Origin of the sequence: Aeromonas sp. FDAARGOS 1403 (genome assembly GCF_019047325.1) — a bacterium.
Taxonomy (GTDB): domain Bacteria; phylum Pseudomonadota; class Gammaproteobacteria; order Enterobacterales; family Aeromonadaceae; genus Aeromonas; species Aeromonas dhakensis.
Map to the genome: position 1 here is coordinate 3391962 of NZ_CP077249.1, position 230686 is coordinate 3622647.

Genomic DNA, 230686 nt, shown 5'->3' on the forward strand with positions numbered 1-230686 from the left:
GTGCCGGATCGGTTTACCCCGAAATTTGATCCGGCACACGTCCCCCCTTCTCCTCCTGAGCTAAGCTGTAATGGCTAAAGGTCTGCCATCATTGGTATTTTTGCCAAGGAGGAGGAGAACATGGTCAAGTACCGAAAAATCCTGGTGGTCATCAACCCGGAAGAAGAGCGGCAAATCGCCCTCGAACGTGCGGTCAAGGTCGCCGAGCTGGACGAAGGGGCGCAGCTGACCCTGTTACTCACCATTTACGACTTCTCGTATGAAATGACCGCCATGCTGTCGGTGGATGAGCGGGAAGAGATGCGCCACGGGGTCATTTCCCAGCGCCGTGAGTGGCTCGACGACATACTCAAACCCTACCGTGCCCGTGGGTTGGACTGCGAGATCAAGGTGGTCTGGCACAACCGTCCCTTCGAATGCATCATTCAGGAAGTGCTGGAGCAGCGCCACGATCTGGTGGTCAAGGCCACTCACCACCACTCCTTCCTGCAAACCTTCATCTTCACCCCCACCGACTGGCACCTGCTGCGCAAGTGCCCCTGCCCCGTGCTGCTGGTGAAAGAGGGGCATTGGCAGCGGGGCGGTAACATCATCGCCGCCATCAATTGCTCCAGCGACGATCAGGATCAGAAGCTGCTCAACGAGCGGATCACCGAAGAGGGGATCGCCATCGCCGAGCTGCTCGGCTCCAACCTCTATCTGGTCAACACCTACCCGGGTACCCCGGTCAACGTGGCCATCGAGCTGCCGGAGTTTGACCCCAACGCCTATAACGACGCCATTCGCAAACACCACGAGAGCCTGCTGCTGAGCCACGCCGACAAATACGGCATCGGCCATCTCTGGACCCGGGTGGCGGAAGGCCTGCCCGAAGAGGTGCTGCCCGATCTCGCCGGCGAGCTGCAGGCTACCCTGATGATCATGGGGTGCGTCGGTCGCACCGGGCTCTCCGCCGCCCTGCTTGGCAACACCGCCGAACACGTGGTGGATCGCCTCGCCTGCGACATGCTGATCCTCAAGCCCGCCGATTACAGCTGCCCGGTCGATAGCCGCCGTCCAGCATAAGCCTTTCTTGCCCTCCCCCGGGACATGGCTATAATAAGCCGCTTATTTTTGTCCCGGGTTTCAGGTCATGCTAGAAGAGCTTAACGCCAAAGAAAAATACAGTTTCAACAAACTGCAGAAGCGCCTGCGGCGCAACGTAGGTCAGGCCATCGCCGACTTCAACATGATTGAAGAGGGTGACAAGGTCATGGTGTGCCTGTCCGGCGGCAAGGACAGCTTCGCCATGCTCGACATCCTGATGAGCCTGAAGGCCAGCGCCCCCATCCACTTCGATCTGGTGGCGGTCAACCTGGATCAGAAGCAGCCCGGCTTCCCCGAGCACGTGCTGCCCGAATACCTGAGCACCCTCGGCATCGACTTCAAGATCGTCGAAGAAGATACCTACGCCATCGTCAAGGAGAAGGTGCCGGAGGGCAAGACCACCTGTGCCCTCTGCTCCCGCCTGCGCCGCGGCATTCTCTACCGCACCGCCCAGGAGCTGGGTTGCACCAAGATTGCCCTTGGCCACCACCGCGATGACATCCTCGAGACCCTGTTCCTCAACATGTTCTACGGCGGCAAGCTCAAGTCCATGCCGCCCAAGCTGGTGAGCGACGATGGCAAGAACGTGGTGATCCGCCCGCTCGCCTACTGCAAGGAGAAGGACCTGGTGCGCTATGCCGAGGTCAAGGCCTTCCCCATCATCCCGTGCAACCTGTGTGGCTCCCAGGAGAACCTGCAGCGCCAGGCCATCAAGCAGATGATGCAGGAGTGGGATCGCCGCTTCCCGGGTCGTCTCGAGACCATGTTCACCGCCATTCAGGACGTGATCCCGAGCCACCTGCTCGATCACAAGCTGTTTGACTTCAAGAGCATCAACCGCGACTCCGGCATCATCGACGGCGGCGACAAGGCGTTTGATCCGCCCGAACTGCCCAAGGCACCGCTGCTGGACATCGACGAGATGGACATGCTGGACGTGATTGAGGTGCGCTAAGCCCTCACCATCACCAATGAAAAAAGGAGCGCCTGGCGCTCCTTTTTTATTTTTATGCCGGCCAGCTGGCAGACCGGGACCCATCAGCCCTTGTGCAGCCAGGGGGTCAGCCGCAGGATCTCCCCCTGCAACTGCAGCTTGCCCTCGGCAAACTCCGCCAGCTGGGCGTTGCTCAGCAGCAGTTCTCCCTCCTGCCAGGGCAGTGGCAGCTGGCGAGCACCGTCGATGAGGTAGGCGGTGCCGCTTGGCTGCACCAGGCTGACCCTCACCCCCGTCATCTCGGGCAGGAAATATTTGCCGACCATGCCGGCCAGCTTCTCCAGCAGGCTCTGCATGTCGTGCTGGCGCCCCGTCAGCTCGCTCACCTTGAGTTGCCACTGGCTGTCTGCCGGCGGCGGCACATCCGCCATCACCTGCACCGACAGATCGCAAGCTGCATGAGGCTCGGTGAGCCCCACCACCACGCTTGCCTTGTCGAGATTCAAGTCATCGTCATAGGGCAGCCGCAATTCGCTGTCGATGGTCACCTCGGCCGCCACGTCCCGATCCAGGGTCGAGACCCGGGCCGAGGTGAGCAGGCAGCGCCGGCCATTTTGCTGATCGGTCAGATAAAAACCCAGCCTGGCGTGACCAAACTCCCCTTTGGCGAAGGTCTTCATCTGGCTGTAGAAAGTGCCGTACTGCAGCTCAAGGGAAGGCTGCGCCACTGCCAGCATGGGCGCCATCAGCAGCGCGGCCATCCCGTATCGATTGTTCATATGCCATCCTTTTGCATCACGCTCAGTGCGGGCGACGACCGTCTGTGTCCGCCCACCGACTCATGCGTTGAAATGATCGGGGCCCTGGCTCACCTCGGTCACTTCGACCGCCACCCCGCACAGATCCCGGTAGAGGATCCCCTTGCAGTTGAAATAGAGCGGCGCCACCCAGATAAGCCCCAGCCCCATGGGGATCAACGCCAGGAAGAAGAGCGCCATCATGACCCCGTGCAGCAACACTATGCTGGGCCAGCCGCGGGCAAACAGCTTGAGGGAGACCAGGATGGCCTGCGCCGGCGACAGACCGCGCTCCAGCACCAGCGGCACGGTAAACACCAGCCCCATGCCGATCAGGGCCGACGGAATGAAGGCCAGCATCACCGGCAGCCCCACCAGCTCGAACAGCGGGCCGAACAGGCTGGTGATGAGGCTGCCGAGCAGGCTCAGGCTGCCAAGGCGCAGGAAGTGGCGAAAGAAGTCGAACACCTGGCTCGGCCGGGCACGCACCCCCACCGACTGTTGCAACCCCAGCATGTCGAGGGAAGAGGTCATGGGCGACATGATGACAGTGATGAGCAGGCTCAGCACCAGGGCCACGTCCATTCCCCCTTCCTGATTGACATAGGGGGCGAGCAGGGTGTTGCTCAACAGTATCCAGATAGCCGTTACCCCGACGATGGCCAGCAGCAGGCCGAACCCGGTGCGCCGCGTCTGTTGCCAGCTCTCCTGCAATACCCCCTTGAGGTCGAGACGATATCCCTGGCTCAGGGACTGTTCGAGGGAACCACCTATCCGCATTTTGTTACTCAATTGACTATCCAACATCCGAAAAACTGCTATTCAGGGAGCACATTATAGCGATTTGACCCGGTATGCGTAGCCGTTTTTCCCGCGTGCCTGCGCTCAAAAAGCCTTTGATTTCATCAGCCCCCATAGTCCAGGCCAGGATCCCTCCTTGGCCGACGGCAACCGGGGGCGTAGGATGCCAGACGACAGTGCGGATTTTTTTGCGCGCCCCGCCCCACCCGGGACAACAGGGGACACGCGCTTCACAAGGAGATGTTCATGTCTGATTTGACCCTCTATCTCGCACCCGGCACCTGCGCCATGGCCGTGCGTATCGCCCTCACCGAAGCCGGAGCCCCTCACGTTGTCAAGCGGCTGGATCTGGCGGCCGGCGAGCAGCGCTCCCCCGCCTATCTGGCCATCAACCCCAAGGGGCGGGTCCCGGCTCTTGTCTCCGAGCACGGTGTGCTCACCGAAACCCCGGCCTTGCTGCTTTATGTAGCGCAGCGTTTTCCCAATGCCGGGCTGGCGCCGCTGGACGACCCCTTCCTGCTGGCCAGGATGCAGGAGGTGCACGGTTTTCTCGCCGCCACCGTGCACGTCGCCCACGCCCACGGCCGGCGTGGTAGCCGCTGGGCCGATGACCCGCAGGCCATCGCCGCCATGCAGGCCAAGGTGCCGCACAACATGCGCGAGGGCTTTGCCGAGATAGAGCGCCACTATCTGGCCGGCCCCTGGGTACTGGGGGAGCGGTTCAGCCTGGCCGACATCTACCTGTTCGTGGTGGCGAGCTGGCTCGAGGGCGACGGGGTGGCCATCAGCGACTTTCCCAAGGTCGCGGATCACTATCGGCGCATGCTGGCACGCCCCGGCGTGCAACAAGGGCTCGCCCTCTAATTCCTCTCGTTGCGGGTGCCAGTGCTCTTCTGGCACCTTTTTTCCCCGCTTCCCCCTCGCCATTGAGATCGTTTTCACATTTCTGCCATCTCCTGGTGGATCCAGAACGCCTGAACGCCTATCTTCCACCTCATGACGCAACCGGTTGCGTAACCGGTTGCCTAGCTAACATCAGATACGCGGGCATAGCCTGCCGAGGTGCTGTATGAAACGAGGCGTACTGCTCAATGCTCCCCTGAGTGCCCTGGTGGCAAGGATGGGCCACACCGACGAGATCACCGTCTGCGATGCGGGCCTGCCCATTCCGGCGGGCCCCGAGCGCATCGATCTGGCGTTGATGGCGGGGACGCCGAGCCTTGGCACCGTGCTGACCGCCCTGCTCACCGACCTGGTGGTGGAGAAGGTGATCATGGCGAGCGAGATCAAGCAGATCAGTCCCGCCGCCCATCAGGCGCTGGTGGATCAGCTGGAGGCGCACGCCGCTGCCCAGGGCAAGCCCATCACCATCGAATACTGCCTGCACGAGGCGTTCAAGGCTCGCTCCCACCAGAGCAAGGCCATCGTGCGCAGCGGCGAAGTGACCCCCTACGCCAACCTCATTCTCTGCGCCGGCGTGGCGTTTTAAGCCTTTTCAAGGAATCAGCCATGAGTACAACCCCCTCGCCCATTCTGTCGCTCACCGGGATCGTCAAGACCTTCCCCGGGGTGCGGGCGCTCGATGAGGCAGGCCTCAAGGTCTACCCGGGTCAGGTAATGGCCCTGCTCGGCGAAAACGGCGCTGGCAAATCCACCCTGATGAAGGTGCTGACCGGCATCTACCAGGCCGACAGCGGCACCATCAGTTATCGCGGTGAGCCGGTTCACTTCAAAGGGCCCCGCGACTCCCAGGATCAGGGGATCAGCATCATCCACCAGGAGCTGAACCTGCTGCCGGAGCTCTCCATTGCCGCCAACATCTTCCTCGGCCGCGAACCGCGCACCCGCTTTGGCAGCATCGATCACAAGCAGTTGCGTGAGCGTGCCAGCACCCTGCTGGCACGACTTGGCGTCAAACACGGCCCGGATACCCGGCTCGGGAGTCTCTCCATCGGTGAACAGCAGATGGTGGAGATCGCCAAGGCACTCTCCTTTGATGCCAGCGTCATCATCATGGACGAACCCACCGATGCGCTGACCGACACCGAGACCGAGCAGCTGTTCAAGGTTATCCGCGAGCTGCGTGAGCAGGGCTGCGGCATCGTCTACATCTCCCACCGCCTGAAAGAGATCTTCGAGATCTGCGATCGGGTCACCGTGCTGCGCGATGGCAAGTGGATCGGCGAGCAGGCGGTGAGCGAGCTCGACGAAGACAGGATCATCGAGATGATGGTAGGCCGCCGACTGGAAGAGCAGTACCCGCGCCTGGTGCGCGAGCTCGGCCCGGTCAGCCTGCAGGTCAAGGATCTGGCCGGCCCCGGCGTGCGCGGGGTGAGTTTCTCCCTGCGTCAGGGTGAAATTCTGGGCTTCAGCGGCCTGATGGGGTCCGGGCGTACCGAGCTGATGAAGCTCATTTACGGTGCCAGCCCCATCAGCGCCGGCCAGGTGTCGGTGGATGGTCACGCGCTGGCCCCCAGAAGCCCGGCCGATGGCCTGGCCGCCGGCATCGCCTACATCTCCGAGGATCGCAAGGGCGATGGCCTGGTGCTGGAGCTGTCGGTGCGCGAAAACATGAGCCTGTGCGCCCTTGGCGAGTTCATCAGCCACGGCAAGATTGACGGCCAGGCCGAGCGCCAGGCGGTGGGCGACTATGTGCGCCTGTTCAACATCAAGACCCCCAGTCAAGATCAGCTGATAAAGCTGCTCTCCGGCGGCAACCAGCAGAAAGTGGCCATCGCCAAGGGGCTGCTGACAAGGCCCAAGGTGCTGATCCTGGACGAGCCGACCCGCGGCGTCGATGTCGGCGCCAAGAAGGAGATCTATCAGCTCATCAACCAGTTCAAGAAGGAGGGGATGAGCATCATCCTGGTTTCCTCCGAGATGCCGGAAGTGCTCGGCATGAGTGACCGCATCCTGGTGATGCACGAAGGGCGCATCAGCGCAGAGTTCAATACCCGCGACGCCAATCAGGAAAAACTGATGGCGGCGGCAGTCGGCAAACAGTGGCAAGCAGAGCAAGAGGCAGCACAATGACAACCCAAACCCTTTCCCGCCGCGGCATCATGAGCAAGGAGTGGTGGATCGAGAACAAATCGCTGGTGGCCCTGCTGGTGCTGATCGGCGTGGTCTCCTTCCTTAGCCCCAACTTCTTCACCGCCGACAACCTGCTCAACATCCTGCGCCAGACCTCGGTCAACGCCATCATGGCGGTCGGCATGACCCTGGTCATCCTCACCGCCGGCATCGATCTGTCGGTCGGCTCGGTGCTGGCCCTGTGCGGCGCCCTGGCCGCCACCATGGTCGCCATGGAGCTGCCCATCATGCTGGTGATCCCTCTCACCCTGGGTGCCGGCGCCCTGCTTGGCGGTATCAGCGGCCTCATCATTGCCAAGGGCAAGGTGCAGGCCTTCATCGCCACCCTGGTCACCATGACCGCCCTGCGCGGCGTCACCATGGTCTATACCGAGGGGCGCCCCATCTCCACCGGTTTCAGTGACGGTGCCGATCACTTCGCCTGGCTGGGTACCGGTTACCTGTTCGGCCTGCCGGTGCCCATCTGGCTGATGGCCATCGTCTTCCTGCTGGCCTGGTTCATGCTCAACCACACTCGCCTGGGTCGCTACATCTATGCCCTGGGCGGCAACGAATCGGCCACCCGCCTCTCCGGCATCAATGTGGGCCGGGTGAAGCTCGCGGTGTATGGTCTGTGCGGCATGCTGTCGGCACTGGCCGGGCTCATCGTCACTTCCCGCCTCTCCTCCGCCCAGCCGACTGCCGGCATGGGTTACGAGCTGGATGCCATCGCCGCCGTGGTGCTGGGTGGCACCAGCCTGATGGGGGGCAAGGGTCGCATCATGGGTACCCTGATCGGGGCGCTCATCATCGGCTTCCTCAACAATGCCCTCAACCTGCTCGACGTCTCGTCCTATTACCAGATGATCGCCAAGGCCAGCGTGATTTTGCTCGCCGTGATGATCGATAACAAAAGCAAGTAAGCACACACAAGGAATGAAATGATGAAAAAGCTCAATACCCTGCTCGCTGCCGCCATCATGTCCGTGCTGGGCACCGCCCAGGCCGCCGATCACACCCTGGCCATGGTGGTCTCCACCCTCAACAACCCCTTCTTCGTCACCATGAAGGAAGGGGCCGAAGCCAAGGCCAAGGAGCTTGGCTACGAGCTGGTGGTGCTGGATTCCCAGAATGACCCGGCCAAGGAGCTCTCCAACATGGAAGATCTCACCGTGCGCAAGGTCAACGCCATCCTGATCAACCCGACCGATTCCGAAGCCGTGGGCAACGCCATTCGCCTCGCCAACAAGGCCAACATCCCGGTGCTGACCCTGGACCGCGGTGCGGCGCAGGGTGACGTCAAGGCCCACATCGCCTCCGACAACGTGGCAGGTGGCAAACTGGCCGGCGATTTCATCACCCAGAAGCTGGGTGCCGGTGCCAAGGTGATCCAGCTGGAAGGGATCGCCGGTACCTCCGCCGCCCGTGACCGCGGCGAAGGCTTTGCCCTGGCCGTGGCCGCCAACAAACTGGAAGTGCTGGCCTCCCAGCCCGCCGACTTTGACCGCACCAAGGGTCTGAACGTCATGGAGAACCTGCTGGCCGCCCATCCGAGCGTGCAGGCGGTGTTCGCCCAGAACGACGAGATGGCGCTGGGTGCCATCCGCGCCGTGCAGGCCGCCGGCAAAGAGGTGATGATCGTCGGCTTCGACGGCACCGACGATGGCAAGGCCGCCGTGGCCAAGGGTAAACTGGCCGCCACCGTGGCCCAGCAGCCCGCCCTGATTGGCGCCATCGGCGTGGAAACCGCCAACAAGGTGCTCAAGGGCCAGCCGGTGGAAAAATCCATCCCGGTTCCGCTGCAAGTGGTCAGCAAGTAAGTTGATGGGGGGAGGTTCGCCTCCCCCTTTTCACTCAAGGTTGACGGTGCCTCCCGGCCTGGATCCGGCTTTCGTGTCCATGCCAAGATGCATCAGGAGTACTCAACATGAATCGTCTCGTCGTTCTGGGCAGTGTCAATGCAGACCATGTGCTGCGCGTTCCCCACTTTCCTCGCCCAGGTGAAACCCTGACCGGCCACAGCTATCAAGTTGTGCCCGGTGGCAAGGGCGCCAACCAGGCGGTGGCCGCCGCCCGGTTAGGTGCACAAGTCTCCTTTATCGCCCGCATCGGCGATGACGCCATCGGCCGCCAGATGAAGACCGGCTTTGCCAAAGACGGCATCGACGTGAGCGCCGTCGAGCTCGACCCCAAGCTCCCCACCGGGATCGCCATCATCTATGTGAGCGATGAGGGGGAGAACAGCATCGGCATCTCAGCCGAAGCCAACGGCGCCCTCACCCCATCCGTGGTGAAAGGCCATGAAGCGATGATCGCCGATGCCCACACCCTGCTGCTGCAGCTGGAAGTGCCGCTGGAGAGTGTGCTGGAAGCCGCCCGCCTGGCCCGTGCCCACGGCACCCGGGTGGTGCTCAACCCCGCCCCCGCTCGCCCGCTCTCGAGCGAACTGCTGGCACTGGTCGATCTCATCACCCCCAACCAGACCGAAGCCGAGCTGCTGACCGGCGTCAAGGTCACCGACGAGGCGAGCGCGGCCGAGGCGGCTGCCCGTTTCCACCAGATGGGCATCGGGGAGGTGATGATCACCCTGGGGTCGCAAGGGGTCTATTGCAGCAAGGGGCAGCAACAAGCGCTCATTCCGGGTTTTCGGGTGAAAGCAGTAGATACCACGGCGGCCGGCGACACCTTCAACGGTGCCCTGCTGGCGGCCGAGCTCGCCGGCGCCGACTTTGACGCGGCCGTGCGCTTTGCCCACGGCGCCGCGGCGCTCTCCGTCACCCGGTTTGGTGCCCAGAGCTCCATCCCGAGCAAGCAGGAGGTCGACGCCTTCCTGCTTGAGCAGACTGCGCAGGGGCACTGATGGCCAATATCAAGGAGGTGGCGGCGCTGGCGGGAGTCTCCACCACCACCGTCTCCCACGTCATCAACGAGACCCGTTTCGTCGCCGAGGAGACCCGCGAGCGGGTCTTCACCGCCATGCGCGAGCTCAACTATGCCCCGAGCCTGGTGGCCCGCAGCCTCAAGGTGAAGGAGACCAACAGTATCGGCATGCTGGTCACCACCTCCAGCAACCCCTTCTTCGCCGAGGTGGTGCGCGGGGTGGAGCGCTACTGCTTCGAGCAGGGCTACAACCTGATGCTGGGCAACACCGAGGGCCAGGCCGAGACCGCTCTCTCCTACCTCAAGATGATGCTGCGCAAGCGGGTCGATGGCCTGCTCATCATGTGCAGCGAGGGGCAGCAGGGGGTGTTCAACCAGCTCGACTGGCTCAAGAGCCTGCCGGTGGTGGTGATGGACTGGGGGATGGAGAGTGCCGACGTGGATCTCATCGCCGACAACTCCCATCGCGGCGGCTACCTGGCGACCCGCCACCTGCTGGGGCTGGGTCACACCGCCATCGGCTGCATCACCGGCCCCCACAGCCGCGCCCCCGCCAACCAGCGTCAGGCGGGCTTCGAGCAGGCGATGCTGGAGGCCGGTCTCACCGTCAATCCGGACTGGGTCCAGGAGGGTGACTTTGACTGCGCCAGCGGCCATCAGGCGATGCGCCGTCTGCTGGCGCAGCCCGAGCGCCCCACCGCGCTGTTCGTCTGCAACGACATGATGGCGATGGGGGCCATCAGCGCCGCGCATCAGGCAGGGCTGGTGATCCCGCGGGATCTTTCCATCGTCGGCTATGACAACGTGGCGCTGGCCGAATTCATGTCGCCGCCGCTCACCACGGTCAATCAGCCGAAAGAAGAGCTGGGCCGCCTCGCCGTCACCCGGCTGCTGGCGCGCATCAACGGCGAGGCGCTGGCGGACCACCTGATCACCGTCGACCCCGACCTGGTGATCAGGGACTCCTGCGCCCCCCGCTCCTGACATACACGTACAATAAAAAAACAAGGCGACTCTGGGGTCGCCTTGCTGCGTTTTGTCTCTGGCAGGTTCAATACCGCTCTTTGTGCTCAGGCCAGCTGCCTTGCCTCACTGCCCGCCAGCACCTGCAGTTGCACCAGCCCCAGTCGCCGGGCCAGCGGCTGCAACAACTCGCCATGTTCATCATCCTGCGGCAACCAGTAGCGCACAGGCCAACCGGCTGCCAGCTGCGCCGGGGTGGCGCTGCCAATGTCTCTGAGCGCCAGGGTGCAACCCTGCTGCCGCAATCCCGCCAGCAAGGCAGTATCCGGTTGCAATGCCGGCACCAGCAGCACCAGCGGCGTGCGGGATGCCCCCGGCAGACAGGCCAGCACCTGGGCCAGCTGAAGCTGATTGTCGAGCTGGACCAACAAGGTACAATCATCGCCACGCAGCGTCTCGTGCGCCTGCAGCAGCCGGGCCAGCACGGGCCCCAGCACGCCGCACTCCTGCAGCCAGCGCATAGGACAGGATGTGCCCTGCTCTTGCCAGTAGAGCGTCAGTTGCCACAGGCCGTTGCCCTGTTCATCCGTCATCGCCTGCAGTGCCACCCGCAGCGGCGCCGGCTCGCGTCCGGCCAGCCAGTCGCGCAGCTGATGCAGCTGGTGCTGGGTCAACTGCAACTGCTGCAGCATGGCCGGTTCGAACCAGCAGATGTCCCCCTCCTGGCTTCGCTTGGCCTGATTGAGGGCCAGGATGGCCTGATCCAGCAGCCGGCCGGCATCCTGCAGCTGCGCCCTGGCAACGCCGAGCCGGCAGGCCAGCTCGAAGCTGCACTCCCGGGTCACGAACTCGAAGTGGAGCAGGCTCATCAGCTGGTGGATATGCGCTTCCAGCGTCCCGTCCGCCGTGGTCAGCACCACGGCGAACTCGTCGCCACCGAGCCTGTAGGCGTGACTGCCGTGGGCCTGCTGCAGCTTGTCGGCCACTGTCTGCAACAGCCGATCACCGACCTGATAGCCGAGCAGATCATTGACCTGCTTGAAGCGCTTGAGGTCGAGCACCACCAGGGCGCTCGCCTCGCCGGCATGCAGGGCGCGAGAGAGCTGCTCCTGCAGGGCGCGGCGGTTGCCAAGCCGGGTCAGGGGGTCGAGCAGGGCGAGCCGGCGGTTCGCCAGGTTGGCACGAATGAGGGCGGCCACCAGGGCGCCGCCGGTCAGCAGCAGGATCAGCTGCCAGATCTGCAACCAGAACAGGCTGCTGCGGATCTGGCTCACCGAACGTTCCCGCTCCTGACCGGAGAGGATTTGGTTGCCTATCTGCTCGATGAGCCGGGTCTGGCTGGCGATCGCCTCCTGCAGGCGGGCGAGTTGGGCCCCTTCCCGCAGCTCCCCTGCCGCCATCTGGGGCTCGAGCCGCTTGATTTGCTCGAACAGTCCGGCCAGCGCCCTGCCAAGCCCGTGCCGCTCACGCGCCTCGGCGGTTTCACTGCTGATGAGAAAGATGTCGAGCCGGTTCCACAGCAGATCGTAATCCAGGCTCAGGGTCTCCATCTCCACTTGGCCGACCCGATAGAGCCGCAGATCGGCGAGGAAACGCTGGGATTCCAGCATCACCTGGCTGATGTTCCAGTGGATGTTGCGATAGAAGGTGTCGACCAGCTGCTCCTGGCGATGCTGCAGATAGAGGCTGCTGCCCGACGAGAGCAGAAACAGCAGCGAGACCGCCACCAGCAGCAGTTTGTGGCGGGATAGCCCCATCAATCGACGATCTCGATGCGGGTCACCTGCCACACCATGCAGTTGTGGATGGCGGGCACGTCCAGTTTGGGATAGCTGGTAAACGGAATAAGCAACCAGAGCGGCCCCTTGTTGCGCCGGGTCAGCGGCTTGCCGTCCTCCGCACGCACCAGGGTCAGCGGCACGTCGTCGAACAGGGCCAGATCCACCACCTGTTGATAACCGTTGAGGGCCGAGACGGCGATCTTGCGGGCATCCTGGATCCCTTGCGCCGCCAGCACGGTCGCCAGGGTCGGCCCGCGATAGTGGTGGGCGCCCTGGGTCCAGGGGGTGGTGGTGGTGAACTCGGCCTGTGGCAGGGCGGAGAGGGTCGCCTCATCGAGGGCCACTTGCTGGCCGCCTGGCAACACCAGAGCCATCAGGGAGGCCTGTGCCGATGCGCCGGCACAGGCCAGCATCAGGAGGGAAAAAGCGATCCATTGCTTGAGAGTGATCATGTAAGTTGCGCCAACTGCGTCCCATTTTTTGGCTGCCAGTGTGGCGATTTCACCGGTTCATTGCAACTGCGCTGATGCACAATAGCTAGGGGCCGCGCATCTCCATCCAGTTGTGCCCCTCGATCTTCGCCGGCTGGTGTACGCCGCAGCGTTGCAGCAGCTCATCCACATAGGCCGGCACCAGCAGGGAAGCCGGACCGTAGCGCTTCTCGTCAAACTGGCTGCCCACTTCGCTCGGCTCCAGGTTGAGCTCTATGGTATGGGCTCCGTTCAATCCCGCTTCGTGCACGAAACCGGCCGCCGGATAGACGGCGCCAGAGGTGCCGATGGAGATGAAGAGATCGCACTGGGCCAGCGCGCTGTAGATGCGATCCAGCCCGAGCGGCATCTCGCCAAACCAGACCACGTGCGGGCGTAGCGGCTGGGGAAACTGGCAGCAGGTGCACAGCTCCTCCTGATGGAGATCGCCGCGCCACTCGATCACCTGACCCGAGCCTGGGCAGCGCGCCTTGAGCAGCTCACCGTGCATGTGGATGAGGTTCTTGCTGCCGGCGCTCTCGTGCAGGTTGTCGATGTTCTGGGTCACCAGGGTGACGCAGCCCGGCAGCAGGCGCTCGAGCCGGGCCAACGCATAGTGGGCCGGATTAGGGTGAATGTGGGGTTGCTGCAGCTGATGACGGCGGGAGTTGTAAAAGCCCTGCACCAGCTCCGGATCGCGGGCATAGCCCTCCGGCGTCGCCACGTCCTCCACCCTGTGCTCCTCCCACAGACCGTCACAGGCGCGAAAGGTCTTGATGCCCGACTCGGCCGAGATCCCGGCACCGGTAAGAATGACGATGTGTTTTGCTGACTGCACCATGACTGACTCCCTCTGGCTAGCTCTCTGGCTGACCTTAGCACAGGGTGAAAAACCGGCCTATTCGCCCTTGGTCTTATGATGCGGTTACAGGGTGTCGAGCACGCTCAGATCGAGTCGCACGAACACCAGTTCCCGCCCCGTCACCAGGGTGAGCGGCAGGCCCAGCCCGCGCAGCAGCGCCAGCATGGGGCGATTCTGGGGCAGCACCTCCGCCGTCCATTCGCGGATCCCCTCACCGCGCGCCAGCAAGGCCAGCGCCAGCAGGATGCGCCGCCCCGCCCCTCTGTGCTGGAAGTGATCGGCGACGATGCAGGAGAACTCGGCCCGATCCGGGTGCAGCCGCCGCCGGATGGACTGGGCCTGGGCCAGCGGCCGCCCCTGACCGTCGGTCAGCAGCAGGCCGATCTGGTGTTCCCTGGGGTAATCGAGGAAGAAGGCGAGCTGCTCGTCGCTCAACCTCTGTTTGGCGCGCATGAAACGCAGGTAGACGCTCTGCTCGCCGAGTTCGTCATAAGCCGCCCGGATGCGGGCGGGATCGGCCCCCGCCAGCTCCTGCAAACGGCAGGGAACGCCCCCGACCTCCATCATCAGCGGCAGGTCAGCGCGGGTACGGGGATGAAGCCAGCCGGCCAGGGAGCGGCGCAACCGGGCTTCGTCCGGCGGCCAGCAGAGGTAGCGGGCCACCCTCTACCAGCGCCCCGCCATGCCGCGATCGCGCCACAGATTGTGGTCCAGCAGGTTGAAGGGATCGTCCAGATAGAGGGCGATGCCAAGCTCTCTGGCTCGGTTGATGAAGCGCCCCAGCAGGGAGTCCGGGGTCATGGCCTCCAGGCTCGGCAGCAGGCTCTGCCCTAGCAGCAGATGCTGCAGCGGCATCCGCTCCAGCAAGTCGAACGGAATGTGCTGATCGTTGTCCAGCAGCAGGGCGAGCCGTGCCCCCGCCAGACTGGCCTGCAGCACCAGGGCAAAACGCTCCGCCTGGCTCAGCAGGTGGTCGCGCCGGTGGATCAGCAGGGTGAGCTCGCCAGGCTCCCTGCCCCGCTGGACGAGCCATTCGCGCACCAGCTCCCAGCGCGGCGGCAAACCGGTCACCGCCAGCCAGATGGGCAAGGGAGACGGGGGATCGGACAAGAGTCCGAGCAACCCCTTCTCCTCCCCCTGCCAGGTGCGGATGGTACGGCGCAGTCCGCTCAGGCGGCGCTGACGCTGCGGCCCCAGATAAAGCCCCTTGAGCAGGCTCAGCAGATCGTCGGCCAGCAGCGGCTTGGCCAGGGCCGCCAGCACGTTGAACCCGGCATCGTGCAGCAGGCGGCGGGCGCCGTCGATCAGGGTCTGGTCGTGGGCGGAGAGCAGCACGATGGGCAGGCCGCTGTGCTGGTATTGGGGCTGGCTCATCAGCAGGCTGATGGCATCCTGATCCACCAGGCTGAGATCGCTCACCAGCAGCTTGATCTCTCCACCGGCCAGCGCCTTGATGCAGGCATTGCCATCCTGCACCCACTGACAGGGCAATCCCAGTCCCCTGATCTCCTGCTGAATGTGGGCCCCCTGAAACGGGTGATCCTCCAGCAACAACACCTGGGTCTGGGCCAGCCACTCCTGCCACGCCAGATAGCGGCCATTGACCCCCGCCAGCCAGTCATCGGTGAGGCGATAGATCCCCTCCGCCTGCGCTGTCAATTGCGGCAGGTAGTCGGCACCAGCGTGGGAGTCGGGATCGAACAGGGCGATGGCGCCGGCGGCAAACAGACCTTCCCACTGCCAGCAGGCATCGGGCCGGGTGCGGCGCAGGGTGGCAAATTCCGGCAGTTCGACGGCTTTTGCCGCCCGATAGGCAACCCCGTCCAGGGCATAGATGGTCACGGGGTGGAACAGACGCTCATCCGTCTCTTCCGAGTTCAGCAAGGCCAGTAACTCTTCATCTGTGATGATCATGTCAGAGCCTCTCACGTAGTCGCCGGCACACCTCGTCCAGAGCTTGCCGCAGCGGGGGTAGCAGGGGTTGCCGTGGATCCCGTTTCCACTGTTCAATCACCTGGACGAGCGGGGTCGCGCCCACCATTTTGGCGGCCCCCTTCATCTTGTGTAAAGCGGCTTCCAGTGCCATCTCGTCTGCTTGTGTGACACAGCGCTCAATGTCGGCCAGATCCTGGCCGGTCGCCTCCAGATAGAGGGATATGAGCTCGGGGGTGAGCAGCGGCATCTGGGCTTCTGACCAAGAAGCAGGCGCTGCCGCCTTCTGCTCCGGGTTCGGCTCGGGTGCGGGGTCCCCCAGAGTGCGCAGCAGATTGGCGAGATCCTTGAGCAGCAGCGGCTTGTCCAGATGACCACGACAACCGCAGCTGGCCAGCTGCGCCGCCGCCGGCTCGCTGAGATCGGCGGTGATCACGTAGGTGGGCAGATGTTGCCAGCGTGGGGAGTCTCGCAGTCGGCGGCAGAGCTCGGCCCCGTCCATCACCGGCATCTGCAGATCGGTCAGCACCAGATCGACCGTCTCGTGCTGCAGCATGTCGAGCGCCAACTGGCCGTTGGCCGCGCTGATCACCTGGGCCCCCAGCTGGGTCAGCTGCATACTGATCAATACCCGGTTCACCTCGTGATCTTCTACCAGCAGCACCCGCATCCCCTGCCCCGGCAACGTGATCATGCCCTGGGCGGAGGGCACCAGCCGCGGCTGCATCAGGCTGACCACCGAGCCCGGCACCCAGGGTTCGCCCTGCCAGTCCCAGTAGCGCAGCCCCTGTTCATCCTGGCGGGCGCTCAGTACCGGGCCGGCCGGGTCGTCCGGCAGATCGAGCTCGCCGAGCCAGGGCAGCAGATAGTCCCGCTCCGCCCCGTCGAGCGCCACATGGACGCTGCTCACCCGCGGGCGCCAGCGCGGCATCTCCTGCAGCAGCACCAGCGGCAATGCACAGGTGAAGCGGCTGCCGCCGGTCGTGCGCGGCTCGACCCGGATCTCGCCCCCCATCTGCTCCATCAGCTGGCGACAGATGGCAAGCCCGAGCCCGGTCCCCTGGGCCCGCGGCTGGCCCTCCTCCCCACCCTGTTCAAAGGGCAGGAACAGGCGTGGCAGCAGCTCGGCACTGATGCCGGGCCCCTCGTCATCCACCCCGCAGAGCAGCTGGGTACCGTCCCGGTGGGCCCACAGTACCACCTCGCCACGGCTGCTGAACTTGATGGCATTGGCCAGCAGGTTGTGCAGCACCTGCTGCACCCGATGGGGATCCAGCTCCACCTGAGCGGGCAGTCGGTGATCCAGATCCAGCCGCAGTTGCAGCCGCTTGGAGCGGGCCTTGGACCAGTGCACGGCGGCCACATGCTCGCACAAGTCCACCAGATCGGTGGGTTGGGGCGAGAGCGCCAGCTGCCGGTTCTCGTTGCGGCTGAAATCGAGCACGTCGTTGAGCAGGCCCAGCAGCTCGTCCCCTGCCTGCCTGACATGGGAGAGCGCAGAGTGCTGCTCGGCATTGAGGGGGGTGTGGCTGAGCCACTCCAGCAGCCCCAGGATGGCGTTCATGGGGGTGCGAATTTCGTGGCTCACCGCCGCGAGGAAACGCCCCTTGGCCAGCACGGCCTGCTCGGCTCGCTCATGGGAGGCCTGCAGCGCCTGCTCCTGCTCGACCCGCACCGTCACATCCTGCACCACCCCGTATACCCGCCACCCCAGCCCGGGCAGACTGCGCCCCCGGCCGTAGAACTGCAGCCAGCGGGTGCCCTTGAGCGGATGCTGGTAGCGCAGGGCATAGGAGAAGGGCTGGCCGGCCTGCAACATCTCGCGCATGGGCTGCTGCATCTCGACCTTGTCCTGCGGTGCCAGCCGTCCCAGCGCCTCGCCCGGATTGCGGCGGATCTGCTGGCTGGCCAGCCCCAGCAACTCATAGCTGCCGCGACTGATGAACTCCACCTGGCGGATCCCCTCCTTGTGCAGCAGGAACTGGATCACCACACCAGGCACCGTATTGGTCAGCGCCCGCAGGCGACGCTCGGCCTGACGCAACAAGCGGGTGCGCTCGCGCAGGGCACTGATGTTGGAGAGCGCGATGAGATCCCCCGCCGGCGATTGCTTGCCAAGCTGGAGCGGGATCTGGGCATAGGAGTAGACCTGATCACCCAGTGCCATCTCCCCCTCGCTCTCTTGCAACTGGGCCTGTGGCAGGTGCAGTTCCGCCAGATAGCGGGCCTCCAGCCGCTTGGCCTGCTTGTTGCGCTTGATGATCTCCCCCTGATTGTCCCGCAGGAACACCGGCACCGGCAGTGCCTGGAACAGGGACTCCCGGAACTGGCTCTCCAGTGCCAGAGTCCGCTCCATCTCCTGGCGCTGACTCACCTCCCGGGCCAGCTGCTGGCGCGAGCGCCAGATCAGCCAGATGACACCGGCACTGATCAGCAGCGCCAGCAACACCGAACCCAGCCAGATCCCGTAGCTGACCCCGGCCTGCTGGGTCAGTACCAGCCGGTGCCAGCGCAGTTTGAGATCGTCATTCTGCTTGCCGGTGAGGGTCATCAGACTCTGCTCCATCACCCCGGCAAGCCTGGGGCTGTGCCGACTGATGGCAAACCCCAACCCAAAACGCTGCGGCAGCTCCCGCACCTCCAGCCCGTCCAGCTGGTTGTTGCGAAGCGGGTATTGCAGCTGATAGAGCTCGGCCAGCATGGCGTCGGCCGCGCCGCTCTGTACCGCCGCGATCCCCGCTGCCAGGGTGTCGCTCTTGCGCCAGCGATGCGTGCCCTCCAGGCGGGTCAGCATCTCTTCGTCATAGAGGGTGGCGGGCACCACTATCCTGCCCTTCACCGCCGCCAGCGTCTCGAACGGCTGGGTCTTGCGGCTCACCAGGGCATAACGGCTGACCGCCATGATCCGGGTGAAGTCGAAGGCATCGGTCAGCGCCGGCGTTTCCAGCAGGCCGACCATCATGTCAGCCTCGCCGCTTTGCAGCTTGGCCAGCGCCTCTTCCCGGCTGGTGGTGGGGATCACGTGAAAGTTGAGCCCGGTCTGCTGGCTCACCAGTTTCAGCACATCCGCGCTCCACCCCTTGAGATCGCCCTGCTCGTCGAGGCCGCTGTAGGGCATCAGATCCGGGTTGACCACCAGCTTGATGGCGCTGGAGGTGCCGACCAGCCAGGCTTGCTCCTTGTCGGTGAAGTGGAGCGGGTTGATGTCCTGCTCCCCCTGCGCCAGGTAGCTGTCGAGATCCTGATAGAGGGAGCCCGGTGGCAGGTAGCGGATGGCGGTGTCGATCAGTTCGCGCAGTGCCGGTTTGTCCCGCATCATCAGCCGGTAGCTCACCACCAGCTCGTCGCTGCGCAGGCGCCTCAGCCGCAGCCCGGTGTCCGGGTATTCGCGCATCAGGTAACGCAGCTGCAGGTAGTCGCCGAGGTAGGCCGTCCCCTTGCCCGCCGCCAGCGCCGCGTACCAGTTGTCCGCCTCGGTCAGGGGCTGCTGGGTTGAATGAGGATAGAGGGCCCGCAGCACCTCGTTCGCCTGCCAGATGGGCGAGACCAGAAACCTGGCCTGCCCCAGCTCGCCGCGATAGAGGATGGCGGACTCGGCCTCCAGCATGGCACGACTGAGCGCCATCCCGGGCAGGGCCTCCAGGGAGGGGCCCACGTTGGGAATGAGATCGCAGCGCCCCTCCAGCAATCCGCTGCGCACGGCAGACCAGTTGGGCAGCTTCTGATAGATGAGCGGAAAGGGGAGCTGTTCGGCCAGCCGCTCCATCTGATCGACCAGCAGCCCACCCGACTCATCGAGATAAGGCGGCCTGATGAGCGCCGGATAACAGATGGTCAGCGACTGGGTGGCATCGGCAAATGCCTTGGCGGTCGTGGAGAGAGGCAGATCCATCGCCTGCAGTGGCGCGGCCAGCAGCAGACCTAGCAAAAGACTGGTTTTTATCATGAAAAAGTAAAAGCCAGGCGGTTGCCTGGCTTTTTGTCACTCGTTGGGTTCAACATTTTCGACCCTGGCCTTGAGTTTCTGACCAGGGCGGAAGGTGACCACCCGCCGGGCGCTGATGGGAATATCTTCGCCGGTTTTCGGGTTACGTCCTGGACGCTGGTTCTTCTCACGAAGATCAAAGTTACCGAAGCCTGAAATCTTGACTTGTTCACCACGCTCAAGCGCTTGTCTGATCTCTTCAAAGAAGGCTTCCACCATATCTTTGGCTTCACGCTTGCTCATCCCGAGCTGGGTGAACAGGTGCTCTGCAATGTCGGCTTTGGTAAGCGCCATAGATCAATCCCTCAAGGATGCATTCAACTCTTCACCAAGGGCCCGCACGACATTGTCTACGGTCTCGGCAATCTCTTTCTCCTCCAGAGTGCGCTGGGTGTCTTGCAGAACAAGACTGATGGCCAGGCTCTTCTTGTCCTCGGCCATACCAGCACCCTGGTATACGTCAAACAAGTTTATTCCAACTACCTGATTTCCGCCAACTTTTTTAATTACTGCCAGCACATCGCCAGCCAGAACCGCAACATCAACCACCACGGCGATGTCACGACGGTTGGCCGGGAAGCGGGAAACTTCGGCTGCAACCGGCACCTTGGCCGGGGTCAGCTTGTCCAGTTCCAGCTCGAACATCACGGCGCGGCTCTTGAGGCCCAGCTTCTTCTCGAGGCTCGGATGGATCACACCGATGTGGCCGATGACCTCACCATTGCGCAGGATCGCCGCGCTCTGGCCCGGGTGCAGGGCACTGTGCTCGGCACGCTCGAAGGTGAAGGTGGCGCCTTCGGCGGTCAAGTCCAGCACCGCTTCCAGATCCCCTTTCAGATCAAAGAAGTCGGCAGCGCGGCTCTTGATGTCCCAGTGCTCGTCGCTCTGGTTGCCGGTAATGATGCCGGCCAGCATGGGCTCCTGACGGATGCCGTTCTCGGCATTTTCGTCCTTGATGAAACGCAGGCCCTGCTCGAACAGACGCACCCGCGGCTGCTGACGGTTCTGGTTGTAGACCACCGCCTGCACCAGACCCGGGAACAGAGAGACACGCATGGCGGACATCTCGACCGAGATCGGGTTCGGCAGCACGATGGCATCGCTCTGCGGGAACAGGGTCTGCTGAGCTTTGGGATCCACGAAGCTGTAGGTGATCGCTTCCTGGAAGCCGCGATCGACCAGCAGGTCGCGCACCCGCTTCAGGGTCACCTGCCCTTCTGCCTGCTCTACCATCGCGAGCGATGCGGCGGGTTTGAGGTTGGGGATGTTGTTGTAGCCGTAGATGCGGGCCACTTCCTCGATGAGATCTTCCTCGATGGCGATATCGAAACGCCAGGAGGGAGCCAGCGCGGTCCAGCCATCGGCATCCACGGTCACCTGCATGCCCAGGCGAGTCAGGATCTCGACCACCTGCGCGTCCGCCACGCTGATGCCGATCACCTTGTCGAGCTTGGCACGGCGCAGCTTGATGGGGGCCGCTTTGGGCAGATGCTCATCGGATTTGACCTCGATGACCGGACCTGCTTCACCGCCGCAGATATCCAGCAGCAGACGGGTGGCGCGATCCATCACCTTGGCCTGCAGCTCGGGATCCACCCCGCGCTCGAAGCGGTGGGAGGAGTCGGTGTGCAGGCCGTAGGCACGGGCACGACCGGTGATGGAGAGCGGTGCGAAGAAGGCGCACTCCAGCAGGATGTCGGTGGTGGTCTCGGAAACACCGGTGCGATTGCCGCCGAAGATTCCGGCCATGCAGGCAGGGCCCTTGGCATCGGCAATCACCAGGGTGGTCTCTTTGAGCTTCACTTCGTTGCCATCGAGCAGGGTCATGGGCTCGTCGGCCTTGGCGCGGCGCACCACCAGTTCCCCTTCAAGCGTCGCCAGGTCGAAGGCGTGCATCGGCTGACCGTATTCCAGCAGCAGGTAGTTGGTGATGTCGACGATGGCGTCGATGGAGCGGATACCGCCACGGCGCAGCTTCTCCTGCATCCAGAGCGGGCTCTGGGCGTGCAGGTTCAGCCCCTTGATGACACGGCCCAGATAACGGGGGCAATCGGCCGGCGCTTCAACCCGGATCGGGAAGCTAGCGTCGATGGTGGCAGCAGCAGGGGTCCAGGTCGGCTCGACCACGTCAACGCTGTTGAGCACGCCGATTTCACGGGCCAGACCCGCGATGCCGAGGCAGTCGGCACGGTTCGGGGTCAGATCCACGTCGATGCTGACGTCGTTGAGCGCGAGGTAGTCGCGGATATCGGTGCCGATGGGAGCGTCAAGCGGCAGCTCGATGATGCCATCGGCCTCGACGTCGATACCCAGCTCGCTGAAGGAGCAGAGCATGCCGTGAGACGGCTGGCCACGCAACTTGGCTTTCTTGATGGTGAAATCACCCGGCAGGGTCGCCCCTACCTTGGCCACGCAGACTTTGAGGCCGGCACGGCAGTTCGGCGCACCGCAGACGATGTCCAGCAGCTCTTCTTCGCCCACGTTGACCTTGGTCACTCGCAGCTTGTCGGCGTCCGGATGCTGGGCACACTCCACCACTTCACCCACCACCACGTTGTTGAACTGGCCAGCCACCGCTTCCACGGCGTCCACTTCCAGACCGGCCATGGTGATCTGCTCGGCCAGTGCGTTGTCACTCAACTCGGTGCGGACCCACTCCATCACCCAGGATTTACTGAATTTCATGTTCTCTCGCCCTTACTTGAACTGCTTGAGGAAGCGCAGGTCGTTTTCGAAGAAGGCACGCAGGTCGTTGACCCCGTAACGCAGCATGGTCAGGCGCTCAACGCCCATGCCGAAGGCAAAGCCGGAGTATTTTTCCGGATCGATGCCGACCGAACGCAGCACGTTCGGGTGCACCATGCCGCAGCCCAGCACTTCCAGCCACTTGCCGTTCTTGCCCATCACGTCCACTTCGGCGCTCGGCTCGGTGAACGGGAAGTAGGAAGGACGGAAGCGAATGGTCAAGTCTTCCTCGAAGTAGTTGCGCAGGAAGTCGTGCAGGATGCCCTTGAGCTCGGTGAAGCTGGCATGCTCGTCAACCAGCAGGCCTTCGACCTGGTGGAACATCGGGGTGTGGGTCATGTCGTAGTCGTTACGATAGACGCGGCCCGGCGCTATGATGCGGATCGGCGGCTGCTGATGTTCCATGGTGCGGATCTGCACGCCCGAGGTGTGGGTACGCAGCATCAGATCAGGATTGAAGTAGAAGGTATCGTGATCGGTACGCGCCGGGTGGTGCGCCGGGATATTCAGCGCATCGAAGTTGTGGAAGCCATCTTCAATCTCGGGACCACGGGCAACCTTGAAGCCCATCTCGCCAAACAGGCGCTCGATGCGCTCGATGGTGCGGGTCACCGGGTGCAGACCGCCATTCTCGATGCGGCGGCCCGGCAGGCTGACGTCGATGGTCTCGGCGGCCAGCTTCTGGTTCAGCACGGCAACTTCGAGGGCTTCACGACGCCCGTTCAGGGCATCCTGAACCTGCTGTTTGGCCTGGTTGATCACGGCGCCCGCGGCGGGACGCTCTTCAGCGGACAGGGCGCCCAGGCCCTTCATCTGCTCGGTAAAAAAGCCCTTTTTACCCAGATATTTGACCCGGATTTCGTCAAGGGCGGCGATGTCGCTTACGCCCTCAATTTCGGCCCTGGCTTGGCCGACTACTTCTTCAAGCTGTTGCATGTCTTCCTCGTCACCACTCCCGGTACAGGAGCCTTTAGGCTAAATAAGGTCAAGAGGGGAATAATACAAAAAAAGCCCCTTCACTGACCATAGTTAAGGTGCCCTTTTCTCCCTAGAAATCATTTTGTTATCAAGTAGGGCTTCGAGCCGGACCTGCTTCTTCTTTGCGATTGGGTACACAATTTCAGTTTGATGGCATATGAAGCCATATGTATAGCTATCATGATGGTAGAGTCATCGCCGCCTGCAAGCGACAAATGACAGACAACAAAAAAGGAGGCCTAGGCCTCCTTTTAGCATTTATAACAGAACCGGATTAAACCAGAGCTGCTTTGGCCTTTTCAACCAGGGCGGTGAAAGCCAGCTTGTCGTGAACGGCGATATCGGACAGGATCTTGCGATCGATCTCGATGGAAGCCTTCTTCAGACCGTTGATCAGACGGCTGTAGGACAGACCGTTCTGACGGGCTGCTGCGTTGATACGAGCAATCCACAGTTGACGGAACTGACGCTTTTTCTGGCGACGGTCACGGTAGGCATACTGACCAGCTTTGGTTACCGCTTGTACCGCTACGCGGTAGACACGGGAACGGGCGCCGTAGTAACCCTTGGCGGCTTTCATTACTTTCTTGTGACGAGCGCGAGCGGTCACACCACGTTTAACTCTTGGCATTTTTCACATCCCCCCTTATGCGTACGGCAGACAAGCGACAACACGTTTGTGGTCGGCAGCGGAAACAAAGAACTTCGGTCCCAGCTGACGCTTACGCTTACTGCTCTTCTTGGTCAGGATGTGACGCAGGTGGTTGTGCTTGCACTTGAAGCGACCTGAGCCAGTCTTCTTGAAGCGCTTTGCGGCGCCCCGGTTGGTTTTCATCTTCGGCATTTCATACTCCGCATTGTGAGTGACAACAAAATCGCAAGGCGAACCGACTCATGGGGCTGGCCCCATGAGTCAATTTCTTGTGGGCCTTAAGATTTCTTCTTGGGTGCGAGAACCATCACAGCTTGACGGCCTTCGACTTTCGGGAACGATTCGACTACGGCCAGCTCTTCCAGATCGTTCTTGACGCGTTCCAGAACCTTGATACCAAGATCCTGGTGGGCCATTTCACGACCACGGAAGCGCAGGGTGACCTTTGCCTTGTCCCCGTCTTCCAGAAAGCGAACCAGGTTGCGTAGTTTTACCTGATAGTCGCCTTCGTCGGTGCCAGGACGGAATTTGATTTCCTTGACCTGGACGACTTTCTGCTTTTTCTTCTGTTCTTTGGTGGTTTTGCTCTTTTCGTAGAGGAATTTGCCGTAATCCATGATCCGACAAACGGGCGGCTCAGCGTTCGGACTGATCTCGACCAGATCCACTCCGGCCTCAAGGGCCAAGTTCAGAGCATCCTGGATGGAGGTGATGCCAATGGCTTCACCATCCAGGCCAGTCAGACGAACTTCTTTCAGACGGATCTCTTCGTTGATCCGGTGAGCGCGGGCTTGCGGTTGCTTGCCCAGTTTTTTTCCGCCTTTTATAGCTTATTCCTCCACTTTCTTTTGTCCGCGGGTCTGAACTTCCTGGGTCAACAGAGCAATCAGCTCTTCAACAGGATAAGAGCCCAGGTCAGCCCCTTTACGGGTACGTACTGCAATCTTGCCGGCTTCTACTTCTTTATCACCGCAGACCAGCATAAAAGGTACCCGCTTCAAAGTATGCTCGCGGATTTTAAAGCCAATCTTCTCATTTCTCAAGTCCGCTTTTGCGCGAAGGCCCGCATCATTCAATGCTTTGGCTACTTTCACCGCATAATCGGCCTGATTGTCGGTAATATTCATGACCACGGCCTGGGTAGGTGCCAACCAGGTCGGGAACAGTCCGGCGTACTCTTCGGTCAGGATCCCGATGAAACGCTCCAGCGAGCCCAGAATGGCGCGGTGGATCATCACTGGGACGTGACGCTCGTTGTCTTCGCCCACATAAGTGGCACCCAGACGGCCCGGCAGGGCAAAATCGAGCTGCACGGTACCACATTGCCAGGCACGGTCAAGGCAGTCATGCAGGGTGAATTCGATCTTGGGACCGTAGAAGGCCCCCTCGCCCGGCTGCAGGTCGTACTTCAGACCGTTCAGCACCAGCGCTTCGGCCAGCGCGGCCTCGGCGCGATCCCAGGCTTCGTCGGAGCCGATACGCTGTTCCGGACGAGTGGAGAGCTTGACCACGATGTTCTCGAAACCGAAGGTGCCGTAGACGTCGTAGACCATGCGGATGCACGCAGACACCTCTTCCATGATCTGCTCTTCGGTACAGAAGATGTGAGCATCATCCTGAGTGAAACCCCGTACCCGCATCAGGCCGTGCAAGGAGCCTGACGGCTCGTTGCGGTGGCAGGAGCCGAACTCGGCCATGCGCAGCGGCAGGTCGCGGTAGGATTTCAGGCCCTGGTTGAAGATCTGCACGTGACCCGGGCAGTTCATCGGCTTGATGGCGTACTCGCGGTTCTCGGACTGGGTGGTAAACATGGCCTGGGCGTACTTCTCCCAGTGTCCTGAACGCTCCCACAGCACGCGATCCATCATGAAGGGACCCTTCACTTCCTGATAGTCGTACTCTTTGAGCTTGCCGCGGATGAAGGTTTCCAGCTCGCGGAAGACGGTCCAGCCGTCGTTGTGCCAGAACACCATGCCAGGCGCTTCTTCCTGCATGTGGTACAGGTCGAGCTGCTTGCCGATCTTGCGGTGGTCGCGCTTGGCGGCCTCTTCCAGACGCTGCAGATAGGCCTTGAGCTGCTTCTTGTCGGCCCAGGCGGTACCGTAGATACGCTGCAGCATCTTGTTGTTGGAGTCGCCGCGCCAGTAGGCGCCGGACATTTTCTGCAACTTGAAGTGGTGGCAGTGACGCATGTTGGGCACGTGCGGGCCGCGACACATGTCGATGTACTCTTCGTGATGATAAAGACCGGGCTGGTCATCACGGGCAATGTTCTGATCCAGGATCTCGACCTTGTAGGTCTCGCCACGGGCTTCGAACACATCGCGTGCTTCCTGCCAGGAGACCTTCTTCTTGACGACGTCGTAATCCTTGGCGGCCAGCGCCAGCATGCGCTCTTCCAGGGCAGCCAGATCTTCATCGGTCAGGGTGCGGTCGAGATCGATGTCGTAGTAGAAACCGTTGTCGATGACGGGACCGATGGCCATCTTGGTCTGGGGCCAGAGTTGCTTGATGGCATGACCCAGCAGGTGAGCACAGGAGTGGCGCAGAATGTCCAGACCTTCTTCGTCTTTGGCGGTGATGATGGCCAGGGAGGCATCGGCTTCGATCAGCTCGCAGGCATCCACCAGTTCACCGTTTACCCGACCGGCAATGCACGCCTTGGCGAGACCGGGACCTATGTCCGCGGCCACATCCATGACGGAAACGGCGTGGGCAAATTGACGTTGGCTGCCATCAGGCAGAGTAATGATTGGCATTGTGTGTTTCCTTATACAGTGGTGCCCCCTACCAAAGGGCACATGCGGGATGGAAAGATTCATTCAAAAATGGGTGATGTTCTGGCTCTCCACAGCACTTTGCGAAGGCGCCCCGTGACGCAAACAACCCGTTCAACGTCGCAAGACAAACCAAAAACCGGACCATGCTACCAGAAGTAAGCAAGGCTGTATCGGGTTTGCTGAGATTTTCTACAACCAGATGAACCGCTTGGAGGTTATTCCCCTAGCAGAGGTTGCCAGTTGAAATCGAACGTGGAGCTCCCCTCCTGGGCCAGTTCCAGCTCCTGCAGCACCTTGAGCGCCAGCTGGTTGCCCTGCCTGGCGGCCTGATAGAGCCACGCTTTGGCACGGGGCAGATCGACCCGCCCGCTGACCCCCATCAGATGCAGCACCCCCACCTTCAACATGGCGGGCACATCGCCGTTCCTGGCCGCCAGCTCCATCCAGTGAAACGCCTCGCGCAGATCCCGCTTCACCCCGGCACCCCGCAGGTAAACCTCCCCCAGCCGGTACTGGCCGAAGGCGTCCCCCGCCTGCGCCGCCTGACGATAGAGGCTGATGGCGCGTTCCATATCCTGCTCGCTCCCCTGCCCCATTTCATGGCTCCAGCCCATCAGCGCCTGCGCCCGTGGCTGGCCCTGATCCGCCAGCGGCGACCAGATCCGGGTTGCCTCATCGAAGTGCCCGGTGCGCCAGGCGCGGTTGGCCGAAGCCAGCTCCTGCTCGGTAGAGAGCGGGATCAGACGCCAGATAACCAGCGCAATGACGGCGATGAAGAGCCAGCGAGAGGTGATGGGTGCCATGGTGATTTCCGTGATCCAGTTCGCATTTCCACTATGTAAACGAAATGTAGCGCCGCGATCAAGCAAGAGATCCTTTTGACATGCTTTTTATGGCTGGCGGGTCGGCAGGACTTGCATTCGGCAATGATGGTCAGCATCATAACTGTATATATAAACAGTGTTGGTGCGGCACCATGGCAGGACGAGGCAGTTCCCACAACGTTGATCACCGTTTCAGCGGCCAGCGGGTCGATGCGGTCGACGACGGCTGGTCCCAACCCGAGTGGGAAGCGGCATTTGCCGCCAGCGATCCCCGCACCGAGGTGACGGAGATCAGCGCCCGCAGCATCATCAGTTACAACAGCTCCCCCGATGTTCCCTTCGGCCGCTCCATCAATCCCTATCAAGGGTGCGAACACGGTTGCATTTACTGTTATGCCAGACCAAGCCACGCCTATTTGGAACTCTCCCCCGGCCTCGATTTCGAAACCAGGCTGTTCGCCAAGCTCAATGCCGCCGAGCTGCTGCGCCGAGAGTTTGCCAGACCCGCCTATCAGCCGCAGACCATAGTGCTGGGGGCCAATACCGACCCTTATCAGCCCATCGAGCACCACTATCACCTCACCCGCCAGTTGCTGGAAGTGATGCTGGCCCATCGCCATCCGGTGGGGATCATCACCAAGAGCGCCATGATATTGCGGGACCTCGATCTGCTGACCGAACTGACTCGGGAAGGGCTCTGCCAGGTGATGGTGTCGGTCACTACCTTGAATGAAACCCTGCGACGACAGCTGGAGCCAAGAGCCAGTACGGGGGCCGGGCGCCTCAAGGTGGTGGAGAAACTGGCCCACGCCGGCGTGCCGGTCGGGGTGCTGGCGGCCCCTATGATCCCGCGGCTCAACGAGCCCGAGCTCGAGCAGATCATCAAGAGCGCCGCCGAGGCCGGCGCCCACTGCGCCGACTATATCCTGCTACGACTGCCCCACGAGCTGGCACCGCTGTTCAGTGACTGGCTGGAGCAATACTACCCAGGCCAGAAGGAGGCGATCCTCAACCAGCTGCGATCCAGCCGGGACGGCACTCTCAACAGTCCCGCCTTCGGGACCCGGATGCGGGGAGAAGGCCAGTTTGCCGATCTACTGGCCCAGCGCTTTCGCTTGATCGCCAAGCGGCTCGGGCTCGGCAAGCGCCACTTTCAGCTGCGCCAGGATGCCTTCATCCGCCCGGGCGAGCAGCTGCGGCTGTTTTAATTCCCGTCATGACGCCAGTCAGCCTCTGGTGCGCACTCCTGCAGCGCGCTCGCGGGCAATCAGCTCGACCGGCAGCCTCGCCGGTTCATGGGCCACTTCCAGCTCCTGTTCGTGCTGCGCCTCGTCCCTCCCGGCTTCGCCCCATACCCTGCTCCACCAGATCTCCCACATTACCCAGCTGGTCATAAGATGCTCCTGTGCGGCAGAGGCCGCCGTTGTGATCGCCGACGCAGGCAAGATGCCCTTTTCCCATGACAGAGGCATGACGCCCCGATGACATCTCGGTTGCCGCTCTGGCGGCAGCCTGGCTGGGGCAGCTAACGGCGGGCATAAAAAAAGAGCGACCTGAAGGTCGCTCTTTCGTATCGGGCAAAGGGGGAACGATTACTCGTCGCCCGCCTCCCCTGCATCGACAGCACCTGTGTCTGCGGCGGTATCGGTGCCTTCAGACACCTCCCCCTCGACGGTCAGAGCCTCGGTTTCCTCTTCGTCGCTCTCGGCAACGCGCTGCAGACCGACCACGGTTTCGTCTTCACCGGTACGGATCAGACGCACACCGCCGGTGTTGCGGCCGATGACGCTCACCTCGGCAACGCGAGTACGTACCAGGGTACCACCGTTGGTGATCAGCATGATCTGGTCGGTATCTTCGACCTGGATCGCATCGATCACCTTGCCGTTGCGCTCGTCCACCTTGATGGAGATGACGCCCTGGGTACCACGGCTCTTGGTCGGGTATTCGTCCAGCGCAGTGCGCTTGCCGTAACCGTTCTCGGTGGCGGTGAGGATGGCACCGTCGCCACGGGGCACGATGAGGGAGACCACCTTGTCACCGGCGCCCAGCTTGATGCCGCGCACACCGGCAGCGGTACGACCCATGGGGCGTACGCCCTTGAAGGTGCCCTTGCTTTCGGTGCCTTCGCCGTTGTCGCTGCCATCATCGTCGTTGCCGGCGTCGTCGTCGGTGTCGACCTCGTCAGTGGCATCGGCATCAGCGCGACCGCTGCCTTCCGCGAAGCGAACAACCTTGCCCGCATCGGAGAACAGCATGATCTCGTTGCTGCCATCGGTGATGTCCACCCCGATCAGCTCATCACCCTCTTTGAGGTTGATGGCGCGAATACCGGAGGAGAGCGGACGGCTGAAGTCGGACAGGCTGGTCTTCTTCACGGTACCGTTGGCGGTGGCGAAGAACACATACTTGTCGGCGTCATATTCCTTGACCGGCAGGATGGCGGTGATGCGCTCACCCTCATCCAGCGGCAGCAGGTTGATGATCGGACGACCGCGGGCGCCACGGGACGCCTCCGGCAGTTGATACACCTTGAGCCAGTAGACCTTGCCACGGGTGGAGAAGCACAGAATGGTGTCGTGGGTGTTGGCCACCAACAGACGCTCCACAAAATCCTCTTCCTTGATCCGGGTGGCCGACTTGCCACGACCACCGCGGCGCTGGGCCTCGTAGTCGGAGAGCGGCTGATACTTCACGTAACCCTGGTGAGACAGGGTAACGACCACGTCTTCCGGGGTGATCAGATCTTCGATGTTGATCTCGGCGCTGGACATGCTGATCTCGGTACGACGCTCGTCGCCGTACTGCTCGCGCACGGCCAGCAGTTCGTCACGGATCACTTCCATCAACCGCACCGGGCTTGCCAGGATGAACAGCAGCTCGGCGATGAGATCCAGCAGAGATTGGTACTCTTCCAGGATCTTCTCGTGCTCGAGGCCGGTCAGCTTGTGCAGACGCAGGTCAAGGATGGCCTGGGCCTGCTGCTCGGTCAGATAGTAGTGCCCCTCGCGAATGCCGAACTCGGGCTCCAGCCACTCGGGGCGGGCCGCGTCGTCGCCGGCTTTCTCCAGCATGGCAGCCACGTTGCCGAGCTCCCAGCCTTTGGCAACCAGGCCCGCTTTCGCGTCGGCCGGGGTCGCGCTGTGGCGAATAAGCTCGATCACCGGATCGATGTTGGCCAGGGCTACCGCCAGACCTTCCAGGATGTGGGCCCGATCCCGCGCCTTGCGCAGTTCGAACACGGTCCGGCGGGTCACCACTTCGCGGCGGTGCAGCAGGAACGCATCCAGGATCTCTTTGAGGTTCATCACCTTGGGCTGGTTGTTGTCCAGCGCCACCATGTTGATGCCGAAAGTGGTCTGCATCTGGGTGTGCTTGTAGAGATTGTTCAGCACAATCTCGCCGGACTCGCCGCGCTTGATCTCGATGACGATGCGCATGCCGTCCTTGTCGGACTCATCGCGCAGGGCGCTGATGCCCTCGATCTTCTTCTCTTTGACCAGCTCGGCAATCTTCTCGATCAGGCGAGCCTTGTTCACCTGATAGGGGATCTCGTGGACGATGATGGTCTCGCGACTGGTCTTCTCGTCTACTTCCACCTCGGCCTTGGCGCGCACGTAGATGGAGCCACGACCGGTACGGTACGCCTGCACGATGCCGGAACGACCGTTGATGATGCCACCGGTGGGGAAATCCGGGCCGGTGATGTAGGTCATCAGCTCGTCGATGGTGAGGTCGCCGTTCTCGATCAACGCCAGACAGCCGTTGACTATCTCGGTGAGGTTGTGAGGCGGAATGTTGGTCGCCATGCCCACCGCGATACCGGAGGAGCCGTTGACCAGCAGGTTGGGAACCTTGGTGGGCATGACAGCCGGGATCATCTCGGTGCCGTCATAGTTCGGCACCCAGTCCACGGTCTCTTTGTCCAGATCGGCCAGCAGCTCGTGGGAGATGCGGGCCATCCGCACTTCGGTATAACGCATGGCCGCGGCGCTGTCGCCATCGACCGAACCGAAGTTGCCCTGACCGTCGACCAGCATGTAACGCATGGAGAAATCCTGCGCCATGCGGACGATGGTGTCATACACGGCACTGTCGCCGTGCGGGTGATATTTACCGATTACGTCACCGACCACACGGGCCGATTTTTTATAGGGCTTGTTCCAGTCGTTCCCCAGCTCGTTCATTGCATACAGAACGCGGCGGTGAACCGGTTTCAAGCCATCACGCACATCCGGCAGAGCTCGTCCTACGATCACGCTCATGGCGTAATCAAGATAGGAACTCTTGAGCTCTTCTTCGATGTTGACCGGCGTGATCTCTCTGGCCAGATCGCTCATAGAAAGCCTTAATCCCTAATTAGTTGTTCTTTGGCTTAAACAGCGCGACATGGTAACACACTGAGCCAAATATCTTAAGCCACAAATCCGGTAACAAGTCGGGCTGGTGTGACAAAGTCCGTCCGTTATAATGCCCGCCAGGACAATAGATTGCGCGCGCACTCCCCTGCCTGCGCGCCCTTGCCACAGGATCATCAAAAAATGCACAGTGATGCCAATGTCGATCTGACAGAAATCGCCAAATTCGAAGCCATCGCCTCCCGCTGGTGGGACATGGAGGGAGAGTTCAAGCCGCTGCATCAAATCAACCCGGTGCGCCTTGACTGGATCACCGACAAGAGCGGCGGCCTGTTTGGCAAGCGCATCCTCGACATCGGTTGCGGCGGCGGCATCCTCGCCGAGAGCATGGCCCGTCGCGGCGCCCAGGTCACCGGCATCGACATGGGCAAGGAGCCCCTGGGCGTCGCTCGCCTGCATGCCCTGGAAGCGGGGGTGGAGCTCGAGTATCGCCAGATCACCGCCGAGGCCCACGCCGACGAAGCCCCGGGCCAGTATGACGTGGTCACCTGCATGGAGATGCTGGAGCACGTGCCGGACCCCGCCTCCGTGCTGCGCGCCATCGCCACCCTGGTGCGCCCGGGCGGCAAGGTGTTCGTCTCCACCATCAACCGCAACCCGAAAGCCTATCTGATGATGATCCTCGGCGCCGAGTACCTGATGAAGATGGTCCCCAAGGGTACCCACGACCACAAGAAGTTCATCACCCCGGCCGAACTGTGTCGCATGGGTGAGGCGGCAGGCCTGCTGGTACGGGACATGAGCGGCGTCCACTACGCGCCGCTCTCCAACAGCTTCAAGCTCGGTCGCAACGTCGACGTCAACTACATGGTGGCGTTCGAGCGCCCGGAGCAAGGCTGATGACAACTCACCCTGCTGCGCCCCTTGGCTGCGTGCTGTTTGATCTGGACGGTACCCTGCTCGACACCGCGCCGGATCTCGGCGCTGCCGTCAACCATGTGCTGATAAGCGAAGGCTTTGCGCCGCTCTCTGACGACATCATTCGTCAGACCACCTCTCACGGGGCCCTGGGGCTGCTCAGGGCCGGCCTTGGTGACGAGCTGCTGGAGGAGCTGGGCGCCACCCGCCTTCGCACCGCCCTGCTCGACTACTACGCGGCCAACCTCTGTGTCGGCACCCGCCCCTATGAAGGCATGGTGGATCTCATCGAGTGGCTCGACGAGAAAAAGCTACCTTGGGGCATCGTCACCAACAAGCCGGGCTTTCTCACCGAGCCGCTGCTGGCGGCGCTGCCGGCGCTTGCCAGTTGCGGCGTCACTGTCAGCGCCGACACCCTGCCGGTGCGCAAGCCCGACCCCGCCCCCATGTTCTTTGCCTGCGAGCAGCTTGGCGTCGCGGCCAGCCACTGCCTCTATGTGGGGGATCATGTGCGCGATATCGAGGCCGGCCGCAACGCCGGCATGCGTACCGCCGTCGCCGGCTGGGGTTACCTCAATGACGACGAGGATCCCGCCCAGTGGGGCGCCGACCTTCACTTTGATACCGTGCAGGCCCTGCATCACTGGCTGCGCTACGAGCTGGATTAAGCCTTGCCTGCCTGAGCAGTCGGGCAAGGCTGCCGTGGATACATATAGAAGTGGACAAGCAGGGGGCTCCCCGTGTGGCCTCTCTTGGATAACGCCACAGGTGGATAACGCAAGAGATGGATATCAGACGCAGCTTTGCGACCATCCCTTGAGCTGAGCGGTGAAAATGACGCTCATCTGGTCACTCGATCGGCAAAACGGAGGATCGGCAATTGATCCCCCGTTTTGCCGGTTTGACAAGCAGTGCGGCAGCGGGATCGGACACCTTTTGACCCTTGCTGCACAAGGGATAATCAGGCTGAATTTGCTAGTAAAAACACCCCGTTTTCGCAAGCAAAAAAAGTTATTTAAATTTTCCATGTTCGATCATCAGACTTGCATTTACCGGATCGGACGGATGAAAACCCGTTCGCTGTGAGCGTCCACTAACTCCATCGACAACACCCACAATTTATCCACAGCAATTGCCTTATCCACAGATTGCAAAGCCGGGCAGACCTCACTATCTTGTAGCTCGAATTCAAAATAACACTATATCTTGTGATTCATCGCACAATAGGTACCCACCTCCATCGCCCTGCCCGGGCCGGAGGCCAACGCCGTGCGATGGTTTTTCGGGAATCAACTAAAGGTCATCAGCCAATGAACTTGTTTGTGACGAAGCGTAACGGCCACAAAGAACCCATCGATCTGGATAAAATTCACCGCGTGCTGGACTGGGCCGCCGAGGGTCTCGACAACGTGTCGGTCTCCCAGGTGGAACTCAAGTCCCACATCCAGTTCTATGACGGCATTCGTACCGCCGATATCCACGAAACCGTCATCAAGGCCGCTGCTGATCTGATCTCCGAGCAAAGCCCGGACTACCAGTACATGGCCGCCCGTCTGGCCATCTTCCACCTGCGCAAGAAGGCCTACGGCCAGTTCGAGCCGCCCCACCTCTACCAGCACGTCGCCAAGCTGGTGGACATGGGCAAGTACGACAAGCACCTGCTGGAAGACTACAGCCAGGCCGAGTTCGAGGAGCTGAACGCCCACCTCGACCACTGGCGCGACATGGACTTCTCCTACGCCGCGGTCAAGCAGCTGGAAGGCAAGTACCTGGTCCAGAACCGCGTCACCGGCGAAATTTACGAGAGCCCGCAGTTCCTCTACATCCTGGTAGCGGCCTGCCTCTTCTCCAAGTATCCGAAAGATACCCGTCTGGACTACATCAAGCGCTTCTATGATGCGGTCTCGACCTTCAAGATCTCGCTGCCGACTCCGATCATGAGCGGCGTGCGTACCCCGACCCGTCAGTTCAGCTCCTGCGTGCTAATCGAGTGCGACGACAGCCTGGATTCCATCAATGCCACCGCCAGCGCCATCGTGCGTTACGTTTCCCAGCGCGCCGGCATCGGCATCAACGCCGGTCGCATTCGTGGTCTTGGCAGCCCGATCCGTGGCGGTGAAGCGTTCCACACTGGCTGCATCCCCTTCTACAAGTACTTCCAGACTGCCGTGAAGTGCTGCTCCCAGGGCGGCGTGCGCGGCGGGGCTGCCACCCTGTTCTACCCGCTGTGGCACACCGAGGTGGAAAGCCTGCTGGTACTGAAGAACAACCGCGGCGTGGAAGAGAACCGGGTCCGTCACATGGACTACGGCGTACAGATCAACAAGCTGATGTACCAGCGCCTGATCAAGGGCGGCGACATCACCCTGTTCTCCCCGTCCGATGCGCCGGGTCTGTACGATGCCTTCTTCGCGGACCAGGACAAGTTCGAAGAGCTCTACGTCAAGTACGAGCAGGATCCGAGCATTCGCAAGAAGACCCTCAAGGCGGTGGATCTCTTCTCCCTGATGATGCAGGAGCGCGCCGGCACCGGTCGCATCTACATCCAGAACGTGGACCACTGCAACACCCACAGCCCGTTCGATCCGAGCGTGGCGCCGGTGCGCCAGTCCAACCTCTGCCTCGAGATTGCGCTGCCCACCAAGCCGCTCAACAACGTGGATGACGAGGATGGCGAGATCGCCCTGTGCACCCTGTCGGCCTTCAACCTGGGCGCCATCGAGAAGCTGGAAGATCTGGAAGAGATGGCCGAGCTGGCCGTGCGCGCCCTGGATGCCCTGCTCGACTATCAGGACTACCCGCTCAAGGCCGCCAAAAAGGGCAGCATGAACCGTCGTACCCTGGGGATCGGCGTCATCAACTACGCCTACTACCTGGCGAAGAACGGTGCCCGATACTCCGACGGTTCTGGTCTGGCGCTGACTCACCGCACCTTCGAGGCGATCCAGTACTACCTGCTGAAGGCATCCGTGCAGCTGGCCCGCGAGTTCGGCCCCTGCCCGGCCTTCAACGAAACCACCTATGCCCAGGGGATCCTGCCCATCGATACCTATAAAAAGGATCTGGACAACCTGTGCAACGAGCCGCTGCATCTGGACTGGGAAGCGCTGCGCGAGGAGATCCGCACCGTGGGTCTGCGCAACTCCACCCTGACCGCCCTGATGCCGAGCGAGACCTCCAGCCAGATCTCCAACGCAACCAACGGCATCGAGCCGCCGCGCGGCCTGGTCTCTGTCAAGGCCTCCAAGGATGGCATCCTCAAGCAGGTGGTGCCCGAGTATGACCGTCTGAAGGATCAATACGAACTGCTCTGGAAGCAACCGAGCGTCGATGGTTACCTGCAGCTGGTCGGTATCATGCAGAAGTTCGTGGATCAGGCGATCTCCGCCAACACCAACTATGATCCCGCCCGTTTCGAAGGCAACAAGGTACCGATGAAGCAGCTGCTCAAGGACTTGCTGACCGCCTACAAATACGGCCTCAAGACCCTGTACTATCACAACACCCGTGATGGTGCGGACGATGCCCAGACCGATCTGCAAGATGACGGTTGTGCCGGCGGCGCCTGCAAGATCTGATGAACCGGGCGGGAGCGACAAGCTCCCGCCCTCCTGTTTCCCCTACTTCGCGATATTCGACAACCATGGCCTATTCAACTTTCTGCCAGACCCAAAACGACCAGCTCAAGGAGCCGATGTTCTTCGGCCAGTCGGTCAACGTGGCCCGTTATGACCAGCAAAAACACGAAGTGTTCGAACGCCTGATCGAGAAGCAGCTCTCCTTCTTCTGGCGCCCGGAAGAGGTGGACGTCTCCCACGACCGCATCGACTTCCAGGCCCTGCCGCCCCACGAGCAGCACATTTTCATCTCCAACCTGAAGTACCAGACCCTGCTGGACTCCATCCAGGGTCGCAGCCCCAACGTGGCGCTGCTGCCGCTGGTCTCCATTCCGGAGCTGGAAACCTGGATCGAGACCTGGGCCTTCTCGGAGACCATCCACTCGCGCTCCTACACCCATATCATCCGCAACATCGTCAACACCCCCGCCCAGGTGTTCGACGACATCGTCACCAACGAGCAGATCCTGAAGCGCGCCGGCTCCATCAGCCACTTCTACGACGATCTGATTGAAGCGACCGCGCTCTACCACCTGCACGGTGAAGGCACCCATCAGGTGGCCGGCCGCGAGGTGTCCATCACCTTGCGCGAGCTCAAGAAGAAGCTCTATCTGTGCCTGATGAGCGTCAACGCACTGGAAGCGATCCGCTTCTACGTCAGCTTCGCCTGCTCCTTCGCCTTCGCCGAGCGCGAGTTGATGGAGGGCAACGCCAAGATCATCAAGATGATCGCCCGCGACGAAGCACTGCACCTGACCGGCACTCAGCACATGCTGAACCTGATGCGCAGCGGCCAGGACGACCCCGAGATGGCCGAGATCGCCCGCGCGTGCGAGCAGGCCTGCTTCGATCTGTTCAAGGAAGCCGCCATCCAGGAGAAGGAGTGGGCCGAGTACCTGTTCCAGGACGGCTCCATGATCGGCCTGAACAAGGACATCCTCTGCCAGTACGTGGAGTACATCACCAACCTGCGGATGGCCGCCGTTGGCCTGCAACCGGCCTTTGCCGGCGCCAAGCAGAACCCGATCCCCTGGATCAACACCTGGCTGTCATCCGACAACGTGCAGGTCGCCCCGCAGGAAGTGGAAGTGAGTTCCTACCTGGTGGGTCAGATCGACAGCGAAGTGAACGCCGAAGACCTGGGCGATTTCGAGCTGTGAGTGACGCCACCGGCACGCTGACCGAGCCCCTGCACACCGCCCCCGCCAAGAGCGAGACGGGCGCACCGCAGGTACACACCCGGGATGGCGTGCTGCACGCCCACCCAGGCGAGAGCGTGCTGGAGACTCTGGAGCGTCACGGTCATCACGTGGAGTTCCAGTGCCGCAGCGGCTATTGCGGCGCCTGCCGCACCCCGCTGCTGGCAGGCAAGGTGCACTATGCCGCCGTGCCGCTCGCCTTTGTCTCCCAGGGTGAGTGCCTGCCCTGCTGTTGCAAGCCGGTGGGGGCCATCCGGCTCGACATCAAGAAGGGCTGAGACCGCCCTCTCTTGATATGTCCAAGCTCACCTCGCCAAACAAAAAGCCGCCGGATTGCTCCGGCGGCTTTTTTACATCCATCTTTATGCCTCATGGGCTGCTGGCTGATGCGCCACCCGCCCCCACAAGGCATTACAGCCAGGGCGCGGCGGTCGGCCCATGGTGCAGGCCCAGTTTCCAGACCCGCCCGAAGTGCTTGTAGTGACCGGCCGCGACACCGGCCTTCTCGCCCATGCCGTGGTAGAGGTCGAGGTGGCCCTTCTTCACCGCCCCGCCCACATCCAGCGCGATCAACAGCCGCAGCTGATGCTTGCCGGTCCAGTTGCCCTCTTTGTCCAGCAGCGGCACCTCCGCCAAGATCGGGGTGCCCATCGGCAGCAGGGTCTTGTCGGCGGCCACCGCCGCCATCGGCAGCAGCGGGATGCCGGCGGCCCCGATCACGTCGTTGGTGGGGCGACGCTCGAAGAAAACATAGGAGGGGTTCTGCTCCACCAGCTCCTTGACGCTCTCCTCCGGCTGACGGTTTGCCCACTCCTTGATGGCCTTCATGGACATCTGCTCCCTGGGCACCTCGCCGCGGTCGATCAGCACCCGGCCGATGCTGACGTAACCGTGACCGTTCTTGCCGCTGTAGCCGAGATACTGCAGCCTGTCGTCGTCACCATAGTGAACGAAGCCCGAGCCCTGTACGTCCATCAGGAAGTTGTCGATAAGAGACTTGCTGTAGCCCAGCTCCAGCCCGCGGTTGGCCAGCGCCCCCTGGTGGATCTGGGCCCGGGTCGGACAACGGCTGCCGCAGTTGGGCATGGCGTAGATGGGGTACTTGTATTTCGCATCCGGGCGGTGGCGCACCTCCAGCACCGGCGAGTAGTAACCGGTGAACAGCACGTTGCCCATCCGATCCGAGCCCCCCAGCTGGGCCAGGCTGATGCCGTAGCGGGTAATGTCGGCGGGATTGCCGCCGTTCGCCACCCAGCGGGAGAGCTGGTGATAGAGTTCGCCATAGCGGCGGGTCATCTTGCCTGAGCGCTCCAGCACCAGCCTGCTCTGGGGGCCGAACTTGCTGTAGTCGGCGCGCACGCGGCTGTTGACGCGCTCAACCCGCACCAGATCGTCGGGCAGCATGCCGTCCAGATACTGCTTGCCCAGATTTTCTGGCACCTCGCAGTTGAGAAAACATCTGGCATCGGGTTTGTTTTTGGGCACCTGGGCTTGCTCAGAGTTGCCCGCACAACCGGCCAACCCCAGCACAGCGGCGGTCAGCCAGTACGCGTGTTTATTCATATGTCCTCATATAACACCAAGCGTCATGTTCGGCGGGGAAGATGCCAAATTTGCAGGGGGAAAGCAAACGCCTTCAAGCCTGCGACGGCGGATTTCTCCAAAGGGGATCTTCTGGGTTATAACAAGGTAACAAGGTGTGAGGGGCCATGGATGGAACAGCTCGAGATCTTCCCGCTGCAGAGCCCCTGCATCGGGGTCTGTGAAGTGAACAACAAGGGCTACTGCAAGGGGTGCCTGCGCAGCCGCGAAGAGCGTTTCAACTGGCTCACCATGACCCCGGCCCAGCAGCAGGAGGTAATGCGCCTGTGCCGGGGTCGCAAGGCGCGGGTGGAAGCCGCCCGCCGCAAAGCGCTGGAGGCAGCCCAGAACGAGCCACAAGAGCAACCGGGCTGGGACTTCTAGTTTCCCCCTTCCTTTGATGAGCAACATAAAAAAGCGGCCCGCAGGCCGCTTTTCTTTTTGACACTATGAGATGTTGCCGGATGGCAAGGCTTATGCCGTGGCCAGCTTGGCCTGCTCTTCACCGCGTTTGAGCATGGCGTAAGCCACCCCGGTCAGCAACGACCCTGCCGCAATCGCCACGATATACATCATGACGTTGCTGATGGCGTTCGGGATAAAGAGCACGAACAGACCACCGTGAGGTGCCATCAGCTCGCAGCCGAACAACATGGAGAGCGCACCGGTCAGGGCGCCGCCCGCCATGCAGGCCGGGATGACCCGCATCGGATCCTTGGCGGCAAACGGGATAGCCCCCTCGGAGATGAAGCACAGACCCAGCACGAAGGAGGCCTTGCCCGCTTCCTGCTCCGCCTTGATGAACTTGGTGCGGGCCAGGAAGGTGGCAATCCCCATCCCCAGTGCCGGCACCATGCCGGCGGCCATCACGGCTGCCATGGGGGCATAGGTCTTGGAGGCCAGCAGGCCGACCCCGAAGGCGTAGGCCGCCTTGTTGACCGGGCCGCCCATGTCAAAGCACATCATGGCGCCGATGATGACCCCCAGCAGCACGGCGTTGGCAGAGCCCATGTTGTTGAGGAACTCGGTCATGGCATTCATGATGCCGGCCACCGGGCCGCCCACCACGTAGATCATCACCAGACCGGTAAAGAGGCTGGCAAAGAGCGGAATGATCAGAATGGGCTTGAGCGCTTCCAGGGTCACCGGCAGGCGCACCTTGTCGCTCAGGTACTTGGCGCTGTAACCGGCCAGGAAACCGGCCACGATGCCGCCGAGGAAACCGGCACCCAGCGAGCTTGCCAGCATGCCGCCGATCATGCCGGGGGCGAGACCCGGGCGGTCAGCGATGGAGTAGGCAATGTAGCCGGCCAGCACCGGGATCATCAGGGCAAAGGCAGAGCCGCCACCGATCTTCATCAGGGCCGCGGCCAGGGTGCCTTCCACCTTGAACGCCTCGATCCCGAACACGAACGAGAGCGCGATGATGAGGCCGCCCGCCACCACCATGGGCAGCATGAAGGAGACCCCGGTCAGCAGATGCTTGTAGGGGCCCGCTTTCTCCTCTTTCTTGGGTTGGCTGGCGCCGCTGTGACGATAGGTTTTCGCCTCGGTCCAGGCCTTGTCGAGCTCGGCACGGGTCTTCTTGAGCGCCGCGCCCGTGCTGGTGCGATAGACCGGCTTGCCGTCGAAGCGAGCCATGTCCACTTCGATGTCGGTGGCGAGGAACACCAGATCGGCGGATACAATCTCCTCGGCAGTCAGGGCATTCTGGGCACCGACCGAGCCTTGGGTCTCGACGCGGATCTGATGACCCAGCTGCTTGGCCATGGTCTCCAGCGCTTCTGCCGACATAAAGGTGTGAGCCACCCCGGTCGGACAGGCGGTCACCGCCACGATGCGCTTGCCAGCGGCGGCCGGTTTGGCGGCAGCATTGGCAACGGCGGAAGCGGCTTGGTGACGATAGACGCTGGCGCCGCTGGCGGCGGCCTCCAGCAGTGCGGCCGGATCCTGCAGGGCGAGATCCATGCTGCCCTGATAGACCCGCTTGCCGTCATAGGCAGCGAGATCCACCGGGGCGCTGGCGACAACCAGCACCAGGTCGGCCGCAGCAATCTGCTCTTTTGAGGGGGTCTGGCGGGGCTGCACGCTGGAGCCGACGTCGGGGGTGAGTTCCCAGCCAGCCAGTTTGGCCTGCTGTTCTATCCGTTTTGCAGCGAGAAAGCTGGTAGCAATGCCCGCCGGGCAAGCCGTAACCAAGATTGCTTTCATTGGGCATCTCCTGAGTTTTCCATTGAGGGGGTATTGCATTGAACCGGGACCAGCGCCTCCAGACGCTGTACTCGCACCTGTTCAAGCAAGGGGTCGAGCACACTGATATCGTCAAAGCCGACCGCCACCTGGCTGACCGCCAGCGCCGAGACGGCGGTGGCGAGGCGCAGGGTCTGCTCCGGCGTCCAGCCGAGGCTGAGACCATGGGCGAGACCGGCGACCAGGGAATCGCCGGCACCGACCGTGCTGACCACCTGCATGCGCGGCGGAATGGCCTGCCAGACGGCATCCGGTGCAAACCAGATGAGACCGTCGGCGCCATTGGAGATCACCACATTGGGGATCCCGCTGGCCTGCAGCGCGCGGGCACACTCGGCCTGCTCGCTCAGAGTCTTGATGGGGCGGCCGGCCCACTGGCCGAGCTCCTCCAGATTGGGTTTGACCAGGGTCGGCGCCGCTTTGATCCCTTCGCTTAAGGCCGCGCCGCTGCAGTCAAAGATCACCTGCTTGCCTTTGGCCTTGAGCAGGCGGATAAGATGGGCACAGTAATCGGGGGCCACCCCTTTGGGCAGGCTGCCCGCCAGCACAAACCAGTCGGCGTGAGGGGCCAATTGGTCGATGGCCTGCTCCAGGGCGCTTACTTCACCTTCATGGACGGTGAGCCCCGGCAGATTGAGATCGGTGACCCGGCCGGATTGCTCGGAGATCTTGACGTTGATGCGGGTGCTGCCCGCCACGCGCACGAAGTGATCGGCCAGAGCACGCTCCGTAAACAGGGAGACGAAGCTCTGCTGGTTATCGGCGCCAAGCCAGCCGGTGACGCCTACGTCGCGGCCCAAGTCCTTGAGCACCATGGCCACGTTGATGCCCTTGCCCGCCGCACGCAGGTTGGCCTCGTTCACCAGGTTCACCTCGCCCAGGCTCATCGTCTCCAGACGGGCGGTGAGATCGAGCGCCGGGTTGAGGGTGATGGTCACTATGTCCATCAGTGCGCCCCCTCGCCCAGCCCGGCCGCAATGGCGGCGCCTATGCCCTTGAGGGCCGCTTCGGCGTCAGCCCCTTCGGCGCGAAACGCCAGACGATGGCCACACTTGACGCCAAGGCCGATCACCTTCATCAGGCTCTTGGCGGAGACCGCCTCGCCGCTGCCATCCAGGTTCGCTACCCGGATGTCGGATTCATACTCCTTGGCCACCTTGACCAGCATGGCGCCCGGACGGGCGTGCAACCCGTGGGGGTTGATGATGGTGAAGGTTTCACTAAGACCGCTCGCCGGGCCCGCTTGCAGCATGGCCAGCCCCTCGCTACCTGCCAAGGTGGCGAGCTGACCGGCAGCCGCCAGTTTGGCCAGATTCTCCAGTTGCGCCAGATGGCCGCTATCTGCGGCGCACAGCAGCAGCAGGGCGCTGACCGGTTGCTCCCCGGCGTTCAGTGCAGTGCTAGGCGTGGCCAGCACCCAGCCGGTCTGGGCAGCTTGCGCGCGGGCCAGCCAGATGCCCTCGCCCAGATAGGCAGGTTCGCTTGCCAGCAGGGCGCTTACCATGGCGGCATCGCCCCAGCCGGCGGATTTGGCGCGGGCGGCGGCGCCCAGCAGCAGCTGGTCGCGATCGTCTGCCGGGAAGTCCGCCAGGCTCAGGAACTGCACCTCTTTGGGCGCCGTGGCACCGGTCAGGATGTTGATGATGGTGTCGGCATCGGTGGCCTCTTTCAATTGCGCTGCTGCCTGCTCGTCACCCAGCACGTGGGTGAGCTGGCGCAAAATGCCCAGATGCTCGTCGGATTTGGCGGCGATGCCGATGGCGACGTAGGCGATCTGCCCCTCATCCCACTCGATCCCCTGCGGGAACTGAGCCACCATGACGCCGGTGTTCTTCACCAGATGCCGGGTGTCGGTGGTGCCGTGGGGAATGGCGATGCCGCTGCCAAGGTAGGTGGCGTGCTGCGCTTCGCGGGCCAGCATGCCATCTACATATCCCGCTTCCACCAGACCGGCTTCGGTCAGTTTGCCTGCCAACAGGGCAATGGCTTCGGCCTTGGTCGCCACCGACTGCCCCAGCAGGATCTGCTGTCGCGCCAACTTCAACATAGAGATTCTCCATCAGGTGCCGGGCGGTCTGACCGTACCGGCGCATCAAACATAACCATTCGTACCACTCGCCTGCTGACAATAGACCGGATTGCATCCCTTCGGGAGCCATGCCGGGTTTTTATGCCCGGCCATCGATTGTCTGCTGACAAGCTGAATCGTTTCACCTACACTCAGACTGAATCGTTTCAGCGAATTGATCAAGTACCCACTAAGAGTGGTTTTCAATGATATGATCCCGCGCACACTTTTCGGTGCCCTCACCAGGCAGTGCCCGTGGGCCTTGCAACTCAAACAGAGCCAATATGATGAAACTGGATGAAATCGCCGCCCTCGCCGGTGTCTCGCGCACCACGGCCAGCTATGTGATCAATGGCAAGGCCGACCAATACCGCATCAGTCAGGCCACCCGCGACAAGGTGATGGCGGTGGTCACCGCCCACAACTACCAGCCGGACAGCCGCGCCGCCTCCCTGCGTGGTGGCCAGACCAGAACCCTGGGCTTTATCCTGCCCGACCTCGAGAACGCCAGTTACGCCAAGCTCGCCAAACGGCTGGAGCAAGGGGCGCGGGTACAGGGTTATCAGCTGCTGATCGTCTGCTCGGAAGATGACCCCGCCACCGAGAAGGAGCTGGCCGAGATGCTGGCCAGCCGCCACGTGGATGCACTGCTGGTGGCCAGTTGCCTGCCGCCCGAAGATCCCTTCTACCTCGGCCTGCAGACGCGCGGCATCCAGGTGCTCGCCATCGACCGGGCCATGGCGGCCGACAAGTTCGTCACCGTCGCCAGCGAAAACCAGAAGGCGAGCTTTGATCTCACCGCCTCCCTGCTCTCGCCGGCAATCAAGCACATCGCCTTGATCACCGCGCTGCCGGCGCTCACGATCAGTCGTGAACGCCGAGCGGGCTTCGAGCAGGCTGTTGCCAGCCACAGTACGGCTTGCCATCTGTGTGAAGGGGCCCACTTCTCCCGCGCCGAAGGCTATCGCCTGATCAAGACGCTGCATCAACAGCTCGGCCAGCTGCCCCAGGCACTGGTCGCCACCTCCTACATCCTGATGGAGGGGGTGCTCGACTATCTGCTTGAGCAGGAGACCGACATGAGCCGGCTCGCCATGGCCACCTTCGGCGATGATCGCCTGCTCGATTTCCTCCCCTTCGGCATCAACTCCCTGCCCCAGCAGCACGATGCCCTCGCCAGCCAGGCGCTGGAGCTGGCCCTCAAGGCGATTGGCGGCGAATACCAGTGCGGCCTCCACTATGTGAGCCGCACCCTCAAACGCCGCCGCTGATCCCCTCTCCATGGCGCGCCGCTGCGGCCCCCCTCGCAGCGGCGCTTTTTTTCACCAGTCTAAAACCATATCTGTCATCATTTATTTCCACATATTCTGCCAACCCAGTACAAAATCCGCTTTTTCAGGCTTGTTTCCACCATTTTGATCCGTTAACTTGGCAACCAACTTTTACAACCAGCGGATTTTTCGTAACGATGGGTTCACTCCGATATTGCTAGCCTCCGGTCTCGACCCCGGAGGCGCCTTGCCAACACCTCATATACCTGCTGTGCACTGCGCAGTTTCTCGATTCGGATGGACACCATGAACACCAAAACCCTGGGATGTACTCTGTTGATTGCCGGCACCACCATAGGCGCCGGCATGCTGGCCCTGCCGCTGGCCTCTTCGTCGCTCGGCGGCCCCGCCACCCTGCTGCTGATGATCGGCCTCTGGGCCCTGATGGCCTTTACCGCCATGTTGCAGGTGGAAGCCAGCCTCAACACCGGCAAGTGGTACCTGCACCAGCTGGCGGATCACCTGCTCGGCCCCTGGGGCAAGCGCATCGCCTCCTTCTGCATTCTGATGCTGTTCTACTCGCTGGCCTCCGCCTACATCAGCGGCGGCAGCAGCCTGCTGGCTCAGGCGCTGGCCGATGCCGGCCTCCCCCTCAGCCAGGAGCAGGCGGCCTGGGCCTTTACCCTGTTGTTTGGCGGCATGGTCTGTGTCGGCACCAAGCAGGTGGATTACCTCAACCGGCTGATGTTCACCGTCAAGCTGGTGATCATGGTGGCGGTGCTGGCGCTGCTGCTGCCGCGCACCGAAGGGCAGCACCTGCTCTCCCTGCCACTGGGTCAGGGCTTGTTGCTGGCAGGTCTGCCGGTCATCTTCACCTCGTTCGGCTTTCACGGCTCCATCCCAAGCGTGATGCTCTATTTGGGGGACTGCCCCAAGCAGCTGCGCCGGGTCTTCGTGTGGGGCTCCGCCCTGCCGCTCATCCTCTACGTGCTGTGGCAGGTCGCCATCCTGGGTCTGCTGGGTCAACAGGCCCTGCTGCAGAGCGGTGGCGCGCTGGACAGCCTGCTGGCCAACGTCGGCAAGCTGGTAAGCTGGCCCGCCTTCAACCAGGCCATGCACCTGTTTGCCGATCTGGCGCTGGCCACCTCCTTCCTCGGGGTGACCCTGGGGCTGTTTGACTTCATGGCCAAGGTGACCCGTCGCAAGGACAACTGGCAGGGCCGCACCCAGACCGGCCTCATCACCTTCGTGCCGCCCCTACTGTTTGCCCTCTACTTCCCGCAGGGCTTCATCATGGCGCTCGGCTACGCCGCCATTGCGCTGGCGATACTGGCGGTGCTGCTGCCGGTGGCCCTGGTGTGGCAGAGCCGCAAGCAGGCCGAGACGCACCACTACCGCGCCCCGGGTGGCGTGCTGGCCCTGGGCCTTGCCGGTGCCATGGGCGTGCTGATCGTCGGGGTGCAGGTGAGCGTCAGCATGGGACTGCTGCCGGCGCTCTAAGCCATAGCCGGTATTGGATCCCCCAATGACAAGGCCCCGCCAACGGATGTTGACGGGGCCTTGTCATTTCCGCTGCGGCCATCGCAGTGGCGCCTTCTCCCCGCAACAGTCAGGGCACGTTCCAGGCTTGGGCTGAGCCACCACCAATACAGCAAAGCCCTGCCAGAGTGGCAGGGCTTTTTGCACTCTTCAGCGGGACAAGTCCGGGCCACAAGCCCGGCTTGTCCGCTGAGTTGGCTTAACGAGCCGAGACAGTGATGCTGGCCAGATCGATCAGGTTGACCGGCCCGCCCCGCCCGCCGGCATCGTTGTAGGTATCGTTCGCCTTCAGATAGCTCATGTTATAGAAGTCGCTCACCAGGATGTCGTACTGCCCTGCCGGCACGTTAACGATGACAGGGGTCGAGTCTCGCAGCGGTTTGATCTCTCCCTCCTTCATTACATGGGGCATCTGCACAGTGCCACCTGCGACCACCTGGCCCTTGCTGAGCACGGATATCCGCTTCACCCCGTTGGTCACCCCCAGATTGATGGCGTGCTGGGCATTGCTGTACTGCAGGCGAATGGCACGCTGACCATCCAGTGTGACATTGCGCACCAGGACGGTATCTTCCGGGCGGCCCCAATCTTTCAGATAGGGCATGGAGATGGCCGCATCGGCCGCCGTGAGGGGGCCGGTATGCGACACCGCGACGGCATCGACCGCGATGCGCCGGGTCTCTGGCTGGTAGCACACCGGCTTGGCATGATGGGAGCGGTTACCGGACTCGGGATAGATGGCCTCCGCGCTGTAGCAATAGGCCATGCCAGGTTGCAGCCGCAGGTCGTCGACCCACTCTCCCGCCGTCTCGAGTCCCTTGGCGACCAGCTTGCCATCGCGATACAGGTTGTAACTGAGCGCCCCTTTATTGACGCTGTCCTGCCATGTGACGACCAGCTTGCCAGCTTGCTCGGTCACTCCCAGCAGGGTGGGCTCGGTCGGTGCAAATACCTTGCGGTTTTCCACGTCCAGCGGTGCCGCGTCCTCGATCAGGCGGATCCCCTGTTCATCGGCAATGCCGGCCCCCAACTGGACCTCGATCTGGTTGCTGGCAGCCAGCATATCCTCGCAGATCAACTCCCCCACGGGGGCACCGTTGAGCATGATGCCACGCACCGGGTAGTAACTGCCCTCCTCCCCGACATCCGGGAGCAGCAGCTTGATCTCGATCTGCTTGCCACGGTAATTCAGCCCCTTGAGCACGGCTTCGGGCCTGGCGCCCATCAGCCTGTGCAGGTGACTGGTGACAAAGGGCGAGACACGGATCCCCTGCTCTTCCACGTTGTAGCCAAACAGGGTGTTGGTCACCATGCCGAGATAACCGCCAACGGACCAGAGCTGGCGCTGGGAGTTGATGACAGGCCCCGTCAAGTCGGGTTGAGCCAGATCCATCAAAGAGGGTTGGCCCGAGAGCCACTCCAGATTCTCCATGTTGGAGAGGTTGAGCGCGGCCCCGCGCATCATGGAGTCGACATGGCGATCGGCCACGGCCACGTTCTGCACCCTGGCCGCCGCCTTCAGCCCGTAGGCGGAGACAAAAGGCCAGATGGCACGGTTATGGTAGACCGGCATATCGGGCTGCTGCGGGAAATAGACAGGGGCACCATAAGGCCCAATGGGATAGCGGCTGACGATCTCCCTGGCCTGCGCCTCATCGGCAATGCCCGCCAGAATGGCAAGGGACTCCCCCAGCAGATCGAACTTGTAGGCCGGGCTTGGATCCGTAGCGGTATTGATCAGGCTGGCATACATCTTCTCATCTGCCAGCCAGAAGGCCCGATTGATGGCCTGCTTGAGCGCGGCGGCCCATTGGCTGTAGCGAGTCACCAGTTCATCCTGGCCCAGCTCGGCGGCCAGGTGTGCTGCCAGCATCAGACCCTGGTAGTGGAGGACATTGGTGGAGAGGGATTTGCTCATGCCGATGTGGGCGATATCGGTCTTGATCCACTTGGCATAGGTCTGGTCACGCCAGTCGAGGAAGGATTGCTCCCCACCATAGAGGCCATCGCCATGATCGAAGGCCGCCAGGCGATCGCTCTCAATGGTATTGCGCAGCCCCTCAAACGCCTCGGGCAGGAAGGCGCTGCGCTCCTCGGTGGGCAATGCCGCCAACACCTGCTCGGCCGCCAGCGCCCACCCCATGCGATCGGTGCTGATGGGCCAGCTGCCCCCCGTGCCCGTATCCTGAATGATCTGGCGCCCCTGCGGGATCAGGCCGTCGAGACCCTGCTTCAGCTCGGTTCTGAAATCGGAGAGCTTGAACTGCAGGGAGTTACGTGCCCGCTGCGGATCCAGCACTCCCAGCCCCAGATCGGTGGCGTAAGAGAGATCCCGCGTCCAGACATAATGCCACTTTGCCCCCGTTTCGAAGCAGTCGCAGGGGATCGCCTGACCGCCGCCGTAACTGCCATCCTTGACCTGGGACACGCTGTTTTGCCGCATCTCGTGTGTCGCCAGCGTAAACAAGGCGTCAAACACCATGTTGCCCGAACGCAGCCGGGGCAGATCGGCCTGCTCCTGATAGGTGGTGAAGCTATCCCCCGGATCCCGCAGCTCCTGGGTCGTCGACTGGGCATAGCTGCGATAGTCGGCCCCAGCCTGCTTGACCGAGAAGGTGGCAACCTCCTTGACCCCGGGTATATGGGTCTGGTATTCCCGCTTCTCGATAAGCTCATGCCCCTCATGAGGATTGATCAAGCGCAGATCCTCGTCCGTCGCGGCACTGATCAACAACACAGGGGCCTTTTCATCCTCACTGGCATCGAGGACAAACTTGTAATATCCCGCCTGTGACACTGACAGGGATGCCAGCTGGCAACTGCTGTCACAGCGCTGCATCCTGGCGGGATCATTCAATGACAGGGTGCCGCTGGTACCAAAGCCGACCCCGTCCTGGGCAGAGGCCATCTTAATCTTGTGCTCCCCGGGAGCCAGCCTGGCCACCACCACATAGCGTTTGTCGCCCTGGTAGATCATCTGCAAGAGCGGTTCGAGATTGCCGTCTATGCCCTTCAGGTAGAGGTTTTCAGCGTAATTGGGGTCATCACGCACCATGGTAAATTCGACGACGGGGGCCGCCAGATCGGCATTGGTCACCTTGACCTGAATATCGAGCAGCCCTTTTTCGGTCACCACCAGGCGATTGTTCTGTCCGTTATTCTGGTAGTACATGGGATAGCGCTGTTCGGGGAAGATGCTGGTCTCGTTGCGGCTATCGGCAGAAAAGTCAGGATATTTCGTCCATTCGGGGCCCGCGACCTTGAACGGTGACATGCCTGAATTCATCTTCAGGTTGTCCAATCGATATATTCCATCTTTGAAGACCAGTTTGAACTTCTCTTCACGATCCCAGCCGCTGAACTCCCCGACCAGATAGAGATCAAAATCCCAGGGAGCTTTCGCCTCAATAGTATTATCACTTGCAGATGAACTATTATCATTACAACCGGACAAGAGCATTCCGCCGCACAACAATGACACGGATAAAGCCAATGGATGGATTTTCATATATTCCCTTCGTTACTTTATTTATTATTTCGTTATTCTAATGACAGCCATAAGCTGTATTTTCTAGCCTACACCAGCAGGCCTTTAAAAACACATAGACGACCATAATGACGGGATAGCCATCATCTATAACCAGGCTGCATTGCGTGATCCCATTCACAAAATAAACTCGGCTACCGGTCAACTCGAATAGAAAACAACGTGAGGAGACACACACAAAAACTGTTGCGGCGACACGGAGGCGATTGACAGTCACCCATGCTTGCACTAGCGTGGCGCTCCGCCTGATCCTGAACGTACGTTATTTCCCGTGGACAAACACCTCAGACAATTCATTGAAGTCGCGACCCACAAAAGCGTGAGTCTCGCCGCCAGGCACATGGGGCTGAGCCAGCCAACGCTGACCCACAACATGAAGAAACTGGAAGAGAGTCTGGGCACGCCCCTGCTCATCAGACAGACTGGCGGTGTGGCGCTGACGGCAGCCGGCGAGTTGTTGCTGATCCAGGCCCGCATGATGCAACGGATCTACGATGACACCCTCAGACGACTCGCCATCCTGCGCGAGCGAGCAGCCCAGCCCCTGAGAGTGGGAACCGGCCACGCCTGGTGGCAGCATGTGCTACAACCTGTCACCCTACATTACCGCGCAGCCAACCCGTCTTGCGCCATCAATATCGAAGTCGGTAATCATCTGCGACTGCTGGACTTGCTCCTGGGCAATCATATCGACCTGTTCTTGGGGCATGAAATCCATGGTCTGGATAAACATTACAGCCTGATATTCATCCCGCTCTTTACCGCCAGCGATGCCGTGTTTACCAGAGCTGGACATCCCCTCTCAGGGAAAATTTGCAGCAAGCAGGATCTGGTTTATTACCCCAGCCTGTTGATTACCACGGATGAACCTAAATATCTTCATCTGGTCGAGGATATGGCAATCAAAAAGCAAGAGCATGAAGAGATGCAGCTCAATGACAAAATCATTTACAGCTCCAATTCGTTGATGGCTGCCATCGATCTGGTGAATACCAGCAATGCGGTCATGCCGTATCCAGGCAGCATGGGAGAATACTTCTCAAAATTCGGTATCGTCCCACTCGAGATGGCGGAGGAATATAACAGAGGCACGGTTGGCATCTATATTTCCCGTGAGAAAATGGATGAGCCCAATATCCAAACGCTATGTCAACAGATCCAGACGCAGGTCGGCAAGCGTCGCCATTTGCTTGCAGCCTGAGCCACCTCTTTTCATCCGGCTGCAAACCGCAGGCACAAAAAACCCCGCCAACTTGGCGGGGTTTTCTATTCAACCGTTGAGCGCGTCAACCGTTGAGCGCGGGAGAGAAGCTCCCGAACCGCTTACTGGTTATGGGTAGAACGGCGCGGACGACGAGCCTGGGCCGGTTTGCCGGCACCATCGGCCGGACGCTGGCCACCCTGGGGCTTGGGCTTGCCGCCGTTGCCAGTGCGATTGCCACCACCGTTACCACCGGCGCCATTGCCGGAGCGACCGGCACCTTGACGCTGGCCCTGGCCTTGCGGACGTGGCGCACGGCGCTGCTCGCTCGGATCGCGCGGCTCTTTGCGCAGCGGCGCACCGATGCCACGGGCGATGTTGTCGAGCGTCTCGCGGGAGGCTTCGAAGCCGGCCACCTGCTCGCAGGGGATGCTCTGCTTGGTCAGCCGCTCGATGGCCTTGATGAGCTTGCCCTCGTCTGCCGCCACCAGGGAGATGGCGTGACCGGCGGCGCCGGCACGGCCGGTACGGCCGATACGGTGCACGTAATCTTCCGCCACGTTTGGCAGCTCGAAGTTGACCACCTGGGGCAGCTTGTCGATGTCGAGGCCGCGGGCAGCGATGTCGGTCGCCACCATGACGCGCACGCTGCCATCCTTGAAGCCGGACAGGGCGCGGGTACGGGCCCCCTGGCTCTTGTTGCCGTGGATGGCGGCGGCGCTGATGCCGTCTTTCTCAAGCTTCTCGGCAACCCGGTTGGCGATGTGCTTGGTACGGGTAAACACCAGCACCTGCTGCCAGTTGTTGCTGGAGATGAGGTGGCTCAGCAGGGCAATCTTGTTGGCCTTGTCGCACGGGTGCACCAGCTGCTCGATGCGCTCGGCGGTGCTGTTGCGCGGGGTCACTTCGATCACCGCCGGGTTGTCCAGGAGGCCAGTAGCCAGCTCGCGAATTTCGTCGGCGAAAGTGGCGGAGAAGAGCAGGTTCTGACGCTTTTTCGGCAACAGAGCCAGGATGCGGCGGATGTCGCGGATAAAGCCCATGTCGAGCATGCGGTCCGCTTCGTCCAGCACCAGGATCTCGACTTCATCGAACTTGACGGCGTTCTGGTTGTAAAGGTCCATCAGACGGCCCGGGCAGGCCACCAGCACGTCCAGACCACGGCGAGTCGCCATCATCTGCGGGTTGATGCTCACGCCGCCAAATACCACGTGGCTGCGGATCGGCAGGTGCTTGCCGTAGTTGCGCACGCTCTCGCCCACCTGGGCGGCCAGCTCGCGGGTCGGGGTCAGCACCAGGGCACGGATGCGATTCGGGGAGACCTTGCGCTTGCTCTCGGTCAAGCGTTGCAGCATCGGCAGGGTAAAACCTGCGGTCTTGCCGGTCCCGGTCTGGGCGGCGGCCATCAGATCACGGCCAGCCAGTACCGCCGGGATCGCTTGTTGCTGAATGGGAGACGGGGTGTCGTAGCCTTGCTCGGCAACGGCACGCAACAAGGGTTCGGCCAGACCGAGGGAAGTAAAACTCATAGTTACCTGCTAGGGATAGGGGCGCCGGGGATCCGTGATGGGGCTCCTCTGCTGAGCCGATGCCATCTCGCCAGATCCGGGCCTGTTGAGAACACAACGATTTCCCCGGGGAGCAGAGCAAAGGGGAAAGAATAGGGGCGCAGTCTAACGGAGTTATTGAGGAGAAACGAGAAAAATGTGATGTTCCTCCCAGCATGTTTGCCAAAAGCCGGTCACCGTCCCGCCGAGAAAAGCCGTTCAAGAACTCATTCGAATCAGGCTATGCTTGATGCCAGACCATGGCGACGCCGCCGCGGCGATCCTGCAACAAGGAGGTTCAGGTTCATGCGTGTTCATTTTCTGCCTGCCGGCCGCTACTGGCTGCTTCTGCTGATGCTTGCCCTCACTCTGCCGCTGCAGGCCAACACCAGGTTGTCCGTCGCCTGGGGCCACTGGCCACCGTTCAGCTACATCAATGCTCAGGGGACACTGGATGGGCTGGACGTGAGCCTGACCCGCCAGATCCTGGCCCAGGCGGGGCTCACACCCCGCTTTCGCAACCTGCCCTGGGCCCGGGCCCTTCATCTTATAGAGCAGCAGCAACTCGATCTCGCCATGGGGGCGCTCGTTACGCCGGAGCGGCGCGCCTTCGCCCGCTTCTCGGCCCCCTATCGACGCAGCACCTTTGTGCTGCTGAGCAGCGATCCCATCCCCGGCCAGCGCGAGCCATGGCAGGATGTGCAGAGCCTGCAGGGGCTCTGCCAGCAAAGCCAGCTGCGCCTTGGCAAGCTGCGCGGCACCCGGCCGACCCAGTTGATGGCATCCTGCCCGGCCCTGAAACAGGCGAGTGAATACAACAGCGACGATCGGCTGATCGATCTGCTGCTGGCCCGCCGCCTCGACGGCATCATCGTCGAGTGGCAATACGCCCGTTATCGCTTGCAGCAGCTGGGGGCCGACGGTTTTATCCACTGCCAGCTGCTGCTCCACCACCAGCCGGTCAGCCTGATGTTTGCCAACAGCGCCATCGATGACGACACCCTGGCCCGGGTCGATGCGGCGATCGCCAACTTGCCGCCGGCAAGCGGCAACCCCACCCCGCCCACCTGCCGGCTCGACAACCCGGCGGCCGACACGCCCCCCGGCCCAATCGCCAAGAGGGGGTGAATGGCCATCAAAAAGGCGACCCTGAGGTCGCCTTTTCATTGTGCCTGTGTGTGACTGCGCCACCCGATCAGCCGAGTGGTGAACAGCCGATCAGCGCAGCTGCGGAGTGTGCGTCAGCACGCCCTGGTTCTGGGCACGGTGGCGCAGCAGGTGATCCATCAACACCAGGGCCAGCATTGCCTCGGCGATGGGCACGGCGCGAATGCCGACGCAAGGATCGTGGCGACCCTTGGTGATCATCTCGATGGCCTCGCCTTCGGTATTGATCGTTTTGCCCGGCACCGTGATGCTGGAGGTGGGTTTGAGCGCCATGCTCACCACGATATCCTGACCCGACGAGATGCCGCCCAGAATGCCGCCCGCATGGTTGCTGGCAAAGCCGGCCGGGGTCATTTCGTCGCGATGCTCGGAGCCCTTCTGCTCCACCACCGCAAACCCGTCACCGATCTCCACCCCTTTCACCGCATTGATGCCCATCATGGCGTGGGCGATGTCGGCGTCGAGACGATCGAACACCGGCTCACCCAAGCCCACCGGCACATTGCTGGCGATGACCTGCACCTTGGCGCCGATACTGTTGCCCTCTTTCTTCAGGTCGCGCATGTATTGATCGAGCGCTTCCAGCTTGCCCGCATCGGGGAAGAAGAAGGGATTCTGCTCGATCTGCGCGGCGTCGAAGGCTTCAGCCTTGATGGGGCCGAGCTGGGAGAGAAAGCCGGTGATCTCGATGCCGTGCACCTGTTTCAGGTACTTCTTGGCAATGGCCCCCGCCGCCACCCGCATGGCGGTTTCACGGGCGGAGGAGCGACCGCCGCCACGATAGTCGCGCTGGCCGTACTTCTGGTGATAGGTGTAATCGGCGTGGCCCGGACGGAACAAGTCCTTGATGTCGGAGTAGTCCTTGGAGCGCTGATCGGTGTTCTCGATCAAGAGCCCGATGGAGGTGCCTGTGGTCTTGCCCTCGAACACCCCGGAGAGGATCTTCACCTCGTCCGGCTCGCGGCGTGGCGTGGTGTAGCGGGAAGTGCCGGGCTTGCGCCGGTCCAGATCCCCCTGCAGATCCGCTTCGCTTATCTCCAGCCCCGGCGGGCAGCCGTCGACCACGGCGCCCAACGCCAGGCCGTGGCTCTCGCCGAAGGTGGTAACCCGAAAGAGTTGGCCGAAACTGTTCCCTGCCATGCTTGCTCCTGCTTAGCTCTTGTAAATCGCGAAATGGTCCTGGTACTGCACCAGCTCGGCACGGGTCATCACGAACACGCCGTGACCGCCGTTCTCGAACTCCACCCAGGTGAAGGGCACGTCAGGGAACTGGGCTTCCAGATGGATCATGCTGTTGCCCACCTCGACCACCAGCACGCCATCGTCTTTCAGGAAATCGGCGGCATTGGCCAGCAGACGCTTGGTGAGCTTGAGGCCATCGGAACCGGAGGCCAGCGCCAACTCAGGTTCGTGGCGAAACTCGTCCGGCAGATCCGACATGTCTTCGGAATCCACGTAGGGCGGGTTGGAGACGATGAGATCGTACTTGTCGCCGACCGGCAGATCGCGGAACAGATCGGAGCGGATCGGAATGACCTGCTGCTCCAAGCCGTGATCGTTGATGTTGCGCTCGGCCACGTTGAGGGCATCGACGCTGATGTCGATGGCATCCACTTCCGCTTCCGGGAACTCGTGGGCCATGATGATGGCGATGCAGCCGGAGCCGGTGCAGAGATCCATGATCCGGGTCGGTTCGTCTTTCAGGAAGGGGGCGAAGCGATTGGCCACCATCTCGGCGATGGGGGAGCGGGGAATGAGCACCCGCTCGTCCACGTAGAACTCCCAACCGGCATACCAGGCCTTGTTGGTCAGGTAGGGGGCGGGAATGCGCTCCTGCACGCGGCGGATGATGAGCTCGGCGATGCGGTGCCGTTCGCTGGTGGTCAGGCGGGAGTGGCGCATGCCCGGATCCACGTCCGGCGGCAGATGTAGCGCGGGCAGTACCAGCTGCACGGCCTCATCCCAGGCGTTGTCGGTACCATGTCCGTAGAAGATCCCGGCGTCGTTGAAACGACTCATGGCCCAGCGCAACATGTCCTGGATGGTGTGCATCTCGGCAACCACCTCATCGATAAATATCTTGTCCAAATCCACCTCCAAGTCGAGTAATATCCGGCCCGAGAATTCTATACAGCGAGCAAGACGAGTACCTGATGAAAAAAACGCCCTCACCGACAGACGAGGAAACCCTGCTGTTCCGCGATGCGATAAAAGGTACCCGGAAAATCAAGCAAGATACCATAAGGGCCGAGTTACGCCCGGTCAAGCAGAAACGCGAAATGCGTGAGAGCCGCGAATCCCTTGGGGTTGACCACTATTTCAGCGATGAATACCAACCCCATCTGGAAGAGGATGGACCGACCCGTTACGTGCGCGACGACGTGTCGAAATTCGAGCTCAAAAAGCTCAAGCGCGGCAGCTATCCGCCGGAGATCTACCTGGACCTGCACGGCATGAACCAGCAGCAGGCCAAACAGGAGCTGGCGGCCCTGCTCACCCTCTGCCGACGCGAGAACATTCACGTCGCCTCGGTGATGCACGGCATCGGCAAACACATCCTCAAGCAGCGCATCCCGAGCTGGCTGGCCCAACACCCCAGTGTGCAGGCGTTCCATCAGGCCCCCCGCGAGTGGGGCGGTGACAGCGCCATCCTGGTGCTGCTGGATATCGAAGAGTAACGCCTTCGCGCCACCCGCCGGCAACGCCAGCGGTATGAGCCCCGCAATCAAGGCGCAATAAAAAACCACCGACGTCTGGCGGTGGTTTTTTATTGGTACTGGCACCTCTCCCCTAGCCTGCCGCCTCCACGTAGCGCTTGAAGTTGTCGAGGATCCCCTGCCAGCCCGCCTGCTGCTGGGCCGGGGTGTGGCTCGACTCGGCATCGAAGGTCTCCTGCACCCGAGTGCCGCCCGCCTCGCTGGCAAACCGCACATCCACCTCGCGTCCGTCATCCATCAAGAACGAGAGGCGGGTCGGCGCCTCCACCCGGGTAAAGGTGCCGGTGAAATCAAAGCCGGCGCTGCCATCCTTGGCGGCCATGTGATGACAAAAACGCCCACCCACCACCAGATCGACCCGGCTGCTGGTGGTGTGCCAGTCGCTGGAGGCCGCGTTCCACCTGGCGATGCAGTCCGGATCGTTCCAGGCCCACCAGACCGCCTCTATCTCCTGCTCGATATGTGCCTCGATGCTGATCTTCATCTCGCCCTCCCTGCTTCGTTGCGCTGACCAGACCGCTGCGCCGGATCCGGTGCCGTTTGTAGATGCCCGCAAGTAAAGCCCAATCCGGGCCGACCGGCCAGTTTGCCAGAACGAGCGCTCTGTGGCCGGCCCCTGCCCGGCTCCCGCCAACCGGGCATCAAAGCGGCCGCACTATACTGAATATCAATATGTTATTCGCCATGGAGGTTGCATGTTCACACAGGGTTCCCACGCCGATATCAAGTCCTCTCTCGATGCCATCGGTGCCGCCGTCGCGGTGTTTTCCCTCGACAAGGACGATCGCTTTACCCTCATCTCCGCCAACGACACCTTTGCCCAGGCCTTCGAGCTGGATGTGCTGGGCTGCATCGGCAAGCGCCTGGGCGAGATGTTTCCCCGCTACATCACCGGCAGCATAGAGCAGCCGATGCACGAGTGTGTGAGCCAGCTGACGGGGCTTGAGAGCGAGCTGCCCATCGACACCCTGTCGCGCACCAGCTGGTGGCGCTTCGTCATCTCCCCCATCATTCCCGAGCAGTCCCGCATCACCCGCATCATGGTCACCGCCATCGACATCACCGCCAAAAAGCAGCTGGAAGAGGCGCTCAAGATGAGCCGCAAGCGCTTCGAGGCGGTGGTCAACTCCGCCTATGACGGCATCATCAGCGTCAGCAGCGAGTCGCGCATCGAACTTATCAACACCGCCGCCTGCGAGATGTTCGGGGTGGACGAAAGCTACCTCGGCAAACGGCTGGAGACCCTGCTGCCCCAGCGCTTTCGGGCCAACCACGACGGCTATTTCAAGGCGTTCAGCAACTCCCCCATCAACTCGCGTCCCATGCATGCCCGCGCCTCCGTGATGGGGCTGCGCCGCGACGGCAGCGAATTTCCGCTGGAAGTGACCATCGCCAAGATCAACCTGGGCCAGACCACCGAGATGACCGCCATCCTGCGGGACATCTCGGAGCGGGCCAAGCTGGTGGAGGAACTCAAGGTGGCGGCCACCACGGATCCCCTCACCGGGATCGCCAACCGGCGCCGCTTCGATGAACTGGTCAAGCTGGAGATGCAGCGCTGCCAGCGCTTCAGTCACACCATGAGCCTGCTGCTGATCGACATCGATCACTTCAAGCAGATCAACGACACCTATGGCCATCAACAGGGCGATCAGGCCATCCTCAGCCTGGTCAAGCGGGTTGCCAAACAGCTGCGGGAGGTAGACATGCTGGGCCGCTGGGGCGGCGAGGAGTTCATCGTGCTACTGCCGGAAACCTCGCTGGAGCTGGCCTGGGCCAGTGCGGAGCGGATCCGCCTCGCCGTCGAGTCGCAGCTGCATCAGCTGGGCGCAGGCACCGAGGTGCCGCTCACCATCAGCGTCGGCATCAGTGCCAGTCTGGGCCCGCAGGATACGGTGGAGCGCATGGTGCGCCGGGCCGATACCGCCCTCTATCTGGCCAAGAAACAGGGGCGCAACTGCTCAAGGAAGGCGCTGCCAGATTCCCCCTGATAGGCGACGCCAAGCCTGATAGACAATCATCAGGCCTGGCGCCTTCCTCAATTCAAGGTAGCGAGACCATGTTCACTGCCCGGCCGGGCAAAGAAACGCAGCGGCCCGCCAGCGTCGTCACATGCCAGCGACACCTCCAGCAGGGCCCCGTTGGCCAGCTGCCACTCGAAGAAGTCGTCAAAACCCGCCACGGTCAGCGCCCGGATCACCTTGGCCACCACGCCGTGCGCCACCAGCAACACCCGCTCCTGATGGCAACTCTGCGCCAGTTCCGCCAGTCCCTGCCCGACCCGGGCAATGACTTCGTCCAGCGATTCGCCGCCGGGCGGCGCCTCGGCCCAGCGCCGGGTGATGTTGCGGGCCCACAGTGCAGGGTAGCTCTCCCTCGCCTCTTGCTGGGTCAGCCCCTCGAACACCCCGACATGGCGCTCACGAAACGCGGGGGCGAGCGTCACCGGCAACGCCAGCTCGTCCGCCACCAGGGCCGCACTTTGCCGTGCCCGCAGCAAGGAGGAGCTCAGCAGCCGCTGAAACGGGGCCTGCGCCAAGACCAGCATCTTTGCCTGCGCGCTGATCTGGGCCACCCCCGTGTCGCTCAGACCGATATCCAGCGCCCCCTGATAGCGCTCCTCGGCATTGGCCGGGGTTTGCCCGTGGCGCATCACTACCAATTGCATGGTCTGTTCCTTTGATTGCGGCCGATGCTCACGCTACCTCGCCCCACGCTCACGGCTTGGGCGCAAACTGTTCAAACACCTGCTGACCGGTCAGGGTAGGTGTCTCGTTTTTGAGCTCGTAGAAATCGGGCTTCTCGTCGATGAAGATCTGGCTCGCCAATTGGAAAGATTCGTTTTGAAACAGGCCGGCCGACACTATGTACTCATCCGTCGGCAACAGGTGATAGAAAAGGTGGGTGCCGCAGGTGGGACAAAAGCCCCGCTCCGCCCACTCCGAGGAGCGATAGGCCACCGGGGTGAGCCCGCTAAAGTGCACCTCCTTGCCGCAGTGCACCGCAAACAGCGGGCCGCCCGACCAGCGCCGACAGGTGCTGCAGTGACACAACCCCACCTCCTGGTGATCGCCGGCCAAGACCTCAATCCCGCCACACAGACAATGTCCCTTCATCACTCCTCCTTGCGTCTTGTTGTCGCTTGTCGTCGCTGACCTGACCGTGTCATTGTCGCCAGTGCCGGATCAGATGAGTACCATGTTGCGCCCTCGTCAGCCACCATTCCCATCACAAAACCGGCTGCGAGATGACTCACGAGGCCGGTAACCAGCGCTCCTGCAATGCAATCCGGTTGCCTTCCGGGTCCTGAAATTTGGCCACCTTGATGCCCTCCCCGACCTCAGTCAGCGGGATTTCGACATGCACGGCAATAGTGAAAATGGGGTTGCTCCCTGATGTTGACTCATTTGCGCAGTGATATTCCATGGCGGGATGGCGGCCAATCCTTTTAACTCTTGCATGTCATTGCCCGATAAAATATCGACTGGGTGAGGCATGCCTGATGGATAAAACAAGGGGCAGTTCAATAAGGCAACACATCATCAATGCCAAACTGAATAAAGTTCAGCTGACGCCCCCCAAGATAAAAAATGAGTCAGTCCGATATAGATGACTACTTCCTGCATCAGCATCGGTGACTGTCGGTTATTATCCCCCTCACTGGGCCCTCATATAAGTGATAAGGGCCGGAGTATCGCCCTCTCTTGCCAAATTAAATGCAAGCTCAATTTTTCCATGTCGGATATTGAAAGGGGGACAATATGTCCCCCGCATTAGCTTGAAAGGCTGTTATCAACCGCCTAGCGAATTGGTACAGGCCGCTTTGCTTTATTTCGCCGGCACCAGCACCCAGGGATCCCCCTTGCCCGGTTCATTGCCCTGGGTCCACCACTTGGCCTGATAGATGGCCCCCTTGTAGCTCACCTGATTGCCCGCGGTATAGACCTTGCTGGCACTCCAGGCAGGTACATCGCCCACCGGGGGATCGGTCGGATCAACCGGCGCAGGATCCAGCTTGGCCACCACTCGCACCTTGGGCCAGTTGGCGTGGGAGCCGTAGAAGTTGGTCACGCACTTCTCGTAATCTCCTGGCACCAGCGCCGAGTAGGCGGTCTGGAACCCCACCAGCTCACACTCGAACGAGTAGCCACCGGGTCTGTCGGGGTAGTATTTCCAGTTGCCATCCCAGTTGGTGTAGAGCACGTCGGTGGCGCCGTTGAGGTTGAGGCTGCCATAGGGAGTCTGCTGCCAGCAGGTGTTCTTCTCGTCGGCTTTGACCGGGATCTCGTAATGCTTGGCCAACCCTTCCCAGTAGCGGATGCGGTTGACCGGCTGACCCTTGTCCTTGTTCTGCTCGCCGCACTCGATGCCGCCGTTGATGACGTTGATGGTGGTGCCAAAGCCGTAGCCGATACCGGCGGCGATCTCGCGCTGGGAGGGCACCCAGGTGCGGTCAATCACGTGCAACATAGCGGGCTTGGGGGCCTGCGGGGTCAGGAAGAACCAGATGGCGGAGGCGAGGTTGAGCCAGGAGTCCGCCACCAGCCCGGGGTTGTTCAGCAGCACGGACGCATCGCCGTCAAACATCGCCTCGGAGAAGGCGCCGTAGTTGAAGTGATAGGAGAGCTGCTTGGCGCCGCGACCGAAATAACCCTGCCCTGTGCTGCAGGGCCACTTCTTGTTCTGCCAGTCGTTTTGGCCGCAGCCTGTGGTGTAGCCGGTCTGCCCCTCCGACCAGCCCATCTCGCGCACGTGCACCAGCGCCTGTTGCCACTCCTCCAGTGCCAGCGGGTTGTCGGAGATATTCTCCTTGGCAATGTGGCCGCCGGTCTCCTGAGCGAAATGGGCAAAGGCGGTGATGATGGATTTTTTGCAGATGGCATCGGCATCGCGACCATCGGTATATTCGCCGCAAAAAGCCGGGAATTTACCGACCGCCCGCAAGAAACGCTCGTAGGTATATTCTGGCGCCGCCATCTGGGTTAAATAATCCCAGTCCGATTCGGTGAATACCCGCTCGACCCGTTTGACGTTATCCGGATTGCTGGCTGCCCTCGGTTTGATGGCATCGACAATGGTATTGGAACGTGTCGCCAACGCCTTTGCCCAGATCCCGTACATGGGATTGGCCGTCTTGGCTTTTTCAACCGCCGCTAGATCCGGCGCGGAAATCATATATCCACCGGCATTTTGTGGATCGGGTTGAATATTCATGGCATGACTTGGCAATGCGCAGGCAGCCGCAACCAGCCAGGCACAATGTGTAGGCTTGAACATAACAGACAGTCCTTATGTCAGAATAACGTCGGGATAAGAGTCGCCTCGAGAGTAATATTACCAGCCACTAAATTCACGATGAGAATTAAGAATTATGCCGAATCTGTGAGCCAATTCACTCTGCCGGCAGGCCACCATAAAATGCATTGTGAACCGATGTTTTGACGCGGCGGCCGGATATATGAAAATAAACCGAAGAAAAATGAAAAAAGAGCGGAAAAACCGCTCTTTCAACGAAACAAACGCCCCAATCGGCGACATCAGGGTAAACAGCAAGCCGCTGCAACAGACCCCGCAACGACGGGGCCCGCCGCTTATCTTTCTGGCGTGCGCACCGCGCGGATCAGGATATTGCGGGGGGTCATGGGTTTGTCGCAAAACTCCCCCACCTCCACCCGGTAGCCCTGCTCTTGCAGGAAGAGGGCGCGATCCAGCACCAGCCAAAGCTCCAGCGGACGGCGAAACAGGTGACGCACCAGCTCCATGCGGGCGACATCGCCATAACGCGCCTCCCCTTTTGCCAGAAACCCGGCGTAGTCGAGGCCGGCCGGCAACAACAGCCCCTTTCGCTCGGCGGCCCAACCACAGAAATCCTCGAAGGTACCGGTCAGCAGGCTCTTTTGCATGTTGGGCACCGGCAGATACTCATCCACCCCGCGCACCTGGCGCTGCAGGCAGTCAAAGGCCAGCCGCCAGGCCACCTCTTGCTCGCGCAGGCGAGCGATGCGGGCGCCGCCGGTGACCGTCTCCTGCAGCGGCAGCTTCAGATCGCTCTTGGCAAGCTGCAGCACACTGGTCTTGGCCGGGCCGGAGAGCGGGCGGTAGTGACTGGTGCGGATCAGGTGATAACAGCAGGGGGAGAGGGTCACCCCCTCGGCACCGCGCGCCGCCACCTGTTCAATCAGATGGGTGTGCAGCTCGCCGCAGGCGTGCAGCGCCATGGCGTGATGGGCCGGTGCAATCAGCTGGGCGGTCTCATCGGCGAAGGCATCGGCACAGACAAATGCCATCCGGGCGCCGTCACGGGCGGCCAGCTGGCGCCCCTCTTCGCACAGGGGCGCCTGCAGCTCCAGGCTTAGCACCTCGGCCTGACGGTGCAGGGAGACCAGCCGCCCCAGGTGGCCCTTGCCTGCACACCACTCCAGATAGGGGCCGCGATGGGCGGGCAGGCAGGCGGTGAAGGCTTCAATCTGGGCCTGCTTGCGCCCCGGCATGTACATCGCCATGGTCCGCTCGCACGGGATGGGTTCGCCCGTCAGGGTCGGCAACGCACTCAGGGCATGCAGCGCCGAGCCCTGCGGGATCCAGGGGGCCAGCAGCTCGCACAGGGCAGGCATGTCGCCATCGAGCCGCTCAATCTCGGCCAGCGACAGGGCATTGAGCCGCGCGGCCAGAGCCGGCGCCGTCTTGGCAAAGGCGAGGTCAAGGTGATGATAGGGTTGGTATTGCCACCAGTGCCGGGCTTCGCTCAGCAGTCGATCCAGTTGTTGAAAACGTTGAGCCAGCACGCGCGCCCCTGTTCTGCCGTCAAAATGGAGGCTCATTCTAGCGATCCCGCGCCAAAAAGCACTCTCATCCATGCTGCACCGGCATGGGTGTGCCACTATCCCCCAGCTTCAGCACAGGCAAAGAGAGTCCCTTCGGTTAATCCCTCCGGCCCGCCATAGGCCTGCGGCGGGGCTTAGCCTGACAAAGAGCGGGGTTTTGTGGTATATTCCGCCCCTTCATTATCTTGGCCTGCCCAGCGCGGGCCATTTTACCAACGTGAATGGAACCAAAACATGACCATCAATGCCATCCTGCAAGCGCGCGCGGGCGCCAAGTGTGAACTGTGCGGTGCCGAACAGGCGCTGACTGCCTTCGCGGTCCCCCACTCTCCGGCCAGCGATGATGATCACAGCGTTGCCCTGTGCGACACCTGCCGTGGCCAGCTGGAGCAGCCAGAAACCACAGTGGTCAACCACTGGCGCTGCCTGGGCGACAGCATGTGGAGCCAGGTCCCTGCGGTACAGGTCATGGCGTGGCGCCAGCTGAAGAACCTCTCCGCCCAGGGCGAGGTGTGGGCCCAGGACATGCTGGACATGATGTACATGGAAGACGAGACCAAGGCCTGGGCCGAAGCCGGCCTGGCCAGCGAGGATGACGACAGCGTACCGACCGTCGACTCCAACGGCGCCGTACTGGTCGAAGGTGACTCGGTGACCCTGATCAAGGATCTGGACGTCAAGGGAGCGGGTTTCACCGCCAAGCGCGGCACCCTGGTGAAGGGCATCCGCCTCACCAACAACCCGCTGCACATCGAAGGCAAGGTCAACGGCGTGCAGATCGTGCTGGTCGCCGCCTACCTGAAAAAGGCCTGATCGCCCTCACGCACCGATAGCAAGAGCGCCCCGCGGGGCGCTTTTTTTATGGCTGCCAATTGCCCTGCAGCGACCCTGTTCTGGCTTCGTAGCGTCGCAGCACAAGGCCCTACGCCGGCATGCTGTCTGCCGTTATTTTGAGCGAAAGGTTGGTGTCATCAGCTACCCTGTGGCACTCTGGGGGTTCATGGACTGACCTACCCCGACACCGCGAGTGTCATCATTGCAAAAGGAGCACGCCAGATGGCCAAAGTCAGCAAGAAAGAGATCAAGAAGAAGATCGCCACCCGCCTCGAGAAAATTGCCAAGCACGAGAGCAAGATCAAGAAGCTGAAGAAAGCCCTGAAATAAGGGCCGGCAGAATAAAAAAACCGCCTGATGGCGGTTTTTTTATTGGCTGGGTTACATCAGACGGGCCCGGCCAAATACCCGGATTGAACTGCCGGGCTCGGGGGGGATCTCGGCGTGCAGGTGCGACGCCATCCCCATCTCCTCCCCTTGCAAGAGATCGATGATGCCACCATGGGGCCAGTGCAGGTCCCGCAGGTAACCGGCAAAGGCTGCGGTGGCCGCGCCGGTGGCGGGATCTTCATAGACGCCACCATAGGCAAAGGGGTTGCGGGTATGAAACAGCTGCTCGCGGGCGGCGTGAACCAGCAAGATGGTGACCAGCCCCTCTTGCTGCATCAGGGCGCGCCCCGCGGCCATCTCGTAGTGCATGGCCGCCAGGGCCGTGCGGCTGTTGAGGGCCAGCACCAGGTGATCGGCGCCGCCATGGATAAGGGCCGGCGGAATGCGGGGATCCAGATCTGCCTGGGTATAACCAAACAGCGCCAGCGCATCTCTTACCAGCGCGGCGGGAGCGGGCTTGCTGCGAGTGGGCGGTGACTGCAATGCCGCCTGCCACTCCCCTTCCCCATCCAGCCAGCTCGAGACCGAAATGGTGGCCTGATTGAGCTGCAACCCATACTCACCAGGACCAACCCGGCGGCCCAGCGCCACCCCAAGGGCAATGGTGGCATGGCCGCAAAAAGGCACCTCGGCCAGTGGAGAGAAGTAACGCACCCGCCACTGCGGCGCCGCCGTCCCGGCCGGCCCATCGGCGATGACGAGCGGCGCAGCAAAGGCCGTCTCTGAAAAACCCACCTCGGCGGCGATGCGCTGCATCTCCTCGGTAGCGGGCAGCTGAGCACCAAGCCAGACCCCAGCCGGGTTGCCTCCCGTCTCCCCAGAAGAGAAGGCGGCAATACGCACCAACTCGGGTTTCCACTGTGCAGCTGGCTCTGTCATGACTTGCTCCTGACGATGGCTGATAACCCTGGCCTGCCGACTGTGTTTGCACATACCGCAGGCCGCTTTCCATAAGATAGCGAGCCCGCCGTGGCCGGTAAATTAAATGGTACACGGGTGCCGCTTGGGCGCCGCAGAGCCGGGCGGCAGCAACTACCTTTGAGGCGTGTCTGTATAAGGTCCTGCAGTGGAGCACCCTATGTATTCTTACACCCTCACCTTCAAGGAGGAGGTCGACAAGCTGACCGCCCCCGAACATGAGATCAGCCTGCACAGCCCCGCCCAGGCCGGTGATTTCATCATCCTCTCCGATGGCAGCCGTCATCAGGTGATGTTCGTCACCCATCGCGCTCACTACAGCAGCCTCTACCTCGACAAGGGGGTCAGGATGCCGCAGGGCTAATACCGTCAGCCCGTTGCAGATGACCACCGCACAGGGCTGCGCGTTGAACGCTCGGAGTCTCAGAGTACCTTGATCACAGGCTGGTGCATGATGGCGACCTCGTTCTGATAGACCACCAGCTCACCCGGCGGCATGCCCTGCTCCCCCAAAACGGTCACGGCGCACTCGTAGCGGTAAGGGCCGCTGGTGAATAGATAGGTGTGGTTGCCTCCTGTGCCTTCCACCCTGACAGTGCCATTTTTCAGCACCAGGTCCGGCTTGTCGCTGAGCGCCTTGCCCTTGGCCCAGGAGGCGTAGCGATAGCGGCCATCCCCCAACTCGTCGATGCGAATGGTAAATTTCTCGGTCTGCCACATCAGCGCGGGGCGTTTGTACTCCCGCAGGCCGGGATAAAGATCGCTTTTCTGTTTGGCGACAAGCTCAGCTTTGCGTTTTGCTGCCTGCGCCGTCTGATGATTGATGCCGATCACCTTGCCATCGAAATCCAGCCACACCTCGCCATTGCCAAGCATGATGCCGCGCCAACCCATGGCCTGCCAATCCTGCCCGGCCCGGGAGCTGGCGATGCTGTTTAAAATGGCGTCATCAAACACCTCGTCGAAACGGGCCAGCATCTCGGCCGGGCTCTTGATGGCGGGGATGGGGTACTCTCGCTTGAAGGGGTACTTGATCTGGCGGGCCAGCGCCTGCTGATCACGCGCCTTGGCGGCATCGATCACCCGCTGCACCAGGGGCTGATACTCGGCGCCGAGCTGCGGCTCCTCGGCGTGGGCCGGCATCATAGCCAGCAGCCAGCCCAGCAGCGACACCAGCACCATACTCCCCCAGCGAAGCGCCATTTTCCCCGGCGCTTTGCCTTTCCCACCAACAGCCCACCGCACCTTGTTCATTTCATCTCCTTCAGTGGCTTGCAGCCTGCCCTGTCATATCGTCGTCCTGCAGGGCGCGGATGCGCTCCCACCGTATTCGGCTCAGGTCGCTTGACCAGTTTCAAGCCGGGTCCGGCAACCGGTATTCATAAAAATCTGTCTCGGCATGCTTTGGGTTTGGCCCAAGATAGTGCCACCCACAGCGTCGATAGAAACGCAGCGCACGCAGGTTGAGGCGGCTGACCGACAGCACTGCCCGCCGGCAACCGGCCTGCTGCATTGTGTGGGCAACGTGCTGGAGCAGCAATGCGGCCAGGCCCTGTCCGCGCGCCTGCGGCGTCAAATAGATCAGGTGAACATAGCCGCTATCCGGCTCGGATGAAGAGGTACGAAATTCCAGCTGCCCTACTATTTCGCCACCACGCCATACATGCAGATAATGCCACTCCCGGCTGGTCAGCCTCGTCGTCATCCGTTCCCGATAGCCCGCCAGGAACGCGTCAAATCCGTCGTCGCGATGGAAGCTGCACACATAGGCGTCCCGGCGCGCTGCCACACAAAACTCATAGTCACGGGCCAGATTGACCCTGTTGAACTCGAGGTTCATTCACCATCCTTGTCATAGCGCTTGCTTGTCATGGTCTGAACCGAGCTCAGGAGCATTGGATGACATCAGTCAAATGCACTCTCGGCATCTCTGATGGTGGAAGATATCAGTTTTTCGAAGATTTCCATTTGTCCGGCAGGTATAAGTTGAGACTGGATCAACCTGCGCTTCTCCGGACCAAAACATCGTTCGGCCACCCAGCCAATCAAATAAACCAAGGAGAGGCAGCCGCCTGCCGTTGCAATATTTCCTTGCACGACCAGGGGAGAGTCTTGAACATCTCCCCCCATCTCCAGCAACCGGGCTTTGGCTGCAGGGTTGGTTGTCAATTTCTTTCCCTTCAGCAAACCCAGTTCATGCAATATGAATGAACCTGCGCATATTGATCCAATCAGCTGCCGCTGCGGCTCCAGTCGCAACGCGGACATGAACTCATGGTCCTGCAGCGCGGCAGGGATGCCACGCTGCCCGCTGGTGATCAGCACCACATCCTGATCACGGGCTTCCGTCACATGTCCATCCGTCTTTACGTTGATACCCAGTGCAGAGCCATGCTCCGGTTTGGTTCCCAGTATTTTCACCGACCAGCTATCTTTGCTTCTCCCAAGCAGGTCATACATCAAGAAAAAATCCACATCGGTGAAATCATCAAATAAAACAATACCAACCTTGTACATGGTTACCCCGTCATCCTGTGCAGATAATCAAATGGTTATGTAACGTGCCGCATGAAATATCGCGTCATGTCGCCTTGAGGTGCTTTTTTACCTTCTTCAACGCCATAGTGCGCTTGAGCGGCGAGAGATAATCGATAAACAGATTTCCCTGCAGGTGATCGATCTCATGCTGCATCACGATGGCCAGGAAATCGCTGCTCTTTACCGTGATCGGGGCGCCATGACGATCCACTGCCGACACCACCACTGTGCTGTAACGTTCGACGTCGGCGTAATAATCGGGAACGGACAGACACCCCTCTTGGCCAAGCGCTGGGTCAGTGCCGCTTATCACTTGCGGATTGATCAATACCAGCGGCTGATCCCGTTTTTCCGACAGGTCAATGATGACGATGGCCTCCTTGCGCCCCACTTGCGTGGCGGCCAGACCAATACCATTGTCGGTGGCATAGAGGGTCTCCAGCATGTCATCGATCAGGCCTTGCACGGCCGCAATATCCTCAACCCGCTCGGCCTTGACTCTCAACCTGGGGTCGGGAACCGTTAAAATATCCAGCCTTGCCATCAATACGCTCCCTCAACCATGGGCACCCCATGACTCTTCCCTCGTCACCGGCCGGGACAAGGAGACGAACGCCGGCTCCTCCGCCACCACCTGATAACCGAGGCGCCGATAAAACCGCAGCGCCCCCTGATTGGCGGTAAAACTCGACAGGGTCACCCGGAGTCTCCCCTCACATGCCGCTTCCCGTTGCAGCTGCGCCATGACGGCAGAACCAAGCTGCCGGCCCTGATGGCGAGGGAAAATGATCAGCAGATGGACGTGCAGCGCATCCTCGTATGGCTTGCAGCAGAGCAGGCCGACTCGCTCGCCCCCTGCCAGGATCCACGAGAACCAGTGCGGCTCATATTCGCTGGTCAACCGCGCGCGCTGCATCTCCTCATCCCAGCCAAACACTGCCTCGACATAGGGAAAGATCCCCTCCTTGACGGCCGCAAAGCGCTGTTCAAACTCACTTGGCGGGATCCCTGCCAGTGTTATCTCCATCTCATCCCTCTGCTCTGTTCGGCGCCATGACGACCAATGCCCCCATCACAGCCCCCGCGATGGTAACGATGTTGCGGGGATTGGCCCCAAAATTGATTTTCATTTGGGTATCTTACTAAACAATCTGGAGATGAAAAGGTTGCGGGTACAAACAGGTGGCATAAGTGTGATGAGACGTCCCTCGTCGGAGGATGCAGGAAATCAAGTCAAGGGGGAGATGACGGGGGATAGCGTCCGGTGCGGCACCTGACATGGGAAGAAATCGGGCCAACCTTGGGCCCGATGGGTTTAAGGGAGGCTCACCTCCTCCATAAAAATCAGCTGCAGCGGCTCTGCCAGTAAAGCCTCGGCCTTGGCAGCAAAGGCCTGGAAATAGTCCGTCTGGCAGTGACTGTCCAGCGCGGCCTGATTGACGAACGCCTCGCGCATGTAGAAGGTGCCCGGCTCCTCCTGCAATTCAAACAACACGTAATCGAGGTTGCCCGGCTCGCGCCGCGTCGGCGCAATAAGCTTGAGCAGCTCGCGGCGCAGTTGCTCTCTCATGCCAGTGCGGGCCTTCAGCACGGCGATAGACACCAGTTTGTCTGTCTCTTTTTTCATCCATCCTTCTCCGTTTTACATCGTCAACACACTAGAGAGTGCAGCCTGGACAGCTATTTATAGTGCCGGATGCACCCCCATCAGAAGTTGCCCAGTGTAGGCAGGACGGTGGGGGCCATATAGGGGGGCAGAATGAACACAGTGTTCACCACGCAGTGCACAGAGGAACAAACGAGCGGGAGGGATTATTGCGCAAAGGGTGTCAATGTTACCCGCTAGGAGGCGGCACGGCTTGCTACCCCCTGGCTAAGGGTCTGCAGACCAGGATTCAACATCAAGGCAATAGGTGGTGAAAGGGTGTTCGCCCTGGCGTGTTTTCCTCACCCAGATGGCCCGTCTGGCGAGGGAGCGGTAAGGCGGGCGGGTATCCAGCAGGTGAAAGAGGATCGTCCGATGGCCAAGCTCCCTCGCCCACCCCATCATCTCGTTGAAAATCGCCACGCCGCTTCCCCAGCCGGCCCTGGCGAGCACAATGGCAAGCTCCACCCCCTCGTCATCGGGCTGGATGCCGCACCACCCCACCAGGGTGCCGTCGAGGAAGATGGCACGCACGCGGCAGCCTGGCCGGGCGTCGACTCTCAGCTTGTACGCCATCCAGTCGCACACCCCGGCCACATCGAAAAGCGGGTGAGGGATCAGGTGCTTTCGCAGCGTCTCGTCGTTGAGCAGCGGCAGAAAATCCTCTGCCCTGACAGCAGAAAAGGGGCTGAACACCATGGAAGTCTCTCTCATTGCGCGAAGAGGCGCCCCTAGTAGGGGCTGCCATCCTTGTGTCTGGCTAACCAGCCGCCATCGGCACCCTGTATCAGGGCCAGATCGTCATCGGGATAGTCGACGGTGTCCCCTGGTAGCCTGTCCCCCACCTCGAGATAGACGGCGTCCACTTCACCGTGGTTGAGCAACTGGTGGGCCAGGCCGCTGCCACCCTTGAAGCCGATGCACTCCCCTGGCGACATCCGGTACTCCTCCTCCCCGTGGCGCAGGGTGGGATTGCCCGAGAGCACATAGACGAACTCGTCCTGCAGGCCGTGATGGTGCTTGAGCGCCGAGATGGCCCCCGGTGCCAGGGTCGTCAAATTGACCCCGAAATTGGTGAGGCCGAAATGATCCCCCAGCCTGCGCCGGGTGCGGTGCTTGACCAAGGAGGCAAAGGGCTCCGGATAAAGGGACTTTGCCTTGTGCTCGGGGATGGCCGCTGCCTGAATGGCGCGCTTGTCAGTCATGTTCTGATCCTCCCTGTGAATGACGTCTCTCTTTATAACCTGCTCCTTAGCGGCAAAACATCAGCAGGGAGTTGAAGGAGTGTCTCGCACACCATGCCAAGAGAGAAGTCGACGATGTCGGGGCCCGGAGAAAGAGCTCCACAAGGGCAAAGGGGGAATCTTGCCGGGAACGCAGAGCGTGATGCCCCTCTATCATCTGGCCTATCTCGTTGACCCACTCCCTCTTGCACCGCGCCAGCAGATAGCGCTCGTCATCCGCCTCCGATAGGGCAAGGTAATAAGGCGTTTGGAACCACTACAGCAGGAAGAAGCCTTCGATCGTCATGCGAGCCTCACCATACAACTCCACGCGACCGTCATCCCGTACCAGACAACGCAATGTGCCCTTGCGCGCCCCCCCTTGCTGGGCAATTAGCTCTTTCTTTCCTGTTCGTGCTGCCCAGAACGGCGCCAAGAAGGTATGCGCAGAGCCGGTCACCGGATCTTCGTTGACGCCAACCTGAGGGCCAAACCAGCGAGAGACAAAATCGAAGCGTTCATCGGCCGCCGTCACAATGACACCGCGGGTATCAAACTGCACCAGCGTATTGAAATCCGGGGCCAGTCTGTCGATGATCTGCCTGTCATCCACCAGCACGATCAGATCATCAGATTGCCATACCCCAACGATCCCTTCTTCTATACCGAGTGAAGCCAACAATCCCGATGGAGGCGTTATCTGAGTCACCGCCTTGGCAGGAAAGTCCATGCAGTATTCATGGCCTGAGCGGGTCACGGTAAGAAGTCCGCTGCGGGTGTGAAAATGAATGCGCTCACCAGCATGGTCCAGCTTGTTAAAAAGCACCCAGGCCGCGGCCAGAGTCGCATGCCCACACAAATCGACTTCGACCCCCGGTGTAAACCAGCGCAAGTGATAACCATCCTCTGCCGGGATAAAGAAAGCAGTCTCGGACAAATTGTTTTCAATGGCGATTGCCTGGAGCACTTCATCATCCAGCCACGTCTCAAGAGGACATACCCCGGCCGGATTACCGCCAAAAGGCTGAGAGGTAAACGCATCCACTTGATAGAAGGGGATCTTTATCGAGCTACTACTCTTCATCGCATTTCTCCAGGTAGTTGTAAATCGTGTATCGCGTCACCCCCAACATTCTGGCGACATGGTTGACACTACCTTTTATCTTGAAAAACCCCATGCCATGAATGTCTGATACGACGCGCCTTCTGAAGTCAATCTTGTTCTCTGAGCCTGTCTGCCGATATCTCTGCAACACATCATCCAACGTCTGGATGGATATATTGCTCGTCCTGCCACCCAGCCCTTCTTCCATGCCGGCTGGCAGGAAAAGATAATCCAGATCGCGCTTCAATTGATTGACAGTTTCCATATCGACATTGATGCAAAATGCCACCAATGGAGTGCCACCCTCGCCGTAATAGATTGTCGATGCGCTATTCAAGCGCTTCCCGGAAGCCGTCTTGGAAACATAACCGCTGAATGTGCGGTGCCTGATATCGGATGAGGCCTCGAGCAGCCCCAAAAAGCCCATGTCATCATCCGGTCCGGATAACAGCGCATCCCCTTTCTTGCGGCCACTTACATGCCCATTGACGATGGCGATGATGGACGCCTCGGGTCTGGTCAGATCATGTAATACCGCTTCGGTATTGGCGGGAATAGTGGTTCTAAGGGTGTCAAGGGATGCCGTCAAGGCAGTGATCAGACTGCCATGTTTCATGTCCATGTGAATTCTCTCTCTATGAAGCGGTCGCCTGGACTTCAACTTCCACATCCAGCCCAAATGCCAGCGCGCTGCTAGTCACCGAGCGAGCCGGGAAGCCATTTGAAAACCAAGTGCGATACTCAGCGTTGAATTCGGCAAAGTGTTTCATGTCACTCAGCCACACTTGCACCCTGACGACCTGATCTAGGCTCACGCCCGCCCGTGTCAGCGTCCCGTCTATCGACTGCATAATACGCCGGGTTTGCTCCGCAACCGAACCATACAGCGGCTCACCACTGGCAGTCATCGAAACCTGGCCAGAGAGGAAGACAAAACCGTTCGCCTTCACTGCATCGGCAAAGGGAAAAGGCTTGTCGGTGGCATATCGTTCAATGGTCATGACGCTCTCACTCCCTCATAAATGTTACTGCGCCTAAGATAGCATCAGGCCTCCCTTTTTTTAAACTTTTTTTGTAAATTCAACAAAAACAGCAAAATGCATTAAATATCAATCTTTTGAGATTGTTGTCATCGTTTGTCGGAACAATATGCGAGGCAGGGTTAGGGTGAGACAGTCTTGAGATAAGGAGAAATGAATGTAAAGGGACAGGGGATATGGCTGAAGTATTACGAGAGTGAGCTGGGCTGGCGGGCTGTAGAACCTCCCGTCACAGTGATGGGGGCAGATTAGGCCGGCCATCTGGCGGGCTTAATCAAACCCGTCCCTGATGGAGCAGTCAGTACCATATGGATTTATGGCACTCCCCTTTTCAGATCGCTGGCTAATTCACTACCTCGACCCTGACCTTGATAAGCCCGGCGCGGGGATTGCCGATGGCGCTGAAGGCCGCTTTGGAGAGATCGATGATGCGCCCGCGCGGGAAATTACCCCTGTCGTTGACCCTGACCACCACGCTCTTGCCGTTGGCGAGGTTGGTGACCCGCACCATGGCGCCGAAGGGCAACTCCATGTGGGCGGCGGTGTTGGCGTGGCGCTGATAAGGCTCGCCGCTGGCGGTGCGCTTGTTGTGGTAGCGATCGGCGTAGTAGGAGGCGAGCCCCGTCTCGCTATAACCGCGCCAGCTACCGCCGTGGCTCTCGTCATAGCGACTGCTGCAGGCGGCCAGCAGCACGGTGAGCGACAGCAGCAGCCCCTTTCGCAAAAATTGCCCCTTTTCAACCATGTGCCTTGTCCTTGCTCCCCTGCGGGGTTGTCGATGCCAATAAAACGGTAGCGGGCATGAGCGAACCGGCGTGGTGCCGGCCTGCCATGGCCGCGCCGCTACTTTGCCATAGTTTCCAAACAAAACGGGAGGCCAAGCCTCCCGTTTTCATACCTCGTCCGTCAGCCTCTGTCAGGCGATGAGCTTGTCATCGGCGAAGCCAAAGCCGCGCAGGCCCACCACATGCACGTGTTCGTGCTTGCCTTGCACCTTGCGGATGAGCTTGTAGGTGGTGCCCTTCTCGGGGCTGATGTTCTCCGGCGCCGCGATAAGCAGCTGCATATCCTGCCGCTCGCACAGCTCGAACAGGGTGGCGATGGATTTACCATCCAGACGGGCCGCTTCGTCGAGGAACAACAGGCGGCAGGGAGCGATGTCCTTGCCGCGCAGACGGCGGGACTCCTCCTCCCAGCTGATCAGCACCATCAAGAGGATGGCCTGACCGGTACCGATCGCCTCGCCGGTAGAGAGCGCGCCGCTCTCGGCCCGCAGCCAGCCATCGGCCCCGCGCTGCACCTCGATCTCCAGCTCCAGGTAGTTGCGATAGTCGAGCAGCACGTCGCCCATCACCTGATAGCTGCGATCCCCCTGCTCCACCTGCGGGTTGAGGCGCTGGAACAGCTTGGCCATCGCCTCGGAGAAGCTGAGCTCCTTGTCGGCGAACAGATCGTTGTGCATGGCGGTCTGATCGGCCAGCGCCGTCAGCAGACGGGTGTGGGCCTCGCGGATATTGACGTTGAGGCGCACCCCGCGCACCAGACCGAAGGCGATGTTCTGCAAGCCCTGGTTGAGTACCCGGATGCGGTTCTGTTCGCGGCGGATGATGTTGGTGATCTTGGCCGCCACCTCGTGAGAGGAGAGCGACAGATGGGTTTCCCGCTGCTTGAGCTCGTCGGCCAGACGGGCCAGCTCGATCTCCATCTCCTCGATGGCCTCCACCGGATCATCGGAGCGGATGATGTCGTTGCGGATGCGATCTTTCAGGTAACGGTAGACCTGCACGTAGAAGGCCACCTTCTGCTCGGTGCTGCGGTTGCCCTCCGACAGTCGCAGCGCATCGCGCAGGGCCTCGTCGTGGGCCACCGCCACCCGCAGGGCGCCGAGGGCCTTGTCCGACATGGAGCGCAGCTCGTCGCTGTCAAGGTACGCCAGCTCGCGCTTGTTGAGGCGCTTCTCGACGTCGGTCTCCCGCGCCAGCCGCACCACCCGCGACCAGCTCGCCTTGTGACCCACCAGGGATTTGCGAGCGCCGTAGTAATCCTTGCCTTCGAGCTTGAGACGACCGCCGAGGGATTCGATCTCGCGCTTGGTCACCTGCAGCTGGGCCTCGGCGCTGGTGCGACGGGAACGGGTGCGGATCAGCAGCTCTTCAATCTCTTTCTTGTGGGCGCGCGCCTTCTCTTCCATGTCGTCAGAGAGGGTCAGCCCCATGGCCGCCAGCTCCTGCTCGAACTCGGTCAGGGTCTGGCGCTTGGCCTCGACGCTGGAGTTGAGCGCGGTGCGCAGCTGCAACGCCTCGGTGTGGCGCTGGGCAATCTGCTTGTGCTGCTCACCAGCGGTGCGGGCGGCAAGCTCGGCCGCTTTCAGCTTCTCTTTGAGACGCTCGCTCATTTCGGAGGCCTTGCCCAGCAGGTCTTGCGCATCCTGATAGGCAAAGTGCGGCAGGCGGGCCACCAGCTGATCGAGGGCGTAGCAACGGCGCTTCTGCTCGGCCAGCAATTCGTTGGCTTCGTCAAACGCCGCCTGTAGGGCAGAGAGATCCTGCGGATCCTGACGCAGCACCTGCACCATGGTTTCCAGCTTCTCGAGCGCCTTGCCGTGTTTGGCGATAAAGGCTTCGGCCTGTTTCAACGCTTCCACATCGGCGTGAGCCGCCTCGAGGCGGGCAGCCAGCTCTGTCTCGGCAAACAGGTGGGCAAAGGGCAGCATGCCCTGCACCAGCTGGATATGGCGGGTCAGCTGGGCGGCGGCCGCTTTGGCCTCGGTCAGCTGCTTGTTGCACTCGGCGATGGTCTCTTGCAGCTTGCGCTGCTCGGCCTGTTTGGCCTGCACTTCCGCTTCCGGATCGGGGCGGAAGGCGATATCCAGATGCTGGCCGATAAAGTCGCGGAAGTGACCGTAGAGGCGGTGGTACTTCTGCTGCTCGAAGGCGGCCTTGGCGTAACCCTCGATCAGCTCTTCGCGCTCAAGGTCGAGCTGCTCGATCCGTTTTTCCCGGGCGGCGCGGCCAAACAGCGGCAGCTCGGGGTAGCGGGAGAAGCGCACCTGACGCTTGCTGGTGCGCACCAGCACGGCGTCCCCCAGCTCGTCCGCCTCCACCAGATCCTCGTCAAAGGAGTCGGGGTTGCCCTGGATGAGGTAGATATCCTCCGGGCAATCTTCCAGCTTTTTCAGCCGCTCGATGGCGCCTTCGAGATCGAGCACTACCAGAGCGCTGCGAGCCGGGCCGTAGAGGGCGGAGTAGTAAGGGGCATCGTCGATGGAGATGTCGTCGTAGACATCGGAGAGCAGCACGCCCCCCACCTGCTCGGCAATGCGTGCTAGGCGCGGATCTGCCTCGCCAGCCCCCAGCTGCAGGTTGCGAATTTGCAGCTCCAGCGCCTGTTTCTGCGCCGCGATGCGGTTGCTCTCCTGCTCGAACTCGCGCTCCTTGTCGAGCACGCTCTGCATGCCGGAAGAAAGTTCTTCGGCGGTGGCGAGCGGCAGCCCACTCTGCTCGCGCAGCTGCTCGAGCTTCTCGAAGGATTTCAGCCAGCGCGGGGCCAGCTTGGTGAGCTCCGCGATATCGCGGCCAAGCTGAGTGCCCTGATGCTCGAGGCTGGCACGGCGCTGGTTCACCTCCGCCTGTTGCTCGGAGAGCTCCTCCTGACGGGTACGCTGGGCCTCAAGAAACAACTCCAGCTCGTCCTGGCTGGCGATCAGCTGGCCAGAGGCCTGCTGCAGCTCGTCACGCAAGCGCAGCAGCGCCTGCTGGCTTTCGCTCTCTTTCTCGAGGCGAGCCAGCGCGGCGCGCAGCCCCTGCCCCTGGGCGATGCGGGCCTTGTCTTCGATGTGACGCTTGAGCAGTGCCTGGGCGGTAGGCCAGGCGGCCTCGCGCGCAGTCTCGGGGGCAATGTTCAAAAGCAGCGCCAGCGCCGCTTCGTGCTCGGCCACCGCCGCCTTGGCCAGCGCCAGCTGCTGCTCGGCCCCCAGCACCCGGCTGGTGAGGCTCTGCTCGGCGGCGCGGAACTGGTGCAGGGTGTCGCTCGCCTGTTCGGCGGTCAATCCCGGCAGCTCGCACTGCTCGCGGGCGTTTTCCAGGGCCTGCACCGCCTGACGGTACTGGATGGCGCGAGTCTGCTGGATATCCAGCGCCTGCTGATAGTCGGCCAGCTGGGTCTTGAGGCTGTCTACTTCTGCCTGGGCCAGCTCCTTGCGCTCTTCCACCTCCAGCAACTGGCCGTGGATCTCTTCCACCACCGCCTGTTGCTGTTCGAGTTTGTCAGAGAGATCCGCCAGATCGGCGCGGTACATCTCGATCTTCTTTTGCAGCGCCACGGCGGCCAGCACCTTGGCCAAGTGCTCGGCGGCAGACTCCAGCTCGTCGGTCAGCAGCTTCTCGCGATTGGTGAGCTGCTCCACCTCGTCGGCCAGATAGATGGCGCGCTGCTTCTCTTCGGCCAGCAGGCGGCGCTTGCCGGCCAGCTCCTGGCGGGCCTTGAGGGCCAGCTCGGAGAGGCGGTTCTTCTCGGCGGCATTGCGCACGTAATCCGCCGCCACATAGTGGGTGGTCTCGGTAATGAGGTTCTTGAACAGATCCCGCTGGCCCTGGGTCTCCTTGATCGCCTCCAGAGTGCGGCGATTCTCGTAGATGGCCGCCTCCATGTCCTGGAACGCCTTGCGCACGCCGGAGTTCTCCGGCAGCAGGTATTCGCGCAAGGAGCGGCTGATGGACGAGGAGATGCCGCCGTAGAGGGAGGCCTCGATCAGACGGTAGAACTTGCCGCGATCTTTTTGATCACGCAGCTTCTTCGGGGTGATGCCGAACTCGAACATGAAGTTGTGATAGTCGGTCACCGTATTGAACTTGGCGACCTTGATGGCGCCAAGCTCGGCCGCCGCCCCTTTCAGATCGGCGAAGGCACGTACCCGGCCCTTGCCGTCGTCGAGCTTCTCCAGCAGCAGATCGGTGGGCGCCAGATTGTCCGGCACATCCACCAGGGCGAACGGGGTGATGTTGACCTTGTTGTCACGGTTGGCCACCTGCTCCAGGTGCACGCCGACCCAGATCCGCTGCTCGCGGCTGTTCATCACTTCCAGCAGCGAATAGCAGTGGCCGCGCTGCAGCTTGCCGTAGAGCCCCTTGTCACGGGAGGCGCTGGATGAGCCCGCTTCCGTGGTGTTGCGAAAGTGAAGCAGGGACTGGTCGGGGATGAGGGCCGCGATAAAGGCCGCCATGGTGGTGGACTTGCCCGCCCCGTTGCCGCCGGAGAGGGTGGTGACCAGCTGGTCGAGATCGAAGGTACGGGCGAAGAAGCCGTTCCAGTTGACCATGGTCAGGGATTTGAACTTGCCTCGCACCTTTATACCTCCAGATCCAGTTGTTCTTCATCGAGGTCCGCCTCGATGTCATCAAACAGCGAGTCGCTGCTCGGCATTTCGTCGTCGTGGAAGATGGCCTCCCCCTCCTGGATCATCCGCAGCTGCACCGCGCGCGGATCCTCATCGGAGCGCACGTCCGCGGCGAAGCGGAACACTGACTCGTTGACCCGAAATTTGTCGCTGTTGCCAAGGGCGGTGATCATGCCAAGGCGGCGCAGGCGGCGCATGGAGGTACGGATCTTCTCCAAGAGCTTCTTCTTGTCCAGATCGGTACCGCCGGAGCGGCTGTTGACCATCCGCAGCAGCTGCTTCTCGTCAGCCAGGCTCAGCACCTCTTCTTGCAGTTCTCCCATGGCGAACACCCCTTCCGAGGCGAGCCGATCCGGGCTCAGGTAGAGGTAGCAAAGTACCTTGCCCACCAGCATGTCGAGCTCGGAGAGGACTGTGGTGCCGATGTCGGCGCTCGGGCGCGGGCGCAGATAGAAGAAGCCTTCCGGCGCCTTGATCAGTTCAACCTGATAGCGGCCGTAGAAGATCTCCAGCTCCTGGTGGTACTCCACCAGTGCCGAGTGCTGTTCAAACTCGTCGGCACTGATGTGGCGACCGGAGCGCAAGGCGGTGTCGATGCGCGGAAACAAGGGGTTGGCAATCGCCTCTGCGAGCCGCAGCGGCAAGGGAAACTCAGTATTGATCAATGACATAGGCCTGAACCTTGGATCCAGCTTGGTTAATGGGTTTCCATGCGGGCTGACGATGCAGCTGGTGCTCGCCGCTGGCATGGCCCAGGCGCACGGCCTGGTCGATCAGAAGACGCGCCACATCGAAGTGGGCATGGGCCGGGTAGTCCAGCAGGTATTCTCGCAGCACGTCGGCGAGATCCAGCTGCTGACCCTGCTCGGGGTAGCGGGCCAGGTAGCGCTCGATCCGCTCGGCCAGCTCCTGGTTGATGTCCACCATCTCCATGTACTCCATCTCGAGGGGCACCTCGCCGGTCACCTCCTCGTCGTGGATGGCGATGGTCTCGTCGCGCAGCTCCAGCAGACGAGGCTCTTCGGCCACCCGCAGCTGCCAGTTGTGCTGATCGAAGTTGCGGATGGATTCGCGCAGCCGCTGACTGAAGGCGCGGTTCTTGTCCATGTCGATGGCGTTGCGGATGAACTTGTGGACGTGCCTATCGTAGCGGGCCCACAGCTCGATGCACTGCTGGCCCCAGCTGGTGATGACGTCCAGCCGCCCTTGCAGGGCGTGGGTCAGCTCCTCGACGTGGAACAGATCCTCGCGCCCCTGGGCCGCTTCCTGAATGTTGAGCAGCCCCGCCTGCAGGCGGTGGCCGGCGGCGTCCAGGGTATCCTGCAGCTCGCGCAGGGTCTGGCCGGTCTCATGCAGCAGTTTTTCGCAGCTGTGGATGGCATCGACCCAGTTCTGGGTCAACAGAGCCGCGATCTCGTTTTTGACCTGATTCTGCTGCTCATCCATGGCGCGCTGGGTGAGATCGATGCGTCCCAGCGTCTCCTCCAGGGAGAAGGTGAGGCGCGGCAGCACCTCGGCATCCCACTGCTCGCGGGTGTTGGTCTCGAGCGCCGCCTTGCGGGCGGTGTCGAGCTCGGCCGCCAGGTGTTCGAGCAGGATGGAGAGCTTGATGGAGTCGACCTGGCGCTGATCCATAAAGAAGTCGACGATGCTCATGCCAAGACGCGACAGGCGATAGAGGCTCTCCCCCGCCACCATGTCGGTGTTGAAACGCGACAGCAGCTGCTGGCGAATGAGATCGTTGATGGCGTTGTTGGCGCGACCGGTGAGGGTCTCGTCCATCTGGCCGAAGGCGTTGCTGACGTAGCCGAAGGCATCGTGCAGGGCCGCTTCCGACAGGTCCGACTCATCTTCGGACAGGGTCTTGATTGCAATCAGAAAGGCCAGCCGGTCGGTGGGCAGGCTCAACGCCAGCCCCTCCTGCCTGACCCATCCCACCATCTCTGGCAGGGTACGGGATGTACTCATCATGACGTTGTCATCTCGTTGTTGTATTGGGCGCAAAGCCTTGCGCGCGGCTACATCCGGTAGCATCGAAAAAGGGGGCTCAGCCGGCGGGTTTCTGCGCCATCACGTGGATATAGCGCCCCAGAGAGATAAACGGCTCCTGCCGGCAATATTGCTGCTCCATGGCCAGCAGATCGTCAAACTTCTCCAGCTGATCCTGCTTGTGGCGCATGTAATCGTGGATCACCCGCACCCCGGTCTTGCCAATTATCTTGAGCCCACCCCGGCCAATCCAGTCATACACCTGCTCCGGCAGCTGGGGATTGGTGGGGGTCAGCGCCGTCTGCCGCTTCTTGCGAAGACCCAGGCGCACATAATCGAAATTGCCCACCACCAGGCTCTGGAACAGCAGGCCGTGGCGGTTGTAGAAAAGCAGCGACAGTATGCCCCCGGCATTGACGAAAGGGAACAGACCGAGCAAGGTCTGGCGCGGCTCGGCGAGCCACTCCAGCACCGCGTGACAGAGCACCAGATCGAAGGTGCCGGTCACGTGTGCTTTAAGATCCTGAATGGGACAATGGATGAGACGAATTCTGTCTTCCAGCCCCTTCTCGGCGATCTGGCTGCGGGCCAGCGCCAGCATCTCGGCGGAGAGATCGCACAGCTCCACCTGATGGCCCATGGCCGCCAGCTTCTGGGCAAAGTAGCCAAAGCCGCCGCCCGCATCCAGGATGCGCAGGGGCCGGTTGCCAAGGCGGGCCAGGCAGGCTTCGATGTCGCTCCACACCACTGTGGTGCGGATGCGCCCCTTGGTGGAGTCATAAATGTTGCGGGCGAACTTGTCGGCCCGCCCGTCGAAACTCTGATCGTGCTTCAAGGAGAAACTCAACTTTTGCGCCACAGGGTTGTGGCCATCCCAAAAAAGAGAGGTATTCTGTCACATCCCGAATTTGCTGAAAACTCAAGGAACTCTCTGCCGTGTTTGTGCTTAAAAAGTGGCTAGGTCAGCTGCTGATGCCGCTCCCCTTCTCCGTCACCCTGCTGTTGCTGGCACTGCTGCTGCTCTGGTTCACCCGTTTTCAGAAAACCGGCAAGCTGCTGGCGACCCTGGCCCTGCTCATCGTCGCCCTGATGGGGATGCGGCCGGTGAGCTACCAGCTGGCCCGCCCGCTGGAGCAGACCTTCCCCCCCTTCGAGGTGAGCCAGCATCCGGACATCCAGGCCATCGTCGTGCTCGGCAACGGCCATGTGAGCGACCCGACCGTCCCTGAGCGCAGCTGGCAGAACAACATCGCCCTGGCCCGCACTCTGGAGGGGGTACGGCTGGCCCAGGCTTATCCGCAGGCGGAGCTCATCTTCTCGGGCTATGTGTCGGGGGATCCCCTCTCGAACGCCGAGGTCAACGCCCGCATGGCGGCAAGCCTCGGCATCCCCCGCTCACGGATGACGTTGTTTGAAAACAACAAAGACACCCACGATGAGGCGGTCAGCATCAGCCAGCATCTCAAGGGCAAGCGGGTGGCGCTGGTGAGCTCGGCCACCCACCTGCCGCGGGCCATGGCGCTCTATCAGGGTCAGGGACTCAATGCCGTGCCGGCTCCCACCGACTACACCGCCAAGCAGAGTCAGGTGGCCCAGCCCCTCTACAGCTACCTACCAAAAGGGCGCTATCTGATGTATTCCGAGGCTGCCATTCACGAATGGATTGGGGTATGGTGGGCCCGTCTGCGGGGTCAGGTCACCGATTGAGCGATCGAGCCTTTCATTCCTGATTTGGATCAGGAAAGCGAAAAAAAATTACGTCATTTGCCGCCGGGTCAGCTATCTTGGGCTCGGTTCAATTCATATAATGTCGCGCAATCAAATGCCTAGGAGATATAGAAGATGAGACAGCACCTGGTAATGGGTAACTGGAAACTGAACGGCACCAAGGCTTCCGTCGAAGCACTGATCAAAGGACTGACCCCGGCGGCTGCCGCTCATCCTTCTGTACAAGTCGCCGTCTGCCCGCCGGTTATCTTTTTGGATCTGGTTGAGCAGCTGACCGCCGGCAGCAAGATTGCCTACGGTGCCCAGAACGCCGACGTTCACGAGTCTGGCGCCTTCACCGGCGAGAACGCTCCGTCCATGCTCAAAGCCTTCGGTTGCACCTACTCCCTGGTCGGCCACAGCGAGCGTCGTACCCTGCACGCAGAGACCGACGAGGTGGTTGCAGCCAAGTACGAAGCCATCCAGAAAGGTGGCCTGATCCCCGTGCTGTGCATCGGTGAGACTCTGGCCCAGTTCGAAGCCGGCACCACCAACTCCGTGGTCGAAACCCAGCTCAAGGCCGTGATCGATCGTTGCGGTATCGCCTCCTTCGAGAACGCCGTCGTGGCTTACGAGCCGGTATGGGCCATCGGCACCGGCAAGACCGCTACCCCGGAAATCGCGCAGGCCGTGCACGCTCACATCCGCCAGTACCTGGCCGGGTTTGATGCCGCCGTGGCTGCCAAGGTACAGATCCTGTACGGTGGCTCCGTGACCGGTGCTACCGCTGCCGACCTGTTCGGTCAGCCGGACATCGACGGCGGCCTGGTGGGCGGTGCGTCCCTGAAAGTGGACGACTTCTCCCAGATCATCGCTGGCGCGGCCAAGTAATCGGCTGCCATGGAGGGGGCGCTTGCCCCCTCCTGCGTATCGCTTTTCCTATGGCAGCCAGCGCATCCCATATGAAAGCCGATATAGTAAAAGTGGCTTGTCTCATTTAACCCTTTCGTATTCGACAACTCAGATCCAGAGGCACTCATGACCAAACAAATCAAACGTATTGGTGTTTTGACCAGTGGTGGCGACGCACCGGGTATGAACGCAGCCATTCGCGCCGTGGTGCGCGCCGGCCTGCATCATGGCCTGGAAGTCTACGGCATCTATGATGGCTACCTCGGTCTGCACCAGGACCGTATCGTCAAGCTGGAGCGCCACAGTGTCTCCGACGTGGTCAACCGTGGCGGTACCTTCCTCGGCTCCGCCCGTTTCCCGGCCTTCAAAGATCCGAAAGTGCGCGCCGAAGCGATCGAGAACCTGAAAAAACACGGCATCGACGCCCTGGTGGTGATCGGCGGTGACGGCTCCTACATGGGTGCCAAGAAGCTGACCGAAGAGGGTTTCCCCTGCATCGGCCTGCCGGGCACCATCGACAACGACATCGCCGGTACCGACTTCACCATCGGCTTTGACACCGCCCTCAACGTGGTAGTGGATGCCATCGACCGTCTGCGCGACACCTGCAGCTCCCACCACCGCATCTCCGTGGTCGAGATCATGGGCCGCCACTGCGGCGACCTGGCCATGTCTGCCGCCGTCGCTGGCGGTGCCGAGTACGTGATCGTGCCAGAAGTGGCCTTCGACAAAGAGAAGCTGCTGCAACAGATCAAGGAAGGGGAAGCCAAAGGCAAGCGCCACGCCATCATCACCATCTGTGAGCATGTCACCGACGTGAACGCACTGGCCAAGGACATCGAGGCCATGACAGGTCGCGAAACCCGTGCCACCATCCTGGGTCACATCCAGCGCGGTGGCTCCCCGACCGCCCGCGATCGCATCATGTCCAGCCGCATGGGCGCCTTTGCCGTCGAACAGCTGCTGGCCGGTCAGGGTGGTCGCTGCGTCGGTATTCAGGGCAACGAGATGGTGCACCACGACATCATCGACTGCATCGAGAACCTGAAGCGTCCCTTCAACCAGGAGCTCTACGATCTCTCCACCACCCTGTTCTAAGCCCCGCTTGTTCAGGTTGTTGTGACAAAAAACCCTCCGCTGGAGGGTTTTTTATTGGCGCGGGCCACCTGCCGGCACGCCCGCTTCCATTCCACCCTCTGGCCATGTCTGCCGTTACCTCCACCCATGGCTCCCTGCCTTCCCCTCGCCTCTTCAGGCAGCCCGGTCAGGGCGATGCAGCCAGCAAGCCTCCCCACCTGCCAGTGGCTCGCAGCGAAACACTGCACAGGGCCATCGCGACCTGTGCAGTCAGCTCACCCTCCTTGTCATCAAGTGGTCATGTACCTGCCATCAGCAGCCGCCAACATGCCGTGAAAAGAGTCGAACAGGATCGGTTCAATGGTTGCACGACTGTCATCAATCACAGGATTTCTGCAAATTTACGAGAGTGCTGCCGCCAGAAGGTGGCGTCACTACTGGGAAAAATCCCCGGAGCACGACAAGAAATGCTGGGGGTAGAGAAAATGGGGCTGACAGCAGTTCAAACCATGCCAGACTCACCCCATCGCCAGCAAAACTGTCTGCTTTTGCCGACAAAATTTTAAAAAACCAAAAAAGCCTCATATAGGCCCCCTCGAGAAATACAACGAGAACACATTCAAAATATTGATTTTATTGAATAAAAACACCATCAAATCCTGGTGAATGCCCAACACCCATCTTGAAGCTGATAAAACAGCCTTAGATTTATAAAAATGACGCTTTCGAGCGCTACGCGACAACTACGGCCATATAAATACATTTTACTATTGTTTTACTGCGCAATTGTGGTATCTTGGTTCCATCATCAGTCAGCCAAGGGAGACAATAATATGAAAGAGTTTGTGGTTACTGCCGTTTTCACCGTGTTTTTCACTCTGGTTGCCGTCTCTCTGCCGTCGCTGTCACAGCTTTGAGCCGGTTGGTTGCCCACTTCGTGATCCGCATGGGCAACGACAGGCACCAGTGCGCTGGTTAATTCACCGCATTCAGTCATTTTTGGTCGTTTCATCGAAAATGAGTGCAGACAAGGTGGTTAGCACCAGTCGGTGTATATAAACAGAGCTGTCGTGCCACGGCAGCGTAAACAGGGGGAGCCAGTGGCTCCCCCTGTTGCATTTGTGTCTGCGGGATTTACTCTTGCCCCCCTGCCCGTCACAATATCCGCTGGATTCGCCATGCAGGAATTACCATGACACAAGATGCGCTAAGCCATTGGCGTCGTGATCTTCATCGTCTGCCCGAAGCGGCCTGGTGTGAATTTCGTACCAGCTCCCTCATCGCTCACCACCTCAATGAACTCGGTTTCTCCATCATGCTGGGCGACAAGCTGCTGGCCAGCAATCTCATCATGGGACGCAACATAGACGTGCAGGCCCAGAAGGAGCGAGCCCTGCGCCAGGGCGCCCATCCGGACTGGCTGGGCCGGATCGAAGAGATAACGGGGGTGATGGGACTGTGGGACAGCGGCCGACCGGGCCCGACCCTGGCCTTTCGCTTCGACATCGATGCGGTGGAGGTCGAGGAGAGCCAGGATGAGCTGCATCCCCCCAGCCAGGAAGGTTGGCACTCGCGCAACCCCGGCTGGATGCACGCCTGCGCCCATGATGGCCATACCGCCATCGGGCTGGTGCTGGCCGAGCGGATCGCCGCCCTCGCCGATCGGCTGAACGGCCGTATCAAGCTCTTCTTCCAGCCCGCCGAAGAGGGGTGTCGCGGCGGCAAGGCGCTGGCCGCCGGTGGCCAGCTCGACGACGTGGATGCCCTGCTGGCGCTGCACATCGGCATTCACGCCAACAGCGGCGAGCTGGTGGTCAATCCCACCGAATTTCTCTGCTCCACCAAGTTCGACGTGGAGTTCATGGGGCGCGCCGCCCATGCGGGGCTCGAGCCCAACGCCGGCAGCAATGCGCTGGCGGCGGCCTGCATGGCCACTACCGCCATGCTCGGCATCGCCCGCCACCGCGACGGCATGACCCGCATCAACGTCGGCCAGCTCCATGCGGGCAGTGGCCGCAACGTGATCCCGGGCCATGCCCTGCTGCAGGGAGAGACCCGGGGCGCCACACCGGCCCTCAACGACTATATGTTCAGCCAGGTGCAGCAGATGGTGGAAGGGGCGGCCATGATGCAGGGCGCCACCTACCTCATTCGCAAACAGGGCGAGGCCATCGGCATCGACAACAGCCCGGCCCTGCTCGAGGAGATCATCCCGCTCGCCCAGGCGCTCAAGCTGGAGACCATCCACACCCGTCGCTTCGGTGCCAGCGAGGATGCCGGCTTTCTTATCGAGCGGGTGCAACGTAACGGTGGCCAAGCGGCCTACCTGATCCTGGGGGCCAATCTGGCGGCGCCCCATCATCACCCGGAGTTCGACTTCGACGAAGCCGTGCTGGCGCCCGGCGTGGCCCTGCTGGAGTCCTGGTTGCTGGCCCGCCTCGGCCGCTAGCAAGAGCCGGAGACAAACAAGGCAGCCCGTGGGCTGCCTTGTTTTTTTTCACTTCCCCTGCGCAGCAGAAGTTCCTATTCGCCCAGCACGATGGCCGAGAGGTGGGCGAAGTGGTGGATCTCGTGGGTCGCCTCGCTCGGACCATCCTGACGGGCCGGGTTGTACCAGCAGGTCGCCAGCCCCTGGGCCGCGGCGCCGGCAATATCGGTCTTGGGGTTGTCCCCCACCATCAGCACCCGCGCCGGACTCGGCTGACCCATCAGTGCCAGCGCGTGCTGGAAGATGGCCGGCGCCGGCTTGGTCACCTGCACCTCGTCCGAAATCACCAGCGGTTCGAACCAGGCCTGCCAGCCCAGCTTGTCGAGGCGCCCGCGCTGGGGCAGGCTGAAACCGTTGGTGATGATCCCCATCTTCACCTTGCTCTTCAGCGCCTGCAGAGTCTCCTCCACCCCCTCCAGCGGCACGCTCAAGGCGATGATCTGCTGCAGGAAGGTGTCGTTCATCGCCATCGGCGCCACGTCCACCTGCTCGGCAAAGAGGGAGAAACGAGTCTGTTGCAGGTGGACGGCATCGATCTCGCCGGAGTTGTACTGCTGCCAGAGCCGGTGGTTGAGGGCGTGGTACTCAGCCATCTTGGGCGGAGTCGGCGTCACGCCGTAAATGTGCAGTGTCTGCTCCAGCGCCTGAGCGACCGGGAAATCGACCAGGGTTTCATCCAGATCGAACAACACCCAGTCATAACTTGGTTCTTTCACGGGATCCCTTACTGTTCTGGTTGATCAAGTTCATTGCGCCGCCCCAGCGGGCCGGCCAGCAGTTCCAGCGTCAATCTGACCCCGAAACCAGTCACCTCGCTGCTGACTACGCCATTGCCGCCCTTGTTGCGAAAACCACTCAAGTCGAGGTGCAGCCAGGGGGTCTGGGCAGGCACGAAACGGCTGAGGAAACGGGCCGCATCGATGTGATCCGGCGAGGCGCCGGGCGCACACTGTAACAGATCGGCCCACTCGCTATCGAGGTTGTCGTCGTAATCCTCATCCAGCGGGAAGGGCCAGACTCGCTCACCGCTGCGCTGACCCAGGCTGATCAGCTCGCTCAGCCACTGGGGCCGGTTGGTGAAGGCGCCACTGTAGCGGCTGCCGAGCGCCCGCTTGCAGGCCCCGGTCAGGGTGGCGTAGTCGATCAGCAGATCCGGGTTGTCCTGCACCGCCATGCTGAGGGTGTCGGCCAGCACCATGCGCCCCTCGGCATCGGTATCCACCACCTCGATGGTGGTGCCATTGAGGGCGGTCACCACCTCCCCCGGCCGGTAGGCGAGCGGGCCTATGTGGTTCTCGGCAATGGCGAGCCAGCAGTGCACCTCGTAGGGCAGCCTGGCTCGGCTGATGGCGTGAAGCGTGCCCAGCGCCACCGCACTGCCCCCCATGTCCAGATGCATGCCGTACATGCTGCCGGAGACCTTGAGGTTGTAGCCGCCCGAGTCGTGACAGATCCCCTTGCCCACCAGGGCCACTCGCCGCACCGCATTGGGTGGGCAGTAGCTCAGCTTGACCATGGCGGCCTGGTTGTCTTCCGAGCCGCGTGCCACCGCGATGAAGGCACCGGCCCCCTGCTCGGCCAGCTGAGCCTGATCGTACTCATGCCACTGCCACCCCTCGCTCTGGGCCAGCTGGCGTACCCATTCACGGTAGCTGCGGGCGGTCAGATCGGAAGCGGGCGACACCGCCAGATGGCGGGCGATACCGTTGCCCTCGGCCTCGGCATAGATCCGCGCCAGATCCAGCACGCAATTGGGAGAGACCGCGATCTGCTGGTAGCGCCAGGGATCTTCGCTGCGATGCTTGTGGCTTGGCAGCGGCACGTTGGCCGCCAGCAGGGTGGCCAGCGCCAGTTCGGCCAGGAGAGTGGTATCGGCCTCGTCAAACCCCTCCAGATGCAGCCCCAGTCGCTCAATCTTGAGCCCGGCCAGCGGCGCAACCCAGCTGCGCACCTGCTTGTAGAGGGCATGATCGCGCGCGGGACGGGCCGGCAGGAAGACCAGCAGTTGCAGGGTATTGTGCAGCACCAGGCTGTAGGGGGCTTTCTGCCCCAGTGCGATCTGGGCGCTGACGGCGGCAAGCTCGGGCAGGGCCAGCAGGCTCTCGCGCCGCTCTTCGGCGCAGATCAGCAGGTTGGCGGCCAGGCCATTGGTGAGGACGGCAGCAAGGCTGGCGTCGTGAATGTCGATCTGCGGCGGCAGATAGGTAAATGGTTGCATCATCGGGCAAGGCCCTCGTCCATGAAGAGATACCAGAGATGATACCCAACAAAGCGGGGTCACAGCCAGATTGCACTTGAAAATCAATATCAAGCGTGAAAAGGAGACAAAGCAGAAAGACCGCGAAGGCGGCTGGATGACAAGCTAGAGGAACAAGGTAATAAAGAAGGGAAGTTGGTTGCGGGGGCCGGATTTGAACCGACGACCTTCGGGTTATGAGCCCGACGAGCTACCGAGCTGCTCCACCCCGCGTCCGAATTGTATTGCCACCACAAGAGACAGAGCAGTTGCCCCTTGCTGTCTTCGTCTCCACCGCAGGGCATTGCCTGCCATGGACACAAATAGTTGGTTGCGGGGGCCGGATTTGAACCGACGACCTTCGGGTTATGAGCCCGACGAGCTACCGAGCTGCTCCACCCCGCGTCCGAATTGTATTGCCACCACAAGAGACAGAGCAGTTGCCCCTTGCTGTCTTCGTCTCCACCGCGCGGCATTGCCTGCCATGGACACAAATAGTTGGTTGCGGGGGCCGGATTTGAACCGACGACCTTCGGGTTATGAGCCCGACGAGCTACCGAGCTGCTCCACCCCGCGTCCGAATTGTATTGCCACCACAAGAGGCAGAGCAGTTGCCCCTTGTTGTCTTCGTCTCCACCGCGCGGCATTGCCTGCCATGGACACAAATAGTTGGTTGCGGGGGCCGGATTTGAACCGACGACCTTCGGGTTATGAGCCCGACGAGCTACCGAGCTGCTCCACCCCGCGTCCGAATTGTACTGCCACCACAAGAAGCAGAGCAGTTGCCCCTTGTTGTCTTCGTCTCCACCGCGCGGCATTGCCTGCCATGGACACAAATTAGTTGGTTGCGGGGGCCGGATTTGAACCGACGACCTTCGGGTTATGAGCCCGACGAGCTACCGAGCTGCTCCACCCCGCGTCCGAATTCTATTGCCACCACAAGAGACAGAGCAGATGCCCCTTGTTGTCTTCGTTTCCACCGCAGAGCATTGCCTGCCATGGACACAAATAGTTGGTTGCGGGGGCCGGATTTGAACCGACGACCTTCGGGTTATGAGCCCGACGAGCTACCGAGCTGCTCCACCCCGCGTCCGAATTGTACTGCCACCACAAGAGGCTGAGCAGTTGCCTCTTGCTGTCTTCGTCTCCACCGCTGCGCACTGCGCTTGCCATGGATACAAATAGTTGGTTGCGGGGGCCGGATTTGAACCGACGACCTTCGGGTTATGAGCCCGACGAGCTACCGAGCTGCTCCACCCCGCGTCCGTATTTTTTCGTTCAGGCTGAGCAGTAGCCTGTTCGAATTCTCTTGTTTATCAACACATTGTGAAACAAGGCTGATGCAAGAACTCAGATGGTTGCGGGGGCCAGATTTGAACTGACGACCTTCGGGTTATGAGCCCGACGAGCTACCGGGCTGCTCCACCCCGCGTCTGAGGTCGCCAATAATAGGCGCCGGCGCTCAGATTGCAAGTAAATATCCTAAAAAAACTTCATTCGTAGATTAAACCGGCATAAATCGCAGGAATTTGCAACAGAGCGCGGTTTTTTCAGGCAAGCAGCTTGTGGGCCAAGCTGGCGCACTACACTCAGATGGTTTGTAACTCCTCGTTTTGGGTAGGTTTATCATGCGCATCTCCGCCGGTCATTGCCGTCAATTGGGGGCCACACCCGAGCACGACGGCGTCAACTTCGCCATCTGGGCCCGTCTTGCCAGTCGAGTCGAACTGCTGCTGTTTGCCGGCGCCGACGATGCCACGCCGGAAGTGATCCCCCTCTCCCCCCGCCTCAACCGCACCGCCTACTACTGGCACATCCATATAGAGGGGATCGGGCTGGGTCAGCGCTACGCCTATCGCATCCAGGGCCCCTGGCGCCCCTACTACGGCACCCGCTTCGATGCCGACAAGGTGCTGCTGGACCCTTATGGCCGCAGCATTGAGCTGGGCGCCGACTACGATCGCTGGGCGGCGGCCCGCCCCGGCAGCAACCTGGCCTGCTGCGCCAAGAACCGGGTGGTGGATACCCGCAACTACGACTGGGAGGGGGACAAGCTGCCTGCCCACTCCCTCTCCCGCTCGGTGATCTACGAGCTGCACCTGGGGGGCTTTACCAAGTCGCCGGACTCGGGGGTCGACCCCGCCCTGCGTGGCACCTACCTCGGCCTTATCGAGAAGATCCCCTACCTGCAATCCCTCGGCGTCACCGCAGTCGAGCTGCTGCCGGTGTTCCAGTTCGATCCTCAGGATGCCCCCAGGGGGCTCTCCAACTACTGGGGCTACAGCCCCATGTCGTTTTTCGCCCCCCACGCCCAGTACGCCAGCGGCGATGATCCCCTCACCGAGTTTCGCGACATGGTCAAGGCGCTGCACCGCGCCAACATCGAGGTGATCCTGGACGTGGTCTACAACCACACCGCCGAGGGGGGCGACGATGGCCCCACCTTCTCCTTTCGCGGCATCGACAACGAGGCCTACTACATCCTCGATGCCAATCAGAAGGACACCAACTACTCGGGCTGCGGCAACACCTTCAACGGCGCCCACCCCGTGGTGCTGCGCATGATCATGGACAGCCTCCACTTCTGGCGTCAGGAGATGCACGTGGACGGCTTTCGTTTCGACCTGGCCGCCATCCTGTCGCGGGACGAATCGGGCCAGCCCCAGGCCAATGCACCGACCCTGCGCACCATCGACACCGATCCCCGCATCGCCGACATCAAGCTCATCGCCGAGGCCTGGGATGCGGGGGGCCTCTATCAGGTGGGCAGCCTGGCCGGCGCCCGCTGGCGCGAGTGGAACGGCCAGTTCAGGGACGACGTGCGCCGCTTCCTGCGCGGGGATGACAACGCGGTGATGGCGTTCGTGGAGCGGCTGTGCGGCAGCCCGGACATCTACCACTATCACCACGCCGATCCGGAGAAGAGCATCAACTTCGTCACCTGCCACGACGGCTTCACCCTGTGGGACTGGACCAGCTACAACGGCAAGCACAACGAGGCCAATGGCGAGCAGAACCGGGATGGCTGTGATCACAACTTCAGCTGGAACCACGGCCAGGAGGGGCCGAGCGAGGATCCCCAGATCAACGCCCTGCGCACTCGTCAGGCCAAGAACATGATGGTGGCCACCCTGCTCTCGGTGGGCTCCCCCATGCTGCTGATGGGGGACGAGGTGCTGCGCAGCCAGCACGGCAACAACAACGGCTACTGCCAGGACAACGACACCTGCTGGATGCACTGGCAGCCCGATGCCAGGGGGCAGGAGATGTTTCGCTTCATGAAGGAGCTGATCCAGTATCGCAAGCACCTGTTCCAGCGCCCGGAACAGGAGAGCATGCCGCTGTCGCTGACCGAGATCCTGCGCCACAGCGAGATCTGCTGGCACGGGGTCAACGCCGCCCAGCCGGACTTCGGCCCCCACTCCCACGCCATCGCCATGTCAGCCCTGTCGAGCGAAACCCGGCTGGCCCTCTACGTGCTGTTCAACGCCTACTGGGAGCCGCTCACCTTCAACCTGCCGAGTCCCCCCAAGGGGGTCGGTGGCTACTGGCGCCGGATCCTGGATACCGCCCTGCCCTCGCCCGAGGACATCAGCACCTTCGGCATGCCGCTCGAAGGGTTGACCCGGGAGTACCTGGCCCAGCCGCGCAGCAGCTGCCTCTTCATCTGCGGCGCCGACGACTTCTACTAGAGGGCCGCACACCAGGGCCGCAAACGGCCAGCAAAAAGCCCACCCCGGTTGCCCGGGGGGGGCTTTTTCATGATGCCGGTCGGTCAGGCCAGCTGGTGCAGCACGCTGGTCGCCGCGATCTGGGCGATGATGAGGCCGCACAGGGCGGTGGAGACCACCACCGGCGCCGTCTCCTGCTGGCGATAGAGCGGGCTGAACCAGAGCAGCAGGGCGGCGATCAGCAGGGCCGCCTGGGTCAGTACGCCGGGGATCAGGGCATCAAGCCCGGCGCCGTTCCCCTGCCAGCCCACCAGCACCGCCAGCCAGAGCAGGCTCAGGATGGCGGCCACCAGCCCGGCCAGCGGCAACAGGGTGTTGAACGCCTGCAGACGGTGACGGGCCCGCAGCAGCATCAGATGGGCGAAGGCCGCCCCCAGCAGCACCATCTGCAGCAGGCCGCCAAGCCAGCCCTGGATCTGCAGCAAGCCGATGCCATAGACCAGCAGCGGCACCGCCGGCAGCCAGAACAGGGTGGCCGGGATGGCGCGCTTGCCCTCCAGCCGGGATTGAGCCAGCGACAGCACCACTCCCAGGATCAGGGCGGCGCCGCCACTCCAGATCAGCCAGTCGGCCGCCTTGGCCTCCACTGCCAGCATCAGGGAGAGGCCGGTGATCACCCAGACCGAGAAGAGCTGGGTGGTGATCCGCGAGCGCTGGCCCGGGCAGAGATCACCGCGCCAGAGCACCAGGCCCAGGGCGATGAGGGCCCCCAGCGCCATCAAGCCGGTCAGGGGAAAGAGCCAAAAAGGGAGTTGGACGAACATGACGCCTCCAGCAGCAAGAATTCAGAACGCGCCGATGGCGCCGGATGAAGGGGCCGAGTATACCCAAAGCCGCCGTCATCCCCAATCCCTGCCGCGCATCAGCCTGCGACGAAGGGCTCAGCTCTGGCCGCGGGCCAGCGCCACCACCCGGGCGAACATCTGGCGCAGCACCGGCGGGATGTGCTCGCCGCCGAGCCGCTCCGCCTCCTCCACCACCGCCAGCGCCATGCCCGGCTTGCTGCGATGGTGAATCGCCTTGTTGATGATGCGCCCGGCGTTGAGGGTCGAGCGCCCCCCGACGCCAGCTTCACGCCGGAACACCGCCTCGAAGCCGTTGTGGTAGAGGTAGTGCTCTATGTCCGCCGCCGGCAACTGGGTCAACCGATCCCGCTCCCTCTCTCCCTTGAGCAGGGAGCGCGCCGAAGTCGCGTATTTGACCCCCGCCTCGTCGCCGTCGGTGAGCAGATGCCACTCGATGCCAAAGTCGCGCGCCACCTTGATAAGGGGTGACTGACCACACTGGGCGAACTCGATGATCCGCACCCCCTCCGCCCGCAGGCTGTAACCGCAGATCTGGGCGAGCTCGGAGAGCAGCCAGATCTCGGTCTCCCCCTCCACCAGCAGCCAGCAGCGGGCAAACATCGACATGGGACGGTTGATGCGCACGTGGAAGGCAATCTTGCGCAGATCGTCGCTGCTGTAGCGCTCGCCCCCCAATTGATGACAGAGGATATCCTGCTGGCGGCGCACCAGCCGGCGGACCTGGTTGAGGGGCAGCGAGGAGAGCAAGTCCCCCGAATTGGTGGTGAGCAGCTTCTGCCCAGGCAGTTGTTCCAGCAGGCCCCAGGCCAGTGCCAGCATGGTGGGGTGCAGGCGGCTCTCCGGGTCTTCCAGGATCATGATGGGGCGTGCCCCCTGCTCCAGCTCCCGGTTGCCCCGCGCCTGCAGCAGGGTGGCCGCCATGCCCGCCATCGCCAGTTGCAACGCCCGGTTGTCGGCATTGCGCAGCAGCGCCTGCAGATTGCCGGGGTTGCGCAGGGTCATGGGGCGATTGACGATCTCCCGCTGGCTGCGAGGCTTGTTCTTGATGGGGGCCAGCGCGTTGAAGTAGTGATCCATCAGCTGGCGTACCGCCTGCAGCGCCTCCTTGAGTTCGGGCTCGCCGATGCGCTGGGGCTCGTCGATCAGCTTGTCGGCCAACTCGCTCAGCCGCAGCTCGGAGAGATCCCCCCACTGCAGGGTCTCCACCCCGCTTCGGGCGGTACGGGCATCCCGCAACCGGAACACCGGGTTCATGGTGATGAGCAGGCAGACCAGCTCGTGGGCATTGTCGATGGCCAGGCTCTTGCCGATGCCATCGAGAAAATCGTGGGTGGTGGTGACGGAGCCGTCGCTCTGCAGCTCGGCGCTGGCGCGGTAGTGAATGCGGTGAAACTTGTCCTTGTGCTTGATCCAGGCGGCGCCGAGGCGGGCCAGTCGCTGGGAATGCAGGCACATCTGGGGCCTGTGCTCGCTGAAGGTGAGCACCAGTTGCAGGTGGCGGGCCGGCTCGAGCTCGGGATCTTCGGGCTGATGGAAGTCATCGCTGCTGAACTGGTAGGGCTCGGCATCCTGGCCCAGCAGACACCAGAGGGCGCGCAACAGGCTGGACTTGCCCCAGGCGTTCTCGCCGATGAGCACTGTGGTGTGGTCCAGCCCGAGCGAGAGGCGATTTATTCCGCGAAAACCTTTGACTTCAATGCGTTCCAGAAACATGCGGCCATATCCAGTCCATCCTGATGGCGCAATAGTGGCAAAGTTGTCGGGAAAATCCTATCGGGTCGTGGCGATTTTCAGCGGGAACTGTGAGGAACGAGCGGTTCGGGGACGGTGGCGCCGGCAAGTCGGCCCTGGGGGGCGTTCCAGTGGCTGAACCAGAGGTGGCGGGTGCGAGTCTGACGTTTGCGATGATTCAAGGGCATCTCCTGTGCGGGTTGAAGGAACGAGGTTCCCCCTCGTTGCCAACCAATCTGCCGCTTATCTGTGACAGGAGGATGACAGCTGGCTGCGCCACTGACCCGGGGTGAGACCAAACGCCTCGCGAAAGCGGTTGCCAAGGTGGGCCTGGGACGAGAAACCGCACTGGATGGCGATGCTGGCCAGGGAGTCGGCGCCGGCCAGCAGCTGCTTGGCCCGCTTGAGCCGCAGCCCCAGCAGGTAGCGGTGAGGCGGACAGCCCAGGCTCTGGCCGAACATGCGGGCAAAGTGGTATTCGCTCAGGCCCGCCTCCTGCGCCAACTCGGCCAGGGTGACAGACTCCGCCAGATGGGCCAGCAGGTACTCCTGCACCCGCCGGATCACCGCCGGTGCCAACCCGCCGCGCACCTCGGGCAGCGGCGGCGCCTCCCGGGTGTGGTGGCGATAGGCGTGCAGCATCAGCATCCAGGCGCCGTGAGAGAGCGCCATCCTGTCCACCTGGTGCTGCCAGTCCAGCTGCATCAGCTGACCCTGCACCAGGCTGGCGGCCAGCGGATCGTCGATGAAGGTCTTGTCCTCCAGCAGCAGGTGGCGCCCCTCCTTGTCGCACACCTCTTCGGCGATGCGAGTCAGGTGGGCCGGGGTGAAGTAGAGGTGGAAAAAGCGAAACTCCTCGCGCACCAGCCACTCGGATCTGTGGTGATCCGGCATGATGCACACCTTGCCGGTGCCGCCGTGGCCACCCGGGCCGTCCAGCCGCTCGGTCTGCTCGCCCCCCTGCAGGTAGACGCTCAGGGTATGGTGGCCCGGCTTGTGGTAGCGGGTCTGATCGTAACAGTTGCGCCAGCTGGCGACGCCAAGGCCGGGTTCCAGCCAGCAGGCGTTCTCCAGTCGCGCGCCCGTGCTGACCAGTGCATCGAATACTCCCGCCGGCTTAGTCTGCAGCACCCGCTCTGTTCCTCTTGTTGCTTGTGGCCCCTGTGCGCCATCTTAACGCGGCGCGGCGGCAAAGGCTGCGGCTGCCCGTAAAAAACCGCAAGATGGTGTAAGCCCGCCGCCACCGCCCGCTGCATGCTGATCCCATGTCGTACTCATCTCACCGGATACCCCATGAACCTGATGCTCTATCTTGCCACCGTCCTTATCTGGGGCAGCACCTGGATCGCCATCGCCTGGCAGCTCGGCCCCATTCCCATCGAGGTCTCGGTGCTCTATCGCTTTGCCCTGGCGGCGCTGGCACTGTTTGCCCTGCTCACGGTGAGCGGCAAGTTCCCGCGCCTGCCCTGGGCGGGCCAGCGTTACGCCGCCCTGCTCGGCGCCCTGCTTTTTTCCACCAACTTTCTCTGCTTCTACCACGCCACCCTCTATATCCCGAGCGGCATGTCGGCGGTGATCTTCGCCAGCGCCAGTATCTTCAACGGCCTCAACCTCTGGCTGTTCGAGGGTAAAAGACCCGGCCTGCGCTGGTTGCAAGGATCCTTGCTGGGGCTCGTCGGCACCCTGCTGCTGTTCTGGCCCGTGCTGGCGGATGCGCAACTGGGTGCAAACGGCTGGAAGGGGCTGCTGTTTGCCTGCGGTGGCACCCTCTGTTTCTCGCTCGGCAACCTGGTCTCGGCCCGCGGCCAGCGCCAGGGCTATCACGTGCTGCAGATGGTGCCCTGGGGCATGGTCTACGGCGTGGCGCTGCTGCTGGGCTGGGTCACCCTGCTCGGTCAGTCGCTGACGCTGCCCACCGATCCGCGCTACCTGGCGGCCATGGTCTATCTGGCCATCTTCGGCTCCGTCATCGCCTTCACCGCCTACCTCACCCTGGTGGGGCGCATCGGCCCCAGCAAGGCGGCCTACGCCACCGTGCTGTTTCCTCTGGTGGCGCTGACCCTGTCCACCTTCTACGAGGGGTTCGTCTGGCAGCCGGTGTCGGTGGTCGGCGTGGTGGTGAGCCTCATCGGCAACCTGGTGATCTTCGCCCCGCCCGTCAAGGCGTGGCGCTGGCCGCTGGCACGGGCTACAAACGGTACTTGCCCCTGATGCCACCAGCCCCTAAGGTAACCGCTTTCAACAGACGAGGACGGGAGAGAGCATGTTACTGGAAGGGCTGGAGACACTCTGCCTGCTGGCGAGCGAGGGCACCATGGCCAAGGTCGCAAGCCGCCTCTATATCAGCCAGTCGGCGGTCAGCAAGCGCATCGCCCAGCTGGAACAGCGCCTTGGCAAGAAGCTCATCGAGCCGGATGGACGCCACACCCGCCTCACCCCCCAGGCCAGGGAGCTGCTCACCCGGGTGGCCCCGAGCCTGGCCGAGATGAAGGGGGTGCTGACGGACAGCCAGATCCTCACCGACCAGACCCCCCTGCCCGTCGCCTGCTCGGAGACCCTGCTGGCGGGATACCTCGCCCGCTTCATGCACGACTATCTCGAGCGTGATCCCCATATCGCCCTCTCCACCCACCACACGCCGGTGATCCTGGCCCGGGTGCGCGGCGGCGATGCCCTGCTCGGCATCTGCGCCGGGCGTCTGCCCCCCGGCCACGGCCTGTGCACCGAACGGCTGCTGGAGGAGCCCTTCTATCTGGTGGGGGACGCAGCGTCCGAGCACCAAGAAGAGAGTGCCGAGCGGCTGCAACCCATCCTCACCATGGATCTGGACAACCCCTCCAACCGCTATCTGCGCGAACCGCTGGCGGCCCTTGGCCTGACCCCGGCCATGGAGCTCGACTCCTACCTGGCGCTGATCGAGCTGGCCAAGGCGGGGATTGGCCCCGTGCTGCTGCCGGCCGGCCTGCTGGCCCTGGTGGGCGAGCAAGGGGCGCAGGCCCGTCCCCTGCCGGGGCTGGGACGCCCGCTCCACCTGGTCTACCGGCCAAACAGCCTCAAGCGCGAGCGCATTGCCCGCCTGGTACAGGCCCTGCAGGCCCATTTCCGGCAGCTGACGGCTCAGGGCTGAAAAACAAGAGGGCCCGATCCAGCGGATCGGGCCCTCTCTATGATCCCTTGTGCAAGGCGTCAGCCCAGCCAGGCAAAGAGCTCGGGATACTGGCTCCACACCAGCTTGACGGACATCAAGAGGGAAACGGTCACCAGCAGCGGCTTGATGAGCTTGACCCCCTTCTTGAGCACCAGCTTGGAGCCCATGCGGGCCCCGATGAACTGCCCCAGCGCCATGCACAGGCCGACGCTCCACACCACCTTGCCCCCCAGGGTGAAGAACAGCAGGGAGGCGATGTTGGAGGTGAAGTTGAGCAGCTTGGTGTGGGCAGTGGCCCGCGCCATGCCAAAGCCCGCCAGAGCCACGAAGCCGATGGCAAAGAACGAGCCTGTGCCCGGCCCGAAGAAGCCGTCATAGAAACCCACGCCACCGCCCACCAGCAGGGCGAATGCCATGGGAGTGAGGCGGCGCTGACTCTCCGCATCGCTCACCCGGGGGGAGAAGTAGAAGTAGCAGGCAAACGCCATCAGCAGGAAGGGCAGCAACCGCTCCAGGATGGCGGCATCTATGGTCTGCACCGCCAGGGTGCCGATGGCCGCGCCGATGAAGGTGCAGATGACCGCCGGCCAGATGATGGCCCACTCCAGCAGCCCCTTGCGGGCATAGAACCAGGTGGCGGAGAAGGAGCCGAAACTGCTCTGCAGCTTGTTGGTGCCGAGCACCAGGGCTGGCGGCATGCCGGTGGCGAGCAGGGCGGGCACCGTCAGCAGGCCCCCGCCGCCGGCAATGGCATCGATGAAGCCGGCCACCAGGGCCACGCCAAACAGGGCAAGCAGGGTAAAGAGTTCCAGTTCCATCCATCGCCTCGCGAAATTGACCGGGGCCCGCAAAGGCCCGCACAGCGCAGGCTCGCCATGAGCCTGATAAACACCGCAGGTCGCTATCCTAATGGGGCTTGGCTCATGACGCCAACGAAACGGTGGCAGGCAATTGATTCCTGATTTTCATCAGTCAACCGCCCCATGGCGTGGCTGGCACGCGTGCGATCCCCTCGCCCGTCTTGATCAGGCCGCGTCGGGCGCGCAGCAGGTCACTCCATCGGCCTTGATGTCGGCCAGCGCCTGCTGCAGATGGGCCTCATCCTCGCCGGGAGCCCGGCTGACCCGGCCCGCCATGTAGCGGCTGCTGAAGCGGATTAATCCAGAATGGCAGCCTGCCCCTTGATGGCTTCCAATCCGCCCAGAAGCGGCATCTCGCCCTCATCAGGAGCCCGGCTGATCCGGCCCGCCATGTAGCGGCTGCTGAAGAGATTGAACCACAGCTGCAGCGCCTGTCCCGCCGCCAGCTCGCCGGCCACCTCCAGCACGCAGGCCGCCACCTCGGCGGTGCACAGGTGCTCGTCGCAGTGGGCCACCCGCATGCCATAGGTGGAGAGCGCATCCGGCTTGATGGAGAGCACCGGAAAACCGTCCAGATAGGGGCTCTTGTTGAACATCTTGCGCGCCTCGGGCCAGGTGCCGTCCAGCAGGATGAAGAGCGGCTTCTTGCCGGGAACCGGGGTCACCACCGAGGTGAGCCGGGCCGGCTCCTTCTCGCAGGCGGGAAACACCACATAGGGTTGCCAGGCGGGATCCGCCAGCAGGGCCAGCAGCTCGGGATGGGGCTGGGTGCGCGACCAGAGAAACGCCCAGGTGGTCTGCGGCAGCACATCGGCGATGAGGCGCCCGGTATTGGAGGGCTTCATCGGTTCGCTGTCGTACATCAGCAGGCAGAAGCCAGCCTCGGCCTTGAGCTCGGGGCGCCACTCGCAGGCACACCAGTCGTGGCGCAGCTGGCAGGCTTCGCAGCGCGGCACGCTGCCGCCACGGGCGAGAAAGGGTCGGGTCGAGACGCTCTTGCGCCAGATGCGCAGGCGATTGACGGCGTGATCGGGGATTGGCTTCATGGAACGCGGCTCTGACGGTGCCTGTGGCAGGACAAAAAGGGGGCAGATTGTAACGGTGCGCCCTCTGCGCAGCAAGGCCCCCCATCTGGGGCAAGCCGGGATGCCGCGCCTCTTTAATACTTGGTCGTCAATCCATGCACCCACGCATGGGACACAGGAGGACGACGATGGCAGAACAAGACATTGCCCGCGAGCACGCCCTGGCCGAAGGCACTACCTTCACCTGGCACGAGCTCTATCTCCCCGATGCCGAGGCCGGGATCCGTTTCTACACCGAGGTGCTCGGCTGGGAGAGCCAGACCATGGCGATGGAAGGCGGCGACTACCCCATGCTGGTTGCCAATGGCAGGCCGATCGCCGGCGTGCAATCTACCCGGGGCAATCCCGAGATGGCCGGCGTACCACCCCACTGGGCAACCTATATCGCGGTGGATGACGTAGATGCCAGGGTGCTCAGGGTCAACCAGCACGGCGGCACCGTGGTGGTGCCCGCCATGAACATCCCGGGGGTCGGGCGCATGGCCCTGATTGCGGATCCGCAAGGGGCGCACATCTGGCTGTTCACCCCTGACCCCATGTGACATCGCCAACCGCAACAACGACAGAGGGGCCCGCGGGCCCCTCTGTCACGTTCGGCAAGCCGTCAGACCGCCTTGCGCAGGATCTGCTCCAGATAGTGCGCGAAGCTGTGGCCGTGATGCTCCAGCAGTTTCGGGAACATGGAGATGGAGGTCATGCCCGGGAAGGTGTTGATTTCGTTCAGCAGGATCTCCCCCTCTTCGGTCAGGAAGAAGTCGATGCGCGACAGGTGAGTCAGTTTGAGCTGACGGAACGCCTTGAGAGCATACTCGTGGATGGCATCGGCCTGGGCCTGGCTCAGCCCCTCGGCACGCAGCGCGGTCTCGGTGTGGCTGGCGCTGCTGTACTTCTCTTCATAGGTGTAGAACTTGTCCTGCGGCACGCAGATCTCGCCCGGGTAGGTAGCCACCAGCTCGTCGCCGTACTGGTAGACCGCCACTTCCAGCTCGCGCGGCTTGACCGCTTTTTCGATCAATACCTGCTCGGAGTAACCGAAGGCATCGGCAATGCCCTTCACCAGATCCGCTTCGTTGCTGGCGGAGTAGCAGCCGACGGAAGAACCCTGGGATGCCGCCTTGATGAAGACCTTGCCCCACTTGGCCAGCGCCGCTTTCGCCTCGCTCAGCGCCGCGTCGTTCTGCTCGGTCAGGAACAGATAAGGGGTGTTGGGGATGCCGAGGGCGGTGAGCCACAGCTTGGTGGTGATCTTGTTGAAGCACACCTTGCTCGCCTCGGCGTCGCAGCCCAGGTAAGGCAGGCCGGCCAGCTCGAGGAAGGATTGCAGATCGCCGGTCTCACCCGGGTAGCCGTGGATGCAGGGCACCACGTAATCCACCGGACGGGCCACGCTGTCGAAAGAGAGCAGCTTGTCCAGCCCCAGCTTGCACTCGCGGCCGTCGGCGCTGAGCCAGCGGTCGGCAAACATCTCGACCCGGGTCACTTCCACGCCGGGCAGGAGAGAGAGCTGTTTTTCGAGGAAATTGGCACTGCGCAGCGAGACTTCGTGTTCGGAGCCACCGCCGCCACACAGCAGCAAGACATGGATGTTCTTCATTAGATGTGATCCCTTGGGAAAAGCGGCTTCGCCATCACCATTTAAAACCCAACCGCATTAAAACCGGACGAAGCCAGATACGAAGATAAGTGCGGGCCAGTGTAGCAAGGGAGATCGAGCCTTGTCAGCCGATGGGCGCCCCATCCGCCGACAAGAGCCATAAAAATTCCCGCCTGTGTCAGAAATTGGATGAAAAGAGCTCAGCGCGGCGGATCGAGCCGGCCATTGCCGCTGCCGTTGACCCGAAACCAGCCGGCGATGCTGTAGCGCTCCTGGTTGGCGGGCAGCACCTCGTGGGGGAACTCTTCGGATAAAAACAGCACCAGTCGCCCGCCCCGTGGGGAGACGTCCATCAGAAACTGCTCGTCGTCACCGTACATGCGCAGCACCCCGCCCGCCTCTGGCTGCCAGTCGTTGTTCAAGTAAAACACCGAGGTGAGGCGGCGGTTGGAGCGCCCGGCGAAAGCGTCGCGATGGGTGGCATAGAAGTCACCGCTGCGGTAGCGGGCAAAGTGGGCCTCGTAGTCGAACAACCCGAGCATCAGCATCCGGTTGGCGGCCAGCCGCAGCGCCTCCATCCGGGCCATGTAGTCGGCCACCGGCGCGCCGAGGGAAGCGTCGAGCCAGTGGATCTGATCCCGGCGAATGTCGCGGTTGTCCTGATGCAGGGTATCGCGGCCGATCCCCGCCGGTCGCCACTCGTCCGGCAGACAGGCCCTGAGGGCATCCACCTCGGCGGCGGTTAAAAAATCATCCACTATCACCCATCCCCGGGTGTATATGGCGTCCATGACGGCTTGATAGTCCAAGATTGACTCGCAACAAGTGGAAAGAGGGCGCTTTTTAGCGACTTCCCGGCCAAGACACAAACCGGTTTGCTTCTCTTGAGAAGTCCCACCATCAATACGCCATCCGGGCCGCCAAGACCCCCATTATCTCGACCCGATCGCCACTCTGTGATCCGGCGCACTCAATCTGCTCCCAGCAAGGGAACACTCCGGCTTGCTCCCCGCCGTCGCCCCCGTTAACGTGGTGCAATGTGCCCTGAATGGGCCCCACTCAAAGGAGTCTTTCATGTCTTTGCCCGAACTCACCCTGCAACGCCTCGACGGCAGTGAACTGCCGCTCGCCTCCCTCGCGGGCCAGGTCATTCTGGTGGTCAACGTGGCCAGCCGCTGCGGCTTTACCCCTCAATACACGGGACTGGAGGCACTCTATCGGGAGCTGGGACCCGAGGGACTGGTCATCCTGGGCTTCCCCTGCGATCAGTTCGGCCACCAGGAGCCGGGCGATGCCGAGGAGATCGCCCGTTTCTGCTCCCTCGACTATCCGGTCAGCTTCCCCATCATGGCCAAGTGCGAAGTCAACGGCGAACAGGCCCACCCCTTCTATCAGTGGCTCAAGAAGGAGAAGCCGGGTCTGCTGGGGCTGGAGAACGTCAAGTGGAACTTCACCAAGTTCCTGATCGACCGGGATGGCCAGGTGGTGGACCGCTTTGCCCCCACCACCAAACCGGAAAACCTGGTCGCCCCCATCCGCGATCTGCTCTGATTGCCTGAACCTGCCTAATTGAGCGGCCGGTGCGACAGCTACTGCGCAGCGGCCGCGCTTTTGCTATATTACGCCCCCGTTATCACTTTCATCCCGTGGCCGGCCCCGTGCGCCGGTCACCCGCTGAGCCCAAGGCTCACCAGAGGAGTCTCTCTCGAACATGTCATTCAACGAACTGGGTCTGTCCCCGCACATCCTGCGGGCCGTCAAGGAGCTGGGTTACGAACAGCCAACCCCCATCCAGCAGCAAGCCATCCCCGCCATTCTGGCCGGGCAGGACGTGCTCGGCGGCGCCCAGACAGGCACAGGCAAGACGGCCGGCTTCACCCTGCCCATGCTGCAGCGGCTGCTGGCCAACCATGGCCGCGGCCGTCGTCAGGTGCGCGCCCTGGTGCTCACCCCGACCCGCGAGCTGGCCGCCCAGGTGGGCGAGAGCATCATCAAATATGCCCACCACCTGCCGTTTCGCACCCTGATCGCCTACGGCGGTGTCAGCATCAAACCCAATCTGGACGCCATCAAGCTCGGCATCGACATCCTGGTGGCCACCCCGGGCCGCTTGCTGGATCTGCTGACCCAGGGGGCGCTGACCCTGTCCGAGCTGGAAGTGCTGGTGCTGGATGAGGCGGATCGCATGCTCGACATGGGCTTCATCCACGACATCCGCCGCATCATGAAAGCCCTGCCCGCCGAGCGGCAGACCCTGCTCTTCTCCGCCACCTTCTCGGACGACATCAAGGCGCTGGCGGACGATCTGCTGAACGACCCGACCCTGATCGAGGTCGACCCCAGCAACACCGCCGCCGAACAGGTGACCCAGCGCATCATCCAGGTCGACCGGGAACGGCGCCGCGAGCTGCTCTCCCACATGATTGGCCGCGGCAACTGGCAGCGGGTACTGGTGTTCGTACGCACCAAGCAGATTGCCGACAGGCTCGCCCAGCAGATGCAAAAGGATGGCCTGGATACCGTCGCCATTCACGGCGACAAGAGCCAGGGTGCCCGCAACCGTGCGCTGGCGGATTTTCGCGAGGGTAAGGTACGGGTGCTGGTGGCGACCGACATCGCCGCCCGGGGTCTGGACATCGATCAGTTGCCCCACGTGATCAACTTCGAGCTGCCCCAGATGGCGGAGGATTACATCCACCGCATCGGCCGCACCGGCCGCGCCGGTCGTGGCGGCGAGGCCATCTCGCTGGTGAGCCAGGACGAGCTGGGTCAGCTCAAGGCCATCGAGGCGCTGATCGGCCAATCCCTCTCCGTCGAGATCCTGGACGGCTATGAGCCCAGCGGCAAACCGAGCCGGCAGACCCTGCCCGGCAGCAAACCGGTACAAAATCCGCCGCGCGCCCGTGGTGCCGCCAATGCCAAGGGCGGCAACGGCAAATCCGCTGCAGGCAAGAGCAAGGCAAAGAGCGATGGCGGCAAGAAGCCCGCCCCGGCGCGCAAGCGGGAAGTGGTGGGCGAGGATATCGGCTTTGCCCCCATGCGCCGCCTGCCGAAGGCCCAGCGCGACGACTATCAGGACAACTCCAACGAGGAGTAACAGGCCGTCCTGAACCCGTCATAACAAAAAACCGCCCGAGGGCGGTTTTTTTCATGATGGCGTCACTGGCCTGTCAGTACCGGCTGTCGCAATGGACATGTGCAGCAACGGATATGGCCTGCCCTGCCCGTCCAGCGCCGAGCGGCCCACCACCTCGAAGCCCAGATGGCGATAGAAGCCGAGCGCCGGTTCATTTTGCTCATTGACGTCCACCCGGGTCGCCCCCAGCCGGGCGATGGCATCGGCCACCAGCAGGCGACCCACCCCGCCCCCGCGCAGGGCGGGGTCGATGAATAGCATCTCGATATTGCCCTCCTGTACCCCACAAAAGCCGGCGATCCCCTGCTCGCTGCGGGCGCAGGTGAGGGCCACTGCGTCAAAGTAGTGTGCCAGGATGAGCTCGCGCAGAGGGGCTATCTCCTCCTCCGGCAAAAAGTGGTGAGTGGCGCGCACCGACGCCTCCCACAGCGCGATCAGGGCCTGATAATCCCCACGCGATGCCTGCTCCAGTCTCATATCGTGCTCACTCAATCGCTTGATTGTTCGGGGCCTGTCCGGTCGTTGCCATGGCGTCGATCTGCTTGAGGACAAACCCCTTCTCGATGCCGGCCTTGAAGCCCAGCTTTTCATAGAGACGGTGGGCTTCATCGCGCCCCTCCCTCGACAGCAGCATCACCTTGTAGCAATCCTGCTGCCAGGCCAGTTCAAGCGCATGGGTCAGCAACTGCCGGCTGATGCCCCGGCGCCGAAACGCAGAGGCCGTCACCACGTGCTCTATGATGCCAAACGGCCGGCCACCGTTGGTCAGGGTCGCGACCACGCCAAGCTGGCAGGTGGCCGCCAGCTGGCCATCCACCTCCGCCACCAGCAGGTGAAGGTGCGGCTGAATCAGCAGGGCCGTCAGTGCCGTGCGGGCAGCATCCGGTGCAAGCGCGGGGTCATGGGGGCGCAACTCCCGATAGAGTGCCAGCAGGCCGGCCATATCCTGCAGGGTACAGCGCCTTATGAGCGTCATCCTTCCTTCTCCTTGAACCATGGCGACACGTCGTCACCCTGGACGAGGGTCGCAAACCTCGGGGGCACCATCCCTGCAAATCGGCAAACGCGCCTCAGCGGGTCTTGACCGCCTGCAGCAGCACCGACATGTCAGGCTCGAAGCGGCGAGCCCTGATGGCCTCTCGGATCGCCGCCTCGTCGTAGCGGCTGGCCGGATAGAGCAGCACGCAGGCGGTGTCGCCGGGCTTGAGGAAGTGGGTCTCGCCAAACGGGGTATAGCGGGTGGCCCCGATGCTGATGAGGGCATGGGCCGGGCGCCCGGCCTGGGCCAGCAGCCCCTGGATGTGCTCGGCCGGCCCCTCGTCCTGCTGATGGTTGAACTTGTCGATGGCCCACGTCAGCAGCTGGCCGTGGAAGTAGCTGTAGTCCACCGCTGCGCTGTCGACCCCGTAGGTGTGCAGCTCGCCGTCCCGCTCCAGATAGCAGGCGATGCGGTAGTCATCGAGCTCGCAGCCGGCGGCGAAATGGGACAGGGGCAGCAACGCGGGGGCCAGCCCCTTGCTCTCTTCACCCCAGTTCTTCTTCTCGCTGATTTTTTTGGCGTTGGGACGGCGGATGGAGCAGTCGTTGTAGGCACCAAAGGCGCGCGGATGGATGGCCACCACCTGCTCCCCCGCGTACTCCAGCTCGCACCAGAGCGCCACTTCCGGCTCTATCTGCACTTTCTCATCGCCGCTCACCGCCGCTTCCGGCAAGAAGATGGCATCGCCGCTCAAGGGGAAGACGCCGAGCTGGCCGGGGTGGCCCGGCACGTAGAAGGGGAACAGCGCCTTGGGGGCGCTGGTGTCACGCACCACCACCGCCACGAAATCCGAGGCCTCGCCGGCCTGCTCCAGATGACCGGCGAAATTGCCCGCCACCCCGAGTCCGATAAACTTGCTCTCTGCTGTCACTTGCATCTTCTCACCTGCATCTTGCCAAAGCGAAGGCAGCGGCCCGGCACGGGGCGGCTGCCGCAAACGTGGCGAGGATTAAAACACAAGGGTCTGCCCTCGCCCAGCCTGCACGCCCCATCCTGTGCGCCAGCGCGAACTTTTGCCGGCCGCTCGGCGAGCTTGTGAACAACCGACATGACCGAACTCACTCGACCATGTGCGGCGCATGCCCTTGATCACGGCAACATGCGGCGCATTGATCAACCCTGCGCCCCGGAAACAGATCGTTTCCACATCCTGCTGCCTTGCCCCTTGGGGCGGCCCGCCAACTTTGTTAGGCTGCCCGCCATGCCAATCCGCACATTCAAGGATGCCTGTCGATGTCAGCACAGCACTTTCAGGGCCGCTTCGAGGTCGAGTTCAAATACAGGCTCGGCGATGTCGAGGCCTTCACCACGGCCCTCGCCGCACTCAATCCCGAGGTGATGCTGGAGCGCAACCAGAAGCAGGACACCTACTTCGACACGCCGGACCGCAGCCTGAACGCGGCGGGCAAGAGCCTGCTGATCCGCGCCATGCAGCCCTCCGGCATCCAGCTCTGGATCGTGAAGGGGCCCGAACCCGATCGCTGCGAGGCGGTCAACATCACCGACGCCGACAAGGCCATCAGCATGCTGCACACCCTGGGTTACCAGCCGATACTGACCCTTCGCAAAGTGCGCAGCATCTATTTCGTCGGCCCCTTTCACGTCACCCTGGATCACCTGGCGGGGCTCGGCGATTTTGCCGAGCTGGCCATCATGACCGATGACGAGGAGCGACTGGTGGAATATAGGCATGCCTTGGAAGCGTTGGCGTCAACACTGGGTTTGAAACTGCGTGAGCACCGCTCGTACAAAGAGTTATGTGAGCTTAATCAATCAGTCTGTTGATTAGATTTGATATAAAAATCATGCCATTACTCAAATCATCAAACTTATTCAATTAAACAAGGGAATGTATTTTGAAAAACTATGTTACTGCCCTCTTATCATTACTTGCTGTTGGCTGCAGCTCTACATATCAGCAATCAAATGTGCAAACAATGACCAGCAAGCTCGATCCCAGCCAGGGGGTACTTATTTCGCAGCCCCAAGATGGCTCATACGAAACGACGCAATATCAAAATTCGGGGCAAATGACTGCTCAGGCAATCTATGCGGCATTTTCCAAGAAAGCTCACAGAGTTGAAATTACCACCCGTTGCCACGGCGAACCTTGCCTGAACGATATTCAACCAACCCAATTCAGATATTACGTAAAACCCGTCATTTTACATTGGGAAGAGCGGGCAACCGAATGGTCAGGTAAGCCAGATGTAATTGAAATTCAATTAGTTATATACGACACCCTGAGCAAAAAGAGTATCGCCAACTCGTCGTTTAAAGGAAAAAGCAAATGGGCCACGTTTGGTGGTGATCACCCACAGGATCTGTTGCCTGAACCGACCGAGAAATACGTGAACAGTCTCTACTGATTGACTACTGGAATAGAACCATGATCGACAAACTCGCCTGGCTGACCTTCAAGGATCAGCAACTGCTCTGTGCCCGCTCCCACGGCAAACACATCTACTACATTCCCGGCGGCAAGCGCGAAGCGGGAGAGAGCGACGAGGCGGCGCTGATGCGCGAAATCGAGGAGGAGCTGGCCGTGGCCCTCAAGCCCGACACCCTGGCGTTTGCCTGTGAGTTCAGCGCCCAGGCCGACGGCAAGCCAGAGGGGGTCAACGTCAGGCTGCGCTCCTACACCGGCGAGGCTGACGGCACGCCCGTCGCCTCGGCGGAGATCGCCGAGCTGCGCTGGCTCGACAGCCGCCATCTGGCCGAGATCTCCCCGGTTTCCCGGCTGCTGTTTGCCTGGCTAGTCGAACAGAAGCTTATGCGCTAGGGGAAACTGCCCGGGTGGCGTGATCGGGCGCACCCGACGAATGGCAACGACTTGAAATTGGCGGCGGAAACGGCGAGTCTAGCCAGTCATCCTGCCGCCGGTTCTGTTGGTGGCAGGCGCCGCGGCAGACCGGGCCAGCGGCGTGAACTTCGTTGACAAGGACTCCTGATGGACATAGTTGAGGTTGATACCACCCAGGGCATCAAGCCTGCCCTCATCACTTTGCTGCAAGATAGCGTGGCCAGTGGCGCCTCGGTGGGCTTCCTGCCGCCGCTGACCGAAGAGCAGGGGCTCGTCTATTGGCAGGGCAGAGAGACGGAGCTGGCCGCGGGCAGCCGCCGGCTCTGGGTCGCTTTTGAGCAACACCAGCTGGTCGGTGCCCTCCAGCTTTCGCTGTGCACCAAGGCCAATGGCCGTCACCGCGCCGAGGTGGAAAAACTGATGGTGCACAGTCTCCACCGTGGCAAGGGGGTCGGCCGTGCCCTGATGGCCAGCATGGAGCAAGGGGCCAGAGAGGCCGGCCGTAGCCTGCTGGTGCTCGACACCCGGGTGGGCGATGCCGCCTCCCGCCTCTATCGCCAGCTGGGCTACCAGGAGGCGGGCCAGATCCCCGCCTTTGCCCGCAGTGCCGATGGCACCCTGGCGGCCACCCTCTTCTTCTACAAGCAGCTCTGAGGCTCGCACCACACCTCCACTGAACTGCCGCGCCCTCCCTATGGAGGGCGTGCAGTTTTTCCCTGCATTTTGCCCTTCAAAAACAATCAAATCGGTCAGATGGATTAATTCTGATCCGACTACAGCCCCATTTGAGCGCCATTTTTCCTTCACCTCACGCCAGGCGAGGCGTATGGTGTGGCAGAAAGACCCGTTTGCATACCAATCGGGTACCGCTCACTGCCTTGAGGAATACTGCATGTCTATCCTGCCTCGTACCGTCACCTCCCCCAAAAAGTTCATCATCGGCCACGATCTACTGCCCCAACTCCATGATCACGTAAAAGATTTCGGCGACAACGCCCTGCTTGTCAGCGACGAATTCATTCTGGAGCGAGTGCGGGAAGAGGCGCTGGCCGGCCTGCTGCAGGCAGGTCTGAAGGGAGCGGTCGAGAAGTTCAACTACGAATGTACCGACATCGAGATCCGCCGCCTGTGCGATCTTGCCGAACAGCAGGGGGCCAACATCATCGTCGGCATCGGTGGCGGCAAGACCCTGGACGTCGCCAAGGCGGTGGCCTTCTATCTACGCCGCCCGGTGGTGCTGTTTCCCACCATCGCCTCCACCGATGCCCCCTGCACCGCCCTCGCGGTGATCTACAACCCGGCCGGCGAGTTCGAACGCTATCTGTTCCTGCCCCAGAACCCGGACGTGGTGATCGCCGATACCGCCATCATAGCGGCCGCCCCCGCCCGCTTCTTCGCCGCCGGCGTGGGCGATGCGCTGGCCACCTATTTCGAGGCCCGCGCCTGTTACCGGGCCGACGGCATCAATCTGGTGGGCAAGCGCCCCTCCCGCACCGGCCTCGGGCTGGCCCGGCTCTGCTATGAACTGCTGGGGGAGAACATCGAGCTGGCGATGGACGCGGTGCGCCATCACGTCACCACCCCGGCGCTGGAGCAGACCATCGAGGCCACCATCTATCTGAGTGGCGTAGGTGCCGAGGCGGGCGGCCTGGCGGCGGCCCATGCGGTCAACAACGGCATGTCGGTGGTGCCAGATCTGCACCGAGCCCAGCATGGTGAGAAAGTGGTGTTCGGCCTGCTCACCCAGCTGGTGCTCGAGCGCGCCCCCCAGGCCGAGCTCGACGAGGTGATGCGCATCATCCAGCTGGCCGGCCTGCCCATGACCCTGCAGGAGATGGGACTGAGCCAGTTCGTGGAGAGCGAGTGGCGCCAGGTGGCCAAGCTTGCCTGCGATCCTCTCGACACCATGGGCAACATGCCGATGAGCGTCAGCGAGCAGGATGTCTACCACGCCATGATCGCGGCCAATGCCATGGCCGAGCGCTACCGGGCCCGTCACCCACGCACCTGATCTGCACACAAGCAAAGCCGTGATCAAACCGACAAGACCGGCCCTGTGGCCGGTCTTGTCATTCCCCGTCCGACCTGCTGCAATGGCCCTTTCCCCTTGGGACAAGGAGTCACCATGATATTGGAAGTCGCCCATCTGCAGGTCATCCCCGGTCAGGCTGCCGCCTTCGAGCTGGCATTTTCCCAGGCCCAACGGATCATCAGCACCATGCCGGGCTATGGCGGACACCAGCTCCAGCGCTCGCTGACCGATCCCCACCGCTATCTGCTGCTGGTCAACTGGCAGCGCCTCGAAGATCACACCCAGGGTTTTCGCGGCTCACCCCAGTACCAGCAGTGGAAGGCCCTGCTCCATCACTTCTACGATCCCTTCCCCACGGTCGAGCACTACCGGCAAGTCACGCTGGATAATGAAGCGCTGCGGGAACAGGATAACGGCCTGACCTGAACCGGATGCCCAGTGTCAGGACCAAGAGGATGGCTGAGGCGGCATTGCCTCGTTCGGTGTGCAACCAGATAAGCGGCGCAGGGGTGTACTGTTAACTAAGAAATGAGAAAAGATGATCAGGGGGCCAAGCAGAACGTGGATCATCCGCGCCCAGACTTGGCCCCTGATGGGAAGATCAGGCCAGCCGCTCGGCCCGCGCCTTGATCTCGGGGGTGGCAAAGGCCTCCTGAGCCGCGATCAATTGCAGCTCATAGGCGTCGACCTGCCAGGTGTGCAGCAGTACCGTATCCACCGCCGCATTGGTGCGCTCGAACGCGCTGACGGCATCGTAACCCGCCTGCAGATTGGCCAGCATCAGCGCGCTGATAAGATCCCCCACGCCCACCGGCTGGCGAGCAAACTCGTAGAGCGGACGAGCAATCAGATAATCCCCCTCGGGGGTAGCCAGCAGCATCTCGAAGCGGCCCGGCTCGCGGGCGGCGCGTCCAAGATGCTTGACCAGCACCATCTTCACCCCGCGTGCCAGCAGACGATGGGCGGCGGCTCGGGTCTGCGCCAGATCCGTCAGATGGACGTCGCACAGGGTCTCCAGCTCCAGCAGATTGGGGGCCATGACATCGGCCACCGGCAGCGCCTTCTCGGTCAAAAAGCGGGTCACCCCAGGCGCGACGATGCACCCTTTCTCCGGGTGGCCCATCACGGGATCGCAAAAATAGATGGCGGCAGGGTTGGCGGCCTTGACCGCGGCCACCACCGTCAGGATCTCGTCCCCCTGCTCCGCCGAGCCGAGATAACCGCTCAGCACCGCATCGCAGTGTCCCAGCACCCCGATGTCCGAGAGCCCCATGCACAGGGCGCTGATATGCCCTGCAGGCATGGCCATCCCCTGCCAACCGGCCGCATATTGGGTATGGTTGGAGAACTGCACCGTGTTGATGGGCCATACCTCCATGCCGAGACGGCGCATGGGGAATACGGCAGCGCTGTTGCCGGCACAGCCGAACACTACGTGGGACTGGATAGAGAGAATGCGTTTCATCGACATCACCGCAGAGAAGAGTCAGGGGAAAGGCGCAATATATCGGATGAAGATATTGAACTTCCACCCTTGATCAGCACCAACTCTTATTTGGTCTACTAAAGCCTCGAGAAGACACTCGTTGTCACCCACATCCCTCCCCCTCTTTACTGCCATGCTAAAGCCCGAGACAGCGGATGCTACCGGTGTGGTTTGAAATGGTGATGAAATACTCTTGTTTGATGGCATATGAGCTTAATAAATCCGCTCTTTTTGTTGATCCGTGCGATGGCATGCGAACGGACAGATGGCCGGGTGCAGCCCTGGCCTCAACAAGGCAGCAAGGCTGCAAGGCTGCAAGGCAGCAAGGCAGCAAGGCAGCAAGGCAGCAAGGCAGCAAGGCAGCAAGGCAGCAAGGCAGCAAGGCAGCAAGGCAGCAAGGCAGCAAGGCAGCAAGGCAGCAAGGCAGCAAGGCAGCAAGGCAGCAAGGCAGCAAGGCAGCAAGGCAGCAAGGCAGCAAGGCAGCAAGGCAGCGTAGTGAAAGGAAGAAACTACGTCAGCGCAAGTGAGGAGTTCACGGCCGACCAAAGGCAGGACCGGGCTGGTCGGCCCGATCCGGTTCATCAGGGGCGAGCGAAGTGGTAGACCCAGCCCTCGTCCAAAGCCATCTCGGCGGGCGGCGCCACCAGTGCCGGCAACAGGGAGACACTCCCCTTGGCGGAGTATTGCAGCGCCATCAGGGCGCAGATGGCAGCATCGTAGCGATCGGTTCCCGCCGTTACATCGGCAGGCAGATGCTGCAGCAACTCGGCACGCACCGTCGATGCCTTGCCCCCCGTCTTGGCGAGGGCGGGATAGACCTCCAGCACGGCGCGATCGGCCTCAGCCTGCTGCTTGGGCACCAGTCGCAAGTCGGCCAACCTCGGCAGCATGGCCAGCGCCAGGGTTGCATTGTTGCCGAGCCTGTCGAAGGTGGCCGAGAGCGGCTTCTTGCCGTATTGCTCATGGAGCCAGCGTTCGCAGTCCCGGTAGGCATAAGGGTTGTCTATTTCGCGCTGGGGCACGGCGCACTCGGTCGCCCTCCCCGCCAGCAGCTCGCCAAAGGCACGAGGAAACGCCAGCGGCGCGTCGATCCCCAGCGCCAGCTGCGGGCAGGCCAGCACCTGCAGCAGGTGGATCTCGTCGTGCAGCGCCGGGCGCAGCAAGGCATCCAGATCCGGCGCAACCCTCGAGCTCAGCCGAAACAAGGGCGAGACCCCAAACCAGTGCAGCCGCTGTTCACGCGCCTGCCACCCCACCACGGCCACGGCCTGGGCACTGCCCTGCCAGCCTCTTACGTCCCAGCCGATGCCGATGGCATCCATGTGTTCCATTGTCATGCCAGTGTCACCTCTGCACGCTATCAATGCTGCACAGGGTAATGGCTGGCGCCCCTAAAGCAAGGCTGGCGGCGCGGCTTAGAAGGATTTCTTGAAATTGATCAGCGGCAAGATGGGGAAAACCCCGTTCTCGGCGTAGTTGGCGAGGCCGATCTGCAGACCGTCCAGATGCCTGGTGGCGTTGATGAAACCCAGCTGGAAGGTGGTGCGTTCGGCATAGTTGACGAAGCCGACGTTGGCCAGGGCGTTGCCCTTGGCGATGTTGACGGCCCCCCAGTTGAGACCCTGCACATTGTTGGTCAGGTTGACGAAGCCAAGGTTGACCCCCTTGTCCTGACCCTCGTGCCAGTTGAGTGCGTTGATCGCCACCCCGCCAAACTGGTGGCGTACCCGGCCGGCCCCGAAAAAGACACCAAGCTGCAGACCGGTGAATTGATCCACGTCGGAGAGGGCGAAAACGGGCAGATCGATCCCCTTCACCTGACCGGTGCGACCATAGAGAACAGAGGCTCTGGCCCCCTTGACCTGGTGAGACGCGGGCAGATTGACGCCGGGCAGGGAGAGCTGGACAGGGGTACTGGCGTGGGCAATGCCGCCAAGGGCCGCAGCCCCCAGGGCAAGCAGCAGGCGAGCAGGTTTCATCGATGCATTCCTCAAGACTCAGGGAGTGCATCAGCCTACCAGCCCTGTGGCCCGCTAACGAGGCCGAAGCGAGCTGGCTGCGTCACCCCTCGTCTGAATCCGGCCAATCAGACTGGACAGACCAGAGCCAATATTTCGCCAAAAATTAACATTTATATTATTTACATCAAGCCTCATTTGATAACACAATGCTTAAACGTACGTTTGAACAGAGCAAACGATACGCAACGACTTGAGGATGTAGTCGCACAGTTGTAACCCAACCCGGGCCATAGGCCCTTTTGCAATACCTTCTGCCAACCACGGAGACGCGCGATGAATATGGACGTAATCAAGACCTTTACCGAGCAGATGCAAGGCTTTGCTGCCCCCCTCACCCGTTACAACCAGCTGCTGGCCAGCAACATCGAACAGTTGACCCGGCTGCAGCTGGCCTCCGCCAACGCCTATGCCGAGCTGGGACTGAACCAGCTGCAGGCCGCCGGCAAGGTGCAGGATGCCCAGAGCCTGGCGGCCCTCGGCACCGTCCAGCTGGAGACCGCCAGCCAGCTCTCCCGCCAGATGCTGGACGACATCCAGAAACTCAACGCCCTCGGCCAGCAGTTCAAGGACGATCTGGACGCCCTGACTGCCGACGGCATCAAAAAGAGCACGGGCAAGGCCTGATATCCCCCTGGCTGCCCGCTGCGGGCAGCCACATCTCCCCATGCTCCGTCACGACAGGCTCGCCCTGCGCCGGGGATGGGTGAAGGAGAGAACATGAGCCAATCATCTTACGGCCCGCTGTTCGAGGCCCTGGCCCACTACAACGACAAGCTGTTGGACATGGCCAAGGCGCAGACCGAGCGTACCGCCCAGGCCCTGCTGCAGACCAATCTCGACGATCTCGGCCAGGTGCTGGAACAGGGCAGCCAGCAGCCCTGGCACCTGATCAATGCCCAGATGAACTGGTGGCAGGATCAGCTCAAACTAATGCAACACACCCTGCTCAAGAGCGCAGGCCAGCAGAGCGAGCCGGTCATTGCCCCGGAGCGCAGCGATCGCCGCTTCAAGGCCGACGCCTGGAGCGAGCAGCCCATTTATGACTACCTCAAGCAATCCTATCTGCTGACCGCCAGACACCTGCTGGACTCGGTGGATGCCCTCGAAGGGGTACCCCAGAAGAGCCGGGAGCGGCTGCGTTTCTTTACCCGCCAGTACATCAACGCCATGGCCCCCAGCAACTTTCTGGCTACCAATCCGGAGCTGCTCAAGCTCACCCTGGAGTCAGACGGCCAGAATCTGGTGCGCGGGCTGACCCTGCTGGCCGAAGATCTCGAGCGCAGCGCCGATCACCTCAACATCCGCCTGACCGACGAATCCGCCTTCGAGCTGGGTCGAGATCTTGCGCTGACACCGGGCCGGGTGGTGCAACGCACCGAGCTGTATGAGCTTATCCAGTACAGCCCGACCACGGAGACGGTGGCCAGAACGCCGGTGCTGATCGTGCCGCCCTTCATCAACAAGTACTACATCATGGACATGCGGCCCCAGAACTCCCTGGTGGCCTGGCTGGTTGCCCAGGGCCAGACGGTGTTCATGATCTCCTGGCGCAACCCGGGGCCGGCCCAGGCCGACATCGATCTCGACGACTACGTGGTGGACGGCGTCATCGCCGCGCTGGATGGCGTGGAGGCAGCCACCGGCGAGCGGGAAGTGCACGGCATCGGCTACTGTATCGGCGGTACCGCCCTCTCCTTGGCCATGGGCTGGCTGGCCGCCCGGCGCCAGAAGCAGCGGGTTCGCTCCGCCACCCTGTTCACCACTCTGCTCGACTTCTCCCAGCCGGGGGAGCTTGGCATCTTCATCCACGAGCCCATCATTGCGGCGCTGGAGGCCCAGAACGAGGCCAAAGGCATCATGGACGGGCGCCAGCTGGCGGTCTCTTTCAGCCTGCTGCGGGAGAACAGCCTCTACTGGAATTACTACATCGACAGCTACCTCAAGGGGCAGAGCCCGGTGGCGTTCGATCTGCTGCACTGGAACAGCGACAGCACCAACGTGGCGGGCAAGACCCACAACAGCCTGCTGCGCCGGCTCTATCTGGAGAATCAGCTGGTGAAGGGGGAGCTCAAGATCCGCCACACCCGTATCGATCTCGCCAAGGTGAAGACCCCGGTGCTGCTGGTGTCGGCCATGGACGATCACATCGCCCTCTGGCAGGGCACCTGGCAGGGCATGAACCTGTTCGGTGGCGAGCAGCGCTTCATCCTGGCCGAATCGGGTCACATCGCCGGCATCATCAATCCGCCGGATGCCAACAAGTACGGCTTCTGGCAGAACGACGCCGAAGCCGCCAGCCCCGAGGCGTGGCTCGCCGGTGCGACCCACACCCCGGGTTCCTGGTGGCCGCAGATGGCAGCCTTCATCCAGAGCCGGGAAGAGGATCCCGCCCCCATCCCCGCCCGCATCCCGAGCGAAGGGCTGGAGGCGGCGCCCGGTGGCTACGTCAAGGTACGGCTCAACCCGGTCTTTGTGCCGACACCCGAGGAGGAGCCCGCATGAGCACGCCCCCCTTCGAGGTGGGCCAGCAGGCCAGCCTGACCAAGCGGTTCGGGGCGGCAGAGGTCGCGGCCTTTGCCGGGCTGTCGGAGGATTTCAATCCGCTGCACCTGGATCCCGCCTTCGCCGCCACCACGCCGTTCGAGCGCCCCATCGTGCACGGCATGCTGCTGGCCAGCCTCTTTTCGGGGCTGCTGGGCCAGCAACTGCCGGGCAAGGGCACCGTCTATCTCGGTCAAAGCCTCGCCTTCAAACAACCGGTGTTTGTGGGGGATGAGGTGACAGCAGAGGTGGAGATCATCGCCCTGCGCAGCGACAAGCCCATCATCACCCTGGCCACCCGCATCCTGACGACAACCGGAGCCATCGCCGTCAGCGGGGAAGCCGTGGTGAAGTTTGGCTGAACGCGGTTTGCCCCATGATCTCAGTCAGCCCGGCCAGTGCCGGGCTGACTGCTATGGCGTGCGCCCCGAAAATAGTCTTGCAAGCCACTATTGCCCGCAGACAGCGCCCTTGCCCTTTCCTTGACGGCCCGAACTGCCTAGAATAATCGCCCTGCTGTTTCAGCCATTTATCCACGAGAGGATTTTCCATGGAGACGTTTCTGCTCGAAGGGCACCCCTTTATTGCCCTGTGTGACCTTATCAAACATCAGGGGTGGGCTGATTGTGGCGGTGCGGCCAAGGCGCTGATCGCCGACGGCCTGGTCGAGGTCAACGGTCAGGTGGAGACCCGCAAGCGCTGCAAGATAGTGGCCGGCCAGGTAGTCAACTTCAACGGCATGAAGGTGGTAGTGAAAGAAGGCGTCGGCCCGGAGATCCTCTGACCCCGCCGCTCTGCCACCCCAGCGCTACCCAGCACAGTGGCCGAGCCAGTGGTCAACTTCAACGGCATGAAGGTAGTGGTGAAAGAGGGCGTCAGCCCCGAGATCCTCTGACCTCGCTTGAATCTTGAATAAGGGCGCCGACGCGCCCTTTGGTATTCAGCTGGCCTTGATCGACAAGGTCAGCACGAAGCGCGCCATCGCCTCATCTCCGTTCAATGACGGACAGGTGGCCACCACCTGGATGGGGCGGTTGATGCGTTGACCACTTGCCAACGACTCGTCGATCATGGCGTCGATCTCCTCCCCTGCCGCACAGTCAAACTGCACATCCCCCTCGGGCCGTTTCAGAAACTCCCCCTGCACATCCTTGAAGGCGAAATGCACCTTCTTGCGCCGCTGCCGCCCCTTCTCCATCACCAGCAGACCACCCACCAGATCGGCGCCGGTGGCCAGCGCGCCAAAGTACATGCTGCCCAGGTGGTTGCGGGTGCGCCAGCCGAGCGGAATGCGGATGCGCAGCGCCTTGGCACTCATCTCTTCGATGACGGGGGCACAAAAACCGATGACGGGAATGTAGCGCCAGGCAAAGAGCCGCAGCGCCAGGTTGGCCTTCAAACGTTGCAAATCCATATGCGAACTGATCCGATGAGTTGGTGTAAACAACATGTTGCCAGCATGACCGCTGTTGAACAAGGACGCGGATCACGCTGCCGCCATTTCTCCAGCCTAAAAAAAGAGGGAACCGCACGGGTTCCCTCTGCTCATTCCTGTGGCGGTCGATCAGGCCCGCTTCTCTTCCAGCCAGGCTCCCTGGCTCTGCATCTCGAACAACTGGGCATAATGGCCGCCCAGCGCCATCAGCTCGCCATGGCTACCCCGCTCGTTCACCTGACCGCGCGAGAGCAGCAGGATCTCGTCCGCATCGACGATGGTCGAGAGGCGGTGGGCGATGGCGATGGTAGTGCGACCACGACGTGCCGCCGCCAGCGCCGAAGAGAGGGCCAGTTCGGTCTGGGAGTCCACGCTGGCGGTCGCCTCGTCCAGAATGAGGATGCGCGGATCTCCCACCAGGGCGCGGGCAAAGGAGAGCAGCTGACGCTGACCGGCGGAGAGGTTCTTGCCCCCCTCCTCCATCAGGGTGTTCAAGCCCTCCGGCAGGCTCAGCACGAACTCGGCCAGCTGTACCTCGGTCAGCGCCTGCCAGAGCTGCGCGTCAAGGATGCCGTCGCGGCCAAGGCGCAGGTTTTCAGCCAGGGTGCCGACGAAGATAAAGGGATCCTGCTGGACCAGGCCGATGCTGCGGCGCACCGCCGAGAGCGACAGACTCGCCATCGGGTGATCATCGAAGCGGATGGTGCCCTGATCCAGCGGGTAGAAGCCCATCAACAGGCTGATGATGGTGGACTTGCCGCTGCCGGTGTGGCCCACCAGCGCCAGCATCTGGCCCGGTTTGGCGGTAAAGCTTACGTCGCGCAGCACCTGCTGCTCGCCATCGTAGGAGAAGCTCACCCGCTCGAAACTCACCTCTCCCTTGAGCGGGCGCATCTCGCCCGCGGTGCTCTCGCGCGCTTCATCGAGCAGGGCAAAGACCCGCTCCCCGGCCACCATGGCTTGCTGCAACTGGTTGAGCTGGTTGGTCATCTCGATGAGCGGCTCGATCATCCGCCCCAGATAGCTGATGAAGGCGTAGAGCACCCCCACCTGGATGGCCCCCTCCGCACTCAGTCCCTCGCGGGCAAACAGCGCCAACAGGCCGATCAGCACCATCATGTAGAAGAGATCGATGAGCGGGCGCAGCAAAATGCCGTTGATCTTGAGGCTCTTGAGGCGCGCCGCCCAGTGCTGCTGGTTCACCTCGGCAAAGGTGTTGGCGAAGTGGCGCTCCTGCACCATGGCCTGAATGACCGGCATCCCCTGCAGCGACTCGTTGAGGCGGCTGTTGATGTCGGAGAGCAGGCTGCGGGTCGCCCGCACCACGGGTACGCTCAGTTTCTGATAGAGCCACATCACCCCGCCCACCGCCGGCAGCAGGCAGGCACACACCAGCATCAGCCGCAGATCCAGCAGCGCCATGGAGATGAGGATGCCGCACAGCAGCACCACCTTCTGCACCAAGAGTCCAATCACCTGCACATAGAGGTTCATGATCGCCTCGGTGTCGTTGGTGATGCGGGAGATGAGCGAGCCGGAGCGGTGCTGGTCAAAGTAGCGAGCCGGCAGCCGGATGGCGGTGGCAAATACTTGCTCACGCAGGCGCTGGACCACCGCCTGGGCGATGCGGTTAAAGCGCAGGGACTGCAGGTAGAAACCGGCCGCAGACAATACCTGCAGGCCGAGATAGCCGGCGGCAATGGCCGCGATGGCGGGCCACACCAGCTGGCGCGGCGCCAGATAGTCGTCGATGAATAGCTTGATTAGCAAGGGACCGGCCACTTCGGCGCCGGTGGCCAGCAGCAGGCAGATCCCGGCCTGAATGAGCCAGCGTGGATAACGGGCGCAGTACCCGAGCAGTCGTTTGATGGTCGGGTTCACAGGCGCTCCTCCACGTCTTGCTCGAGACGCTGATAACGGACCATGTCCGCATACCAGCCGTTGTGGGCCATCAGGGTGCCGTGGCGACCCCGCTCACTGACATGGCCCTGCTCCAGCACCAGGATCTCGTCGGCCTGCTCCACCGCCGTCATCCGGTGGCTGACCAGGATCAAGGTCCGTTTGTGGGCCTTGAGGGCGTGCAGGATCTGCTGCTCGGTGTGAGCATCCACCGCCGAGAGCGCATCGTCCAGCACCAGGATCGGCGCCTCCAGCAGCAGGGCGCGGGCGATGGCGAGCCGCTGTTTCTGACCGCCGGAGAGGGTCACCCCCTTCTCCCCCACTTCGGTCTCATAGCCCTTGGGAAAGCGGCTGATGTCATCGTGCACGCAGGCGATGCGTGCCACCCGCTCAATCTCCTCACGGCTCGCATCGGGGCGGCCGAGGGCGATGTTGGCGGCGATGGTGGTGGAGAAGAGGAACGGCTCCTGCGGCACATAGGCAAACTGGCTGCGCAGCTCACCCAGCGCCAGTTGCGAGATGGGCACCTCCCCCATGCGGATCTCCCCCGCGGTGGGGTTGGCCAGTCGCATCAACAGCTTGAGCAGGGAACTCTTGCCCGCCCCGGTGCGCCCGACGATCCCCAGCATGCCGCCGGCTTGCAGGGTGAACTCCACATTGCGCAGCAGGGTGCGCTGCTCGAGCTGGTAGCTGAGCGTCACGGCGCGCAGCGGAAAGGCCGAGGCCAGCGCCACCGGGTGAACCGGCTCTTCGATGTCGCTGCGCTCGGCCAGCAGGCTCTCGATCCGCGAATAGGCGGCGCTGCCGCGCTCTATGATGTTGAACAGCCAGGCGATGGCAAACATGGGCCAGATCAGCTGACCGAGGTACATGGTGAAGCTGGTGAGCTCCCCCAGGGTCAGCTCGTCACGCAGCACCAGGGCGCTGCCGCCGGCCACCGCGAGGAAGTAGGAGCAGCCGATGCACAGGTAAATCACGGGGTCGAACTTGGCATCGATACGGGCCACCGCCATGTTGCAGGCACCCGCCTCCCGGGTCAGTTCGGCAAAACCACGATCTTCGAGCGACTCCACCGCGTAGGACTTGAGCACTCGCACGCCGGAGAGCGCCTCCTGGGTCTTGTTGTTGAGCCGGGAAAAGGCCCCTTGCGCCGCCTTGAACTCCTTGTAGATCTGGGTGCCGAAGCGGTTCATGAAGAACGCCATCACCGGCAGCGGCAACAGAGAGAGCAGGGTCAGCTGCCAGGAGTACTGGCTGCACATGATGGAGAGCACCAGGATCCCGACGATCATGGAGTCCACCAGGGTCAGCACCCCTTCCCCGGCGGTCATCTCCACCGCCTGGATGTCGTTGGTGGCATGGGCCATCAGATCGCCGGTGCGGTGGCGCTGATAAAAGTCCGGGCTCATGCGGGTAAAGTGGCCAAAGAGCCGGTTGCGCAGCACATAAGCCAGCCGGTAGGAGGCACCAAACAGCATGACCCGCCACACGTAGCGCAGCAGATAGATGAGCAGACCCAGGCCGAACAAGCCGGCCAGATAACCGGTCAGGGTGGTACTGTCCAGCGACCCTTTGGCGATACCATCCACCACCCAGCCCACCACCTTGGGCGGGATCACGGTCAACAGGGCCACCATCATCAACAGCGAGATGGCAACCAGGTAACGCTGCCACTGCTCCTTGAAGAACCAGCCCAGCCTTGCAAATACGCTCACGTAGATATCCTTTGTCGCGGCAGGCCGAGGCTGCCGCCCGTCATGGAAAGCCCAATGCAATCGCCCCCGGCTGGGGGCGATACGAGGAGGTCATGATAGCCTGAAGCAGAAGGCTTGAGAATTATTGCTATTTCACTTATTACAACAAACGATCATCGCGCTGTTCAAAGGCACCATACGATGCTTCATGCTGTTCTCCGGTCAGCAGGAAGTGAGACACCTCCTCCCGGGTCAGACTGAAGACCTGCTGCAACTGCTCCAGATCCTGCTCGGTGAGCTCTTCCTGCTGGCGCAGTCGCCACTCCAGCTCACCGGCGAGGATCTGCAGGCGGGAGGCGGAGATGTTGGCGGAAACCCCCTTGAGGGTATGCAGCAACCGGCAGGCGATGTCGGGCTGCTGGCGACGCAGGGCGGAGCGGATCTCCCACAGATCGTCCTTGTGCTCCGACATGAACAGCTTGAAGAGGATCTGCAGCGCCTCCTTGTCCTGCTCCAGCCGTCTAAGGGCATCCTCCAGATCCAGCACCCCCATCAGATCAGGCGGCTTCACCTCCAGCGGCACCAGCCGCTCGCCGCTGGCGCTCTTCACCCACTGCAACAGGTTGTTGTAGAGATCGAGCTTGCTGACCGGCTTGGTGACATAGCCATTCATCCCCACGCCGAGACAGCGTTCCCTGTCTCCCGGCATGGCGCTGGCCGTCAGGGCGATGATGGGCACATCGTGCTTGTCGACCATCTTGCGGATTTGACGGGTGGCATCCAACCCGTCCAGCACCGGCATCTGCAAGTCCATCAGGATCACGTCGAACGGCTGCTCGGCCACCCGCTCGACCGCCTCCCGGCCGTTGCCCACCACGGTCACCAGGGCATCGACCCGGCGCAGATATTCGATGATGAGCTGCTGGTTGACCCTATTGTCCTCCGCCAGCAGCACCCGGATGCCTTGCAGCAGCTCGCGAAAATGCTGCTGATCGCCCTGCACCTCGGCCTGGCGGAACTGCTGATCGTGTGAACTGCCGTTGAGCAGCTCGTCCACCTTGGCCAGCAGGGCATTTTCGGTCATCGGCTTGGGCAGAAAATGGGTCAGCCCCATGCTCTCCATCCGCCCGTGCAGTCCCTCTTTGGCCCAGGCACTGGTCATCAGGATGGGCAGCCGGCGCCACTGACTGTGCTGATACATCTCGAGCGCCAGATCCAGCCCATCCTCCTGCCCCATGCGCCAGTCGAGAATGGCCAGCCGGACGTTCTGCCCCTCTTCCCGCAGCACCTGCCGCGCCCGCGAGAGGCTGTTGACCGCCATCACCCTGGCCCCGGCCCGGCCCAGGATATCCTTGGCCAGGTCAAGCACCAGCTCGTTGTCATCCATCACCAGCACCAGCGGCTGATTCTCAAAGAAGACCCGCCGCCCGGAGACGCCGTACACCGCCTTGGTCATGGGGATCTCGAACTGGAACACCGAGCCCGCACCCGGTTTGCTCTGCACCGTGATCCGTCCTCCCATCAGCTCCACCAGCCGCTGGGAGATGTTGAGGCCAAGCCCGGAGCCGCCATATTTGCGAGTGTTGCCCGCCTCCAGCTGGGTGAAGGGCTGGAACAGCTGGGCCTGTTTCTCCTCGGCAATGCCGATGCCGGTGTCGCGCACGCTGAAACGCACCTGCATGGGATGGGGGTTGACTAGGGTGATGGACACCTCCACTTCGCCCCGCTCGGTAAACTTGATGGCGTTGTTGACCAGATTGACCAGCACCTGACCGAGACGCAGCGGGTCGCCACGCAGAAAGTCGGGCACCGCCGGCGACTTGTTGATGATGACCTCGACATGCTTGCGCTCGGCCAGATCGGCGAACATGCCCGCCAGCGAGTCGATCTGCTCGCTGAGATCGAAGTCGATCTCCTCCAGCGTCAGCTTGCCGGACTCCACCTTGGTCAGATCCAGAATGTCGTTGATGAGCAGCAGCAAAGTATCCGATGAAGATTTGATCTTGCTGAGATAATCCCGTTGCTGTTGGTCCAGCTCGGTCTGCAGCGCCAGCGAGCTGAAGCCGATGATGGCGTTCATGGGGGTGCGGATCTCGTGGCTCATGTTGGCCAGAAAGTCGCTCTTGGCCTGGGCCAGCAAACCGGTCTGACGCGACAACTCGCTCAGCTTCTGGTTGCGCCGCCACAGGGTCACCGCCACCAGTCCGAAGCAGAGCATGGCCCCCCCCAGCACCATCAGATAGAAGCGACTCTTGAGGGAGGAGGCCTGCTCCATCTTGCTCTGTTTCCAGCGCGACAATCCCTCCAGTTCATGCATGTCGATGACCTGGTTGCGCAGCACGTGATACGCCACGACCTGATGGCTGACATCCTCGCTCAGCTGGGCCAACCCGACCACTTCGGGATAGGCGGGATAGGCCGTCTTGAGACGGCGTTGCAGAGCCTGCAGCTGCTGTTGCTCCCCCTTGTCCCAGCTGCGTTTGAGGTAATTGCTGAGCTGGGCCAGCTCGGTCAGATCGATGGCCAGCGGCGCGTCCGCCGGCAGGGTTGCCAGCAAGCCGTTCAGCTGCTTTTGAAAGGGCTGCTCTATGTACTCGATCGCCATCTCCATGGAGTAGAGCTTGGCGAGATCAAGCAGATAGCTGTCGATATCGTGCAACAGCGATTGAGAGTGAGGATTGTCGGCCGAGTCTGGGTCGTTGCGCACCTGGCGCACGAAACTGTCGAGGTTGCTCGACAGCTGATTGAGTCGCTGCTGTACATTGCCGTCGTTGGCCTTCTCGCGCCCCAGCAGATAGACGGTATCGGTATTGACCCGGTTGAGGATCAACTCCGCCGCCACGCTGAGCTCCGAGGCTTTCTGCTGCTGGCTGAGCAGTTGCCAGCAATAGCCGGAAAACGCCAGCAGCGATACGATGATCAGGCTAAGTACAACACGATTGACCCGTGTCACATTATTCATCCCGTCTCGATTCTCATGTCATGGCCATGCATCCACCGACATCACGTCGCTACGGGATCATTGGCTGTGAAAGATAATTGACTGCTATGTTACCGTTACTCTGCCCTGACAGTGCAATAAAGATGTTGCAGGGCTTATGCATACAGGAATCAATTATGTCATTTATCACTACCTATTGTAGCCATTGCTTCACTAGGAACCGCCTGCCCGAGGAGAAGCTGGATTCAAACGCGAAGTGTGGTCGCTGCAAGAGCGGACTGTTCGCCACCACCCCGGTCACCGGCCAGGAGCAGCAGTTCGATACCCTGATCCAGTCCGACATCCCGGTCGTGGTCGACTTCTGGGCCAGCTGGTGTGGACCATGCCTTCAATTTTCACCTGTTTTTCAACAAGTTGCCAGTGAACTTGAGCCAAAAATCCGCTTCGTCAAGGTCGATACCGAGCAACAGGCCGCCATCGCGGCCCGCTACGCCGTTCGCAGCATCCCCACCCTGATGGTATTCAAGCAGGGCAAGATGGTGGCTCAGCGCAGCGGCTCACTGCCCCCCAGTCTGTTCAAGGAGTGGCTTGCCTCCTTCCTGAACAGCCACAAATGATACCAAGTTGTTTAATTTATGTTTTCTTTATGTTTTAACTTATCTTGACTCTGTGAGTCTCGGCATGCTTTGACCAGATCCCCCTGTTTCAAACGGGGGGATGAATGTAATCTCGGCAACACAACAACAACCATAAATTAACCGAGAGAACGATATGCACACATCTGCAGTACCCTCTACTACCCCATCACGCTGGCTGGACGTCAAATCCGGGATCGTCATCCTGGATGTCCTGCTGCTCTGTGCCATGCTCGCCTGGCTACCGTTTGACCCCAACGTCAACAAGGGGCTGGGGATCCTGGTCTTCATCGCCATTCTCTGGCTGACCGAAGCAGTCAACATCACCATCACGGCCCTCTCCATCCCGGTACTTGCCACCCTGCTCGGGGTGTTTGACATGAGCAAGTCCCTGACGGATTTCGCCAACCCGGTGCTGTTTCTCTTCTTCGGCGGCTTCGCACTGGCTGCAGCCCTCTCCAAACAAGGGCTGGATACCCAGATCGCCGCCAAGGTGATGCAGCTTGCCAAGGGTCACCTCGGCTGGGCCGCCATCGTGCTCTTCACCATCACGGCCGCCCTCTCCATGTGGATCAGCAACACCGCCACCGCCGCCATGATGATGCCGCTGGCCCTCGGCATGCTCAAAGGCATCGACGCCCACAAGGAGCGCCGCACCCTGGTCTTCGTCCTGCTGGGGGTCGCCTACAGCGCCAGCATCGGCGGCATCGGCACCCTGGTGGGCAGCCCGCCCAACGCCATCGCGGCCGCCCAGATGGGGCTGGGTTTCACCGACTGGATGAAGTTCGGCATCCCGGTGGTGCTCATCTTCATGCCGGTGGGCATCGGCCTGCTGTATCTGGTGACGCGCCCCGACCTCTCCCATCAGGTCAGCACCGAGAAGGTGACCATCCAGTGGACCGGTCAACGCAAGATCACCCTGCTCATCTTCCTGACCACGGTGCTGCTGTGGATCGGCTCCCAACCCATCGCCAAGGCAATGGGGGGCATTCCCCAGTTCGATACCCTGATCGCCATGGGCGCCATCGTGGCCATTGCCATCAGCCGGGTGGCCAGCTGGGATGACATCAACCAGAACACCGACTGGGGCGTGCTGATGCTGTTCGGCGGTGGCCTCACCTTAAGCGCCATCCTGAAGCAGACCGGCGCCAACGCCTTCCTGGCGGAACACCTCTCCAACGGTCTGGCCACCATGCCTATCTTCATCATCCTGCTCTGCCTGGCCGCGTTCGTGGTGTTCCTGACCGAGCTGGTCTCCAACACCGCCACCGCCGCCCTGCTGGTGCCGCTGTTTGCCGGGGTCGCCGAGGCGCTGGGTGTCTCCCCCATCGTCGTTTCCGTGCTGATCGCCGTCGGCGCCTCCTGCGCCTTCATGCTGCCGGTGGCCACCCCGCCCAACGCCATCGTGTTCGCCAGCGGTTACATCAAACAACGTGAGATGATGCGGGCCGGCCTGGTGCTGAACCTGGTCTTCACCGTCATTCTGACCATGCTCGCCTACTTCATGGGCGACATACTGCACTGACAAACCAGATACCAAGGCCCCTGACGGGGCCTTTTTTTATTGCCTCTCTTGCCTGCCGACACTCGAGTGCGCACCTTTTTCTCCCGTCCTCAGCCCCCTCATTCGACGTCACACGTCCTCAAATAGCAGAACTGTATGCAGAGGGTGGCAATGGGCAGTTTGGCAGTTTGGCAGTCGGGCAGTCGGGCAGTCGGGCAGTCGGGCAGTCGGGCAGTCGGGCAGTCGGGCAGTCGGGCAGTCGGGCAGTCGGGCAGTTTGCTTTTGTCCCGCATTCACACAACCAACACCGCCCACGCCCAATAAAAAACCCCCGCATGGCGGGGGTTTGGTTTGCTCTCTGGTCAGCCGATGCTGCAGGGCTTCAGGTTCCAGATCCGATCCACATAGTCCTGGATGGAGCGATCGGAGTTGAACTTGCCCATGGTGGCCGAGTTGATGATGGCCTTCTTGGCCCACAGTGCCGGATCCCGATACCAGGTATCGATCAGCTTGTGCGCTTCCGAGTAGGAAGCAAAATCGGCCAGCGTCAGGTAGGGATCCCCCCCTTCCAGCAAGGAGCGCTTGATGGAGGAGAGCTCACCCGGACGACCCGGCGTGAAGTAGTCGGTATCAAACCAGTCCAGCACCGCTTTGAGCTCGGAGTTGGCGTAGTAGAAGTCATACGGGTTGTAACCGCGCCCCTTCAGTGCCTTCACCTCGTCCACGTTCAGACCGAAGATGGCGCAGTTCTCGGCCCCCGCCTCTTCGGCGATCTCGATGTTGGCGCCGTCCAGGGTACCGATGGTGATGGCACCGTTCAGGGCCATCTTCATGTTGCCGGTACCAGAGGCTTCATAACCGGCAGTGGAGATCTGCTCGGAGACGTCGGCCGCCGGGATCAGCTTCTCGGCCAGGCTCACCCGGTAGTTCGGCATGAACACCACTTTCAGCTTGCCCTGAATGCGAGTGTCATTGTTGACCCGCTCCGCCAGCTTGTTGATGGCGTAGATGATGTCCTTGGCCAGCTTGTAACCGGGCGCCGCCTTGGAGCCGAAGATGAACACCCGCGGATGCATGTCATAGTCGGGGTTGGCCAGCAGACGACGATAGAGCGCCATGATGTGGATGAGGTTCAGTTGCTGGCGCTTGTACTCGTGCAGACGCTTGATCTGGACGTCGAAGATCGCCTCGGCACTGACCTCGATACCGGTTTCCGCCTTGATGACCTTGACCAGCTTCTCCTTGTTGTGGCGCTTGATGGTCATGAACTGCTTCTGGAAGGCCTTGTCGTCGGCAAACTTGGTGACGCTGCGCAGCTTGTCCAGTTGCAGCGGCCACTCCTTGCCCACCACTTCGTTGTAGAGTTCGGCCAGTTCCGGGTTGCAGGCCAGCAGCCAGCGACGCGGAGTCACGCCGTTGGTGACGTTGCACATTTTCTCTGGCCACAGCTCGGCATACTCGGGGAAGAGATCTTCCTTCACCAGCTTGGAGTGGATCTCGGCCACGCCGTTCACCTTGGAGGAGCCGATGACACACAGGTTGCCCATGCGCACCTTGCGCACCGCTCCCTCTTCGATAATGGAGAGCTTGGCCTTGATGGCGTCGTTGCCCGGCCACTTGGGCTCCACCAGCTCGCCCAGGAAACGGGCGTTGATTTCGTAAATGATCTCGAGATGGCGCGGCAGCACCTTCTCGAACAGGCTGACCGACCACTTCTCCAGCGCTTCCGGCAGCAGGGTGTGGTTGGTGTAGGAGAACACCTGGTAGCTGATGGCCCAGGCCGCTTCCCAGGTCAGCCCCTCTTCATCCACCAGCACCCGCATCAGTTCGGGGATGGCGACGGTGGGGTGGGTGTCGTTGAGCTGAATGGCGATCTGGGCGGCAAAGTTGCTGAAATCGGCGCCATGCACCCGCTTGTAGCGACGCATGATGTCCTTGATGGAGCAGGCACAGAAGAAGTACTGCTGGATCAGGCGCAGCTCTTTGCCCGCATCGGTCTCGTCGTTCGGATAGAGCACCTTGGAGATGGTCTCGGCCTGGGCTTTTTCCGCCTGGGAGTCGATATAACCACCGGCGTTGAACACGTCCCAGTCAAAAAACTCGGAGGCGCGAGACTCCCACAGGCGCAGGATGTTGACGGTATGACCGCCAAAACCGACTACCGGGATATCCCAGGGCACCCCTTTGATCTTGCGACCGGCGTGCCACACCTTCTTGAGGCCGCCGTTGTCGCCAAAGACGGTCTCCACGTAACCGTATAGCGGGATCTCCTGCACCGATTCCGGGCGACAGATCTCCCAGGGGTTGCCATATTCGCGCCAGGAGTCCGGACGCTCAATCTGACGGCCATCCTGAATTTCCTGACGGAACAGGCCGTGCTCGTAGTGGATGCCATAACCGACCGCCGGGTAGTTCAGGGTTGCCAGCGAATCGATGAAGCAGGCGGCCAGACGGCCCAGGCCGCCGTTACCGAGTGCCATGTCGGGCTCTTGTTCACACAGATCGGTCAGTTCCAGACCGAGTTCGCCCAACGCCTCTTCGCAAATCTTGTACAGGGAGAGGTTGTGCAGGTTGTTGGAGGTCAGGCGCCCCATCAGGAATTCAGCAGAGAGATAGTGAATTGCACGAGTATCTTTCTTGAAGTGAGTCTGCTGAGTGCGGGTCAGGCGCTCGTACACCTGTTCGTTGACGGCGGCTGCGGTCGCTTTCCACCACGCTTCTGGCGAGGCTTTCTGTTCGCTTGTACCCAAGGTAGAACGCAGGTGACGCACGATACTCGCCTTGAGCTGATCTTTATCCAGTTGGAGATCCTGGTCTGTCTTCTTCTTGGTAGCCATAAACCATTTCCTTCGTTACAGAATAATAAATTGTTATCCCATCAGGGACCGGTGCTGTTGTTATCTGAGAATATGTTCCGGCGTGGGCATACTAGCTAAAGCCGCAGCTTGAAAAGTTAACGCAAGTCACACTTTAACGTATAAAAATGACAGTTCAAGTTTGAAAACCCTTTCCTGAAACCTGCAAATACAAACCCATCATTTCCTTTAAAATCAAAATCTTAAGCTTATATCGCAAATATAAATTCATGAATAGGTTTTCAACGATTGCCAAGCGCTGAAAATCCATGAAAATAGCTGAAAATTCAGCGCACATTGAAAACGATTTCAATGTGCGCCATTCATGAAAAAATAGAACAGTGCCATTCGGGGATTGTTCGCTGCTCAACCGTGAGCCTTGAACTGGTTGCTCATGGGATCGTAGTGGTAGCCAATCTGCAACAGGCGGGTGGCAAGCTGGTCTTCCGTCATGTCGTAATAGGCCAGCAATTCCTCCAGCCCATCGCACTCTAGCCGCAGCTTCTCATTGATGATCCCGAGCAGGATATTGGCATCCAGTCGTTGCAAGGTGCTGACGTCCATCCTCATCTCTCCTCTGTACAGGACATACTGTATAACCATGGGCGCCCCTGCCCGCTTTGTCCATAGCCTGAAAAACACCCACCTCAAGATTGAAGTTTATATATTTTAAAATCAATTAGTTAACTTCTTTCATTACCGTTCAGATCACATTTTTGGCCACAAACGGCTTGTCACTACTGCGAACAACGACTACTGTATGCACATACAGCATGGTTATTCATACAGGAAAACATATGAGCCAGCCCATGAGCCACACCCTTGTCTCCGTCGCCAGCATGAGCAGCCCCTGGCCCACCCGCCATCAGGGCAAGCAGGACGAATATAGCCACTCTGCGAGCCTCACCCGGGAACCGCCGCTGCTCGATGAGCTGGTGCGCTTGAGCCAGGGTGACACGGGCTGGATCCTGCTCATCGCGCCACCCGGTCTGCCCGTGGCCAAGCAGTTGCAGGCACAGGGGATCAATCCGGCTCGGGTACTGGTGGTACACAGCCCCAAGATCAAGAACTGGCAATCCACGCTGGAGCAGAGTCTGGGCAACGGCCGCTGCGCCGCCGTGCTGACCTGGCTGCCGGAACAGGTCACGCTGGATCGGGCCAAGCTGAGCACGCTGGGACAACGCTGTGGCGTATTGACCCGTTTCTTCGAGCCAGTCGCCTCCTCTCCCGCTCATGGTGGCTCGCTGGTCTATGGCGGACAGGATGTTTATCTCAATCACTGATCCACCCAATCGTGTGAAAAGACATGCGGTTAGGTTGATTTGACAGCGGTTTTTGAATTGGGTGATGAATCGTTTGCCAATCACCGAGTAATAAGAGCCCTTGCCACCAGACAACAGTGGCAAGGGTAAAGAGACGCCAGCCGACTGACGAACGTGGGACCAGCGTTGACAGCCTTGTGCACCACGCACAGAGAGCGTCAGTTGGCAGTTGGCAGTTGGCAGTTGGCAGTTGGCAGTTGGCAGTTGGCAGTTGGCAGTTGGCAGTTGGCAGTTAAAATTCACACGACAGACACGCAGACGAAAAGAAAAGGCGACCCTGGGGTCGCCTTCGTTTTGTTTGTTATGGCTGAGGCTGCATGACGGCCACATCCATGGCAGTCGCGCATCGCCCCCGTGCACTCAGGACATAAAGCCCCGTCTCCATACCGCAGGTGAACAGCCCTCAGACACCTTCAACTCACGCCAGCTTGCCATCGAGCTCGGCAATCTTGGCAGACCAGTAGGCCGGCCCGGTCTCGTGGATATTGTTGCCCTGGGAGTCGACCGCCACGGTTACCGGCATGTCCTCGACTTCGAACTCATAGATGGCTTCCATGCCCAGATCGGCGAAGGCCACCACCCGCGCCTTCTTGATGGCCTTGGCCACCAGATAGGCGGCACCACCGACGGCCATCAGATAGACGGCCTGGTGCTGCTTGATGCTCTCGACCGTCTTGGGGCCCCGCTCGGACTTGCCGATCATGCCGATGAGGCCGGTTTCCCCCAGCATCATGTCGGTAAACTTGTCCATCCGGGTGGAGGTGGTCGGGCCGGCCGGGCCGACCACTTCGTCACGCACGGCATCGACCGGGCCCACGTAATAGATGAAGCGGTTGGTGAAATCGACCCCTTCCGGCAGCCCCTCACCTTTTTTCAACATGTCGGCAATGCGCTTGTGAGCGGCATCGCGACCGGTGAGGATCTTGCCGGAGAGCAGCACGGTATCCCCGCTCTTCCAGCTGGCGAGCTCTGCCTTGGTGATGCCGTCGACATTGACCCGGCGCACGTTGCCGCCGGCCGAGCGGGTGATCTCCGGCCAATCTTCCAGTTTCGGCGGGGTCAGCTCGGCCGGGCCGGAACCATCCAGCTCGAAATGGACATGGCGGGTGGCCGCGCAGTTGGGGATCATCACCACCGGCTTGGAGGCGGCATGGGTCGGCGCAGATTTCACCTTCACGTCCAGCACGGTCGTGAGGCCGCCGAGGCCCTGGGCACCGATGCCGAGCTTGTTGACCTTGTCGTAGAGCTCAACCCGCAGCTTCTCCTCTGTGGTCTCGGGACCACGGGCGATCAGCTCCTGGATGTCGATGTGCTCCATCAGCGCTTCCTTGGCCAGCACGGCCGCCTTCTCGGCGGTACCGCCGATGCCGATGCCCAGCATGCCGGGCGGACACCAGCCGGCCCCCATGGTCGGCACTGTCTTGAGCACCCACTCGACGACGTCGTCGGAGGGGTTGAGCATCACCATCTTGGATTTGTTCTCGGAGCCGCCGCCCTTGGCCGCGATGCTCACTTCCACCTTGTTGCCCGGGATCATGTCGATGTGTACCACGGCCGGGGCGTTGTCTTTGGTGTTCTTGCGGCTGCCGGCGGGGTCGGCCAGCACGGAGGCGCGCAGCGGGTTGTCCGGATTGGTGTAGGCGCGGCGCGTCCCTTCATCCACCATCTCCTGCACCGTCATGTCACTGTCCCACTGCACCTGCATGCCGATCTTGACGAAGCAGGTGACGATGCCGGTATCCTGGCAGAGCGGACGATGACCTTCGGCGGACATGCGGGAGTTGATCAGGATCTGGGCCAGGGCATCCTTGGCGGCCGGGTTGATCTCCCGGTCATAGGCGGCCTTGGCGGCATGCACGAAATCGAGGGGGTGGTAGTAGGAGATGTACTGCAGGGCGTCGGCGATGGAATCGATAAAATCCTGTTTTTTAATGATGCTCATATCATCCTCACTGGTCCTTGTCTCCCGTGTTGGTTGGAGCAAGGGCTTCCATATGAGCCGTGCTTCGGTGGGGTGGTGCCAGGCGGTCTGCCTGTCTGCCCGATAAGACAACGGCGCGTTTTTTCTAAAAATTCCGGCGCCTATGATACGCTTGCCACCCCGTACCGGCTAGGGAGCAGGCTGCAAACTGTTGCCTGTGTAACAAAAAATGAAACCAACGCTGCATATCCACCATTTTGAACACCAGATGGCGCTCCATGCGCTGTTCGCCCGCCTTCACCACCTGCCCTGGGCCATGTTGCTGGGATCCGCCGGCCCGCTGGGTGCGGACAACCGCTTTGACATCATCACCGCCGATCCGCTGGCCACCCTGCAGACCGACGGGGCGCTGACCCGCATCGAGCAGGGAGAGCAACACGAGTCCAGTGAAGATGATCCGCTGACCTTGCTGGCCCGGTGCCAGCGCGATCTGTTGGGAGAGATCACCAGTCAAGCGACCCCCCTGCCCTTCATCGGCGGGGCGCTCGGCCTGTTTGGCTATGATCTGGGCCGCCGCTTCGAGCGTCTGCCGAACCTGGCCGCCCGCGACGTCACCATCCCTGACATGGCGGTCGGCATTTATGACTGGGCCCTGCTGCGGGAGGTGGCAACGGGCAAATGGCAGCTGGTGCACTGGGGCGACGAGGCCGGCCTTGCCCGCCGGCTGCAGTGGCTGGAGGCACAGCACGAGCTTGCCACAGACCCCTTCGCTCTTGCTGGCCCCTGGCGCAGCAACATGAGCCGCGCCGAATATGGCGACAAATTTGCCCGGGTGCAGGCCTATCTGGCGGCAGGGGATTGCTATCAAATCAACCTGACCCAGCGTTTCAGCGCCCCCTATCGAGGTGACGAGTGGCAGGCTTACCAAGCGTTGTCACGGGCCAACCGCGCCCCCTTCTCGGCCTTCCTGCGCTTGCCGCAAGGGGCCATCCTGAGCCTCTCCCCCGAGCGTTTCCTGCTGCTCGACCAGCGCCACATCGAGACCAAGCCCATCAAGGGTACTCGTCCGCGGCTGGCCGACCCTACGCTGGATCAGGCCAGTGCCCGCGAGCTGGCGGAGGCCGACAAGGACAGATCGGAAAATCTGATGATCGTGGATCTGCTGCGCAACGACATCGGCCGGGTGAGCCGGCCCGGTTCGGTCAGCGTGCCCAGCCTGTTTGCGGTGGAATCCTTCCCGGCGGTGCACCATCTGGTTTCCACCATTCACGGCGAACTGGATGCCCGCTGGCAGGGCGTGGATCTGCTGCGTGCCTGCTTCCCCGGTGGCTCCATCACAGGCGCCCCCAAGATCCGGGCCATGGAGATCATCGAGGAGCTGGAGCCCCAGCGGCGCAACGCCTACTGCGGCAGCATCGGCTACCTCAGCCAGCACGGCCGAATGGACACCAGCATCTGCATCCGCACCCTGATCGCCGCACAGGGCCAGCTCCACTGCTGGGCCGGCGGCGGCGTCATCGCCGACTCCGACGTGGACGACGAATATCAGGAAACCTATGACAAGGTGGCCCGCATCCTGCCACTGCTGGACGCACTGCGTTGAAAACCTGACAAAATGATCTCAGCGACTTGAAGGAGTGAAGAAGAATCGAGATGGAACGAGCCGAACTGCTGACCCGCTTTTTGTTGCAACGCCCCGCCCCCGCTCACCGGCTGACGGTGGCCGGGCTCAAGCCCGCCGCCGTGCTGCTGCCGCTGGTTGAACGGGCCGACGGCCTGCAATTGCTGCTGACCCGGCGCAGTCCGCACCTGCGTCACCACGCGGGGCAGATAAGCTTCCCCGGTGGCAGGCAGGATCCGGATGACCGGGATCTGATCCACACGGCGCTGCGGGAAACCCAGGAGGAGCTCGGCATAGTCCCGGCCCAGATAGAGGTGCTTGGCACCCTCGCTCCCCTCAACACCGTCTCGCAATATGACGTGCTGCCGGTGCTGGGACTGGTAGCGGCCGACTATCAGCTCACCCTGAGCCGGGACGAGGTCGACCAGGCCTTCGAAGTGCCGCTCAACCACCTGCTGGATCCGCGCCACCATATCGCCCTGACCATTCCTAGAGCCGATCACCTGCACACCATCTATTGGATCCCCTGGCAGGATCATTTTATCTGGGGTGCAACCGCCAGCATGATCCGCCAGCTGTCACGGCAACTCTCCAGATAACATATTGCCAACAAATGCCTGTGCAATATTCATGCGTTAACACTAAAATAACGTGGTATTTTATAAAAAATAATTGATTAATTCTTCTTTTGATCACATTTCCATAAAAGAGTGCGGTTTTCAGTCCCATAAAGGTGAATTTGATCAACATTTTTGATTAAAAAACCCGTATCCTTGCGCCGATTCTATAAAAACCACAATTCAGGGGTGAGACACATGTCTAATACTGTCACCGGCGCACAGGATGTTGCGACCTCACAGGAGCAAGGAACCCGCTCAGTCCAATCGCGTGGTTGGACCAAACAAGACACTCGCTGGGTAATCAGCCTGTTCGGTACCGCCGTCGGCGCCGGCATCCTGTTCCTGCCCATCAACGCCGGCATGGGCGGCTTCTGGCCGCTGGTGGTCATGGCGCTGCTGGTCGGCCCCATGACCTATCTGGCACACCGCGGCCTCGCCCGCTTCGTGCTCTCGTCAAGCAAACCCAATGCAGACATCACGGAAGTGGTGGAAGAGCACTTCGGCGTGGGTGCCGGCAAATTAATCACCCTGCTCTACTTCTTCGCCATCTACCCCATCGTGCTGATCTACGGGGTGGGCATCACCAATACCGTGGAAAGCTTCATGGTCAACCAGCTGCAGATGGCGGCGCCGCCGCGCTGGATCCTCTCCATCGTGCTGATCATGGGCATGATGTCGGTGATGCTGGCTGGCGAGAAGCTGATGCTCAAAGTGACCGAGTTCCTGGTCTACCCGCTCATCGCCATCCTGGTGGGGATCTCCTTCTACCTGATCCCGGACTGGACCGGTGCCGCCCTCTCCCAGGTACCGTCCGGCAAGGACTTTGCCATCACCCTGTGGCTGACCATCCCGGTGCTGGTGTTCTCCTTCAACCACAGCCCGGCGATCTCCAGCTTCTCCCTGGCCCAGCGCCGCGATCACGGCGAGCAGGCGGTCGAGAAGTCTGACGCCATCCTCAAGCGCACCGCGACCATCCTGCTCGGTTTCGTGATGTTCTTCGTCTTCTCCTGCGTGATGAGCCTGACCCCGGCACAGCTGGCCGAGGCCAAGTCCCAGAACATTGCCGTGCTCTCCTACCTGGCCAACCAGCACTCAAGCCCCATCATCTCCTACTTCGGTCCGCTGGTGGCGTTCGTGGCCATCGTCTCCTCCTTCTTCGGCCACTACCTGGGTGCCCGTGAAGGCCTGAAGGGGATGATCGTCCAGAACCTGCGCAAGTCCGGCAAGGAGCCGAACCACAAGAAGGTCGAGATCTTCATCATCGCCTTCTTCATCCTGACCCTGTGGGGCACCGCGGTGATCAACCCCTCCATCCTCGGCATGATCGAGTCGATGGGCGGCCCCATCATCGCCACCATCCTGTTCATCATGCCGATGTACGCCATCAAGCGCGTGCCGGCCATGGCGAAGTATCAGGGCCACATCAGCAACGTCTTCGTGGCCCTGATGGGGATGACCGCCATCTCCGCCATTCTCTACCAGCTGATCGGCTGACGCTGACAGAGACCAGCAACAATGCCAGCCGGGTAACCGGCTGGCATTTTTTTATGGTGCAGGGCTGATTGCAGTTCTTCGCGAGGCAAAAAGAGAGGAACCCTTGAGAGCGAGTTGGCTGGCAAGCCACAACAACCCGGCCATGCCTGCTCACGTTTTCGCTCTAACAACCCACCCTGCTCGGGCTGGTGTATCGAGCCGCCGTCAAGCCGATCAACTCCTGCCCGCATCATCCGAGACGGCAAAGCCCTCCCTCTTCCACGCTCGCACACCCCTTCATCCCGACCCAATGACGGCTGCCGGGTTTCAGGTCGTGAAGCCTTCTTCTCTGTTTGCCGGGAGGATTGCCAGGAGTCACGACAGCTACCCGCCCCATCCGGGCGGCAATAAAAAACGCCCTCAAATGAGGGCGTTGTCGTTGTGAATAGAAAGATACGGCTATCAGGCTTCGCTGTTGGGCACCGGCGAGATGTCCAGCAGGGTCTCATCTTCGGCCATGCAGGCCGCGGCGGTGAACAGCACGTCGGTGGAGCTGTTGAGGGCCGTCTCTGCGGAGTCCTGCAGCACGCCGATGATGAAGCCGACCGCCACCACCTGCATGGCGATGTCGTTGCTGATGCCAAACAGGCTGCATGCCAGCGGGATCAGCAGCAGGGAGCCGCCGGCCACACCGGAGGCGCCGCAGGCACTGACGGTCGCAACCACGGAGAGCAGAATGGCCGTCGCCGGATCCACGTCCATCCCCAGGGTGTGGACCGCCGCCATGGAGAGCACGGTAATGGTGATGGCCGCACCGGCCATGTTGATGGTGGCCCCCAGCGGGATGGAGACCGCGTAGGTATCCTCCGGCAGACGCAGTTTTTCGCACAGCGTCATGTTGACCGGAATGTTGGCGGCTGAGCTGCGGGTGAAGAAGGCGGTGACGCCGCTCTCTTTCAGGCAGGTCAGCACCAGCGGATAGGGGTTGCGGCGGATCTTCCAGAACACGATGAGCGGGTTGACCACGAAGGCGATGAACAGCATGCAGCCGATCAGCACCACCAGCAGTTGGGCATAGCCAAACAGGGCCTCAAAACCGGTTTCCGCCAGGGTGGAGGCTACCAGACCCAGAATGCCGAGCGGTGCGCAGCGGATCACCGCTTTCACAATGGTGGAGACGCCGTGGGACAGGTCGGTGATCACCGCTTTGGTCCCTTCGCTGGCGTGGCGCATGGCGATGCCAAGGCCGATGGCCCAGGCCAGAATGCCGATGTAGTTGGCGTCCAGCAGCGCCTTGACCGGGTTGGTCACCACGTTGAACAGCAGGGTCTGCAGTACCTCGGTGATGCCGCCCGGCGGGGTGATCTCGGCACTGTTCGCCACCAGGTGCAGGTTGGTGGGGAACAGGAAGCTTGCAACCACGGCCACCGCAGCCGCCAGGAAAGTTCCCAGCAGATAGAGCAGCAGGATCGGCTTCATGTTGGTTTTTTGACCCTGCTTGTGGCCGATGATCGCCGCCATCACCAGTACGAAGACCAGCAGCGGCGCCACCGCCTTCAAGGCGCCGACGAACAGGCTGCCGAGCAGACCCGCCGCTTTGGCCCATTCCGGCATGAACATGGCAAGGAGGATACCGAAGACCAGACCGACCAGGATCTGGCTAACCAGGCTGGTGCTGTTGACCAGTCTTATGAGGGGGTGTTGTTGTGTCATCAAATAGTCCCTGAGCACCTAAGTGCGTGAATCATTAGTCCTGTTGGCAACCGCTACACCAGGCGACACCCATGTCACGGGCTGGCGTCGTCTGCCCCGGCAAGCCTTCTGTCGAGCCTGTCCGGAAACACACGGGGTTGCGGACAAGGAATATCCCATCTGCAGCCGCTTTTTTCCACAGAATCACTGAAAAATATCCGCTTCGCCTCACAAAAAATCTACAACACCGAGATAACACAATATCAACAACGCTCAAATGGATGCCATTTTCCCCCCCGATTGCCCTCCAGCCTCCACCCGGCGGTGGTATCATGACGGTTTTGCCGCGGAGCCTTTGCCATGATCTCATCCCTGTTGACCCGTCACTTTGGCTTCGATCGGTTGAGGCCGGGACAGGAAGAGGTGATCAGCCGGCTACTGGCGGGCAAGAACGCCGCCGCCATCTTCCCCACCGGCTCCGGCAAATCCCTCTGCTATCAGTTGCCGGCACTGGCCCTGCCCCACCTGACCCTGGTGATCTCCCCCCTGATCGCACTGATGCACGATCAGCTCGCCTTTTTGCGCAGCAAGGGGATCGCCGCCGCCACCCTCGACTCCAGCCTGACAGCGGAGGAGAGCCGCCGGGTGATGCAGCAGGCCAACGACGGCCAGCTCAAGATCCTGATGATCTCGGTGGAGCGCCTCAAGAACGAGCGCTTTCGTCGCTTCATCCAGCAGGTGCCGCTGTCAATGCTGGTGGTGGACGAGGCCCACTGCATTTCGGAATGGGGCCACAACTTTCGCCCCGACTACCTCAAGCTGCCTGACTATCGCCGCGAGCTGGCCATTCCCCAAGTATTGCTGCTGACGGCCACCGCCACCCCGGCCGTGATGGCCGACATGCAGGCCAAATTCGACATTGAAGATGACGGGCTCATCGTCACCGGCTTTTATCGCGCCAACCTGGACCTGGCCGTCGTCCCCCTGTCCGCCGAGGCGCGCGATGGCTGGCTGCATGGGGAACTGGTGCGCGATCCCGCCGCCCCCACCATCATCTACGTCACCCTGCAACACACTGCCGAAGCCTGTGCCGCCCAGCTGCAGCAGCGCGGGATCAGGGCCCGAGCCTATCATGCCGGGCTCGACGCCACCTTGCGCAGCCAGATCCAGCACGACTTCATGACCGGCAAGCTGGATTGCATCGTGGCCACCATCGCCTTTGGCATGGGCATCGACAAGGCCGATATTCGCCGGGTGATCCATTACGATCTGCCCAAGTCCATCGAAAACTACAGCCAGGAGATAGGCCGTGCCGGCCGCGACGGCCAGCCTTCCCGCTGCATCGTGCTGGCCAATCGCAGCCAGTTGCCGGTGCTGGAGAATTTCGTCTATGGCGACACTCCGGATCGCTCGGCCATCGTCGCGCTGCTCGAGATCCTGCTGCAAAGCGGCAGCGAGTGGGAATTCAGCCTGCTGCGTCTATCCAATGAGACCAACATCCGCCAACTACCTCTCAAGACCCTGCTGGTCTATCTGGAGATGGCGGGCATCATAGCCCCGGCCTACAGCTACTTTGCAGAGTACCGTTTCAAGTTCGTGCTGGAGAAAGTGGAGATCCTGGCCCGCTTCAATCCGGAGCGACGCCTGTTCCTGGAGCAGCTGTTCGCCTGCGCCCCGCAGGCCCGCAGCTGGTGCACCATGGACTTCGAAGCGCTCTGGCAAGGCTATCAGGGGGAGCGGCACCGCGCGGCGGCGGCCTTGGACTATCTGCAACAGCAGGGCTGGATCGAACTGGAAAGCAAGCAGATGACCGAGGTTTACCGGGTGCTGCGCCAGGAGATTGACGTGGCAACCCTGGCCGATGAGCTGCACAACTTGTTTGAAAAGAAAGAGCAAAGCGAGCTGGCCCGTCTGCAGGCATTGCTGGGTTTCTTTACCTCAAGCAGTTGCCTGAGCCATGAACTGGCACGCTACTTTGCCGATCAGGCTGCGCCCACTCATTGCGGGCACTGCTCGGTCTGTCGGGGCGAGGTGGCAGAGCTCCCCCCCTTGCCCGGCCGGACACTCCCCAATGAACAGGGACTAAGAGCCTGGTGCGATCCCCTAGTGGCCCTGTGTCACACCCGGCATCCGCGCATCCTGACCCGTTTTCTGTGCGGCATCGCCACGCCGCTCACCACCCGGGTCAAGGCGAAAAGCCTAGCCGGATTTGGCCAGCTGGCATCCCACCCCTTCGCCGACGTCCTGGCGGCGGTTTCCCGCATTTATCCGCGCCACCACGATCACTAGCTCACCAGACAGCGCCGATTGCGCTGAAAAAATAAGACCCTCGCATTTGCGAGGGTCAAGCCAACGGAAACGTGCTTAAACAGAGCTTTGTATCGGCAACCAGCCACTCTCTTGCTAAAGCGCTGACTGCCCGACACAGGGCCAATCTAGAGCAGTCGCAATGTAGCGTCAATGTAAAAATTAGAGCTAAAACACCAAACAATTAACTTTACGTGCACGTAAACGTAATGCCATTTCTGCTGCGTGGCGCGCTCCCCCTTGCCCTGACTGCGCTTGCGGCAGCCGGCCAGGAACAATGCGGTGCAGTTTCCATTTTTTGACAAACATTTATTTTTTATGTCTTTGACATTTGCCTCACTATCATGGCAAAAATAATTTAACAGTCAGTAACATAGGTGTGTCACTGATTGCGCCTTCCCGCATCGGGTCGGGAAGTACCCTTGCAAATTTAAACCAATAGTTGGTGATGGATTACTGGGGGCTGTTGACTAGGCTTAATGAGGTAAACAGAACAAAAGTAGTGATCCACTCTTTTCAGGGTAAGCGACTATAACGAGGGCAAAGTTATGGGCATCTTCGAGCATTATCAACAGCGATATGAGAAAGCCAGGGAAGAGGAATACAGCATCCAGGAGTTCCTGGATATGTGTAAACAGGACAAGTCCTGCTACGCCTCTGCCGCCGAACGTCTGCTGACCGCCATCGGTGAGCCTGAGATGGTCGACACCTCTGCCAATCCCAGACTCAGTCGTCTTTTTTCCAACCGCGTCGTGGCACGCTATCCCGCCTTCAAAGACTTCTACGGCATGGAAGAGGCCATCGAACAGATCGTCTCCTATCTCAAACACTCCGCCCAGGGGCTGGAAGAGAAGAAACAGATCCTCTATCTGCTGGGCCCGGTCGGCGGTGGTAAATCCTCGCTGGCAGAAAAACTCAAATCCCTGATGCAGAAGGTGCCTATCTATCGCATCAAGGGGTCACCGGTCAACGATCACCCCTTCTGCCTGTTCGACATTGAAGAAGATGGCGAGCTGCTGGAAAAAGAGTACGGCATCCCGCGCCGCTACCTGCGCCCCATCATGTCCCCCTGGGTCGCCAAGCGGCTGCACGAATTTGGTGGCGACATCACCAAGTTCAAGGTGGAGAAGGTCAACCCCTCCATTCTCGACCAGATTGCCATTGCCAAGACAGAACCTGGCGATGACAACAACCAGGACATCTCCTCCCTGGTCGGCAAGGTGGACATCCGCATGCTGGAGCACTTCGCCCAGGATGACGCCGACGCTTACTCCTACTCGGGCGCGCTGTGCAAGGCGAACCAGGGGATCATGGAGTTCGTCGAGATGTTCAAGGCGCCCATCAAGGTGCTGCACCCGCTGCTGACCGCCACCCAGGAGGGCAACTACAACGGGACCGAGGGGCTCTCCGCCCTCCCCTTCGACGGAATCCTGCTGGCTCACTCCAACGAATCCGAGTGGCAGCAGTTCCGCAACAACAAGAACAACGAGGCCTTCCTCGACCGGGTCTACATCGTCAAGGTGCCTTACTGCCTGCGGGTGTCGGAAGAGGTGAAGATCTACGAGAAGCTGCTGGTCAACAGTGAGCTGACCGATGCCAAGTGCGCCCCGGGAACCCTGGAGCTGCTGGGTCAGTTCTCCGTGCTGTCGCGCCTCAAGGAGCCGGAAAACTCCAGCATCTACTCCAAGATGCGGGTCTATGATGGCGAGAGTCTCAAAGACACCGATCCCAAGGCGAAGAGCTATCAGGAGTACCGCGATTACGCCGGTGTCGACGAGGGGATGAATGGCCTCTCCACCCGCTTTGCGTTCAAGATCCTCTCCCGCGTCTTCAACTTCGACCACGCGGAAGTGGCGGCCAACCCGGTACACCTCTTCTATGTGCTGGAGCAGCAGATCGAGCGCGAACAGTTCCCGCAGGAGCTGCACGACCGCTACCTTGAGTTCATCAAGGGCTATCTGACCCCGCGCTACGTGGAGTTCATCGGCAAGGAGATCCAGACCGCCTACCTCGAGTCCTACTCCGAGTACGGTCAGAACATCTTCGATCGCTATGTCACCTACGCCGATTTCTGGATCCAGGATCAGGAGTACCGTGACCCCGAGACCGGCCAGTTGTTTGACCGCGCATCCCTCAACAGCGAGCTGGAGAAAATTGAAAAACCCGCCGGGATCAGCAACCCGAAGGATTTCCGCAACGAAATCGTCAACTTCGTGCTGCGTGCCCGCGCCAACAATGCAGGCCGTAACCCCAACTGGACCAGTTACGAGAAGCTGCGCACCGTGATCGAGAAGAAGATGTTCTCCAACACGGAAGAGCTGCTGCCGGTTATCTCCTTCAACAGCAAAACCTCGGCCGAGGAGCAGAAGAAGCACGATAACTTTGTCGAACGGATGATGGAGAAAGGCTACACCCGCAAACAGGTGCGTCTGCTCTCCGAGTGGTATCTCAGGGTACGCAAGTCATCCTGACCCTGACTGTTCAAGGGGGAGTTATGGCGCATTTTATCGACCGCAGGCTCAACGGCAAAAACAAAAGCGCTGTCAATCGGCAGCGCTTCATCCGCCGCTACAAGAAGCAGATCAAACAAGCGGTCTCTGATGCTGTCTCCAAGCGCAGCATTCAGGACGTGGATACCGGCGAGAGCATCAGCATCCCGACCAAGGACATCGGCGAGCCTCATTTCCATCAGGGGCAAGGCGGTAAACGGGAGATGGTGCACCCCGGCAACGACCAGTTCGTCTCCGGCGACAAGATTGACCGCCCCAAGGGAGGAGGTGGCGGTCAGGGATCTGGCGAGGGGCAGGCTTCCAATCAGGGAGAGGGGGCGGACGACTTCGTCTTCCAGATCTCCAAGGATGAGTATCTGGACCTGCTGTTTGAAGATCTGGAATTGCCGAGGCTGCAAAAAACCCAGCTCAATCAGCTGATGGAAGTCAAAACCTACCGGGCGGGCTACACCTCCAACGGGGTGCCCGCCAACATCAACGTGGTGCGTTCACTGCAAAACTCGCTGGCCCGCCGCATGGCGCTGCAGGCAGGCAAGAAACGCCAACTGCACGAACTGGAGGATCGTCTCGCCCTGTTGGCCGCCGATCCCAACGAACATTTTGCCGAAATAGCCCAACTCGAGAAGGAGATCAGGGAGCTGAAAAGACGGATCGATGCGGTGCCCTTTATCGACACCTTCGATCTCAAGTTCAACAACTTCGTCAAGCGGCCCGTGCCTTCCAGCCAGGCGGTGATGTTCTGCCTGATGGACGTGTCAGGCTCCATGGATCAGGCCACCAAGGAGATGGCCAAACGTTTCTATATCCTGCTCTATCTGTTCCTGAGCCGGACCTACAAGAACGTCGAAGTGGTCTACATCCGTCACCACACCCAGGCCAAGGAAGTGGACGAGCACGAATTTTTCTACTCCCAGGAGACGGGCGGCACCATCGTCTCCAGTGCGCTCAAGATGATGAACGACATCATCAACGAACGTTACCCCGCCAACCAGTGGAACATCTACGCGGCACAGGCGTCAGATGGTGACAACTGGGCCGACGACTCGCCGCAGTGCCGGGAGATCTTGGTGCGGGACATCATGCCGCGGGTGCGGTACTACTCCTACATCGAGATCACCACCCGTGCTCACCAGACCCTGTGGCACGAGTATGAGTCGGTCGCCAGCCAGTTCCCCCACTTCGCGATGGAGCATATTCGCAAGGTCGAGGATATCTATCCGGTATTCCGGGAGCTGTTCAAGAAGCAAGCGGCTTGAGGGAGGTCATATGGTAGAAACCGCAAGAAAAGTAGCGCCGCTGGACGATGGCCCGGACTGGAACTTCGACCTGCTGGACATTTACCATCAAGAAATAGCCCGGGTCGCCAAATTCTATCGACTGGACACCTACCCCAACCAGATAGAGGTGATCACGGCGGAGCAGATGATGGATGCCTACTCCAGCGTCGGCATGCCCATCGGTTATCAGCACTGGTCATTCGGCAAGCGCTTCATCCACACCGAGCGCAACTACAAGCGTGGCCAGATGGGGCTGGCCTACGAGATCGTCATCAACTCGGATCCCTGCATCGCCTATCTGATGGAGGAGAACACCATGCCGATGCAGGCCCTGGTGATGGCCCACGCCTGCTACGGCCACAACTCCTTCTTCAAGAACAACTACCTGTTCAAGGCCTGGACCGATGCCTCTTCCATCATCGACTATCTGCTGTTTGCCAAGAACTACATCACCGAATGTGAAGAGAAGCACGGCATCGACGCGGTGGAGAAACTGCTCGACTCCTGCCATGCACTGATGAACTTCGGGGTGGATCGTTACAAGCGGCCTCAAAAGATCTCCATGGCCGAAGAGAAGCGACGCCAGAAGGCACGGGAAGACTATCTGCAGACCCAGGTCAACGAGCTGTGGCGCACCCTGCCCAAACAGCACAAGGCCTCCGGGGTGGAAGACAGACGCTATCCGGCCGAGCCACAGGAGAACATTCTCTATTTCATCGAGAAGAATGCCCCCCTGCTGGAGCCCTGGCAACGCGAGATCGTGCGTATCGTGCGCAAGATCAGCCAGTACTTCTACCCGCAGAAACAGACCCAGGTGATGAACGAAGGGTGGGCCACCTTCTGGCACTACACCATCCTCAATCACCTCTATGATGAGGGCAAGATAAGCGATCGCTTCATGATCGAGGTGCTGCACAGCCACACCAACGTGGTCTATCAGCCCCCCTACAACAGTCGCTACTACTCGGGGATCAACCCCTACGCCCTTGGCTTTGCCATGTTCACCGATCTGCGCCGCATCTGCGAGCACCCGACCGAGGAGGACAGATACTGGTTCCCCGACTACGCGGGCAGCAACTGGGTAGAGACGCTGCATTTCGCCATGCAGAACTTCAAGGACGAGAGCTTCATCAGCCAGTTCCTGAGTCCCAAGGTGATGCGCGACATGAAGCTGTTTGCCATCGATGACGACGACCTGAAGAACTACCTGAAGGTCTCGGCCATCCACAATGACGAAGGCTATCGTCAGGTGCGCAACACCCTGTCAGCCCAGTACAACCTGAGCAATCTGGAGCCCAACATCCAGGTCTACAACGTGGCGGTGAAGGGGGATCGCTCCCTCACCCTGCGCTATGTGCCACACAACCGGATCCCGCTGGGGGACTCCCGCCACGAGGTGCTCAAGCATCTGCACCAGCTGTGGGGTTTCGACGTGATACTTGAGCAGGACAATGGCGAACTGCCTCCCGACATCATAGGGCGCTGCCCGGAGAAGAAACCGGTCTGATCCCCTCACCTTGCAGCCATAAAAAAACGCGCCAATCGGCGCGTTTTTCTTGCATCAGAACAGGCTCAGTTGTCGCACAGGTTGCTCGGCATATCCTGGCGCAGACGAGTCCACAGCTTGCCGGACTCGATGCCGTATTGACGCACCGTCATGAACACGGCCTCGTGATTCTTGGTCTCGGCCAGGTTAAGCAGGGTCTTGTAGTAGGCATCCGCGGTTTCTCGCGCCTGCTTGTCGGAGAAGTAGTAGCGGCCAACCCGGCTGTACAGCCCTTTGAAACCGTTCAGGATCAAGGCGTAGATGGGATTGCCGGAGGCAAACGACAGCTGATGGTGCAACCGGTAGTCGAAGTCCGCATAGGCTTCGGCTGTGTTCTCCACCTCGGCGGCGCCGCGCAGGATCTCGGCGGCCTGCTCCGGGTTGTTGCGGATCGCGCCACGAATGAAGATGGTGCAGATGTTGGTACGCGCCGACAGCAGCTGAGCCACCAGATCCGGCACCTTGTCCTGATCGAGACGAGCCAGGGTCTCCAGAATGTTGAGTCCCGAGGTCTCCCAGAAGTTGTTCACCTTGGTCGGTTTGCCATGCTGGATGGTGAGCCAGCCATCGCGGGCCAGACGCTGCAGCACTTCACGCAAGGTGGTTCGGGTCACGCCAATCAGCTCGGACAGCTCGCGCTCGGCCGGCAAGATGGATCCTGGAGGAAAGCGATTGTTCCAGATGGACTCGATGATGTATTCCTCGGCAAACCCTGCGGGGCTCTGCGCTTTTATGACCATGTAGTGACTCTGTTGTAGTACGTAAAAAAGGCTCACGAATAATAGCAAAGCAGGGAGGGCTGGCAAGCAGAAGGTCAGTCCTCTGCTCACATCGGCGGGTGATTTTGTTAAAAAAATGTATTTCAGCCGGCAATGGGTGCCAGCCAACCCCTGTGTTGTCCATAAAACCACCATACTCATGGGCAAGGGCGACTATGTTATTTATAGTTAATGCTCTTTTTGATTAAAATCATGAGGAATCAATCTGATAAGGGACAACATCCGGATGTTCTGGTCGAGCCTGTCTTGACTGCATAGACGCAGATACCAACCACAAAACAGAGACCCATTATTATGCCAATCAGCTTAGGGCAAGCCTTTGCCAGGAACTTTCTGGGCAACGCCCCCCAGTGGTACAAGGCCGCTATTCTTCTATTCCTGCTGATCAACCCGATCGCCTTTTATCTCGATCCCTTCATGGCCGGCTGGCTGCTGGTCGTCGAGTTCATTTTCACCCTGGCCATGGCCCTCAAGTGCTATCCGCTGCAACCCGGCGGCCTGCTGGCCATCGAGGCAGTGCTGATCGGCATGACCTCGGCACAGCAGGTCAAACACGAACTGGTCGCCAATATCGAAGTGCTGCTGTTGCTGGTCTTCATGGTGGCCGGCATCTACTTCATGAAGCAGCTGTTGCTCTACGTGTTCACCAAGCTGCTGATCCGGATCCGCTCCAAAACGATGCTATCCCTGGCGTTTTGTCTGGTCTCCGCCTTCCTGTCTGCCTTCCTCGATGCCCTCACCGTGATTGCCGTGGTGATCAGCGTCGCCACCGGCTTCTACGCCATCTATCACAAGGTCTCCTCCGGCAAGGAGTTTGGCCACTCCCACGATTACACCGATGATGGCACCGTCAACGAGCTCAATCGTCAACACCTGGATGACTTTCGCGCCTTCCTGCGCAGCCTGATGATGCATGCCGCCATCGGTACTGCCCTCGGTGGCGTCTGCACCCTGGTGGGAGAGCCGCAGAACCTGATCATCGGTGAACAGGCCGGCTGGAACTTCGTCGAATTCGCCATTCGCATGTCTCCGGTCACGGTTCCGGTGTTTATCTGCGGTCTGCTGACCTGCGTCCTGGTCGAAAAGTGTCGCTGGTTTGGCTATGGCGCCAAATTGCCGGACGCGGTACGTCGCATCATGGAGGATTACAACCGTTATGAAGAGGCCGAGCGCACCGCTCAGGACAAGGCCAAGCTGATCGTGCAGGCGGTGATCGCCCTCTGGCTCATTCTGGGGCTTGCTCTGCACCTGGCGGCGGTGGGCCTCATCGGCCTGTCAGTCATCGTGCTGGCCACCTCCCTCACCGGCATCACCGAAGAGCACTCCCTCGGCAAGGCATTCCAGGAGGCACTGCCCTTTACCGCCCTGCTGGCCGTCTTCTTCAGCGTGGTCGCCGTCATCATCGATCAGCAGCTGTTCAAGCCGGTGATCCAGTGGGTGCTGGCGGCCGAACCCGACGCCCAGCTCGCGCTCTTCTACCTGGCCAACGGCCTGCTCTCCATGGTCAGTGACAACGTCTTCGTCGGCACCGTCTACATCAACGAGGTGAAGACCGCCCTGCTCAACAATGCCATCAGCCGCGAGCAGTTTGAGCTGCTGGCGGTGGCCATCAACACCGGTACCAACCTGCCGTCGGTAGCCACCCCCAACGGCCAGGCCGCCTTCCTGTTCATGCTGACGTCGGCACTGGCGCCGCTGCTGCGCCTCTCCTACGGCCGGATGGTGTGGATGGCGCTGCCCTATACCCTGGTGCTGGGTCTGGTGGGTTTCTTCTCGGTGGAGTTTCTGCTCGGCCCGCTTACCGACTGGTACTATCAGGCCGGCTGGCTGACGCTCGACAACGCCGCGCCTGCGGTACTGTCCGCACTCTACTGAGTGCCATGAGGGCCCGCCTGGGCCCTTTCTTTTTGGCCCCTGCTCTGCTCTAATTCAGCCACTGTTTTTTCTGTGAGATCAACCAGATGATTGAGTTTCTGCGCCGTATAGCCGCCCATCGCCTGGCATGGGGCCTGCTTGCAGCCTCCGCCCTGTTCCTCGAGTTGAGCGCCCTCTTCTTCCAGCACGTGCTGGGTCTGCATCCCTGCGTCATGTGCATCTATGAGCGGCTCGCCACTCTCGGGGTCCTCATGGCGGCGCTGCTCGGCATGGTGGCTCCGCAGAAATGGTATGTGCGCTGGAGCGCCCTGCTGATGTGGGGCGCCAGTGCCTTCTGGGGCCTGAAGCTGGCGCTCAAGCATGTGGACTATCAGGTGAACCCCTCTCCCTTCAATGTCTGCGAAGGGTTTGTCGACTTCCCGAGCTGGGCACCGCTGGATCAGTGGATCCCCTGGATGTTCTTCCCGGATGGCGACTGCAGCGAGGTCAGCTGGCAGTTCCTGAGCTTCTCCATGCCCCAGTGGCTGGTGGCCATCTTCGCCGCCTACTTGCTGGTGTTCGTTGTGGTGGCCATCGGCAACCTGGTCAAGGGGCGCTGCTGCAACTAGGTCGGATCAACATCATCCGTCGCGAAAAGGGAGCCAGTGGCTCCCTTTTTCATGAAGACTGCGGGTGGCGTCTTGAGCTCTGATATCGCTCTTCAACGTCTCGCTCCCCTGCCAGCCATCCTGGTGACTGCCTGCTTGCTCGCCGATTGGCCTTTCCTCCAGGCTCATCAGTGAGAAATCAGTAATCAGCACCATGCTCAAACAAAAAAGGGAGCCTGCGGCTCCCTCTCATGACACGGCCAACAAGGCTGACTCAGGAAGCCACCTTGCCGGCGTTGAGCTTGGCTTTCACCATGCCGATCACCATGGGCAGCAGCGAGATGCCGATGATGCCGAAGATAAGCAGGGTAAAGTTCTGCCGCACCACCGGCAGGTTGCCGAAAAAGTGGCCGGCGTAGACAAAGGAGATCACCCACAAGAGCCCCCCCACCAGATTGAACGCCAGGAAGCGCGGATAGGTCATGGCCCCCATGCCCGCCACGAAGGGGGCGAAGGTACGCACTATGGGCAGGAAGCGGGTGATGATGATGGTCTTGCCGCCGTGTCTGGCGTAGAAGGCGTGGGTCTTGTCCAGATAGTCCCGCCGGAAGATCTTGGAGTCCGGGTTGCGAAACAGCTGCTCGCCGAAGAAGTGACCTATGGTGTAGTTCACCACGTTGCCGAGCACGGCGGCGATGATCAGCACGGCCGCCAGGGTGTGCACGTCCAGCACGCTGCCCACGGTGAGGGCACCGGCGGCAAACAGCAGGGAGTCACCCGGCAGGAAGGGGGTGACCACCAGTCCGGTCTCGCAGAAGATGATGAGAAACAGGATGGCGTAAACCCAGATACCGTAGTTTTCAAACAGCTCTTTCAGATGCACGTCAACGTGCAGGATAAAGTCGATTGCAAAGAGGATCAGATCCATTTTTCCATACTCATGATGTGAACGGCGTGGAGTCTACGCCAATGCCAGGCAGGCCACAATCGCTGTGGAGTGCCTCCTGTACTCGCCGCTTGGCGTCGCTCGAATGAAACCGTTTATCCCGCCTCAGCCTCCCCCCGATATCGCAAACCTGTCGTGCCCTGACCGCTCAGGAGGCGCTCTCCAGATCCTTGCGCACCGGCGCCGGCAGACAGCGCTCCCAACCCCACAAGAGGAGCAACAACAGGGTGGCATCATCAAGCCAGCCGACCAGCGGCACCAGGTCGGGCACCAGATCCACCGGGCTGATGCCGTAGAGCAGCACCAGGATCACCAACCCCCTGGCCCACCAGGGGGTGGCAGGATGGCGAAAGCCCTGATAGAGGCGACGCAACCGTCGCCAGATGAGCCAGCATCTGGCGCTCATGACTCGATCAGCTCGCCGCGCAGCCGCTGGATCTGATCCCGCAGCGCCGCCGCCTGTTCGAACTCCAGATCCCGCGCATGCTGGAACATCTGCTCCTCCATCCGTTTGATCTCCTTGGCGATCTCGCTCGCGGAGCGGGCGTGGTACTCCCCTTGCGGCTCGGCGGCCTTGCGGCTCCCCTTGCCGGCCTTGCCCGCGGTGCGGCTGCCCCCCATGTCCATCACATCGCCGATGGACTTGTTGAGCCCCTTCGGCGTGATGCCGTGCTCCAGGTTGTGGGCGTGCTGCAGGGCGCGGCGCCGCTCGGTCTCTTCAATCGCCACCTTCATGGAGTTGGTGATGGTATCCCCGTAGAGGATCACCTTGCCGTTGAGGTTGCGTGCCGCCCGGCCTATGGTCTGGATAAGCGAACGGGTGGAGCGCAGGAAGCCCTCTTTATCTGCATCCAGGATGGCCACCAGGGAAACCTCCGGCATGTCGAGGCCTTCGCGCAGCAGGTTGATGCCCACCAGCACGTCGAATTTGCCAAGGCGCAGATCGCGGATGATCTCCACCCGCTCCACTGTGTCGATGTCCGAGTGCAGATAGCGCACCCGCACCTCGTGATCCGCCAGGTATTCGGTCAAGTCCTCCGCCATCCGCTTGGTGAGGGTGGTGACCAGCACCCGCTCCTCCACCGCCACCCGCTTGCGGATCTCGGAGAGCAGATCGTCCACCTGGGTGCTGACCGGCCGCACTTCCACCTCGGGGTCAAGCAGACCGGTGGGGCGCACCACCTGCTGCACCACATCGCCGCCGGATTTGTCCAGCTCATAGGGGCCCGGGGTCGCCGAGACGAACACCGTCTGCGGCATCAGCGCCTCGAACTCGTCGAACTTGAGCGGCCGGTTGTCCAGCGCCGACGGCAGCCGGAAGCCGTACTCCACCAGGGTCTCCTTGCGGGATCTGTCCCCTTTGAACATGGCGCCGATCTGCGGAACGGTAACGTGGGATTCGTCGATGATGAGCAGGCCGTCCCCCGGCAGATAGTCGAACAGGGTGGGCGGCGGCTCCCCCGGCGCGCGGCCGGAGAGGTAGCGGCTGTAGTTCTCGATGCCGGAGCAGTAGCCAAGCTCCTGCATCATCTCCATGTCGAACTGGGTGCGCTGGCTGATGCGCTGCTCCTCCACCAGCTTGTTGAGGGACAACAACTGCTCGCGCCGCCCCTTGAGTTCCTCCTTGATGTGCTCGATGGCCCCCAGGATGGTCTCGCGCGGGGTGGCGTAGTGGGTCTTGGGGTAGATGGTGTAGCGCACCACCGTCTGCTCGATGGCGCCGGTCAGCGGATCGAACAGGGAGAGCCGCTCCACCTCTTCGTCAAACAGCTCTACCCGCAGGGCCAGCTTGTCCGACTCGGCGGGGTAGATGTCGATCACCTCCCCCCGCACCCGGAAGGTGCCGCGCTGGAAGGCCATGTCGTTGCGGGTGTACTGCAGCTCGGCGAGGCGGCGCAATATGTCCCGCTGGTTGATCACATCCCCCACTTTGAGGTGCAGCATCATGCTGAGGTAGGCCTGCGGATCCCCCAGGCCGTAGATGGCCGACACCGAGGCGACGATCACCACGTCGCGCCGCTCCAGCAGCGCCTTGGTGGCCGACAGCCGCATCTGCTCGATGTGATCGTTGATGGAGGCATCCTTCTCGATGAAGGTATCGGTGGTCGGCACATAGGCCTCGGGCTGGTAGTAGTCGTAATAAGAGACGAAATACTCCACCGCGTTGTCGGGGAAGAACTCCTTCATCTCCCCATAGAGCTGGGCCGCCAGGGTCTTGTTGGGAGCCAGGATCATGGTGGGACGATTGAGGGTCGCGATGACGTTGGCCATGGTGAAGGTCTTGCCCGAGCCGGTCACCCCGAGCAGGGTCTGATGGGCGAGGCCAGACTCGATGCCGTCGAGCAGCTGGGCGATGGCCCTCGGCTGATCCCCGGCGGGTTGAAACTGGCTGGCCAGCTGGAATAACTTGCTCATGACGACTCCCGGCAAAAATACGCAAGAGCAGAAGTGTACTCCGAGTTGGGGTGGCCTGGGTATCCACTCTGGCAGCAGAAGCGGCTATTGACCTCGAAATGCGACCTCTGTATGATGCTCCTCCTTGCCTGATGTTCCCCCGTAGTTCAGTCGGTAGAACGGCGGACTGTTAATCCGTATGTCACTGGTTCAAGTCCAGTCGGGGGAGCCATTTCCTCACCATCTCGGTGCAAGTTATCCACTTTAGTGCTTTCCTCTACCATTTTTAATGCACAAGCCGCACCCTGCGGTGACCTCTCCCTTTTTCTCCCCCATCCGCCTCGACAGCGTTTTGTTCTGCTGCGCGTAACTATTTGATTTTTATAGAAACAATCTTTGTCCGGTATTTTTTGAACAGCCCTTGCAGCCCAGTATTGGCGCGGGCTACAGCCTGATCACCAAGTTTCATGAACAGGGTTATCCACAGTTTCTGTGGGTAAGTAGGCCAAAGCCAATGACGGCCTAGGCTGGCAGGCCATTGCCGGCAAGACTGGCACGTTTGACTCGCCAACCTCATTTTCTGCTGTTTTTGCCGCGCCCCCCGAATGGGTCTCCAGTGCACCCATCAGATGCTTTTTACAGATATCTTTTAGCCATCCCGCCACAGATGGGTCACCCTGCACGGGCGGGCCGCGACCAACCGCCAGACTCATCCCATGCCCATCAGTCAAAAATGCTGCCAGTGAGCCAAATCGACCGACCAAACAGCAGAGCGTAAAATTTCAAGCGACCCCCAAAGACGAGGATCACAGATAGCAGGAATCACTAATTGACAGCGGGGCTGGCAGAGGGAAATAGAGGTCATTGCCGCAGGTGCCCCCCAGTTACCCTCATGACCCCGAGGGCGGTGGCGGGTTAGTACCGATTAATGCGCCTTTGACGCTTCTTTATTGGTGAGGGATCCGGCACAATGTCGGCCCCACTTTTTTCCTCGGTTTTTCCGGGCATGACCATAGATTTCGTGACACTGCTACATCAAAGCGACTCCCTGCTGCTGTTCGTGGTACTGGCCTTCGGCCTGCTGCTCGGCAAAGTCAGGGTCGGCAACTTCCAGATAGGCAACACCATAGGCGTGTTGTTCACCGCCCTGCTGTTCGGCCAGATGGGCTTCGAATTCAGCACCACCACGGAGAACGTCGGCTTCATGCTGTTCATCTTCTGCGTGGGGATCGAAGCGGGGCCGCACTTCTTCAGCGTCTTCCTGCGCGACGGCATCCACTACATCACCCTGACCCTGGTGATCCTGCTGACCGCCCTCTTCCTTACCGTGGGACTGGCCAAGTTCTTCAACCTGGGGCCGGGCATGGCCGCCGGCATCCTGGCCGGTTCGCTCACCTCGACCCCGGCGCTGGTGGGGGCCCAGGATGCCCTGCGCAGCGGCCTGCTCAACCTCCCCCATCAGACCGACATGCAGTCGGTGCTCGACAACATGGGCATCGGCTATGCACTGACTTATCTGGTGGGACTGGTGGGCCTGATGATGGTGGTGCGCTACCTCCCCTCGCTGGCACGGCTCGACCTCAACACCGAGGCGCAGAAGATCGCCCGCGAGCGCGGTCTCTCCGACAACGAGAGCCGCAAGACCTACCTGCCCATCATCCGCGCCTACCGGGTCGGCCCCGAGCTGGCGGCCTGGATCGGTGGTCGTACCCTGCGCGAGACCGGCATCTATCCTCACACCGGCTGCTACGTGGAGCGGATCCGCCGCAACGGCATCCTGGCGAGTCCTGATGGTGACGCCGTCATCCAGGAAGGGGACGAGATCGCCCTGGTGGGCTACCCCGAGAGTCACGAGAAGCTCGACGTCAACTACCGCAACGGCAAGGAGGTGTTCGACCGCAACCTGCTTGACCTGCAGATCGTCACCGAAGAGATAGTGGTGAAGAACGACGCCGTGGTGGGCCGCCACCTGGTGGAGCTCAACCTCACCGAGAAGGGCTGCTTCCTCAATCGGGTGGTGCGCTCCCAGATCGAGATGCCGTTCGATCGCAACATCATGCTGCAAAAGGGCGACGTGCTGCAGATCAGCGGCGAGAAGCAGCGGGTCAAGCTGCTGGCCAACAAGATCGGCTTCATCAGCATTCACAGCCAGACCACGGATCTGGTGGCCTTCACCACCTTCTTCGTGCTGGGCCTGCTGATTGGCTCCGTCTCCCTGGTGTTCGGCCAGCTGGAGTTTGGCCTCGGCAACGCCGTCGGCCTGCTGCTGGCGGGGATCCTGATGGGCTACCTGCGCGCCAACCACCCCACTGTGGGTTATGTGCCGCCGGGCGCCCTGCGTCTGGCCAAGGATCTCGGCCTGGCGGTGTTCATGGTGAGCACCGGCCTCAAGGCAGGGGGCGGCATCCTAGATCACCTGAGCGAAGTGGGGATGGTGGTGCTCTTCTCCGGCATGCTGGTGACCACCTTGCCGGTGCTGGTGGGCTACCTGTTCGGTGTCTGGGTGCTGAAGATGAACCCGGCCCTGCTGCTCGGCGCCATCACCGGGGCCCGTACCTGCGCCCCGGCCATGGACGTGGTGAACGAGGCTGCCAACAGCTCCATCCCGGCGCTCGGCTATGCCGGCACCTATGCGGTGGCCAACGTCATGCTGACCCTGGCAGGCTCCTTCATCATCGGCTTCTGGTTCTAGCGCCGACCAAGTGTCGTCAAAGGGGAGCCACTGAGGCTCCCCTTTTTATTCTCTGCTCTGTTCCTCACTTCCCCGCTGCCTGCCCCCTCATCGGATAGGGCCTATGGTGCTATCCACCCCCCGCCGAGCAAACCCAATGAGCTAAAGCGCCCGCCCCATGCCGCTTACACTCAATGAAACAGACGAGGGCAGTATCATGACGCGGTTATGGATCCTCCTCCTGTGCGGACTGCTGTGCGGCCCGCTGCAGGCCGCAACGCCAGCGCAGGCCGACGCCGAGCCGGCCGCACTGACGTTCAACAGCGACCAGCTGGCCCAGCCCCAGCTTGGCGATCTCGATGCCATGCTGGCACGGCGCTCCATCCGGGTGCTCACCACCTACAACAAGACAGGTTACTTCATCGACAAGGGGATACAGCGGGGCGTCACCTACGACGCCTTCATGCTGCTGGAGAAGCGGCTCAACGAACAGCTGCGCAAGCAAAAGAACCTCAAGCGCCATCTCAAGCTGCACCTGATCTTCATCCCGGTGGCGCGCGAGGCCCTGCTGGATGCCCTCATCGCGGGCAAGGGTGACATCGCCGCCGCCAACCTCACCATCACGGACAAGCGCAAGGAGCAGGGCGTGGCATTCACCGCTCCCCTGCTCGACAACGTGCGGGAGCTGCTTATCTCCGGCCCCCTCTCCCCCAAGGTGGAAAGTACCGCCGACCTGGCCGGTCAGCACATCTACGTGCGCCCCTCCTCCAGCTACTTCGAGAGCCTCATGGCCTACAACCAGGCGCGCAAGGCGGCGGGAGAGCCGCTCATCGACATTCAGCCGGCCCCCGAGGCACTGGAGGATGAAGATCTGGTGGAGATGGTCAACGCCGGCCTGCTCCCTTTCATCGTCATGGACGAGCACAAGGCGCGCTTCTGGCGGAAAATCTTTCCCGCCATCCGGATCCATGAACAGCCGGTGTTCCGGCAAGGGGGCGTCATCGCCTGGGCGGTGCGCAAGGAGAGCCCGCAACTGCTGGCCATGCTCAACGAACAGATCAAGGCGCTGCGCGGCAAGGCCACCGGGGACGAGCTCCTCGCCCGCTATCTCAAGCAGAACAAGTTCGTCAAAAGCGCCGCCGCCGAGGCCGAGCGCAAGAAGTTTCTGCAGGTGGTGGATCTGTTTCGCGCGTATGGCGAGAAATACGAGGTGGACTGGCTGCTGATGGCAGCCCAGGGTTACCAGGAGTCGGCCCTCAACCATCAGGCGCGCAGCCACGTCGGCGCCATCGGCATCATGCAGATCATGCCCGCCACCGGCAAGGGCCTGAAGGTGGGCGACATCCGCCAGCTTGAGCCCAATATCCATGGCGGCGTCAAATACATGCGCTGGATGATCGACCACTACTATGCGGACGAGCCCATGACCGCCCTCGACAAGGCGCTCTTCTCGTTCGCCTCCTACAATGCCGGTCCCGCCCGGGTGGCACGGCTGCGCACCGAGGCCAAGAAACGAGGACTGGATCCCAACGTCTGGTTTCACAACGTCGAGTACGTGGCGGCGGAGAAGATAGGGCCCGAGACCGTGACCTACGTGGGCAACATCTACAAGTACTACATCGCCTACAAGCTGGTAGTGGAGCAGTTGCAGCGCAAGCAGCAGGCGAGCGAGGCCCTCAAGCAGCAGGGAGCCAGCGGCGACCAGGTCTCCGCCGCCCCCGCATCACAGGGATAAGTCAGCCCCCTCTTTCGCGAGGCTCCCCTTCTGACGGGGAACCTCGCGCCTTTTCAGCCGGAGGCGCAGTGCAACCTGCCCCCTTCCGGCCTGCCATGAGCGAGCAGTACTCCCTGTCGTGACCAGAATGAACAAAATGGCCACAACAGCCTTAATAGCCATTACGGTCAGATTGTTTTCCAGCCAGACATGATTAATTAACCTTCCTGCAACAATCACAAGGAGAGCACCATGTTGCAAGGAACCTTCAAGCGCACCCTGATCGGTAGCCTGCTCGCACTGAGCTTCGGCGCCCACGCCCAGATCAACGAAGTCCACTTCCTGATCCCGGGTGGCGCCGGCGGCGGCTGGGATACCACGGCCCGCGGCACCGGTGAAGTGCTGGCCAAGTCCGGTCTGGTCAAGACCGTCTCCTATCAGAACATGTCCGCCGGTGGCGGCGCCAAGGCCATCGCCCACCTCATCGAGACCTCGGCCCAGTCCGACAAGACTCTGATGGTCAACTCCACCCCCATCATCGTCAAATCCCTCTCCAAGGAGCTGCCCCAGTCCTTCCGTGATCTGACCCCGGTGGCCGCCATCATCGCCGACTACCAGGCGCTGGCGGTCAAGGCGGACTCCCCTTATCAGAACTGGGCCCAGCTGCTGGCCGCCTACGAGGAGAACCCGGCCAAGGTGAAGATCGCCGGTGGCTCGGCCCGTGGCAGCCTGGATCACCTGGTCGCCGCCCTGACCTTCAAGAACGCCGGTGCCGACGCCAGCAAGCTGCGCTACGTCGCCTACGATGCCGGCGGCAGCGCCATGGCCGCCGTGCTGGCCGGGGAGACCCAGGCCATCTCCACCGGCTTTGGCGAGGCGATGGAAGCGGTCAAGTCGGGCCAGATGCGGATCCTCGGGGTCACCTCGGACAAGCGCCTGCCAGGGGCGGAGCAGATCCCCACCTTCAGCGAGCAGAACAACCCCACCGTCTTCGCCAACTGGCGCGGTTACTTCGCCTCCCCCACCATCAGCCCGGAAAAGTCCGCCGAGTTTGCCGCCCTGCTCAAGCAGATGTACGACAAGCCGGAGTGGGAAGTGGTCCGCAGCCGCAACAGCTGGACCAACCTCTACAAGTCCGGTCCCGAGTTCACCGCCTTCCTCGACGGCCAGGAACAGCAGATCGGCGGCCTGATGCGCGAGCTCGGCTTCATCAAGTAACCCTCGTTGTCACATCGCAGGCGGGCGCAGGCCCGCCGCTCATGTTGGAGTCAAGAGATGAACATCACCAAGGAGCGACTGGGGGGCCTGCTGTTTCTGCTGCTCTCCCTCGCCTATGGCTATTACGCCACCGAGATACCGGGCTACCCCGGCGACGAATACGAACCCTTCACCGCCAGTACCCTGCCCTATGCCCTGGCCGGGATCGGGGCGCTGCTCTCCCTGCTGCTGGTGCTCTTTCCCGGGGGCGAGCCCCTGCGCCGGGAGGAAGGGGACTGGCGCCGGGTCTTCATCCTGCTCGGGCTCATGGTCGTCTATGGCCTGGGGCTGACCTGGTTTGGCTTCGTGCTCTCCACCATCGCCTTCCTGAGCGTGGGCATCCGGGTGCTCGGTGAGCCCAGCCTGCGCTACGGCCTGATGATCAGCGTCCCCTTCTCCCTCGGTTTCTGGGCCCTGCTCACCAAGGGGCTCAACGTCTATCTGGAGCCGGGTCGTCTGTTCACCCTGCTCGGTTTCTAAGGAGTCACCATGTTAGACGGAATCTTGCAAGGACTCGGCACCGCGCTGCTGCCGGTCAACCTGATGATGGTGGTGCTGGGCTGCTTCGTCGGCACCTTTATCGGCATGTTGCCGGGCCTGGGTCCGGTCACCGCCATCGCCCTGATGATCCCCATCACCTATGGCCTGGATCCCTCTTCCGGCATCATCCTGATGGCCGGCGTCTATTACGGCGCCATCTTCGGGGGCTCCACCTCCTCCATCCTGATCAACGCCCCCGGCTGCTCCGCCACCGTGGTGACCGCCTTCGACGGCTACCCCCTGGCGTGCAAGGGGCAGGCGGGCAAGGCGCTGGCCATCGCCGCCTACGCCTCCTTCACCGGCGGCACCCTCTCCGCCATCATGCTGATGGTGGCGGCGCCCCTGCTCGCCCAGGTCTCCCTCTCCTTCCAGTCAGCGGACTACTTCGCCCTCATGGTGCTGGGCCTCTCCGCCGTGGCGGCGTTCGCCGGCAAGGGGCAGGTGCTCAAGGCGCTGATCATGGCGCTGTTCGGCATCATGATCTCCACCATCGGCATCGACCGCAGCGTCGGGGTGGACAGGTTCACCTTCGGTCTGCCGGACCTGCGCGACGGCTTCTCCTTCCTGCTGCTGGCCATGGCCACCTTCGCCCTGGCGGAGATCCTGATGGCGGTGCTGCGCCCCGGCAAGGACAACAGCGAGGAAGAGGCCAAACAGATGCAGCAGCTCGGCAGCCTCAAGCTGAGCAAGGAGGAGGTCAAGGAGATAGCCCCTCCCATCGCCCGCTCCTCCGTGCTGGGCTTCCTCATCGGCGTACTGCCGGGGGCCGGCGCCACCATCGCCGCCTTCATGGCCTATGGCGCCGAGCGCAACATCGCCGGCAAGCAGCACCAGGAGCAGTTCGGCAAGGGCAGCCTGCGCGGCCTGGCCGCCCCGGAAGCGGCCAACAACGCCGCCTCCACCGGCTCCTTCGTGCCCCTGCTCACCCTGGGGATCCCGGGCTCGGGCACCACGGCCCTCATCCTGGGCGCCCTGGTGGCCTACGGTATCCAGCCCGGCCCGCGCCTCTTCATGGAGCATCCGGACGTCTTCTGGTCGGTGATCATCTCCATGTACCTGGGCAACGTGGTGCTGTTGATCCTGAACCTCCCCCTCATCCCCTATCTGGCCAGGGTGCTGGCGGTGCCTCGCCCCGTGCTGATCCCCATGGTGCTGCTGTTCTCCCTGACCGGGGTCTATCTGGTCTCCTTCAACACCATGGACATCCACGTGATGACCATAGTGGCGCTCATCGCCATCGGCCTGCGCCTTCTCACCTTCCCCATGGCCCCCATGCTGCTCGGCTTCATCCTGGGGGGCATGCTGGAGGACAACCTGCGCCGCGCCCTGGTGATCAACGACGGCTCCCTGAGCTTCCTGTGGGAGCGGCCCATCACCCTGGTCTTCACGGTGATCACCCTGACCATGCTGCTGCTGCCGCTCTGGCAGTGGTGGCAGGCACGCCGCGCACCGGCTGCCACCCTGCAATCCGAGCCAAGCTGAGTTGGCGGATCTCACACAGCAAAAGAGCGCCGACAGGCGCTCTTTTTATTGGCAAGACAGGATGGGGAGTTACGCCAGTCAGGGCTGGCGATAACGCCGCTCCGGCCGGCCGACGGTGCCGTACTCCAGCTCCGGACTCGCCAGTTGCTGGCCCACCAGAAACTCCAGATAGCGGCGCGCCGTGGTGCGGCTCACCCCGATCCGGTTGCCTATCTCCTCGGCGCTGGCCCCCTGCTGGGTCAAGGCCGCCAGCACCCGCTGCAGGGTGAGGCCGTCTATTCCCTTGGGCAGGCCCTCTGCCGCCACCTGTTGCAGCGGGGAGCCAAACAGGGCATCCACCGCCTGCTGATCGATGTCCGCCAGGGCCGCCAGGGCGGCGCGGCTCTGGCGGTACTTCTCCAGGGTGTCGCGCAGCCGCTCGAACACCACGGGTTTCAAGATGAAGTCCACCACCCCGAGCCGCATCGCCTCCTGCAAGGCACCGGCCTCCCGCGCCGCGGTGAGCAGGATGACGTCCAGACTGGCCCCGGCCTGGCGCAGCTCTCTCAATAGCGAGAACCCCTCTCCATCGGGCAACCAGACATCCAGCAGCACCAGATCGGGCTTGAGGATCCCTATCTGCTCCCTGGCATCGAACAGGGTCAGCGCCACCCCCAGCACCTCGAAACCGGGCAGCCGCTGCACGAAGCGGCGGTGGATCTCGGCGATGGCCGGATCGTCCTCGACGATCAGGATCTTGATCACTCACACCTCCTTGGGAATGTAACAGACGACGCAACTTCCCTGCGCCGTGGCTTCGATGGTGATCTCCCCCTGCAAGGCGTCCAGGGTCTTGCGCACCAGGGAGAGACCGATGCCGTGACCGGGCTCGGGCTTGCTGCTCACCCCCCGCTCGAACAGCCGATCCGCCAGCGCGGGATCGATGCCGCCGGCCCCGTCCTCCACCTCGAGGATGAGATCCTGTCCCAGATCGCTCAGGGAGACCCGGATGGGCTGATAGGGGGCACCGTGCCGGCGGGTCGCCTCGAAGGCATTATCGATGAGGTTGCCGAGCAGGGTCACCAGCTGGGAGCCACTCACGCGCAGGGGAATGTCGTGCAGTCGGGCATCGGGATCGATCACGAGCTCGAGGCCGAGCTCGTGGGCCCTGTGGTATTTGCCGAGCAGCAGGCCGGCCACCTTGGGCTTGGCGATGGCCCCCATCAGGAAGCTGAGCAGGGTCTGCTCGGTGTCCGCCTCCCGCCCGATGAAGGCGAGCGCCTCGCCGGTGGCGCCCAGCTCGATGAGCCCGGCGATGGTGCCGAGCTGGTTGTGGTGCTCGTGGGTCTGCACCCGCAGCAGATCGCTGTAGGCCTGCACCTGGGAGAGCTGGGCACTGAGCTCTTCCAGCTCGTCCTTGCGCCGAAAGCTCGACACCGCGCCGATCAGCTTGCCCTCGCGCACCAGCGGCAGCCGGTTGACGATGAGGGACTGGCCGTTGAGCACAATTTCTTCATCAAACTGGGGGCGCGGATCCTGAATGAGGGAGAGCATGCGGCTCTCCGGCAGCAGCCGGGTAACCGGCTGGCCGATGGCGGCCCGGGCGGTGGTCTCGTCCAGACGCAGCAAGCGGATGCCATTGGGGTTGAGGGAGGTGAGCCGCCCCTGCTCGTCGATGGTGAGGATACCCTCGCGCACGGTGCGTAGGGTGCAGTCGAGTTCGGTGTAGAGACGCCCCATCTGCTCGGGCTCGAAGCCGAGCAGCGCCCGTTTGTAACGGCGGGACAGCCAGGTGGCGGCCAGGCTGTTGAGCAGCACGATGAGCAAGGTCATGGCAAGACCGAAATGCAGAAAGCCCTGCAGATCCGCCTCGATATCCCGCACCAGATAACCGACCGACACCACCCCGATGATCTGACCGAGCTCATCGCGGATGGGGCTCTTGCCACGCACCGAGACCCCGAGGGATCCTTGAGCGCGGGAGATATAGGACTCCCCCTGCAAGGCCCGTTGCGGGTCATCCCCCATCATGGGCTGGCCGATGCGATCCGCATTGGGGTGCACCAGTCGGCGCGCCTCCTTATCGCCAATGACGATGTAGCTGGCGCCCACCTCGGCGCGGATCCGCTCCACCAGCACATTGAGGCGGGCGGTGTCGGCCCGTTTCACCCCGGCGATGACACCGGACTCCCGCGCCACCAGTCGCGCCACGTCGAGGGCCTGATCCCCTACTTCGCGGTAGCGCTGCTCGGACACATAGTAGTAACTGGCCCCGCTCAGCAGCACCAGCTGCAGCAGACTGACCAGACAGAGCATGAGCAGGATGCGTCCTTGCAACCCCAGCCTCATGCCTCCTTGTCGCCTCGCAACAAGTCGAGCAGCAGGCTGCCGTCGCGCAGGGCCTTGTGCACCTGCACCGAGGTGGGTTTGGTGGGATCTTCGTAGAAGTGGGTGGACTCGATCTGCAACCGTACCAGGTACTCGGCCGGCAGTTGGCTGGCCAGCGACTGGTGCAGCATGGGGAACAGCAGCCGATCGGCGCGGGTGATCTCCCCCCCCAGTAGCAGCTTGCCCGGATTGAGCAGACAGATGAGGTTGGAGAGTACCCGGGAAAGCCGCCCCGCCGCCTGATGGAGAATGTCCTGACAGAGGCTGTTGCCCGCCAGCGCCAGCTCGCACAGCTCGCGAATGGTGACGCTCTCGGGCAGATCGTGCTCCTGCATCCGCTCGCGCAGATCCCGGTATTGCGCCTCCAGCGCCTGATTGGTCACCAGGGTGCAGGCACAGCCGAAGCCGCCGCAGTAGCAGCGCTGACCGTAGGGTTCGAGCTGCAGGTGGCTGAGATCGCCGAGCAGCGCGTTCTCGCTCTCGATAAGCTGGCCGTTGACCACCATGCCGACCCCGATGTCGTTGTGCACGAACACCAGCACCGCATCGGCGCAGTTCTTGGCGGCGCCCCACTCACGCTCGGCCTGGATCCAGGTGCGCACGTCGCCGCTCACCAGCACCGGCACCGCGAAGGCCTCCTGCAGGGTCGGGCCGAGCGGCCAGTTTCGCAGATCGTAGAACGGGAAGTGCTTGACCATGCCGGAGTGACGCTCCACCTGCCCGGGCAGGCAAAGGGCGATGCAGGCGAGGCGCAGCGCTTTTTTGGGCAAGAAGCCCTCGATGGCCCGCACCAGGCTGGCCAGCAGGTCGGCGCGCTCCCCTTCGCTGAACACGTGACGATGGCGGGCGAGGGAGCGGCCTGCCAGATCGAACAGGGCCATGTCCACATAACCGCGCCCCAGGCGCATGGAGAGGAACTGGAAGCGGCGCTCGTTGATGCGCAGCAGGGTCTGGCGGCGACCGCGCCCCACCGAGCTCTCGCCGCAGGTGACCACCAGACCGCCGTCCAGCAGCTCGCGGGTGATCTTGGTGATGCTGGCAGGCGAGAGGCCGGTCAGGCGGGAGAGATCGGTACGGGACAGCTCCTTGTGCTCCTCCAGGCTGGCGTAGACCAGGCCATAGTTGAGCTGACGGATCAAATCGATACTGCCTTTCACGATCTCATTCATAGGGTAAGGGGCAACAGCTGACACAGAGGGCGACAATTTTCACACATTATTGATCAATCCCCAAATAAAGTGCGGCCTGAACCGGGGGCCAGGCCGCATCTTGTGAGGGATATCCCCTCTTGTCACCCCATCAGTAGCGGAACTGGGAGACCAGCTTGCGCAGCTTGTCCCCGGTGCTGGCGAGATCGCGGGTGGTGCTGTTGGACTCGACCGCCGCGTCAGTCAGCTCGCTGACGATCTGCTGAATGGCCACCAGGTTCTTGTTGATCTCCTCGGAAACCGCATGCTGCTCCTCGGCGGCGGTGGCGATCTGGATGTTCATGTCGTTGATGGTGCTGACCGCCATCACCATGCTGTCGAGGGAGGTGGCGATGTGGCTCGCCTCCTGCACCGTCTCCTGGCTGCGATCCTCGCTCGCCTGCATCACGTCCACCGCCTGTTTCACCCCGCCCTGCAGACGCTGCAGCATCTCGTTGATCTCCTTGGTGCTCTGCTGGGTGCGGCCGGCCAGCGAACGGACTTCATCCGCCACCACCGCGAAGCCGCGTCCCTGCTCGCCGGCCCGGGCCGCCTCGATGGCCGCGTTGAGCGCCAGCAGGTTGGTCTGCTCGGCAATGCCGCGAATGACCTCCACCACGGATCCTATCTTGGCGGTCTCCTGCGCCAGCTGCTCGATGACGCCGGAGGCGGTGTGCACCTCGCCCACCAGCCGGTTGATGCTGTTGATGGCGGTGCCCACCACGCCGCGGGCGGCATCGGATTCGCGCGCCGCATCGCTGGTAGCGGTGGCGGCGTTGGAGGCGCTGGCCGCCACTTCCTGGGCGGTGGAGCTCATCTCGGTCACCGCGGTAACCACCTGATCCGTCTCCCGGCTGTGGCCGTGCATCTGATGGTCATAGTGCTCGCTCAGGTGGTGCAGCTTCTCCACCGCGCTGAACAGGTGGTTGCTGGTCTCCCCCACCTGGCTCACCACCGACTGGATCCGTGCCACGAAACGGTTGAAGGCGGTGGCCAGCTGACCGATCTCGTCGTGACTCTGTACCTTGAGGCGCTGGGTCAGATCCCCCTCCCCGTCGGCGATGTCGTTGAGGGCCGATACCGCGTCCGCCAGCGGCCGGGTGACCCGGTTGCCGATCACCACAGTGGCGGCCAGGGTCACCCCCAGAATGACCAGAATGAGCAGCACGCTGCTCTGCAGCGAGTCACGCATGTTGCTCTCGCGTACGGTGCGCAGCGCCGCCAGCTCGTTGTCGATGTCGTCGATATAAAAACCGGTGCCGATGATCCACTGGTACTTGTCGAGTACCAGGTTGAAGGAGAGCTTGGGGGCGTCCCGACCGATGGAGGGCTTGGCGGTCCAGTATTCGGAGAAGCCATCCCCCTGGCGCGCCGCCTTGACGATCTCCTGGATCAGCAGCTTGCCCTTGGCATCCTTGTCCTGCCAGCGGTTCTTGCCCTCCATCTCGGGACGGGGCGGCAAGAGTATCGCCGTGCCCTGAAAGTCATAGACGAAGAAGTAGCCGTCGCTGCTGTAGCGAAGCGGACGCAGCATCTCGATCACCTGCTTGCGCACCGCCGGGCTGTCCGGCTGGCTGTAGACGGCATCGATGGCCGTCTTGGCCAGCATCAGATAGCTGCTGAGCAGTTCCTTGCGATCCTTGATCGCATTCTCCCGCGCCACCACCAGATCGGCTTCCAGATCACTCTTTGCAATCATGTAGTTGCTGAGATTGACCACCAGGGCCATCAGGAGCACGGGGACGGCTCCCAACAACAGGATTTTCTGCTTTAGCGTCATCTTTTACATCCTTGCAGCTGTTTTTATGAGTGTTCCGTTCCTACCAGACCAGTATAGGATGCTGGTCGACGGGGACTCGCTTTCGCTACAATCCTCGCCCTCTATCTCTATCGACTCAGATGGCCAGTCACATGAACAAATGCCCTTGCGGTTCAACTCTTTCTCTCGATTTGTGCTGTGGATCACTGCACCAGGGGGCCGCCCCCCAGACCCCGGAGCAGCTGATGCGCTCGCGCTACAGCGCCTTCGTGCTGGGACTGGGGGAGTATCTGGTACACAGCTGGCACCCTGACTATCTGAACGGGCTGACTGCGGAGCAGCTCTCCCAGACCGACACCCAATGGGACGGGCTCGAGATCCTCGCCAGCCAGGGCGGCCCCGCTGACACCCTTGGCATGGTGGAGTTCAAGGCCTGGTTCATGGAGGGTGAAGAGCGCCACTGCCTCCATGAGCGATCCCGTTTCGTGCGCCATCAGGGGCGCTGGGTCTATACCGATGGCGAACAGGATCCGGCACCGCTGCGGGTGGGGCGCAACGACCCCTGTCCCTGTGGCAGCGGCAAGAAGTTCAAGAAGTGCTGCGGCTGAATGCCATGTTGACAGAGGGGGCCCAGCGGCCCCCTCTACTGTTATTAGAGTGTGACAACAATCACGATTTGCTCATTAACACCCCCACCAATGAGCGTTTGCGAACATTAACTTGGCCCATATCAAACATTTCTGCCCAGAGACAGGCCACACTGGCACCATCTGGAAGAGATGAGACGGGCAAGAATGAAAAGAATAACCACACAAGTCGTCATCATAGGGGGTGGCGCCACCGGAGCCGGCATCATGCGCGATTGCGCACTGCGCGGCATCGACTGCATCCTGCTTGAGCGGGACGATATCGCCGCCGGCACCACGGGCCGCAACCATGGCCTGCTTCACTCCGGCGCCCGCTACGCGGTGACGGATCAGGAGTCCGCCCGCGAGTGCATTCAGGAGAACCGCATCCTCAAGCGGATCGCCAGCCACTGCGTCGAGGACACCGGCGGCCTCTTCATCACCCTGCCGGAAGATGACATCCATTTTCAAACTACCTTCATGGACGCCTGCGTCCTGGCGGGCATCGACGCCCGCCAGCTGGATCCCGCCGATGCGCTGCGCCTCGAACCCAACGTCAACCCGGCGCTGATCGGCGCCATCCAGGTGCCGGACGGCACGGTCGACCCCTTCCGCCTGGCCGCCGCCAACGTACTGGATGCCAAGGAGCACGGCGCCCGCATCTTCACCCACAGCAAGGTGCTGGGGCTGCTGCGCACCCAGGATCGGGTGCACGGGGTCAAGGCCATCAACACCCGCACCGGTGAAGCGTTCGAGGTGGAGTGTCAGGAGGTGATCAACGCCGCCGGCATCTGGGGCCAGCAGATCTGCGAGTACGCCGATCTCGGCATCCGCATGTTCCCGGCCAAGGGCTCCCTGCTCATCATGGATTACCGCATCAACCAGCTGGTGCTCAACCGCTGCCGCAAACCGGCGGATGCGGACATCCTGGTGCCGGGCGATACCATCTCCCTCATCGGCACCACCTCGAGCCGCATCGATTACCACAAGATTGACCAGCTCACCGTCGAGCCCGAAGAGGTGGAGGTGCTGCTGCGCGAGGGGATAAAACTGGCCCCCATCATGGCCCGCACCCGATTGCTGCGCGCCTATGCCGGGGTTCGCCCGCTGGTGGCGGTGGATGGCGACGAGTCGGGCCGCAACATCAGCCGCGGCATAGTGCTGCTGGATCACGCCGAGCGGGACGGCCTGCAGGGCTTCAACACCATCACCGGCGGCAAGCTGATGACCTACCGGCTGATGGCCGAATGGGCCACCGATCTGCTGGCCAAGAAACTCGGCAACAGCAAGCCGTGCCGCACCGCCGAGCTGAGCCTGCCCGGCTCGCGGGATCCGGAGAAGGTCTCCGCCCCCGGTCTCTCGGTGCCGGCTGAAGGCTCGGCCCAGTACCGTCACGGCGAGCGGGTCATCGCCTTTTTCCGCGACAATCCCAAGGCCAACGCCCTCATCTGCGAGTGCGAGATGGTGACCGCGGGTGAAATCGAATACGCCCTGCGCGAGCTCGATGTGGACAACCTGGTGGATCTGCGCCGCCGTACTCGCCTCGGCATGGGCCCCTGTCAGGGGGAGCTGTGTGCCTATCGCGCCGCCGGCCTGATGCAGGAATACGGCAAGGCCGACGGCCGCCAAGCCTGCGTCATGCTGCGCCAGTTCCTGGAAGAGCGCTACAAGGGCACCCGCCCCGTGCTGTGGGGCGATGCCCTGCGCGAGGCCGAATTTACCTACTGGATCTACGAGGGGCTGTTCGGCCTTGGCGAGTGGACGGCCCCCCATCTGGTGGCCGAGCCCCCCTTCCCGCAGGACGCCAGCACCGCCAATCCCACCAAGGAGCGCAGCCATGAAATTTGACAGCATCGTTATCGGCGGCGGCATGGCAGGCCTCTCCGCGGCCCTGCGCCTAGCCGAGGCCGGCCAGAAGACCCTGCTGATGGCCTCCGGCCAGAGCGCCCTCCACTTCTCCTCCGGCTCGGTGGATCTGCTGGAGAGCGAGGGAGATCCCCGCACCGCCCTGCCCGCCTTCATGGCCGCCAACCCCGAGCACCCCTACAGCAAGGTGGGGCTGACCCATATCGCGGCCAGCCTCGATGATCTGCAACGTCACTGCGCCGCCCAGGGCTTGCCGCTGTTTCGCCAGGAGCGCAACCACCAGCGGCTGACCCCCATCGGCACCCTCAAAGCCACCTGGCTCTCCCCCGACACCTGTGCCTGCGTGACCGATGCACCGGCCCCCGACGCCATCCTGCTGGCCACCCTGGAGGGATTTCGCGACTTTCACCCCGAGCTCGCGGCCGCCAACTTGGCGACCCATGCGCGCTTCGCCCACTGCCGCATCCTGACCGGGGAAATTCGGCTGCCCCAGCTGGCCGAGTTCAGCCGCAATCCCCACGAGTTTCGCTCCGCCGACATCGCCCGCCTGTTTGACAAGCAGGGCAATGGCCAGCATGACCTGCTGACGGATCTGGCCCGCGAGATCAGCCGCATGGTGCAGGAGAGCGGCGAGCCGCGATGCCGCCACCTGGTGCTGCCCGCCTGCCTGTCACTGGGGCTGGTCGGCCCGCGCCTGACGGAGCTGGAGCAGCGCACCGGCTGCATCATCAAGGAGGTGGCCACCATGCCGCCGTCACTCATAGGCATGCGGATGCAGGAAGCCCTCAAGCGCCGCTTCATGGCCCTTGGCGGCACCTTCCTCACCAGCGAGCGGGTGCTGGGCGCCCGTTACGACGGCGATCGGGTCATCGGCGTGCACAGCCAGAATGGCGACGATCAACTCTTTGAAGCGGATAACTTTGTACTCGCCTCCGGCAGCTTCTTCAGCCGCGGGCTGGAGTCGCGCCTGCGCGGCATTCGCGAGCCCATCTTCAACGCCGATGTGCTGAGCCTGCCGGAGCGCGACTCCTGGGCCGGCCGCCGACTGTTTGACCACCACCCCTTCATGGGCTTCGGGGTCAAGACCGACGACAAGCTCAGAGTGCTGCGTGGCGGCAAACCGCTCGCCAACCTCTATGGCGCCGGCAGCGTGCTGGCGCACTATGACCCCATAAAAGAAGGGTCAGGGTCAGGCGTGGCCGTTGCCACCGGCTGGCAGGCTGCCGGTCACATTTTGAGTTCAGCCCAATGATGATTTCGACCCATATCCCGTGCCTTCACACCCAACGGGAGGAGAACTGACATGCTACTGGATCATGCCAACCAAACCTTCGATCAGTGCATCAAATGCACCGTCTGTACCGCCTACTGCCCGGTGGCCAAGGCCAACCCGGCCTACCCAGGCCCCAAGCAGGCGGGCCCGGATGGGGAGCGGCTGCGCATCAAGAGCCCGGAGCTCTTTGACAGCGCCCTCAAGTACTGCACCAACTGCAAGCGCTGCGAAGTGGCCTGCCCGAGCGGGGTGCGCATCGGCGACATCATCGCCAAGGCCAAACACCAGTACAGCGGCTTCAAACCGGGGATCCGCGAGTTCGTACTCTCCCACACCGACCTGATGGGCAGCATGTCCACCCTGATGGCCCCGGTGGTCAACTTCACCACCGGCCTCAAGCCGATGAAGCTGGTGCTGGACAAGGCGCTGGGGGTCTCCTCCCACCGCGACCTGCCCAAATACTCCCAGGGCACCTTCCGCGGCTGGTACAAAAAGCAGAAAGCGACTCAGGCCCGCTTTGCGCGTCAAATCGCCTACTTCCACGGCTGCTACGTCAACTACAACCACCCGCAGCTCGGCAAGGAGCTGGTGCAGGTGCTCAACGCCATGAACATCGGCGTCCAGTTGCTGGAGCGGGAGAAGTGCTGCGGCGTGCCGTTGATTGCCAACGGCTTCATGGACAAGGCCAAGCAGCAGGCTGCCTTCAACATCCAGCAGCTGGAGAACACCCTGCTCGGCAACGAGATGCCGCTACTGGCCACCTCCTCCACCTGCGGCTTCACCCTGCGCGACGAATATCCCCACCTGCTGGAGCAGGACAACCACAAGGTGCGCGATCGCATCTCGCTGGTGACCCGCTTCCTGTGGAACGAGTTCTACCAGGGCAACAAGCCGGCGATGAAGCCGCTCAATCTGCACATCGCCTACCACACCCCCTGCCACATGGAGAAGATGGGGGGCGTCATCTATACCCTGGAGCTGCTGCGCGCCATCCCCGGCGTCAAGGTGACCGTGCTGGACTCCCAGTGCTGCGGCATCGCCGGCACCTACGGCTTCAAGTCGGAGAACTACCAGACCAGTCAGGCCATCGGCGAGGGGCTGTTTGATCAGATAAACCGGCTCAAGCCCGATCTGGTCATCACCGACTGCGAAACCTGCAAATGGCAGATCGAGATGAGCACAGCGTTCCGCTGCGAACACCCCATCCACCTGCTGGCCCAGGCCCTGGCCTGATCCCCTTGCAACGCTCGGCAAAGAGGCCGACAAGCAAACACCAGATGGAAAAAGAGCCGGCAATTGCCGGCTCTTTTTATTCACATCCGCCCCATCAAGGGTGCTGGACGATCAGGCTGTGCTGATCCAGCATGCTCTGCAGGATGTCGTGGGACGAGGTACCGCCAAGCTGCCAGCTGCTCAAGTCCACCCCCTTCAGGGTGATCTGCTGGGTCACCTGGCCATCCCCCGCCGGCGACACCGAGAGGTTCACGTCGCTCAGGCCGTTGCTCGCGCTGGTCACCGACGCCTGCAGATGGCCCAGCAGGCCGTCCACGCTGCTGTCGGTCACCCCCTTGAGCAGGTCCGCCAGATCGATCCTGTCACCCGCCTGCGAGCTGAAATCGGTGATGGTGTCGATGGCGGGCTGGCCTGCACTCCCCGCATCCCCCTGCTGCCAGACGAAGAGATCGCTGCCGGCGCCGCCGGTCAGGATGTCATCGTCCTTGCCGCCCAGCAGGCGATCATCGCCCGTGCTGCCAAACAGCCAATCCCCCTGATCCGATCCCGTCAGCGTATGACCGGCCTGGGTATGGATGGTCACGGTATCGAGGGGGGAGCTGATGGTAGTGCCCCCCAGACTCGACTCTGCGCTCAGTCCCAGCACATGGTCTCCCGCCGTCAGGCCGTCCAGATAGAGCGGCAGCGAGTGGCCACCCGGAATGAGCCAGTCGCCGTTGCTATCGGCATGGCCGACCTGCTGCCCCTGCTCATCCAGCACCTGGGCCCCCGCCAGACCGCTGATGCGCAGCGACAGCTCGCCCGGTACCGGATTGACCACGCTGGCGGTCAGATTGAGCGGCACCATGGTCCCCTGCAGGGCATGGATCTCGTGGGGCCCCACCGTCAGGCTCGGCAGATCCGGTTCGGCCGTCACCGTGATGATCACTTGATCGGTGTCGCTCAAGGGCCCGCCCGCACCGCTGTTGCCCTGATCCGAGGTGGTGATGGTGAGGTTGTCCTCACCCCAGAAATCCCTGGCCGGTTCATAGTGCAGGTTGCCGGCCAGCAGTTGGTTGAGATCGGCAAGCGACCCCACCAGGGTCATCTCGTTGCTGCCCGCCCCCTGTACCGAGACCGCGCCCGCCGCTCCCAGCAGGGTCAGCACCCCGTGCTCGACCCGCAGTACCATGGCCATGGGCGCACTGCCGGCATCCACATCCTTCACGCTGATGCCGGATAGCGACAGAGAGCCATCCTCTTTTACCGTCATGCTGCCCGGCAGCTGATTGACCGGCGCATCGTTGACCGCCAGCACCTCAATGGGCACTACGTCGGTGTCGCTCAAGGGGCCGCCGCTGCCGGTGTTGCCCCGATCATCGGTCACCATGGTGAGCCGATCCTGGCCGTTGAAGTCCTGCTCGCCCAGATAGGTCACGCCGCCCGCCAGCAATGCATTGATGGCATCGAGCGACCCGCTCAGCACCTGGGTTCCCGTACCGTTGCCGGTCAGGGTCACGCCGCTGCCATCCGCCAGGGTGAGGGTGCCATGCTCCACCGAGAGGCGCACCTCTATGGTGCTGTTGCCCGCATCCACGTCTTTGACCTGCAGACCGTCAATGCGATAGGGCACATCCTCTTCGGCCACCAGCGGCGTCGTGGGCAGAATGTTCTCGGGCGCGTCGTTGACCGCCGCTATGGTGACATCGATGCTGCCCTTCACCTCTGGCCCCAGCGCGCCGTTGTCCAGGCTCTGGGCGATCACCTCGAGGTTCAGGGTGCCATTGACGTCGTTGGTCACCAGCAGCAGGCTCGCCAGGTTGCCGCCCACCGTGGTCACCTGCCAGTCGCCGTTCGGCAGTCTGATGGCCTCACCGGCCACCCCGTCCGGCAGGGCGATGGCGGCCCCTTCCGGCACGTTGCGAATGGTCACCCGCACCTGCTCGGCGCCATTTTCATGCACATTGCTCGCACTGCCGCCGGTGGCCTGGGTATCGCGGGTCTCCAGCCCCAGATTGAGCTGGATCCTGTCGCCCTCCACCCCGCTGGCGGTGGGCACCAGATCGCTGATGAGCGCATCCCCCACCGGATTGACGGTCACGGTGAAGCTCCCACTGGTTTCGAGCGGCAAGGTCAACCCCTGGTCGAGGGTAAAGGCGCTCAGGGTGAGATCCACGGTGCCGCTGAAATCGGCCGGCGGGATCAGGGTCAGCTTGGCAAAGTCGGTGCCTACCGGTACCTGCCAGACACCGCCCCCATTGTTAATCGCCGGGGCCGAGAGAGTGAAACCGTCCGGCACTCCTTTTATCTGCAGCGCCACTATCTGCTCGGAGCCATCGGTGTCGATGAGGGCAGCCCCGAGGCCCGCCAGGCTGATGACGCCATCCTCGTCGCCCGCCACATCGTGCAGCGTGAGCACGGCCGGATCGTTGACCGGTCGCACCTCAAAGCCGACCTGCCCGCTCCAGCTGCCGCGATCCGTACCCGTGGTGGCGGTGTCGAGAATATCCACCGTCACGTCGAGCGGCACCTGACCGCTGAAGTGCTCTTTGGGCACGAACACCAGATCCTTGAGATCCGCCGGGTCGTTCACCGTGAGGGTAGAGACCGGCTGGCCGTGCTTGTCGAGGAAGTGACCATATTGGGGATCCACGGTCACGACCACCCGCTCCACCGTTTCCAGACCGCCGTTGGCGACCGAGGGGCTGATATCGGCCAGTTTCACCGACAGATCGAGGTGGATCTCGGTGTCTTCCAGGTTGTCCGGCTGGCCGTCGCCGTTCATATCCTTCACGTTCAGTTGCAGCTCGGGCAGGCCATCCGCTCCGCCATTGATGTCCACCTCCGGGGTGATGGAGAGGGTGATCTCTTTCTCTACCATCCTGGAGTCACCGCTGACAGTGTCGGTGTTGACCAGACGCACGTTGAAGTGCAGGCCGTCGCCGGCGTAATCCTCAGGCAAGGTCAGGGTCAGCCGGTCGAGATCATCGAGGCCACCCGGCAACTTGATCAGGTACTCGCCGTTGACGAAGTCGAAGGTGAGCCCCTGCACATTGACGCCGGTGGGCAGTCCTGTGATGACGATGCTGAGCTCGTCGTCACCGCTGTCTGCCGTACCCAGGGTCACCATCTGCTTGAGCTGACTGCCGAAATTGACGCTCTGATCCTCCACCCCGGTGATGGGGGCACTGTTGTCGAAATCGACGTCGGCGGCCACCTGGCCCGAGTGGGTCGCGCCATTAAAGTCGGCGCTGGCGGTGAGCTCCCGATAGGCTGGTGCGCTCACATCCCCCTCGTTGTTGTCACCAAGGTCGATCACCCTGGCGCTGACCTTGAAGGTGACGGTACCGGTAAAGCCATCCGGCGAGCGCAGGGCATAGCTGCCGAGGGCGTCGTGGGGGATGGTCCAGTTGCCCTGACCGTCGTTGATCCCGCCCACCACCACGAAGCCCGACGGCAGGTCGCTGATCACCAGATAATCGATGGTCTCGACGCTGCTGGGGTCCAGATCCTCGAACACGAAGACGCCGTCCAGCGGGATATCGTGCCCGTCCGGGCTCTCCAGCTGGCCGGTCTGCACCAGATTGCCATCGGGCTCCACCACCGCCTGGATATCCAGATGCAGAGTGCCCTCGATCACCTTCTGGGCGGTGGCGCTGGAGTCCACGTCCACCTGCGTCACCGTGACATGGCTCTGGATACGGGTGTCTCTGTCGCTGTCTTCGGGCCCTTTCACCAGCAGCTGGCCACCGCCGAGCAGGCTCTGCAGCTCGGCGTTGCTCAACTCCACGGCGCCGCCGCTCACGGTCAGCCGGGTCTCGGCCCCGCCCGCACGGATCCAGACTTCATACCCGGGCTCGATACCGGAGAGGCCGAGGTGTGTCACCTGCTCGGCGCCGTCGGTCAGGTCAGGCTGCCAGTCGAGGACGGTGAACTGATCCTCCAGGCCATGACTGGTCTTGGCGTAGTCGGTGGCGTCGATGGCCGGCTCCACCTTGATGGTGAGCGGCACCTCGAAACTCTTGCTGTCGCCGTCGTTCTCGGTCACCACAACATGACCGATGAGGTGCAGGTCGGCGGTGCTGTTGGCCGGCGGCTGGATCTGCAGGTTGCCAAGGCTCGACACATCCACCTGATAGAGGAGGTTGCCCTTGCCGTCTAGCCCGGCGAAGGTGAGGGTCAGCGCCTTGCCATTGCCGTCGAACACCTTGGCCCCTGCCGGCAGCCCTTCCAGCACCAGGTTCAAGGTTTCCGAGTGATCCAGCGGGGTGTCGGTCCACTCCCCGGAGGTGAGCTTGAAGTCCAGCGGTGCCCGACCATCCTCCTGGATAGTGATGGTGTAGCCGTTGCCATCCTGGCTCCAGCCGGAGGTATTGAGGTCGAAATGGGGCTCGTCCACCACCCCCACCAGATCCACATGCAGGGTCTGGGCGCCGGTCTCCTTCTCGTTCACCACGGTATGGGGCTGGCCATTGGCATCGGTCAGGGTGGCCGTGTCCTTCACTACCCCCTTGATGGTGAGATCGAAGTCGACGTTGCTGTTTTTTGGCGGCAGCAGCTTGAGGTCATTGATGCGATCGAAGGGCACTTCGTAGTAGCCGTTGGCATCCAGGGTGACCGCTACCCCGCCGAGCCACAGGGTTGCCCCGGCAGGCAGGCCGCCGATGCGCACGAACAGCTGCTCGGAGCCATCTGTGGTGTCCCCCAGGTGGGCCAGGCCAATCTTGCTGCCCAGATCGATCAGGGTGTCCTCCTTGCCCTGAATGTCGCGCACGGTCAGCTTGGCATCATCCGCCAGCGGATTGACGTTGATCACCAGCTCGATGGCATCCCCAAACGCCTTGTTCTGGCCGCTGGCGACCGGCGCCTTCTCGGTACTGACCGGGGTGATGGAGAGCTTGATGTCGCCGCTGAAATCCTTGGCAGGGACCACGCTCACCTTGTTGATGTTGCCGGCCGAGACGCTGTAGAGGCCGCTGGCGTTTGGCTTGAGCTCGGCCCCGTTGAGCATGAGGGTGCCCTGACCCGCCTCCCACCGGATCTGGTAGCTCAGGGTCTCTGAGCCATCCGTATCGGTGAGGCCCGCCTGCACATTGAGCCTGATGCCGCTGCTGTCTTCATGGGTGTCGTAGTGCTGGCTGGTATGGCCGGTATCCCACAGCGGCTTGTCGGCCACGCCGCGTACCGTGATGGCGAGATCGCCGGTGACTGGCGCCGGGGCATCCCCCTCGGTCACCCCCACCTGCAATTGCACCTGGAAGTGGAGCGGCTGGCCCTGGTTGCTCCAGCTGGACCAATCGGCCGCCGGCACAAAGGTCACCCCCTGGGCGCGGTAGTGCACGTTATCGCTGGTGACCATGGCCTCGGGCGGCACGATAAACCAGTTGCCATCCGCGGTGGTGGCAAGGGCAACCCCGTTGTAATAGAAGCTGCCGTGGGCATTGGCCGGCGCCTGAACAAGGAGCTGCTCCACGTGCTCGCCCCGATCGAAATCGCCGATATCGAGCTGCATCTGGATGGGGATACCGGCGCTCGGATCCTGCGCTCCCTGATCTTCGTTGCCGAGGGCCGCAGTGACGGTGAAGCTCACCGGCTCATCCTGCAGATGGAGGGTCAGGGTGCTGTCGGCACGGTCACCGTCGCCATCCACCAGATGGGCGGTGATGACCTGGCTCAGCTGGGCATTGTCGTGATCAAACCCGGCCGCCGGGGTGAAACGGTAGCTACCATCGGCCGAAATGGTGAGAGAGCCCATCACCTGCTTGCCATCCGGGCTCATCACCTCCTGAGTGAGGGTGCCATTGACGGCATAGGTCTGGCCATTGATGGTGATCGACTCGACCCGGGCACCATCGGCGCCTTCATTCGCGGCCGGCAGCAGATCGCCGCTGACGGGGGAACTCCCCTCGTTCAGGGTATGCGCCAGCACGGTACCGATGGGCATGTCATCCTCTACCGTCACGGTCACGCTCACATTGGGGCTGCGATCGCCATCGTGATCGGTGACAAAGAGCGGCACCTCGATGGCAAGATCATCTTTACCCTGCACGCCGTGATCGAGCTGCCCCACCAGATAGACGCTGTAGCTGCCGGTGACGTCGAGGTGAACCCAGAAGACCGGTTTGCCACCCTCTGCCGTGGCCAGATACCAGCCCGGGCTGTGGGCCGCCAGGATCACCTCCTTGCCACCCGAGGTGAGGTGGTTTGCCTGATTGAAGGCCGCCACGTCAAGCTCGAGGGAGGCGACCCGATCCGAGCCAGCGCTGATGGTCACCTTGCCGCTGGCCACCTCGCCCTGATCCGCCGGCGTGGTGCCCGGATGCTGGCTGGCGGAGCCATCGAGGGCAGACTCCTTCACCGCGACCGCGTCGATGGCCGAGATGAGAGGATCCGCGCCGTCCGTCACCCTGATGGTGGCAGACCCCTGGCTCTGGCTGCCATCGCTGTCGGTGACCTGCACCGGCAGTGTCAGCTCAAGCTGGTCATCGGCGCCGTGATCCAGGTTGGTATGCACCGTCACCTGATAGTCGAGGGTCGCAGTGGTGTGAGCGCCGATAGTCGCTGGCACCTGCACCAGGGTCACCGTCATCACCACCAGCCCGCCGGCCGTGATCGCCTGGAAGCTGTGGCCGTCGCTGCCCACCGCCTGCCAGGTCAAGGCTTCGCCATTATGGGTGATGGGGTTGCCATTGGCATCCACTGCCTGGCCCGCCAAGGTCAGACGCACATCGACCACTGGGTCAGAGTCGGCGGTGATGGTGATCTTGCCGGTGGCCTGCTGATCGTCCGCACTCTGGTTATTGGCGGCGCCATCGAAGCGCCCTTCACCGAGAGTCACGCCGGTCAGCGTCAGCGTCGGTTTCTCCCCCTCGCCAATCCGGATGGTGAGGGTGCCACTGGTGCTGTCGTTGTTGCCGCCCGCCTTGTCGTAGTCGTTGACGATCACCTTGATGGGCAGCTCGGTCACGGCGTTGGCGCCCTGATGGAGCCCCTGATAGAGGGTCACCTGATAGTCAAAACCGTTCTTGCCCGCCTGATCCAGCGTGCCGACCAGCCGCACCTCAAACACCTCGACCCGCTGGCCATCCACCATCACGAAGCCCTTGAGCAGCTGGCTGCCCGGGATCTTCGGATCCCCATCCACCAGCTGATATTGCACCGGCTGACCGAGCGCGGTGAGCGCCGGCTGCTGGCCGGCATCGGCAAAGGCCACTTCGACCACCCGATCCGACCCTGCCTGCACATCGAAATGGCCGGTCTGGCTCAGGCTGTTGCTGCCGGTCAGATCCCCTTCATTCAGGGTGACGCCGCTGCCTGCCACAAAGGTGGGAGCGCGGCCATCGTGAATGGTGAGCGGCAGCGTGGTGCCGATCTCGTCGCCATCCTGGTCGGCCAGTGTCACCGCCAGCGGCAGCGAGAGGGCATCGCTCCCCAGATGATCCAGCTCACCCGCGAGGGTGACCCTGGCGCTCACGCTCCAGTTGCCGCTTTGCTCGACCAGGCTCAACTCGGCGCGCAGGATCTCGCGTCCATCCGCCGTGATGCCCACCAGCTGGCCATCGGCCGCGAGGGAGAAGCTTACCGGACTGCCCTGGCTGGTGAGCCCGATCAGGGTGCGCTGGATGGTGGCAATGTCAAAACCGAGGGAGGCAGGATCGAGTGCATCGCTGCCGTGGGTCACCACGAAACTCATGGTGCTGACCGCTGCCGCCTCCCCTTGCGCCATCTCGGTGATGGCGGTGCCGGTGACGGCGGAGATGGTCGGGTTGGCACCATCACCTACCGCCACCCTGATGGTTGTGGCCACCTTGTCACCGTCGCTGTCAGTCAGGGTCAGCCCCGCCGTCAGCAGTGCATCCGCACGGCCCTGGTCCAGCGGCTGATGGAGGGTAAAGCTGTACTTGCCGTCGTTCCCCAGAGTCAGGGTAAAGACCAGCTCGCCATCTGGGGTACGCCCCTCGATAAGGTGATCGGCCACCGTGACCGTGACGCTCTGCTGGCCCGAGCTGAGCCCCTGCAGGCCCGGCTGATTGGCATCAAACACGATGCTCACCAGCGGGTCGCTGCCCGCCGTGATGGCAAGCTCGCCACCAAGGGTCTGACCTTGCTGCCAGTCGCTGTCCTCGGTGAGGGTCAGGGAAACAGGGTCAACCTGCGGCAAAGCGCCGTCGATGATGGTGATGTTGAGGGTGCCGAGGTTGCTCCGATCGCCGTCAAAGTCGCGACCCACCACCTGCAGCCCCAGATTGACGCTGTCGGTGGCCACCGGCTGATCCAGCACGCCGTCGAGCTCAAGATGATACTTGCCATCGAGATCCAGAGTGACGGTCAGGATGCCCTTGCCGTCTGCGTCCAGCAGGGTGATGAGGTTGCCGTTCACCTGATAGCTGGTGGGCTTGCCACCGCTGGTGAGGCCCGCCAGGGCCGGCTGGCTCGCCTCAAAGCTGAGAGAGACCAGGCGATCGCTGCCCACCGTCACCGGCAGCTGACCATCGATGCTCTGCTGGCCCCCCTCTTGCAGCGAGACCCCCTTGTCCAGACCGAGCGAAGGATCGCGGCCGTCGTCTATGGTCAGGGTCAGGTTGGCACTGGTGGTGTCACCATCAATCTCGCTGGCGCTCACCTGCAACCCCAGCGAGAGGCTGTCGCTGCTCTGATGATCGAGCGGACCTGTGAGGGTGACCACCACCCGGCCACCCACATCGCTCCCCTGCTGGTCGGCCAGCAGTTGGGCACGCAATACTTCAACCCGCTGACCATTGCTGCCCGGGTAGTAACCCAGCAGGGTACGATCATCGGCAAATTCGAAGGCAAGCGGATGACCATCGCTGGCAAGGCCTGCACTGTTGAGACTGGCCAGGGTGTCACTCTGGTTGCTGAACACCAGCGAGTCGGCCAGCAGGGGATCGGCGGTGTGGCCAACCACGAAACGGCTCTCGCCGACCACGGCGGCGCCATTGGTGAAATCATCCTCGGTGAGGGTGATGGCCGGGATCTCGAAGCTCGGCGGGTTGCTGTCCAGCAGAGTGATCACCAGCGGCGCTTTGACCAGATCACCGTCGCCGTCGCGGTATTCGAGGTTGAACGGCAGACGCAGAGCATCATCCTGAGTGTGATCCAGACTCTGGTGCCAGACGATGCGATAGCTGCCGTCATTGCCAAGGGTCAAGGTAAAGACGGTGACGCCAGCGGCGCTGGCGGTCAGGGTCTGGCCACCCCAGACATAATCCAGTGCCACACCCTGACTGGTGAGTCCCAACCCCTCGAAAGCACTCTGGTCGGCGGCGAAGGTGACCTGCAGATTGCCATCGATGCCGGCGCCGGTGTTGAGGCTGCCGGTCGCGCCGATCGGGCCATCGGCCAGTCCGGCTTCGGAGAGCGTGAGCGTCTCGCTCTGGCCGATCAGCGGCGCCCCGTCCAAGGCCGAGTTGCCCGCCAGATCGGTGACACTGGCGCGCACCTCAAAAGGTTGCGTGATGCCAGAGAGATCAAGATCTGATACCTGCCAGCGGCCATCGGCCCCCACCAGTGCGGAGGTTGTGAGCAGCGCCTGCCCGTTGCTGCCAACCAGGGTGATGGTCACGCTCTGGCCTGCTTCCACATTGGTGGTGGTGCCGCTCAGGGTGGCATTGCCGTTGCCAAAGAGGGTGGCGGCGTCGAGATCATCGATATCGATGGCGGCCTGGGTATCGACCTCGATGGTGAGGATGTCGCTGGCCCGGTTGCCGGCGATATCCACCGAATCGACCCGAAAATCATGCGCCCCGTCAGCCAGCGTATCGGGCAGCTGATATTGCCAGTTGCCGTTGCCATCCACGGTGAGAGTGGTGAGCACGCTGCCGCCAAGAGACAGGGTGACGGTGGCGCCGGGCTCCCCCTTGCCCTGCAGCAGCGGGGTATTGTCGCGGGTCAGGTCATCGGTCTGGCTGGCGCCGGTGTCGCTCTCATCGGCGAGATCCAGGGTAATGGTGGTGATGGTGTCGAGCAGGGTCTGACCCAGATCGCTGGCGCGGTTGCCGGTGGCATCCTGGGTATCGGCCTGGATGATGAGGGGGCCATCCACCAGCTTGCCGGTAAGGTCGCCAAAGTTGGCCTCCCAGACCAGGCCGGGCAGCACTACAGTAGTGACGGTGAGCCGGTTGCCATCCTGATCCAGCAGGGTGACGGTAACCGGCTGACCAACTTCCACATCCTCGACAAAGCCGCGGATGATGACGCCAGTCACCTCGTCGGCGTTGATGATGTTGTCGTCGGTCTGCGGCTCGGTGATGGTGATGGCGGCAAAGAGATCCCGCTCCCCCTCCAGCAACGGCTCGTCGGCCCGGGGCAAGTCGGCTTGATCCGTATCGAAACCGGCCTCGGCCAGGGTGGCATCATTGGTGCGATCGACCACCACGAAGCCCCCCGAACTGGAGCCGGCCACGCCGCCGATGGTGCCGCCCGCCGCCGGGTTGCCGGCTGCGCTCGCTTCGAACTGGGCAGTGGGGTCGGTGCCTGCGCGGATCGCCGCCTGCAGGGCGGCCAGCTCGCCGTCAGCCGCTGCTGCGGGATCGGCGGGCGGCGCGATGGGCGCCACAGCCCCATCAGCCGCCCCCTCCTCCTGATGGGAGAGCTCGATGGCGTCGGTCAGCTGGTAGCTGCCTTCACCACTGAGGATCCGGTCGCCCGGTTGCAACAAGACGCCGGCCCTGGCGCGCACCACTGTGCCATCGTCATGAATGACGAAGACGGTTCCCTCCAATTGGGTCATGACGGTGGGTTTTTCGATACGCAGCTCTGCCATACAACCTCCAGCAAATAGTGAGCGGGCCCCGGATGCCAATTCGAGTCAAATTTTGAGCGCTTATTTTATAAGCATGTTACTTGCGGATCTCCCCATAATTTCGATAGAAAATGCGATCACGTAGCGGATCCATCCGCTTTTTTGCACGTAAAACGTTTCAATACCGAAACAAGATCCCAATTGAAGACCGCCAGGCAGGATCTGCCTCTATCCTGCCGGATCCAGTATGGCAAAGGCTGACGCATCTTCCCCCACTCCCCCTGATTGAATCGGGCTGCCGACGGGATCCATGGTGCCCTCTTCCGCACCACTCTAAATGCATATTTATTCCCATTAATTTTGTTATCCCCAAATGGATAGAAAGCCGGCCGCATTGAGGACGTCCCCTTGCCTGACGCGGGCTGGCGGGCAACTGTGCCCACTGTCGCCAGGTAGCTGCGTTAACAATGGTGCAATAAGTTGAGTTTCCTCATAATTTAACCGGGATCTCATTTCCGCTTGTTGCCGGCTCCGCCAATTGATCTAGCGCAATCCCGCTCCCGATAAATCATCATTCGTTTTACCCATTTGGTAATATCCAGCTCGAGCAATCGCATAAATACATGGGTTTTATTCACTAATAACAATTAATCGGCCTGCCTGCTCCTGCCTAGTGCGGGGGCTGATGCCCACATCCAGGATGGAACGGTCAGGCTTGGCAATGAGATCGATTTGGGAGTGATGATCGTGAGTTCACACAACAGACAGACTAGGCTGGGCCTCGCCGCCCTGCTGCTTACCACCTGCCTTGGCACCAGCGGCTGGGCACAGGCGGCCGACGAGGCACAAAGCAAGGGCAAGATCGAGGCGCGCAGCGAGCTGTTCGCCAAGGATCACGCCGACCAGTTCAGCAGCTGGAAGGCGACCGGCGAGAGCCGCGAACGCACCGATGCCCTGGCCGAGGACCCCAACATGGTGGTGCTTTGGGGCGGCTATGCCTTCGCCAAGGATTACAACAAGCCGCGCGGTCACTTCTATGCCCTGACCGACGTGCGGGAAACCCTGCGCACCGGCGCCCCCAAGAGCGCCGAAGACGGTCCGCTGCCCATGGCCTGCTGGAGCTGCAAGGGCCCGGACGTGGCCCGCGTCATCGACGAGAAGGGTGAGGATGGCTACTTCAAGGGGATGTGGGCAAAAGGCGGACCCGAGATCGTCAACACCATCGGCTGCGCCGACTGCCACGACACCGCCTCGAAAGAGTTCAAGGAGGGCAAACCCGCCCTGCACCTCTCCCGTCCCTATGCCGATCGCGCCATGACCGCCATTGGCAAGCCGTTCAAGGAGCAGGGCCGCTTCGATCAGCAGTCCCAGGTGTGCGGCCAGTGCCACGTGGAGTACTACTTCACCGGCCCCACCAAGGCGGTGAAATTCCCCTGGGACAAGGGCACCACAGTGGAGCAGATGGAGCAGTATTACGACGAGATAGGCTTTGCCGACTGGACCCACGCCCTCTCCAAGACCCCCATGCTCAAAGCCCAGCACCCCGAGTACGAGACCTGGCGCGCCGGCATTCACGGCCAGAACAACGTCGCCTGCGTCGACTGCCACATGCCCAAGGTGCAGAACGAACAGGGCAAGGTCTACACGGATCACAAGGTGGGCAACCCCTTCGATCGCTTCGACCAGACCTGCCGCAACTGCCACACCCAGAGCAAGGAGATGCTGCAAGGGGTGGTCAAGCAGCGCAAGGATGCCATTCACGATCTCAAGCTCAGAGTCGAGAAGCAGCTGGTGCACGCCCACTTTGAAGCCAAGGCCGCCTGGGATGCTGGCGCCACCGAGGCCGAGATGAAGGACATTCTGCAGGACATCCGTCACGCCCAGTGGCGCTGGGACTTCTCCATCGCCTCCCACGGGGTGCAGATGCACGCCCCGGAAGTGGCGCTGCGCATGCTGGGGACCGCCCTGGACAAGGCCGCCGATGCCCGCACCAAGCTGGCACGCCTGCTGGCCGCCAAGGGGCTCAGCCAGGAGATCGCCATTCCTGACATCTCCAGCAAGGAGAAGGCCCAGGCCGCTCTTGGCATGGACATGAAGCAGATGAACAGCGACAAGGCCCAGTTCCTCAAGACCACAGTCCCCGCCTGGGATGCCGAGGCCAAAGCGGCCGGACGGCTCGCACAATGACGAGGCAGGCGGGCCCGCAGTGTCGGGCCTGCCGCCGGAAGGAGGCTTCCTATGGGTGATTTAACGATGGATTTCTTACGACTGATGCTGATGGCAGCCATGCTGCTGACCAGCCTGCAGGGCCAGGCCGCCGATGCGGCAACCGCCCCGGCACCGACTACACATGAAGTGGAATTTCTGCGCAGTGCCGACAAGGCCTGTACCGACTGCCACAAGGAGCAGGAGTACGGCATGCACGGCAAGCATGGCCAGGCGACCAACCCCAACAACCTGGCGCCGGTCACCTGCACCAACTGCCATGGTCAGCCCTCCCCCAAACACCGGGAAGGGGTCAAGGACGTGATGCGCTTTAGCGACAGCTTCAACAACAAACAGAGCACCGAGAGCTACCCCATCGCCGAGCAGAACGGGGTCTGCATGAGCTGTCACGAGCCCAAAGTGCTGCGCGAGGCGCTCTGGGCCCACGACGTGCACGCCACCAAGCTCACCTGCACCAGCTGCCACCAGCTGCACCCGGCCAAGGAGCCCATGGTGGCAATTCCGGAGAAGTCCCGCATCAAGCTCTGCGTCGACTGCCACAGCAAGCAGCATGAGGCCGTCAAGGCGGCCAAGGCGAACACCACCTCGGGCAAGGAGGCACAATGAGCTGTTCTCGCCGTCAATTCATGGCGGGGATGAGCGCGGGGGCCCTCATCATGATGACGGGGGCTGCTCGTGCCACCACCCTCGCCCACAGCCAGACCATCGACGGGGTCCGCTTTGGCATGATCCACGACGAGACGGCCTGCATCGGCTGTACCGCCTGCATGGATGCCTGCCGGGAGGTGAATCAGGTGCCAGAGGGGGTCTCGCGCCTCGAGATCATCCGCTCCGGCCCCATCGGTGAATTTCCCGATGCCGAGTACCACTTCTTTCGCAAGTCCTGCCAGCACTGCGACAACGCCCCCTGCGTGCACGTCTGCCCGACCGGTGCCTCCCATATCCGCAAGGAGGATGGCATCGTCGACGTCAACCCGGATCTCTGCGTCGGCTGCATGTACTGTCTGGCCGCCTGCCCCTATCAGGTGCGCTTTATCAACCCTGTGACCAAGGTTGCCGACAAGTGCGACTTTTGCCGCAAGACCAACCTGGCGGCGGGCAAGGAGCCGGCCTGCGTGGAGTCCTGCCCCACCAAGGCGCTGGTGTTCGGCAATCTGGATGACCCGGACAGTCCCATCGCCAAACGGCTGGTTAAGGAGACCACCTATCGCTACAAGCAGGCACTCGGCACCTCGCCCAAGATGTACCGCGTGCCCAAAGGGGAGATAAAGTCATGACCATGCAAGCGGCGTTTCACTTCCCCTCGCTGGTGTGGGGATTTGCCCCATCGCCATCTACCACGGCAATAACCGATGGAGGGAATGACCATGTGGCATGACGCATTTCACTTCCCTTCCCTCGTGTGGGACTGGCCCATAGCCATCTATCTCTTTCTGCTCGGCATCTCCGCCGGCGCCACTACCCTCTCGGTGCTGTTGCGCCGCAAGGGGGCCGGCAGCGAGAGCGGCATCATCAAGGCGACCGCCATTCTGGCGCCGGTGAGCGTGGTGCTGGGGTTACTGATCCTCATCTTCCACCTGGCCCGCCCCTGGACCTTCTGGAAGCTGATGTTCCACTACCAGTTCGACTCCGTGATGTCGATGGGGGTCATGCTGTTCCAGATCTACATGGCGGTGCTGTTTGCCTGGCTGGCGGTGGTGTTTCGGACCGAGATCGAGACCTTGCGCAGTCACCTGCTGCAAGAGAAGTTCGCCTTTGTGGATAATCTCATCGCTTGGCTCGCCCGCTTCGAGCAGCTGCTGGCGCCGCTCTTGCTGCTGCTCGCCGTGCTGCTCGGCGCCTACACCGGCTTTCTGTTGTCGGCGCTCAAGACCTATCCGCTGTTGAACAACCCGGTACTGCCGGTGCTGTTCCTCATCTCCGGCGTCAGCTCTGGCATCGCCGCCACCATCTTGCTGGCGGTCACCCTGTTCAAGGAGAACCATCACAGCCAGGGGGTGAGCTTCGTCCACCGCTTCGAGCGGCCGGTGCTGGCGGTGGAGGTGTTGCTGCTGGTCTGCTTCTTTACCGGCCTCTACTTCGGTGGCGGCCAGAAGGAGGCAGCCATGTGGGCTGCCATCGGCAGCGGCTTCTGGGCTCAGGTATTCTGGCTCGGGGTGGTGGGCATCGGCATGCTGCTGCCCCAGTTGCTGGCCCTGCTGGCCCCCGCACCGCTGCGGGCCAAAAACGGCTATCTGGTGCTGGTCTGCAGCCTGACCCTGGTGGGGATCCTGCTGCTGCGCTACTTCGTGCTATACGCCGGCCAGATGACGGTAGTTTAAAGGTATGATCACCAGCGCCAGCCACCCTCGGGTGACTGGCGCTGGTTTGTTGCTGGCCCAATGAATTTCTGGTGATGCCACACCCGTTGCTTGGCAATGTTTTCCCCCAAAGGGAGACGACGCGGCGTGTGTGGCATGACATGAATGACATCAAAGATTGACTGGAGGTTGTGTGCTGGCGGAGCTCGGCTATCTCTCACTGTTGCTGGCGACCGGGCTCGCCCTGCTGCAAGGGCTGCTGCCCTGGCTGGGGCTGCGGCTCGCCTCACGCCCGTTGCTCGGCTGCGCAACACCGCTGGCCCTCCTGGTCGCACTCCTGCTGTTGGCCGCCCTGCTGCTGCTCGCCAGCTGTTTTGGCCAGGATGACTTTACCCTGGTCTATGTGGCCCAGCACGCCAACAGCGCCCTGCCCCTTGGCTTCAAGCTGGCGGCCGTGTGGGGCGGCCACGAGGGCTCCATGCTGTTCTTCGTCTTTGCGCTGGGGCTGTGGGGCGCCCTGGTGGCCCTTTGCTCCAGGCGGGTCGATCCGCTGATTACAACCCGGGTATTGGCCATCATGGGGCTGATCGTCGGGCTGTTCGGCCTCTATACCCTGATCTTCTCCAGCCCGTTTGACCGCCAGTTCCCGGGGCCGCTGGAGGGGCGCGATCTCAACCCCATGCTGCAGGATATCGGCCTCATCATTCACCCGCCCCTGCTCTATCTCGGCTATGTCGGCTTTGCAGTCAACTTCGCCTTCGCCATGGCGGCGCTGCACTCGGGTCGGCTTGATGGCGCCGTGGCCCACTGGAGCCGCCCCTGGGCGCTCGGCTCCTGGGTGTTTCTCACCGCCGGCATAGTGCTCGGGTCCTGGTGGGCCTATTACGAGCTCGGCTGGGGCGGCTGGTGGTTCTGGGATCCGGTGGAAAATGCCTCCCTCTTGCCCTGGCTGCTCGGCACCGCCCTGCTGCACGCCCTGGTGGTGTGCGAGAAGCGCGGCGCTTACGGCCACGCCGTGCTGCTGCTCTCCATCTTTACCTTTTCGCTGAGCCTGCTCGGCACCTTCGTGGTGCGCTCCGGGGTGCTCACCTCGGTGCACGCCTTTGCGGTCGACCCCAGCCGTGGCCTCACCCTGCTGTTGCTGCTCGGCTTGCTATTGACCTGCGCCCTCACCCTGTTTGCCCTGCGGGCGGACATTCGCGCCCCCTATGCCCGCTTTGGCTTGCTGTCAAAAGAGGGGCTGCTCGGCGCCGCCATCCTGCTGCTCAGCGTGGCCTGCGCCAGCGTGCTGCTCGGCACCTTCTACCCCATGGTGTTCCAGTCGCTCCATCTGGGCTCGCTCTCGGTGGGCGCCCCCTATTTCAATACCATCTTCGTGCCGTTGGCCCTCTGCCTGATGGCGCTGATGACCCAGCTGCCGCGTCTGCGCTGGCAGCATCTGGCAGTCCAGCGCCGCATCAAGGTGCTGCTCCCATGCCTGTTCGGCCTGCTGGGGGGCGCCTTGCTGAGCCTCGCCTATCCCGAGCCGCTGCGGGCAAGCTGGCTGGGGCTCGCGGCCAACGTGCTGAGCCTCTGGCTGATGGCCAGCCTGCTGCTCCCGCTCTTGCAACCGACGTCGCTACGCGAGCTCACCCTCAATCGGTTCGGCAGCCTGCTGGCCCACCTCGGGGTGGCGGTGTGCGCCCTCGGCATCGCGCAGGTGAGTCACCACAGCCAGGAGGGGGGCGCCGTGCTCGCCGCAGGCCAGCCCTATCGGCTCGGCGCCTTCGCGTTTCGCTATGAGGGGAGCGAGCCCATCATCGGCCCCAACTACACCGCCGAGCGCATCACCTTGAGTGTGCATCGTGAGGGCCAGGAGGTAGCCAGGCTCACCCCAGAGCGGCGCCACTACAGCGTGCGCACCATGAACATGAACGAGCCCGGCATTGCGTGGGGAATGCTCGGCGATCTCTACGTGGTGCTTGGCGAGAAGATGGGGCCCGGCGCCTATGCCATGCGGCTGCACTACAAGCCGCTGGTGCGCTGGATCTGGCTCGGCGGCCTGTTGATGATGGCGGGCGGCGCCCTGCGCCTGCTCGCCCGCCGGCCGCTGCTGGCTAGCCATCCTGCGCCAGCGACCGCCCCCTGCCCCCGGCTTGAACAGGAGTCCTTATGAACGCCCGTCTGCGCCTGTTCGTGCCACTCCTGCTCACCCTGGTGCTCGGTGCCCTGCTCTGGCTCGGCCTTGGCAACAACCCCTACAGCCAGGATGAGGCAGTCGCTGGGCGCACCCTGCCTGCCTGGCAGAGTGACGATCTGCTTGGTGGCCCCTCCATCCACACTGCGGCGCTCAAGGGGGAGCCCTTCGTGCTCAACGTCTGGGCCAGCTGGTGCCCCAACTGCCGCGCCGAGCATCCGCTACTGGGTGAGCTGGCCAGTACCGTGCCCCTCTATGGCCTCAGCTACCGGGACAAGGGAGACGCTGCTCGCGCCTGGCTCACCGAGGCGGGCAACCCCTATCGCGCCGTGCTGGCCGACCCCGACGGCCGACTCGCGCTGGAGCTCGGCGTCTACGGCACGCCGGAGACCTATCTCTTCGCCGGCGATGGCACCCTGCTGACCCGCCACACGGGTGAGCTCACCCGGGAAGTCTGGCAACGCCAGTTTGCCCCCCTGCTGGCAAAGGCCCGCAGCAACACCGCCAGCCAGCCCGAAGTGGAGAGAGAAGTGGAGATACAAGTGGAGAGAGAAGTGCAGGAGAGCAAGCCATGAGCCGTCTCGGCCACGCCCTGATCGCGCCGCTCTTGCTGACCTTGAGCCTCGGGGCCATTGCCAGCGGGGTCGACACCTATGAGTTTCGCCACCCCGAGCGGCAGACCCGCGCTCAGGAGCTGGCTCGCGCCCTGCGCTGCCCCCAGTGCCAGAACCAGAACCTGGTGGAGTCCAACTCCCCCATCGCCCGGGATCTGCGGCTCGAGGTCTACCGCTGGGTGGACGAGGGACAGTCTGATGAGCAGGTGATCGCCCGCATGACGGCGCGCTTCGGTGACTTCGTGCGCTACGATCCCCCCTTCAAGCGCAGCACGGCGCTGCTGTGGGGCGGCCCCGCCCTCTTGCTGTTGCTGGCGCTCAATCGCCTGCGCAGGAGCCTGCATCGCCGGCAACCGGCGCGGATGCCGCTTATCGGCGACAGAGCCGAGGGGGCGCTCGCCCACGACCCCAGGGCCGAGCTGAACCGGCTGATCATGGCCGAGCAGCAGGCGGGGCTTGCCCCCCACAGCCGCCTCTACCGGGAGCTGGAGCTGGCTCGCCTCGCCAACGCCACCCCACCTGCCGAACAGGCCCTGCACGATCTGCTAGCCAAGGACCGCACCGCCCGTCCGCTGTCCTGGCTGCGCTCCTGGATACTGCTTGGGACCCTGCTGCTGGCGCTGATGGCCGGCATTTATGCCGGCACCGGCCGCTATCAGGCGTGGCAAGCTTATCAGTTGCGCCCCGATCCGCTGGCGGGATTGAGCCCGCGGGATCTGCAGGACAAGGAGCTGGGCGCCCTGCACCAGCGCCTGCAAGCCAACCCCGCCGATCTCGATGGCTGGGCGGCGCTCGGCCAGTTGTATCTCTATCGGGACGAGTACGCCAACGCCCTGCTCGCCTACCAACGCCTCGCCCTGCTGGAGGGGGGCGCCAGCGCGGCGACCCAGGCCGCCCAAGCCACCGTGCTCTACTACCAGGCGGGTCAACAGCTGACCCCGGAGGCGCAGCGCCTGCTGGGTAGTGCGCTCAAACAGGACAAGGGTGAGGTGAGTGCCCTGATACTGCTCGCCTCCGATCACTTCCTGCACGGTCGCTACTCCCGGGCCATCGCCCTCTGGCAGCAGTTGCTGGACGAGGAGCGCCCCCGCATCAACCGGGCCGCGCTGATCGAGGCGATCCAGACCGCCCGTATGATGGGAGGCTAACCGCACGCGTGACAGGGGCTGAATGCCCCTGTCACGTTGGGCCCGCACAAACGCCGCCGGCAGGGAAATAACTTGCCAACCTCCCGTCGGCGGCCGAACAATAGGCGTCCATTGAACCTTATTTTGGAGCCACTCCCATGATCCCCATTCGCTGTAAAACCGTCTCCGGTGTCGCCCTCTCAACGATTGATGGTGAAACAAAGCTGCTGGTGATGAAACGCGTAAAGGGTGGTTTCTGGTGCCATGTGGCGGGCACGGTCGAGGCGGGGGAAACTGGCTGGCAGACCATTATTCGCGAGTTTGGCGAAGAGACGGGTATCAGGGTTTGCGAATTATACACAGCCCATTATCTGGAACAATTTTACGAAAGCGCTTCAAATACGGTGGAGGTAGTGCCGGTCTTTGTGGTCTATTGCCCGCCCAATCAGGTGGTCACCCTCAATGATGAGCATACCGAATATCGCTGGTGCACCTTGGCCGAGGCCAAGGCACTGGTGAGTTTCCCCGGCCAGCAGGCACTCTATGACCATCTCTGGCACTACTTTGTCGAAAACAGCCCCTCGGCGCTGATGCGGGTAGCCATGACGCCATAGCGCGTGAATGCCAGGAGCCCTCTCGTTATCTTCTTGATCCTGTGGTGATCCGCTGCCGGCCATGGCCGCCATCAGCACATGTTGCCCCCCTGAACAGGCCGTTTTCAACAGAGATTATCACCAGGAATGAGTGAAGATAGGGATGCTGGCAATAGAGACCGCTAAAAGATCGATCATCTGACGGCAAGAGGGCGCCACCAGCCGCACACCGCAGCCATGTTTCTCACGCCGACCAGCCCCATCATTACTCGTATGAAGCCGCCCATAGCGCTCATTACCGTTATTTCAAGGTGCGCCATCCCATAAAATTGAAATATCGGGCCATTAGACGTTGTGAAGCGTCAATTACCGTCATATAACTTAGCCAAATATCCCTGTCAGCCGTACGGTAGCGTCAAATCATGATTACTCGCCCTTTTCTTACCCTGTTGCTCGGTGCCTTCCTCGTTCCCGTCAGCATGGAGAGCGCCCAGGCCAATCCGTTTTCAGCCCAGTCCCACTCCCCCAACAGCTTTCTGGAGCAGCGCAACGATCTGGCGCTGAGCTCCGCCGCCTTCGTGGTGGCCAACCCGCGCACCGGTGAAGTGCTGTCGGAGCGCAACGCCAACCGGGTGATGCCGATAGCCTCCATCACCAAGCTGATGACGGCACTGGTGGTGCTCGATGCCAACCAGCGTCTCTCCGAGATGCTGACCGTTACCATGGCCGACGTGGACAGACTCAAGGGCACCGGGTCGCGACTGGCGGTGGGCTCGCGCCTGAGCCGGGCCGACATGTTGCACATCGCCCTGATGTCGTCGGAAAACCGCGCCGCCTCAGCGCTGGCCAGGAACTACCCCGGTGGCCAGCGCGCCTTCATCGAAGCGATGAATGCCAAGGCCCGCATGCTAGGCATGTGGAGCACCCAGTTCTCCGACAGTACCGGGCTCACCCCTCGCAACGTCTCCAGCGCCCACGATCTCGCCAAGCTGGTGGCGGCGGCATCCACCTATCCGCTCATTCGCCAGTACTCCTCCACCGAGGAGCGCATGGTGCGCAACGGCAAGCGTCAGCTGCACTACCTCAACTCCAACCGGCTGGTGCGCGAAGGGAGCTGGCCCATCTCCCTCTCCAAGACCGGCTACATCCGTGAGGCGGGTCGCTGCCTGGTGATGGCCACCCAGATCAACCGCGAGCCGGTGATCATGGTGCTGCTCAACGCCGACACCCCCAACGCCCGGGTGGCCGATGCCAAACGGATCAAATCCTGGCTGGAGACTTCCGGTCGCATGAGCCTGACCGCCCAGTCCAGCCCCCGGACCAAGCTGTTCAGCAGCCAGTAGGCTCCCGGCGATCATCGCCAAAAAAGCCCCCGCATCCAGGTGCGGGGGCTTTTTTTGTTGAGCCTTGTGGCCAAGCCTGCTGGCTACGGCGCCGAAGTGCTGGCGATCAGAGCGGCTTGAGCCGTGCGGTGAAGTGACGCAGCAGCGGCGGCTCGTAGTCGAAGGTGAGCCCGCGAATGTCGCTGGCCCGCGCCTTCACCGCGATCAGGCAATCGGCCACATAGTCCATGTGATCCCGGGTGTAGACCCGGCGCGGAATGGTCAGACGCAACAGCTCGAAGTCCGCCGCCTCCTGCTTGCCGGTGGCGGGATCGCGCCCCAGCAGCAGGGAGCCTATCTCCACCCCGCGCACGCCCCCTTCCAGATAGAGCTCGCAGGCGAGCGCATGGGCCGGGAACTGCTCGGCCGGGATATGGGGCAGCAGCTTCTTGGCATCCACAAACACCGCATGGCCGCCAGTGGGGGTCTGGATGGGGATACCGGCCTCGGCCAGCCGCTCGCCGAGATAAGCCACCTGACTGATGCGGTAGGTGAGATACTCCTCATCCATCCCCTCGCGCAGGCCGATGGCAAGCGCCGCCATGTCCCGCCCGGCAAGGCCGCCATAGGTGACAAACCCCTCCATCGCCACGCAGCGCACCTGCACCGCGCGAAACAGCTCGAGATCCTCTTTGAAACAGCAGAGCCCGCCGATATTGACCAACCCGTCCTTCTTGGCCGACATGGTGAAGATGTCCCCCAGCGCAAACATCTGGCGCACTATCTCCTTGATGCTGCACTTGGCATAGGCCGGGTCCCGCGCCTTGATAAACCAGGCGTTCTCGGCGAAGCGAGCGGCGTCGATCACCACCGGAATATGGTGGCGATGGGCCAGCTCGGCAACCGCCTCCATATTGGCCATGGAAACCGGCTGGCCGCCTGCGCTGTTGCAGGTGACCGTGATGATGATGCCGGCCACGTTGTCGGCCCCCAGCGTCTCGATGGTGTCGCTCAGGCGAGGGAGATCAAAATCCCCCTTCCAGGCGTAGGGGGCCGTGGTGTCGAGGGCTTTCGGGGTGAGCAGGTTGATGGCCCGCGCGCCGGCCAACTCCACGTGGGCCTTGGTGGTGTCGAAGTGGTAGTTGGAGATGAAGACCGGCGCCTTGCCCCGGCAGCGCTTGACCAGTTCGGGGAAGAGGATCTGCTCGGCCCCGCGCCCCTGGTGGGTGGGCATCACATGCTGGTAGCCAAAAATCTCGCGCACCGTGCGCTCCAGCTCGACGAAGTTGCGGCTGCCCGCATAGGCCTCATCCCCCATCATGATGCCCGCCCACTGACGATCGGACATGGCACCTGTGCCACTGTCGGTCAGCAGATCGATGTAGACATCCTCGGCCAGCAGCAGGAAGGGGTTCCAGCCAGCGGCCTCGAGGGCGGCGCGGCGCTCGGCGCCAGTGGTCTGTTTGATGGGCTCGACCATCTTGATACGAAACGGTTCGGGTATACGACGCATAAAAGACTCCTCACCGGCGTGGGGCCAGTGTGTTTGAAATCGGGATTGGCAAAGAGGCCGGGGCGATCAGGGTCGTCCGGCTGACAAATTCAAACGGCGGGTGCCGCCAATCAGCGGTGAGGAAAGTCGAGGGTCAGAATGGGATCCCGGGTGTACCAGTGGGCGAGCAGGCAGGCTGCCCGGGGCGTAGCTGTCACGATTGGCATCACTCCCCTCCATGTCGGTTGTAACCAGTCGGTGGCCAATAAGATCCATTGATGGGTGCTGCCAGCAGGCAGCCTCCCCAAGTTAACAACTGGTTGCCATGCAAACAATCTGAGTGTCAACGGGTTGTGCGTCTGCTCACAAAGCGCCCATTCAGCGGACTCGATACCGGCGACAGTGATCCCCCCTGTGCCCCGCTTCGTTAAGCTGTTATCCCGGTGACTTGATCCTGTTCACGCCGCTCCTTGCCAACCATCGGAAGTCCCATGCATCGCAAAGCCCATCTGCCAGAGAAGATCTGCCCCGTCTGCCAGCGCCCCTTTAGCTGGCGGCGCAAGTGGGCGCGCAGCTGGGAGGCTGTGCGCTACTGCAGCGAGCGCTGTCGTCGCGCTCGTCACCGCAGTCATCAACATAATGGGGAGCATGTCTGATGGAGCTGCGCCTGGTGCTCGGCGATCAGCTCAACGCCGCTCACAGCTGGTTTCGCACGCCGGATCCGGCGGTCTGCTACCTGATGGCGGAGCTGCGCCAGGAGACCGACTACTGCCGCCACCACCGCCAGAAGGTGCTGGCCTTCTTTGCCGCCATGCGCGCCTTCGCGGCGGCCCTCGGCAAGGCGGGCCATCGCGTCTGTTACCTGACCCTCGATGAGAGCGCCCGCTGGCCCGACTTGCCCAGCTTGCTGGAGGCTCAGCTCGAAGCACATCAGGCCGACAGCTTTGCCTGGCAGAGCCCGGACGAGTGGCGCCTCGCAAGCCAGCTAAAAAGCTGGGCGGCGGGCCTGACCATCCCTGCCACCGAGGTGGAGAGCGAACATTTCCTCACCCCCCGCGATGGCTGGCAGCGCTACCCCCACAGCCGGATGGAGTTCTTCTACCGCGCCCTGCGAAGGCAGTACCGGGTGCTGCTCGATGAGCGTGGCCAACCCCTTGGCGGGCGCTGGAACTTCGATGATGAGAATCGCGCCAAATTGCCGGCGAGCCAGCCGATCCCGGCGCCCCTCACCTTTGCCAACGAGGTGAGCGACATCGATGCCATGCTGACCCGCCACGGCGTCAGCACCATCGGCGAGGCAGATGCCAGCAGACTGCCCTGGCCCATCAGCCGGCGCCAGAGTCGCGAGCTGCTGGCCCATTTTCTGGCCCACTGCCTGCCCCACTTTGGCCGCTATCAGGATGCCCTGAGCGAGCGGGGCTGGAGCCTGTTTCATAGCCGCCTGTCGTTTTCCCTCAACAGCAAGATGCTTCATCCGCTTGAGGTGATCCGCGCAGCCGAAGCCCACTGGCAGGCCAATCAGGCCACTATCACCCTGGCGCAGGTGGAAGGGTTTATTCGCCAGATCCTCGGCTGGCGCGAGTTCGTGCGCGCCCTCTACTGGGAGAAGATGCCCGACTATCAGCGCACCAATTTTCTCGAGGCCGAGCGGCCGCTGCCCGGTTTTTTCTGGAGCGGCGAAACAAACATGGCCTGCGTGCGTCACGCCATTCGCCAGTCTCTGGATCACGCCTACGCCCACCATATCCAGCGGCTGATGGTGACCGGCAACTTTGCCCTGCTGGCGGGGATCCATCCTGACGAGGTGGATGCCTGGTATCTCGGTATCTATGTGGATGCCATCGAGTGGGTCGAGCTGCCCAACACCCGCGGCATGAGCCAGTTTGCCGATGGCGGCCTGATGGGCAGCAAACCCTACGCCAGCAGCGGCGCCTATCTCGAGCGGATGGGCCACTACTGCAAGGGGTGTCACTATCAGGTGAAAGCCCGCAGCGGCGACGGGAGTTGCCCCTTCAACAGCCTCTACTGGCATTTTTTATGGCGCAACCGGGACAAACTTGGCGGCAATCCTCGCCTCGCCCTGCCCTATGCCAACTGGGATGGCCAGGCCACCGAACAGCAGCACGCCATCCTGACGACGGCGGAGCAGTACCTGATCCGGCTGGAGCAGCTCTGACTGCCACAGCTAATGCCAACAAGTCCACAAATTTCAACATTGAAAACCAGTTAAATAATTGTAAATAGATATATATCCCAATTATATCTACACCAGTTGAATATCCTGTGGCGGCTGATTAATGTGAGGGCCCCAGTCAAGGAGAGACAAGATGGACATAGTGGTACTCGGTGGTGGCGTGGTCGGCGTGACCAGCGCCTGGTATCTGGCCAAGGCGGGTCACAAGGTGACCCTGCTGGAGCGGCGTGACGGGGTGGCCCTTGAAACCAGCCACGCCAATGCCGGCCAGATCTCCCCCGGTTACGCGGCCCCCTGGGCGGCCCCCGGCATTCCCCTCAAGGCTGCCAAGTGGCTGCTGCAAAAACACGCTCCCTTCACGGTGCGGCCGACTTCGGATCCCTTCCAGCTGCGCTGGATGCTGAAGATGTTTGCCAACTGCACTCCGGCGGCCTATGCGGTCAACAAGGGGCGCATGGTGCGTCTGGCCGAATACAGCCGCGACTGCATGAAGCTGCTGCGCGACGAGCTGGCCCTGGACTACGAGGGGCGCCAGCTCGGTACCCTGCAGCTGTTCCGCAGTCAGGCCCAGCTCGATGCCAGCAAACGCGACATCGAGGTGCTGGAAGAGTACGGTGTGCCCTATCAGTCCCTCGATGCCGATGGCTGTGAAGGGGCAGAGCCGGCACTGGCCCGGGTACGCGGCAAGATAGTGGGCGGTCTGCGCCTGCCGGGGGACGAGACCGGCGACTGCTTCCGCTTCACCAAGGCCATGGCAGCGGAAGCGCAGCGACTGGGGGTCAAGTTCGTGTTCAACTGCGCCATCGACGAGATCGAGCTGGCGCAGGGACGCGCCGTGGCGGTGCGGGCCGGCGAGCAGCGCTTCAAGGCCGACGCCATCGTCTGTGCCCTCGGCAGCTATGCCACCGGCTTCCTGCGCCCGCTCGGGCTCGATCTGCCGGTCTACCCGGTCAAGGGCTACTCCCTCACCCTGCCGATGATCAACGCCGAGGCTGCGCCGCGCAGCACAGTGCTGGACGAAACCTACAAGGTGGCCATTACCCGTTTCGATGAGCGGATCCGGGTCGGCGGCATGGCGGAGCTGTCGGGCTACAACCTGGCCCTCAACCCGAAACGGCACGACACCCTGGCCATGGTGGTCGGTGATCTCTTCCCCGAGGGGGGCGACATCAGCCGCGCCGACTTCTGGACCGGGCTGCGCCCCATGACGCCGGACGGCACCCCGCTGGTGGGCCCAAGCCCCATCCCCGGTCTCTGGCTCAACACCGGCCATGGCACCCTGGGCTGGACCATGGCGGCGGGCTCGGGTCAGCTGTTGTGCGATCTCATCAGCGGCAGCGACACCGCCATCAGCGATGAAGGGCTCACCCTGGCCCGCTACGGCTGAGCCTTGTCCTCCGTCTCTCTTATCCCAACGAGGGAGTGCCTGGCACTCCCTCTTGTTTTGACCTTGTTCGGTTTGTTCAGCCATGCAGTGCCAAGGCACAGACAACAACAAGGCCCCGCGAGGGGCCTTTCTTATGGGCTGACCGGCGCACCGGTTTCACCCTGCGCCGGGTGCAGCGCCAGGTTGAACAGCGCCGCCACCATGTCCGACTGGGTCAGGATCCCCACCAGCTGCTCGCCATCCACCACCGGCATGTGGTGCAGACCGCCATCAGAGAAGGCACCCACCAGATCGTAGAGCGGCTGATCGTGGCGAGCGGTCGACACCTTGCGGGTCATCAGGTCCGCGACCCGCAGCTCGGCCAGATCCACAGCGCCTCGCGGCTGATGCAGTACCCGGTCGATCATCAGGTCGTGCAGGGTGATGATGCCGCTCAGCCGACCGGCCTCGTCCACCACCGGCAGCGCCTTGACCTGATGGTGGGAGAGCAGTTGCCAGGCCGCCATGGCCGGCTGCTGCGCCTCTATCAGGATCAGATCCCGCGACATCACCTCCTGCACCCGCACCGTGCCCACCCTGGCCCGCAGGGCGTGCAACTGGGCCTCCTGCAGCAGCGCCTGCAGATCCTGGCGGCTGATGTCGAGCAGCTCGCCGTGCTTTTCCAGCGCAAAATCGATGTCCTCCGCCTGGGTCGCCACCCGCTCGCTCGGCTGGGGATCGGCGGTCTGATGGCGGTTGGGCCGGGCCTGACCGCGGTTGGGGTAACGGCGTCCCAGCAGCCGGTTGTAGCAGAGCGCCAGTAGCAGCAACAGCAGCGAATTGAGCAGCACCGGCAGCAGCACATAACCCACCCCGAGCTGGCGGATCCCCTCGCCGCCGATGACTGCGGTCAGGGCCACGGCGCCGCCGGGGGGATGCAGGCTGCGGGTGAGTAACATGGCGGCGATGGCCAGCATCACGGCGAGGGCGGCAGCCTGCGCCGGATCCGCCACCAGGCTGGCACTCAGTACCCCCATCAGTGCCGAGACCCCGTTGCCCACCAGGATGGACCAGGGCTGGGCCAACGGGCTGGCTGGCGCCGCAAACAGCAGCACGGCGGAGGCCCCCATGGGGGCGATCAGCCAATGGGCCTCAAGCCCCAGCCCCCAGCGGCACAAGAGGGCGGTGCCCAACAGCCCGACGAAGGCGCCAAGGGCGCCGTAACAACTCTCTTTGAGACTGGTATTGGTGGATACCGGAAAGAAATCCCTGAACTGCATGGGGCTCCTGCGAGGATAACATTCATTTCAAATGCGCGATTTTAACGACATACCGCGGGCAAATACCACCAGGAGATGCGATCTACTCCGCTCAGCCATCCCGCCCCAGGAAAACAGGAATCATACGGAAACACCCCTGTTCCATCCGAGCACTCTGAAACTGTGACTCAGCAACAAATTCTTACAAAAAATGGCGAGCCCCCCTCATTTTTCTCTTTTCTTAACCTCGGCTTAAGAAATGTCGTGTCACCTTGAGGCCATATTCATGCACGGAGCCACTACTTATGAGCACTATCAGAGATGCCCTGCGCCGCTTCGACGGTCAGCGCCGCTGCTGGACCGCCGGGCTGGAGCGGGCCGCCCTCGCCTGGCTCGCGCGTCAAGGCCGACTGCCGGCAGCCAGCCAGCCTCCCCAGCGGATCCTGGTCATTCGCAGCACCTGCCGCATCGGCAACAACCTGTTTCTGCTGCCCTTCCTGCAAAAGGTACGCAGTGCCCACCCCCATGCCGAGATAGAGCTGGTGTGCATCGGCGGCCAGCTGCTCCCCTTCCTGGCCGATCTGCAGCTGCAGCGCATTCACCCGGTCAGATTGCAGGGCAAGCGGCTGCTGGCCTCCCTGTCGGTGCTGTGGCGACTGCGCCGTCCGCACTACGATCGGGTCTATGTGCCCTTTGCCTCCAGCACCGATCACCTCATCGCCGGCTGGGTAAAGGCCCGCGAGAAGCTGGGCTTTGACGATGCCAAGGGGGATGCCCTGTTCCCCCAGCCCCTCACTCCCAACGATCACTGCCACTACGCCCACCAGCCGCTGCAACTGCTCGGCATGCACGGTCATCTCACCGATCAGATTGAGCTCGGCAGCTTGCTGCACAGCGCCAGCCCACGGCTGCTGGCACTCAGGCAGGACTACCCGGAACGGCCGCTCATCGGCTTTTTCACCGGTGCCCGCAAGGGCAAGGGGCTCTCCCTGCCCCAGTGGCAACGGCTGCTCGGGGATCTGCGCCGCCACTATCCCGCCGCTCTGCTGATCCAGCTCGAGGATCCTGCCGATCCCCAGCCCCAGCTCGGCGACGTGCAGGTTGGCCTCAGCAGCCTGAGCGAGCTGGCCCGCTTTGCAGGCGGCCTCTCCCTCTTCGTCAGCGGTGACACCGGGCCATTGCACCTGGCCGCCGCCAGCGGCGTGCCCTGCCTCGGCCTCTTTACCCAGACCGATCCCGCCCGCTACGGCTGCCTCGGTGCCCAGCACCTCAATCTGGTGATCGGCGATCGCAATGCCATCCCCCTCGATCATCACTGGCTGGCCGGGGTCATGGCACGCACCCCGCTCAATCAGGAGAGGTTACCTGCGCCAACCCCGGCCCCTTGCTTGCCAGGTGCGCCCTTGCCGCTCCCTGCTGCGGGCTGATCCAGCCAGCGCCCACACCGGCAGGGCGATTCAGCTCGTCCTGCCGGTCCACTCCTCCTCTCATCATCAGCGTCAACGATAGCGAGCCTCCATCCTGGCCAGCTCGCCACTTTGCCGTAGTCGCGCCAAGATGCGAGTCAACTCGTCCACCCTGGCGGCGAAGGGGGATGAGTTGGCAATACAGAGGTGGAGCGGCGTCAGCTCCAGTTGCAGGGGGGACTTCCGTAATCGTCCCCGCCAATCCCAGTTGAGCCAGCTTGAAGCGCGCCACCAGAGGATCCGTGATCATCAGATCCCCCCGACCGGCCGCCAGCAACTTGAAGACATTGTCCACATTGCTGGTGAGATGGACCTTGAAACCGACCAGGTTCTCCTTGCCCCAGCCATTGCCGATATAGTCGAGAATGGTGAACGCCTTGAGATCGCTCAAGGCGCGGGCCTGGTTGAGACGGGCCAGGGCCGGATGGCCGGTTTGCGTGAACAGGGTCAAGGGGGAGAAGGCCACCGGGGCCTCGACCACCCGGGTATAGGCTCGCCGCTCCCGGGTCGGCACGGTGACGAAACCGTCGGCTTGACCGGCACGGACCAGTTTCTGCGCCCGCAACCAGGGATATCCCTCATGATGCACCTGAACCCCAAGCTCGAGCCCGACTCTATCCATCACATCCACCATGAGGCCGCGCATCTTGCCCTCCTCGTCACGCCATGAGTAGGGGGAAAAATCATCGAAATAGACCATGTTGAGCGAAGCGGCGGCAACCGCCTGGGAAGATGCCGCCAACAACAGCCCCCATAAACACCCGAACCAGAGACCCGCTTTCATCATGTCAGCCCCGCCGTCATCACCCTGCCCTGAGCCTAGCGCAAGTGCATCGAATCAAAAAATGGGCGAGAGCTCGCCGGCGCAGGCGGGGTAATATCGTCAAGCTGCCACGCTTGCTGGTCGAGGATCCAGCCTTGCAAAACAGGGGGAACATGGCGGGGTTATGGGGGCTGCGTCCAGTATTCGGGTACCGACGTGCCACCCGGCCTGCCCGCGCCGTCATAGCTACAGACCCTCCCCCGGCCAACATCAACGGCTGCTCCGGCATAAAAAGAGAGGGAAGGCTTGCGCCTTCCCTCTTCGTTATGCCCGTACTCTCTTGTTGTTTGCGGATAGCCTTATCAGGCCAGCTCGGTGCGCAGCGCCTTGGTGGCATCGACCATCACCTTGAGGGCGGCCTCGGTCTCTTCCCAGCCGCGGGTCTTGAGGCCGCAGTCCGGGTTGACCCAGAGCCGCTCTGCCGGGATCTGCTTGGCGGCCTTGCGGATCAGATCCTCAATCCAGCCCTGGCTCGGCACGTTCGGCGAGTGGATGTCGTAGACGCCGGGCCCTATCTCGTTCGGGTAGTTGAAGCGCTCGAACGCACCCAGCAGCTGCATCTGGCTACGGCTGGTCTCGATGGTGATCACGTCCGCATCCAGCGCCGCCACCGCCTCTATGATGAGGTTGAAGTCGCTGTAACACATGTGGGTGTGGATCTGGGTACTGTCCACTACCGGGCTCGCGCTCAGACGGAAGGCGCGCACCGCCCAGTCGAGGTACGCCTGGTGATCCTGTTTGCGCAGGGGCAGCCCTTCGCGGATCGCCGGCTCGTCGATCTGGATGATCTTGATGCCGGCAGCTTCCAGGTCTGCCACCTCGTCGCGAATGGCCAGGCCAATTTGCAGGGCAGACTGTTCGCGGCTCACGTCTTCGCGCGGGAAGGACCAGCAGAGGATGGTCACCGGGCCAGTCAGCATACCCTTGACCGGCTTGTCGGTCAGGCTCTGGGCAAACTGGGTCCACGCCAGGGTCATGGGGGTCGGCCGGTCGATGTCGCGGGTGATCACCGGCGGCTTGACGCAGCGGGAGCCATAGCTCTGTACCCAGCCGAAGCGGGTGATGGCAAAGCCATCCAGCAGCTCACCGAAGTACTCCACCATGTCGTTGCGCTCGGCTTCGCCGTGCACCAGCACGTCCAGCCCGATGGCCTCCTGGCGCAGGATGGCATCCTTGATCTGGGCCTGAATGCCCGCCTCGTAGGCACTGCCGTCGATACGACCGGCTCGCCAATCCTGGCGCAGTACCCGAATCTCCGAAGTCTGCGGGAAGGAGCCGATGGTGGTGGTCGGCAGCAGCGGCAACTTGAGATCCGCGCGCTGTGCCTCGGCCCGCACCGGGTAGGCGCTGTGGCGTTCGAAATCGCTGTTGGTGAGGCTGGCGAGCCGTGACTGCACCGCCTTCTTGTGCACCCGGCTGTCAGACTCCCGATCCACGATGGGCTGGCTGTAGGCATTGATCTTGTCCAGCTCCCCGCCATTGAGATGGTCGGCCAGCAGCCCCAGCTCGTAGCATTTTTGCAGGGCAAAGGCGAACCAGCTGCGGGTCTGGGGATCCAGCTCGTGCTCCAGGGTCAAGTCTACCGGGCTGTGCAGCAAGGAGCAGGAGGAGCCGACCCAAAGCCGCTCGCCGAGCTTGGCTTTCAATGCTTTCAGGGTCGGTACCAGCTTGGCCAGGTTGGCACGCCAGACGTTGCGACCATTGATGACCCCGGCCGAGATGACCCACTGGGCCGGCAGGTGCGGGACCAGGGTCTCCAGCTGCTCGGGGGCCGCCACCAGATCCAGATGCAGGCCATCCACCTTCAGGCTAGTGATGATGTCGCGCTGATGGGCCACCGAACCGAAGTAGGTGGTGAGCAGCAGCTTGCAGGGGCCGGCCAGACGCTCATAGGCGTTGAGGTAGGCGAGGCGCCACTCGTCCGGCAGGTCCAGCGCCAGCGCCGGCTCGTCGATCTGCACCCACTCCACCCCCTGGGCGGCCAGTTTCGCCAGGATCTCCTGGTAGACGATGAGCAGGCGGTCGAGCAGCTCGAGACGGGAGAAGCCGCTCTCTTTCTCCTTGCCAAGCCAGAGGTAGGAGACGGGGCCCAGCAGCACCGCCTTGACCGGCAGCCCCAGCGCCTTGGCCTCTTCCACTTCGTCAAACAGCTGGCTCCAGCCCAGTTTGAAGCGCTGATCGCGGCTGAACTCGGGCACCAGGTAGTGATAGTTGGTGTTGAACCACTTGGTCATCTCGGCAGCCGCCGCCGCCGGACCGGTCGGTGCACGGCCACGGGCGACCCGGAACAGGGTATCGAGGTCGGTGTCGCCATGACGGTGGCGGGCGGGGATGGCATCCACCAGCAGGCTGGTGCCAAGCACCTGATCGTACCAGGCGAAGTCACCCACCGGCAGCAGGGTCACACCGGCCTGTTGCTGGGCCTGCCAGTGACGCTCACGCAGGCTCTTGCCGGTGGCGATGAGTTCGGCCTGGCTGGTTTCGCCGCGCCAGTAAGATTCGAGGGCAAATTTCAGCTCGCGCTTGGCGCCGATACGGGGAAAGCCCAGGGTGTGTGCGCAGGTCATAGGTTCCATTCCTTATGCTCATTCATCTGATGGTGAACTGGATGATTTAGCCATCCAGATGTTTACACATCCAAAATGACAAGATAAGGTGGCGTTGGCTATTGAATCCTTTTCAACTGGCTCTCAAGAAATTCTCAAGGCGGGCAACAAACTGCCGCCCAGGCACAACAAGGAGGGATACCATGGCGGTGTCAAGCAACCCGGGGATCGACATCAAGCACCTGAAGACGGTGAGCGCGCTGGCCGAGCAGGGCTCGCTGGCCGGGGCGGCGCTCTGCCTCAACCTCACCCAGTCCGCCCTCTCCCACCAGCTCAAGGAGCTGGAGACCCGCCTCAATCTGGAGCTCTATCTGCGCAAGAGCCGGCCGCTGGTGCTGACCGCGGCCGGCAACCAGCTGCTGGGGCTGGCCCGCCAGGTGCTGCCGGCGCTGGCGCAGACCGAGAAACAGCTGCAGGCCCTGCACAGCGGCGACGCTGGTCGCCTTCACCTGGCGCTCGATTGCCACAGTTGCATCCAGTGGCTGCTGCCGCTGTTGCCCGCTTTTCGCCGCCAGTGGCCGGGAGTGGATCTGGAGGTGGAATCGGTACCGGGCTTTGATGCCATCAGCGCCCTGCTCGGCGGCCAGCTCGACCTGCTGCTCACCTCGGACGTGCAGGCGCGCGGCGATCTCCACTTCGAGCCGCTGTTCGCCTTCGAGCTGGTGCTGGTGATGGCGCCGGATCACCCCCTCTGTGGCCAGCAGACCATCAAGCCTGAGGATCTGCGCCCCGAGGTGCTGCTGGTCTACCCGGTGGAGCGGGCGCGGATGGACGTGTTCAGCCGCTTCTTGCAGCCGGCCGGCATCGAGCCCGCCCGCTGCAAGCCGGTGGACAACACCTCCGTGATGCTGCAGATGGCCGCTGCCGGCCTTGGCGTCGCTGCCCTGCCCCGCTGGGCCTGCGAGGAGTTCGTCCGCCAGGGGCTGCTCGAGGCGCGCCCGCTCGCCGAGGGGGTACGCCGCCACATGTATGGCGCCGTGCGCGCCGCCGACCGGGATCAAGCCTGTCTGCAGAGCCTGTTTGAACGTATTCGCACCAAGATGGGCGATGTAAAAGTGCAGTAACTTGCAAGAGAAGGGACGCTGCGCCGACCAGGATCATCTGAACCTGTAAACGGCAGAGCCTGTTCGAGCCATTCGCAGCAAGATGGGCGACGTAAAAGCGCAGTAAAAAGCCGCCTGAGGGCGGCTTGTCATCACGCAAGTCTTCTTATTCAAGTACCCTCTTCACAGCTCGCCGCCCCATGCCGCCGCGGGCAGTTGGCGCATAGCTCACCATCGCGACGCTTGTAGTGCAGGCAGCAGCGCTGGCGCACATAACCGACCAAGCCGGCCGCTGGCGGCCAGGGCGCCGGCTGCCAACCCGCCAGATGCTCGGCCGGCAGGCCGCAGGCGGCAAGCCAGTGCGGCGCATGGGCCGCCACCTCGGCGGGGCTTATCTCGTCAAAGAACTCGGGCACCCGCACCAGCGCCGCCAGCAGATCGTCCGCCAAGAGTGGCCGCACGAAGCCGGGTCGCAGCCGCTGCACCTGCCCGAGCGCAGTGAACAGCGCCTGCCAATGGGCCTGCAGCCGCTCGCCCGCCGTCTTGATCAAGAGCTCCAGCTCCCCCTTGATCATGGGTTCGGCCGGCAGGGTAAAGCCCGATACCAGCCCATCCTGATAACCCTGGCCCAGCCTCTCCAGCGCCGGCACGGCCCGCAGCCGGTAGACGGCCACCATGGCCAGATAGATGGATTGCCAGCAGAGCATGCCCCAGCTGCGGGTGAGCCAGTAGGCGGGGCCCGCCTCCGGATGGGCCAGCCGCCAATGCTCGTGCAATGCGGCCGCCACCTCGGCCGGCGTGGCCTGCTTGGCCGCCGTCAACAGCGCCGAGGCCTCGCCGGCAACCACCAGCCGCCCCTTGAGGGACGGGATAAGCCCGGCAGCGGCGGCAAATAGGGCGCCGTGATCCGCCAGTGCCTGCAGATCCGGCTCGCGCTGCGCCACCGAAGTGCGGGCACGACGGCCGGCGCCGCTCATGGGATGAGAGAGTCCCGGGAGCGGCCCGGGACGCAGGGTCAGAATGCGTATTTGAGTCGCGCCTCCACGCTGCGCTCTGCGCCGAACCAGCAGTTGTTCTGGTCGTAGCAGGAGTAGTAGGTCTTGTTGAACAGGTTGCTGGCGCTGAGTGACACCTCCACTCCTTGCAAGCGCTGGCTGAGCCGGGCCAGATCGTAGGAGGCGGCCATGTCCATCAGCAGGTAATCCGGCACCGTATCGGTGTTGGCGGCATCAAGCTGGGCCTCCCCCACGTAGCGCAGGCCAGCCCCCAGGCGCGTCCCTTCCAGCGGGCCGGCCGGCAGGTAGTTGCTCCAGAGCGAAGCCATTTGCTTGGGCACCCAGACCGGGGTCTTGCCCTGCAGGCTGGTGGTGTCGCGGGTGATCTCCATCTCCTGACGGGTATAGCTCAGCGCCAGATCCCAGCGGCTGGTGAGATCGAGTCTCCCCTCCAGCTCGACCCCCTTGGAGACCATCTCGCCGGTCTGCAGCTTGGGCCCGTAGACGTTGGCCGGATCCGTCACCAGGGCATTTTGCTTGGTGATGTGGAAGACCGAAGCGGTAAAGGTCTTGCTCATGTCCTCGGAGAGGAACTTGAGCCCCCCCTCCCACTGCCGGCCGGTGGCCGGTTTGAACGCCTGGCCCTGCTTGTCCGCCCCCGCCACCGGTTCGAAACTCTCGGCATAGCTCACATAGGGCGAGAGACCGTGATCCAGCTCGTAGAGGGCGCCGAGGCGCAGCGAGAGGTTGTCCTGATCAATCTGGGCCAGGGTGTTGCTCGCCGCCCCCTGATAGAGGGTCCGGCTGTCGGTGTCCATCCGGTAGCGGTCGTAGCGGGCGCCGCCGATGGCCACCAGCCGATCGAGGCGCACCTGATCCTGCAGGTAGAGACCGCTCTGGTACTGGCGGATGGTGCGGTTGTCCTGATAGTTGAAGGCCAGGTCTGCCGGCACTATCTGCTGGTGGTTCGGGTTGAAGATGTCGATGGCGGGGGCAGAGTAGTCGAGGGTATCCCGGTAGAGAATGCGCGCATCCAGATACTGGTAATCGACCCCCAGCAACAGGTTGTGCTGGGCCTTGCCGGTCTGCACCTTGCCCGCCAGCTGGTTGTCGATGACAAAGCCGCGAGACTCTTCATCGGTCAGGTAGGCGTTACGGGCCAGGGTGCGGTTATCGGCCGCCAGTGCCGCGTTGTAGGTGTTCTGCTGGTTGGCCGAGGCATCCATGTAGCGGGCGTTTTGCAGCAGCTGCCAGTTGGCGTTGAAGTCGTGGCTCAGCTTGTAGCCAAGCAGGGTCACCTCCCGGCTGTAGTGGTTCCAGTTTTCATCGCCAAGGAAGGTGTCGCTGCCCAGCTGGCCCAGCGGGTTGGATTTGACCGAGCCGCTAGCCGGCACAGTGGTGTAGATGCCGGCTTGCGGGTCTTTCTGGTAATAGAGGTTGAGGTTTAGCAGGGTGCGCTCACTCAACTGCCAGTCGAGAGAGGGCGCCAGCACGTAGCGCTCCTCCTCTGAGGTCACCGCCTGGCCCTCTTTCTGGCGGGCCAGCCCCACCAGCCGATAGGCAAACTGATCGTTGAGGACGCCGGTGCTGTCGAGGGTCAGCTCCTTGAGATTACCGGTGCCACTCGCCAGGCTCACGCTGTGGCTGGCCTCCCGCTGGGGGCGCTTGGCGATGAGGTTCACCATGCCGCCGGGGGGCATGCTGCCGTAAAGCACGGAGGTGGGCCCCTTGAACACCTCCAGCTGCTCGATGGCCACCGGATCGATCTGGGGCTGCAGGTTCCAGTCGTTGTACTGCAGCAGCAGGCCGTCGTAGAAGTTCTGGTAGTTGTCAAAGCCGCGGATGTTGAACAGATCCAGCCGGTTGACCGCCCCGCCCCGCAGCTCGGTGTTGACGCCGGGCACGTAGCGCAGCGCCTCGCTCACCGAGCTGACGCCGCGCTGTTCCAGGGTATCACCCTCCACCACCGAAATGGCCTGGGGCGTCTCCAGGGGGTCGAGCCGGGTCTTGGTCGCGGTGTTGCGATAGGTCTCGCCGAGCACGGTCAGGGTCTCGTCGGCCCGGGTCTGTGTCGGGCGCTCGGTGGCGGCTGCCTGCACAGGGCCAGCCAACAGGGCGGAGAGGGTCGCGGCGACCAGGGTCAAAGGGGGGTGAGTGGCGTACATCTGATCCTCGAATGCAATGATTGAATAGTAACAAATCTCATTTGCATTTTATTGGGTCATTTTGCCCTTGAATTAACAATTTGGGGCATGTTGGCGCGAAAGAGGGAGAAAATGCGGCCACTCTGGCCCCATCCGGCAACCTCAACTGACGGCAGCAACGCAGGCGATGTCGAATGGATAGCAAGGCCTGGCGCAGCAAAAAGGGAAAGCGGGAATAGTAGCGCCCGGCCTCCGCCGGGCAAGGGAATAGCCGTGTCAGAGAGGGGCGACGGGCAGCCAGTACTCCATGCGGGCATCCGGCTGGTTGCCGTCAAAATCGGGGGCGTAACGCTCCAGCTCGAAACCGTCCAACCCGCGATAGCCGGAGCTCGGCAGCCAGTGCAGGATGAACCAGTTGAGGGTCTGCCCCAGCTGACTGACCGGGCCCACGTGACTTAGCACCGCGTAGGTCTGGGCCGGCACCGGGAGGCGCGCCAGAGCGGCGGGCAGGCTGGCCCCCTCCTCCATCACGCTGCCCGCCCAGTAGGGGAGCGACTCGCCGGCACCAGAAACATCCACCACCCCCACCCGCTCCTGCCCGGGTGGCAAACCGCCCGCAGTGCGCAGGGCACGCCAGATGGCGGGCACCGTCTGCTGAAAGTCGGGGGCGGCGGCAAACAGCCCGCGGATCTGCCCCTTCACCCCTTGCAGGATAAAGCCCGGCTGGCTCTCGATCCGCACCTGTACCAGCCTGGCAGGCATGGGCTGCGGCAAAGTCGCCCGCACCAGGGGGGTACGCAGTCCCAGCCGCAGGCCCCGCTTGCGATAGGCCAGCGGCGAGCAACCGAACTGCTGCTTGAAGGCGCGGCTGAAACTCACCTCGGAGCCGAAACCGTAACAGAGCGCCAGATCCAGCACCCGTTGGCGACCAGAAAGCAGCGCCTCTGCCGCCTGGCTCAGCCTGAGCTCGCGCACATAGTGGGCCACCGTCAGCCCCGTCTCATGGAGGAACACCCGCTGCAACTGCCAGCGCGACCAGCAGCTCTGCTCCGCCAGCTCGGCCAGCGCCAGCGGCTGATCCAGGTTGGCATGGATGTAGTCGAGCACCCGCTCGATGCGGGTCAGCTGGCTGTGCGGCTGAGGCACGGCGTCAGGGATGGTGGACAAGATGGTCATGACGAGATCGGATCTGGCTATCGGCAAGGCGCTGCGCGCAAGGGCCCCATTAAACATGGCCGCCACCTTGGCGGCAAGGGCTGGCGATATGGTCACGTCCGCCCTCTTGCCAGGTGGCTCGAGTGCTGGTCCGTCAAGCCAGCTTGGCAGGCTGTCACAAAAGTGACGCGTTTCCCTGTCAGATTGTTTGAAAACAAATATATCAATTACCTCAAAAAGCCCATAAAGTCCTCGTTCGAATCTTTTATGCAGGGAGAGCCTAGATGAAGAAAGTTGCCTTGATCACCGGAGCCCGTGGCGGCATCGGATCCGCCATCACCACCGCCTTGCTGGCCCAGGGGTATCGCATCATCGCCACCCACTCCAGCGCCAACGGCGCGGCGGCGCACGACTGGTATGCAGAGCAGGGTTTTCGGCCGGATCAGGTGCGGCTGCTGGCGCTGGACGTGGCCGACACCGCCATGTGTCGCGAGGCCCTGGGCCGCTTGCTGCAGGATGAAGGACGGGTGGACGTGCTGGTCAACAATGCCGGCATCACCCGGGACGGGGCCTTCAAGCGGATGACCCCGGAGCAGTGGTTCGAGGTGATCCACACCAACCTGTGCAGCCTCTACAACGTGACCCAGCCGCTGTTCGACGCCATGTGCGAGCAACGTGATGCCCGTATCATCAACATCTCCTCGGTCAATGGCCAGAAGGGGCAGTTCGGCCAGGTCAACTACTCGGCCGCCAAGGCGGGCATGCTGGGCTTCACCAAGGCGCTGGCGGCGGAAGGGGCCCGCTTCGGGGTGACGGTCAACGCCATCGCCCCCGGCTACACCGCCACCCCCATGGTGGAGGCGATCCGCACCGACATCCTCGACAGCATCAAGGCCGACATCCCCATGCGCCGACTGGCCAAGCCGGAAGAGATCGCCGCCGCCGTGGTGTTTCTTGCCAGCGAGGCGGGTGCCTATATCACCGGCGAGACCCTGGCCATCAACGGCGGCCTCTATATGAAGTGAGGCCTGGCCTTATCTAATCGACATAGCACATCGACAGAGGGCAGCCCGCGGGCTGCCCTCTTTTTTGATCCGGCCAACCGGAACGGCCTTCTTCCTTGCCCGGACTACGGACGTGTCGCCGTGGCCCCCACCGGCTCGGCGAAGTGGCTGCGCAGGGCGGCGATCACCCGGCGCACCTTCTCCGGGATCTCCCGCTGCGGGGTGATGGCGTGGATCTCCATGGGCGGCACCCGAAAGCCCGGCAGCAGTTCCAGCAGGCGACCCGAGGCGAGATCTTCTGCGATCTCTCCCTCCGGCTGCAGCGACACACCCTGCCCCGCCAGGGTGAACTGGCGCAGCGGCAGCACGTTGTTGCACACCACCCGCGGCTTGGGCTTGACCCTGTGCCCCTGCCCCTTCTCGTCGAAGAAGGTCAGGCCGCCGCTCAGCATGTCGGCGGCCAGCCAGTCGTGTTCCAGCAGCGCCTCCGGGCTGCGCGGGGTGCCCTTGCGCGCCAGATAGGCGGGCGAAGCGCACAGCAGCATCCGGGTCTGGCCCAGCTTGCGCGCCACCAGAGTGGAGTCCGAGAGCGTACCGACCCGCAGCGCCACGTCGATGCGCTCGGCAATGAGATCCCGCTTCTCGTCGTCGGCGATGATCTGGATGCACAGGCCGGGGTGGGCCTGCAGCAGCGGCGAGAGCGCCCGCGCCAGCGGCTGGCCGGCCATCCCCACCGGGGCGGTGATCCGCACCTCCCCCAGCAGGCTGTCACGCACCTCCGAGAGGCGCAGCTCGGTCTGGTTGAGGGTCTGCTGCAGAGACTGGCACCCCTGCCACACCACCTCCCCCGCCTCGGTCAGGTTGAGGCGGCGGGTGGAGCGGTGCAGCAGGGTGAGGCCGAGCAGGCTCTCCAGCTGGCTGATATGCTGACTGACGGCGGAGGGTGTCATGCCGAGGGCCTTGGCGGCGCCGGTCATGCTGCCCGCCTCGACCACGGCGGCGAAGATGGCGTAACGCTTGAGCTGTTCCATTATTAAATCCAGCTTATAAGTGAATGCAATTTACAACGGATTATTAAATCACATTCGGGGGCGTAGGATAGCCCCATTCCAACAGTGAAGGAGAATCTCCCATGAAAATTGCCCTGATCGGTGCCAGCGGTTTTGTCGGTACAGCCATCCTCAATGAAGCCGTCAGCCGCGGCCATCACGTCACCGCCATCGTGCGTGACGTGAGCAAGGTCGCAGTTCACCCGCAGGTCACCGCCGTTGCGGTGGATGCCCAGGACAGCCAGGCGCTGGCCAAGGTGCTCAAGGGGCACGATCGGGTGATCAGCGCCTACAACCCGGGCTGGACCACCCCGGACATCTACGACCAGTATCTCAAGGGGGCCAGCGCCATCGTGGCCGCCGCCGTCGCGGCCAACAGCTGGCTGCTGGTGGTCGGCGGTGCCGGCAGTTTGGAAATTGCCCCGGGCGTGCAACTGGTCGATACCCCGGAGTTCCCGGCCGAGTGGAAACAGGGGGCCCTGGCCGCCCGCGACGGCCTCACCGCCCTGCGCCGTGAAACCGCCCTCGACTGGCGTTTCGTCTCCCCCCCCGTGTTCCTGGAACCCGGCGAGAAGCGTGGCGGCTACCGGCTCGGTGCCGATCAGGTACTGTTCAGCGGTGAACAACCGGCCGAGATCACGGTCGGCGATCTGGCCGATGGCGTGCTCAACGAAGCGGAAAAACCGGCCCACCTGCGCCAGCGCTTCACCCTGGGTTACTGAGCCTGACCTCGGCACCACACAGGGCTGCGCGCCCGTCACACAAAGGGAGGCATCAGCCTCCCTTTTTGCATCTCTGTATTTGGGAATCTCTGTGCTGGCAGCGATGCTCGCCTCTCTATTTGCCCAACTTGCCCAACTCGCACTCACATTGCGCTCAAGCCGGTACATGCCGAGTCAGGCCAACATGGGTGCCAAGCGCGCCGGTATATTGCCATTATCGCCGCTCAATCCGCAGCCACCCGGATGGGTGGCGAATTCTATTTCGATTTTTGTATATAACTAAGAATAATTTGTTGCTTCCGTCTTATAACTCCGAACAGTAGCATCTCCCTCAATCCAAATGGCGCCATCCCTGGCAACAGGGCGTTGGCCGGTTTATCGGTCAGGGCGTCGTCGTTTTCATGTCAGGTGTGCGGGTAGCCTCCCGCCCCTGGTCAGTGAGGAGGTGCACATGGAACATTCACCACTGCCGATCATCGATCTCGCCGCCCTTGATGGCGCCCCCGAGACCCGTCGCCAGATGCTGGCCACCCTTGGCCGGGCGGCCCGTGAAGTGGGCTTTTTCTATCTGATCGGCCATGGCCTGAGCGAGGAGGAACAGCAGGAAACCCTGGCGCTGGCAGCCCGCTTCTTCGCCCTGCCACAGCAGGAGAAGCTGGCGGTGCAGATGGTGCACTCCCCCCACTTTCGCGGCTACAACCAGGTGGGGGCCGAGCTCACCCGGGCGCGGCCGGATCTGCGCGAGCAGTTCGACCTCATGAATGAAGAGGTCGCCCTCGATGCCGCCAGCCTGCAGCATCCCTGGCAGCGGCTGATCGGCCCCAATCAGTGGCCTGCCGCCCTGCCCGACATGCAGGCGCAGCTGCTGGCGTGGCAGGAAAAGTTGAGCGCCATCAGCCTCACCCTGCTGGCCGCCTTCGCCGAGGTGCTGGAGCAACCAGCCGGGGTGTTTGACGAGAGCATTCGCGGCGCCCCCTATCAGCACATGAAGCTCATTCACTACCCGGGGCAAGCCGAGGGTGGCAGCGGTCAAGGGGTGGGTGCCCACAAGGATCCCGGCTACCTGACTCTGGTGATGCAGGATCATCACTCTGGGCTCGAGGTGGAGACAGCTAGTGGCTGGATCTCGGCGCCGCCCCTGCCGGGTGCCCTGGTGGTCAACATCGGCGAGCTGCTGGAGCTCGCCTCCAACGGCTACCTCAAGGCTACGCTGCACCGGGTGGCAAGCCCGCCGCCCGGAGTATCTCGCCTCTCCTGTGCCTTCTTCATGGCGGCGCGGCTGGATGCAACCGTGCCGCTGCTCAGCCTCTCCCCCGCGCTGGCAGCCCAGGCGCTGGGGCCCGAGAGCGACCCGACCAACCCGCTCTTTTATCAGGTGGGGGAGAACGTACTCAAAGGGAGGCTGCGCTCCCACCCGGATGTGGCGGTCCGCCACTATGGCGTCGCCCCGCCGTCGGCCAATCCGCAGATGACAAACGGGCAAACTACAAAGCGCGATCGGCGCGAGCCACAGCTCGCCTGACGCTGCCATACCTAATAGACGGGGGCGCCGCGACGCCCCCTTCAGACGACACAAGCAGTTGGGCCACAGCCTGGCAATGACGGAGCAATACAATGAAATTCAAGACCATGAGCGTGCACAGCGGCCAGCGGATCGATCCCCAGACCGGCGCCCTCACCACCCCGCTCTACCAGAGCAGCACCTTCAGCTACTTCAACGCCCAGGCGGGCAAGGAGCGCTTCGCAGGTCAAGCCCCCGGCTTCATCTACAGCCGCTTTGGCAACCCCACCACCGCCGAGCTGGAGCAGAAGCTGGCGGCGCTGGAAGGCGCTGACGAGGCGCTGGTGGTGGCGAGCGGCATGGCGGCGGTGAGCGCTATCATGTATGCCCTGGCCGACAGCGGCGATGAAGTGGCCTATATCGGCCCGCTCTACGGCGGCACCGATGCGTTTCTCAAGCAGACCTTCAGCCGCGCCGGCATCAAGGTCACCGCCTACGAGAGCGATCAGGATCTGCTGGCCAACATCCGCCCCGCCACCAAGGTGGTACTGTTCGAAACCCTGACCAACCCCACCCTCAAGGTGGTGGATCCGCGGGTGGTGGTGGAAGCGGCCCGCAAGGTGGGCGCCATTACTGTGTGTGACAACACCTTCCTCACCCCCTATTTGCTGCGCCCGCTCGAGCTTGGCATCGACATCGTCATGCACAGCGGCACCAAATACCTGGGCGGTCACGGCGACATCATCGCCGGGGTGGTGGCGGGCTCTCACGCACTGATGAAGTCGATCCGTACCGTGGCCCTCAAGCACATCGGCTCCCCCATAGGCCCTCAGGAGGCCTACCTGCTGCAGCGTGGGGTCAAGACCCTGCCCCTGCGCATGGATGCCCACCTGCACAACGCCCAGAAGGTGGCCGACTTCCTGGCCGCCCATCCGGCGGTGAAGAAGGTGATCTACCCGGGGCTTGCCAACCATCCGGGCCACGATGCCCTCGGCGCCTTCGCCAGCGGTTTTGGCGGCATGGTGAGCATCGAGCTGGAAGGTGGGTTTGCCCGTTGCGCCACCCTGCTCGACAACCTGCAGCTGTTCGTGCAGGCGGTGAGTTTGGGGGATCTCGAGAGCCTGGCCTGCCATCCGGCCAGCACCACTCACGCCGCCATGGACGAGGCGAGCCGCCTCGCCGCCGGGGTCAATGACGATCTCATCCGCTTCAGCATCGGGGTGGAAGATGCCGACGATCTGATCGCCGATCTGGCCGCCGCCCTGGCCCTGATCTGACTGTCAGCCGCTTTTGAACGCAAAAAAACAGCCCGCCCCCTGCCAGGGGGCGGGCTGTTTTGCTTGCGGCCGTCGCCCAATAGGGGCAACCCGCTAGGGTGTGACGGAGAGGCGCTGCACCGGCCAGCCCAACGCGGCCAGCTCGGGAGCCAGCGTCTTGGCATCCCCCACAACCAGGATCACCATGTCGTCGGGATCGAGCCAGCGGCGGGCCAGCTCGCGCAGGGTAAAGGGGGAAAGCTGGCTCACCTGCTTCACCTGCTGCTCCACATAATCCTGCGGCCACCCTTTGAGCAGGATGGGTTGCATGTAGGCCACCTCCTGCGGCAGCGTCTCGTAGTCGAGCGCCTGGCCATTAAGCACCCGATCCCGCAGGGTACGCACCTCCAACCGGGTCGGCCCCAGCCGCTGATACTTGTCGAGCTCCTGCAGGATCTGCCGCAGCGCCGCCCCGGTCACTGCGCTGCGTACGCTGCTTTGCAGCAGGAAATAACCCGCATCGACGTTGCCCTCGAAGGTGGCGCCGATAAAGTAGGTGTAACCCAGCTCCTCACGCAGCCGGATGTTCAACCGCTCGGCGAGGGAGACATTCATCAGCCGGGTCAGGTACTGCTCGCCGAAGGCATCCTCTGCCATGGCGCGCCGCCCCACCCGGATCTGGCTGAGCGCAGCCCCGGGATTGTCCAGCAGATAGATGGCCCGTTTGGCCTGCTGCCCACGCCACTCCAAAGAGCGCAGGGCCGCCGGCTGACCCGCTGGCTCGACCAGAAAGCCGAGGGCTTTCATCACCCGCTCCTGGGCCAGATCCCCGCTCACCACCACTTGGGCTTCCCCGCTACGATGGACCGACTGATAAAAATGGCGCACATCGTCCAGGGTCAGCGCCCGCAGGCTGGCCACGGGATCCAGCGGCTTGCTCCCCTTGAGCAGGGCACCGAACTGCCAGTCCGCCTGCCACTGGGGATCGCGAGCCAGCTGTTGCAGCCACTGGCTGTAGTCAAACTGGCTGCGCTCGAAATCGGCGCTGCGCATGGCGGGCTGCAGCACCAATTCCCGTACCAGCGCCAGCACCTCCTCGAAATGGGAGGTGAGCCCCTGGACCTCGATGGAGCTGCGCTCCTCACCATGTTCGAATCTGATGCTGGCTCCCAGCTGGCGCGCCCGCTCCTCGATGCTCGCCTCCTGCAGCTGTTCGCTGCCAAGGGAGAGCATGGCGTCTGTCAGGGTGGCGACCCCGCCCTTGCCCTCGGGCTCGGCCCGCTCACCGCCCGGCCAGTTGATGCTCATGGCAAAGGCCGGCACTTCGTCGCTGTAGTGGCCCAGCAGAGAGACCCGCTCACCCAGCTTGGCATGCCACAGGGTCGGCATGGGCACCGGCAAGGCCCCGCCACTGGCCGGCTCCTGGCGTCGATCCAGGGTCTCCTTGATCTGCCTGGGAGCCAGCGTCTGCAGCGGCCGGGCCAGCGGCAAGGGGGGCGGCTCGACGAAGTTGGGGTTGCCCGCCTGCCACTCGGGATGCTCGGCCGGCACCACGCTCAGCACCACCCTGGGCTTGTTCAGCACATAGCGTGTCAATGCCCGCTGCAGATCGGCCGGCGTCACCCGGGCAAGGCGCTTGAGGTTGCGGTACTGGAGGTTGGGATCCTGAAACAGGGTATAACCTGTGCCCAGCTGCTCCACCTTGCCGGCCACGCTGTCCAGCGGCCAAATCCGTTTGGCGCGCAGGGCATTGACCGAGTGGGCCAGCTGCTCGCGGGTGACCCCGTCGCTGGCGAGCTGGCCGATGACCCGATCGATCTCCGCCTTGATGGGGCCAAGCTCGGCCCCCCTGGCCAGATTGGGAATGGCATGGATCATCAACTTGCATGCCAGCACATTGCATTCATGGCTGGCAGAGACGGAGACCAGCCTGCCGCTTTGCTGCAGCTCTCGCTGCAGCAGGCCACTGGCCGAGCCCCCCAGCTGATCCGCCAGCAGATCGAGGGCCTCGACCCCGGGATCACTGGCAGAGACGGTCGGATAGGCCAGCACCAGCAGGGGTTCGGCCACCCGATCGGTCAGGGTGCGATAGCGGCTCTTCTTCAGCGTCACCGGCCGCACCAGCGGCCGAGTCTGGGCCGGGGTGGCAGGCAAGGCCCCAAAATAGCGCTCGACCCAGGCCAGGGTCTGGGCCGGTTGAATGTCACCGCCGATCACCAGGGTGGCGTTGTTGGGCCCATACCAACGCAGGAAGAATTGGCGCACGTCCTCCAGGGTGAGGCGATCCAGATCCGCAACCCGGCCAAACGGCGTGTTGAAGTAGGGGTGATTGGGCGGGTAAAGCGTGCGATTCAGCGCCTCATAGAAGCGCCCATAGGGTTGATCTTCGACCAGGTTGGCGCGCTCGTTCTTGATGATGTCGCGCTGCACGTCCAGCTTCTGCTGATAGAGGGTATCGAGCAGAAACCCCATGCGATCCGCCTCCAGCCAGAGCACCTTCTCCAGCTGATTGGCCGGCAGCGTCTGGAAATAGCGGGTCTGATCCTCCTGGGTCCAGCCGTTCACATCCTTTGATCCCATCTGTTGCAGCAGGCGGTTATGGCCCTCCTCCCCCACGTGGGCCGAGCCCTGAAACATCATGTGCTCGAACAGGTGGGCCAGCCCGGACTGGCCCGGCGCCTCTTCTTCCAGCCCCACCCGGTAGTGGACCGCCACGTGCACCAGGGGATCGGAGTGATCCTGGGTCAGGATCACCGTCAGGCCATTGTCGAGCCGATATTGCTGATAGGGCACGATCAGCGGATCGGCCACTTTTTTCTGCTCCTTGACCAGCACCGGGCCGGCCAAGGCCAACACACTGAAGAAATAGAGCAAACTCCACACGACTCTCATGTAATTTCCCAATTCTCGAACCTGAACATTATTACGGGTCACCATTGCTGCCCTTCATTGGTCTCGCAGCAAGGGGAAAACGGCGACGGCACGCCATGGGCGTAACGCGCACTATTGAGCATATAAATATTATTTTCGCCCCCCACGGGGCTGCCGCGAGCCGGCCGCCACGCCGCGTCGGATCACCTGCTGCCACGGCCTCGTGGTATCGGCCTGGCCAGGCGGTCAGTGTAATCAATCAGGCTCGCAGTGGATATCTTGAATGGATATTCATTTGTAACAAGGCATATATCCCGCCCATCCCGCGAGCCCACCGCACCCTATTTTGTGGTACAGATGGAATAGAACGAGTCGGCTACCAGAGCGGCGGCGGGAATATATTTCCGGCACTGATTGATCAGTCAGGAAATAATCGATGCGCCACAGTTAATATCTATTTAGTTAATAACAGTGCCACTGCATGGCAAAACCAAGACCTCATCCCTTGCAGCGTCAATGGCATCGAGCCTGCCCTGTTCCTGCCAAAAAAACAGGGGGCCTGAGCCCCCTGTCGTCGTTCCCGATTGCCATCAACCGCGGTCCAGCAGGATGTTGAGCATGCGGCGCAGCGGCTCGGCGGCGCCCCACAGCAGCTGATCGCCCACGGTAAAGGCGGCCAGGTACTCCGGACCCATGTTGAGCTTGCGCAGACGACCGACCGGGATGCTGAGGGTGCCGGTGACGGCGGCCGGGGTCAGCTCGCGGGCGGTGATGTCGCGATCGTTGGGGATCACTTTCACCCAGTCGTTGTGGGCGGCCAGCAGGGCTTCGATCTCGGCTAGCGGCACATCCTTTTTCAGCTTGATGGTGAAAGCCTGGCTGTGGCAGCGCAGGGCGCCGATGCGCACGCACAGACCATCCACCGGAATGGCGGCGTTTTCGATACCCAGGATCTTGTTGGTCTCGGCCTGGCCCTTCCACTCTTCGCGGCTCTGGCCGTTGTCGAGCTTGGTGTCGATCCAGGGGATGAGGCCACCGGCCAGCGGTACGCCGAAGTTGTCCACCGGCAGGGTGCCGGAGCGGGTCTTCTCGGTGATCTTGCGCTCGATGTCGAGGATGGCGGAGGCGGGATCCGCCAGCTCCACCGCCACTTCATCACGCAGCAGCCCCATCTGGGTGACCAGCTCACGCATGTGGCGCGCACCGCCGCCGGAGGCGGCCTGATAGGTGGCCACGCTCACCCACTCCACCAGATCGGCCTTGAACAGGCCACCCAGGGCCAGCAGCATCAGGCTGACGGTACAGTTGCCGCCGACGAAGGTCTTTATACCGTCGTTCAGGGCATGTTCGATGACGTCGCCGTTGACCGGATCCAGGATGATGACCGCGTCCTTCTCCATGCGCAGGGAGGAGGCGGCATCAATCCAGTAACCCTGCCAGCCGGCGGCTTTCAGGCGCGGATAGACATCCTTGGTGTAGTCGCCGCCCTGGGCGGTGATGATGACGTCCTGTGCGGCCAGCGCCTCGATGTCGAAGGCATCCTGCAGGGTGCCGGCATCGACGCCGAAATTGGGGGCGGCCTCACCGGCCTGGGAGGTGGTGAAGAAGGTGGGCTGAATGCGGGCAAAATCCTTCTCTTCCTGCATCCGGCTCATCAACACCGAACCCACCATGCCACGCCAACCGACCAAACCTACTTTTTTCATAATGTCCTACCCTGGATAGCTGCTTATAGAAACCGAGTGTGATAACCGTGATCCCTTGTCCGGCGCGGGCCGTTTACAAGGGATTCACAAAATATGGGTTGCGAAAAATGCGTCTGTCCACATTACGGATTGTGACGGCGGGCGCAAGTCGAATTGCGCAATATTCTGTGCCGTTCGCTGCAATATCCGTCAGCCTGGCCGGCCTGCGGCCAGCCGGTTGGCATCCCGCCACGACTTGGGGCATCATTGAGACCGACCGGCAGCCCCGCTGCCCCTCGGGGACGACCCCGAGGCCTCCTGATGCGCAGGGACGACCCTGCTTCCTGCGGAATCTTCCCTATGTCCTGGTTGCTCCTGCTGCTGGCCGGCCTGTTCGAGGTCGCCTGGGCCATCGGCCTCAAATATACCGACGGCTTCAGCCGTCCCCTCCCCACCCTGCTGACCCTGCTCGCCATGGGAGTGAGCGTGCTGCTGCTCGCCATGGCGGTCAAACAGCTGCCCCTTGGCACCGCCTACGCGGTCTGGACCGGCATCGGCGCGGTCGGCACCGTGCTGATGGGGATCTGGCTGTTCAACGAACCGGCCCCCCTCGCCCGGGTGCTCTGCCTGCTGCTGATCATCGGCGGGATCCTGGGTCTGAAATTCATCGGCTGAGCCTTGACCCTGGGCGGTTGAAAGGAGAGCAAAACGGGGCATGGGCCCCGTTTTTTGCCTGCCAAACGCGCCGACCCCTGCTATTATCTGCGGCCAAACATGAGCCAATAAAAATCAGGATATCGTGATGACCGACCACACTTTTATTCCCGGCAAGGACGCGGCGCTGGAAGACTCCATCGAACGCTTCCAGACCAAGCTGCAAGCCCTGGGGTTTGATATCGAAGAGGCCTCCTGGCTCAACCCCGTGCCCAACGTCTGGTCCGTGCACATCCGGGACAAGGAGTGCTCCCTCTGTTTCACCAACGGCAAGGGTGCCAGCAAGAAGGCGGCGCTCGCCTCCGCCCTCGGCGAATATTTCGAGCGTCTCTCCACCAACTACTTCTTCGCCGACTTCTATCTGGGCGAGCAGGTTGCCAATGGCGACTTCGTGCACTACCCGAACGAGAAGTGGTTCCCCATCGAGGGGGATCAGCTGCCCGCCGGTCTGCTCGACAGCTTCACCCGCAAGTTCTACAACCCGGACGGTGAAGTGACCGCCGACATGCTGGTGGATCTGCAATCCGGCAACGAGGAGCGCGGCATCGTCGCCCTGCCCTTCGAGCGCCAGTCCGATCACCAGACCGTCTACATCCCGATGAACATCATCGGCAACCTCTACGTCTCCAACGGCATGAGCGCCGGCAACACCAAGACCGAGGCCCGCACCCAGGGCTTGTCCGAGGTGTTCGAGCGCCACGTCAAAAACAAGATCATCGCAGAAGCGCTGAGCCTGCCGGAGATCCCGGCCGAGGTGATCGCCCGTTACCCCGGCATCAAGGCCTCCATCGAGGCGCTGGAAGCCGAAGGCTTCCCCATCTACAGCTTCGATGCCTCCCTGGGTGGTCGCTACCCGGTCATCTGCGTGGTGCTGCTCAACCCGAGCAACGGCACCTGCTTTGCCTCCTTCGGCGCCCACCCGCGTTTCGAAGTGGCCTTCGAGCGCACCGTCACCGAGCTGCTGCAGGGCCGCAGCCTCAAGGATCTGGATGTGTTCGTACCACCCTCGTTTGACAACGAGCAGGTGGCGGATCACCACAACCTGGAGACCCACTTCATCGACTCCTCAGGCCTCATCAGCTGGGACCTGTTCAAGCAGGATGCGGACTTCGAGTTTGCCGACTGGGACTTCCGCGGCACCTCGCAGGAGGAGTTCGACCACCTGATCGGCATCTTCCACGAGCTGGAGCAGCCGGTCTACATCGCCGACTACGAGCACCTGGGCGTCTACGCCTGCCGCATCCTGGTGCCAGGCATGTCCGACATCTATCCGGCCGAAGATCTGCTGCTGGCCAACAACACCATGGGTGCCCACCTGCGGGAAACCATCCTGGCGCTGCCGGCGCTGGAGTGGGACGCGGAGCAATACATGGCGCTGTTTGACCAGCTGGATGAAGAGGGTCACGACGAGCGCACCCGGGTGCGCGAGCTGCTCGGCATCGCCGCCGCCAAGGGCACCGCCCTGCACACCCTGCGGGTGGGCGAGCTCAAAGCCATGCTGGCGCTGGCCGCCGGAGAACTCGACACAGCGCTCGATCTCATCGACTGGACCATGGAGTTCAACCAGTCGGTGTTCCCGGCCGATCGCGCCAACTACTATCGTGCCCTGCGCGCCTGCGTCGAGCTGTTCCTGGACGAGGATCGTGACCCCGAGCAGTACCGCGCCGTGTTTGCCCGCATGTATGGTGAACAGACGCTGGCGCAGGCTTGGGCCCACGCCAGCGGTGAAGCGCGCTTCCACGGACTGGCTGCCGCCGATCTCTCCCTCAGCCAGTTCCCGCTGCATCAGAAGCTGCTGGCTGCCTATGAGAAGCTGCAGAAGGCCAAACGAGCCCATTCATGGGGTTGATGTGGTAACATTCCGAAGGGGCCCTGATGGCCCCTTCTCTTTTATGGTCAGCCAAGTGGCCATTTGTTATTCAAAGATGAAATAAAAAACAAAAAATACCTCTTAGGGGGTTGCCAACAAGGAGTAGCGAGTGCTGGGGAGACGCAAAGATGCCTTGCCGGCACACTTTTTCAGGGATGAAAAATAAATTGTTTAAAATCATGACATTAAAAAAACCACGTTTCTGTTTCAGCTGAAACCTGGTGTAAAGAATCGCTGCCGGGGGACTCAAATATTTGTAGTAAAATTACATTCACAATCTGCAATTCTTGATCGGAGTCAATTTTGACGATCTGGCCCTTTGTTATGATTTCCACAGGCAAAACATCAGGTACATGAGAATTGAAAGCAGAATCTCCCTTTGATTGTCTCAAGCCAGAAGCCATCGCTGCACTGGCAGAAGATATAACCTATGCCAAGGCCACCAAGCCCGCATACAAGGTCATCCCCCTGGCCATCACAGCTGGCGCCTTCATCGCCATCGCTTTCGTCTTCTACATCACAGTCACCACGGGTGCCGGCAATGTGGCCTGGGGCCTCAGCAAGCTGGTCGGCGGTCTCTGTTTCGCTCTTGGCCTGATCCTCTGCGTGCTGCTCGGCGCCGAGCTGTTCACCTCCACCACCCTCACCTTGGTGGCCAAGGCGGCGAATCGCATCAGCTGGGCCCAGCTGTTCAAGAACTGGGGACTGGTCTACTTCGGCAACCTCATCGGCGGTCTCATCATCGTCGGCCTCATCATCATGTCGGCCGAATACATGGCGGCAGATGGTCAGTGGGGCCTCAACGCCCTCAAGGTGGCCCAGCACAAGATCCACCACACCTTCTTCGAAGCCGTGGCGCTTGGCATCCTCTGCAACCTCATGGTGTGTCTCGCCGTGTGGATGGCGTTCGGCGCCCGCAGTGCCACCGACAAGGTGATGGTCATGCTGCTCCCCGTCGCCATGTTCGTGGCCTCCGGTTTCGAGCACAGCATCGCAAACATGTTTATGATCCCGGTCGGCATCGCCATTCACAGCGTCGCAGGCCCGGAATTCTGGCAGGCCATCGGCCAGGACCCGGCGACCTTTGCCGACCTGACCGTATCCAACTTCGTCCTGCACAACCTCATTCCTGTCACCATAGGTAATATCATTGGTGGTGGCGTCATGGTTGGGCTGACTTACTGGTTTATCTTCCGTCGCCATCATTAAGGATGGCGGCAGACACATAAATACCTTGAGAGGTAATGAAAATGGCAGAACTTAACGAACAGTTCCAAAAAGCATGGGAAGGCTTCGCGGCCGGTGAATGGCAGACCTCTGTCAACACCCGTGACTTCATCCAGAAGAACTACACCCCGTATGAAGGTGACGAGTCCTTCCTGGCTGGCGCGACCGAAGCTACCACCAAGCTGTGGGACAAGGTCATGGAAGGCATCAAGATCGAGAACCGCACCCACGCGCCGGTCGATTTTGATACCGACCTGCCCTCCACCATTACCGCTCACGATGCCGGCTATATCGATCAGAGCCTGGAGCAAATCGTTGGTCTGCAGACCGACAAGCCGCTCAAGCGCGCCATCATCGCCAACGGCGGTATCAAGATGGTCAAGACCTCTTGCGAAGTGTACGGTCGTCAGCTGGACCCCATGGTCGAGAAGATCTTCACCGAGTACCGCAAGACTCACAACCAGGGCGTGTTCGACGTCTACACCAAAGACATCCTGAACTGCCGCAAGTCCGGCGTCATCACCGGTCTGCCGGATGCCTACGGCCGTGGCCGTATCATCGGTGACTACCGTCGTGTTGCCCTGTACGGTATCGACTTCCTGATGGCCGACAAACTGGCTCAGTTCAAGTCCCTGCAGGCTGACCTGGAAAACGGTGTCAACCTGGAAGCCACCATCCGTCTGCGCGAAGAGATCTCCGAGCAGCACCGTGCCCTGGCCCAGATGAAGGTGATGGCTGCCAAATATGGTTGCGACATCTCCGTTCCGGCCAAGACCGCCAAAGAAGCCGTACAGTGGACCTACTTCGCCTACCTGGCGGCAGTCAAGTCCCAGAACGGCGCGGCCATGTCCTTCGGTCGTACCTCCAGCTTCCTGGACATCTACATCGAGCGTGACCTGCAAAAAGGCCTGATCACCGAGCAAGAAGCCCAGGAGCTGATGGACCACATGGTCATGAAGCTGCGTATGGTTCGCTTCCTGCGTACCCCGGAATACGATTCACTGTTCTCCGGCGACCCGATGTGGGCTACCGAGACCCTGGCTGGTATGGGCGTTGACGGCCGTACCCTGGTCACCAAGAACAGCTTCCGTATGCTGAACACCCTGTACACCATGGGCCCGTCCCCTGAGCCGAACCTGACCATCCTGTGGTCCGAGAAGCTGCCGGTCGGTTTCAAGAAGTACTGCGCCAAGGTATCCATCGAGACCTCTTCCGTTCAGTACGAGAACGACGACCTGATGCGTCCGGACTTCAACAACGATGACTACGCCATCGCTTGCTGTGTGTCCCCGATGATCGTCGGCAAACAGATGCAGTTCTTCGGTGCTCGTGCCAACCTGGCCAAGACCATGCTGTACGCCATCAACGGCGGTATGGACGAGAAGATGAAGCTGCAGGTGGGTCCGAAGACCGACATGATCACCTCCGAGTACCTCGAGTACAACGACGTGATGGATCGTCTGGATCACTTCATGGACTGGCTGGCCAAGCAATACGTTGCCGCGCTGAACATCATCCACTACATGCACGACAAGTACAGCTACGAAGCCTCTCTGATGGCGCTGCACGACCGTGACGTCTATCGCACCATGGCTTGCGGCATCGCCGGTCTGTCCGTTGCGGCTGACTCCCTGTCTGCCATCAAGTACGCCAAGGTCAAGCCGGTTCGTGACGAAGATGGCGTGGCCATCGACTTCGAAATCGAAGGCGAGTACCCGCAGTTCGGTAACAACGACGCTCGCGTCGATGACATCGCCTGTGACCTGGTAGAGCGCTTCATGAAGAAAATTCAGAAGCTGAACACCTACCGTGGTGCCGTGGCTACCCAGTCCGTGCTGACCATCACCTCCAACGTGGTGTACGGCAAGAAGACCGGTAACACTCCGGATGGTCGTCGCGCCGGTGCGCCGTTCGGCCCGGGTGCCAACCCGATGCACGGTCGTGACCAGAAGGGTGCCGTTGCTTCCCTGACTTCCGTCGCCAAGCTGCCGTTCGCTTACGCCAAAGATGGTATCTCCTATACCTTCTCCATCGTGCCGAACGCGCTGGGTAAAGACATGGAAGCCCAGAAAGCCAACCTGGCCGGTCTGATGGATGGTTACTTCCACCACGAGTCCAACCTGGAAGGCGGTCAGCACCTGAACGTCAACGTGATGAACCGTGAAATGCTGCTGGACGCCATGGAAAACCCGGAGAAATATCCGCAGTTGACCATCCGCGTATCCGGTTATGCCGTTCGCTTCAACTCTTTGACCAAAGAGCAACAGCAAGACGTCATCACCCGTACCTTCACCGCCTCTCTGTAATAGAGTCTCGGTGAACAAAAACCGGCGCCCAGGCGCCGGTTTTTTTATGCCTGATAGTCAGGGAACATAGGCCTGAAAACCTGCAGGCAGGGCCGGCACTCCCCTTCTCTCACCCCACCTTGTTCAGGGCCGCTCCCCTGCTGCCAGACGGCGGTTGATATCGGCGATAACCGGAGCGATGTCGGCCAGGGTATCGATCACGTAATGAGCCCCCGCCGCCCGCAGTTTGGCCTCGGCCGGTGCGCGCCTAGTGGCGATCTCCGCCTCGCTCATGGCGGAAAACGCTTCCCAGGTGGCGCCAAACTCGTTGCCGGAGACCGACAGACCTACGGTCCACATGCCCGCATTCAACCCTTCGCTGATACCCGGCACGGCATCATCCACCTTGATGCAGCGATGCACCGCGCTCACTCCCAGCTCAATCACGTTGGCCAGCGCCATCCAGGGGCCGGGGCGACCACCTGCCTTGAGGTCATCGGTGGCGACCCAGTGATCCGGCCGATAGCCATGATCGGCCGCCGCCGGTACCAGCGCCTCCATCACCGGACGGGGGTAACCGGAGCAGGAGCCGATGCGCAGCCCTTGAGCTCGCAGAGCCTCCAGCACCGGCAGCACACCCGGGATGGGGGCGGCGAAGCGGGTCACGGCGGCAATCTGCAGCGGCATAAAGGTGTGATAGAGGTGGTCCACCTCGGCGTGGCTCATGGGGTGGCCAAAGCGGGCCTGCCAGCGCGCATCCACCGAGGGCAGCCGGCCGAGCGCCGCGATATGGTCCCACTTGCCCAGCCCCATGGGCTGGCGCGCCTCATCCAGGGTCACAGCAAAGTCATAGGCGCGGGCGAAGGCCTCGACGAAGATGGAGGTGGGGGCGAAGGAGCCGAAATCGACGACGGTGCCGGCCCAGTCGAGGATCAGCGCCTCTATGTCTGTGGTCGGGTGGATGGCAGTCTGCAAGTCAGTCATGGTGGTGTTCCTGTTGCGGTGAAGACGCGATCTCGCCGAGGGCGCGATCGAGAATAGCGATGGCGCGCACCAGATCGGCGCGGGCGATATTGAGCGGGGGCGAGAGCTGGATGACGTTGCCCTGGGAGACCTTGAAGCTGAGCCCGAGCTCCAGGCAGCGGTAGAGCAGCCGCTCGGCGGCCTGACTATTGCGCTTTCGACTCTGGTGATCGACCACCAGATCGAGCGCCCAGAGCAAACCTATGCCGCGCACCTGCCCGATAAGGGGGTGGCGCTCAGCAAGCGCTGCCAGTTCGCGATCCATAAAGCAGCCATCCTCCCGCGCTTTTTCCAGCAGCCCCTCTACACGGATGGTGGCTATCGTGGCGAGCGCCGCCGCGCAGCCGATGGGGCTCTTCTCGTGGGTGTAGTGACCGAGCGAGATGGCTGCCGCCTGGTTGAAACGGTCGCGGGTGATGAGCGCCGCAAACGGCACCATCCCGCCCCCCAACCCCTTGCCCAGACAGATGATGTCGGGCTCGATGCCAAACTCCTCGAAGCTGAACCAGTGGCCGGTGCGCCCCAGGGCATTCGGGATCTCGTCGACGATCAGCAGCACATTATGGCGATCGCAGATCTCCCGCACCCGTTGCCAATAGGCCCTTGAGGGCACCTGCACATCGGTGTTGCGGATGGGCTCGGCGATAAAGGCCCCAATGCCCCCCTCCTTCTCGATGACGTACTCCAGATAATCGGCGTAGTGCAGATCATCCCCCTCCCCGCGATACCAGAGGCCGCGATAACGGGTGGGGGGCGGGATGCGCTCCACTCCGGCCATCAGCGGGCCCATGCCGGCGCGAAAACAGGCCTCGCCGCCGACCGAGATGGCATCGAGGGAGGCGCCGTGAAAGGCATCCCACAGGGACACCACCTTGCTGTTGCCGGTAATAAAGCGGGCGAGCTTCAGGGCAATGCCCACCACCTCGCTGCCGCCGGGGGCGAACAGCACCCGGTTGAGATCGCCGGGGGCCAGCTCGGCCAGGGTGCGGGCGCAGTCGATGGCGACCCGATGGGTGTAGCGGCGGGGCACAAACGGCAGATCGGCGAGTTGCTGCTGCACCGCGGCCACCACCTTGGGGTGACCGTGACCCAGCTGATGGACACTGTTGCCGTGGAAATCGAGGTAACGCTTGCCCGATACGCTGGTCAACCAGCTCCCCTGCGCGCGCTCAAGCAGATCGAGACAGGGGGTGGAGAGCGCCTGATGGAGAAAGTAGCGGCTATCCTCCGCCAATCCGGCCTGTACCTCTTCGCTCTGACCCGCCCACCAGCGCGCCCGCCCTTCGCCGAGGTTGATATCCCCTTCGCTATCGGCGCGGCCGCTACCGTGCAGCTTATGGTCATGTAAATCGTGGCCACGCAGATCGCAACCGTGAAGCGCTTGGCTCGTCATCGCGCAGCCCCTTGCCAGTAGCAGGCGCTGGCCATGGCGGCGAGCAAGCAGCGCACCCGCTCAGGGGATACGTCGCCGATATTGCCAATGCGGAAGCAATCGGCCTGGGAGACCTTACCCGGATAGATGACAAAGCCCTGCCCCTTGAGCCGCTGGTAGAAATCGGCGAAGCGGTAATCCGGGTGGGCCGGAGAGTAGAAGGCGGTGATGATGGGGGATTGCCATTTTTCTGGCAGCAGCGGCGCAAAGCCGAGAGCGGCCATCCCCGTCACCAGCGTGCGCTGATTCTCGCTGTAGCGCCGATGGCGGGCGGCAATGCCCCCCTCTTCGTCCAGCTCGCGCAGGGCCTGGGCAAAGGCGAGCACGGTGTGGGTGGGCGAGGTAAAGCGCCATTTGCCACCCTGCTGTTCCATGGTCTGCCATTGGGCATGCAGGTCGAGGGAGACCGAGCGGGCGCGACCGGCGCAGGCTATCAGCGCGGCGCGGCGGGCGATGACGAAGCCAAAGCCCGGCACCCCCTGAATGCACTTGTTGGCGGAGCTGATGAGAAACTCGATGCCAAGGCGGCCCATGTCGATGGGGATGCCGCCAAAGCTGCTCATGGCATCGACGATCAGGCGAATGCCGCGGTGCTGGCAAAGCGCAGCCACCTCGTCGAGCGGGTTGAGCATGCCGGTGGTGGTCTCGCAGTGCACCATGGCCAGATGGGTGATCTCGGGGTGGCGCGCCAGCATCGCCTCGATGGCGGCGGGCTCGGGGCGGCTTGTCTCGCCGCAGTCGAGCTCATGGTGACGCAGGCCAAGACAACGGGCCATCTCCCCCATGCGGGCGCCGTAGGCGCCGTTGTTGATGATAAGCAGACACTCGTCGACGCCTATCGCCGAGCCCAGCACGCTCTCCACCACATAGCTGCCACTCCCCTGCAGCAGCACGGCGCTGTAGTCGCCCTCATATTCAGGGCCAGTGGCGAGGCGCACCAGCTCGCGGCGGATGGGCTCCACCACCCCCTGGTTGTAGTCCGCATCCCAGGTGCAGCTGTCTTGCAGCATGGCGGCGCGCACAGTGGCGGTGGTCGAGAGGGGGCCCGGGGTCAGCAGCAGGTAATCGACGGCGGCAGGGGCCGCAGGAATATGGGTCATGACTTCGCTCCTTTTGGTATATACCAGAATGAGCGCATTGTGGGTAACTGCCCCGCCAAGGTCAAAGGGGTGGCGCTACGTGCAACAAAAAATTCATTTACGGCGCCGGGATCGCGATAATCTAGGAAGCCTGAACAGCAGGGGCGATGCTGGTATCTACCAACATGTTTTTATTTCGTCGTTTAACGGTCGGGCTGATGACCAGCCCTGCGCCCAGCCCATTGCCCAACTCATTGCACAACTTATTGCAAAACCAGGGATTTTCATGAGCAAACCCCAATACCTGCAGATCAAGGATGCCCTCGCCAACCAGATCCTGGCGGGGGGGCTGGCCCCCAACGACAAGCTCCCCTCCGAGCGACTGCTGGGGGAACTCTATGGCACCACAAGGGTCACCATCCGCGAGGCGCTGGTGCAGCTGGAGGCAAACGGCCTTATCTATCGGGAGGATCGCCGCGGCTGGTTTGTCACCCCGCCGCGCTTTCGCTTGAACCCCAGACGCACCTCCAACTTTCACCAGATAGTACGTGAGCAAGGGGGCGAGCCGCGCACCGAGCTGCTGGAGAAAAGCCGCCAGGCAGTGCCGCCCGCGTTGATGGCACAGTTGCAGCTCAAGCCGTTCGACAGCCTGTTTCTGCTCAAGCGGCTGCGCTACGCCAACGGGCGCGCCATCTGCTATTGCGAGAACCACTGCCTGCCAGAGCGGGTACCAGGCCTGCTGGAGCTGGATCTCAACGGCAGCCTGACCGAGATCTACCAGGCCCATTACGATCTTCACTACGCCCGCATGCAGGTGCGCTTCTTCCCCACCGCCCTGCCGGATGAGGTGGCCAAGGCGCTGGGGGCCACCGCCGGTCTGCCCGCCCTGCGCCTCGAGCGACTCAACTTCGATCAGCACGGTCGGGTGCTCGACTTCGATCTGGAGTACTGGCGCCACGACAGTCTGGAGATCGAGGTGGATACCCAGGATTAGTCGCGGACACATCAGGAACAGCAAAACGTCACGGGGCCGTCACGGTCACGTCATAAAGATCCCCTAGCCTCTCTTTCGACCAATCTGGTTTATACCAAGCCAATTCATATGGAGAAGAGGATGAAACAGGGAACCCATCTGCTGGCCACCGCCGTGGTGGCCGCCATGACAGCCCCGGCACTGGCCGCCACCGATCTCACCGTCTATACCGCCTTCGAACCGGAACAGCTCGGCGAGCTGAAGACCGCGTTCGAGCGCCAGCATCCGGACATCAACATCAAGTGGGTGCGTGACTCCACCGGCGTGGTCACCGCCCGCTTGCTGGCAGAAAAAAACCAGCCCAAGGCGGACGTGGTGTGGGGACTGGCGGCCACCAGCCTGATGCAGCTTGATCAGCAGCAGATGCTCAATGCCTATGCGCCGAAAGGGCTGGATAAGCTCGACAGCCGCTTTCGCGACAGCAAGGCCGAGCCGCACTGGATCGGTCTGGACGCCTTCTTCAGCGCCATCTGCTTCAACAAGGTAGAGGCCGAGAAACAGGGGATCCCGGCCCCCACCAGCTGGGCGGACCTGACCAAGCCCGTCTACAAGGGCAAGGTGATCATGCCCAACCCCAGCTCCTCCGGCACCGGTTATCTGAGCGTCGCCGGCTGGCTGCAGACCATGGGTGAGCAGCAGGGCTGGCAATTTATGAACGGGTTGCACCAGAACATCGACCGCTACACCCACTCGGGCTCAGCCCCCTGCAAGCTGGCCGCCAGCGGCGAGACGGTGATCGGTATCTCCTTCGACTTCCCGGCCACCAGCCTCAAGGCCAAGGGCGCCCCCATCGAGGTGGTGTTCCCGAAAGAGGGCTCGGGCTGGGACATGGAAGCCGCCGCCATCATCAAGGGCACCCCCAAGCTCGAAGCCGCCAAGCAGCTGCTCGACTTTGCCGCTACCGAACAGGCCAACGCCCTCTACAACAAGTCGTTCGCCGTGGTCGCCATCCCGGATGTGGCCAAGCCCAGAGCGGGCTATCCGGCGGATATCAAGGGTCAGATGATCGACAACGACTTTGGCTGGGCAGCCCGCGAGCGCAACACCATCCTGGCCCAGTGGAGCGCCAGCTTCGACGGCAAGACCGAAGCCAAGCAGTAAGCGTGAAGGGCTGCGGTTTGTTCACGCCACACACCGCAGCCAATAAACTGCTTGTCGAAGGCCAACATGTGTTGGCCTTCGCTTTTTTGGCATCGCCTCCCCTGTTTGTGTCGCCCTCAATGGGTGGCACCCCATCCACAAGCGACCAAGCCATCTGCTGATAACCCGTCGTCATCTGACGGTCATCAAGCTGTCATCCCTCGATCACCTGACCGTCACATTTCACCCACAAACTGGTATATACCAAATCAGTAACGAGTCGAACCATGACCCAGCCCTATCTGGACATTCAACATCTCAACAAGCAGTTCGGTGCTTTTCAGGCCCTCAAGGGGATCTCTCTGACCATTGAGCCGGGGGAGTTTATCTGCTTTCTTGGCCCCTCCGGCTGCGGCAAGACCACCTTGCTCAGAGCCATCGCCGGGCTGGATCTGCCGGACAGCGGCGAGATCTGGCAAGGGGGGCGCAATATCTCCCAGCTGCCGCCCCAGCAGCGCGACTTTGGCATCGTGTTTCAGTCCTATGCCC

General features: G+C 62.2%; 183 protein-coding genes, 9 tRNA genes and 4 pseudogenes (1 of these 196 running past the window's edge). 93 read left to right on the top strand and 103 right to left on the bottom strand.

Annotation, left to right across the window (positions count from 1 at the left end):
• The first annotated feature begins 120 nt into the window (after positions 1 to 120).
• Both uspE and ttcA read left to right on the top strand, forming a co-directional pair.
• Positions 121 to 1065, top strand: coding sequence for a universal stress protein UspE (gene uspE, locus I6L33_RS15810; RefSeq protein ID WP_017764530.1), 945 nt, complete (start codon positions 121 to 123; stop codon positions 1063 to 1065).
• Between the two features lie 67 nt (positions 1066 to 1132).
• Positions 1133 to 2041, top strand: a complete 909-nt coding sequence (gene ttcA, locus I6L33_RS15815; protein WP_005300763.1) for a tRNA 2-thiocytidine(32) synthetase TtcA — start codon at positions 1133 to 1135, stop codon at positions 2039 to 2041.
• Positions 2042 to 2124: 83 nt separating this feature from the next.
• Here the strand turns inward: ttcA and I6L33_RS15820 are convergent, their stop codons facing one another.
• Together I6L33_RS15820 and I6L33_RS15825 are read right to left on the bottom strand one after the other, a co-directional pair.
• Positions 2125 to 2799 carry a DUF2987 domain-containing protein gene (locus I6L33_RS15820; RefSeq protein ID WP_117403757.1) on the bottom strand — a complete coding sequence of 225 codons (675 nt, stop codon included), beginning with the start codon at positions 2797 to 2799 and terminating at the stop codon, positions 2125 to 2127.
• A gap of 60 nt (positions 2800 to 2859) precedes the next feature.
• On the bottom strand, positions 2860 to 3597 hold the full coding sequence (locus tag I6L33_RS15825; protein WP_026141063.1) for a hypothetical protein: 738 nt from the start codon (positions 3595 to 3597) through the stop codon (positions 2860 to 2862).
• Positions 3598 to 3864: 267 nt separating this feature from the next.
• Between I6L33_RS15825 and I6L33_RS15830 the strand changes: the two genes are divergently transcribed.
• The 7 genes from I6L33_RS15830 to I6L33_RS15860 all read left to right on the top strand — a co-directional run bounded on the left by I6L33_RS15830 (position 3865) and on the right by I6L33_RS15860 (position 10554).
• Positions 3865 to 4482 carry a glutathione S-transferase family protein gene (locus I6L33_RS15830; RefSeq protein ID WP_117403759.1) on the top strand — a complete coding sequence of 206 codons (618 nt, stop codon included), beginning with the start codon at positions 3865 to 3867 and terminating at the stop codon, positions 4480 to 4482.
• 205 nt (positions 4483 to 4687) lie between these two features.
• On the top strand, positions 4688 to 5107 hold the full coding sequence (gene rbsD, locus I6L33_RS15835) for a D-ribose pyranase (protein ID WP_117403761.1): 420 nt from the start codon (positions 4688 to 4690) through the stop codon (positions 5105 to 5107).
• 20 nt (positions 5108 to 5127) lie between these two features.
• Positions 5128 to 6651 carry a ribose ABC transporter ATP-binding protein RbsA gene (gene rbsA / locus I6L33_RS15840; protein ID WP_216972887.1) on the top strand — a complete coding sequence of 508 codons (1524 nt, stop codon included), beginning with the start codon at positions 5128 to 5130 and terminating at the stop codon, positions 6649 to 6651.
• The gene (rbsC, locus tag I6L33_RS15845) at positions 6648 to 7613 is read left to right on the top strand and encodes a ribose ABC transporter permease (RefSeq protein WP_216972888.1); all 966 of its coding nucleotides are present in this window, start codon (positions 6648 to 6650) and stop codon (positions 7611 to 7613) included. The genes rbsA and rbsC overlap by 4 nt, the downstream gene beginning before the upstream one ends.
• Before the next feature lie 21 nt (positions 7614 to 7634).
• Positions 7635 to 8510, top strand: a complete 876-nt coding sequence (gene rbsB, locus I6L33_RS15850) for a ribose ABC transporter substrate-binding protein RbsB (protein WP_216972889.1) — start codon at positions 7635 to 7637, stop codon at positions 8508 to 8510.
• A 107-nt stretch (positions 8511 to 8617) separates the two neighbouring features.
• On the top strand, positions 8618 to 9550 hold the full coding sequence (rbsK, locus tag I6L33_RS15855) for a ribokinase (RefSeq protein ID WP_216972890.1): 933 nt from the start codon (positions 8618 to 8620) through the stop codon (positions 9548 to 9550).
• A complete protein-coding gene (locus I6L33_RS15860) occupies positions 9550 to 10554 on the top strand; it encodes a substrate-binding domain-containing protein (protein ID WP_216972891.1) in 1005 nt (334 codons plus the stop codon). The genes rbsK and I6L33_RS15860 overlap by 1 nt, the downstream gene beginning before the upstream one ends.
• Positions 10555 to 10640: 86 nt before the next feature.
• Here I6L33_RS15860 and I6L33_RS15865 read toward each other — a convergent pair whose 3' ends face one another.
• The 14 genes and pseudogenes from I6L33_RS15865 to I6L33_RS15930 all read right to left on the bottom strand — a co-directional run bounded on the left by I6L33_RS15865 (position 10641) and on the right by I6L33_RS15930 (position 27521).
• Positions 10641 to 12290, bottom strand: a complete 1650-nt coding sequence (locus I6L33_RS15865; protein ID WP_216972892.1) for a sensor domain-containing diguanylate cyclase — start codon at positions 12288 to 12290, stop codon at positions 10641 to 10643.
• Positions 12290 to 12766, bottom strand: a complete 477-nt coding sequence (locus tag I6L33_RS15870) for a hypothetical protein (RefSeq protein ID WP_216972893.1) — start codon at positions 12764 to 12766, stop codon at positions 12290 to 12292. The genes I6L33_RS15865 and I6L33_RS15870 overlap by 1 nt, the downstream gene beginning before the upstream one ends.
• A gap of 85 nt (positions 12767 to 12851) precedes the next feature.
• Positions 12852 to 13643: pseudogene (gene cobB, locus I6L33_RS15875) on the bottom strand (Sir2 family NAD+-dependent deacetylase); the annotation flags it as partial.
• A 66-nt stretch (positions 13644 to 13709) separates the two neighbouring features.
• Positions 13710 to 14309, bottom strand: coding sequence for a GNAT family N-acetyltransferase (locus I6L33_RS15880; protein ID WP_017782894.1), 600 nt, complete (start codon positions 14307 to 14309; stop codon positions 13710 to 13712).
• 3 nt (positions 14310 to 14312) lie between these two features.
• A complete protein-coding gene (locus I6L33_RS15885) occupies positions 14313 to 15560 on the bottom strand; it encodes a response regulator (protein WP_017764541.1) in 1248 nt (415 codons plus the stop codon).
• Between the two features lies 1 nt (position 15561).
• A complete protein-coding gene (locus tag I6L33_RS15890) occupies positions 15562 to 19506 on the bottom strand; it encodes a transporter substrate-binding domain-containing protein (RefSeq protein ID WP_216974140.1) in 3945 nt (1314 codons plus the stop codon).
• A gap of 54 nt (positions 19507 to 19560) precedes the next feature.
• Positions 19561 to 19857, bottom strand: a complete 297-nt coding sequence (ihfA, locus tag I6L33_RS15895; protein WP_005300715.1) for an integration host factor subunit alpha — start codon at positions 19855 to 19857, stop codon at positions 19561 to 19563.
• A gap of 3 nt (positions 19858 to 19860) precedes the next feature.
• Positions 19861 to 22248: a phenylalanine--tRNA ligase subunit beta gene (gene pheT, locus I6L33_RS15900; RefSeq protein WP_216972895.1), complete on the bottom strand. Its 2388-nt coding sequence runs from the start codon at positions 22246 to 22248 to the stop codon at positions 19861 to 19863.
• A gap of 12 nt (positions 22249 to 22260) precedes the next feature.
• Positions 22261 to 23244, bottom strand: coding sequence for a phenylalanine--tRNA ligase subunit alpha (gene pheS, locus I6L33_RS15905; protein WP_005300689.1), 984 nt, complete (start codon positions 23242 to 23244; stop codon positions 22261 to 22263).
• Positions 23245 to 23560: 316 nt separating this feature from the next.
• Positions 23561 to 23917 (bottom strand): 50S ribosomal protein L20, encoded by a 357-nt coding sequence (gene rplT, locus I6L33_RS15910; RefSeq protein ID WP_005300683.1) that lies wholly within the window; start codon positions 23915 to 23917, stop codon positions 23561 to 23563.
• Between the two features lie 15 nt (positions 23918 to 23932).
• Positions 23933 to 24130: a 50S ribosomal protein L35 gene (gene rpmI / locus I6L33_RS15915; RefSeq protein WP_005300673.1), complete on the bottom strand. Its 198-nt coding sequence runs from the start codon at positions 24128 to 24130 to the stop codon at positions 23933 to 23935.
• Between the two features lie 86 nt (positions 24131 to 24216).
• Positions 24217 to 24747, bottom strand: coding sequence for a translation initiation factor IF-3 (gene infC / locus I6L33_RS15920; protein ID WP_185219337.1), 531 nt, complete (start codon positions 24745 to 24747; stop codon positions 24217 to 24219).
• A 21-nt stretch (positions 24748 to 24768) separates the two neighbouring features.
• Positions 24769 to 26697, bottom strand: a complete 1929-nt coding sequence (thrS, locus tag I6L33_RS15925; RefSeq protein ID WP_216972896.1) for a threonine--tRNA ligase — start codon at positions 26695 to 26697, stop codon at positions 24769 to 24771.
• A gap of 236 nt (positions 26698 to 26933) precedes the next feature.
• Positions 26934 to 27521 (bottom strand): tetratricopeptide repeat protein, encoded by a 588-nt coding sequence (locus I6L33_RS15930; RefSeq protein WP_216972897.1) that lies wholly within the window; start codon positions 27519 to 27521, stop codon positions 26934 to 26936.
• Positions 27522 to 27694: 173 nt separating this feature from the next.
• Here I6L33_RS15930 and I6L33_RS15935 point away from each other — a divergent pair, with 173 nt between their 5' ends.
• Positions 27695 to 28750 carry a PA0069 family radical SAM protein gene (locus tag I6L33_RS15935; protein WP_216972898.1) on the top strand — a complete coding sequence of 352 codons (1056 nt, stop codon included), beginning with the start codon at positions 27695 to 27697 and terminating at the stop codon, positions 28748 to 28750.
• Positions 28751 to 28768: 18 nt separating this feature from the next.
• Here the strand turns inward: I6L33_RS15935 and I6L33_RS15940 are convergent, their stop codons facing one another.
• Entirely contained in the window at positions 28769 to 28936 is a 168-nt protein-coding gene (locus I6L33_RS15940; protein WP_017782901.1) for a hypothetical protein, read from the bottom strand.
• A gap of 198 nt (positions 28937 to 29134) precedes the next feature.
• On the bottom strand, positions 29135 to 31882 hold the full coding sequence (gene gyrA, locus I6L33_RS15945; RefSeq protein WP_216972899.1) for a DNA topoisomerase (ATP-hydrolyzing) subunit A: 2748 nt from the start codon (positions 31880 to 31882) through the stop codon (positions 29135 to 29137).
• A gap of 201 nt (positions 31883 to 32083) precedes the next feature.
• Between gyrA and ubiG the strand changes: the two genes are divergently transcribed.
• The 5 genes from ubiG to yfaE all read left to right on the top strand — a co-directional run bounded on the left by ubiG (position 32084) and on the right by yfaE (position 37912).
• Positions 32084 to 32800 carry a bifunctional 2-polyprenyl-6-hydroxyphenol methylase/3-demethylubiquinol 3-O-methyltransferase UbiG gene (ubiG, locus tag I6L33_RS15950; protein ID WP_005300640.1) on the top strand — a complete coding sequence of 239 codons (717 nt, stop codon included), beginning with the start codon at positions 32084 to 32086 and terminating at the stop codon, positions 32798 to 32800.
• Positions 32800 to 33486 carry an HAD family hydrolase gene (locus I6L33_RS15955; protein ID WP_017782904.1) on the top strand — a complete coding sequence of 229 codons (687 nt, stop codon included), beginning with the start codon at positions 32800 to 32802 and terminating at the stop codon, positions 33484 to 33486. The genes ubiG and I6L33_RS15955 overlap by 1 nt, the downstream gene beginning before the upstream one ends.
• Before the next feature lie 642 nt (positions 33487 to 34128).
• The gene (gene nrdA / locus I6L33_RS15960) at positions 34129 to 36396 is read left to right on the top strand and encodes a class 1a ribonucleoside-diphosphate reductase subunit alpha (protein WP_026139081.1); all 2268 of its coding nucleotides are present in this window, start codon (positions 34129 to 34131) and stop codon (positions 36394 to 36396) included.
• Between the two features lie 65 nt (positions 36397 to 36461).
• Entirely contained in the window at positions 36462 to 37595 is a 1134-nt protein-coding gene (gene nrdB, locus I6L33_RS15965) for a class Ia ribonucleoside-diphosphate reductase subunit beta (RefSeq protein WP_216972900.1), read from the top strand.
• A complete protein-coding gene (gene yfaE, locus I6L33_RS15970; protein ID WP_010634047.1) occupies positions 37592 to 37912 on the top strand; it encodes a class I ribonucleotide reductase maintenance protein YfaE in 321 nt (106 codons plus the stop codon). Before nrdB ends, yfaE begins: the two co-directional genes overlap by 4 nt.
• 133 nt (positions 37913 to 38045) lie before the next feature.
• Here the strand turns inward: yfaE and mltA are convergent, their stop codons facing one another.
• Positions 38046 to 39197, bottom strand: coding sequence for a murein transglycosylase A (mltA, locus tag I6L33_RS15975; protein WP_005300625.1), 1152 nt, complete (start codon positions 39195 to 39197; stop codon positions 38046 to 38048).
• A gap of 150 nt (positions 39198 to 39347) precedes the next feature.
• On the opposite strand from mltA, the gene I6L33_RS15980 reads away from it, so the two are divergent.
• A complete protein-coding gene (locus tag I6L33_RS15980; protein WP_017780135.1) occupies positions 39348 to 39599 on the top strand; it encodes a DUF1289 domain-containing protein in 252 nt (83 codons plus the stop codon).
• A gap of 90 nt (positions 39600 to 39689) precedes the next feature.
• On the opposite strand, the gene fruA is transcribed toward I6L33_RS15980, so the two are convergent.
• The 3 genes from fruA to fruB are packed head-to-tail and all read right to left on the bottom strand — an operon-like array spanning position 39690 to position 43512.
• Entirely contained in the window at positions 39690 to 41426 is a 1737-nt protein-coding gene (gene fruA, locus I6L33_RS15985; protein ID WP_216972901.1) for a PTS fructose transporter subunit IIBC, read from the bottom strand.
• A complete protein-coding gene (gene pfkB / locus I6L33_RS15990) occupies positions 41423 to 42412 on the bottom strand; it encodes a 1-phosphofructokinase (RefSeq protein ID WP_216972902.1) in 990 nt (329 codons plus the stop codon). The genes fruA and pfkB overlap by 4 nt, the downstream gene beginning before the upstream one ends.
• Positions 42412 to 43512 carry a fused PTS fructose transporter subunit IIA/HPr protein gene (fruB, locus tag I6L33_RS15995; protein WP_216972903.1) on the bottom strand — a complete coding sequence of 367 codons (1101 nt, stop codon included), beginning with the start codon at positions 43510 to 43512 and terminating at the stop codon, positions 42412 to 42414. Before fruB ends, pfkB begins: the two co-directional genes overlap by 1 nt.
• A 305-nt stretch (positions 43513 to 43817) precedes the next feature.
• Between fruB and cra the strand changes: the two genes are divergently transcribed.
• Both cra and I6L33_RS16005 read left to right on the top strand, forming a co-directional pair.
• Positions 43818 to 44804, top strand: coding sequence for a catabolite repressor/activator (gene cra / locus I6L33_RS16000; protein ID WP_211029559.1), 987 nt, complete (start codon positions 43818 to 43820; stop codon positions 44802 to 44804).
• A 306-nt stretch (positions 44805 to 45110) separates the two neighbouring features.
• Complete coding sequence (locus I6L33_RS16005; protein WP_017785303.1) at positions 45111 to 46304, top strand: aromatic amino acid transport family protein; 1194 nt, start codon at positions 45111 to 45113, stop codon at positions 46302 to 46304.
• 238 nt (positions 46305 to 46542) lie between these two features.
• On the opposite strand, the gene I6L33_RS16010 is transcribed toward I6L33_RS16005, so the two are convergent.
• A complete protein-coding gene (locus I6L33_RS16010; protein ID WP_216972904.1) occupies positions 46543 to 49644 on the bottom strand; it encodes an amylo-alpha-1,6-glucosidase in 3102 nt (1033 codons plus the stop codon).
• 517 nt (positions 49645 to 50161) lie between these two features.
• Between I6L33_RS16010 and I6L33_RS16015 the strand changes: the two genes are divergently transcribed.
• Positions 50162 to 51091 carry a LysR family transcriptional regulator gene (locus tag I6L33_RS16015; RefSeq protein WP_216972905.1) on the top strand — a complete coding sequence of 310 codons (930 nt, stop codon included), beginning with the start codon at positions 50162 to 50164 and terminating at the stop codon, positions 51089 to 51091.
• Between the two features lie 122 nt (positions 51092 to 51213).
• On the opposite strand, the gene I6L33_RS16020 is transcribed toward I6L33_RS16015, so the two are convergent.
• The gene (locus tag I6L33_RS16020) at positions 51214 to 52620 is read right to left on the bottom strand and encodes a DEAD/DEAH box helicase (protein WP_005300600.1); all 1407 of its coding nucleotides are present in this window, start codon (positions 52618 to 52620) and stop codon (positions 51214 to 51216) included.
• A gap of 324 nt (positions 52621 to 52944) precedes the next feature.
• On the opposite strand from I6L33_RS16020, the gene I6L33_RS16025 reads away from it, so the two are divergent.
• Positions 52945 to 53766 carry an ABC transporter substrate-binding protein gene (locus I6L33_RS16025; RefSeq protein WP_216972906.1) on the top strand — a complete coding sequence of 274 codons (822 nt, stop codon included), beginning with the start codon at positions 52945 to 52947 and terminating at the stop codon, positions 53764 to 53766.
• Positions 53767 to 53856: 90 nt separating this feature from the next.
• Here I6L33_RS16025 and aroC read toward each other — a convergent pair whose 3' ends face one another.
• Together aroC and prmB are read right to left on the bottom strand one after the other, a co-directional pair.
• The gene (gene aroC / locus I6L33_RS16030; RefSeq protein ID WP_010634057.1) at positions 53857 to 54945 is read right to left on the bottom strand and encodes a chorismate synthase; all 1089 of its coding nucleotides are present in this window, start codon (positions 54943 to 54945) and stop codon (positions 53857 to 53859) included.
• A 12-nt stretch (positions 54946 to 54957) separates the two neighbouring features.
• Positions 54958 to 55893 (bottom strand): 50S ribosomal protein L3 N(5)-glutamine methyltransferase, encoded by a 936-nt coding sequence (prmB, locus tag I6L33_RS16035; RefSeq protein ID WP_026141673.1) that lies wholly within the window; start codon positions 55891 to 55893, stop codon positions 54958 to 54960.
• Between the two features lie 65 nt (positions 55894 to 55958).
• Between prmB and smrB the strand changes: the two genes are divergently transcribed.
• The gene (gene smrB, locus I6L33_RS16040; protein WP_139430816.1) at positions 55959 to 56483 is read left to right on the top strand and encodes an endonuclease SmrB; all 525 of its coding nucleotides are present in this window, start codon (positions 55959 to 55961) and stop codon (positions 56481 to 56483) included.
• A 112-nt stretch (positions 56484 to 56595) separates the two neighbouring features.
• Here the strand turns inward: smrB and I6L33_RS16045 are convergent, their stop codons facing one another.
• Positions 56596 to 57006 (bottom strand): SRPBCC family protein, encoded by a 411-nt coding sequence (locus I6L33_RS16045; protein ID WP_065017657.1) that lies wholly within the window; start codon positions 57004 to 57006, stop codon positions 56596 to 56598.
• A gap of 211 nt (positions 57007 to 57217) precedes the next feature.
• Between I6L33_RS16045 and I6L33_RS16050 the strand changes: the two genes are divergently transcribed.
• Entirely contained in the window at positions 57218 to 58513 is a 1296-nt protein-coding gene (locus I6L33_RS16050) for a diguanylate cyclase (RefSeq protein WP_216972907.1), read from the top strand.
• Between the two features lie 47 nt (positions 58514 to 58560).
• On the opposite strand, the gene I6L33_RS16055 is transcribed toward I6L33_RS16050, so the two are convergent.
• The 4 genes from I6L33_RS16055 to I6L33_RS16070 all read right to left on the bottom strand — a co-directional run bounded on the left by I6L33_RS16055 (position 58561) and on the right by I6L33_RS16070 (position 63343).
• Positions 58561 to 59190, bottom strand: coding sequence for a histidine phosphatase family protein (locus I6L33_RS16055; protein ID WP_216972908.1), 630 nt, complete (start codon positions 59188 to 59190; stop codon positions 58561 to 58563).
• Between the two features lie 49 nt (positions 59191 to 59239).
• Complete coding sequence (locus I6L33_RS16060; RefSeq protein ID WP_216972909.1) at positions 59240 to 59638, bottom strand: GFA family protein; 399 nt, start codon at positions 59636 to 59638, stop codon at positions 59240 to 59242.
• Between the two features lie 712 nt (positions 59639 to 60350).
• Entirely contained in the window at positions 60351 to 61799 is a 1449-nt protein-coding gene (locus tag I6L33_RS16065; RefSeq protein WP_216972910.1) for a chitinase, read from the bottom strand.
• A gap of 314 nt (positions 61800 to 62113) precedes the next feature.
• Positions 62114 to 63343 carry a methyltransferase gene (locus I6L33_RS16070; protein WP_216972911.1) on the bottom strand — a complete coding sequence of 410 codons (1230 nt, stop codon included), beginning with the start codon at positions 63341 to 63343 and terminating at the stop codon, positions 62114 to 62116.
• 237 nt (positions 63344 to 63580) lie between these two features.
• Between I6L33_RS16070 and I6L33_RS16075 the strand changes: the two genes are divergently transcribed.
• Positions 63581 to 64159, top strand: coding sequence for an alkylphosphonate utilization protein (locus I6L33_RS16075; RefSeq protein WP_019838775.1), 579 nt, complete (start codon positions 63581 to 63583; stop codon positions 64157 to 64159).
• A 402-nt stretch (positions 64160 to 64561) separates the two neighbouring features.
• On the opposite strand, the gene I6L33_RS16080 is transcribed toward I6L33_RS16075, so the two are convergent.
• Positions 64562 to 65449 carry a PhzF family phenazine biosynthesis protein gene (locus I6L33_RS16080; RefSeq protein ID WP_216972912.1) on the bottom strand — a complete coding sequence of 296 codons (888 nt, stop codon included), beginning with the start codon at positions 65447 to 65449 and terminating at the stop codon, positions 64562 to 64564.
• 199 nt (positions 65450 to 65648) lie between these two features.
• Between I6L33_RS16080 and I6L33_RS16085 the strand changes: the two genes are divergently transcribed.
• On the top strand, positions 65649 to 65852 hold the full coding sequence (locus I6L33_RS16085) for a hypothetical protein (protein ID WP_005300545.1): 204 nt from the start codon (positions 65649 to 65651) through the stop codon (positions 65850 to 65852).
• A 59-nt stretch (positions 65853 to 65911) separates the two neighbouring features.
• On the opposite strand, the gene I6L33_RS16090 is transcribed toward I6L33_RS16085, so the two are convergent.
• From I6L33_RS16090 to cmoM, 16 genes are all read right to left on the bottom strand, one after another.
• Complete coding sequence (locus tag I6L33_RS16090) at positions 65912 to 66742, bottom strand: hypothetical protein (protein WP_216972913.1); 831 nt, start codon at positions 66740 to 66742, stop codon at positions 65912 to 65914.
• Positions 66743 to 66842: 100 nt separating this feature from the next.
• On the bottom strand, positions 66843 to 67328 hold the full coding sequence (locus I6L33_RS16095) for a GNAT family N-acetyltransferase (protein ID WP_017788003.1): 486 nt from the start codon (positions 67326 to 67328) through the stop codon (positions 66843 to 66845).
• 65 nt (positions 67329 to 67393) lie between these two features.
• On the bottom strand, positions 67394 to 68005 hold the full coding sequence (locus I6L33_RS16100) for a DJ-1/PfpI family protein (RefSeq protein WP_017788002.1): 612 nt from the start codon (positions 68003 to 68005) through the stop codon (positions 67394 to 67396).
• 64 nt (positions 68006 to 68069) lie between these two features.
• Complete coding sequence (def, locus tag I6L33_RS16105) at positions 68070 to 68570, bottom strand: peptide deformylase (RefSeq protein WP_216972914.1); 501 nt, start codon at positions 68568 to 68570, stop codon at positions 68070 to 68072.
• 12 nt (positions 68571 to 68582) lie between these two features.
• Entirely contained in the window at positions 68583 to 69053 is a 471-nt protein-coding gene (locus I6L33_RS16110) for an N-acetyltransferase (RefSeq protein ID WP_216972915.1), read from the bottom strand.
• A 288-nt stretch (positions 69054 to 69341) separates the two neighbouring features.
• Entirely contained in the window at positions 69342 to 69653 is a 312-nt protein-coding gene (locus tag I6L33_RS16115; protein WP_021465549.1) for a putative quinol monooxygenase, read from the bottom strand.
• A gap of 246 nt (positions 69654 to 69899) precedes the next feature.
• Positions 69900 to 70385, bottom strand: coding sequence for a GNAT family N-acetyltransferase (locus tag I6L33_RS16120; protein ID WP_216972916.1), 486 nt, complete (start codon positions 70383 to 70385; stop codon positions 69900 to 69902).
• Positions 70386 to 70402: 17 nt separating this feature from the next.
• Complete coding sequence (locus I6L33_RS16125; RefSeq protein WP_216972917.1) at positions 70403 to 70876, bottom strand: cupin domain-containing protein; 474 nt, start codon at positions 70874 to 70876, stop codon at positions 70403 to 70405.
• A 295-nt stretch (positions 70877 to 71171) separates the two neighbouring features.
• Positions 71172 to 71978 carry a PhzF family phenazine biosynthesis protein gene (locus tag I6L33_RS16130; protein ID WP_017787996.1) on the bottom strand — a complete coding sequence of 269 codons (807 nt, stop codon included), beginning with the start codon at positions 71976 to 71978 and terminating at the stop codon, positions 71172 to 71174.
• Entirely contained in the window at positions 71968 to 72621 is a 654-nt protein-coding gene (locus I6L33_RS16135) for a transcriptional regulator (protein ID WP_017787995.1), read from the bottom strand. The genes I6L33_RS16130 and I6L33_RS16135 overlap by 11 nt, the downstream gene beginning before the upstream one ends.
• Before the next feature lie 13 nt (positions 72622 to 72634).
• Positions 72635 to 73000, bottom strand: coding sequence for a RidA family protein (locus I6L33_RS16140; protein WP_017787994.1), 366 nt, complete (start codon positions 72998 to 73000; stop codon positions 72635 to 72637).
• Between the two features lie 382 nt (positions 73001 to 73382).
• On the bottom strand, positions 73383 to 73784 hold the full coding sequence (locus I6L33_RS16145) for a septal ring lytic transglycosylase RlpA family protein (RefSeq protein ID WP_168967602.1): 402 nt from the start codon (positions 73782 to 73784) through the stop codon (positions 73383 to 73385).
• 171 nt (positions 73785 to 73955) lie between these two features.
• Positions 73956 to 78383, bottom strand: coding sequence for a chromosome partition protein MukB (mukB, locus tag I6L33_RS16150; RefSeq protein ID WP_216972918.1), 4428 nt, complete (start codon positions 78381 to 78383; stop codon positions 73956 to 73958).
• Positions 78384 to 78385: 2 nt separating this feature from the next.
• Complete coding sequence (mukE, locus tag I6L33_RS16155) at positions 78386 to 79105, bottom strand: chromosome partition protein MukE (RefSeq protein ID WP_005300522.1); 720 nt, start codon at positions 79103 to 79105, stop codon at positions 78386 to 78388.
• Positions 79086 to 80405 (bottom strand): chromosome partition protein MukF, encoded by a 1320-nt coding sequence (gene mukF / locus I6L33_RS16160; RefSeq protein ID WP_216972919.1) that lies wholly within the window; start codon positions 80403 to 80405, stop codon positions 79086 to 79088. The genes mukE and mukF overlap by 20 nt, the downstream gene beginning before the upstream one ends.
• 76 nt (positions 80406 to 80481) lie before the next feature.
• Complete coding sequence (cmoM, locus tag I6L33_RS16165) at positions 80482 to 81258, bottom strand: tRNA uridine 5-oxyacetic acid(34) methyltransferase CmoM (protein ID WP_010634083.1); 777 nt, start codon at positions 81256 to 81258, stop codon at positions 80482 to 80484.
• 101 nt (positions 81259 to 81359) lie between these two features.
• On the opposite strand from cmoM, the gene elyC reads away from it, so the two are divergent.
• The 4 genes from elyC (at position 81360) to I6L33_RS16185 (ending at position 86568) form a co-directional block, all read left to right on the top strand.
• Positions 81360 to 82130, top strand: a complete 771-nt coding sequence (gene elyC, locus I6L33_RS16170) for an envelope biogenesis factor ElyC (protein ID WP_216972920.1) — start codon at positions 81360 to 81362, stop codon at positions 82128 to 82130.
• A 135-nt stretch (positions 82131 to 82265) separates the two neighbouring features.
• Positions 82266 to 83021, top strand: a complete 756-nt coding sequence (gene tpiA, locus I6L33_RS16175) for a triose-phosphate isomerase (RefSeq protein ID WP_216972921.1) — start codon at positions 82266 to 82268, stop codon at positions 83019 to 83021.
• Between the two features lie 147 nt (positions 83022 to 83168).
• A complete protein-coding gene (gene pfkA / locus I6L33_RS16180; protein WP_005300508.1) occupies positions 83169 to 84140 on the top strand; it encodes a 6-phosphofructokinase in 972 nt (323 codons plus the stop codon).
• Positions 84141 to 85311: 1171 nt separating this feature from the next.
• Positions 85312 to 86568, top strand: coding sequence for a M20 family metallo-hydrolase (locus I6L33_RS16185; RefSeq protein WP_005300504.1), 1257 nt, complete (start codon positions 85312 to 85314; stop codon positions 86566 to 86568).
• Positions 86569 to 86642: 74 nt separating this feature from the next.
• Here I6L33_RS16185 and yjjG read toward each other — a convergent pair whose 3' ends face one another.
• From yjjG to I6L33_RS16235, 10 genes are all read right to left on the bottom strand, one after another.
• Positions 86643 to 87323 (bottom strand): pyrimidine 5'-nucleotidase, encoded by a 681-nt coding sequence (gene yjjG / locus I6L33_RS16190; protein ID WP_017764584.1) that lies wholly within the window; start codon positions 87321 to 87323, stop codon positions 86643 to 86645.
• Between the two features lie 8 nt (positions 87324 to 87331).
• Positions 87332 to 88828, bottom strand: coding sequence for a leucyl aminopeptidase family protein (locus I6L33_RS16195; RefSeq protein WP_095592830.1), 1497 nt, complete (start codon positions 88826 to 88828; stop codon positions 87332 to 87334).
• Between the two features lie 172 nt (positions 88829 to 89000).
• Positions 89001 to 89077: transfer RNA gene (locus tag I6L33_RS16200), tRNA-Met, on the bottom strand.
• 94 nt (positions 89078 to 89171) lie between these two features.
• Positions 89172 to 89248, bottom strand: a tRNA-Met gene (locus tag I6L33_RS16205).
• Positions 89249 to 89342: 94 nt separating this feature from the next.
• A tRNA-Met gene (locus tag I6L33_RS16210) sits at positions 89343 to 89419 on the bottom strand.
• Positions 89420 to 89513: 94 nt separating this feature from the next.
• Positions 89514 to 89590, bottom strand: a tRNA-Met gene (locus tag I6L33_RS16215).
• 95 nt (positions 89591 to 89685) lie between these two features.
• Positions 89686 to 89762, bottom strand: a tRNA-Met gene (locus tag I6L33_RS16220).
• A gap of 94 nt (positions 89763 to 89856) precedes the next feature.
• Positions 89857 to 89933: transfer RNA gene (locus I6L33_RS16225), tRNA-Met, on the bottom strand.
• Positions 89934 to 90029: 96 nt separating this feature from the next.
• Positions 90030 to 90106: transfer RNA gene (locus I6L33_RS16230), tRNA-Met, on the bottom strand.
• A gap of 92 nt (positions 90107 to 90198) precedes the next feature.
• Positions 90199 to 90275 (bottom strand) — tRNA-Met (locus I6L33_RS16235).
• A 196-nt stretch (positions 90276 to 90471) separates the two neighbouring features.
• Between I6L33_RS16235 and glgX the strand changes: the two genes are divergently transcribed.
• Positions 90472 to 92535, top strand: coding sequence for a glycogen debranching protein GlgX (gene glgX / locus I6L33_RS16240; RefSeq protein WP_216972922.1), 2064 nt, complete (start codon positions 90472 to 90474; stop codon positions 92533 to 92535).
• A gap of 83 nt (positions 92536 to 92618) precedes the next feature.
• On the opposite strand, the gene I6L33_RS16245 is transcribed toward glgX, so the two are convergent.
• The 4 genes from I6L33_RS16245 to I6L33_RS16255 form a co-directional block, all read right to left on the bottom strand.
• Complete coding sequence (locus I6L33_RS16245) at positions 92619 to 93338, bottom strand: hypothetical protein (RefSeq protein WP_123246078.1); 720 nt, start codon at positions 93336 to 93338, stop codon at positions 92619 to 92621.
• Positions 93339 to 93455: 117 nt separating this feature from the next.
• Positions 93456 to 95093 carry an ATP-dependent endonuclease gene (locus tag I6L33_RS16250; RefSeq protein WP_216972923.1) on the bottom strand — a complete coding sequence of 546 codons (1638 nt, stop codon included), beginning with the start codon at positions 95091 to 95093 and terminating at the stop codon, positions 93456 to 93458.
• Between the two features lie 77 nt (positions 95094 to 95170).
• The gene (locus I6L33_RS22145; RefSeq protein WP_257619520.1) at positions 95171 to 95293 is read right to left on the bottom strand and encodes a hypothetical protein; all 123 of its coding nucleotides are present in this window, start codon (positions 95291 to 95293) and stop codon (positions 95171 to 95173) included.
• 61 nt (positions 95294 to 95354) lie between these two features.
• The gene (locus I6L33_RS16255; RefSeq protein ID WP_019838793.1) at positions 95355 to 96242 is read right to left on the bottom strand and encodes a helix-turn-helix domain-containing protein; all 888 of its coding nucleotides are present in this window, start codon (positions 96240 to 96242) and stop codon (positions 95355 to 95357) included.
• A 162-nt stretch (positions 96243 to 96404) separates the two neighbouring features.
• On the opposite strand from I6L33_RS16255, the gene I6L33_RS16260 reads away from it, so the two are divergent.
• Positions 96405 to 97322: a DMT family transporter gene (locus I6L33_RS16260; protein ID WP_026139174.1), complete on the top strand. Its 918-nt coding sequence runs from the start codon at positions 96405 to 96407 to the stop codon at positions 97320 to 97322.
• A gap of 52 nt (positions 97323 to 97374) precedes the next feature.
• Positions 97375 to 98238, top strand: a complete 864-nt coding sequence (locus tag I6L33_RS16265; protein ID WP_216972924.1) for a LysR family transcriptional regulator — start codon at positions 97375 to 97377, stop codon at positions 98236 to 98238.
• A 59-nt stretch (positions 98239 to 98297) separates the two neighbouring features.
• Here I6L33_RS16265 and I6L33_RS16270 read toward each other — a convergent pair whose 3' ends face one another.
• From I6L33_RS16270 to I6L33_RS16275, 3 genes and pseudogenes are all read right to left on the bottom strand, one after another.
• Positions 98298 to 99077, bottom strand: a complete 780-nt coding sequence (locus I6L33_RS16270; RefSeq protein WP_010634092.1) for a TSUP family transporter — start codon at positions 99075 to 99077, stop codon at positions 98298 to 98300.
• 207 nt (positions 99078 to 99284) lie between these two features.
• Positions 99285 to 99410, bottom strand: a pseudogene (locus tag I6L33_RS22060) (DTW domain-containing protein); the annotation flags it as partial.
• Between the two features lie 5 nt (positions 99411 to 99415).
• Complete coding sequence (locus tag I6L33_RS16275) at positions 99416 to 100165, bottom strand: tRNA-uridine aminocarboxypropyltransferase (RefSeq protein WP_124250977.1); 750 nt, start codon at positions 100163 to 100165, stop codon at positions 99416 to 99418.
• Between the two features lie 167 nt (positions 100166 to 100332).
• Between I6L33_RS16275 and I6L33_RS16280 the strand changes: the two genes are divergently transcribed.
• Positions 100333 to 100746 (top strand): VOC family protein, encoded by a 414-nt coding sequence (locus tag I6L33_RS16280; protein WP_124250978.1) that lies wholly within the window; start codon positions 100333 to 100335, stop codon positions 100744 to 100746.
• A 62-nt stretch (positions 100747 to 100808) separates the two neighbouring features.
• On the opposite strand, the gene I6L33_RS16285 is transcribed toward I6L33_RS16280, so the two are convergent.
• The gene (locus I6L33_RS16285; RefSeq protein ID WP_099358271.1) at positions 100809 to 101798 is read right to left on the bottom strand and encodes a D-alanine--D-alanine ligase; all 990 of its coding nucleotides are present in this window, start codon (positions 101796 to 101798) and stop codon (positions 100809 to 100811) included.
• A gap of 200 nt (positions 101799 to 101998) precedes the next feature.
• Positions 101999 to 102607, bottom strand: coding sequence for a 2OG-Fe(II) oxygenase (locus tag I6L33_RS16290; protein ID WP_162518857.1), 609 nt, complete (start codon positions 102605 to 102607; stop codon positions 101999 to 102001).
• A gap of 265 nt (positions 102608 to 102872) precedes the next feature.
• Here I6L33_RS16290 and I6L33_RS16295 point away from each other — a divergent pair, with 265 nt between their 5' ends.
• Both I6L33_RS16295 and I6L33_RS16300 read left to right on the top strand, forming a co-directional pair.
• Positions 102873 to 103349: a glutathione peroxidase gene (locus I6L33_RS16295; RefSeq protein WP_010634097.1), complete on the top strand. Its 477-nt coding sequence runs from the start codon at positions 102873 to 102875 to the stop codon at positions 103347 to 103349.
• 160 nt (positions 103350 to 103509) lie between these two features.
• Positions 103510 to 104895: a DEAD/DEAH box helicase gene (locus tag I6L33_RS16300; protein WP_216972925.1), complete on the top strand. Its 1386-nt coding sequence runs from the start codon at positions 103510 to 103512 to the stop codon at positions 104893 to 104895.
• A 51-nt stretch (positions 104896 to 104946) separates the two neighbouring features.
• On the opposite strand, the gene I6L33_RS16305 is transcribed toward I6L33_RS16300, so the two are convergent.
• The 3 genes from I6L33_RS16305 to I6L33_RS16315 all read right to left on the bottom strand — a co-directional run bounded on the left by I6L33_RS16305 (position 104947) and on the right by I6L33_RS16315 (position 106850).
• Entirely contained in the window at positions 104947 to 105411 is a 465-nt protein-coding gene (locus I6L33_RS16305) for a GNAT family N-acetyltransferase (protein WP_216972926.1), read from the bottom strand.
• Positions 105412 to 105418: 7 nt separating this feature from the next.
• Complete coding sequence (locus I6L33_RS16310; RefSeq protein ID WP_216972927.1) at positions 105419 to 105910, bottom strand: GNAT family N-acetyltransferase; 492 nt, start codon at positions 105908 to 105910, stop codon at positions 105419 to 105421.
• 94 nt (positions 105911 to 106004) lie between these two features.
• Positions 106005 to 106850 (bottom strand): DUF5718 family protein, encoded by an 846-nt coding sequence (locus tag I6L33_RS16315; protein ID WP_099358275.1) that lies wholly within the window; start codon positions 106848 to 106850, stop codon positions 106005 to 106007.
• 356 nt (positions 106851 to 107206) lie between these two features.
• Here I6L33_RS16315 and I6L33_RS16320 point away from each other — a divergent pair, with 356 nt between their 5' ends.
• The 6 genes from I6L33_RS16320 (at position 107207) to I6L33_RS16345 (ending at position 111234) form a co-directional block, all read left to right on the top strand.
• Positions 107207 to 107758: a class IV adenylate cyclase gene (locus I6L33_RS16320; RefSeq protein ID WP_216972928.1), complete on the top strand. Its 552-nt coding sequence runs from the start codon at positions 107207 to 107209 to the stop codon at positions 107756 to 107758.
• A 71-nt stretch (positions 107759 to 107829) separates the two neighbouring features.
• Positions 107830 to 108342 (top strand): DUF4823 domain-containing protein, encoded by a 513-nt coding sequence (locus I6L33_RS16325; protein WP_124250985.1) that lies wholly within the window; start codon positions 107830 to 107832, stop codon positions 108340 to 108342.
• Positions 108343 to 108362: 20 nt separating this feature from the next.
• A complete protein-coding gene (locus tag I6L33_RS16330) occupies positions 108363 to 108755 on the top strand; it encodes an NUDIX domain-containing protein (RefSeq protein ID WP_216972929.1) in 393 nt (130 codons plus the stop codon).
• Positions 108756 to 108923: 168 nt separating this feature from the next.
• On the top strand, positions 108924 to 109430 hold the full coding sequence (locus I6L33_RS16335; protein ID WP_216972930.1) for a GNAT family N-acetyltransferase: 507 nt from the start codon (positions 108924 to 108926) through the stop codon (positions 109428 to 109430).
• A 238-nt stretch (positions 109431 to 109668) separates the two neighbouring features.
• On the top strand, positions 109669 to 110787 hold the full coding sequence (locus I6L33_RS16340; protein WP_216972931.1) for a glycerol dehydrogenase: 1119 nt from the start codon (positions 109669 to 109671) through the stop codon (positions 110785 to 110787).
• A 114-nt stretch (positions 110788 to 110901) separates the two neighbouring features.
• On the top strand, positions 110902 to 111234 hold the full coding sequence (locus I6L33_RS16345; RefSeq protein ID WP_005300439.1) for an antibiotic biosynthesis monooxygenase: 333 nt from the start codon (positions 110902 to 110904) through the stop codon (positions 111232 to 111234).
• 175 nt (positions 111235 to 111409) lie between these two features.
• On the opposite strand, the gene pdxY is transcribed toward I6L33_RS16345, so the two are convergent.
• Positions 111410 to 112273, bottom strand: a complete 864-nt coding sequence (gene pdxY, locus I6L33_RS16350; RefSeq protein ID WP_201891589.1) for a pyridoxal kinase PdxY — start codon at positions 112271 to 112273, stop codon at positions 111410 to 111412.
• Positions 112274 to 112449: 176 nt separating this feature from the next.
• Here pdxY and I6L33_RS16355 point away from each other — a divergent pair, with 176 nt between their 5' ends.
• Positions 112450 to 112821: a hypothetical protein gene (locus I6L33_RS16355; protein ID WP_216972932.1), complete on the top strand. Its 372-nt coding sequence runs from the start codon at positions 112450 to 112452 to the stop codon at positions 112819 to 112821.
• Positions 112822 to 112875: 54 nt separating this feature from the next.
• Here I6L33_RS16355 and I6L33_RS16360 read toward each other — a convergent pair whose 3' ends face one another.
• Positions 112876 to 113631 carry a DUF429 domain-containing protein gene (locus tag I6L33_RS16360; protein ID WP_216972933.1) on the bottom strand — a complete coding sequence of 252 codons (756 nt, stop codon included), beginning with the start codon at positions 113629 to 113631 and terminating at the stop codon, positions 112876 to 112878.
• 78 nt (positions 113632 to 113709) lie between these two features.
• On the bottom strand, positions 113710 to 114273 hold the full coding sequence (locus I6L33_RS16365; protein WP_216972934.1) for a phaC PHA synthase: 564 nt from the start codon (positions 114271 to 114273) through the stop codon (positions 113710 to 113712).
• Between the two features lie 315 nt (positions 114274 to 114588).
• On the opposite strand from I6L33_RS16365, the gene I6L33_RS16370 reads away from it, so the two are divergent.
• The 5 genes and pseudogenes from I6L33_RS16370 to I6L33_RS16390 form a co-directional block, all read left to right on the top strand.
• Positions 114589 to 114939, top strand: coding sequence for a phasin family protein (locus I6L33_RS16370; RefSeq protein ID WP_005300428.1), 351 nt, complete (start codon positions 114589 to 114591; stop codon positions 114937 to 114939).
• A 93-nt stretch (positions 114940 to 115032) separates the two neighbouring features.
• Complete coding sequence (locus I6L33_RS16375; RefSeq protein WP_216972935.1) at positions 115033 to 116817, top strand: class I poly(R)-hydroxyalkanoic acid synthase; 1785 nt, start codon at positions 115033 to 115035, stop codon at positions 116815 to 116817.
• On the top strand, positions 116814 to 117218 hold the full coding sequence (locus I6L33_RS16380) for a MaoC family dehydratase (protein ID WP_216972936.1): 405 nt from the start codon (positions 116814 to 116816) through the stop codon (positions 117216 to 117218). Before I6L33_RS16375 ends, I6L33_RS16380 begins: the two co-directional genes overlap by 4 nt.
• A 188-nt stretch (positions 117219 to 117406) precedes the next feature.
• Positions 117407 to 117640 carry a ribosome-associated protein YbcJ gene (ybcJ, locus tag I6L33_RS16385; protein WP_216972937.1) on the top strand — a complete coding sequence of 78 codons (234 nt, stop codon included), beginning with the start codon at positions 117407 to 117409 and terminating at the stop codon, positions 117638 to 117640.
• Positions 117641 to 117676: 36 nt separating this feature from the next.
• Positions 117677 to 117751: pseudogene (locus I6L33_RS16390) on the top strand (ribosome-associated protein); the annotation flags it as partial.
• Positions 117752 to 117796: 45 nt separating this feature from the next.
• Here I6L33_RS16390 and I6L33_RS16395 read toward each other — a convergent pair.
• From I6L33_RS16395 to I6L33_RS16410, 4 genes are all read right to left on the bottom strand, one after another.
• Positions 117797 to 118270, bottom strand: coding sequence for a DUF4442 domain-containing protein (locus I6L33_RS16395; RefSeq protein WP_005300417.1), 474 nt, complete (start codon positions 118268 to 118270; stop codon positions 117797 to 117799).
• A gap of 150 nt (positions 118271 to 118420) precedes the next feature.
• Positions 118421 to 120172, bottom strand: coding sequence for an ABC transporter transmembrane domain-containing protein (locus tag I6L33_RS16400; RefSeq protein ID WP_216972938.1), 1752 nt, complete (start codon positions 120170 to 120172; stop codon positions 118421 to 118423).
• Positions 120169 to 121905: an ABC transporter transmembrane domain-containing protein gene (locus tag I6L33_RS16405; protein ID WP_216972939.1), complete on the bottom strand. Its 1737-nt coding sequence runs from the start codon at positions 121903 to 121905 to the stop codon at positions 120169 to 120171. The genes I6L33_RS16400 and I6L33_RS16405 overlap by 4 nt, the downstream gene beginning before the upstream one ends.
• Before the next feature lie 139 nt (positions 121906 to 122044).
• Positions 122045 to 124846 (bottom strand): response regulator, encoded by a 2802-nt coding sequence (locus I6L33_RS16410; RefSeq protein ID WP_010634113.1) that lies wholly within the window; start codon positions 124844 to 124846, stop codon positions 122045 to 122047.
• A gap of 155 nt (positions 124847 to 125001) precedes the next feature.
• On the opposite strand from I6L33_RS16410, the gene trxC reads away from it, so the two are divergent.
• A complete protein-coding gene (gene trxC, locus I6L33_RS16415; protein WP_216972940.1) occupies positions 125002 to 125442 on the top strand; it encodes a thioredoxin TrxC in 441 nt (146 codons plus the stop codon).
• 154 nt (positions 125443 to 125596) lie between these two features.
• Positions 125597 to 126985, top strand: a complete 1389-nt coding sequence (locus I6L33_RS16420; RefSeq protein ID WP_005300397.1) for a DASS family sodium-coupled anion symporter — start codon at positions 125597 to 125599, stop codon at positions 126983 to 126985.
• A 341-nt stretch (positions 126986 to 127326) separates the two neighbouring features.
• On the opposite strand, the gene I6L33_RS16425 is transcribed toward I6L33_RS16420, so the two are convergent.
• Positions 127327 to 129801 carry a glycogen/starch/alpha-glucan phosphorylase gene (locus I6L33_RS16425; protein WP_005300394.1) on the bottom strand — a complete coding sequence of 825 codons (2475 nt, stop codon included), beginning with the start codon at positions 129799 to 129801 and terminating at the stop codon, positions 127327 to 127329.
• A 384-nt stretch (positions 129802 to 130185) separates the two neighbouring features.
• Positions 130186 to 130383, bottom strand: a complete 198-nt coding sequence (locus tag I6L33_RS16430; RefSeq protein ID WP_005300391.1) for a DUF4250 domain-containing protein — start codon at positions 130381 to 130383, stop codon at positions 130186 to 130188.
• A 233-nt stretch (positions 130384 to 130616) separates the two neighbouring features.
• On the opposite strand from I6L33_RS16430, the gene I6L33_RS16435 reads away from it, so the two are divergent.
• The gene (locus I6L33_RS16435; protein ID WP_216972941.1) at positions 130617 to 131102 is read left to right on the top strand and encodes a cell division inhibitor; all 486 of its coding nucleotides are present in this window, start codon (positions 130617 to 130619) and stop codon (positions 131100 to 131102) included.
• Between the two features lie 457 nt (positions 131103 to 131559).
• Here the strand turns inward: I6L33_RS16435 and I6L33_RS16440 are convergent, their stop codons facing one another.
• Entirely contained in the window at positions 131560 to 133083 is a 1524-nt protein-coding gene (locus tag I6L33_RS16440; protein ID WP_010634118.1) for a fumarate hydratase, read from the bottom strand.
• 247 nt (positions 133084 to 133330) lie between these two features.
• Between I6L33_RS16440 and pabB the strand changes: the two genes are divergently transcribed.
• The 3 genes from pabB (at position 133331) to I6L33_RS16455 (ending at position 136797) form a co-directional block, all read left to right on the top strand.
• The gene (gene pabB / locus I6L33_RS16445) at positions 133331 to 134665 is read left to right on the top strand and encodes an aminodeoxychorismate synthase component 1 (RefSeq protein ID WP_216974141.1); all 1335 of its coding nucleotides are present in this window, start codon (positions 133331 to 133333) and stop codon (positions 134663 to 134665) included.
• Between the two features lie 50 nt (positions 134666 to 134715).
• On the top strand, positions 134716 to 135282 hold the full coding sequence (locus I6L33_RS16450) for a CoA pyrophosphatase (protein ID WP_005300376.1): 567 nt from the start codon (positions 134716 to 134718) through the stop codon (positions 135280 to 135282).
• 216 nt (positions 135283 to 135498) lie between these two features.
• Positions 135499 to 136797: a serine/threonine transporter gene (locus I6L33_RS16455; protein ID WP_024941547.1), complete on the top strand. Its 1299-nt coding sequence runs from the start codon at positions 135499 to 135501 to the stop codon at positions 136795 to 136797.
• A gap of 441 nt (positions 136798 to 137238) precedes the next feature.
• Here I6L33_RS16455 and sstT read toward each other — a convergent pair whose 3' ends face one another.
• Positions 137239 to 138489 (bottom strand): serine/threonine transporter SstT, encoded by a 1251-nt coding sequence (sstT, locus tag I6L33_RS16460; protein WP_010634121.1) that lies wholly within the window; start codon positions 138487 to 138489, stop codon positions 137239 to 137241.
• 339 nt (positions 138490 to 138828) lie between these two features.
• Between sstT and I6L33_RS16465 the strand changes: the two genes are divergently transcribed.
• From I6L33_RS16465 to I6L33_RS16480, 4 genes are all read left to right on the top strand, one after another.
• Positions 138829 to 140757 carry an ATP-dependent DNA helicase RecQ gene (locus I6L33_RS16465; protein WP_216972942.1) on the top strand — a complete coding sequence of 643 codons (1929 nt, stop codon included), beginning with the start codon at positions 138829 to 138831 and terminating at the stop codon, positions 140755 to 140757.
• A 566-nt stretch (positions 140758 to 141323) separates the two neighbouring features.
• The gene (locus tag I6L33_RS16470; protein WP_005300364.1) at positions 141324 to 143246 is read left to right on the top strand and encodes a PrkA family serine protein kinase; all 1923 of its coding nucleotides are present in this window, start codon (positions 141324 to 141326) and stop codon (positions 143244 to 143246) included.
• A 23-nt stretch (positions 143247 to 143269) separates the two neighbouring features.
• A complete protein-coding gene (locus tag I6L33_RS16475) occupies positions 143270 to 144541 on the top strand; it encodes a YeaH/YhbH family protein (RefSeq protein WP_005300361.1) in 1272 nt (423 codons plus the stop codon).
• Between the two features lie 10 nt (positions 144542 to 144551).
• Complete coding sequence (locus tag I6L33_RS16480; protein WP_005300359.1) at positions 144552 to 146069, top strand: SpoVR family protein; 1518 nt, start codon at positions 144552 to 144554, stop codon at positions 146067 to 146069.
• 65 nt (positions 146070 to 146134) lie between these two features.
• Here I6L33_RS16480 and fadR read toward each other — a convergent pair whose 3' ends face one another.
• Positions 146135 to 146848 (bottom strand): fatty acid metabolism transcriptional regulator FadR, encoded by a 714-nt coding sequence (gene fadR / locus I6L33_RS16485; protein WP_017780097.1) that lies wholly within the window; start codon positions 146846 to 146848, stop codon positions 146135 to 146137.
• Positions 146849 to 147181: 333 nt separating this feature from the next.
• On the opposite strand from fadR, the gene nhaB reads away from it, so the two are divergent.
• Positions 147182 to 148762, top strand: a complete 1581-nt coding sequence (gene nhaB / locus I6L33_RS16490; protein ID WP_005300353.1) for a Na(+)/H(+) antiporter NhaB — start codon at positions 147182 to 147184, stop codon at positions 148760 to 148762.
• An 86-nt stretch (positions 148763 to 148848) separates the two neighbouring features.
• Positions 148849 to 149370 carry a disulfide bond formation protein DsbB gene (gene dsbB / locus I6L33_RS16495; protein ID WP_005300350.1) on the top strand — a complete coding sequence of 174 codons (522 nt, stop codon included), beginning with the start codon at positions 148849 to 148851 and terminating at the stop codon, positions 149368 to 149370.
• Positions 149371 to 149623: 253 nt separating this feature from the next.
• On the opposite strand, the gene I6L33_RS16500 is transcribed toward dsbB, so the two are convergent.
• The 3 genes from I6L33_RS16500 to uvrB all read right to left on the bottom strand — a co-directional run bounded on the left by I6L33_RS16500 (position 149624) and on the right by uvrB (position 152710).
• Positions 149624 to 150277, bottom strand: a complete 654-nt coding sequence (locus tag I6L33_RS16500) for a DedA family protein (protein ID WP_005300347.1) — start codon at positions 150275 to 150277, stop codon at positions 149624 to 149626.
• Between the two features lie 166 nt (positions 150278 to 150443).
• Entirely contained in the window at positions 150444 to 150701 is a 258-nt protein-coding gene (locus tag I6L33_RS16505; RefSeq protein ID WP_216972943.1) for a YkvA family protein, read from the bottom strand.
• Positions 150698 to 152710, bottom strand: a complete 2013-nt coding sequence (uvrB, locus tag I6L33_RS16510; RefSeq protein WP_216972944.1) for an excinuclease ABC subunit UvrB — start codon at positions 152708 to 152710, stop codon at positions 150698 to 150700. The genes I6L33_RS16505 and uvrB overlap by 4 nt, the downstream gene beginning before the upstream one ends.
• A 135-nt stretch (positions 152711 to 152845) precedes the next feature.
• Between uvrB and I6L33_RS16515 the strand changes: the two genes are divergently transcribed.
• The 6 genes from I6L33_RS16515 to I6L33_RS16540 all read left to right on the top strand — a co-directional run bounded on the left by I6L33_RS16515 (position 152846) and on the right by I6L33_RS16540 (position 160353).
• Positions 152846 to 152921, top strand: a tRNA-Asn gene (locus I6L33_RS16515).
• Between the two features lie 774 nt (positions 152922 to 153695).
• A complete protein-coding gene (locus I6L33_RS16520) occupies positions 153696 to 155381 on the top strand; it encodes an aspartate:alanine antiporter (protein WP_010634129.1) in 1686 nt (561 codons plus the stop codon).
• Between the two features lie 196 nt (positions 155382 to 155577).
• Complete coding sequence (locus I6L33_RS16525) at positions 155578 to 157095, top strand: lytic transglycosylase F (RefSeq protein ID WP_216972945.1); 1518 nt, start codon at positions 155578 to 155580, stop codon at positions 157093 to 157095.
• Positions 157096 to 157326: 231 nt separating this feature from the next.
• Positions 157327 to 158292: a tripartite tricarboxylate transporter substrate binding protein gene (locus I6L33_RS16530; protein ID WP_005300332.1), complete on the top strand. Its 966-nt coding sequence runs from the start codon at positions 157327 to 157329 to the stop codon at positions 158290 to 158292.
• A gap of 57 nt (positions 158293 to 158349) precedes the next feature.
• Positions 158350 to 158811, top strand: coding sequence for a tripartite tricarboxylate transporter TctB family protein (locus tag I6L33_RS16535; RefSeq protein ID WP_216972946.1), 462 nt, complete (start codon positions 158350 to 158352; stop codon positions 158809 to 158811).
• A gap of 9 nt (positions 158812 to 158820) precedes the next feature.
• On the top strand, positions 158821 to 160353 hold the full coding sequence (locus I6L33_RS16540; protein ID WP_216972947.1) for a tripartite tricarboxylate transporter permease: 1533 nt from the start codon (positions 158821 to 158823) through the stop codon (positions 160351 to 160353).
• 78 nt (positions 160354 to 160431) lie between these two features.
• Here I6L33_RS16540 and I6L33_RS16545 read toward each other — a convergent pair whose 3' ends face one another.
• The 4 genes from I6L33_RS16545 to I6L33_RS16560 all read right to left on the bottom strand — a co-directional run bounded on the left by I6L33_RS16545 (position 160432) and on the right by I6L33_RS16560 (position 165687).
• Positions 160432 to 161097, bottom strand: a complete 666-nt coding sequence (locus tag I6L33_RS16545) for a response regulator (protein WP_216972948.1) — start codon at positions 161095 to 161097, stop codon at positions 160432 to 160434.
• Positions 161098 to 162681, bottom strand: coding sequence for a sensor histidine kinase (locus tag I6L33_RS16550; RefSeq protein ID WP_216972949.1), 1584 nt, complete (start codon positions 162679 to 162681; stop codon positions 161098 to 161100).
• Positions 162678 to 163889 carry an ROK family transcriptional regulator gene (locus I6L33_RS16555; RefSeq protein WP_005300317.1) on the bottom strand — a complete coding sequence of 404 codons (1212 nt, stop codon included), beginning with the start codon at positions 163887 to 163889 and terminating at the stop codon, positions 162678 to 162680. Before I6L33_RS16555 ends, I6L33_RS16550 begins: the two co-directional genes overlap by 4 nt.
• Before the next feature lie 130 nt (positions 163890 to 164019).
• Positions 164020 to 165687 (bottom strand): methyl-accepting chemotaxis protein, encoded by a 1668-nt coding sequence (locus I6L33_RS16560; RefSeq protein ID WP_005300314.1) that lies wholly within the window; start codon positions 165685 to 165687, stop codon positions 164020 to 164022.
• Between the two features lie 131 nt (positions 165688 to 165818).
• On the opposite strand from I6L33_RS16560, the gene I6L33_RS16565 reads away from it, so the two are divergent.
• The 4 genes from I6L33_RS16565 to glpC all read left to right on the top strand — a co-directional run bounded on the left by I6L33_RS16565 (position 165819) and on the right by glpC (position 170664).
• Positions 165819 to 166274: a YchJ family protein gene (locus I6L33_RS16565; RefSeq protein ID WP_080629053.1), complete on the top strand. Its 456-nt coding sequence runs from the start codon at positions 165819 to 165821 to the stop codon at positions 166272 to 166274.
• A gap of 186 nt (positions 166275 to 166460) precedes the next feature.
• A complete protein-coding gene (gene glpA, locus I6L33_RS16570) occupies positions 166461 to 168140 on the top strand; it encodes an anaerobic glycerol-3-phosphate dehydrogenase subunit A (RefSeq protein ID WP_216972950.1) in 1680 nt (559 codons plus the stop codon).
• Positions 168130 to 169410 carry a glycerol-3-phosphate dehydrogenase subunit GlpB gene (gene glpB, locus I6L33_RS16575; RefSeq protein ID WP_216972951.1) on the top strand — a complete coding sequence of 427 codons (1281 nt, stop codon included), beginning with the start codon at positions 168130 to 168132 and terminating at the stop codon, positions 169408 to 169410. Before glpA ends, glpB begins: the two co-directional genes overlap by 11 nt.
• Before the next feature lie 51 nt (positions 169411 to 169461).
• Entirely contained in the window at positions 169462 to 170664 is a 1203-nt protein-coding gene (gene glpC / locus I6L33_RS16580; RefSeq protein WP_216972952.1) for an anaerobic glycerol-3-phosphate dehydrogenase subunit GlpC, read from the top strand.
• A gap of 94 nt (positions 170665 to 170758) precedes the next feature.
• On the opposite strand, the gene I6L33_RS16585 is transcribed toward glpC, so the two are convergent.
• Positions 170759 to 181426: a retention module-containing protein gene (locus I6L33_RS16585; RefSeq protein ID WP_216972953.1), complete on the bottom strand. Its 10668-nt coding sequence runs from the start codon at positions 181424 to 181426 to the stop codon at positions 170759 to 170761.
• A 720-nt stretch (positions 181427 to 182146) separates the two neighbouring features.
• On the opposite strand from I6L33_RS16585, the gene nrfA reads away from it, so the two are divergent.
• The 9 genes from nrfA to pbpG all read left to right on the top strand — a co-directional run bounded on the left by nrfA (position 182147) and on the right by pbpG (position 191784).
• A complete protein-coding gene (gene nrfA, locus I6L33_RS16590; RefSeq protein WP_211050653.1) occupies positions 182147 to 183592 on the top strand; it encodes an ammonia-forming nitrite reductase cytochrome c552 subunit in 1446 nt (481 codons plus the stop codon).
• Positions 183593 to 183643: 51 nt separating this feature from the next.
• The gene (nrfB, locus tag I6L33_RS16595) at positions 183644 to 184237 is read left to right on the top strand and encodes a cytochrome c nitrite reductase pentaheme subunit (protein ID WP_017765448.1); all 594 of its coding nucleotides are present in this window, start codon (positions 183644 to 183646) and stop codon (positions 184235 to 184237) included.
• The gene (gene nrfC / locus I6L33_RS16600; protein WP_054545001.1) at positions 184234 to 184908 is read left to right on the top strand and encodes a cytochrome c nitrite reductase Fe-S protein; all 675 of its coding nucleotides are present in this window, start codon (positions 184234 to 184236) and stop codon (positions 184906 to 184908) included. Before nrfB ends, nrfC begins: the two co-directional genes overlap by 4 nt.
• A gap of 90 nt (positions 184909 to 184998) precedes the next feature.
• On the top strand, positions 184999 to 185952 hold the full coding sequence (gene nrfD, locus I6L33_RS16605; protein WP_216972954.1) for a cytochrome c nitrite reductase subunit NrfD: 954 nt from the start codon (positions 184999 to 185001) through the stop codon (positions 185950 to 185952).
• Between the two features lie 172 nt (positions 185953 to 186124).
• Complete coding sequence (nrfE, locus tag I6L33_RS16610) at positions 186125 to 188086, top strand: heme lyase NrfEFG subunit NrfE (RefSeq protein WP_216974142.1); 1962 nt, start codon at positions 186125 to 186127, stop codon at positions 188084 to 188086.
• On the top strand, positions 188083 to 188682 hold the full coding sequence (locus I6L33_RS16615) for a DsbE family thiol:disulfide interchange protein (RefSeq protein WP_216972955.1): 600 nt from the start codon (positions 188083 to 188085) through the stop codon (positions 188680 to 188682). Before nrfE ends, I6L33_RS16615 begins: the two co-directional genes overlap by 4 nt.
• Positions 188679 to 189869: a heme lyase NrfEFG subunit NrfF gene (gene nrfF / locus I6L33_RS16620; RefSeq protein ID WP_216972956.1), complete on the top strand. Its 1191-nt coding sequence runs from the start codon at positions 188679 to 188681 to the stop codon at positions 189867 to 189869. Before I6L33_RS16615 ends, nrfF begins: the two co-directional genes overlap by 4 nt.
• Positions 189870 to 190006: 137 nt before the next feature.
• On the top strand, positions 190007 to 190462 hold the full coding sequence (locus I6L33_RS16625; protein WP_005300289.1) for an NUDIX pyrophosphatase: 456 nt from the start codon (positions 190007 to 190009) through the stop codon (positions 190460 to 190462).
• 401 nt (positions 190463 to 190863) lie between these two features.
• Complete coding sequence (pbpG, locus tag I6L33_RS16630; RefSeq protein WP_017782682.1) at positions 190864 to 191784, top strand: D-alanyl-D-alanine endopeptidase; 921 nt, start codon at positions 190864 to 190866, stop codon at positions 191782 to 191784.
• 106 nt (positions 191785 to 191890) lie between these two features.
• Here pbpG and I6L33_RS16635 read toward each other — a convergent pair whose 3' ends face one another.
• On the bottom strand, positions 191891 to 193276 hold the full coding sequence (locus I6L33_RS16635; protein WP_216972957.1) for a tryptophanase: 1386 nt from the start codon (positions 193274 to 193276) through the stop codon (positions 191891 to 191893).
• A gap of 470 nt (positions 193277 to 193746) precedes the next feature.
• On the opposite strand from I6L33_RS16635, the gene I6L33_RS16640 reads away from it, so the two are divergent.
• The 3 genes from I6L33_RS16640 (at position 193747) to I6L33_RS16650 (ending at position 196836) form a co-directional block, all read left to right on the top strand.
• Entirely contained in the window at positions 193747 to 193911 is a 165-nt protein-coding gene (locus I6L33_RS16640; protein WP_216972958.1) for a DUF2256 domain-containing protein, read from the top strand.
• Entirely contained in the window at positions 193911 to 195431 is a 1521-nt protein-coding gene (locus I6L33_RS16645; protein ID WP_216972959.1) for a cryptochrome/photolyase family protein, read from the top strand. Before I6L33_RS16640 ends, I6L33_RS16645 begins: the two co-directional genes overlap by 1 nt.
• A gap of 151 nt (positions 195432 to 195582) precedes the next feature.
• The gene (locus tag I6L33_RS16650) at positions 195583 to 196836 is read left to right on the top strand and encodes a D-amino acid dehydrogenase (RefSeq protein WP_017765456.1); all 1254 of its coding nucleotides are present in this window, start codon (positions 195583 to 195585) and stop codon (positions 196834 to 196836) included.
• Positions 196837 to 196967: 131 nt separating this feature from the next.
• Here I6L33_RS16650 and I6L33_RS16655 read toward each other — a convergent pair whose 3' ends face one another.
• Positions 196968 to 198095 carry an HPP family protein gene (locus I6L33_RS16655; RefSeq protein ID WP_216972960.1) on the bottom strand — a complete coding sequence of 376 codons (1128 nt, stop codon included), beginning with the start codon at positions 198093 to 198095 and terminating at the stop codon, positions 196968 to 196970.
• 284 nt (positions 198096 to 198379) lie between these two features.
• Between I6L33_RS16655 and I6L33_RS16660 the strand changes: the two genes are divergently transcribed.
• Positions 198380 to 199501, top strand: a complete 1122-nt coding sequence (locus I6L33_RS16660) for a glycosyltransferase family 9 protein (protein WP_216972961.1) — start codon at positions 198380 to 198382, stop codon at positions 199499 to 199501.
• A gap of 72 nt (positions 199502 to 199573) precedes the next feature.
• On the opposite strand, the pseudogene I6L33_RS16665 reads toward I6L33_RS16660, so the two are convergent.
• Positions 199574 to 200240 (bottom strand): annotated as a pseudogene (locus I6L33_RS16665) (transporter substrate-binding domain-containing protein).
• A 425-nt stretch (positions 200241 to 200665) separates the two neighbouring features.
• Positions 200666 to 202930: a 5-methyltetrahydropteroyltriglutamate--homocysteine S-methyltransferase gene (gene metE, locus I6L33_RS16670; protein ID WP_216972962.1), complete on the bottom strand. Its 2265-nt coding sequence runs from the start codon at positions 202928 to 202930 to the stop codon at positions 200666 to 200668.
• Between the two features lie 182 nt (positions 202931 to 203112).
• On the opposite strand from metE, the gene I6L33_RS16675 reads away from it, so the two are divergent.
• On the top strand, positions 203113 to 204033 hold the full coding sequence (locus I6L33_RS16675) for a LysR substrate-binding domain-containing protein (protein ID WP_216972963.1): 921 nt from the start codon (positions 203113 to 203115) through the stop codon (positions 204031 to 204033).
• Between the two features lie 149 nt (positions 204034 to 204182).
• Here I6L33_RS16675 and I6L33_RS16680 read toward each other — a convergent pair whose 3' ends face one another.
• The 3 genes from I6L33_RS16680 to I6L33_RS16690 all read right to left on the bottom strand — a co-directional run bounded on the left by I6L33_RS16680 (position 204183) and on the right by I6L33_RS16690 (position 208327).
• Positions 204183 to 204989 (bottom strand): siderophore ferric iron reductase, encoded by an 807-nt coding sequence (locus I6L33_RS16680; protein WP_216972964.1) that lies wholly within the window; start codon positions 204987 to 204989, stop codon positions 204183 to 204185.
• A 38-nt stretch (positions 204990 to 205027) separates the two neighbouring features.
• The gene (locus I6L33_RS16685) at positions 205028 to 207172 is read right to left on the bottom strand and encodes a TonB-dependent siderophore receptor (protein WP_216972965.1); all 2145 of its coding nucleotides are present in this window, start codon (positions 207170 to 207172) and stop codon (positions 205028 to 205030) included.
• Between the two features lie 255 nt (positions 207173 to 207427).
• Positions 207428 to 208327: an AraC family transcriptional regulator gene (locus tag I6L33_RS16690; RefSeq protein ID WP_216972966.1), complete on the bottom strand. Its 900-nt coding sequence runs from the start codon at positions 208325 to 208327 to the stop codon at positions 207428 to 207430.
• A gap of 263 nt (positions 208328 to 208590) precedes the next feature.
• Between I6L33_RS16690 and I6L33_RS16695 the strand changes: the two genes are divergently transcribed.
• Positions 208591 to 209331: an SDR family oxidoreductase gene (locus tag I6L33_RS16695; RefSeq protein ID WP_010634159.1), complete on the top strand. Its 741-nt coding sequence runs from the start codon at positions 208591 to 208593 to the stop codon at positions 209329 to 209331.
• A gap of 104 nt (positions 209332 to 209435) precedes the next feature.
• Here I6L33_RS16695 and I6L33_RS16700 read toward each other — a convergent pair whose 3' ends face one another.
• Positions 209436 to 210341: a LysR family transcriptional regulator gene (locus tag I6L33_RS16700; protein ID WP_214453861.1), complete on the bottom strand. Its 906-nt coding sequence runs from the start codon at positions 210339 to 210341 to the stop codon at positions 209436 to 209438.
• 101 nt (positions 210342 to 210442) lie between these two features.
• Here I6L33_RS16700 and I6L33_RS16705 point away from each other — a divergent pair, with 101 nt between their 5' ends.
• The 3 genes from I6L33_RS16705 (at position 210443) to I6L33_RS16715 (ending at position 213859) form a co-directional block, all read left to right on the top strand.
• Positions 210443 to 211081, top strand: a complete 639-nt coding sequence (locus tag I6L33_RS16705) for an NAD(P)-dependent oxidoreductase (protein ID WP_216972967.1) — start codon at positions 210443 to 210445, stop codon at positions 211079 to 211081.
• A 451-nt stretch (positions 211082 to 211532) separates the two neighbouring features.
• Positions 211533 to 212603: an isopenicillin N synthase family oxygenase gene (locus I6L33_RS16710; RefSeq protein WP_216972968.1), complete on the top strand. Its 1071-nt coding sequence runs from the start codon at positions 211533 to 211535 to the stop codon at positions 212601 to 212603.
• Between the two features lie 92 nt (positions 212604 to 212695).
• Positions 212696 to 213859: a PLP-dependent aspartate aminotransferase family protein gene (locus I6L33_RS16715; RefSeq protein ID WP_029303189.1), complete on the top strand. Its 1164-nt coding sequence runs from the start codon at positions 212696 to 212698 to the stop codon at positions 213857 to 213859.
• Between the two features lie 93 nt (positions 213860 to 213952).
• Here the strand turns inward: I6L33_RS16715 and I6L33_RS16720 are convergent, their stop codons facing one another.
• Both I6L33_RS16720 and asd read right to left on the bottom strand, forming a co-directional pair.
• Positions 213953 to 216730 carry a pitrilysin family protein gene (locus tag I6L33_RS16720; RefSeq protein ID WP_216972969.1) on the bottom strand — a complete coding sequence of 926 codons (2778 nt, stop codon included), beginning with the start codon at positions 216728 to 216730 and terminating at the stop codon, positions 213953 to 213955.
• 569 nt (positions 216731 to 217299) lie between these two features.
• Positions 217300 to 218415, bottom strand: coding sequence for an aspartate-semialdehyde dehydrogenase (gene asd, locus I6L33_RS16725; protein ID WP_005300252.1), 1116 nt, complete (start codon positions 218413 to 218415; stop codon positions 217300 to 217302).
• A 339-nt stretch (positions 218416 to 218754) separates the two neighbouring features.
• Between asd and sugE the strand changes: the two genes are divergently transcribed.
• The 4 genes from sugE to pflB all read left to right on the top strand — a co-directional run bounded on the left by sugE (position 218755) and on the right by pflB (position 224511).
• Positions 218755 to 219069 (top strand): quaternary ammonium compound efflux SMR transporter SugE, encoded by a 315-nt coding sequence (sugE, locus tag I6L33_RS16730; protein ID WP_216972970.1) that lies wholly within the window; start codon positions 218755 to 218757, stop codon positions 219067 to 219069.
• Between the two features lie 127 nt (positions 219070 to 219196).
• On the top strand, positions 219197 to 220957 hold the full coding sequence (gene ycaO, locus I6L33_RS16735; RefSeq protein ID WP_216972971.1) for a 30S ribosomal protein S12 methylthiotransferase accessory factor YcaO: 1761 nt from the start codon (positions 219197 to 219199) through the stop codon (positions 220955 to 220957).
• Positions 220958 to 221338: 381 nt separating this feature from the next.
• Positions 221339 to 222187, top strand: a complete 849-nt coding sequence (gene focA, locus I6L33_RS16740) for a formate transporter FocA (protein WP_019838684.1) — start codon at positions 221339 to 221341, stop codon at positions 222185 to 222187.
• Between the two features lie 41 nt (positions 222188 to 222228).
• Positions 222229 to 224511: a formate C-acetyltransferase gene (pflB, locus tag I6L33_RS16745; protein WP_005300244.1), complete on the top strand. Its 2283-nt coding sequence runs from the start codon at positions 222229 to 222231 to the stop codon at positions 224509 to 224511.
• A 123-nt stretch (positions 224512 to 224634) separates the two neighbouring features.
• Here pflB and phnX read toward each other — a convergent pair whose 3' ends face one another.
• Genes phnX through phnW form a run of 3 tightly spaced genes read right to left on the bottom strand, consistent with a single transcriptional unit; the run spans position 224635 to position 228045 of the window.
• Entirely contained in the window at positions 224635 to 225474 is an 840-nt protein-coding gene (gene phnX, locus I6L33_RS16750) for a phosphonoacetaldehyde hydrolase (protein WP_126881982.1), read from the bottom strand.
• Complete coding sequence (locus I6L33_RS16755; RefSeq protein ID WP_216972972.1) at positions 225467 to 226906, bottom strand: aspartate aminotransferase family protein; 1440 nt, start codon at positions 226904 to 226906, stop codon at positions 225467 to 225469. Before I6L33_RS16755 ends, phnX begins: the two co-directional genes overlap by 8 nt.
• Positions 226903 to 228045, bottom strand: a complete 1143-nt coding sequence (phnW, locus tag I6L33_RS16760) for a 2-aminoethylphosphonate--pyruvate transaminase (RefSeq protein WP_216972973.1) — start codon at positions 228043 to 228045, stop codon at positions 226903 to 226905. Before phnW ends, I6L33_RS16755 begins: the two co-directional genes overlap by 4 nt.
• A 265-nt stretch (positions 228046 to 228310) precedes the next feature.
• On the opposite strand from phnW, the gene phnR reads away from it, so the two are divergent.
• The 3 genes from phnR to I6L33_RS16775 all read left to right on the top strand — a co-directional run.
• Positions 228311 to 229018, top strand: a complete 708-nt coding sequence (gene phnR, locus I6L33_RS16765) for a phosphonate utilization transcriptional regulator PhnR (RefSeq protein WP_005300236.1) — start codon at positions 228311 to 228313, stop codon at positions 229016 to 229018.
• Between the two features lie 120 nt (positions 229019 to 229138).
• Positions 229139 to 230158, top strand: a complete 1020-nt coding sequence (locus I6L33_RS16770) for a putative 2-aminoethylphosphonate ABC transporter substrate-binding protein (RefSeq protein ID WP_216972974.1) — start codon at positions 229139 to 229141, stop codon at positions 230156 to 230158.
• Between the two features lie 266 nt (positions 230159 to 230424).
• A protein-coding gene (locus tag I6L33_RS16775; protein ID WP_216972975.1) for a putative 2-aminoethylphosphonate ABC transporter ATP-binding protein crosses the window boundary here: on the top strand, positions 230425 to 230686 show its 5' end (the start). The gene runs 833 nt beyond the window's last position; only the first 262 of its 1095 coding nucleotides appear in the window; the start codon lies at positions 230425 to 230427; the stop codon falls past the right edge of the window.

Excerpts from the sequence above, each read along its gene's own strand:
- I6L33_RS16370 (WP_005300428.1), top strand. The coding sequence starts at position 114,589 with ATGAATATGGACGTAATCAAGACCTTTACCGAGCAGATGCAAGGCTTT.
- I6L33_RS16710 (WP_216972968.1), top strand. The coding sequence starts at position 211,533 with ATGGAACATTCACCACTGCCGATCATCGATCTCGCCGCCCTTGATGGC.
- I6L33_RS16315 (WP_099358275.1), bottom strand. The coding sequence starts at position 106,850 with ATGCAAGTGACAGCAGAGAGCAAGTTTATCGGACTCGGGGTGGCGGGC.
- I6L33_RS16680 (WP_216972964.1), bottom strand. The coding sequence starts at position 204,989 with ATGAGCGGCGCCGGCCGTCGTGCCCGCACTTCGGTGGCGCAGCGCGAG.
- I6L33_RS16275 (WP_124250977.1), bottom strand. The coding sequence starts at position 100,165 with ATGAAGCCAATCCCCGATCACGCCGTCAATCGCCTGCGCATCTGGCGC.
- I6L33_RS16060 (WP_216972909.1), bottom strand. The coding sequence starts at position 59,638 with ATGAAGGGACATTGTCTGTGTGGCGGGATTGAGGTCTTGGCCGGCGAT.
- I6L33_RS16100 (WP_017788002.1), bottom strand. The coding sequence starts at position 68,005 with ATGTACAAGGTTGGTATTGTTTTATTTGATGATTTCACCGATGTGGAT.
- I6L33_RS15865 (WP_216972892.1), bottom strand. The coding sequence starts at position 12,290 with ATGGGGCTATCCCGCCACAAACTGCTGCTGGTGGCGGTCTCGCTGCTG.
- mltA (WP_005300625.1), bottom strand. The coding sequence starts at position 39,197 with ATGAATAAACACGCGTACTGGCTGACCGCCGCTGTGCTGGGGTTGGCC.
- pbpG (WP_017782682.1), top strand. The coding sequence starts at position 190,864 with ATGATTACTCGCCCTTTTCTTACCCTGTTGCTCGGTGCCTTCCTCGTT.
- I6L33_RS16585 (WP_216972953.1), bottom strand. The coding sequence starts at position 181,426 with ATGGCAGAGCTGCGTATCGAAAAACCCACCGTCATGACCCAATTGGAG.
- trxC (WP_216972940.1), top strand. The coding sequence starts at position 125,002 with ATGTCATTTATCACTACCTATTGTAGCCATTGCTTCACTAGGAACCGC.
- I6L33_RS16470 (WP_005300364.1), top strand. The coding sequence starts at position 141,324 with ATGGGCATCTTCGAGCATTATCAACAGCGATATGAGAAAGCCAGGGAA.
- I6L33_RS15940 (WP_017782901.1), bottom strand. The coding sequence starts at position 28,936 with ATGACCAGCTGGGTAATGTGGGAGATCTGGTGGAGCAGGGTATGGGGC.
- mukF (WP_216972919.1), bottom strand. The coding sequence starts at position 80,405 with ATGATGAGTACATCCCGTACCCTGCCAGAGATGGTGGGATGGGTCAGG.
- phnR (WP_005300236.1), top strand. The coding sequence starts at position 228,311 with ATGAGCAAACCCCAATACCTGCAGATCAAGGATGCCCTCGCCAACCAG.
- rbsB (WP_216972889.1), top strand. The coding sequence starts at position 7,635 with ATGAAAAAGCTCAATACCCTGCTCGCTGCCGCCATCATGTCCGTGCTG.
- ybcJ (WP_216972937.1), top strand. The coding sequence starts at position 117,407 with ATGGAGACGTTTCTGCTCGAAGGGCACCCCTTTATTGCCCTGTGTGAC.
- I6L33_RS16120 (WP_216972916.1), bottom strand. The coding sequence starts at position 70,385 with ATGAGAGAGACTTCCATGGTGTTCAGCCCCTTTTCTGCTGTCAGGGCA.
- I6L33_RS16305 (WP_216972926.1), bottom strand. The coding sequence starts at position 105,411 with ATGAGACTGGAGCAGGCATCGCGTGGGGATTATCAGGCCCTGATCGCG.
- I6L33_RS16050 (WP_216972907.1), top strand. The coding sequence starts at position 57,218 with ATGTTCACACAGGGTTCCCACGCCGATATCAAGTCCTCTCTCGATGCC.
- I6L33_RS16135 (WP_017787995.1), bottom strand. The coding sequence starts at position 72,621 with ATGGACATGAAACATGGCAGTCTGATCACTGCCTTGACGGCATCCCTT.
- I6L33_RS16685 (WP_216972965.1), bottom strand. The coding sequence starts at position 207,172 with ATGTACGCCACTCACCCCCCTTTGACCCTGGTCGCCGCGACCCTCTCC.
- I6L33_RS15830 (WP_117403759.1), top strand. The coding sequence starts at position 3,865 with ATGTCTGATTTGACCCTCTATCTCGCACCCGGCACCTGCGCCATGGCC.
- rplT (WP_005300683.1), bottom strand. The coding sequence starts at position 23,917 with ATGCCAAGAGTTAAACGTGGTGTGACCGCTCGCGCTCGTCACAAGAAA.
- I6L33_RS16675 (WP_216972963.1), top strand. The coding sequence starts at position 203,113 with ATGGCGGTGTCAAGCAACCCGGGGATCGACATCAAGCACCTGAAGACG.
- I6L33_RS16650 (WP_017765456.1), top strand. The coding sequence starts at position 195,583 with ATGGACATAGTGGTACTCGGTGGTGGCGTGGTCGGCGTGACCAGCGCC.
- I6L33_RS16125 (WP_216972917.1), bottom strand. The coding sequence starts at position 70,876 with ATGACTGACAAGCGCGCCATTCAGGCAGCGGCCATCCCCGAGCACAAG.
- I6L33_RS16425 (WP_005300394.1), bottom strand. The coding sequence starts at position 129,801 with ATGGCTACCAAGAAGAAGACAGACCAGGATCTCCAACTGGATAAAGAT.
- pheS (WP_005300689.1), bottom strand. The coding sequence starts at position 23,244 with ATGCAACAGCTTGAAGAAGTAGTCGGCCAAGCCAGGGCCGAAATTGAG.
- I6L33_RS16530 (WP_005300332.1), top strand. The coding sequence starts at position 157,327 with ATGTTGCAAGGAACCTTCAAGCGCACCCTGATCGGTAGCCTGCTCGCA.
- I6L33_RS16310 (WP_216972927.1), bottom strand. The coding sequence starts at position 105,910 with ATGACGCTCATAAGGCGCTGTACCCTGCAGGATATGGCCGGCCTGCTG.
- I6L33_RS16340 (WP_216972931.1), top strand. The coding sequence starts at position 109,669 with ATGTCTATCCTGCCTCGTACCGTCACCTCCCCCAAAAAGTTCATCATC.
- pdxY (WP_201891589.1), bottom strand. The coding sequence starts at position 112,273 with ATGAAACGCATTCTCTCTATCCAGTCCCACGTAGTGTTCGGCTGTGCC.
- I6L33_RS16095 (WP_017788003.1), bottom strand. The coding sequence starts at position 67,328 with ATGAACCTCGAGTTCAACAGGGTCAATCTGGCCCGTGACTATGAGTTT.
- I6L33_RS16295 (WP_010634097.1), top strand. The coding sequence starts at position 102,873 with ATGTCTTTGCCCGAACTCACCCTGCAACGCCTCGACGGCAGTGAACTG.
- ihfA (WP_005300715.1), bottom strand. The coding sequence starts at position 19,857 with ATGGCGCTTACCAAAGCCGACATTGCAGAGCACCTGTTCACCCAGCTC.
- I6L33_RS15955 (WP_017782904.1), top strand. The coding sequence starts at position 32,800 with ATGACAACTCACCCTGCTGCGCCCCTTGGCTGCGTGCTGTTTGATCTG.
- I6L33_RS16555 (WP_005300317.1), bottom strand. The coding sequence starts at position 163,889 with ATGAATGAGATCGTGAAAGGCAGTATCGATTTGATCCGTCAGCTCAAC.
- I6L33_RS16535 (WP_216972946.1), top strand. The coding sequence starts at position 158,350 with ATGAACATCACCAAGGAGCGACTGGGGGGCCTGCTGTTTCTGCTGCTC.
- I6L33_RS16550 (WP_216972949.1), bottom strand. The coding sequence starts at position 162,681 with ATGAGGCTGGGGTTGCAAGGACGCATCCTGCTCATGCTCTGTCTGGTC.
- I6L33_RS16085 (WP_005300545.1), top strand. The coding sequence starts at position 65,649 with ATGTATTCTTACACCCTCACCTTCAAGGAGGAGGTCGACAAGCTGACC.
- ubiG (WP_005300640.1), top strand. The coding sequence starts at position 32,084 with ATGCACAGTGATGCCAATGTCGATCTGACAGAAATCGCCAAATTCGAA.
- I6L33_RS15870 (WP_216972893.1), bottom strand. The coding sequence starts at position 12,766 with ATGATCACTCTCAAGCAATGGATCGCTTTTTCCCTCCTGATGCTGGCC.
- I6L33_RS16330 (WP_216972929.1), top strand. The coding sequence starts at position 108,363 with ATGATCGACAAACTCGCCTGGCTGACCTTCAAGGATCAGCAACTGCTC.
- I6L33_RS16520 (WP_010634129.1), top strand. The coding sequence starts at position 153,696 with ATGACCATAGATTTCGTGACACTGCTACATCAAAGCGACTCCCTGCTG.
- I6L33_RS16280 (WP_124250978.1), top strand. The coding sequence starts at position 100,333 with ATGGCAGAACAAGACATTGCCCGCGAGCACGCCCTGGCCGAAGGCACT.
- I6L33_RS16365 (WP_216972934.1), bottom strand. The coding sequence starts at position 114,273 with ATGAAACCTGCTCGCCTGCTGCTTGCCCTGGGGGCTGCGGCCCTTGGC.
- uvrB (WP_216972944.1), bottom strand. The coding sequence starts at position 152,710 with ATGAGCAAGTTATTCCAGCTGGCCAGCCAGTTTCAACCCGCCGGGGAT.
- I6L33_RS16360 (WP_216972933.1), bottom strand. The coding sequence starts at position 113,631 with ATGACAATGGAACACATGGATGCCATCGGCATCGGCTGGGACGTAAGA.
- fruB (WP_216972903.1), bottom strand. The coding sequence starts at position 43,512 with ATGTTGAAGTTGGCGCGACAGCAGATCCTGCTGGGGCAGTCGGTGGCG.
- I6L33_RS15860 (WP_216972891.1), top strand. The coding sequence starts at position 9,550 with ATGGCCAATATCAAGGAGGTGGCGGCGCTGGCGGGAGTCTCCACCACC.
- sugE (WP_216972970.1), top strand. The coding sequence starts at position 218,755 with ATGTCCTGGTTGCTCCTGCTGCTGGCCGGCCTGTTCGAGGTCGCCTGG.
- I6L33_RS16355 (WP_216972932.1), top strand. The coding sequence starts at position 112,450 with ATGCTACCGGTGTGGTTTGAAATGGTGATGAAATACTCTTGTTTGATG.
- ttcA (WP_005300763.1), top strand. The coding sequence starts at position 1,133 with ATGCTAGAAGAGCTTAACGCCAAAGAAAAATACAGTTTCAACAAACTG.
- I6L33_RS16700 (WP_214453861.1), bottom strand. The coding sequence starts at position 210,341 with ATGGAACAGCTCAAGCGTTACGCCATCTTCGCCGCCGTGGTCGAGGCG.
- I6L33_RS16335 (WP_216972930.1), top strand. The coding sequence starts at position 108,924 with ATGGACATAGTTGAGGTTGATACCACCCAGGGCATCAAGCCTGCCCTC.
- phnW (WP_216972973.1), bottom strand. The coding sequence starts at position 228,045 with ATGACCCATATTCCTGCGGCCCCTGCCGCCGTCGATTACCTGCTGCTG.
- cra (WP_211029559.1), top strand. The coding sequence starts at position 43,818 with ATGATGAAACTGGATGAAATCGCCGCCCTCGCCGGTGTCTCGCGCACC.
- I6L33_RS16185 (WP_005300504.1), top strand. The coding sequence starts at position 85,312 with ATGACACAAGATGCGCTAAGCCATTGGCGTCGTGATCTTCATCGTCTG.
- I6L33_RS16720 (WP_216972969.1), bottom strand. The coding sequence starts at position 216,730 with ATGAGAGTCGTGTGGAGTTTGCTCTATTTCTTCAGTGTGTTGGCCTTG.
- asd (WP_005300252.1), bottom strand. The coding sequence starts at position 218,415 with ATGAAAAAAGTAGGTTTGGTCGGTTGGCGTGGCATGGTGGGTTCGGTG.
- glgX (WP_216972922.1), top strand. The coding sequence starts at position 90,472 with ATGCGCATCTCCGCCGGTCATTGCCGTCAATTGGGGGCCACACCCGAG.
- I6L33_RS15980 (WP_017780135.1), top strand. The coding sequence starts at position 39,348 with ATGGAACAGCTCGAGATCTTCCCGCTGCAGAGCCCCTGCATCGGGGTC.
- I6L33_RS16265 (WP_216972924.1), top strand. The coding sequence starts at position 97,375 with ATGTTACTGGAAGGGCTGGAGACACTCTGCCTGCTGGCGAGCGAGGGC.
- nrfA (WP_211050653.1), top strand. The coding sequence starts at position 182,147 with ATGATCGTGAGTTCACACAACAGACAGACTAGGCTGGGCCTCGCCGCC.
- I6L33_RS16245 (WP_123246078.1), bottom strand. The coding sequence starts at position 93,338 with ATGTTCGTCCAACTCCCTTTTTGGCTCTTTCCCCTGACCGGCTTGATG.
- I6L33_RS16410 (WP_010634113.1), bottom strand. The coding sequence starts at position 124,846 with ATGAATAATGTGACACGGGTCAATCGTGTTGTACTTAGCCTGATCATC.
- I6L33_RS16715 (WP_029303189.1), top strand. The coding sequence starts at position 212,696 with ATGAAATTCAAGACCATGAGCGTGCACAGCGGCCAGCGGATCGATCCC.
- I6L33_RS16655 (WP_216972960.1), bottom strand. The coding sequence starts at position 198,095 with ATGCAGTTCAGGGATTTCTTTCCGGTATCCACCAATACCAGTCTCAAA.
- fadR (WP_017780097.1), bottom strand. The coding sequence starts at position 146,848 with ATGGTCATAAAAGCGCAGAGCCCCGCAGGGTTTGCCGAGGAATACATC.
- I6L33_RS16055 (WP_216972908.1), bottom strand. The coding sequence starts at position 59,190 with ATGCAATTGGTAGTGATGCGCCACGGGCAAACCCCGGCCAATGCCGAG.
- I6L33_RS16500 (WP_005300347.1), bottom strand. The coding sequence starts at position 150,277 with ATGGATCTGATCCTCTTTGCAATCGACTTTATCCTGCACGTTGACGTG.
- I6L33_RS16260 (WP_026139174.1), top strand. The coding sequence starts at position 96,405 with ATGAACCTGATGCTCTATCTTGCCACCGTCCTTATCTGGGGCAGCACC.
- I6L33_RS16640 (WP_216972958.1), top strand. The coding sequence starts at position 193,747 with ATGCATCGCAAAGCCCATCTGCCAGAGAAGATCTGCCCCGTCTGCCAG.
- rbsC (WP_216972888.1), top strand. The coding sequence starts at position 6,648 with ATGACAACCCAAACCCTTTCCCGCCGCGGCATCATGAGCAAGGAGTGG.
- ycaO (WP_216972971.1), top strand. The coding sequence starts at position 219,197 with ATGACCGACCACACTTTTATTCCCGGCAAGGACGCGGCGCTGGAAGAC.
- I6L33_RS16450 (WP_005300376.1), top strand. The coding sequence starts at position 134,716 with ATGGAACGAGCCGAACTGCTGACCCGCTTTTTGTTGCAACGCCCCGCC.
- I6L33_RS16140 (WP_017787994.1), bottom strand. The coding sequence starts at position 73,000 with ATGACCATTGAACGATATGCCACCGACAAGCCTTTTCCCTTTGCCGAT.
- I6L33_RS16695 (WP_010634159.1), top strand. The coding sequence starts at position 208,591 with ATGAAGAAAGTTGCCTTGATCACCGGAGCCCGTGGCGGCATCGGATCC.
- I6L33_RS16435 (WP_216972941.1), top strand. The coding sequence starts at position 130,617 with ATGAGCCAGCCCATGAGCCACACCCTTGTCTCCGTCGCCAGCATGAGC.
- I6L33_RS16080 (WP_216972912.1), bottom strand. The coding sequence starts at position 65,449 with ATGACAGAGCCAGCTGCACAGTGGAAACCCGAGTTGGTGCGTATTGCC.
- I6L33_RS16430 (WP_005300391.1), bottom strand. The coding sequence starts at position 130,383 with ATGGACGTCAGCACCTTGCAACGACTGGATGCCAATATCCTGCTCGGG.
- I6L33_RS16130 (WP_017787996.1), bottom strand. The coding sequence starts at position 71,978 with ATGAAGAGTAGTAGCTCGATAAAGATCCCCTTCTATCAAGTGGATGCG.
- I6L33_RS16045 (WP_065017657.1), bottom strand. The coding sequence starts at position 57,006 with ATGAAGATCAGCATCGAGGCACATATCGAGCAGGAGATAGAGGCGGTC.
- nrdA (WP_026139081.1), top strand. The coding sequence starts at position 34,129 with ATGAACTTGTTTGTGACGAAGCGTAACGGCCACAAAGAACCCATCGAT.
- fruA (WP_216972901.1), bottom strand. The coding sequence starts at position 41,426 with ATGAAAGCAATCTTGGTTACGGCTTGCCCGGCGGGCATTGCTACCAGC.
- metE (WP_216972962.1), bottom strand. The coding sequence starts at position 202,930 with ATGACCTGCGCACACACCCTGGGCTTTCCCCGTATCGGCGCCAAGCGC.
- I6L33_RS16455 (WP_024941547.1), top strand. The coding sequence starts at position 135,499 with ATGTCTAATACTGTCACCGGCGCACAGGATGTTGCGACCTCACAGGAG.
- I6L33_RS16025 (WP_216972906.1), top strand. The coding sequence starts at position 52,945 with ATGCGTGTTCATTTTCTGCCTGCCGGCCGCTACTGGCTGCTTCTGCTG.
- I6L33_RS16270 (WP_010634092.1), bottom strand. The coding sequence starts at position 99,077 with ATGGAACTGGAACTCTTTACCCTGCTTGCCCTGTTTGGCGTGGCCCTG.
- I6L33_RS16540 (WP_216972947.1), top strand. The coding sequence starts at position 158,821 with ATGTTAGACGGAATCTTGCAAGGACTCGGCACCGCGCTGCTGCCGGTC.
- I6L33_RS16755 (WP_216972972.1), bottom strand. The coding sequence starts at position 226,906 with ATGACGAGCCAAGCGCTTCACGGTTGCGATCTGCGTGGCCACGATTTA.
- glpA (WP_216972950.1), top strand. The coding sequence starts at position 166,461 with ATGAAAAGAATAACCACACAAGTCGTCATCATAGGGGGTGGCGCCACC.
- tpiA (WP_216972921.1), top strand. The coding sequence starts at position 82,266 with ATGAGACAGCACCTGGTAATGGGTAACTGGAAACTGAACGGCACCAAG.
- I6L33_RS16195 (WP_095592830.1), bottom strand. The coding sequence starts at position 88,828 with ATGATGCAACCATTTACCTATCTGCCGCCGCAGATCGACATTCACGAC.
- dsbB (WP_005300350.1), top strand. The coding sequence starts at position 148,849 with ATGATTGAGTTTCTGCGCCGTATAGCCGCCCATCGCCTGGCATGGGGC.
- I6L33_RS16065 (WP_216972910.1), bottom strand. The coding sequence starts at position 61,799 with ATGTTCAAGCCTACACATTGTGCCTGGCTGGTTGCGGCTGCCTGCGCA.
- thrS (WP_216972896.1), bottom strand. The coding sequence starts at position 26,697 with ATGCCAATCATTACTCTGCCTGATGGCAGCCAACGTCAATTTGCCCAC.
- I6L33_RS16645 (WP_216972959.1), top strand. The coding sequence starts at position 193,911 with ATGGAGCTGCGCCTGGTGCTCGGCGATCAGCTCAACGCCGCTCACAGC.
- rbsA (WP_216972887.1), top strand. The coding sequence starts at position 5,128 with ATGAGTACAACCCCCTCGCCCATTCTGTCGCTCACCGGGATCGTCAAG.
- I6L33_RS16005 (WP_017785303.1), top strand. The coding sequence starts at position 45,111 with ATGAACACCAAAACCCTGGGATGTACTCTGTTGATTGCCGGCACCACC.
- I6L33_RS15930 (WP_216972897.1), bottom strand. The coding sequence starts at position 27,521 with ATGGCACCCATCACCTCTCGCTGGCTCTTCATCGCCGTCATTGCGCTG.
- mukE (WP_005300522.1), bottom strand. The coding sequence starts at position 79,105 with ATGTCATTGATCAATACTGAGTTTCCCTTGCCGCTGCGGCTCGCAGAG.
- glpB (WP_216972951.1), top strand. The coding sequence starts at position 168,130 with ATGAAATTTGACAGCATCGTTATCGGCGGCGGCATGGCAGGCCTCTCC.
- I6L33_RS16690 (WP_216972966.1), bottom strand. The coding sequence starts at position 208,327 with ATGACCATCTTGTCCACCATCCCTGACGCCGTGCCTCAGCCGCACAGC.
- uspE (WP_017764530.1), top strand. The coding sequence starts at position 121 with ATGGTCAAGTACCGAAAAATCCTGGTGGTCATCAACCCGGAAGAAGAG.
- I6L33_RS16145 (WP_168967602.1), bottom strand. The coding sequence starts at position 73,784 with ATGGTTGAAAAGGGGCAATTTTTGCGAAAGGGGCTGCTGCTGTCGCTC.
- I6L33_RS16565 (WP_080629053.1), top strand. The coding sequence starts at position 165,819 with ATGAACAAATGCCCTTGCGGTTCAACTCTTTCTCTCGATTTGTGCTGT.
- I6L33_RS16380 (WP_216972936.1), top strand. The coding sequence starts at position 116,814 with ATGAGCACGCCCCCCTTCGAGGTGGGCCAGCAGGCCAGCCTGACCAAG.
- nhaB (WP_005300353.1), top strand. The coding sequence starts at position 147,182 with ATGCCAATCAGCTTAGGGCAAGCCTTTGCCAGGAACTTTCTGGGCAAC.
- rbsK (WP_216972890.1), top strand. The coding sequence starts at position 8,618 with ATGAATCGTCTCGTCGTTCTGGGCAGTGTCAATGCAGACCATGTGCTG.
- I6L33_RS16320 (WP_216972928.1), top strand. The coding sequence starts at position 107,207 with ATGTCAGCACAGCACTTTCAGGGCCGCTTCGAGGTCGAGTTCAAATAC.
- I6L33_RS16480 (WP_005300359.1), top strand. The coding sequence starts at position 144,552 with ATGGTAGAAACCGCAAGAAAAGTAGCGCCGCTGGACGATGGCCCGGAC.
- I6L33_RS16285 (WP_099358271.1), bottom strand. The coding sequence starts at position 101,798 with ATGAAGAACATCCATGTCTTGCTGCTGTGTGGCGGCGGTGGCTCCGAA.
- pheT (WP_216972895.1), bottom strand. The coding sequence starts at position 22,248 with ATGAAATTCAGTAAATCCTGGGTGATGGAGTGGGTCCGCACCGAGTTG.
- I6L33_RS16420 (WP_005300397.1), top strand. The coding sequence starts at position 125,597 with ATGCACACATCTGCAGTACCCTCTACTACCCCATCACGCTGGCTGGAC.
- pfkB (WP_216972902.1), bottom strand. The coding sequence starts at position 42,412 with ATGGACATAGTGACCATCACCCTCAACCCGGCGCTCGATCTCACCGCC.
- I6L33_RS16075 (WP_019838775.1), top strand. The coding sequence starts at position 63,581 with ATGACCATCAATGCCATCCTGCAAGCGCGCGCGGGCGCCAAGTGTGAA.
- I6L33_RS16020 (WP_005300600.1), bottom strand. The coding sequence starts at position 52,620 with ATGAGTTTTACTTCCCTCGGTCTGGCCGAACCCTTGTTGCGTGCCGTT.
- rpmI (WP_005300673.1), bottom strand. The coding sequence starts at position 24,130 with ATGCCGAAGATGAAAACCAACCGGGGCGCCGCAAAGCGCTTCAAGAAG.
- gyrA (WP_216972899.1), bottom strand. The coding sequence starts at position 31,882 with ATGAGCGATCTGGCCAGAGAGATCACGCCGGTCAACATCGAAGAAGAG.
- glpC (WP_216972952.1), top strand. The coding sequence starts at position 169,462 with ATGCTACTGGATCATGCCAACCAAACCTTCGATCAGTGCATCAAATGC.
- I6L33_RS16070 (WP_216972911.1), bottom strand. The coding sequence starts at position 63,343 with ATGAGCCTCCATTTTGACGGCAGAACAGGGGCGCGCGTGCTGGCTCAA.
- I6L33_RS15825 (WP_026141063.1), bottom strand. The coding sequence starts at position 3,597 with ATGCGGATAGGTGGTTCCCTCGAACAGTCCCTGAGCCAGGGATATCGT.
- rbsD (WP_117403761.1), top strand. The coding sequence starts at position 4,688 with ATGAAACGAGGCGTACTGCTCAATGCTCCCCTGAGTGCCCTGGTGGCA.
- I6L33_RS16770 (WP_216972974.1), top strand. The coding sequence starts at position 229,139 with ATGAAACAGGGAACCCATCTGCTGGCCACCGCCGTGGTGGCCGCCATG.
- nrfB (WP_017765448.1), top strand. The coding sequence starts at position 183,644 with ATGGGTGATTTAACGATGGATTTCTTACGACTGATGCTGATGGCAGCC.
- nrdB (WP_216972900.1), top strand. The coding sequence starts at position 36,462 with ATGGCCTATTCAACTTTCTGCCAGACCCAAAACGACCAGCTCAAGGAG.
- I6L33_RS15820 (WP_117403757.1), bottom strand. The coding sequence starts at position 2,799 with ATGAACAATCGATACGGGATGGCCGCGCTGCTGATGGCGCCCATGCTG.
- I6L33_RS16250 (WP_216972923.1), bottom strand. The coding sequence starts at position 95,093 with ATGTTTCTGGAACGCATTGAAGTCAAAGGTTTTCGCGGAATAAATCGC.
- I6L33_RS16615 (WP_216972955.1), top strand. The coding sequence starts at position 188,083 with ATGAACGCCCGTCTGCGCCTGTTCGTGCCACTCCTGCTCACCCTGGTG.
- sstT (WP_010634121.1), bottom strand. The coding sequence starts at position 138,489 with ATGACACAACAACACCCCCTCATAAGACTGGTCAACAGCACCAGCCTG.
- I6L33_RS16375 (WP_216972935.1), top strand. The coding sequence starts at position 115,033 with ATGAGCCAATCATCTTACGGCCCGCTGTTCGAGGCCCTGGCCCACTAC.
- aroC (WP_010634057.1), bottom strand. The coding sequence starts at position 54,945 with ATGGCAGGGAACAGTTTCGGCCAACTCTTTCGGGTTACCACCTTCGGC.
- I6L33_RS16300 (WP_216972925.1), top strand. The coding sequence starts at position 103,510 with ATGTCATTCAACGAACTGGGTCTGTCCCCGCACATCCTGCGGGCCGTC.
- I6L33_RS16110 (WP_216972915.1), bottom strand. The coding sequence starts at position 69,053 with ATGGAGATAACACTGGCAGGGATCCCGCCAAGTGAGTTTGAACAGCGC.
- I6L33_RS16660 (WP_216972961.1), top strand. The coding sequence starts at position 198,380 with ATGAGCACTATCAGAGATGCCCTGCGCCGCTTCGACGGTCAGCGCCGC.
- I6L33_RS16705 (WP_216972967.1), top strand. The coding sequence starts at position 210,443 with ATGAAAATTGCCCTGATCGGTGCCAGCGGTTTTGTCGGTACAGCCATC.
- pflB (WP_005300244.1), top strand. The coding sequence starts at position 222,229 with ATGGCAGAACTTAACGAACAGTTCCAAAAAGCATGGGAAGGCTTCGCG.
- I6L33_RS16465 (WP_216972942.1), top strand. The coding sequence starts at position 138,829 with ATGATCTCATCCCTGTTGACCCGTCACTTTGGCTTCGATCGGTTGAGG.
- I6L33_RS16625 (WP_005300289.1), top strand. The coding sequence starts at position 190,007 with ATGATCCCCATTCGCTGTAAAACCGTCTCCGGTGTCGCCCTCTCAACG.
- I6L33_RS16440 (WP_010634118.1), bottom strand. The coding sequence starts at position 133,083 with ATGAGCATCATTAAAAAACAGGATTTTATCGATTCCATCGCCGACGCC.
- I6L33_RS15935 (WP_216972898.1), top strand. The coding sequence starts at position 27,695 with ATGGCAGGACGAGGCAGTTCCCACAACGTTGATCACCGTTTCAGCGGC.
- nrfC (WP_054545001.1), top strand. The coding sequence starts at position 184,234 with ATGAGCTGTTCTCGCCGTCAATTCATGGCGGGGATGAGCGCGGGGGCC.
- nrfD (WP_216972954.1), top strand. The coding sequence starts at position 184,999 with ATGTGGCATGACGCATTTCACTTCCCTTCCCTCGTGTGGGACTGGCCC.
- I6L33_RS16090 (WP_216972913.1), bottom strand. The coding sequence starts at position 66,742 with ATGAACAAGGTGCGGTGGGCTGTTGGTGGGAAAGGCAAAGCGCCGGGG.
- I6L33_RS16475 (WP_005300361.1), top strand. The coding sequence starts at position 143,270 with ATGGCGCATTTTATCGACCGCAGGCTCAACGGCAAAAACAAAAGCGCT.
- def (WP_216972914.1), bottom strand. The coding sequence starts at position 68,570 with ATGGCAAGGCTGGATATTTTAACGGTTCCCGACCCCAGGTTGAGAGTC.
- nrfF (WP_216972956.1), top strand. The coding sequence starts at position 188,679 with ATGAGCCGTCTCGGCCACGCCCTGATCGCGCCGCTCTTGCTGACCTTG.
- I6L33_RS16560 (WP_005300314.1), bottom strand. The coding sequence starts at position 165,687 with ATGACGCTAAAGCAGAAAATCCTGTTGTTGGGAGCCGTCCCCGTGCTC.
- I6L33_RS16635 (WP_216972957.1), bottom strand. The coding sequence starts at position 193,276 with ATGCGTCGTATACCCGAACCGTTTCGTATCAAGATGGTCGAGCCCATC.
- I6L33_RS16505 (WP_216972943.1), bottom strand. The coding sequence starts at position 150,701 with ATGAGCGCCAGATGCTGGCTCATCTGGCGACGGTTGCGTCGCCTCTAT.
- pabB (WP_216974141.1), top strand. The coding sequence starts at position 133,331 with ATGGCGCTCCATGCGCTGTTCGCCCGCCTTCACCACCTGCCCTGGGCC.
- smrB (WP_139430816.1), top strand. The coding sequence starts at position 55,959 with ATGAAAAAAACGCCCTCACCGACAGACGAGGAAACCCTGCTGTTCCGC.
- I6L33_RS15885 (WP_017764541.1), bottom strand. The coding sequence starts at position 15,560 with ATGATCATCACAGATGAAGAGTTACTGGCCTTGCTGAACTCGGAAGAG.
- phnX (WP_126881982.1), bottom strand. The coding sequence starts at position 225,474 with ATGACTGACTTGCAGACTGCCATCCACCCGACCACAGACATAGAGGCG.
- I6L33_RS16115 (WP_021465549.1), bottom strand. The coding sequence starts at position 69,653 with ATGAAAAAAGAGACAGACAAACTGGTGTCTATCGCCGTGCTGAAGGCC.
- I6L33_RS16525 (WP_216972945.1), top strand. The coding sequence starts at position 155,578 with ATGACGCGGTTATGGATCCTCCTCCTGTGCGGACTGCTGTGCGGCCCG.
- I6L33_RS16395 (WP_005300417.1), bottom strand. The coding sequence starts at position 118,270 with ATGGATTTGCAACGTTTGAAGGCCAACCTGGCGCTGCGGCTCTTTGCC.
- I6L33_RS16345 (WP_005300439.1), top strand. The coding sequence starts at position 110,902 with ATGATATTGGAAGTCGCCCATCTGCAGGTCATCCCCGGTCAGGCTGCC.
- pfkA (WP_005300508.1), top strand. The coding sequence starts at position 83,169 with ATGACCAAACAAATCAAACGTATTGGTGTTTTGACCAGTGGTGGCGAC.